Source organism: Paenibacillus apiarius (assembly GCF_017052585.1).
In the GTDB taxonomy this organism is placed as follows: Bacteria; Bacillota; Bacilli; order Paenibacillales; family Paenibacillaceae; genus Paenibacillus_B; species Paenibacillus_B apiarius.
Window position 1 is genome coordinate 4,491,371 of record NZ_JAFFHZ010000001.1, and the last position, 230,686, is coordinate 4,722,056.

197 protein-coding genes and 1 pseudogene (2 of these 198 cut by a window edge) are annotated in these 230,686 nt (G+C 52.5%); 185 read left to right on the forward strand and 13 right to left on the reverse strand.

What is annotated here, in order from left to right:
* The 9 genes from fmt to spoVM form a co-directional block, all read left to right on the forward strand.
* Positions 1-604: the 3' portion of a methionyl-tRNA formyltransferase gene (gene fmt / locus JSQ80_RS20120; RefSeq protein ID WP_206096458.1), read on the forward strand. Its footprint begins 341 nt before the window's first position; only the last 604 of its 945 coding nucleotides appear in the window; its start codon lies beyond the left edge, outside the window; its stop codon occupies positions 602-604.
* Entirely contained in the window at positions 601-1,995 is a 1,395-nt protein-coding gene (gene rsmB / locus JSQ80_RS20125) for a 16S rRNA (cytosine(967)-C(5))-methyltransferase RsmB (protein ID WP_206096459.1), read from the forward strand. Before fmt ends, rsmB begins: the two co-directional genes overlap by 4 nt.
* A 195-nt stretch (positions 1,996-2,190) precedes the next feature.
* A complete protein-coding gene (gene rlmN / locus JSQ80_RS20130; protein WP_206096460.1) occupies positions 2,191-3,243 on the forward strand; it encodes a dual-specificity RNA methyltransferase RlmN in 1,053 nt (350 codons plus the stop codon).
* A gap of 6 nt (positions 3,244-3,249) precedes the next feature.
* Positions 3,250-4,023, forward strand: a complete 774-nt coding sequence (locus JSQ80_RS20135; protein WP_087432729.1) for a Stp1/IreP family PP2C-type Ser/Thr phosphatase — start codon at positions 3,250-3,252, stop codon at positions 4,021-4,023.
* Complete coding sequence (gene pknB, locus JSQ80_RS20140; protein WP_206096461.1) at positions 4,020-6,152, forward strand: Stk1 family PASTA domain-containing Ser/Thr kinase; 2,133 nt, start codon at positions 4,020-4,022, stop codon at positions 6,150-6,152. The genes JSQ80_RS20135 and pknB overlap by 4 nt, the downstream gene beginning before the upstream one ends.
* 55 nt (positions 6,153-6,207) lie before the next feature.
* Entirely contained in the window at positions 6,208-7,125 is a 918-nt protein-coding gene (gene rsgA, locus JSQ80_RS20145; protein ID WP_206096462.1) for a ribosome small subunit-dependent GTPase A, read from the forward strand.
* A 1-nt stretch (position 7,126) separates the two neighbouring features.
* Positions 7,127-7,804, forward strand: coding sequence for a ribulose-phosphate 3-epimerase (gene rpe, locus JSQ80_RS20150; RefSeq protein ID WP_087432732.1), 678 nt, complete (start codon positions 7,127-7,129; stop codon positions 7,802-7,804).
* Positions 7,805-7,853: 49 nt separating this feature from the next.
* Entirely contained in the window at positions 7,854-8,114 is a 261-nt protein-coding gene (locus tag JSQ80_RS20155) for a hypothetical protein (RefSeq protein ID WP_087432733.1), read from the forward strand.
* A 172-nt stretch (positions 8,115-8,286) separates the two neighbouring features.
* Entirely contained in the window at positions 8,287-8,367 is an 81-nt protein-coding gene (spoVM, locus tag JSQ80_RS20160; RefSeq protein ID WP_019424875.1) for a stage V sporulation protein SpoVM, read from the forward strand.
* A 322-nt stretch (positions 8,368-8,689) separates the two neighbouring features.
* Here the strand turns inward: spoVM and rpmB are convergent, their stop codons facing one another.
* Entirely contained in the window at positions 8,690-8,878 is a 189-nt protein-coding gene (rpmB, locus tag JSQ80_RS20165) for a 50S ribosomal protein L28 (RefSeq protein ID WP_019424877.1), read from the reverse strand.
* A 172-nt stretch (positions 8,879-9,050) separates the two neighbouring features.
* On the opposite strand from rpmB, the gene JSQ80_RS20170 reads away from it, so the two are divergent.
* The 5 genes from JSQ80_RS20170 to JSQ80_RS20190 all read left to right on the forward strand — a co-directional run bounded on the left by JSQ80_RS20170 (position 9,051) and on the right by JSQ80_RS20190 (position 14,561).
* Entirely contained in the window at positions 9,051-9,410 is a 360-nt protein-coding gene (locus tag JSQ80_RS20170; RefSeq protein WP_087432734.1) for an Asp23/Gls24 family envelope stress response protein, read from the forward strand.
* A gap of 15 nt (positions 9,411-9,425) precedes the next feature.
* On the forward strand, positions 9,426-11,183 hold the full coding sequence (locus JSQ80_RS20175) for a DAK2 domain-containing protein (RefSeq protein ID WP_206096463.1): 1,758 nt from the start codon (positions 9,426-9,428) through the stop codon (positions 11,181-11,183).
* A 26-nt stretch (positions 11,184-11,209) separates the two neighbouring features.
* Positions 11,210-12,079, forward strand: a complete 870-nt coding sequence (locus tag JSQ80_RS20180; RefSeq protein WP_087432736.1) for a DegV family protein — start codon at positions 11,210-11,212, stop codon at positions 12,077-12,079.
* Positions 12,080-12,101: 22 nt separating this feature from the next.
* Positions 12,102-14,150 carry an ATP-dependent DNA helicase RecG gene (gene recG, locus JSQ80_RS20185; RefSeq protein WP_206096464.1) on the forward strand — a complete coding sequence of 683 codons (2,049 nt, stop codon included), beginning with the start codon at positions 12,102-12,104 and terminating at the stop codon, positions 14,148-14,150.
* Between the two features lie 123 nt (positions 14,151-14,273).
* Positions 14,274-14,561 (forward strand): stage VI sporulation protein F, encoded by a 288-nt coding sequence (locus JSQ80_RS20190; protein ID WP_087432738.1) that lies wholly within the window; start codon positions 14,274-14,276, stop codon positions 14,559-14,561.
* A 616-nt stretch (positions 14,562-15,177) separates the two neighbouring features.
* On the opposite strand, the gene JSQ80_RS20195 is transcribed toward JSQ80_RS20190, so the two are convergent.
* Positions 15,178-15,852, reverse strand: coding sequence for an SOS response-associated peptidase (locus tag JSQ80_RS20195; protein ID WP_206096465.1), 675 nt, complete (start codon positions 15,850-15,852; stop codon positions 15,178-15,180).
* Between the two features lie 294 nt (positions 15,853-16,146).
* On the opposite strand from JSQ80_RS20195, the gene JSQ80_RS20200 reads away from it, so the two are divergent.
* Together JSQ80_RS20200 and JSQ80_RS20205 are read left to right on the forward strand one after the other, a co-directional pair.
* Positions 16,147-17,388 carry a DNA polymerase IV gene (locus JSQ80_RS20200; protein ID WP_206096466.1) on the forward strand — a complete coding sequence of 414 codons (1,242 nt, stop codon included), beginning with the start codon at positions 16,147-16,149 and terminating at the stop codon, positions 17,386-17,388.
* Entirely contained in the window at positions 17,385-17,723 is a 339-nt protein-coding gene (locus JSQ80_RS20205; protein ID WP_206096467.1) for a YolD-like family protein, read from the forward strand. Before JSQ80_RS20200 ends, JSQ80_RS20205 begins: the two co-directional genes overlap by 4 nt.
* 154 nt (positions 17,724-17,877) lie before the next feature.
* On the opposite strand, the gene JSQ80_RS20210 is transcribed toward JSQ80_RS20205, so the two are convergent.
* Complete coding sequence (locus tag JSQ80_RS20210) at positions 17,878-18,264, reverse strand: YhjD family protein (RefSeq protein ID WP_206096468.1); 387 nt, start codon at positions 18,262-18,264, stop codon at positions 17,878-17,880.
* A gap of 218 nt (positions 18,265-18,482) precedes the next feature.
* On the opposite strand from JSQ80_RS20210, the gene JSQ80_RS20215 reads away from it, so the two are divergent.
* The 24 genes from JSQ80_RS20215 to JSQ80_RS20330 all read left to right on the forward strand — a co-directional run bounded on the left by JSQ80_RS20215 (position 18,483) and on the right by JSQ80_RS20330 (position 71,328).
* Positions 18,483-18,992: a Crp/Fnr family transcriptional regulator gene (locus JSQ80_RS20215; protein WP_087432743.1), complete on the forward strand. Its 510-nt coding sequence runs from the start codon at positions 18,483-18,485 to the stop codon at positions 18,990-18,992.
* A 240-nt stretch (positions 18,993-19,232) separates the two neighbouring features.
* Positions 19,233-19,535, forward strand: coding sequence for a spore coat associated protein CotJA (locus JSQ80_RS20220; RefSeq protein WP_087432744.1), 303 nt, complete (start codon positions 19,233-19,235; stop codon positions 19,533-19,535).
* Positions 19,532-19,801, forward strand: a complete 270-nt coding sequence (locus tag JSQ80_RS20225; RefSeq protein WP_206096469.1) for a spore coat protein CotJB — start codon at positions 19,532-19,534, stop codon at positions 19,799-19,801. Before JSQ80_RS20220 ends, JSQ80_RS20225 begins: the two co-directional genes overlap by 4 nt.
* A gap of 109 nt (positions 19,802-19,910) precedes the next feature.
* Entirely contained in the window at positions 19,911-20,480 is a 570-nt protein-coding gene (locus JSQ80_RS20230; protein ID WP_087432746.1) for a manganese catalase family protein, read from the forward strand.
* Positions 20,481-20,742: 262 nt separating this feature from the next.
* On the forward strand, positions 20,743-21,762 hold the full coding sequence (locus JSQ80_RS20235) for a cysteine peptidase family C39 domain-containing protein (RefSeq protein ID WP_206096470.1): 1,020 nt from the start codon (positions 20,743-20,745) through the stop codon (positions 21,760-21,762).
* Positions 21,763-21,772: 10 nt separating this feature from the next.
* Positions 21,773-26,272, forward strand: a complete 4,500-nt coding sequence (locus JSQ80_RS20240; RefSeq protein ID WP_206096471.1) for a non-ribosomal peptide synthetase — start codon at positions 21,773-21,775, stop codon at positions 26,270-26,272.
* Between the two features lie 18 nt (positions 26,273-26,290).
* Positions 26,291-27,832, forward strand: coding sequence for a serine hydrolase (locus JSQ80_RS20245; RefSeq protein WP_206096472.1), 1,542 nt, complete (start codon positions 26,291-26,293; stop codon positions 27,830-27,832).
* On the forward strand, positions 27,833-28,564 hold the full coding sequence (locus tag JSQ80_RS20250) for a thioesterase II family protein (protein WP_206096473.1): 732 nt from the start codon (positions 27,833-27,835) through the stop codon (positions 28,562-28,564).
* A 3-nt stretch (positions 28,565-28,567) separates the two neighbouring features.
* Positions 28,568-29,422 (forward strand): 3-hydroxyacyl-CoA dehydrogenase family protein, encoded by an 855-nt coding sequence (locus JSQ80_RS20255; RefSeq protein ID WP_206096474.1) that lies wholly within the window; start codon positions 28,568-28,570, stop codon positions 29,420-29,422.
* Between the two features lie 13 nt (positions 29,423-29,435).
* On the forward strand, positions 29,436-30,500 hold the full coding sequence (locus tag JSQ80_RS20260) for an HAD-IIIC family phosphatase (RefSeq protein ID WP_206096475.1): 1,065 nt from the start codon (positions 29,436-29,438) through the stop codon (positions 30,498-30,500).
* A gap of 5 nt (positions 30,501-30,505) precedes the next feature.
* Positions 30,506-30,757 carry an acyl carrier protein gene (locus JSQ80_RS20265; protein WP_087432753.1) on the forward strand — a complete coding sequence of 84 codons (252 nt, stop codon included), beginning with the start codon at positions 30,506-30,508 and terminating at the stop codon, positions 30,755-30,757.
* Between the two features lie 3 nt (positions 30,758-30,760).
* A complete protein-coding gene (locus tag JSQ80_RS20270; RefSeq protein WP_206096476.1) occupies positions 30,761-31,942 on the forward strand; it encodes an acyl-CoA dehydrogenase family protein in 1,182 nt (393 codons plus the stop codon).
* A gap of 2 nt (positions 31,943-31,944) precedes the next feature.
* The gene (locus tag JSQ80_RS20275; RefSeq protein WP_206096477.1) at positions 31,945-41,175 is read left to right on the forward strand and encodes a non-ribosomal peptide synthetase/type I polyketide synthase; all 9,231 of its coding nucleotides are present in this window, start codon (positions 31,945-31,947) and stop codon (positions 41,173-41,175) included.
* A 32-nt stretch (positions 41,176-41,207) separates the two neighbouring features.
* Positions 41,208-43,835, forward strand: coding sequence for a non-ribosomal peptide synthetase (locus JSQ80_RS20280; protein ID WP_240463731.1), 2,628 nt, complete (start codon positions 41,208-41,210; stop codon positions 43,833-43,835).
* A complete protein-coding gene (locus JSQ80_RS20285) occupies positions 43,828-48,555 on the forward strand; it encodes a type I polyketide synthase (protein ID WP_206096479.1) in 4,728 nt (1,575 codons plus the stop codon). Before JSQ80_RS20280 ends, JSQ80_RS20285 begins: the two co-directional genes overlap by 8 nt.
* Positions 48,556-48,568: 13 nt before the next feature.
* On the forward strand, positions 48,569-56,398 hold the full coding sequence (locus JSQ80_RS20290; protein ID WP_206096480.1) for a type I polyketide synthase: 7,830 nt from the start codon (positions 48,569-48,571) through the stop codon (positions 56,396-56,398).
* A complete protein-coding gene (locus tag JSQ80_RS20295) occupies positions 56,395-62,868 on the forward strand; it encodes a type I polyketide synthase (protein ID WP_206096481.1) in 6,474 nt (2,157 codons plus the stop codon). The genes JSQ80_RS20290 and JSQ80_RS20295 overlap by 4 nt, the downstream gene beginning before the upstream one ends.
* Before the next feature lie 176 nt (positions 62,869-63,044).
* Positions 63,045-64,214, forward strand: a complete 1,170-nt coding sequence (locus tag JSQ80_RS20300) for a bis-aminopropyl spermidine synthase family protein (RefSeq protein WP_206096482.1) — start codon at positions 63,045-63,047, stop codon at positions 64,212-64,214.
* 25 nt (positions 64,215-64,239) lie between these two features.
* Positions 64,240-64,698: a GNAT family N-acetyltransferase gene (locus JSQ80_RS20305; RefSeq protein WP_206096483.1), complete on the forward strand. Its 459-nt coding sequence runs from the start codon at positions 64,240-64,242 to the stop codon at positions 64,696-64,698.
* Positions 64,691-65,716: an HAD-IIIC family phosphatase gene (locus tag JSQ80_RS20310; RefSeq protein WP_240463732.1), complete on the forward strand. Its 1,026-nt coding sequence runs from the start codon at positions 64,691-64,693 to the stop codon at positions 65,714-65,716. The genes JSQ80_RS20305 and JSQ80_RS20310 overlap by 8 nt, the downstream gene beginning before the upstream one ends.
* 3 nt (positions 65,717-65,719) lie before the next feature.
* A complete protein-coding gene (locus JSQ80_RS20315; RefSeq protein ID WP_087432763.1) occupies positions 65,720-65,974 on the forward strand; it encodes an acyl carrier protein in 255 nt (84 codons plus the stop codon).
* A 347-nt stretch (positions 65,975-66,321) separates the two neighbouring features.
* Positions 66,322-68,625 carry a N,N-dimethylformamidase beta subunit family domain-containing protein gene (locus JSQ80_RS20320; RefSeq protein ID WP_206096485.1) on the forward strand — a complete coding sequence of 768 codons (2,304 nt, stop codon included), beginning with the start codon at positions 66,322-66,324 and terminating at the stop codon, positions 68,623-68,625.
* A 73-nt stretch (positions 68,626-68,698) separates the two neighbouring features.
* Positions 68,699-70,030 (forward strand): alkaline phosphatase, encoded by a 1,332-nt coding sequence (locus JSQ80_RS20325; protein WP_206096486.1) that lies wholly within the window; start codon positions 68,699-68,701, stop codon positions 70,028-70,030.
* Positions 70,031-70,150: 120 nt separating this feature from the next.
* Positions 70,151-71,328, forward strand: a protein-coding gene (locus JSQ80_RS20330; RefSeq protein ID WP_206096487.1) for an IS3 family transposase whose coding sequence is annotated in 2 segments (ribosomal slippage) — positions 70,151-70,439 and positions 70,439-71,328 — 1,179 coding nt in all. Because the reading frame shifts where the segments join, the coding sequence is not laid out codon by codon here.
* 101 nt (positions 71,329-71,429) lie between these two features.
* On the opposite strand, the gene hmpA is transcribed toward JSQ80_RS20330, so the two are convergent.
* Positions 71,430-72,650, reverse strand: a complete 1,221-nt coding sequence (hmpA, locus tag JSQ80_RS20335) for an NO-inducible flavohemoprotein (protein ID WP_206096488.1) — start codon at positions 72,648-72,650, stop codon at positions 71,430-71,432.
* 716 nt (positions 72,651-73,366) lie between these two features.
* Here hmpA and JSQ80_RS20340 point away from each other — a divergent pair.
* Together JSQ80_RS20340 and JSQ80_RS20345 are read left to right on the forward strand one after the other, a co-directional pair.
* Positions 73,367-74,017, forward strand: coding sequence for a YitT family protein (locus JSQ80_RS20340; protein WP_206096489.1), 651 nt, complete (start codon positions 73,367-73,369; stop codon positions 74,015-74,017).
* Between the two features lie 181 nt (positions 74,018-74,198).
* Positions 74,199-74,999, forward strand: a complete 801-nt coding sequence (locus JSQ80_RS20345; protein ID WP_206096490.1) for a GAF domain-containing protein — start codon at positions 74,199-74,201, stop codon at positions 74,997-74,999.
* Between the two features lie 96 nt (positions 75,000-75,095).
* On the opposite strand, the gene JSQ80_RS20350 is transcribed toward JSQ80_RS20345, so the two are convergent.
* The gene (locus JSQ80_RS20350) at positions 75,096-75,308 is read right to left on the reverse strand and encodes a DUF2905 domain-containing protein (protein ID WP_087432769.1); all 213 of its coding nucleotides are present in this window, start codon (positions 75,306-75,308) and stop codon (positions 75,096-75,098) included.
* 124 nt (positions 75,309-75,432) lie between these two features.
* Here JSQ80_RS20350 and JSQ80_RS20355 point away from each other — a divergent pair, with 124 nt between their 5' ends.
* From JSQ80_RS20355 to JSQ80_RS20380, 6 genes are all read left to right on the forward strand, one after another.
* Entirely contained in the window at positions 75,433-75,606 is a 174-nt protein-coding gene (locus JSQ80_RS20355) for a hypothetical protein (RefSeq protein WP_206096491.1), read from the forward strand.
* Entirely contained in the window at positions 75,549-76,274 is a 726-nt protein-coding gene (locus tag JSQ80_RS20360; protein ID WP_206096492.1) for a GNAT family N-acetyltransferase, read from the forward strand. Before JSQ80_RS20355 ends, JSQ80_RS20360 begins: the two co-directional genes overlap by 58 nt.
* Positions 76,275-76,390: 116 nt before the next feature.
* A complete protein-coding gene (locus JSQ80_RS20365) occupies positions 76,391-76,639 on the forward strand; it encodes a hydrogenase maturation factor (RefSeq protein ID WP_087432771.1) in 249 nt (82 codons plus the stop codon).
* A 199-nt stretch (positions 76,640-76,838) separates the two neighbouring features.
* Positions 76,839-77,207: a hypothetical protein gene (locus JSQ80_RS20370; protein ID WP_206096493.1), complete on the forward strand. Its 369-nt coding sequence runs from the start codon at positions 76,839-76,841 to the stop codon at positions 77,205-77,207.
* 137 nt (positions 77,208-77,344) lie between these two features.
* Positions 77,345-77,839, forward strand: coding sequence for a cation:proton antiporter regulatory subunit (locus tag JSQ80_RS20375; RefSeq protein WP_176392753.1), 495 nt, complete (start codon positions 77,345-77,347; stop codon positions 77,837-77,839).
* Positions 77,840-77,971: 132 nt separating this feature from the next.
* Positions 77,972-79,225, forward strand: coding sequence for a cation:proton antiporter (locus JSQ80_RS20380; protein WP_206096494.1), 1,254 nt, complete (start codon positions 77,972-77,974; stop codon positions 79,223-79,225).
* A gap of 370 nt (positions 79,226-79,595) precedes the next feature.
* Here JSQ80_RS20380 and JSQ80_RS20385 read toward each other — a convergent pair whose 3' ends face one another.
* A complete protein-coding gene (locus tag JSQ80_RS20385; RefSeq protein WP_206096495.1) occupies positions 79,596-79,991 on the reverse strand; it encodes an FAS1-like dehydratase domain-containing protein in 396 nt (131 codons plus the stop codon).
* Positions 79,992-80,397: 406 nt separating this feature from the next.
* On the opposite strand from JSQ80_RS20385, the gene JSQ80_RS20390 reads away from it, so the two are divergent.
* The 3 genes from JSQ80_RS20390 (at position 80,398) to coaD (ending at position 82,353) form a co-directional block, all read left to right on the forward strand.
* The gene (locus JSQ80_RS20390) at positions 80,398-80,985 is read left to right on the forward strand and encodes an NAD(P)H-dependent oxidoreductase (protein ID WP_206096496.1); all 588 of its coding nucleotides are present in this window, start codon (positions 80,398-80,400) and stop codon (positions 80,983-80,985) included.
* 183 nt (positions 80,986-81,168) lie between these two features.
* Positions 81,169-81,768, forward strand: coding sequence for a 16S rRNA (guanine(966)-N(2))-methyltransferase RsmD (gene rsmD, locus JSQ80_RS20395; protein WP_206096497.1), 600 nt, complete (start codon positions 81,169-81,171; stop codon positions 81,766-81,768).
* An 84-nt stretch (positions 81,769-81,852) separates the two neighbouring features.
* Positions 81,853-82,353: a pantetheine-phosphate adenylyltransferase gene (gene coaD, locus JSQ80_RS20400; protein WP_087433071.1), complete on the forward strand. Its 501-nt coding sequence runs from the start codon at positions 81,853-81,855 to the stop codon at positions 82,351-82,353.
* Positions 82,354-82,375: 22 nt separating this feature from the next.
* Here the strand turns inward: coaD and JSQ80_RS20405 are convergent, their stop codons facing one another.
* On the reverse strand, positions 82,376-83,644 hold the full coding sequence (locus JSQ80_RS20405; protein ID WP_206096498.1) for a nucleoside recognition domain-containing protein: 1,269 nt from the start codon (positions 83,642-83,644) through the stop codon (positions 82,376-82,378).
* A 186-nt stretch (positions 83,645-83,830) separates the two neighbouring features.
* Here JSQ80_RS20405 and JSQ80_RS20410 point away from each other — a divergent pair, with 186 nt between their 5' ends.
* Positions 83,831-84,892, forward strand: a complete 1,062-nt coding sequence (locus JSQ80_RS20410) for a YlbL family protein (RefSeq protein ID WP_206096499.1) — start codon at positions 83,831-83,833, stop codon at positions 84,890-84,892.
* Between the two features lie 124 nt (positions 84,893-85,016).
* Here JSQ80_RS20410 and JSQ80_RS20415 read toward each other — a convergent pair whose 3' ends face one another.
* Complete coding sequence (locus JSQ80_RS20415; protein ID WP_206096500.1) at positions 85,017-86,312, reverse strand: nucleotidyltransferase; 1,296 nt, start codon at positions 86,310-86,312, stop codon at positions 85,017-85,019.
* A 221-nt stretch (positions 86,313-86,533) separates the two neighbouring features.
* Between JSQ80_RS20415 and JSQ80_RS20420 the strand changes: the two genes are divergently transcribed.
* The 13 genes from JSQ80_RS20420 (at position 86,534) to JSQ80_RS20480 (ending at position 101,260) form a co-directional block, all read left to right on the forward strand.
* The gene (locus JSQ80_RS20420) at positions 86,534-87,049 is read left to right on the forward strand and encodes a YceD family protein (protein WP_087432782.1); all 516 of its coding nucleotides are present in this window, start codon (positions 86,534-86,536) and stop codon (positions 87,047-87,049) included.
* A 48-nt stretch (positions 87,050-87,097) separates the two neighbouring features.
* Positions 87,098-87,271 carry a 50S ribosomal protein L32 gene (gene rpmF / locus JSQ80_RS20425; protein ID WP_019424932.1) on the forward strand — a complete coding sequence of 58 codons (174 nt, stop codon included), beginning with the start codon at positions 87,098-87,100 and terminating at the stop codon, positions 87,269-87,271.
* 278 nt (positions 87,272-87,549) lie between these two features.
* Complete coding sequence (gene fapR, locus JSQ80_RS20430; protein WP_087432783.1) at positions 87,550-88,170, forward strand: transcription factor FapR; 621 nt, start codon at positions 87,550-87,552, stop codon at positions 88,168-88,170.
* Positions 88,154-89,143, forward strand: coding sequence for a phosphate acyltransferase PlsX (gene plsX, locus JSQ80_RS20435; RefSeq protein ID WP_206096501.1), 990 nt, complete (start codon positions 88,154-88,156; stop codon positions 89,141-89,143). Before fapR ends, plsX begins: the two co-directional genes overlap by 17 nt.
* A 20-nt stretch (positions 89,144-89,163) precedes the next feature.
* Positions 89,164-90,150 carry a beta-ketoacyl-ACP synthase III gene (locus tag JSQ80_RS20440; RefSeq protein WP_087432785.1) on the forward strand — a complete coding sequence of 329 codons (987 nt, stop codon included), beginning with the start codon at positions 89,164-89,166 and terminating at the stop codon, positions 90,148-90,150.
* Between the two features lie 15 nt (positions 90,151-90,165).
* Positions 90,166-91,092, forward strand: a complete 927-nt coding sequence (fabD, locus tag JSQ80_RS20445) for an ACP S-malonyltransferase (RefSeq protein WP_206096502.1) — start codon at positions 90,166-90,168, stop codon at positions 91,090-91,092.
* 89 nt (positions 91,093-91,181) lie between these two features.
* Positions 91,182-91,928, forward strand: coding sequence for a 3-oxoacyl-[acyl-carrier-protein] reductase (gene fabG, locus JSQ80_RS20450; RefSeq protein WP_206096503.1), 747 nt, complete (start codon positions 91,182-91,184; stop codon positions 91,926-91,928).
* A gap of 108 nt (positions 91,929-92,036) precedes the next feature.
* Complete coding sequence (acpP, locus tag JSQ80_RS20455) at positions 92,037-92,273, forward strand: acyl carrier protein (protein ID WP_019424938.1); 237 nt, start codon at positions 92,037-92,039, stop codon at positions 92,271-92,273.
* A gap of 131 nt (positions 92,274-92,404) precedes the next feature.
* Positions 92,405-93,643 carry a beta-ketoacyl-ACP synthase II gene (fabF, locus tag JSQ80_RS20460; RefSeq protein ID WP_087432788.1) on the forward strand — a complete coding sequence of 413 codons (1,239 nt, stop codon included), beginning with the start codon at positions 92,405-92,407 and terminating at the stop codon, positions 93,641-93,643.
* A gap of 12 nt (positions 93,644-93,655) precedes the next feature.
* Positions 93,656-94,354, forward strand: coding sequence for a ribonuclease III (gene rnc / locus JSQ80_RS20465; protein ID WP_087432789.1), 699 nt, complete (start codon positions 93,656-93,658; stop codon positions 94,352-94,354).
* Positions 94,355-94,603: 249 nt separating this feature from the next.
* Positions 94,604-98,176, forward strand: a complete 3,573-nt coding sequence (smc, locus tag JSQ80_RS20470; protein WP_206096504.1) for a chromosome segregation protein SMC — start codon at positions 94,604-94,606, stop codon at positions 98,174-98,176.
* Positions 98,177-98,191: 15 nt separating this feature from the next.
* Complete coding sequence (gene ftsY / locus JSQ80_RS20475; RefSeq protein WP_206096505.1) at positions 98,192-99,187, forward strand: signal recognition particle-docking protein FtsY; 996 nt, start codon at positions 98,192-98,194, stop codon at positions 99,185-99,187.
* Positions 99,188-100,042: 855 nt separating this feature from the next.
* Complete coding sequence (locus tag JSQ80_RS20480) at positions 100,043-101,260, forward strand: bis-aminopropyl spermidine synthase family protein (protein WP_087432793.1); 1,218 nt, start codon at positions 100,043-100,045, stop codon at positions 101,258-101,260.
* Between the two features lie 75 nt (positions 101,261-101,335).
* Here the strand turns inward: JSQ80_RS20480 and JSQ80_RS20485 are convergent, their stop codons facing one another.
* The 4 genes from JSQ80_RS20485 to JSQ80_RS20500 form a co-directional block, all read right to left on the reverse strand.
* On the reverse strand, positions 101,336-103,102 hold the full coding sequence (locus JSQ80_RS20485) for a SulP family inorganic anion transporter (protein WP_206096506.1): 1,767 nt from the start codon (positions 103,100-103,102) through the stop codon (positions 101,336-101,338).
* A 156-nt stretch (positions 103,103-103,258) separates the two neighbouring features.
* Complete coding sequence (locus JSQ80_RS20490) at positions 103,259-103,594, reverse strand: ArsR/SmtB family transcription factor (protein ID WP_087432795.1); 336 nt, start codon at positions 103,592-103,594, stop codon at positions 103,259-103,261.
* A gap of 110 nt (positions 103,595-103,704) precedes the next feature.
* A complete protein-coding gene (locus tag JSQ80_RS20495; protein WP_206096507.1) occupies positions 103,705-104,937 on the reverse strand; it encodes an MFS transporter in 1,233 nt (410 codons plus the stop codon).
* A gap of 113 nt (positions 104,938-105,050) precedes the next feature.
* Positions 105,051-105,746 (reverse strand): FadR/GntR family transcriptional regulator, encoded by a 696-nt coding sequence (locus JSQ80_RS20500; protein ID WP_206096508.1) that lies wholly within the window; start codon positions 105,744-105,746, stop codon positions 105,051-105,053.
* A 172-nt stretch (positions 105,747-105,918) separates the two neighbouring features.
* Here JSQ80_RS20500 and JSQ80_RS20505 point away from each other — a divergent pair, with 172 nt between their 5' ends.
* The 29 genes and pseudogenes from JSQ80_RS20505 to JSQ80_RS20645 all read left to right on the forward strand — a co-directional run bounded on the left by JSQ80_RS20505 (position 105,919) and on the right by JSQ80_RS20645 (position 135,352).
* Positions 105,919-107,334: an FAD-binding oxidoreductase gene (locus tag JSQ80_RS20505; protein ID WP_206096509.1), complete on the forward strand. Its 1,416-nt coding sequence runs from the start codon at positions 105,919-105,921 to the stop codon at positions 107,332-107,334.
* A complete protein-coding gene (locus tag JSQ80_RS20510) occupies positions 107,331-108,716 on the forward strand; it encodes a (Fe-S)-binding protein (protein WP_206096510.1) in 1,386 nt (461 codons plus the stop codon). Before JSQ80_RS20505 ends, JSQ80_RS20510 begins: the two co-directional genes overlap by 4 nt.
* 108 nt (positions 108,717-108,824) lie before the next feature.
* Positions 108,825-109,796 (forward strand): GNAT family N-acetyltransferase, encoded by a 972-nt coding sequence (locus JSQ80_RS20515; protein WP_206096511.1) that lies wholly within the window; start codon positions 108,825-108,827, stop codon positions 109,794-109,796.
* A gap of 171 nt (positions 109,797-109,967) precedes the next feature.
* Positions 109,968-111,296: an ABC transporter substrate-binding protein gene (locus tag JSQ80_RS20520; RefSeq protein ID WP_206096512.1), complete on the forward strand. Its 1,329-nt coding sequence runs from the start codon at positions 109,968-109,970 to the stop codon at positions 111,294-111,296.
* Between the two features lie 93 nt (positions 111,297-111,389).
* Positions 111,390-112,352 (forward strand): carbohydrate ABC transporter permease, encoded by a 963-nt coding sequence (locus JSQ80_RS20525; protein ID WP_240463733.1) that lies wholly within the window; start codon positions 111,390-111,392, stop codon positions 112,350-112,352.
* A 12-nt stretch (positions 112,353-112,364) separates the two neighbouring features.
* A complete protein-coding gene (locus JSQ80_RS20530; RefSeq protein ID WP_087432802.1) occupies positions 112,365-113,219 on the forward strand; it encodes a carbohydrate ABC transporter permease in 855 nt (284 codons plus the stop codon).
* Between the two features lie 26 nt (positions 113,220-113,245).
* Positions 113,246-114,379 carry an exo-beta-N-acetylmuramidase NamZ family protein gene (locus JSQ80_RS20535; protein WP_206096513.1) on the forward strand — a complete coding sequence of 378 codons (1,134 nt, stop codon included), beginning with the start codon at positions 113,246-113,248 and terminating at the stop codon, positions 114,377-114,379.
* 31 nt (positions 114,380-114,410) lie between these two features.
* Entirely contained in the window at positions 114,411-115,400 is a 990-nt protein-coding gene (locus JSQ80_RS20540; protein ID WP_206096514.1) for an N-acetylglucosamine kinase, read from the forward strand.
* 26 nt (positions 115,401-115,426) lie between these two features.
* A pseudogene (gene murQ / locus JSQ80_RS20545) lies at positions 115,427-116,340 on the forward strand (N-acetylmuramic acid 6-phosphate etherase).
* A gap of 61 nt (positions 116,341-116,401) precedes the next feature.
* A complete protein-coding gene (locus JSQ80_RS29790) occupies positions 116,402-118,537 on the forward strand; it encodes a metallophosphoesterase (RefSeq protein WP_206096515.1) in 2,136 nt (711 codons plus the stop codon).
* Positions 118,538-118,604: 67 nt separating this feature from the next.
* Positions 118,605-119,474 (forward strand): MurR/RpiR family transcriptional regulator, encoded by an 870-nt coding sequence (locus JSQ80_RS20555; protein ID WP_206096516.1) that lies wholly within the window; start codon positions 118,605-118,607, stop codon positions 119,472-119,474.
* 318 nt (positions 119,475-119,792) lie between these two features.
* Entirely contained in the window at positions 119,793-120,152 is a 360-nt protein-coding gene (locus tag JSQ80_RS20560; RefSeq protein ID WP_087432808.1) for a putative DNA-binding protein, read from the forward strand.
* Between the two features lie 19 nt (positions 120,153-120,171).
* Positions 120,172-121,545: a signal recognition particle protein gene (gene ffh / locus JSQ80_RS20565; protein WP_206096517.1), complete on the forward strand. Its 1,374-nt coding sequence runs from the start codon at positions 120,172-120,174 to the stop codon at positions 121,543-121,545.
* Between the two features lie 42 nt (positions 121,546-121,587).
* Entirely contained in the window at positions 121,588-121,860 is a 273-nt protein-coding gene (rpsP, locus tag JSQ80_RS20570; protein WP_019424954.1) for a 30S ribosomal protein S16, read from the forward strand.
* A 23-nt stretch (positions 121,861-121,883) separates the two neighbouring features.
* Complete coding sequence (locus JSQ80_RS20575; RefSeq protein WP_087432810.1) at positions 121,884-122,114, forward strand: KH domain-containing protein; 231 nt, start codon at positions 121,884-121,886, stop codon at positions 122,112-122,114.
* Between the two features lie 108 nt (positions 122,115-122,222).
* Entirely contained in the window at positions 122,223-122,741 is a 519-nt protein-coding gene (gene rimM, locus JSQ80_RS20580; protein WP_206096518.1) for a ribosome maturation factor RimM, read from the forward strand.
* The gene (gene trmD / locus JSQ80_RS20585; RefSeq protein WP_206096519.1) at positions 122,742-123,542 is read left to right on the forward strand and encodes a tRNA (guanosine(37)-N1)-methyltransferase TrmD; all 801 of its coding nucleotides are present in this window, start codon (positions 122,742-122,744) and stop codon (positions 123,540-123,542) included.
* 464 nt (positions 123,543-124,006) lie between these two features.
* Positions 124,007-124,384, forward strand: coding sequence for a GntR family transcriptional regulator (locus JSQ80_RS20590; protein WP_087432813.1), 378 nt, complete (start codon positions 124,007-124,009; stop codon positions 124,382-124,384).
* Positions 124,384-125,241: an ABC transporter ATP-binding protein gene (locus tag JSQ80_RS20595; RefSeq protein ID WP_206097669.1), complete on the forward strand. Its 858-nt coding sequence runs from the start codon at positions 124,384-124,386 to the stop codon at positions 125,239-125,241. Before JSQ80_RS20590 ends, JSQ80_RS20595 begins: the two co-directional genes overlap by 1 nt.
* Before the next feature lie 4 nt (positions 125,242-125,245).
* Positions 125,246-125,860 (forward strand): ABC-2 transporter permease, encoded by a 615-nt coding sequence (locus tag JSQ80_RS20600; protein ID WP_206096520.1) that lies wholly within the window; start codon positions 125,246-125,248, stop codon positions 125,858-125,860.
* Positions 125,861-126,126: 266 nt separating this feature from the next.
* On the forward strand, positions 126,127-126,735 hold the full coding sequence (thpR, locus tag JSQ80_RS20605; protein ID WP_206096521.1) for an RNA 2',3'-cyclic phosphodiesterase: 609 nt from the start codon (positions 126,127-126,129) through the stop codon (positions 126,733-126,735).
* 1,061 nt (positions 126,736-127,796) lie between these two features.
* Positions 127,797-129,566 (forward strand): hypothetical protein, encoded by a 1,770-nt coding sequence (locus JSQ80_RS20610; RefSeq protein ID WP_206096522.1) that lies wholly within the window; start codon positions 127,797-127,799, stop codon positions 129,564-129,566.
* A 159-nt stretch (positions 129,567-129,725) separates the two neighbouring features.
* Positions 129,726-130,067 (forward strand): 50S ribosomal protein L19, encoded by a 342-nt coding sequence (gene rplS / locus JSQ80_RS20615; protein WP_087432818.1) that lies wholly within the window; start codon positions 129,726-129,728, stop codon positions 130,065-130,067.
* A 125-nt stretch (positions 130,068-130,192) separates the two neighbouring features.
* Positions 130,193-130,810, forward strand: a complete 618-nt coding sequence (gene lepB, locus JSQ80_RS20620; protein WP_206096523.1) for a signal peptidase I — start codon at positions 130,193-130,195, stop codon at positions 130,808-130,810.
* A 31-nt stretch (positions 130,811-130,841) separates the two neighbouring features.
* A complete protein-coding gene (gene ylqF / locus JSQ80_RS20625; protein WP_206096524.1) occupies positions 130,842-131,720 on the forward strand; it encodes a ribosome biogenesis GTPase YlqF in 879 nt (292 codons plus the stop codon).
* A gap of 137 nt (positions 131,721-131,857) precedes the next feature.
* Entirely contained in the window at positions 131,858-132,520 is a 663-nt protein-coding gene (locus tag JSQ80_RS20630; protein WP_206096525.1) for a ribonuclease HII, read from the forward strand.
* A 90-nt stretch (positions 132,521-132,610) separates the two neighbouring features.
* Complete coding sequence (locus tag JSQ80_RS20635) at positions 132,611-134,581, forward strand: DNA ligase (RefSeq protein WP_206096526.1); 1,971 nt, start codon at positions 132,611-132,613, stop codon at positions 134,579-134,581.
* Positions 134,578-134,898, forward strand: coding sequence for an EscU/YscU/HrcU family type III secretion system export apparatus switch protein (locus JSQ80_RS20640; protein WP_087432823.1), 321 nt, complete (start codon positions 134,578-134,580; stop codon positions 134,896-134,898). Before JSQ80_RS20635 ends, JSQ80_RS20640 begins: the two co-directional genes overlap by 4 nt.
* A complete protein-coding gene (locus JSQ80_RS20645; RefSeq protein WP_087432824.1) occupies positions 134,891-135,352 on the forward strand; it encodes a YraN family protein in 462 nt (153 codons plus the stop codon). Before JSQ80_RS20640 ends, JSQ80_RS20645 begins: the two co-directional genes overlap by 8 nt.
* Positions 135,353-135,461: 109 nt before the next feature.
* Here the strand turns inward: JSQ80_RS20645 and JSQ80_RS20650 are convergent, their stop codons facing one another.
* Positions 135,462-137,021, reverse strand: coding sequence for a YifB family Mg chelatase-like AAA ATPase (locus tag JSQ80_RS20650; protein ID WP_206096527.1), 1,560 nt, complete (start codon positions 137,019-137,021; stop codon positions 135,462-135,464).
* Positions 137,022-137,467: 446 nt separating this feature from the next.
* Here JSQ80_RS20650 and sucC point away from each other — a divergent pair, with 446 nt between their 5' ends.
* The 91 genes from sucC to JSQ80_RS21105 form a co-directional block, all read left to right on the forward strand.
* Positions 137,468-138,628 (forward strand): ADP-forming succinate--CoA ligase subunit beta, encoded by a 1,161-nt coding sequence (sucC, locus tag JSQ80_RS20655; RefSeq protein ID WP_206096528.1) that lies wholly within the window; start codon positions 137,468-137,470, stop codon positions 138,626-138,628.
* Positions 138,629-138,655: 27 nt separating this feature from the next.
* Positions 138,656-139,594 (forward strand): succinate--CoA ligase subunit alpha, encoded by a 939-nt coding sequence (gene sucD, locus JSQ80_RS20660; RefSeq protein WP_087432827.1) that lies wholly within the window; start codon positions 138,656-138,658, stop codon positions 139,592-139,594.
* Positions 139,595-139,774: 180 nt separating this feature from the next.
* Positions 139,775-140,893 (forward strand): DNA-processing protein DprA, encoded by a 1,119-nt coding sequence (gene dprA, locus JSQ80_RS20665; protein WP_206096529.1) that lies wholly within the window; start codon positions 139,775-139,777, stop codon positions 140,891-140,893.
* Positions 140,894-140,920: 27 nt separating this feature from the next.
* Positions 140,921-143,011, forward strand: coding sequence for a type I DNA topoisomerase (topA, locus tag JSQ80_RS20670; RefSeq protein WP_206096530.1), 2,091 nt, complete (start codon positions 140,921-140,923; stop codon positions 143,009-143,011).
* A 71-nt stretch (positions 143,012-143,082) separates the two neighbouring features.
* Entirely contained in the window at positions 143,083-144,408 is a 1,326-nt protein-coding gene (trmFO, locus tag JSQ80_RS20675; RefSeq protein WP_206096531.1) for an FADH(2)-oxidizing methylenetetrahydrofolate--tRNA-(uracil(54)-C(5))-methyltransferase TrmFO, read from the forward strand.
* A gap of 84 nt (positions 144,409-144,492) precedes the next feature.
* Positions 144,493-145,035, forward strand: a complete 543-nt coding sequence (hslV, locus tag JSQ80_RS20680; protein ID WP_206096532.1) for an ATP-dependent protease subunit HslV — start codon at positions 144,493-144,495, stop codon at positions 145,033-145,035.
* Positions 145,036-145,068: 33 nt separating this feature from the next.
* Positions 145,069-146,469: an ATP-dependent protease ATPase subunit HslU gene (gene hslU, locus JSQ80_RS20685; protein WP_206096533.1), complete on the forward strand. Its 1,401-nt coding sequence runs from the start codon at positions 145,069-145,071 to the stop codon at positions 146,467-146,469.
* 341 nt (positions 146,470-146,810) lie between these two features.
* Positions 146,811-147,215: a flagellar basal body rod protein FlgB gene (gene flgB, locus JSQ80_RS20690; protein ID WP_087432833.1), complete on the forward strand. Its 405-nt coding sequence runs from the start codon at positions 146,811-146,813 to the stop codon at positions 147,213-147,215.
* Positions 147,216-147,224: 9 nt separating this feature from the next.
* The gene (gene flgC, locus JSQ80_RS20695) at positions 147,225-147,677 is read left to right on the forward strand and encodes a flagellar basal body rod protein FlgC (RefSeq protein WP_206096534.1); all 453 of its coding nucleotides are present in this window, start codon (positions 147,225-147,227) and stop codon (positions 147,675-147,677) included.
* A gap of 72 nt (positions 147,678-147,749) precedes the next feature.
* Positions 147,750-148,067, forward strand: coding sequence for a flagellar hook-basal body complex protein FliE (gene fliE / locus JSQ80_RS20700; RefSeq protein ID WP_087432835.1), 318 nt, complete (start codon positions 147,750-147,752; stop codon positions 148,065-148,067).
* 40 nt (positions 148,068-148,107) lie between these two features.
* Positions 148,108-149,691, forward strand: coding sequence for a flagellar basal-body MS-ring/collar protein FliF (gene fliF / locus JSQ80_RS20705; protein WP_206096535.1), 1,584 nt, complete (start codon positions 148,108-148,110; stop codon positions 149,689-149,691).
* A gap of 5 nt (positions 149,692-149,696) precedes the next feature.
* Positions 149,697-150,710, forward strand: coding sequence for a flagellar motor switch protein FliG (gene fliG / locus JSQ80_RS20710; protein ID WP_087432837.1), 1,014 nt, complete (start codon positions 149,697-149,699; stop codon positions 150,708-150,710).
* Positions 150,703-151,548, forward strand: coding sequence for a FliH/SctL family protein (locus tag JSQ80_RS20715; protein ID WP_087432838.1), 846 nt, complete (start codon positions 150,703-150,705; stop codon positions 151,546-151,548). The genes fliG and JSQ80_RS20715 overlap by 8 nt, the downstream gene beginning before the upstream one ends.
* Positions 151,538-152,866, forward strand: a complete 1,329-nt coding sequence (gene fliI / locus JSQ80_RS20720) for a flagellar protein export ATPase FliI (protein WP_087432839.1) — start codon at positions 151,538-151,540, stop codon at positions 152,864-152,866. Before JSQ80_RS20715 ends, fliI begins: the two co-directional genes overlap by 11 nt.
* Positions 152,867-152,873: 7 nt before the next feature.
* Positions 152,874-153,320: a flagellar export protein FliJ gene (fliJ, locus tag JSQ80_RS20725; protein ID WP_087432840.1), complete on the forward strand. Its 447-nt coding sequence runs from the start codon at positions 152,874-152,876 to the stop codon at positions 153,318-153,320.
* A gap of 45 nt (positions 153,321-153,365) precedes the next feature.
* Positions 153,366-154,295: a MotE family protein gene (locus JSQ80_RS20730; RefSeq protein ID WP_240463735.1), complete on the forward strand. Its 930-nt coding sequence runs from the start codon at positions 153,366-153,368 to the stop codon at positions 154,293-154,295.
* A gap of 39 nt (positions 154,296-154,334) precedes the next feature.
* Positions 154,335-155,765 carry a flagellar hook-length control protein FliK gene (locus JSQ80_RS20735; RefSeq protein WP_206096536.1) on the forward strand — a complete coding sequence of 477 codons (1,431 nt, stop codon included), beginning with the start codon at positions 154,335-154,337 and terminating at the stop codon, positions 155,763-155,765.
* A gap of 46 nt (positions 155,766-155,811) precedes the next feature.
* Entirely contained in the window at positions 155,812-156,381 is a 570-nt protein-coding gene (locus JSQ80_RS20740) for a flagellar hook capping FlgD N-terminal domain-containing protein (protein WP_206096537.1), read from the forward strand.
* On the forward strand, positions 156,378-156,779 hold the full coding sequence (locus JSQ80_RS20745; protein WP_087432844.1) for a TIGR02530 family flagellar biosynthesis protein: 402 nt from the start codon (positions 156,378-156,380) through the stop codon (positions 156,777-156,779). The genes JSQ80_RS20740 and JSQ80_RS20745 overlap by 4 nt, the downstream gene beginning before the upstream one ends.
* A gap of 93 nt (positions 156,780-156,872) precedes the next feature.
* Positions 156,873-157,691 carry a flagellar basal body rod protein FlgG gene (flgG, locus tag JSQ80_RS20750; RefSeq protein ID WP_206096538.1) on the forward strand — a complete coding sequence of 273 codons (819 nt, stop codon included), beginning with the start codon at positions 156,873-156,875 and terminating at the stop codon, positions 157,689-157,691.
* 93 nt (positions 157,692-157,784) lie between these two features.
* Positions 157,785-158,009 (forward strand): flagellar FlbD family protein, encoded by a 225-nt coding sequence (locus JSQ80_RS20755; RefSeq protein ID WP_087432846.1) that lies wholly within the window; start codon positions 157,785-157,787, stop codon positions 158,007-158,009.
* Positions 158,006-158,467: a flagellar basal body-associated FliL family protein gene (locus tag JSQ80_RS20760; protein WP_087432847.1), complete on the forward strand. Its 462-nt coding sequence runs from the start codon at positions 158,006-158,008 to the stop codon at positions 158,465-158,467. Before JSQ80_RS20755 ends, JSQ80_RS20760 begins: the two co-directional genes overlap by 4 nt.
* A gap of 50 nt (positions 158,468-158,517) precedes the next feature.
* A complete protein-coding gene (fliM, locus tag JSQ80_RS20765) occupies positions 158,518-159,516 on the forward strand; it encodes a flagellar motor switch protein FliM (protein WP_206096539.1) in 999 nt (332 codons plus the stop codon).
* Positions 159,506-160,777, forward strand: coding sequence for a flagellar motor switch phosphatase FliY (fliY, locus tag JSQ80_RS20770; protein WP_206096540.1), 1,272 nt, complete (start codon positions 159,506-159,508; stop codon positions 160,775-160,777). Before fliM ends, fliY begins: the two co-directional genes overlap by 11 nt.
* A gap of 22 nt (positions 160,778-160,799) precedes the next feature.
* Complete coding sequence (locus JSQ80_RS20775) at positions 160,800-161,162, forward strand: response regulator (RefSeq protein WP_087432849.1); 363 nt, start codon at positions 160,800-160,802, stop codon at positions 161,160-161,162.
* Positions 161,163-161,166: 4 nt separating this feature from the next.
* Entirely contained in the window at positions 161,167-161,709 is a 543-nt protein-coding gene (locus tag JSQ80_RS20780) for a flagellar biosynthetic protein FliO (RefSeq protein WP_087432850.1), read from the forward strand.
* Positions 161,710-161,717: 8 nt separating this feature from the next.
* On the forward strand, positions 161,718-162,473 hold the full coding sequence (gene fliP, locus JSQ80_RS20785; RefSeq protein ID WP_087432851.1) for a flagellar type III secretion system pore protein FliP: 756 nt from the start codon (positions 161,718-161,720) through the stop codon (positions 162,471-162,473).
* A 30-nt stretch (positions 162,474-162,503) separates the two neighbouring features.
* Complete coding sequence (fliQ, locus tag JSQ80_RS20790; RefSeq protein ID WP_087432852.1) at positions 162,504-162,773, forward strand: flagellar biosynthesis protein FliQ; 270 nt, start codon at positions 162,504-162,506, stop codon at positions 162,771-162,773.
* Between the two features lie 11 nt (positions 162,774-162,784).
* A complete protein-coding gene (gene fliR / locus JSQ80_RS20795; RefSeq protein ID WP_206096541.1) occupies positions 162,785-163,573 on the forward strand; it encodes a flagellar biosynthetic protein FliR in 789 nt (262 codons plus the stop codon).
* Positions 163,573-164,712 (forward strand): flagellar biosynthesis protein FlhB, encoded by a 1,140-nt coding sequence (gene flhB / locus JSQ80_RS20800; RefSeq protein ID WP_206097670.1) that lies wholly within the window; start codon positions 163,573-163,575, stop codon positions 164,710-164,712. Before fliR ends, flhB begins: the two co-directional genes overlap by 1 nt.
* A 25-nt stretch (positions 164,713-164,737) precedes the next feature.
* The gene (flhA, locus tag JSQ80_RS20805) at positions 164,738-166,771 is read left to right on the forward strand and encodes a flagellar biosynthesis protein FlhA (RefSeq protein WP_206096542.1); all 2,034 of its coding nucleotides are present in this window, start codon (positions 164,738-164,740) and stop codon (positions 166,769-166,771) included.
* Positions 166,768-168,129 carry a flagellar biosynthesis protein FlhF gene (flhF, locus tag JSQ80_RS20810; RefSeq protein WP_206096543.1) on the forward strand — a complete coding sequence of 454 codons (1,362 nt, stop codon included), beginning with the start codon at positions 166,768-166,770 and terminating at the stop codon, positions 168,127-168,129. Before flhA ends, flhF begins: the two co-directional genes overlap by 4 nt.
* 3 nt (positions 168,130-168,132) lie before the next feature.
* A complete protein-coding gene (locus tag JSQ80_RS20815; RefSeq protein WP_087432857.1) occupies positions 168,133-169,035 on the forward strand; it encodes a MinD/ParA family protein in 903 nt (300 codons plus the stop codon).
* Positions 169,036-169,112: 77 nt separating this feature from the next.
* A complete protein-coding gene (locus JSQ80_RS20820) occupies positions 169,113-170,447 on the forward strand; it encodes a protein-glutamate methylesterase/protein-glutamine glutaminase (RefSeq protein ID WP_206096544.1) in 1,335 nt (444 codons plus the stop codon).
* 41 nt (positions 170,448-170,488) lie between these two features.
* Positions 170,489-172,573 carry a chemotaxis protein CheA gene (locus JSQ80_RS20825; RefSeq protein WP_206096545.1) on the forward strand — a complete coding sequence of 695 codons (2,085 nt, stop codon included), beginning with the start codon at positions 170,489-170,491 and terminating at the stop codon, positions 172,571-172,573.
* A 42-nt stretch (positions 172,574-172,615) separates the two neighbouring features.
* Complete coding sequence (locus JSQ80_RS20830) at positions 172,616-173,077, forward strand: chemotaxis protein CheW (RefSeq protein ID WP_206096546.1); 462 nt, start codon at positions 172,616-172,618, stop codon at positions 173,075-173,077.
* A 37-nt stretch (positions 173,078-173,114) separates the two neighbouring features.
* Positions 173,115-173,702 (forward strand): chemotaxis protein CheC, encoded by a 588-nt coding sequence (locus JSQ80_RS20835; RefSeq protein WP_087433073.1) that lies wholly within the window; start codon positions 173,115-173,117, stop codon positions 173,700-173,702.
* Complete coding sequence (locus JSQ80_RS20840; RefSeq protein ID WP_087432861.1) at positions 173,699-174,193, forward strand: chemotaxis protein CheD; 495 nt, start codon at positions 173,699-173,701, stop codon at positions 174,191-174,193. Before JSQ80_RS20835 ends, JSQ80_RS20840 begins: the two co-directional genes overlap by 4 nt.
* Positions 174,194-174,196: 3 nt before the next feature.
* Positions 174,197-174,622 (forward strand): hypothetical protein, encoded by a 426-nt coding sequence (locus tag JSQ80_RS20845; RefSeq protein WP_206096547.1) that lies wholly within the window; start codon positions 174,197-174,199, stop codon positions 174,620-174,622.
* Between the two features lie 15 nt (positions 174,623-174,637).
* The gene (locus tag JSQ80_RS20850) at positions 174,638-175,423 is read left to right on the forward strand and encodes a FliA/WhiG family RNA polymerase sigma factor (RefSeq protein ID WP_087432863.1); all 786 of its coding nucleotides are present in this window, start codon (positions 174,638-174,640) and stop codon (positions 175,421-175,423) included.
* A gap of 54 nt (positions 175,424-175,477) precedes the next feature.
* Positions 175,478-176,884: a DUF342 domain-containing protein gene (locus JSQ80_RS20855; RefSeq protein ID WP_206096548.1), complete on the forward strand. Its 1,407-nt coding sequence runs from the start codon at positions 175,478-175,480 to the stop codon at positions 176,882-176,884.
* 37 nt (positions 176,885-176,921) lie between these two features.
* On the forward strand, positions 176,922-177,254 hold the full coding sequence (locus JSQ80_RS20860) for a hypothetical protein (protein ID WP_087432865.1): 333 nt from the start codon (positions 176,922-176,924) through the stop codon (positions 177,252-177,254).
* Between the two features lie 84 nt (positions 177,255-177,338).
* Positions 177,339-177,929 carry a hypothetical protein gene (locus JSQ80_RS20865; protein WP_206096549.1) on the forward strand — a complete coding sequence of 197 codons (591 nt, stop codon included), beginning with the start codon at positions 177,339-177,341 and terminating at the stop codon, positions 177,927-177,929.
* The gene (locus JSQ80_RS20870; RefSeq protein ID WP_206096550.1) at positions 177,922-178,149 is read left to right on the forward strand and encodes a hypothetical protein; all 228 of its coding nucleotides are present in this window, start codon (positions 177,922-177,924) and stop codon (positions 178,147-178,149) included. Before JSQ80_RS20865 ends, JSQ80_RS20870 begins: the two co-directional genes overlap by 8 nt.
* Before the next feature lie 277 nt (positions 178,150-178,426).
* Positions 178,427-179,125 carry a 30S ribosomal protein S2 gene (rpsB, locus tag JSQ80_RS20875; protein ID WP_087432868.1) on the forward strand — a complete coding sequence of 233 codons (699 nt, stop codon included), beginning with the start codon at positions 178,427-178,429 and terminating at the stop codon, positions 179,123-179,125.
* 148 nt (positions 179,126-179,273) lie between these two features.
* Positions 179,274-179,927, forward strand: a complete 654-nt coding sequence (gene tsf, locus JSQ80_RS20880; protein WP_087432869.1) for a translation elongation factor Ts — start codon at positions 179,274-179,276, stop codon at positions 179,925-179,927.
* Positions 179,928-180,050: 123 nt separating this feature from the next.
* Positions 180,051-180,779 (forward strand): UMP kinase, encoded by a 729-nt coding sequence (gene pyrH, locus JSQ80_RS20885; protein ID WP_019425018.1) that lies wholly within the window; start codon positions 180,051-180,053, stop codon positions 180,777-180,779.
* Positions 180,779-181,333 (forward strand): ribosome recycling factor, encoded by a 555-nt coding sequence (gene frr, locus JSQ80_RS20890; RefSeq protein WP_206096551.1) that lies wholly within the window; start codon positions 180,779-180,781, stop codon positions 181,331-181,333. Before pyrH ends, frr begins: the two co-directional genes overlap by 1 nt.
* A gap of 94 nt (positions 181,334-181,427) precedes the next feature.
* Entirely contained in the window at positions 181,428-182,195 is a 768-nt protein-coding gene (locus JSQ80_RS20895) for an isoprenyl transferase (RefSeq protein WP_087432870.1), read from the forward strand.
* An 18-nt stretch (positions 182,196-182,213) separates the two neighbouring features.
* Positions 182,214-183,014, forward strand: coding sequence for a phosphatidate cytidylyltransferase (locus tag JSQ80_RS20900; protein WP_087432871.1), 801 nt, complete (start codon positions 182,214-182,216; stop codon positions 183,012-183,014).
* A gap of 57 nt (positions 183,015-183,071) precedes the next feature.
* Positions 183,072-184,214, forward strand: a complete 1,143-nt coding sequence (locus JSQ80_RS20905; RefSeq protein WP_206096552.1) for a 1-deoxy-D-xylulose-5-phosphate reductoisomerase — start codon at positions 183,072-183,074, stop codon at positions 184,212-184,214.
* A gap of 101 nt (positions 184,215-184,315) precedes the next feature.
* Positions 184,316-185,590, forward strand: coding sequence for an RIP metalloprotease RseP (rseP, locus tag JSQ80_RS20910; RefSeq protein ID WP_206096553.1), 1,275 nt, complete (start codon positions 184,316-184,318; stop codon positions 185,588-185,590).
* Positions 185,591-185,700: 110 nt separating this feature from the next.
* Positions 185,701-187,149: a proline--tRNA ligase gene (proS, locus tag JSQ80_RS20915; protein WP_206096554.1), complete on the forward strand. Its 1,449-nt coding sequence runs from the start codon at positions 185,701-185,703 to the stop codon at positions 187,147-187,149.
* Positions 187,150-187,306: 157 nt separating this feature from the next.
* Positions 187,307-191,647: a PolC-type DNA polymerase III gene (locus JSQ80_RS20920; RefSeq protein ID WP_206096555.1), complete on the forward strand. Its 4,341-nt coding sequence runs from the start codon at positions 187,307-187,309 to the stop codon at positions 191,645-191,647.
* A 207-nt stretch (positions 191,648-191,854) separates the two neighbouring features.
* The gene (gene rimP, locus JSQ80_RS20925) at positions 191,855-192,316 is read left to right on the forward strand and encodes a ribosome maturation factor RimP (RefSeq protein WP_087432876.1); all 462 of its coding nucleotides are present in this window, start codon (positions 191,855-191,857) and stop codon (positions 192,314-192,316) included.
* 247 nt (positions 192,317-192,563) lie between these two features.
* Complete coding sequence (nusA, locus tag JSQ80_RS20930) at positions 192,564-193,664, forward strand: transcription termination factor NusA (protein WP_087432877.1); 1,101 nt, start codon at positions 192,564-192,566, stop codon at positions 193,662-193,664.
* Positions 193,665-193,747: 83 nt separating this feature from the next.
* Positions 193,748-194,059 (forward strand): RNase P modulator RnpM, encoded by a 312-nt coding sequence (gene rnpM / locus JSQ80_RS20935; RefSeq protein WP_206096556.1) that lies wholly within the window; start codon positions 193,748-193,750, stop codon positions 194,057-194,059.
* Positions 194,052-194,375 carry a L7Ae/L30e/S12e/Gadd45 family ribosomal protein gene (locus tag JSQ80_RS20940; RefSeq protein ID WP_087432879.1) on the forward strand — a complete coding sequence of 108 codons (324 nt, stop codon included), beginning with the start codon at positions 194,052-194,054 and terminating at the stop codon, positions 194,373-194,375. The genes rnpM and JSQ80_RS20940 overlap by 8 nt, the downstream gene beginning before the upstream one ends.
* Positions 194,368-196,992 carry a translation initiation factor IF-2 gene (infB, locus tag JSQ80_RS20945; RefSeq protein ID WP_206096557.1) on the forward strand — a complete coding sequence of 875 codons (2,625 nt, stop codon included), beginning with the start codon at positions 194,368-194,370 and terminating at the stop codon, positions 196,990-196,992. Before JSQ80_RS20940 ends, infB begins: the two co-directional genes overlap by 8 nt.
* A 54-nt stretch (positions 196,993-197,046) precedes the next feature.
* The gene (rbfA, locus tag JSQ80_RS20950) at positions 197,047-197,403 is read left to right on the forward strand and encodes a 30S ribosome-binding factor RbfA (RefSeq protein WP_087432881.1); all 357 of its coding nucleotides are present in this window, start codon (positions 197,047-197,049) and stop codon (positions 197,401-197,403) included.
* A complete protein-coding gene (locus tag JSQ80_RS20955; RefSeq protein ID WP_240463736.1) occupies positions 197,400-198,476 on the forward strand; it encodes a DHH family phosphoesterase in 1,077 nt (358 codons plus the stop codon). Before rbfA ends, JSQ80_RS20955 begins: the two co-directional genes overlap by 4 nt.
* The gene (truB, locus tag JSQ80_RS20960; RefSeq protein ID WP_206096558.1) at positions 198,473-199,387 is read left to right on the forward strand and encodes a tRNA pseudouridine(55) synthase TruB; all 915 of its coding nucleotides are present in this window, start codon (positions 198,473-198,475) and stop codon (positions 199,385-199,387) included. Before JSQ80_RS20955 ends, truB begins: the two co-directional genes overlap by 4 nt.
* Before the next feature lie 197 nt (positions 199,388-199,584).
* Positions 199,585-200,565, forward strand: a complete 981-nt coding sequence (locus tag JSQ80_RS20965; protein ID WP_087432884.1) for a bifunctional riboflavin kinase/FAD synthetase — start codon at positions 199,585-199,587, stop codon at positions 200,563-200,565.
* A gap of 161 nt (positions 200,566-200,726) precedes the next feature.
* Positions 200,727-200,996 (forward strand): 30S ribosomal protein S15, encoded by a 270-nt coding sequence (gene rpsO, locus JSQ80_RS20970; protein WP_087432885.1) that lies wholly within the window; start codon positions 200,727-200,729, stop codon positions 200,994-200,996.
* A 236-nt stretch (positions 200,997-201,232) separates the two neighbouring features.
* Positions 201,233-203,443, forward strand: coding sequence for a polyribonucleotide nucleotidyltransferase (gene pnp / locus JSQ80_RS20975; RefSeq protein WP_206096559.1), 2,211 nt, complete (start codon positions 201,233-201,235; stop codon positions 203,441-203,443).
* Between the two features lie 164 nt (positions 203,444-203,607).
* Positions 203,608-204,621 carry a polysaccharide deacetylase family protein gene (locus tag JSQ80_RS20980; RefSeq protein ID WP_206096560.1) on the forward strand — a complete coding sequence of 338 codons (1,014 nt, stop codon included), beginning with the start codon at positions 203,608-203,610 and terminating at the stop codon, positions 204,619-204,621.
* A 60-nt stretch (positions 204,622-204,681) separates the two neighbouring features.
* Positions 204,682-205,956 carry a M16 family metallopeptidase gene (locus tag JSQ80_RS20985; RefSeq protein ID WP_336245795.1) on the forward strand — a complete coding sequence of 425 codons (1,275 nt, stop codon included), beginning with the start codon at positions 204,682-204,684 and terminating at the stop codon, positions 205,954-205,956.
* Positions 205,925-206,383, forward strand: coding sequence for a dUTP diphosphatase (gene dut, locus JSQ80_RS20990; RefSeq protein ID WP_240463737.1), 459 nt, complete (start codon positions 205,925-205,927; stop codon positions 206,381-206,383). The genes JSQ80_RS20985 and dut overlap by 32 nt, the downstream gene beginning before the upstream one ends.
* A gap of 172 nt (positions 206,384-206,555) precedes the next feature.
* Positions 206,556-207,455, forward strand: a complete 900-nt coding sequence (gene dpsA / locus JSQ80_RS20995; protein ID WP_206096562.1) for a dipicolinate synthase subunit DpsA — start codon at positions 206,556-206,558, stop codon at positions 207,453-207,455.
* Positions 207,452-208,042 (forward strand): dipicolinate synthase subunit B, encoded by a 591-nt coding sequence (locus JSQ80_RS21000; RefSeq protein WP_087432891.1) that lies wholly within the window; start codon positions 207,452-207,454, stop codon positions 208,040-208,042. Before dpsA ends, JSQ80_RS21000 begins: the two co-directional genes overlap by 4 nt.
* A 121-nt stretch (positions 208,043-208,163) precedes the next feature.
* Positions 208,164-209,204, forward strand: a complete 1,041-nt coding sequence (locus JSQ80_RS21005) for an aspartate-semialdehyde dehydrogenase (RefSeq protein ID WP_206096563.1) — start codon at positions 208,164-208,166, stop codon at positions 209,202-209,204.
* Positions 209,205-209,426: 222 nt separating this feature from the next.
* Positions 209,427-210,644, forward strand: a complete 1,218-nt coding sequence (gene dapG / locus JSQ80_RS21010) for an aspartate kinase (RefSeq protein WP_087432893.1) — start codon at positions 209,427-209,429, stop codon at positions 210,642-210,644.
* Positions 210,645-210,698: 54 nt separating this feature from the next.
* Positions 210,699-211,571: a 4-hydroxy-tetrahydrodipicolinate synthase gene (gene dapA, locus JSQ80_RS21015; protein ID WP_206096564.1), complete on the forward strand. Its 873-nt coding sequence runs from the start codon at positions 210,699-210,701 to the stop codon at positions 211,569-211,571.
* Positions 211,572-211,843: 272 nt separating this feature from the next.
* Positions 211,844-213,520 carry a ribonuclease J gene (locus tag JSQ80_RS21020; protein ID WP_206096565.1) on the forward strand — a complete coding sequence of 559 codons (1,677 nt, stop codon included), beginning with the start codon at positions 211,844-211,846 and terminating at the stop codon, positions 213,518-213,520.
* A gap of 202 nt (positions 213,521-213,722) precedes the next feature.
* Positions 213,723-214,583, forward strand: a complete 861-nt coding sequence (locus tag JSQ80_RS21025) for a ClpP family protease (protein ID WP_206096566.1) — start codon at positions 213,723-213,725, stop codon at positions 214,581-214,583.
* Positions 214,580-214,792: a YlzJ-like family protein gene (locus JSQ80_RS21030; protein WP_240463738.1), complete on the forward strand. Its 213-nt coding sequence runs from the start codon at positions 214,580-214,582 to the stop codon at positions 214,790-214,792. Before JSQ80_RS21025 ends, JSQ80_RS21030 begins: the two co-directional genes overlap by 4 nt.
* Before the next feature lie 120 nt (positions 214,793-214,912).
* Positions 214,913-217,627, forward strand: coding sequence for an FtsK/SpoIIIE family DNA translocase (locus JSQ80_RS21035; protein WP_206096567.1), 2,715 nt, complete (start codon positions 214,913-214,915; stop codon positions 217,625-217,627).
* Positions 217,628-217,857: 230 nt separating this feature from the next.
* The gene (gene sleB, locus JSQ80_RS21040) at positions 217,858-218,604 is read left to right on the forward strand and encodes a spore cortex-lytic enzyme (protein ID WP_206096568.1); all 747 of its coding nucleotides are present in this window, start codon (positions 217,858-217,860) and stop codon (positions 218,602-218,604) included.
* Positions 218,605-218,782: 178 nt separating this feature from the next.
* Positions 218,783-220,063: an EF-P 5-aminopentanol modification-associated protein YfmF gene (gene yfmF, locus JSQ80_RS21045; protein ID WP_206096569.1), complete on the forward strand. Its 1,281-nt coding sequence runs from the start codon at positions 218,783-218,785 to the stop codon at positions 220,061-220,063.
* 2 nt (positions 220,064-220,065) lie between these two features.
* Positions 220,066-221,346 carry an EF-P 5-aminopentanol modification-associated protein YfmH gene (gene yfmH / locus JSQ80_RS21050; protein ID WP_206096570.1) on the forward strand — a complete coding sequence of 427 codons (1,281 nt, stop codon included), beginning with the start codon at positions 220,066-220,068 and terminating at the stop codon, positions 221,344-221,346.
* A gap of 66 nt (positions 221,347-221,412) precedes the next feature.
* Complete coding sequence (ymfI, locus tag JSQ80_RS21055; protein WP_087432901.1) at positions 221,413-222,159, forward strand: elongation factor P 5-aminopentanone reductase; 747 nt, start codon at positions 221,413-221,415, stop codon at positions 222,157-222,159.
* A gap of 140 nt (positions 222,160-222,299) precedes the next feature.
* A complete protein-coding gene (locus tag JSQ80_RS21060) occupies positions 222,300-222,554 on the forward strand; it encodes a DUF3243 domain-containing protein (RefSeq protein ID WP_087432902.1) in 255 nt (84 codons plus the stop codon).
* 242 nt (positions 222,555-222,796) lie between these two features.
* Positions 222,797-223,561 (forward strand): DUF3388 domain-containing protein, encoded by a 765-nt coding sequence (locus JSQ80_RS21065; protein WP_087432903.1) that lies wholly within the window; start codon positions 222,797-222,799, stop codon positions 223,559-223,561.
* Between the two features lie 96 nt (positions 223,562-223,657).
* Complete coding sequence (locus JSQ80_RS21070) at positions 223,658-224,614, forward strand: helix-turn-helix domain-containing protein (RefSeq protein ID WP_206096571.1); 957 nt, start codon at positions 223,658-223,660, stop codon at positions 224,612-224,614.
* 115 nt (positions 224,615-224,729) lie between these two features.
* Positions 224,730-224,894: a hypothetical protein gene (locus JSQ80_RS21075; RefSeq protein ID WP_176392757.1), complete on the forward strand. Its 165-nt coding sequence runs from the start codon at positions 224,730-224,732 to the stop codon at positions 224,892-224,894.
* A gap of 168 nt (positions 224,895-225,062) precedes the next feature.
* Positions 225,063-225,551: a YajQ family cyclic di-GMP-binding protein gene (locus JSQ80_RS21080; RefSeq protein WP_087432905.1), complete on the forward strand. Its 489-nt coding sequence runs from the start codon at positions 225,063-225,065 to the stop codon at positions 225,549-225,551.
* A gap of 232 nt (positions 225,552-225,783) precedes the next feature.
* Positions 225,784-227,112, forward strand: a complete 1,329-nt coding sequence (rimO, locus tag JSQ80_RS21085; protein WP_087432906.1) for a 30S ribosomal protein S12 methylthiotransferase RimO — start codon at positions 225,784-225,786, stop codon at positions 227,110-227,112.
* Entirely contained in the window at positions 227,109-227,687 is a 579-nt protein-coding gene (gene pgsA, locus JSQ80_RS21090; protein WP_087432907.1) for a CDP-diacylglycerol--glycerol-3-phosphate 3-phosphatidyltransferase, read from the forward strand. The genes rimO and pgsA overlap by 4 nt, the downstream gene beginning before the upstream one ends.
* A gap of 259 nt (positions 227,688-227,946) precedes the next feature.
* Positions 227,947-229,203 carry a competence/damage-inducible protein A gene (locus JSQ80_RS21095; protein ID WP_206096572.1) on the forward strand — a complete coding sequence of 419 codons (1,257 nt, stop codon included), beginning with the start codon at positions 227,947-227,949 and terminating at the stop codon, positions 229,201-229,203.
* Positions 229,204-229,456: 253 nt separating this feature from the next.
* Complete coding sequence (gene recA / locus JSQ80_RS21100; RefSeq protein WP_087433076.1) at positions 229,457-230,512, forward strand: recombinase RecA; 1,056 nt, start codon at positions 229,457-229,459, stop codon at positions 230,510-230,512.
* 107 nt (positions 230,513-230,619) lie between these two features.
* On the forward strand, positions 230,620-230,686 hold the beginning of the coding sequence (locus JSQ80_RS21105) for a RecX family transcriptional regulator (RefSeq protein ID WP_206096573.1). Its footprint extends 617 nt past the window's final position; the window shows 67 of its 684 coding nt (coding positions 1-67); its start codon is at positions 230,620-230,622; its stop codon lies off the right edge, out of view.

A 230,686-nucleotide genomic window follows, 5' to 3' on the forward strand; every position in this document is an offset into this window, starting at 1 on the left:
ATACCGCGGCGGAGCGCCGATTCAGCGTTCGATTATGAACGGAGAGCCGGTAACCGGCGTGACGATTATGTATATGGCGGAAGGCATGGATACGGGCGACATGATAAGCCGGGTCGAGGTGCCGATTACGGACGCCGATAACGCGGGAACGATGTTCGAGAAGCTGAGCGCGGCGGGCTCTGACCTGCTCTGCCGCACGCTCCCGGAATTGATTGCGGGACGAGTGGAGGCCGTGCCGCAAAATCATGATGAAGCGACGTATGCCCCGAACTTGAAGCGCGAGGATGAGCAGCTTGATTGGACTCGTCCGGCGCGTGACCTCTTCAATCAAGTGCGCGGACTCGTTCCGTTCTCCGGCGCGTATACGACTTGGAACGGGGAAGTGTTCAAGGTGTGGGCGTGCGAAGCTCCAGGCGACTCATCTGCAGATGCCGGCGGGCGTGAACCGGGAACCGTTTTGAACGTGGACGGGAGCGGGATTGAGGTGCAGACGGGCGCAGGCACGCTGTGTCTGACCCAGGTGCAGCCTGCGGGTAAAAAGGCGATGCCGGCTGCTGAATTCGTGCGCGGCGGTAAGCTGAGCAAAGGGACGGTGCTGAAGTGAGCGAGCGGGGGTCCCAATCAAGCGGCAAGCGGCGCACGTCGCGCGACGTCGCGCTTGAGGTGCTCGTTCAGGTGGAGAAGGAGCATTCATACAGCAATCTGAAGCTGAACGAAGCGCTGCAGGCGGCCAAGCTGGAGCGGGTCGACGCGGCGCTCGCGACAGAGCTTGTGTATGGCACCATCCAGCGGCTGAACACGATTGACGGCGTTCTGGAGCAGAAGGTGCAGCGCGGGCTGGCTAAGCTGAAGCCGTGGATGCGCAATCTGCTTCGCATGAGCCTGTACCAGCTTCGGTATTTGGACCGCGTGCCGCCCCATGCGGCGGTGAACGAAGCGGTTGCAATCGCGAAGCGGCGCGGCCAGCAGGCGATGGGCGGCTTCGTGAACGGCGTGCTGCGCGCCGTCATGCGCGAGCCGGAGCTGTGGAATGCTCCGGCTGCGGCTGATGCGGTCAGCCGCATCGCTTGGGAGCATTCGCACCCGGCGTGGCTCGTGAGCCGCTGGGTGGAGGCCTATGGCGAAGCGGATACGGCGGCCATGTGCGCAGCCAACAACCGGCCGCCGCACGGCAGCGCGCGCGTGAATCGGCTGCGGGCCGAACGGGATGGGCTCCTTGCCGACATGCAGGCGAGCGGATTGAATGTCAAGGCGTCTGCAGTTACGCCGGATGGCATCGTCGCCGCAGGGGCGGGCAACCTGGCGCACAGCGTCTGGTACCAGGACGGCCGCTTGTCCGTTCAGGACGAGAGCTCGATGCTCGTCGTCCAAGCGCTGCGGCCGGAAGCGGGGATGCGGGTGCTCGATTGCTGCGCCGCTCCGGGCGGCAAGTCCACCCATATCGCCGAAGCGATGGGCGATATGGGCGAGGTCGTCGCGAACGACGTTCACGCCCATAAGGTGGCGCTTATCGCCGAGCAGGCCGCCCGCCTTGGGCTGAAGTCGCTGCGCACGATGAACGCCGATGCGGCTGCGCTCAGCGAGGCGCTGCCGCAAGGCAGCTTCGACGCCGTGCTGCTCGATGCGCCGTGTACTGGCTTCGGCGTTATCCGCCGCAAGCCTGACATCAAATGGACGAAGCATCCAGAGGATGTATCGTCCATTGCGGCGCTGCAGGCGCGGCTGCTCGCCGAGGCTGCGCGGCTCGTCCGGCCGGGCGGCCGCCTCGTCTACTCCACGTGCACCGTGGAGCACGTGGAGAACGAAGCCGTCGTGCGTGCGTTCCTCGCGGAGCAGGCGCACGACGGCTGGGGGCTAGACGAGACGTGGAAGGCCGCGCTGCCTGCCGCAGCGCTTGCCGCGGCGCTGGAGCGCAGCCCGTCTGGCATGCTGCAGGTGCTGCCGCAGGACGCCGGCTCCGATGGCTTCTTCATTGCCTGCTTGACGAAACGTTAACGCTGACGCTGGAGCAACAGATTCAATTGCAAAGCCGCAATATTCAAGGGAATTCACTTGAATGATTGCGGCTTTTTTCATGCGGGAATCCGCTCAGGGACGGGCTTCCAAGCTGTGGCTTTTAGCATGACGGCCATTTGTGGTAAAATAGATCGACTGCATGACGAGTTAACAATTGAGAGGTTGGACAGACACATGAAACCATTTATATACGATTTAACTTTTGAACAGCTGCAGCAGTGGCTGAAGGAGCAAGGCGAGCCTGCGTTTCGCGCCGGTCAAATATTCGATTGGCTCTACGTCAAGCGAATCAATGATTTTCACGAAATGACCAATCTGTCCAAGTCACTGCGGGATAAGCTGGAGGAGCATTATCAATTTGTGACCCTGAAAGAAATTACACACATGAAATCGCAGGATGGAACGTATAAATTTCTATTCGGCCTGCATGACGACCATGCTATCGAAACCGTAATTATGAAGCACAACTACGGCAACAGCATCTGCGTGACGACACAAGTCGGCTGCCGCGTCGGGTGCACGTTCTGCGCCTCCACGCTTGGCGGGCTGAAGCGGAATCTGTCTGCCGGAGAGATTGTGGCCCAAGTGGTCGTGGCGCAGAAGATATTGGATGAAACGGATGAGCGCGTCAGCAGTATCGTTATCATGGGGACGGGGGAGCCTTTCGAGAATTACGATGCGACGATGGCCTTCCTCCGCACCATGATTCATGAGAAGGGACTCAATATCGGCCAACGGCACATTACGGTGTCGACGAGCGGCATCGTGCCGAGCATTTACAAGTTCGCTGATGAAAATACCCAGATTAATTTGGCGATCTCGATCCACGCGCCGAATGATGCGCTTCGTTCGAAGCTGATGCCGGTCAATCGCCGCTTCCCGTTCGAGGAAGTAATGAAATCGCTCAAGTATTATCAGGAAAAGACCGGCCGGCGCATTACGTTCGAGTATGCGCTCATCGGCGGCGTCAATGACAAAGTGGAACAAGCGGAAGAGTTGGCAGATGTGCTGAAGCGGATGGACATGCTGGCACATGTCAATCTCATTCCGGTAAACTATGTGCCGGAGCGGAATTATGTCCGCACCCCGCGCAATGATATTTTCAAGTTCTACCGCGCGCTGCTGGACCGGGGAATCAATGCTACGATTCGCCGCGAGCAAGGACATGATATTGCGGCAGCATGCGGCCAGCTGCGTGCGAAGCACATGGAGTCTAAGACGAGGTGAGTTACAATGAAAGCTGTGCATCGTTCCGATGTCGGACGTGTACGCGCAGTGAACGAGGACCGCGCATACGTTGCCGCGCTTAATAACGGCTATTACTTGGCGATTGTGGCCGATGGGATGGGCGGTCATCAAGCAGGCGACATAGCAAGCCGCTTGGCGGTGGAGACCGTAGTGTCCGAGCTCTCGGCGCTGCCGCAAGATTTGCAGGACAACCAGCTGGCGCATGCGCTGGAAGCTGCTATTCTGCGAGCCAATCAGACGATATTTCATATCGCGTCCCAGGATGAAAAATATTATCACATGGGAACAACCATCGTTGCGGCTTTATTCGATCAGTCGCAGTCCGCAGGCTATATTGGACATATCGGCGATAGCCGGGCCTATACTGTCGATCGCCAAGGCATCATTCAATTGACAGAGGATCATACGCTTGTGAACGAGTTGGTGAAGAACGGTCAGATTGAACCGGAGGATGCGGTGCGGCATCCACGCCGGAATGTGCTCATCCGCGCGCTTGGAACCGACGCGCAGGTTGAGGTGGATATGATGCCGATTACGCTTGGCAACGGACAATATCTTCTGCTGTGCAGCGACGGCTTGACCAGCATGATGAATTCCGAACAAATATGGAGCACTGTCATCGATCCTTCCCTTCCGCTCGAAGCGAAAGCAGACCGTTTGCTGGGGCAGTCGCTCGATGCTGGCGGAGACGACAATATCACGATCATTCTGTTGAAGCAGCTTGAGTCCGGCACCATGGGAGAGGGGTGGAACTCGTGATTGGAACAACATTGGCTGGGCGCTATGAAATTATCGCACGCGTCGGCGGCGGCGGGATGGCGCTCGTCTATAAAGCGCTCGACAATTTGCTTAACCGTTATGTAGCGGTCAAAGTGTTGCGTCAGCAATTCGTGCACGACGAGGAATTCATTCGCCGCTTCCGGCGTGAAGCCCAATCCGCCGCGTCCTTGTCCCACCCGAATGTGGTCAGTATTTATGATGTGGGACAGGAAGAAGATACGCATTTTATCGTTATGGAATATATCGAAGGACATAACTTGAATGAAATTATTCAGGACCGGGCACCGCTGCAGACGGAAGAGGCAGTGCGCATTTCTATTCAAATCTGCGATGCGCTGGATCATGCCCACCAGAACCGAATCATTCATCGTGACATTAAACCCCATAACATTCTTATCGGGAGAAATGGCCGCGTGAAGGTGACGGATTTCGGAATCGCGCGTGCGGTTACCTCTTCGACGATTACGCAGACAGGTTCGGTCGTAGGCTCGGTGCATTATTTTTCACCCGAGCACGCCAAAGGGGTATCGACCGGGGAGAAGTCCGACTTATATTCTCTCGGCATCGTGCTGTATCAAATGCTTACGGGCAAGCTTCCGTTTCTGGGGGAAAGCCCGATTAGCGTTGCGCTAAAGCACTTGCAGGAACCGTTTGATGAGCCGCGGCTTGTCAATCCGCATATTCCGCAAAGCGTAGAGAATATTATTTTGAAGTCGATGCGCAAAAATCCGGCTGAGCGCTATCAGTCGGCCGCGGAAATGATGCGGGACTTGGAAACATGCTTGTCCGCCGAACGGGTGCATGAGCAGAAGGTTACCTTTGTTTCGCGCACGCCTTTTGACGATGAACAGGAGACGAGAGTGATGCCTGCGATTCGCCCGATGGAGAAAAGTGCGCCCAAGGAGTATAGAGCCCATGCCGCTTCTTCGAACTCCGGCGCTGCCGGTTCATCCTCGCCTTCGCCCGCCGTTGCAGAAGCGAAGGCGCGCAAGTCCTGGGTGAAGCCAGCCATGTGGGCCGGCGTGACGCTGCTCTTTCTTGCCATTATGGTCGGTGTCGTATTATACGTGAAGAGTTTGCTTGTCGTTAATGATGTAAGCATGCCGAAGCTCATTAATTTGACGGAGCAAGCCGCGAAAGACAAGCTGAAGGAATTTAAGCTTGAGGTGGAGGACCCTATCGTTTACGAGCATAAAGAAGGATTCGAGAAAGGGATCGTCTTCGACCAAAGCAAGCCGGAAGGCACTAGAGTGAAAGAAGGCTCGGCCATACGCCTGTATGTCAGTGAAGGAACTCCTCTCGTGTCGCTGCAGGATTACTCGGGCAAGCCGTTCGAGACGGCCGTGCAGCAGCTGGTCGAGCTCGGATTCGAGAGCACGCGCATAACGAAGGAGGAAGTATATCACGATGAGGCTGAACCGGGTGTCGTCGTCGGAATGACGCCGCAGCCGAATTCCCAGGTCGATCCGAAGACAGCTTCGATTAAGTTTACGGTCAGCAAAGGAAAAGAATCGTTCGGCATGCCGAATTTGGTTGGTTTGACGAAGGATGAGGCGGTAGCGAAGATTGAAGCGAGCGAATTGAAGCTGGCCAAAGACGGCATTGTCGAAGAGCCAAGCTACGAGCCGCAAGGGCAAGTCTTCATGCAAAAACCGTTTGAACCGAACGATCCGGTGTCTAAAGGGGCCGAAGTGAGGATTTATGTAAGCTCCGGGTTCCCTCCTGAAGCGCTGAAATATACGTTCCCTCTCCCGGTAGCTCCGAAGGAAGAAGGAAAGAGCAGCACGATACGGATTGTGTATACGGATGCGCGCGGAGAGAACATGGAATGGGGGACGGAGAAGATTACATCCACCCAACTATTCAACGTAGATCTTGTTTTGGCACCGAACAAAGATGGGGTCGTCCTCGTGTACCGTGACGGCACATTCCTTGATACGTATCCGATATCCTATATCGATGCGAAGCAGGGCACTGTACCGATACCCGAGATCAACGACCCCGCGGCCAGGCGAGTCGAAGGGGAAGGGCAAGAACAAGAACAAGGACAAGAACAAGGGCAGGAATCCGTGGACGGACAGACACAATCGTCAGAACCCGGACAATGAAGATGACGACAATGAATAATCGGATTGGGGTAGATAAAACCGTGGAGGATATTGCATGCCAAAAGGCTTAATCGTAAAGGCGCTGAGCGGTTACTATTACATTCAACCGGAAGAAGGATCGATCGAACAGACGATCCAATGCCGTGCCCGAGGAATATTTAAAAAGAAAGGCGTGTCCCCGCTCGTTGGGGACCGCGTTATTTTTTCCTTGACAGAGAACGGGGAAGGGACGGTAGACGAAATCGAGCCGCGTGTATCGGAGTTGATTCGTCCGCCAATCTCCAATGTGGGGCTTGCCGCACTCGTGTTCTCCGTAGTGGAACCGGCCTTGAACCGCCAACTGCTGGATAAGTTTCTCGTACATATTGAACATGCCGGTTTAGATGCCGTTATCGTGCTGACGAAGTGGGATATTATCGAGCAGCTTCCGCCAGCGAAGGGCGCTGCGGTCCGCAGCGAAATGGATCATATAATGGAACTGTATGGCCGTATTGGCTACGACGTCATACCGACAAGCGCCGCAGGCGGTTACGGCTATGATCGGGTAGCGGACAAGCTAACGGAAGATATTAGCGTCTTTGCCGGCCAATCCGGCGTAGGGAAATCTTCCTTGTTGAATGCGATGATACCGGGCATACAGCTAGAAACGAATCATATCAGCCAGCGCCTGGGGCGCGGCAAGCATACGACTCGTCATGTCGAGCTGCTGCAGCTGCCTCACGGCGGTTATATCGCCGATACGCCGGGATTCAGCCAACTCGATTTTTTAGAGCTTGGCGTGGAACAGCTGGGAATGTGCTTCCGTGAGTTCCGATCTTACGCGGAAATCTGCAAATTCCGCGGCTGCACGCATATTCATGAACCTGGCTGCCAGGTGAAGGAAGCGGTAGCGAACGGTGAGATTGACAAGACGCGCTACGGGCATTACGTATTATTTTTTGAAGAAATGAAAGAAAAAAAACGGAGGTACTAGCATGAAACAGATTGAGAACATTCAGATCGCCCCCTCCATTTTATCAGCCGACTTTGCCAAGCTTGGTGAAGAAGTCCGCGATGTGGAGCAAGGCGGCGCCGATTGGATTCATGTCGATGCGATGGACGGCCGCTTCGTGCCGAATTTGACGCTTGGGCCCATCGTTGTGGAAGCGATCCGCCCGCATACGAAGCTGCCGCTAGACGTTCATCTCATGATTGTGGAGCCGGACAAATACGTGCCTGCCTTTGCCAAGGCGGGTGCGGACTTCATTACGGTGCATGCGGAGGCATGTCCTCATTTGCACCGGGTCGTGCACCAGATTAAAGAAAGCGGTGCCAAGGCGGGAGTCGCTTTAAATCCGGCCACATCTTTGTCTTGCATCGAAGAAATTCTCGATGATGTTGATCTTGTCCTGATTATGACGGTCAATCCTGGCTTTGGAGGACAGCGCTTCATCACATCGATGACGGACAAGATTAGCCGCTTGCGGGCTCAACTGCACGAGCGGGGACGCCACGATGTATACATTGAAGTGGACGGGGGAATTACGGCGGATACCGCGCCGCTTGCCGTGCAGGCAGGGGCCAATGTGCTCGTGGCCGGGAGCGCCGTATATGGCGCTTCTGATCGCGCTGCCGCAATTCAAGCGATACGGTCAGCAGCAGTAGCTAGATAGATATCCTCATAGAACATGGCAGGACCCGACGGAAAAGGGGAGATGGACGATGTGGAGATCGAAACTGATACTCGTGCTGTACAGCTTTGTGTGCGGGTCATTGGTCGGAATGTATGCGTTTTTGAAGCTGCCGCTTAACTTGGTTTGCTCGTTGGGCGCTCTATTTTTAGGTATTCGTTTCTTCAAACGCTATGAAACGAAAGGGATGCGTATCGGTTTTATTTTGCTGGCGATTTTATTTTACTTCGTTTTTGTCTTTGTGATGTCCATGGCTATTTACATGCAGCAAATGCCTGCGCCTGCTGCATAAAGTAAAGACGGAAACGGGCTTGTCAGCCTTGCATAGATGATATGGCTGCGGCATATGATGGTTACATGAGCACAGATCTCTCATGTAACCTTTTTTATTTCCATGGTTCGCGAGAAAGGGCCGGCTATTGATTCCGGGCGGCGTAGGATGAGATCGACGAGGAGGGTGGAAGATGAAGTTTTATACATTTAAGCTGCCGAAATTTTTAGGAGGATTCGTCAAGGCGATATTAAATACGTTTCAAAAAAACTGACACTCCCGGCGGCCATTCTGCTGAATCCGTAATCATCCATCCTAACGATATAGCACCCGAGCGGGAGCGGGACATAGCTTAGCAGACGAAATGCTTATGACGGGTTCCGGTCGCAAGTAGAAACGGCCCAGCCGTCCTTGTTGAAAGGACGGACCGTTTCTGCAAGATGAATCAGCGCAAGCATCTTCTCATTCTCAGCGTCTGCACGAAGTGAGCTGAGGTGAAAAGGACAACTCCTCATCAGAGCAGTACCTGTACTTTCTCCCACGATCAAAAAAGCACCTGATACCGTTCAGGTGCTCTTTCTATATAATCCATGGGATTAGACGCGAGTCACTTTACCTGCTTTCAATGCGCGCGTGCTCACGTAGACGCGTTTTGGTTTACCGTCTACCAGAATACGGACTTTTTGCACGTTTACACCCCAAGAGCGGCGGTTTTTGTTGTTCGCGTGCGATACGTGGTTACCTGAGCCACGTTTCTTCCCCGTTACAAAACATTTGCGAGCCATGCCTAACACCTCCTTATCCCAAAACAACACTGCATGCAATTAAATACTTAAATATGATATCATATTCTAAAATCTCCCGTCAACTGAATCAAAAACTTTGTTTATTTATGTTTTCTATTATAGTACAATGTTGATTAGTCCATAATACTCAAAAAAAGGAGTGGAACGAACCATGACCATCCAATTGGATACCGATTATGGAAAAGTGAGTATTTCCGAAGAAGTCGTAGCAGTCATCGCCGGATCTGCGGCAATGGAATGTTATGGACTTGTGGGCATGGCTTCGCGCAAGCAATTAAAGGACGGCATTGCCGAACTGCTTGGACGTGAAAATTTGTCGCGTGGTGTCGAAGTGCGCCAGGAACAGGATGCGCTACATATAGATTTATATATTATCCTTAGTTACGGGACGAAGATTTCCGAAGTGGCGCACAACATTCAAGTGAAGGTGAAATACGTGCTGAATGAAATAGTCGGTCTCACCGTTAACGAAGTGAACATCTTTGTGCAGGACGTGCGTGTATCAAGCTAGGAAGGGGAATATTCGTTGAACAAGCGTTCTTTAAATGGAACACAATTTGCCAATATCGTGCTGGGCGGTGCAGATTCGCTCCATCGCCATGCCGAATACGTCAATACATTGAATGTTTTTCCGGTACCGGATGGGGACACGGGAACGAACATGAATTTGACGATGACTGCTGGCATTACGGAAATGAAAGCAAAAATGTCAACATCTATCGCCAAAACGGCGGAGGTGTTGTCTAAAGGGCTGCTTATGGGTGCTCGGGGGAACTCGGGTGTTATCTTATCTCAATTATTCCGCGGGTTCAGCCGGGGAGTAGCAGGCCATGATGAAGTGAATTCAGTCCAATTCGCGCATGCGATGCAGAGCGGCGTGGAGACGGCATATAAGGCGGTCGTCAAGCCTGTTGAAGGCACGATTCTGACCGTCGCAAAAGAAACGGCCAAGCATGCGGTTCATATTGCCCGCCGGACTCCGGACTTGGTCGATTTCATGCGTGAAGTGGTAGCCAAAGCGAATGAAGCATTGAAGAAGACACAGGATATGCTGCCCGTTTTGAAGCAAGTCGGGGTGGTTGACTCGGGTGGACAAGGCTTAGTATATATTTATGAAGGTTTTTTAAGCGTGCTTGAATCCGAAGACGGCGTATTTCACGAGACGGCAGTTCCTGCTGCGGCACCCGCTCAGGCGAAGCAGCCTGCGGCGCCCGCCCTTGAAGCGCCAATTTCTGCGCAGGCCAAGCTGAACACGGAAGACATCGAGTTTTTATATGATATGGAATTTTTTATTGACCGTTCCCGCAACGGTTCTAATGCCAAGCCGTTTAATGAGGATTTTTTCAGGAAAGCGCTTGCTAAAAACGGGGATTCCATTATCGTCATTCCGGATGACGACATTATTAAAGTTCATGTCCATTCCCGCAAGCCGGGTGAAGTCCTGGATCTGGCGATGGGATACGGGGAACTTATCCGAATTTGCATCTTAAATATGCGCGAGCAGCATCGGGAACTCATTCAAGGCGAGCATGGGGAAGTGTCTGCTATGCCTGAGGTATTTGCCGATATTCCTGCGCCTGCAATGTCCGCGGAGACATTGCCTGTCGAACCGCCGGCCGATGAGATTGCCCCTTACGGTTTTATTGCTGTGGCGATGGGTCAAGGCATTGGTGATATATTCAACAGTCTGGGCGTGGACGTCGTGTTGTCGGGCGGACAGACGATGAACCCGAGCACGCAAGATTTCATCGATGCGATCGAGACGATTTCGGCGCAGCATATTTACATTTTGCCGAACAATTCCAATATTGTGATGGCAGCGAAGCAAGCGGCTGAGATTGTGGAGCGCGGTGTGACGGTCATTCCAAGCAAGACGATTCCGCAAGGCATTGCCGCGGCTTTTGCGTTCCAGGAAGATGAGAGCTTGGAAGTAAACACGACGGCAATGGAAGCTGCCATCAGCCATATCATATCGGGTCAAGTGACGTATGCTGTCCGGGATACGACGCTTGATGGCCTCGACATTAAAGCAGGCCACTATATGGGCATTGCAAACGGCAAAATTATCGCGACGACCGAATCGGTAAACGATACGCTGCAGCAGTTGTTGACGAAGATGCTGGCTGACGGCGGAGAAGTCGTTACATTGCTTACCGGGGAAGAAGCGCGCGAAGAAGATACGGAAACTTTGATCGCGTGGCTGAATGAGGAATATCCGGAAGCCGAAGTGGAAGTGCATCAAGGCGGACAGCCGATTTATTCCTATATTGTTTCCGTCGAATAAGGACAATGTGAAGGGGGGATTTCTGTATGGCCCATATCCGTATCGTAACGGACAGCACCGCGGATATTCCGCATGAAGTGCGAGCGCGTTACGGAATTGACATGGTTCCTCTCAAAGTGCATTTCGGCAATGAAATGTATAAGGATGCGGTAACTATCAATGCGGAAGAGTTCTATGAGAAGTTGGCGAAAGCAAAGCAATTGCCGACAACGTCCCAACCTTCGCCAGTTGAGTTCATGGATGTATTCAAGCGTTTGAATGACGAGCAGCCGGATACTCAGATTATTTCGATTCATCTCTCAGCAGCCTTAAGCGGAACGTACCAATCCGCCGTACTTGCCAAAAATATGATGGAGGAAGCAGCGGACATTACGATTGTCGATTCCAAATCCGCCTCCTACGGCTTCGGGCTCATTGTTGTCGAAGCGGCGCGCATGGCTCAAGCCGGCCATTCCAAAGAAGAAATATTGGCGATGATTGAACGTTATCAGCAGGAGCGCAAGCTTTATTTTCTGGTGGACACGCTGGAATATTTGCAAAAGGGCGGACGCATCGGGAAAGCCGCCGCTCTGTTCGGTACCCTGCTTAACATTAAACCGATACTTTCTGTCGATAGTGAAGGCGAAGTATGCGCGTTGGATAAGGTGCGTGGCCATAGAAAGGCCTTGGGGCGCGTGCTGGAATTTTTGCGGCGCGACTTCGCAGGGAAACCGGTGCATGCAGTCATCGGGTATACGAGCGATAAATCAGCAACAGACGAATTGAAGGAAGCAGTTAGGGCTGCGTTTGACTTGCGTTCCTTGGACTATGCGATCATTGGATCCGTCATCGGAACGCATGTAGGAACGGGCGTCGGCGCTGTGTTCATGTGGCCCGCAGACGAAGGGCACGCTTAAGGAAAGTGAACGGAATGTCATTATGATTCATCTTCAACAATGTCCGGTAACGATGATTAAAGGCGTGAGCGCTTCGAAAGAACAAGAGCTTCACGCCTTTGGCATCTTTACTGTTGCTGATTTGCTCGATTATTTCCCGTTTCGATATGAAGATTTTAGCCTTCGCCATCTGAGCGAAGTGAAGGATGGAGACAAAGTTACCGTTGAAGGACGCATTATGAGCGTCCCTGTTCTGCAGCGATATGGCCGTAAATCACGTTTGTCGTGCAAGGTGTTGATCGATGAATGGCTCGTCACGGCTACTTGGTTCAATCGTCATTATTTGCGCGAGGAGTTAACGCAAGGGCGCGACATCGTCTTAACAGGCAAGTGGGACGGGCGCCGCATGCAGCTTACCGTATCGGCTTCGGAGTTCCCGGACCGTGGCGGCGGACGCAAGGATACGCTGCAGCCAGTGTATTCCGTGGGCGGCAAGATTACGCAGACGTGGATGCGCAAGACGGTTGCACAGGCGCTGCAGCAATTCGGCGAGGCGGTTCCAGAGCTGCTGCCGGCCGATCTCATGCGTCGCTACCGGCTGATGCCGCGCAAGCAGGCCGTACGGGCGATGCATGTGCCGCAAAATGTGGAAGAGGGCAAGCAGGCCCGCAGACGAATGGTATATGAGGAACTGCTCTTGTTCCAATTGAAGCTGCACGCTTTTCGGGCGGTAACGCGCGAGCGTGCAGACGGCGTGGCGCACGAAGTCGACAATGCGACCGTCCGGCAGTTTGTGCGCAGTCTGCCGTTTGAGCTGACCGAAGGCCAGAAGCAGGCGGTTACCGATATATTGCATGATATGCGCTCGCCATCCTGCATGAATCGGTTGCTGCAGGGCGATGTAGGTTCCGGCAAGACGGTCGTGGCGGCTGTCGCTCTGTACGCTGCGGTTCGGGCGGGATACCAAGGCGCGCTGATGGTGCCGACCGAAATCTTGGCGGAGCAGCACCTTCGCTCGTTGAAGAAGCTGTTCGAGCCGCATGACATCGAAGTGGGGCTGCTCACGGGCAGCCTGACCGAACGCAAGCGGCGGGATCTGCTGGGCGCGCTGCAGATGGGGATGATTGACATCCTCGTCGGCACCCAAGCGCTGATTCAGGACGATGTCCATTATCGCAAGCTCGGACTTGTCGTCACCGACGAGCAGCATCGCTTCGGAGTGAACCAGCGCAGCATTTTGCGTCGTAAAGGATTGAATCCCGATGTGCTGACGATGACGGCCACGCCAATTCCGCGGACACTGGCGATTACGGCATTTGGCGATATGGATGTGTCCTCCATTCGCGAGCGGCCGGCCGGGCGGAAAGCGATTAAGACGTATTGGGTAAAGCATGATATGCTCGATCGGGTGCTTGGCTTTATACGTCGTGAAGTGTCCACAGGCCGCCAGGCTTATGTCATCTGTCCGCTTATCGAAGAGTCGGACAAGCTGGACGTGCAAAATGCAATCGATGTGCATGTGCAGATGCAGCAAGCTCTTCCCGACCTCCATGTAGGCCTGCTTCACGGACGGATGCCCACGGCGGAGAAGGATGAGGTGATGCGCTCGTTCAGTTCCGCTGAGACGAATGTGCTCGTATCGACGACCGTCATCGAGGTTGGCGTCGATGTGCCGAACTCTACGCTCATGATCGTCATGGATGCAGAGCGCTTCGGTCTGTCGCAGCTGCATCAGCTGCGCGGGCGCGTCGGACGCGGCGGCCATCAATCGTACTGTATTTTGATTGCCGATCCGAAATCTGAAGTGGGGCAAGAGCGGATGCGCATCATGACGGAGACCGACGACGGCTTTGAACTGTCGCAGCGCGATCTGGAACTGCGCGGACCGGGCGATTTCTTCGGTACGAAGCAGAGCGGTCTGCCTGAATTTAAGTTGGCGGACATGACGAACGATTTCGCCGTGCTGGAGCAAGCGCGAGATGATGCGGCAGCGTTTATCCGTTCGGAAGCGTTCTGGACTTCCCCTGAGTATGGGCTGCTGCGCGATGTGCTGCAGCAGGAGCAGCTGTTCCAGGGAGAGCTTCTCGATTAAGCCCGTTTTCGGCAAATGTCAAAAACGGGCGGATAGTAGACAAGCGGGCAGGCATATATTGGAACTAATGCAGCTAGTGTCCCAAGGACAACGGCGGCTTATGTTCCGGAGGTGTTACACCGCATGAGTTATGTGAAATACGGTATTAGTCCGCAGCTGGTTGAACGAATAAAGCAAAAGCTAAAAAATCCTGCGGCCAAAGAGCGCGTTAAGCTCCTTTTGGATGGGGTCACGAAGGCGGACTTGCAAAATCGCCCCGCAGTGCGCCGCCTGCTGCGTCAAATCACGCAGGCGTTGAACGAATCATTGAATGCGCAGCAGGAAGAACAAATCATTCAGTTCGTCATTGCGCAGAAGATAGACCCGAACAATACGTTTCATCTACTTAAGCTGTGGGGGATGTTTCGGTAAATGCACGATAGTGAAGGGAAGCCCGGTTCATGTAGAACCGGGCTTTTGAGCATTCTGAAGGGAAGTTCAAGTGCTGGCCTTACCCCTTCTTGAATGGAGATGTTGTCCGTTTGCTCCTTTGCTTCACTCTCCCATACAGTCAGAAAGGATAATATGAAGGGGGAACTGCAAGACGTTTCGTATAGCAGTCATGTCATAAAGCAACCGTTCATGATGCCAGATAACCTGGCTGACCTAGCAGCGTCAATAGGCGCATTGGTTCGCTGCCTTCCCGATGGAAGGGGAGAAGAAAGCAAAGCTTCGTATATCGCTAGCCTGAACGCGCCACTGCCTAAGCGAAAAGTTTCGTTGATTCTGCTTTTCCGTAGATGTTACGCCTTCGAATGATTTTTAAATGCAAGAATTATATATTTAATGTTACATAATCGATTTACATATGAACTGAAGCAGATTAATCTAAAATGAGGTAAAGGGGCGGCGTTCATATAGCGGGGCAGACTTTGAAAAGCACTCGATTTTCATTGCTCTGTCATGTGCGGTGTCAGTCATGAGGACTGTCCCTCGTGCCTCGGGTCATTCAAACCATTTGGGACAATCCCGTTATTTTTTGAGGTTGTTACAGCCGTTGGATGCAGGCAGGGTCATCTATCTGCGTATTGCCCACCTTCGCATCCACTGGATAGGCTTCCATCTCTGCCGCAGGATAAGGACGAAGGAAGGACTGGAGCTGGCCCGTGTCGGTCATGCGTCGATCAAGCCAGAACGATAGCTGCTCTTCCGGAACGATGACGGGCATCCGATCATGGATGGAGGCCATTAGTTCATTCGGCTCCGTCGTAATGACGGTGCAGGTGCTTATCTTTTCCCCTTCGGCATTCAGCCACGTGTCATATAGTCCTGCCATGCTGAGCAATTGTCCGTCCTTGCGGACGATACGCATCGGCTGCTTCGTGCCATCGGCGCCGCGCTTCCACTCATAGAAGCCGTCTGCCGGAATGATGCAGCGTTTGCGCTCGAACGGCAGACGGAACGCCGGCTTCTCTCGCAGCGTCTCCGCCCGCGCGTTGATGGTGCGCCACGCTGTTTTATCGTCCTTGGCCCATGCAGGAACCAGGCCCCACTTCAGCGGGCCGAGCCGAAGCTTCGTTCCGTCATGAATAAGGGCCGGCACCGATTGGCTTGGCGCAATATTGTAGCGGGGGGCATGAAAAGGGATGGCAGGTCCCGGATCGATCGAATAATAAGCCATAAGCTGTTCCAATGTAACTGTTAACGTAAATCTTCCACACATGACAGCTGCGCATCCTTTCTTCTCGTGCCGGGATCGTATCGAATACGATTACCGGACAGGCTCCTCTCCATTTTATCACAAACTGCCGTTTGTCGTGGAATCCAAAGGCTCTATCACTTGGCTAAATAAAATATATGTACATATATAGCAGCATTCATATGTAATATATCCCGGTTGAAACAGGAATATATGTTCTGTATTCTGTGTATATATAAGAACAGATGTTCTTTTTAGGGGTGATGTTGTGGCGCGGGATGTAATACAGGATGTAATGCGGGGCGTAAGAGCAGCTATATGAGCAAACCAGCCGAACGGATTATTATGTTGGCGGACTGTCAATCTTTTTATGCAAGTGTTGAGAAGGCGTCTCACCCTGAATACAAGAACAAACCGCTCGTCGTAGCTGGGGATCCTGCGCGGCGGTCAGGCATCGTCCTTGCCGCATGCCCGCTTGCGAAGCGGCACGGAATTACGACGGCAGAACGCCTTGGCGAAGCTGTGGGCAAATGTCCGGAGCTCGTTGTCGTTCGGCCCCATATGGAGGAATATATTCGGGTATCGCTGCACATTACCGCAATATTGCAGTCGTATACTGATTTGGTGGAACCGTACAGCATTGACGAGCAGCACCTGGACGTGACAGGCAGCCTGTCGTTATTTGGTGATCCGGAAATGATTGCGAAGCGCATTCAACAACAGGTTCAAATGGAAACCGGCGTATACACAAGAATTGGCATCAGCTTCAACAAGGTTGTCAGCAAGATGGCGTGCGATAACTTTGCGAAGAAGAACGCAAGCGGCATCTTTACCCTTTCGCGGGATAAGCTGCCTGATGTGCTGTGGCCGCTTCCCGTGCATCAAATGTTCATGATCGGCTCACGGATGACCGGGCATTTGCACCGGATGGGCATCCGTACGATCGGAGAGTTGGCGCAGACGCCGTTATCCAAGCTGAGGCAGCGGTGGGGGATTAACGGCGAGGTCATCTGGCGGATTGCCAACGGCATCGATTCGTCGCCCGTTACGCCGGGCACGCACGATCGGCAGAAGGGAATCGGCCATCAGATGACGCTCCCCCGTGATTATGTCACGCAGGAAGAGATCGAGATCGTCATTCTGGAACTGTGCGAGCTGGTGTGCCATCGCTGCCGGACGAAGGGGTATATGGGGCAGGTCGTTCATGTTGGCTGCCAAGGAGCGGACTTCGATCGCCCGACGGGGTTTTCCCGGGAAATGAAAATCGAAGATCCCACGAACATAACGGACGAGGTGTATCGAGCGGCGTGCGTGCTGTTCCGCCGGCACTGGAACGGACTCCCGGTGCGCAAGATCGGTGTGTCGCTGACAGGCTTGACCGGCAGCGAAGAATACCAGCTGACCCTGTTCGACGATCGCGAGCGGAAGATGGCATTGGAACGCACGACAGATTGGATTAAACAAAAATATGGAGATACGGCGATAATGCGAGCGACTTCTCTGAAGGAGGCCGGCCAAGCGAAAGACCGTTCCCAAAAAATTGGAGGGCACTACAAATGAGTAAAAAGCTGCAAGCTAATGGTTTATTCGAATCTTCACGGATGATGCTACCCGAGCATAAGGAGGCATACGTCCGTCACCAGCAGAGCTTGGAGCGCAAGCGGCGGCCGGTGTTAGATGCGCAAGAAGTAGAGCAAATCGCCCGTGCCATTGCCGAATCCATATGGAACGGCACGCCGATCAGGTTAACGGTGTACGGTGACTGGGAAGATCGGGAGTTAATCGGCACAGTCGTCCGGTTCGATAAGGAACAGGAACAAATTAAATTGCAGGGGACAGAGGAGGGGGAATGGATCAAGTTCTGCAATATTATAGGAGCCAGCTCTGCTCTATAATCCATAACTAAGCCGGTTCCCGTTAGAAGGATCCGGCTTAATTCGCTGGGCGGCCCGCGAAGAACGGAATGAATCAGCGGCAGAACGTCCGGTCATGACGCTTATATGCAGGCATGGCACCGATGCGCCGGCGATCTGGGCAAGGAAAGCACGGCTATGTGGCAGACATGTGCAAATACTTCTGCATCAAGCTTTTCACCTCGGCACGAATCAGCCCTCGAAGCATATAGAACGAGTGATGGTAGCCACGGCAGACGTACTGGACGCGCACGCCATGCTGCTCGCGTTCCTCCTCGTATACTTTGATGCCGCGCTGACGGAACTGCCGCCTGAGACGGAACAGGTCGGTTGAGGCGTCGTCTTGTGCCTGACGCAGCCGCTGAACGTAAATGTCAGCCAACTTCAGACCGGAAGCGGCAAGACGTTTAATATCCCGCTCCAGCACATCGAGAATAAGCGTTTGGATGACGTATTGCTTAACAATGAAGGCATCTTCCCCGTCGTGTGGAGGAGAGCCATTCGCAGCGGAAAGAGAACCCATTCCTATCTCTTCCTCCTTCATTTTTTTTGGGCTAAAAGCAAACAAAAAAAATCAAAATACGAACCTTTGTTCTTATTGTATTCATAATACCGAACAAATATTCGTATTTCAATAGGCATTCGTGGTCAAAAGACATGAAAAAGATTACAATAGAGTGAAAAGTCTCGTCAATACTCCGTCATTCGCAAAGATGTCGGCACAGGAAAGGAGAGGCAGGAATGCGCATAACACTGCACCGCGGGGAGATACTGTTTCGCCAAGGGGATCCAGGCACTTACTTATATCGCATCGTCAGCGGCCTGTTCAAGGTTACGCGTCTGCATGAGAACGGCAATATCGTGCTGTTTAACATTTTATATCCGGGGGAGATCGTGCCTCACCATTCGCTTATTTCGCCCAAGGATTGTCACGGCACGTCTATCGCGATGGTGACGAGCGAGGTGGAGCGTATTCCGGCGGACGCATGGTATGAGGAGCTTCGTCTCAATCCGGACAAAGCGCTGAGTATCGCCAAGCTGCTTCAGGAGAAGCTCAGATTCATGCAGCAGCGCATCGATCATTTGACAATCGGCGCGCCGGGGGAACGTCTGCAGCTCTTGAAGAAGTGGCTTGACAGTTATACGAATGAGGCGCCATTAACGGAACTGCTGACGCAAGAAGAGATTGGGCAGCTCATCGGTGTGCGCCGCGAGACCGTCAACCGGTTAATTCGGCAAGGCGGTTCATGACAGAAGAAGACAAGGAAGAAGCTCGAAGCCAAGGCAACGGATATGCGCACGCATGCCGCGCCTTGGCTTTTTTCTGCGAAAAGGAAAGATAGAACATAGCGTTAAACAGGGGGCTTCGTCTAGAAAATCCGCTGAGAAGTATTTCTTATTCTCTTGTTTATCATGGGACATTCTTCCCTCTTCATATGTGTAATAAGACGGGTGTGCAGTGCAGTTATACGAAGGAGGTTATAAAGCGTCATGGGGAACGAATATGAAGCGCAAGGTCTGCCAGAAGAGGGGATGCCGCCCGAGTTCAGGGCAGGTTCCCATCCGTTAGGCAGATCACAGGAACGGATATATGTGCCGTACCGAAGTCCGTGCGATCCTTGTCCGCCGCTGCCATTTAAAACGTATATCGTGCCGCCAAACCAGTTCATCGTCTTTCAGCCGCCGAATTGGCCGCAGTTTCCGCCTGAACAAGCGTTGCGCCGCGGCACGCTCTGGCCGGCGCTATACAGCCCATATCGGCCTAAAAGGGGACGGGAGGGAGAGGCAACATGAGCGCGCATCCTTTTCATAGCGAGGAGTATAGGCAAGCGCTGGAGCAACTCCAGATCGTTGATTTTGTGCTGCTGGAGTTGAATTTGTACTTGGATACACATCCGTGGGATGGGCAGGCCATTCGGCAATTTAATCATTATACGCATGAGAGGATGAAGATGGCCAATCAGTTTCAGGAAAAATACGGCCCGCTGCAAAACTACGGGCGTGCGTATTCAGGCTGTCCTTGGTCATGGATAGAGACGCCGTGGCCGTGGCAGGTGTGATTGTGACGTCTTGACGGGAACGTTAGACTGCGAAAACGTTATTGAATAATCAATGAACGATGAACCGCAATGGCTAACATGGAGAACATCCGAAGGAGGGGACGCTTGATTGTGGGTGTATGAGAAGAAATTACAATATCCCGTCAGGGTGAGCAAATGCGATCCGTACATGGCAAAGCTTTTGCTGGAGCAGTACGGCGGCGCGGACGGAGAACTGGCGGCGGCGCTCCGTTACTTGAACCAGCGCTATTCGATACCGGATAAGGTCATCGGCCTGCTGACCGATATCGGGACGGAAGAATTCGCTCACTTGGAAATGATTGCCACAATGGTCTATAAGCTGACGAAAGACGCTACCCCGCAGCAGCTGAGGGCGGCTGGTCTGGGAGATCATTACGTGGCCCATGACAATGCGCTGTTCTACAGCAATGCAGCAGGCGTGCCTTGGACCGCCGCCTACATTCAAGCGAAGGGAGACCCGATTGCTGACTTATACGAGGATATTGCGGCAGAGGAGAAAGCGCGCGCCACGTATCAATGGCTCATCGATATGACGGATGACGTCGACTTGCAGGACGGGTTGAAATTTTTGCGGGAGCGGGAAATCGTGCATTCGCTGCGCTTCCGGGAAGCCGTCGAAATATTGAAGGAGGAGAGGGAAGCGAGAAAGGTATTTTAACAATGCTGGAGTGAGGGCCGGCGTCGATGAGGGCGCCGGCTTTTGGACTGCCCAGAGAAAATTGTTGTTTGTCACAAGAATGGCAAGGGGCGTGTGAAAAAAACGTTAAAACATTCAATATATATTGACAAGAATATACACCTATGGGAATATTGTTAGAGTAGATTACATTAATTACGAATAATGACTAAACGAAGAAAATTACATTATGTTTCATACTTTTACATAATATCGCTGTCGAAAGGAAGAGGTGGATATAGTTTTGGGTGTAAAGGAACTAGAGTTGGTCATTCCTCCGATTGCCGGCTATCAGTATGTGGCCTATCCCCTTTGTACGGTGCTCACCCGCAAAGAGGCGCTGCCGTGGTTTTACAGCAATTTCATCCACCTTTATTGCCACCACGACCTTGACGGAGAAAGTGCTTCGCGCTCTGTGCCGCTCACTTTTTATGGAGAAGATTTTATGCGTTGTCCGTGGCTGATTACGCAAAAACTGGAGCGGGAAATCGTGCTCGATTCACCGCCGGGAATTGTCGAATTTCTGGTAAATGGTATCAATTCAGGTTATACGATTTCTCTCAACGTGGACGAGTTCTACATCCCTCGCAGACGCGTCTATCGTCAGACTCATTACGCTCACGATATTTTGGTGTACGGATACGATGATGCAAAGCGGACGTTCCTCGTTCTCGGCTATGATGAGGAGATGCAGTTCCGGAAGACGCACGTGCCGTTCCATGAATTGGAGCAAGGGTTTCGGCATCTCGAATGGACGGACAACTATGCAGAGCAAATCTATTTATACAAATTCAATAAAGCGGGGAGTTACCGGTTGGATGTGGCGTTCATCAAAGAATCGCTGGAAGAGTACGTTGCTGCCAGCAATGTTTCCTTGCGCAACCGGGGGACGGCTGATCCGTTAGAGGCGGCATTCGGCACAGATGTGTATTCCGCGCTCATTCGCAACATACCCGCGCTTGTGCGGCGACGTGATATTAGGCCTATCCATATTTTATGGGAGCACAAGAAAACGATGGGGCTTCGAATCGATTATTTATGCGAGCAGGGACTTCTTCCGCTGGATTTCACAGGAAGCTTCCGACCGATCGAGGAGCAAGCGTTTGCTTTGCGGCATTTGCTGATGAAGTACGCTTTGACCGGAGACGATGCCGTTCTGGAGCAAGGTATCAATGAAGTGACTCGCATAATGGAAAGCGAAAAACGGATATTGGGGACGGTAGCGGAAGCGCTGGAACTTCAGCTTATTCCTCAACATTCGTAACTTAACCCGATTGGAGGTCATTTCTCTGGACGCGTGCAAGCTGTACCCGTTAACACATCCGCAAAAACGCATTTGGTATGTGGAAAACATCTACCCGGGCACGAGCATTCACAACATCGGAGGATTAATCAAAATTTACGGCCCTGTCGATTTTCAGTTGCTGGAGGAAGCGATCAACCAGTTCATCCGGCATAACGATGCCATCCGCATACGGCTCGTTGAAAGTGACGGGACGGTGCAGCAGGCCGTGACAGAGTATCGAAGGAGGACGTTCCCGCTCATCGATTTTACGGGTATTTCATCGGATATCGATGTTGATGCTTGGGTGAGTGCGGAGTTTGCCAACCCGCTGCCGCTGGACGGGGAATTTCTGTACGATTTTGCATTGGTCAAAATTAACGAGACGGAAAGCGCATATTTAACGAAAGCCCACCATATTATTTCTGACGGTTGGTCTTTTCAATTGATGACGACGGAGATCAACCAAATTTATACGCAGCTGATGCAAGGGGAGGCAGTTCAGCAGGGAGGCCGGCCCACCTATTTAGATTACATCGAACAAGAGCATAAGTACTTATCGTCTTCCCGCTTCATGAAAAACAAACACTATTGGCAAAAAAAATTCGAGCACGTCCATGACGTTGCCCTGCATACGACGGCAAGCGGCACAGCAGGCAACCGCAAGAAGTTCCTGATAAGCTCGCACACTTCAGAAGCCATTCGCGATTTCGCACAAGCGCATCATATTTCGTTGAACACCTTTTTCGTAGCAACGATGCTCCTTTACCTCCACAAAGCAAACCAACAAGACCGCATCATGATAGGCACACCCGTATTGAACCGTACCGGAGTCAAAGAAAAAAACACATTCGGGATGTTTACCAGCACGATGCCATTTCTCGCTGACATCGAACACGAGATGTCCTTCTCTACGTTTGTGCATAACATCAACCATGAACTCATCCAATGTTATTTTCATCAGAAATATCCTTACAACTTGCTCGTGCAGGATCTCCAGCTTCAGAAGCGGGGGTTGGATCAATTATTTCAAGTATGCGTGAACTATTACAATACTGCATTCGATCGGAGCTTCGGCCCCGGATGGAAAATGCGGCAAATCGAAGTGCATAACGGCAACCAACTGTATTCATTGCAGCTTATCGTCACCGAATGGTCGTCGAATGGGGGGCTGGAGCTGTACTTCGATTATAAAACAGGCGACTATACGGAGCTGCAAATCGACGAAATGTACTGCCGCCTGCACCATTTGACGGATCAAATCATAAGTCGGCCCGATACCGCAATTGGCGATTTGCAGCTGCTTCTGCCGGGTGAGCGTGCAGAGCTTCTGTACGCGTGCAACATGACGGAACGTGAATATCCCGCGCAAAAAACGATATTGCAGCTCTTCGAAGAACAAGTCGAACGGACACCGGACCGCGTGGCCGTTACATGCAATGGGCAGTCGCTTACGTATGACGAGCTGAACGGCCGCGCCAATCAGCTGGCCCGCACGCTGCTGAAGAACGGGATCGGCCCGCATACCCCGGCAGCCATCATGGGGCGGCACTCTCTGGCAATCGTGGTCGGGATATGGGCGGTAATCAAGGCTGGGGCCGCGTATCTTCCGATCGATCCCGATTACCCGAAGGAACGGATCGAATATATTTTGCGGGACAGCGAAGCTGCGCTTCTATTGACACACGGCAAGGAATGGGAGCAGCTGTCTTATGGGGGCGCGGTTATCAAGCTCGATGACGAACGTCTGTACGAAAATAACAAGAGCAACTTGCCGCCAATGAGCACGGCAGAAGATCTGGTGTATATCATTTATACTTCGGGTTCCACAGGCAATCCGAAAGGGACGATGATCGAACATCAAGGCCTGGTGAACTACATTTGGTGGGCGAGCAAAACGTATATTCGCGCGAACGACGATGTGTTTGCGCTCTATTCCTCGATTGCATTTGACTTGACGGTGACCTCTATCTTTACACCGTTAATTAGCGGCAACCGCGTCGAAATCTATGAGGATAATGGGAACGACTTCATTGTCCACCGCATTTTACGCGACAAGAAGGCTACGGTCATCAAGCTGACACCGGCGCACCTTGCACTTATCAAAGACATTGATCCGAGCGCTTCTGCCGTCCGGACATTCATCGTGGGCGGGGAGGATTTGAAGTGCGCGCTCGCTCATCACATTCACGAACGGAGCCGCGGCGGCATAGACATCTACAACGAATACGGACCGACCGAAACGGTGGTCGGCTGCATGATTTACCGGTACGACCCGATGCGGGACAAGGGGACGTCAGTGCCGATAGGACAGCCGATCGACAACGTGCAAATTTATTTGCTGGACCAGAGATTGGATCCGGTTCCGAATGGGACGATTGGCGAAATATTCATCTCCGGGGACGGTGTGGCCCGGGGCTACTTGCACAGACCGGAGCTGACGCAGGAACGTTTTCTGGACAACCCGTTCCTGCCGGGCAAGAGCATGTATCGGACCGGCGACTTGGCCATACGCCACGACAACGGCGACATCGTATATCTTGGCCGAATCGATCACCAAGTCAAAATCAAAGGCTACCGCATCGAAATGGGGGAAATCGAGCATCAATTGCTTGCGCTGGACCCGATAGAAGAAGCGGTCGTCATTGATCGGGCCGGGGATGACGGGCAGCAGCATCTTGTCGCCTATTTCGTTGCCGCGGGCCAGCTTGCTTCTCTTGAACTGAGGATGAAGCTGGCCGAGGCGCTGCCTTCGTACATGATTCCGGCCTACTTTGTCCGTCTCGATCAACTGCCGCTGACGCCGAACGGAAAAGTGGATCGACGGCTTCTGCCTGCGCCGGAACGAGCGCTAGAAGAGACCGTAGCAGGGGAATCCCCTCTCGTTGCAACATTTTTGACGGACATTTTCAGGGAAGTGCTGCAGGTGGAGGAGATAGGTGTCCATGACAATTTTTATCGAATGGGCGGCGACTCGATCAAGGCGATTCAAATTGCCTCCAAGGTAAACGCAGCAGGCTACAGGCTGAAGGTTCAACATATTTTGAGTTACCCGGTTATCCACGAGCTGGCGGCGCTGCTTGAAATGAACGTGTCTGCTCCGCTTGAGCAAGGTTTGTCCACAGGGACGGTCAAGCCGCTGCCGATTACGTCCTGGTTTTTCGGAAAAGAATGGAGCAACCCGCATTACTATGCCCAGTCTGTTCTGCTCCGCCTAACGCAGAGGGCGACGACCGAACAACTGCAGGAGGCGCTATATGCATTAATACAACACCATGATGCATTGAGGCTGCAGTATGACGAAAGGGCCGGCTGTCTCGCATACCGGCAAGCCGAGCGGAAAGACGTGGAGCTTGCCAGCTGCGACCTTGCCTGCCATTCGGCGGAGGAACGGGCCGGGGTGTTGAAGAGCCGCGCCGAGTCGTTCAAAGCGAGTGTCCGTCTTGGACACGGTTTGCTAATTAAAGCGCTTGTAATTGATAAAGGCGTAGAGGGACAAAGTCTTTTGCTGACGGCGCATCATTTGGTCGTGGACGGCGTGTCTTGGCGCATTTTGCTGGAAGACCTTGATCGGCTGCTGCAATCGATAATGTCTGGATCAAGCGTGCCTCTGCTGGGCAAAACGAATTCCGTCCAAGCCTGGGCGGACGCCATCGAAGCATACAGCCGCGAGCGGGCGCTCGAACACCTCGAATATTGGGAGTCTGTCGTGGCAAACGCGGAGGACAGCTTGAACGCCGATTTCCCTTCAGTTGACGACCGGCATGCCATATGCGACACGCTTGTCGGGCAACTGCCCGAGCAAGAGACGCGGAAGCTGCTGGGGGATGCCAACGCCGCGTTTCACACACAGACGAGCGATTTGCTGGTCGCTTCGCTGGCAATGGCAATGAGCGGCTTTACAGGCAAGAAGAATGTCACTTTCGAGCTGGAGGGACATGGGCGCGAGGAGCTGTTCGAGAACATGGACGTGTCCAGAACGGTCGGGTGGTTCACTTCGATGTATCCGGTCAATCTCCGTCTGTCTGACACAGAGCCTGCCGGCATCATCAAGAGCGTAAAGGAGCAGCTCCGCTCGATTCCGAACAAAGGGATTGACTACGGCATCTTGGCATACTGCTCCGGCCGGGTCGCGGAGACCGGCAGGAACTTGCTCCGCTTCAACTACATGGGAGAGATCGACAATCATCTGCAGAGCCCGGTGCTGGAAATTGCAGCGGAAGATACGGGAAGCGACACGTGTCCGAGCAACAAGTTGACTTGCTTGGCCGATGTCGTGGCCATAATCATCGACAAGACGCTCCAAGTCCGCATGACATACAGCACGGCCAAGTTCAGCCGGGACACGATGGAAGCGCTGATGCACGCCTTTATGCAGCGGCTGAACGAGGTAATTCAGTTCTGCGCAGACAGGAAAGAGTCCGACTTTACGCCATCCGATTTCGAGACGGTGAAGCTGGAGCAAGAAGAGTTGGACGTTCTCTTCAACTAAATAAAGGGGCGAAGAAACGTGGTAAAGAAGCTTGCTATCTATGTGCTTATGGCGGTGCTGCTTGTCAGCCCGATAGCGGCTGCCGCCCAAGGGGGAGCCCAGCCCGCGCAAGGGCTGCCGAATGTCGACGCAACCGCCATCGACCGGTTTGTGCAGGCGCAGCTCGGGAAGGCGCAAAGTCCCGGCGCCGCGGTCGTCGTCGTGAGCGGGAACCGGGTGGTGTATGCCAAGGGATTCGGGCTGGCCGATCGGGAAGCCGGGATTCCGGCGACAAGCTCTACCTTGTTTGAATTAGGCTCGACCTCCAAAGCATTTACCGGCTTAGCCTTGCTGCAGCTGGAGCAACAGGGCGCGCTGCGCCTTGACGATCCGGTCACCCGCTACGTTCCGTGGCTCCGGCTGACTTATCAAGGACAGGCAGCCAACGTGACGCTTGCCCATCTGCTGCATCATACGAGCGGGGTGCCGTTCGCTTCACTCGCTTCCATTCCGATCGATTCGGGAGAACAAGCGTTGGAACAGACGGTGAGAGCCTTGTCAGGAACCGAGCTGGATGATCTTCCGGGAGACAGATATCAATATGCCACCATCAATTACGACGTCCTGGGGTTGGTCATCCAGGAGGTGTCCGGCATGTCGTACGAAGCGTATATGTCCCGGATGCTGCAGCGCCTTGGAATGAATGACACCGTACCAATGGCGCAGCTGAGCGATCGGCAGGGGCTGGCCAGAGGATACAAGATCGGATTCGGTTCGCCGCGATTGTTCGAGGCTCCCGCTTACAGAGGGAACACGCCTGCCGGCTACTTGCTCTCCAATGCGGACGATATCGGACGGTGGCTCCTGCTTCAGCTAGGAACGGACGGCATGTCCGCAGGCGATCGGGAGATCATCGAACGTTCTCATAGGCCCGATACGACAGTGGGTCCGGATGCGAACGGGACCTATTATGCCGCGGGATGGTTTGTTTCGGCGGACGGGGAAGAATGGTCGCACCAAGGCTCCAATCCGAATTTTTCGTCCTATTTTATCGCGCGTCCGCAGGAACGGCTTGGCATAGGAGTGCTCGCCAACATTAATTCGGCTTATACGTTTCACATCGGGAAGGGCTTGATGAGCCTCTTGCGGGAGCAAGAGCCGACGCCCCCTAAAGCGGATTTCTACCCGCAGCTCGATCGGATTGCGATGGGTGCGCTTATTATCATTGGCGTCATCACGATCGTGCTGGCAAGCGCAGCGATTCGCATCCCGAGCCAGCTGCGCCGTCAGCGGCGCGCTATTGCCCCGCCACAGGGAAGGCGGCTCATCGGCCTCGGGGCCGCCCTCCTGCTGACCGGAGCTTACTTCTGGGGAGTCGGGAGGCTGCTTGGTACGGCATTCGCGGGATTGCCGCTTGATGTAGTCGCGGTATGGGCGCCCGTCACCGTCATTTGGCTCGCATATGCGCTCTACACGGTCGGCGGAATCGCCTTCCTGTACTTTGTTGCAAGTTGGCTGTTTCCTGCAGGGAAGCGCCGGTCCAAACCGATCCCGCCCATTGCCGCCGAGGAGGTGAAGTAAATGAAATGCAAGCTGTTCTGCCTGCCCTACGCTGGCGGTTCCGCCACAATCTACACGCGGTGGAAACGCCATCTGCACGACAATATTGAACTGCACCCCATCGAACCGGCCGGACGGGGAAGAAGGCTGTCGGAGCCCCATTACGGCAGCATGGATGAAATGATTGAGGATTTATGGACATGCCTGGATATGCATTTAGACGAGTCCGATTTTGCCTTTTTCGGCCATAGCATGGGAGCGCTCGTCGCTTATGAGATGGCGCATGCCGTCAAGCGGAGAAGGGCGCGGGAACCCGTCCATCTGTTCGTGTCGGGAACGTATCCTCCTCATGCCCGCAAGACCAATATGCTTCATACGCTGTCCGATGCCAGGCTGCAGCAGGAAATTATGCGGCTAGGAGGAACCGAGGAAAAGGTCTTTGAACGGGAAGACCTGCTGCGGTTGTTTTTACCGGGGCTGCGCAGAGATTTGCAGCTGGTGGAGACGCACCGCTTTGAGGACAAGCAGGACCTTATTCACTGCGATATTTCCGTGCTGAACGGAAAAGAAGATATTGCCACCGAAAGCTTCGATCTTTCGGAGTGGTCCAGATATGGCAGTCAAGCTTGTCATGTTTATGACTTTGAGGGCGGCCACTTTTTCATTAATGAACATACCGTTCAGGTGGTTTCGCTCATCAATGATGCATTATGCAGTCCCATGCTGCAGATGTCCACAAAAAAGGAGCCGTGAACAATGATACAAACCGTTGGAGTAGTCGGAGCAGGTGTAATGGGAAGCGACGTCGCCTTGGATCTCGCTTGCTACGGATACGAGGTGGTGCTGAAGGATATTAGCGAAGACGCCGTACGGCGGGCGAAGGAGAAGATTCGAACCGATTTCCGGCTGCTCAAAATGGTCAAGCCGCGGGCCAAGCAGCTTACCATGGAGGACGTTATCGACCGGATTACGTTCACTACGAGCTATGAAGACTTCGAGCGCGTCCAGTTCGTCATCGAGAACGTTACGGAGGATTGGGAGCAGAAGAAGACGGTGTACACGGAGCTGGCAGAGGTATGCGGCATGCAGACGTACTACGCTGTCAATACGAGCTGCATTTCCATTACGAAGGTAGCCGCATTGATGCCCAGACCGGACAACGTCATCGGCATGCATTTCATGAACCCGGTCCCGATGAAGGAGCTCGTCGAAGTCATCCGGGGAGAGCATACGTCCGACGAAACCGTTGCTTGCGGGGAGCAGTTTTTGAAATCGTTCGATAAAGTTCCCGTGGTCGTCAATGATTTTCCCGGCTTCGTTACGAACCGTGTCCTCATGCTGACGATTAACGAATGCGTTTGGGCCGTTCAGGATCGGGTAGCCGAGCCTCAGGATGTCGATAAAATTTTCCGGCTCGGCTTCGGACACAAGATGGGACCGCTTGCTACATGCGATCTGATTGGCTTGGACACAATCCTCAATTCGCTGCTAGTGCTGTATGACAGCTATAAGGATCCGAAGTTCCGGCCTTGCCCGCTGCTCGTGAAAATGGTGGATGCCGGATATTTGGGCAAAAAATCGGGAAAAGGATTTTTCGAGTACAGCTTCTAAAGGAGGAAGAGCGATGGACAAGGCCACGGAAAAGGCCAAGGAAATTAAGTGTGTTGTCTGGGATCTGGACCATACAATGTGGAACGGTATTTTGCTGGAGTCCGGCGAGGTTGAGCTGAAGCCGCATATGCGGGACATTCTTGCGGAACTGGACTCGCGCGGCATCCTGCATTCGATTGCGAGCAGAAATGATGCGGAGCACGCGATGGACAAACTGCGGGAACTCGGCATCGATTCGTATTTTCTGTATCCCGAAATCAACTGGAACGCCAAATCTGTGTCGATCGAAAAAATATGCGGCAACTTGAACATCGGCAAGGACACGCTTCTGTTCATCGACGACCAGCCCTTTGAACGCGATGAGGTCCAGAGCGTCCATCCGGAGGTGGCCTGCATAGATGCGGCGGCATACGACACACTGCTTGAGCATCCGCGACTCAATCCCCGGTTCATTACGGAAGACTCGAAGCGCCGCCGCGCCATGTATATAGAGGACATGAAGCGCAAAAGGGAAGAAGAATCGTTTGCAGGGCCTCAGGAAGCGTTTCTAAGCTCGCTCGGCATGCGCTTCGTCATAAGCGAGGCAAGGGAGGAGGACTTGAAACGGGCGGAGGAACTTACCGTCCGCACCAATCAATTGAATGCGACGGGCTATACATATAGCTATGAGGAGCTGGACAGGATTAGACAGTCTCCGGACTATATGCTGCTGGTGTGCGAGTTGACGGATAAATACGGATCATACGGCAAGATTGGGCTCGCTCTGATCGAATTGAAGGAGAACTGTTGGCATTTGAAATTGCTGCTCATGTCCTGCAGGGTGATGTCCCGCGGTGTGGGCACCGTCATGCTCACCTATATTATGCAGCAAGCGAAAAGGGAAGGAAAATCGCTGCGGGCCGACTTCAAACAGACGGATCGCAACAAGATGATGTACGTCACGTATCGTTTCGCCAATTTCGTGGAAGTCGCCAACGACGGCCACGGGCACATTCTGTTTGAAAATGATTTGAATCAAATTCAACCGTTCCCGCCTTATATTGAGGTGAAGGTGACGGTTGCAGGGAGAAAGGGGTAAACGCGATGGAAATCAAACAAAAAATTCGCGGTTTTATTGAAAGCAATCTGGTTGTATTCGAGGATGAAGCAGTGTTTTCCGACGACGATCATATATTTCAAATGGGCTTCGTCAATTCCTTGTTCGCGATGAAGCTGCTTGGCTATATCGAGCAAGAGTTCGGGATTACGGTCGGGAACGAAGATTTGGATATCGCTAATTTCAGCACGCTCAACAACATCGTTAGGCTAATCGAAAAGCATAAGCAGGAGGTATAAGCGATGAATGCTCATACATGCGCTTCTGCCGCTCAAATATTGGAGGAGGCGAAGCAGTTTGCCGCCCAAGAGATTCGGCCGTTAGCCGGAGAAATCGATGCCAAGGGCGAGCTTCCCCGCAGCTTGATCGACAAAATGGGCAAGCGGGGGTATTTAGCGGCCAGCTGGCCGGCGGAGTTCGGCGGCTTGGGGCTGGACCCGGTGGCATATGGACTGTTTACGGAGCAGATCGGAAAAGCATGCAGCAACACGAGGGCGCTGCTGACGGTGCAAACCTCGTTGCTGGGGGAGACCATGCTGCGGTTCGGAACTGAGGCACAGAAGCGGCTCTGGCTGCCACAGGTGGCACGCGCCGAAAAGCTGGGGGCATTTGCCCTGTCTGAGCCGAATGTGGGCTCGGATGCCAAAAGTGTGCAGACCACGTATCGAAAAGAAGGCGGCCGGTACATATTGAACGGCAGCAAGAAGTGGATATCGTTTGCGGCAATCGCCGATTTTTTCGTCGTCACCGCTTCCGATTCGGGCGGGCAAATAACGTCGTTCATCGTCGAGCGTGAACGCGAGGGCGTGCATACGCTTCCGATGGCTGGCATGCTCGGCAACCGCGCGGTCCACATTGCCGAGATTCGCCTCGATGAAGTGGAGGTTCCGGCTGAGAACGTGCTCGGCAACGTTGGGGGAGGCTTTACCTATATCGTGTCTACCGCACTGGATCACGGTCGTTACAGCATTGCATGGGCAGGGGCGGCAATCGCGGCCGAAGCGCTGGAGGCGATGGTAACGTATGCGCGGTCGCGGTCGCAATTCGGCGAGAAGCTGCACCATTTCCAGTTGATCAAAGGGATGATAGGGGATGCGGTCACCAAGGTTCATGCCGCCCGCTCGCTCTGTCTCGCCGCAGGGGAAATGCGCAGAAGCGTAGCGGCGGATGCAATTCACGAAACGGCGATCGCCAAGTATTTCACATCGAAAGTTGCGGTGGAAGTAACCAACGATACCGTGCAAATCCATGGAGGCAACGGTTGCCGCAACGACTACCCTGCGGAGCGGCTGTTCCGTGAAGCCAAGGTGCTTGAAATTATCGAAGGCACCAGCCAAATTCAGCAGCAAGTCATTGCCCAATACGGACTGCGGAAGTATGCGGTGAAGAAGCAGGAGGCAGTTCAAACGAAAAAGGAGGCGTGACGGTGAAGGAACCGCAAAAACTGGACAAAAGCAACGTTGAGGATATATTGGCATTAACCCCGATGCAGGCGGGAATGCTGCTCCAATATTTGAAAGATCCCGATACTACGCAATATGTAGAGTTGATCGAACTAGGCATAGATGGGGAGATCGACAAAACGTTGTTTGAACAATCGTGGGCATGCGTCGTGCAGGCTAACGAGGCGCTGCGAGTATTGTTCCGGTGGGAAGAGGTGAACCGGCCCGTTCAAATCGTGCTGAAGCAGCACCGGCCCATCATTCGTTACGAGAACTACTCCAATTTGGACGGGGAGACCCGGGCGCGCCAGATTGCGGCGCGAATCGCAGCCGACAAAAAGGAGAAGTTCAAGCTGGATCAGGTGCCGTTCCGACTGACGCTATGCAAGCAGACAGAGCGGAAGCATACGCTGCTGATGAGCTTTCACCATATTTTGTTTGACGGCTGGAGCACCGGCATTCTGTTGAAGGAGTGGCTGACCTCCTATCGTATGCTGGCGGAAGGGCTGCAGCCGAAGCTGCCGCAAAAGCCGCGATTCAAGCAGTTCGTCTCGTTGCTGCAGCAGCAGGACAAGAAAAAGCAAGAGAGTTATTGGAGCCGCTATTTGCATGAGGTGCAAAACAAGCCCGTTCCGGTATCGAGAGGCGGATCAAGCCCGGAAAAAGCGGTTATGGCCGTGCATACGGAAAAACGGAGCGGGACATTTACTGCGGATCTGCACCGGTTTGTCCGTTCAGAACAAGTGACGCAAGCGGCGCTTTTCTATACCGCTTGGGGCATTTTGCTGCAGCATTATACGAATAGTGACGACGTATTGTTTGGTACTACTGTATCTGGGCGCAACACGAGCATTTCTGGAATGGAGCACATGGTCGGCTTGTTTATCAATACGCTGCCGTTTCGCATGAAGGCCGGGCCCGAACAAGGCTTGTCCGATCTCTTGGCCGAGGCGAATCGCTCCATTCAAGCAAGCGAGGAACATGCAGGCACTTCCTTGACGGACATTAAAGCATACGGACGGCTGCGGGCGGAAGGCAATCCGTTCGATTCTCTGGTGGTGGTGGAGAATTATCCGCTGGATAAGGCCGTCACAAGCGCCGATGGGCCGCTTGCGATTGAGTCCCATCATATCGTGGAAGAAACCGAGTTCGATTTGACTGTCCGCATTACAGCGGCCGATGAATTGGAGTTGGCCTTCGCTTATAACGAACAGGCGCATCGTGCTGACACGGTGGAAAAACTGGCTTTTCATTACTTATATATCATCGAACAAATCATTCAGGCCTCTACTCAAGTTACTGCTTACCACGAAACGAGGCTGAAGGATATCGGCATCCTTACCGCGGAAGAGCGGCAGCAAATTCGGCATTTCAACCTGACAACTGCGAGTTATCCGCGCGAGAAGACCATTCACGAGCTGTTCGAGGAGCAGGTCCTGTTATCGCCTGAGAGTACGGCCGTCACGGATGAACGGCGATCTCATACATACCGCGAGCTTAATGAACAGGCGAATAGGATTGCCCGCGCGCTGCGGGCGGATGGGATGGAACGCGGCCAAGTTGTCGGATTGATGGCGAATCGGTCCACAGAAATGATTGCTGGCATTTTCGGCATTCTTAAAGCGGGAGGCGTCTATTTGCCGCTTGACTCTGCTCATCCTGCCGAACGGATCGCCTACATGCTGAAGGATGGGCAGGTACGCACAGTGCTGGCTTCTTCCGGTCTTGAGGCGCTCGTGCCGAAGCAGGCGAAGGTGCGGGTGCTCGACGAAGCTCTGCTCGATGGCGGTGAGGCAGCTGACATGACACCAGTGAACGGGCCGGAGCATCCGGCGTACGTCATGTACACCTCCGGCTCTACTGGCACGCCTAAGGGCGTGATGGTTGGTCACCGCAATGTCGTGCGGCTGGTCCGGAATACGAACTACGTGCAGGTGGAAGCGGCAGATTGCATGCTTCAGGCAGGGGCCATCGGCTTTGATGCCCTCACGTTCGAGGTGTTCGGGGCGCTGTTGAACGGGGCAAGCTTGCATATTGCGGACAAGCATACATTGCTTGACAGCGCCAGACTGGACGCCTTTTTGCGCGCGCGCGCAATATCGGTGGCGCTGCTGACTCCGGCATTGTTCAATCAGCTGGCGCAGCAGCGGCCGGTGATGTTTGCCCGTATGCGGCACCTTATCGTCGGCGGTGATGTATTATCGCCGAAGCATATTCAAGCCGTCCGGCAAGCATGTCCCGGCCTGACGATGTGGAACGCGTACGGTCCTACCGAAAACACGGTCATTTCGACCTGCTTCCGTATCGACCGCGAGTATGCCGACCATATTCCAATTGGTCCTCCGATCAGCAATTCCACGGCTTATATCATCGACCGCTACGATAACCTCCTGCCGATAGGCGTTCCCGGCGAGCTGATCGTGGGCGGGGACGGGGTGGCGCTCGGCTACTTGAATCAGCCGGAGTTGACGGCGGAGAAATTCGTGCCTGATCTATTCCGTTCAAGAGGCGTCATGTACCGGACAGGTGATATGGCGCGTTGGCAGGAGGACGGAAGCATTGAATATATGGGGCGGATTGATCAACAGGTGAAAATTCGCGGGCACCGCATTGAAATCGGTGAAATCGAGACGATGCTCCTGCAGCACAAATCAATTCGGGAAGCGGCGGTAACAGCACGAATCCGAGGTGCTCAGACCGAATTGTGCGCGTATGTGGCCGCTTCCGAGCAGGTGCCGGCGTCCGAGCTGCGGGCTCATCTCGCCGCGAATTTGCCGGATTACATGATTCCGTCTCATTTTGTCCAGCTGGAGCGAATTCCGCTTACACCGAATGGAAAGCTGGACCGCAAGGCGCTGCCCGCGCCTGCAGAGCCTGCCCGCTTTGTCCAGGATGCGGCGATGCCGAGGACAGAGCTGGAGCGGCTGATCGCGGAAGCGTGGAAAGCTGTGCTCGAGCTGGATCGCATCGGCATACACGATAAATATTTCGAAGTGGGCGGCAATTCGATCAACCTCATTCAACTGCAGAGCAAGCTGCAAAGACAACTGGGGCGTGAAGTGTCTATCGTCACGTTGTTCCAGTATCCAACCGTGCATGATCTGGCGGCGCATTTGGCGGGCGAAGCGGACGGGACAGGAGCCCGGTCCGACGATGGGGCATTGGCAAGCAATGAGGCCGATCCCTTTTCCAAGGTTATAGACAGCCCCGCCAAGCTAGGGAATGAAGGCGTCCGGGACATAGCGGTTATAGGGATGGCCGGCAAATTTCCCGGCGCGCGGAACATCGGTGAATTTTGGAGCAACCTGCAGCAGGGCAAGGAGTCGATCTCGTTCTTTACGGATGACGAGCTGGCTGAGTATGGCTTTGACCGCAGTCTCATGAAGCGGCCGGAGTTCGTCAAAGCGAAGGGCGTCCTGGACGAGATGGATAACTTCGATCCGGCCTTCTTCGGCTATACCCCCGATCAGGCGGCGATTATGGATCCGCAAGTCCGGCTGCTGCATGAATGCGCTTGGCATGCCTTGGAGGATGCGGGCTGCGATCCGGAACGTCACGGCGGCTCCATTGGGCTGTTTGCCGGCGTTACGAACAACTTTCATTGGTTGTCGCAGCTGTCTGATCGATTGCATGGGAACTTATCGGACATGTTTGAGGTAGATTCGCTAAATGATGCATATACAGTCAGCACCCGTATTTCACACAAGCTGAATTTGAAAGGTCCTGCGATCAGTCTGCAAACGGCTTGCTCCACCTCGCTGGTGGCTGTCCATCTGGCGTGCCAGTCTATCCTCAGCGGCGATTGCGATCTGGCCCTGGCCGGCGGCGCGTCCATCGTGCTGCCTCACAAATCGGGGTATCTCTATCAGGAAGGCATGGTCAAGTCGCCTGACGGACATTGCCGGACCTTCGATGCCAAGGCGAAAGGAACGATAGGCGGGGACGGCGTCGGCTTCGTCGCGCTCAAATCGCTGGATGCCGCCGTGGCCGACGGGGATCGGATCTATGCGGTCATCAAAGGATCGGCCATTAACAATGACGGCAGCCGCAAGGTCGGCTATACGGCGCCAAGCGTTCAGGGGCAGGCGAACGTCATTGCACGAGCGCTGGAGGCCGCGCAAATTCCGGCGGAGAGCATCACGTACGTGGAGGCGCACGGATCGGGAACGACGCTTGGCGATCCGATTGAGATCGAGGCATTGACGAAGGCATTCCAGTCGGTCACGTCCGGTTTTTGCCGCATCGGCTCCGTAAAAACGAACATCGGTCATCTGGATGCCGCAGCCGGAGTGGCCGGATTGATTAAGACGGCACTGGCGCTTCATCATAAACGGATTCCGCCCAGCCTTCACTTTGAGACGCCGAATCCGAATATTGATTTTGCTAACAGCCCGTTCGTCGTCAATACCGGACTGACCGAGTGGCGGAACGATGCGTTTCCGCTGCGGGCCGGGGTCAGCTCCTTCGGTATCGGCGGGACGAACGCGCACGTCATTATGGAGGAGGCTCCCGCGCTCCAGGAGGGAAGAGAGGGACGGTCCAGCCAGCTGCTGGTGCTGTCTGCCCAGACGCCGGCTGCGCTCGATGCGATGACGGCCAATTTGGGCGCTTATCTTCAGGAGCATCCCGGCGTCAGCCTCGCGGACATTGCGTATACATTGCAGACCGGCCGCCGGCATTTCAAGTATCGGCGCATGCTGGCGTGCGAAACGGCCGAGGAAGCGATTGAGGCTTTGATGCCGTCAACTGATAGGGAGAGCTTCGATGAACGGAAAGTATTGACCTTCGCCCCGGAGGATGAGCGCACATCGGTCGTGTTCATGTTCTCTGGACAAGGCTCGCAATACGTCAACATGGGAGCGGGCTTGTACCGGGACGAACCGATATTCCGCGCAGAGATGGACCGCTGCTTCCATCTGTACCGCGATATAGCCGGCCGTGACATGAAGGAATTGCTCTACCCGTCCGCAGATGCGGAGGCGGCTGCCCTTCATCTGAATCAGACGAGGCATATCCAACCGGCCATGTTCATGTTTGAATATGCGCTCGCGCGTCTTCTCATGGCGTGGGGAGTGAAGCCGGATGCGATGATAGGCTATAGCTTCGGCGAGTATGCGGCCGCCTGCCTGGCGGGCGTCATGTCCTTGGAAGATGCGATGCGGCTCATCGTACTGCGCGGGGAACTGATGCAGCAGGCACCGGCAGGGGCCATGCTCAGCGTGCCAATGGCCGAGGAGGACATCAAGCCGCATCTTAGCGGCACCTTGTCGCTGGCCGTCGTGAACGGACCGTCGTGCATTGTGTCCGGATCGCTCGAAGACATCGCTGCGTTCGAGCAAAAAATGAAGGCGGACAAATATTTGTGCATCCGATTGCCGGTAGCGACAGCAGGGCATTCTTCGATGCTGCACGCGGTGACGGAACCGTTTGCCGACGCCGTGCGCCAAGTCCGGCTGCATCCCCCGGACATACCTTATGTCTCCACGACGACGGGGTCATGGATAACGGCGGAAGAAGCCGCTGACCCGGATTATTGGATTCGGCATATGACGGACACCGTCCGCTTTGCCGACGGTATTGCACGGCTTGCTCAGGAACCGCACAGGCTGTTCGTTGAAGTCGGTCCCGGCCAAGATCTAACGTTGCTCGTACGCCGTCACCTTGACAGCAGCCGCGGACAGCAGGCTCTCAACCTTGTCCGTTCCGCGCAGCGCCGCGTATCGGACAGCGCCTTGTTGGTTAATCGGATCGGCAGGATATGGCTGCACGGCCAATCCGCCAATTGGAAAGCGTTCCATGGAGAACCTCGCGCCATTGTCTCCCTGCCTGCCTATCCGTTTGCGCGGCAGCGCTATTGGCTTGAACCATCTGAAGCCGCGCTGCTGCCGGCGGGAGCGGGCATGAGCAAGGGACGGCAGGCAAGCGGAAGGCTGGGCAAGCAGCCCGACATGTCCGACTGGTTCTATGTGCCCACATGGAAAAAGGAGGAATATCCGGCTGCTGCCGCAAGCTTGAACGCGGGCGCTCCGGGAAATTGGCTCGTATTTGCCGACGATGGCGGATTTGCCGCGGACATTGCCAAGCTTCTCGCTGAGCGAGGCGGGCAAGTCATTACAGTACGGGCGGGCGAGCAATTTGAGCAAGACGGATCCCGGCAGTATACGGTGAATCCGCGGAACGAACAGCATTATACGAAGCTGTTTGCCGACCTGCAATCGTACGGGATGCTGCCGGACCGGATGGTGCATGCCTGGGGCGTATCCGCTCCACCTAGCCCGGACGGCGGCGCGTCATGGATACGAGCGACACAGGAGCTTGGATTCTACAGCTTGCTGTATATGGCTAAGGCGTTAAAGCGGCTGAGCGCCGGTGAAGAAGTGCGCATATGGGTATTGACGGACAACATGCAAGCCATCGCCGGCGAGCCTGTCCTCTATCCAGAGAAGGCGACCGCACTCGGTCCATGCCGGGTTATTCCGCAGGAGCTGCCTCACATTCAGTGCCGCAGCATCGATATTGTATTGCCGGAAGCGGGGAGTTGGCAACGGGAAAGACTGATCCGCCGCCTGCTGGACGAATTCGATGCTTCCGGGTTCGAATCGGCTGTAGCCTATCGCGATAACGCGCGGTGGGTGCTCGGATATGAGGCGGTCAAGGTGGAAGAGCCCGAGGCCTTGGCGCCGGGGCTGCGTCAAGGCGGCGTCTATTTGATTACGGGCGGGTTAGGGTACATTGGCCAGGTGCTAAGCGGTTATCTGGCCCGAAGTGTGCAGGCGAAGCTGGTGCTCACCAGCCGCTCCGCGTTCCCGTCCCGCGATCAATGGGAGTCATGGCTTGTTGCCAATGGCGCGGAAGACGCCGTCAGCGTCCAAATCGGCAAGCTGCGCCAGCTCGAAGCCCATGGCGCGGAAGTGCTCGTGCTGTCCGCCGACGCTGCCAATCAAGGGCAAGTGGAGGCGGCAATTCAGCAGGCCGAGGCGGAGTTCGGTCCCTTGAACGGGGTCATTCACGCCGCCGGAATGACGGGAGATGCGGCATTCCGGATGTTGGAGGAGACGGACGAAACACTGTGCGAGCAGCATTTTCAAGCGAAGCTGTACGGACTGCTCGTCTTGGAGGAGGTGCTCTCAGGCAAGGAGCTTGATTTCTGCCTGCTCGCCTCGTCGCTGTCCCCGATGCTCGGCGGCTTGGGATTTTCCGCGTATGCGGCAGCGAACCATTTCATGGATGCCTATGTGCATGATCGCAATCGCCGCCAGCGCGTGCCATGGAGAAGCGTCAATTGGGACGGCTGGCAGCTGGAGGCGGAACAGACGATTCCCGGGCAAGCCGGAGCTTCGATATCCGACCTGCTCATTGCGCCTGCCGAGGGAGTCGAGCTGCTGCGGCGCTTGTTGTCTATAAGGGAAGTGAATCAGATCGTCGTATCGACCGGCAATTTGCACGAACGGATTGACAAGTGGGTGAAACGGGAAGAGGCGCAAGAAGAGCGGACAACCCATCGTCAAGGAGATGGAGGCTTCTACTCCCGTCCCGCGTTGTCCAGCGAATATATTGCCCCTGCAACAGAGACGGAGCGCAAGCTGTGCGGGATGTGGGAACAGTTTTTCCGCATCGAGCGGATTGGCGTGCAGGACGACTTTTTCGAGCTGGGCGGCGACTCGCTCAAAGCGATTACGGTCGTGTCCGCGATTCATAAAGAACTCCAAGTCGAGATTGGCTTGCCTGCCTTTTTCAATATGCCGAATATACAGCAGCTATCCGCTTATATCGATGCGGCGGAACAGAGCAGCTATCTCGAAATCGAACCGGCCGAGCGGCGTGACTATTACGAGCTGTCTTCCGCGCAGAAGCGTCTATACTTAATTCAACAGATGGAGCAGGGACATACGGGGTATAACGAGATCGTCGCAGGCGTATTGGAAGGACCGCTGGACCGGGAGCGCCTGGAAGCGGTGCTGCGGCAGCTGGTGGAGCGTCATGAAAGCTTGCGCACGTCGTTTGAGCTGATCAATGGCAAACCGATGCAGAGAATCAACGACACCGTAACGTTCGAGATAGAATATGAGGACTTCAGCGCCGACATCATCAGGCTTGGATCCGACGCTGCGCCGCCGCCTGAAGGCGAAGCGGAGACGGATGCAAGGATTCGTGCGGCGGTGGCGAGGTTCGTGCGTCCCTTTGATTTGGCCCAAGCTCCGTTGATGCGCGCCGGACTCATCAAGCTTGGGGAAGAGCGGCACGTTTTGATGGTGGATCTGCATCATATCGTATCCGACGGTTTATCGCAGGACATTTTCGTCAACGACTTCATGGCGCTGTACGCCGGACGGGAAGTGCCCGAACTTGCGCTGCAATACAAAGATTTTTCCGAATGGCAAAATCGGATGATGAACACGGACGCGATGAAGCGGCAGGGGGAGTTCTGGCTGAATCAGCTGCAGGATGCTGCGCAACTGTCCTTGCGCACGGACTATCCCCGTTCGGAGACGAGAAGCTTCGCTGGCAGCCTCGTTCCATTTGGGCTGGATGCGCAGCGGACGCAAGCCTTGAAGTCGCTCTGCCTGAGGGAAGACGTGACATTGTTCATGGCGCTGCTCGCCGTCTTCAATCTGATGCTGGCCAAAGTATGCGTACAGGACGACATCGTGGTCGGCACGCCGATTGTTGGCCGCAAACAGCAAGCGCTGCAGCTTATTATCGGCAAGTTCGTCAACATGCTTCCGCTGCGCAACCGGCTGCAGGAAGAGATGAGCTTCAGCGATCTGCTTCAGGCGGTGCGGTCGACGACGTTGGATGCATTTGCCCATCAGGATTATCAGTTCGAAGAAATGGTGCAGCAGGCGGGAAGGGAGCGCGACTTGGGGCGCAATCCGATTTTCGATGTCGTGTTCGCGCTGCAAAACATGCAAAACCCGGAAATGAGCATTCCCGGCTTGACGATGAAACCGTTCCCGTTCGTTCATGACGCCTCCCATTTCGATTTGTCGCTAATCGCGGAAGAAGACGGAGAAAGATTATCGTTCAAGTTCGAATACAGCACCCGCCTATTTCAACGTGACACGATCGAGCGCTTTGCCGCTTACATGCAGGATATCGTGTCTGACGTGCTGGCGAATCCGGAGAAGAAGTTGAAGGATATTGCGATAGCGCACCATTTGGCCGAGCCGGAGCCCGTATTTCTTGCCGGAGCCCAGGGGGAATTCGGACTATGAGCGGATTCGACGGAAAAAAGGGAGGTATGGCAATGGGGTCGGAAAATCGGTTGGATCGGCTGGCGGTAGCGGCTTCGCAAAAAAGCAAGGAGCGGGAATATTGGATGGCCGCATTGTCGGGCGAATATGATAAGAGCGGCTTCCCTTGCGATTATGGGCGCGGAACCGGGATGACGGCTGAAGAAGTTTCGTTTTGCCTGCCGCAAGAGCTGAAGGCCCGCCTGCTGCAAGTATGCGCCGGATCGGATTCGAAGCTTCATGTGGTGTTATCCGCGGCGCTCTCTGCCTTGCTGGCAAAAATGACGAATCGCAGCGACATCGCAGTAGGGACCCCAATCTATAAGCAGCGGGAGGAAGCGGAATTCATCAATGCCGTGCTTCCGCTGCGGGCCAACGTGGATGTCTCGCTCTCGTTCAGGCAATGTCTGCTTCAGATGCAGGATACGATTGTGGCGGCAGTGGAGCATCAGAGCTATCCGATGGAACTGGTGGCGGAGCAATTGGCTCTTCCGGCGGATGATCCGATTGCCCATCCATTGTTCGAGACGGCATTGCTGCTGAGCAACATTCACGATGAGCGCTATTTCCGGAACGTGAAGTGGACGACATTGTTCTCTTTCCGCAGGACGGAGGATGGAATTGACGGTGTGGTCAAATATAATGCGCAGCTCTTCCGCAGCGAGACGATTGCAAGCCTCGTCTCCCGTTATACGCTTCTGCTGCGGGAGGTGCTGGCGAATCCGGATCAGCCGCTGCAGAGCATCCATGTCTTGCTTCCGGGGGAGAAGGAGCGGCTTCTCGGCCCGCTGGCCGGATGCTCGTCCGATTATCCGCAGGAGCAATCCGTGCAGCGATTGTTCGAGGAACAGGCGGCGCGCACGCCGGATGCGGCGGCCGTCGTCAGCAGGGATGGGCAACTGACGTATGGCGAGTTGAACGAAAAGGCCAACCAACTGGCGCGGACGCTGCGGGGGGCAGGGATTGAGGCGGGCGACATCGTCGGCGTACTGCTTGCCCCATCCGCCGACATGATGATCGGCATGATCGCCACACTCAAAGCCGGCGGGGCTTTTTTACCTATAGACCCGGATTACCCAGACGAACGCATTGCATTCATGCTGAAGGACAGCCGCGCGCGCGTGGTGCTGACACAGCGGCCTTTTGCCGAAAGGACGGCCGGCCGAGAAGCGTTGTGCCTTGATGATGCCGGGCTGTTCGCCGGGGGGACAGAGAACGCGGCGAGGGACAACCGCCCGGATGATCTGGCTTACGTCATCTATACGTCGGGCTCTACCGGGCAGCCGAAAGGCGTCATGATTGAGCACCGAGCACTCGTCAATCTTGCGTTCTGGCACAATCGCGCCTTCGGCGTAGCTGCATCCGATCGCAGCATCAAGTACGCCGGCTTCGGTTTCGACGCATCGGTATGGGAAGTGTTTCCGTACCTGCTTGCGGGAGCGGCCATCCATATCGTTCCTTCGGATATCCGGCTGGATGCGCACAAGCTGGACGACTTTTTTGCAGAGCACGGCATTACAATCGCCTTCCTGCCGACGATGATGTGCGAGCAGTTCATGGATTTGCCTGATCGGAAGCAGACGCCGCTGCGGATATTGTTAACGGGCGGAGACCGCTTAAAACGATACGCGCATGGGAGCTACCGGTTATTCAACAATTACGGGCCGACCGAGAATACAGTGGTGACCACGTTCGCCGAAATCAAGACGGAAGCGGGCGGCATCCCGATCGGACGGCCGATCGACAACACCAAAGTGTATGTGCTCGATCGGCATCTTCAGCTGCTGCCGCCGGGAGTGCCCGGCGAAATATGCGTAGCGGGCGCCGGGTTGGCCCGCGGCTATCTGGGCAGACCGGAGCTGACGGCCGAGAAGTTCGTTCCTCATCCGTTCGTTCCCGGTGAGCGTCTGTACCGGACGGGCGATCTGGGCCGCTGGCTCCCGGACGGCACGCTGGAGTACTGGGGCCGTCAGGATGACCAGGTGAAGGTGCGGGGGTACCGCATCGAGCCCGGGGAAATCGAAATGCTGCTGCGCCGGCACGAGGAAGTCCGCGAAGCGGTTATCCAGGTACGGGAGGATGAGAACGGCCAGAACATGCTGTGCGCGTACTATACCGGTCCGGCCGGCTTGTCTGCGGCCGAGCTGCGGGACCATCTGGCCGTGCGGCTGCCGGCCTATATGATTCCGGCTTATTTTGTCCGCTTGGAGCAGCTGCCTGTGACGGCAAACGGGAAGTTGGACACGAAAGCTTTGCCCAATCCGAAAGAGCGCGTTCATACCGGGAAGCAATACGTTGCGCCGCGCGGCGTCATCGAGAACACGCTGGTCCGAATCTGGGCGGACGTATTGGCTATTAGCGAAGACAAAGTCGGGGTGCTCGATACGTTTTTCGATCTGGGAGGGAACTCTTTCCAGATCGTGCAGGTGGTCAACAAGCTGAAGGAAGCGTTCGATCGCGATATCCCTGTGCCCGTCCTGTTCCAGTACACGACGGTTGCGGCGCTTGGCGATTATTTGCAACGGTTGGAGAGCGGGGAAGCCCATGTGTCCCAAGACATGGCGGACAACGAGGAAATAGATGCAGGATTCGAAACGATGGAGCAGACGCTGCTCATACTGGAGGGGGCGCACGATGACTAAAAGCCAACAGACGCAAGCGGCGACCGGGCTGGAAATCGCCGTTATCGGAATGGCGGGCCGATTTCCCGGAGCACGGAATATAGAGGAATATTGGGACAACTTGAAAAACGGGATAGAGTCGGTGCACTTCTTTTCCGATGAAGAGCTTGAGGCGGCGGGGGTAGATCCCGAACTGATCCGGAACCCGCGATATGTGAAAGCGAAGGCGATCGTGCCTGATGCGGAATGGTTTGATTCTGACTTTTTCGATTATTCGCCGCGCGAGGCGGAGGTCATCGATCCGCAGCTGCGCATGTTCCACGAGTGCGCCTGGGAGGCGCTGGAGCAAGCCGGCTATGATACCGAGCAGACGAATGGCGCCATCGGGTTGTTTGCAGGGGCTTCAGCGAGCATTTACTGGCAGCTGGTGGCCATGCTTTCGCGCAGCGAGAGCACGGCCGAGCAATTCGCCGCGCTGGCTTTGTCGGACAAAGATTTTTTGAGCACGCGAATTTCTCACAAGCTGAATTTGAAAGGTCCGAGCGTCAACGTCGACTCCGCTTGCTCCACTTCGCTGCTGGCGATCCATCTGGCCTGCAGGGCGCTGTTGACGGGCGAATGCAGAATGGCTTTGGCCGGCGGAGTTACCGTAACGGTTCCCCGTACGGAAGGCTATCTGTATGAAGAGGGTATGGTCAGTTCGCCTGACGGGCATTGCCGGGCTTTTGACGCCAGAGCGAAGGGGACCGTCGGCGGGGAAGGCGCAGGAATCGTCGTGCTGAAGCCGTTGAAGCAGGCAATGGCCGACGGCGACCGCATTTACGCGGTCATCAAGGGCTCGGCGGCTAACAATGACGGCACGCGCAAAATGGGCTATTCCGCTCCGAGCATCGAGGGCCAGGCGGAGGTCATCCGGGCGGCGCAACGGATGAGCCGGATTACGCCGGAGAGCATCAGCTATGTCGAAGCGCACGGCACGGGCACCGCGCTGGGCGACCCAGTCGAGATCGAGGCGTTGAAGCTGGCTTTTCAGACCGAGAAAACAGGATTCTGCCGCATCGGCTCTGTCAAGACGAACATCGGCCATTTGAATAGCGCGGCCGGTGTCGCAGCGTTCATCAAGACGGTGCTGTCGCTGCAGCACAAGCAGCTTCCGCCCAGCCTGCATTATGAGACGCCCAATCCCAAAATCGATTTCGCCAACAGCCCGTTCGTCGTCAACACGGAGCTGACGCCATGGACGAATGAGCATCATCCGCTGCGGGCCGGCGTCAGCTCGTTCGGCATTGGCGGAACCAATGTGCATGTCGTGCTGGAGGAAGCGCCGCCGCAGGAGGACGGAGACGAAGGGAGAGCATCGCAGCTGCTTCTGTTGTCCGCCAAGACGGAATCCGGGCTGGAGCAAGCTACGGCCCGGATGCGCGAGTATTTGCGGACGCATTCCGGCATTGCGCTGTCCGATGCGGCCTATACGCTGCAAATCGGACGCAGGGCGTTCCGGCATCGGCGCATGCTTGTCTGTTCCTCCGCGGAGGAAGCGCGGGAGCTGATGGAGGCGATGCCTCCAGAGCGGGTGCATAGCCGCATCTGCGACAACGACCAAGCCCGGCTCGTGTTCATGTTTCCCGGTCAAGGCGCTCAGTATGTCAACATGGGCCTGGATCTATACAACCGGGAGCCGGACTTCCGCGAGGCGGCGGACCGGTGCTTTGACATCGTCCGTCCGCTGCTGGACGTTAATTTGAAAGAAATACTGTATCCCGCCGGGGATGACGCGGCCGGCGATAGCGGTAAGCGCATGAAGCAGACGGACGTGACACAGCCCGTCATGTTCATTTTCTCTTATGCGCTGGCGCAGCTGCTGATGAAATGGGGATTGAAGCCGAGCGCCATGATCGGCCACAGCGCAGGCGAATACGTGGCTGCGTGTCTGGCGGGAGTAATGACGCTGGAAGAAGCGCTGGAACTGGTCGTGCTGCGGGGGAGACTCATGCACAGTGTGCCGCCGGGAGCGATGCTCAGCGTGCCGCTGTCGGAGCAAGAGCTGGGGCCGCTCTTGGATGAAGGCTTATCGCTTGCGGCGGTTAACGGGTCGGCGCTGTGCGTCGTATCGGGGCCGCATGACGCGATTGACAGACTGGAACGGCAGCTGGTGGAGACGGGGCGGGCCTGCACGAAGCTGCATACGTCCCATGCCTTCCATTCGGCGATGATGGAACCGATTATGGAGCCGTTTCGCCGGAAGGTTAGCGGGATGACGCTGCGCGCGCCGGTTATTCCTTATATTTCGAATGTAAGCGGAAGCTGGATTACAGAGGAGGAAGCCGTATCGGCCGATTATTGGGTCCGGCATTTGCGCGGCACCGTCCGCTTTGCAGATGGACTCCGCGAGCTGCTGCAGGACGACAAGGCCGTGTTTGTGGAAGTGGGTCCGGGCAACGCGTTAAGCGCGTTCGTGCGCCGGCATCCTGGCAAGACCGCGCGGCACGCGGCCGTCAATCTCGTCCGGCATACGAAGGAGCAAGCGCGCGACGACGATTATTTGCTGCAGCAGGTGGGACGCCTGTGGCTGGAAGGAGCGCGGCCGGATTGGAAAGCATTCCATGCGAATGAGCGGCGCAAGCGGACGGCTCTGCCGACGTATCCGTTTGAACGCCGCCGTTATTGGGTCGATCCGCCATTCGAGACGGATGTTCTGAAGCAGGGACTTGCACGCAAGCAGACGCAGGATCCGAAGCGGCACGACAGTGCCGGATTGGTCAAACAGGAAACCGTGCGGGAGTGGTTGTACACCCCGGTCTGGGAACGATCCCTCTTAAGCGAAGAGCCGGAAGCCGGCCAGAGCGCAAGAAGCCGCTGGCTCGTCTTCGCGTCAGAGAATGGCATTGGATCGGAGTTGGTTGACCGGCTAAAGCATGCCGGCCACAACGTCGCCGCCGTCTATCCATCTGATTCGTTCATGCAGCTGGACGATGCGTCGTACCGGATCGCCCCCGGGGAACCGGAGCATTATGCTCGGCTGCTGCGGAATTTGACCGACGACGGCACGCGGCCTGACCGAATCGTACACGCATGGCTGGCAGCGGAGGGCAGCGAAACGGATGGATGGAGTTCTTCCGATGGAGAGAGGGCGCTAGAAAGAGGATATTACAGCCTCATTGCCCTGGCGCAGGCCATCGGAGAGTGTGGTCTGCAAGAAGAGCTGCACATTACGGTCGTTACCTCCAATATGCAGGAAGTGACCGGGGACGAGCGCCTGCAGCCGGAACAAGCGGCGGCGCTTGGCGCGTGCCTCGTCATTCCGCAGGAGTATGGCAATGTGCGCTGCCGCAGCGTCGATCTCGCCGATTCGCTTCGGCAGGATGAACAGAAACAGCGGCAGCAAGCGCTCACGAATAGATTGTATGCGGAAATAACGGCCTCTTCCGCTGACATCATCGTCGCGTATCGCGGCGCGTACCGCTGGGTGCAAAAATACGTCCCGGTCCCGGCGCCCGCTGTCGGCGCAGCCGATATCGGCTTGCGGGAGCAAGGCGTTTACCTAATAACGGGGGGACTCGGCGGCATCGGTTTGACGCTGGCGGAACATTTGGCCAAGACGGTGCAGGCGAAGCTGATTCTGGTCGGCCGTTCGGGGGTGCCCGGCGGAACGGACTGGCGGCGCCATGCTGCTGAACTTGCGGAGGATGAAGCTTTGGCGGCCAAGCTGAAAAAGCTGGAGGATCTTGAACAGTACGGAGCAGAGGTGCTTGTCTGCAACGCAGACGTATGCGATGCGCCGCGGATGGAGCGGATCGTAGCCCAGGCTCTCTCCCGCTTCGGGGCGATCCATGGCGTCATTCACGCGGCAGGAACGGCAGACGGAGCGTTGATTCAACGGCGCACGCGGGAGATTGAAGAACGCGCCTTGGCGGCCAAAGTAAATGGTACGCGGGTGTTGGAACGGGTGTTGGAGGGGGTGCAGCTTGATTTCCTTCTGCTGTGCTCCTCTCTGGTAAGCGTGCTGGGGGCTGTGGGACAAGCCGGGTACTGCGCGGCCAATGCGTATCTCGATGCTTACGCCTACTACAAACGATCGCAAGACGACACGCATGTCATCGCAATCGATTGGGACGGCTGGCAAACCGTCGGGATGGCCGCTGCGGCGGAACAAGAGATCGCGACGGCTTCCGCGCACGCGGCAGTGCGCGCTCAAGGTCCGGAGAATCAGACGCGGCTGCTGCCGGAAGAGGGAATCGCGGTATTCCGGCATGCGCTGGGATGCCGTCTGCCGCAGGTAACGGTATCGACGACGGATTTGCGGCTGAGGCTGCAAGCCGCCCGCGCAACGTCTCTGCAATCGCTGGTGGACGGGGAGCTGGAAGGAACCGGCTCGACAGCGGTCCGCCCCGACGTCAGCACGGCATATGCGCCGCCGGAAGACGATCTGGAACAGACGCTGGCGGAGCTGTGGCGGGACTATCTCGGCATCGATCAAGTAGGCCTCCACGATAACTTCTTTGAGCTCGGCGCCACTTCGCTCGATATCATTCAAATGAATACGAAGGTGCAGCGCGCGCTGCAGCAGGAAGTGTCGGTCGTTGACATGTTCAGCCATCCGACAATCCATGCGCTGGCTGAATTGATTAGACGGGCGCAAGCGGGGACTGGGCTGCCTGAAGAGACGGCAGACCGCTCTGGACGGATTCACGACGGAAAGCATAGGCTGAAGCAGCGGCTGCAGAAGCGCGATAGAACGTGAAGGGGGTGGCAAGATGAGTGCTGTGAACGGAATGTACGAAGGAACCGGCTTGGAAATTGCCGTCATCGGGATGGCGGGACGATTTCCCGGAGCGAAGAACATCGCGGAATTTTGGGACAACCTGCAAAATGGCGTGGAATCGGTCACGTTTTTTACGGATGAAGAACTGAAAGAGGCGGGGATCGACCCCGAAGTCCTGCGTCATCCGCAGTATGTAAAAGCGAAGGCGATGCTGGAGGATGTGGAATCATTCGATGCGCCGTTTTTTGACTATACGCCGCGGGAGGCGGAGCTTGTCGATCCGCAGTTTCGCCTGTTCCACGAATGTTCGTGGGAGGCGTTGGAGAATGCGGGGTACACTCCCGAATCCGAAGGTAAATTAATCGGGGTGTATGCGGGGGCTTCCCCCAATACGTATTGGGTCGCAAGCCAGATTATGGGTGCTTCCCATGCCAGCGATCATTTTCAAATATTGCAATTGAACAATCCGTCGTTTACGACGCGGATTTCGTACAAATTGAATTTGAAAGGCCCGAGCGTAAGCGTGCAAACGGCCTGCTCCACCTCGCTCGTATCCATTCATCTCGCTTGTCAGGGGCTGCTTGGCGGCGAATGCGATCTCGCTCTGGCCGGCGGCGTCTCGATTAATTTGCCGCGCAAAACCGGCTATCTGTATCAGGAAGGCATGATCCAATCGCCCGACGGCCATTGCCGGCCTTTTGACGAAGGGGCGAATGGAACCTTGTTCGGCGACGGCATCGGGATTGTCGTGCTCAAGCGGCTGGCGGACGCCATAGCGGATGGCGACACGATACATGCCGTCATCAAAGGCTCGGCGATCAATAATGACGGCAGCCGGAAAGTCGGATACACGGCACCAAGCACGAATGGCCAAGTCGAGGTCATTCGGGCGGCCCACCAAATGGCTGAGGTGCAACCGGAGAGCATCGGCTATATCGAGGCGCACGGCACGGGGACGGCGCTCGGCGATCCGATCGAAGTGGAGGCGCTGCAGCTTGCCTTCGCCACGGAGAAAGCGGGCTTTTGCAAGATCGGATCGCTCAAATCCAACATCGGCCATCTGGATGCCGCTGCCGGGGTTGCGGGGTTCATCAAAGCCGTGCTGGCCCTCGAGCATAAGCAGATCCCGCCAAGCCTTCACTTTCACAACCCGAACCCGAAAATCGATTTTGCAAGTTCGCCTTTTGCCGTTAACACGGAGCTGACCCGCTGGGAAAGAACGAGCGGTCCGCTGCGAGCCGGAGTCAGCTCTTTCGGCATCGGGGGCACGAACGCCCACGTCGTATTGGAGGAGGCGCCGCCTATGGCGGCGGGATCGGCCGGGCGAGACATGAAGCTGCTTGTGTTGTCTGCCGAGACGGAGGAAGGATTGGAGCGCGCGACCCGCAATCTCGGCGATTTTCTGCGGACCCGCCCCGAGGTCGATCTGGCCGACGCGGCATATACGCTGCAGACGGGTCGCAAGCGATTCCGGTTCCGCAGAGCGCTCGTCTGCTCCGATGTCCAAGCAGCGATTGCGCGATTGGAAGCGCCTGCTGACGGCAAGGCGCATACGGGAGTGTCGGAGCACGATCAGGCCCGGGTCATCTTCCTGTTCCCTGGCCAAGGATCGCAATATGTGAACATGGGACTGGATTTGTACCGGAAGGAACCGTTGTTCCGCGCTGAAATGGACCGCTGCTGCGATATCATTGCCGCGGCGGGAGGCGCAGACCCAAGAGCGATGCTGTATCTGGCGAAAGGCAGCGCGGCAAGCCTGTCAGCGGCGGAGCGGCTCAACCAGACGGAAGCGGCGCAGCCGGCTTTGTTCGCTTTCGAATATGCGCTTGCCAAGCTGCTGATGTCGTGGGGAATCCAGCCGCGCGCGATGATTGGCCACAGCATCGGGGAATATACGGCCGCATGCCTGTCCGGCGTGCTCTCGCTTAAGGCTGCGCTGGAGTTGGTCACGCTGCGCGGCAAGCTGATGCAGGGCCTGCCGGCCGGAGAGATGCTGAGCGTCTCGATGTCCGAGGCAAGCCTTAGTGCGCTGCTTCCGGCGGAATTGGCGCTGGCGGCGGTCAACGGGCCGGAGCTGTGCGTCGTATCGGGTCCGCATGCCGCGATCTCCTCCTTCGAAGCGAAGCTGGCAGAGCGGCAAGTGGCGCACCGGAAGCTTCATACGTCGCATGCGTTTCATTCGGCGATGATGGAGCCGATATTGGCGCAATATGCAGACAAGGTCAAGCAGATTCCGCTGTCCGCTCCAGCCATCCCGTACGTGTCCAATGTAACGGGAACATGGATGACGGCGGAGGACGCCGCCGATCCGGCTTACTGGACCCGGCATTTGCGGGGAACGGTGCGGTTTGCCGCCGGAGCGGCCGAGCTGCTCAAGGAGAAGCAGGCGGTATTTATCGAGGTAGGACCCGGCAATGTGCTCAGCAGCTTCATGCGCAAGCAGGAGGAACAGGCCGCAGCGCGCGGGCATGAGGTGCTTCACCTCGTCCGTCATCCGCAGGAGCAGGCCGCGGATGATGCCTTTCTGCTGGAGAAGCTCTGCAAAATGTGGATTGCGGGCGTGCAGATCGATTGGGCGGGGTACTACGCGTCAGAATCCCGCCGCCGGATTGCTTTGCCGACATATCCATTCGAGCGCCGGCGATATTCCGTGGACGGAACGCGGCTGGCATTGGACGGCATGCGCCGGGAAGCAGCTCTGCGGGAAGTCTCCCGCGCGGAAGCGGGGCCTGGGAACGGGGCCGGCCAACGGGAGACGGGATCCGTCCGCATGGTGCCGGCATCCGCCATCGAGCAGACGATTGCGGACATTGTGCAGAGCCATTTTGGGTTTGCGCAACTTGGCATGAACGACAACTTTTTTGAAATCGGGGCGAGCTCGCTCGATATTTCCCAGCTTGCTGATAAGCTGGCAGGAGCGCTGCGCAAGGACATTCCGGTGGTCGCTCTGTATTCGTATCCTACCGTCCGTACGCTGGCGGTGTTCCTGCGGGAAGAAGGGCTGGGAACGGCGGCAGAGGAGGCGGAGGAACAGGACGGAGCGCGTCAGCGTGCCATTGAAGAAGGGCTGGCGCGCGCCGACCGGATGAGGGCGCAATCATCCCGGGAACGAGAGCAGGGAGAGCATCAGGAGCATGGTGAACAACGGGAGCATGAATCCTCCGGGGAGAACGGACTGGAGATCGCCGTTATTGGCATGGCCGCCAGATTGCCAGGCGCGGACACCCTTGACCAGTTCTGGCGCAATTTGCGGGACGGCGTCGAGTCGATTTCGTTCTTCACGGACGAGGAGCTGCTGCAGGAAGGTGTCGATCCGCAGCTCCTCTCCCATCCGTCTTATGTCAAAGCCAAAGGCGTTCTGAACGGGTTCGACCAATTCGATGCCGCATTTTTCGGCTATTCGCCGCGGGAAGCGCAGCTTATGGACCCGCAGCTGCGGCTGTTTCACGAATGCGCGTGGGAGGCGCTCGAATCCGCCGGGTATAATCCGGACGCCTATCCGGGTCTAATCGGCGTATATGCGGGCGCAACCCCGAATCTCGAATGGGTCTCCCGCTTTGCCGCCGCTTTGGGCGGGACGGAACGATTCAGCGCCATGCTGCTGAACGACCGTGAATTTTTCAGCACGCAGCTGTCCTATAAGCTCAATCTTCGCGGGCCGAGCATTTCCATGCAGACCGCCTGCTCCACCTCCTTGGTCAACATCGTGCTCGCTTCGCAGGGGTTATTGGCGGGCGCGTGCGATATCGCTTTGGCAGGCGGGGCCACCGTCAGCGTGCCTCATAGGAGCGGCTATCTGTATGAAGACGGCATGATTCAGTCACCGGACGGGCACTGCCGCGCCTTCGACGAGCAGGCGGCGGGAACCGTCTTCGGCGACGGCGTCGGCGTCGTTATCCTGAAGCGGCTGCGCGACGCCATCGCGGACGGAGACGTGATCCACGCCGTCATCAAAGGCTTCGGCCTGAACAATGACGGAACACGCAAGGTGGGCTTCACCGCTCCGAGCACGAAGGGACAGGCCGAAGTCATCCGTGCGGCCCATCTGATGGCGGGAGTGGAGCCGGAGAGCATCACTTATGTCGAAGCGCACGGAACCGGCACCAACATGGGGGACCCGATCGAGATCGAGGCGTTGAAAGAGGCATTTCGCACCGAGAAAACGGGCTTCTGCCGCATCGGGTCCGTCAAGACGAACGTCGGGCATCTCAACAGTGCGGCCGGTGCCGCCGGTTTCATCAAGACGGTGCTCGCGCTGAAAGCAAAGCAAATTCCGCCGAGCCTGCATTTTGAACGGGAAAATCCGAAGATCGGTTTCGCGAACAGCCCGTTCGTCGTCAACACCGAACTGACGCCTTGGGAGAGCGGCCGTTATCCGCTTCGCTCAGGGGTCAGCTCATTCGGGATCGGGGGCACGAATGCGCACGTCATTCTGGAGGAGGCCCCTGTCGCGCGAGCTTCAGGCGCAGGCCGGGACGACAAATTGCTGCTGCTGTCCGCCAGAACGGCTACGGCCCTGACAGAGGCGAAAGCGCGCCTGGCCGCTTTTTTGACGGAGCGCCCGGATGTGAATCTGGCAGATGTCGCGTATACGCTGCAAGCCGGCAGGAAGGCCTTCGAATGGAGAGCCGCGTTCGTGTGCAGGAATACGCGGGAAGCCGCCGCCATTCTGGCATCGTCCGAGCCGGATAAGATAGCCGTGGCCGAGACGGGGACGCAATCCCGTTCCGTCGTATTCATGTTCCCGGGGCAAGGCTCCCAGTACGTCAACATGGGCCGCGATCTATACCGCGATGAGCCTGTGTTCCGGGATGAGCTCGATCGCTGTCTCGAACTCGTGCAACCGCATATGACGGTTGACTTGAAGGCGGTGCTGTTTCCACACGAGATTGACCAAACCGCTCAGGAGGAGATCCTGTTGCGGACGGATATCGCACAGCCTGTGCTGTTTATGGTCGAATATGCGCTTGCCAAGCTGCTCATGCGCTGGGGCGTCCGCCCGGAAGCGATGATGGGGCACAGCATCGGCGAGTATGTTGCCGCCTGCCTGGCGGGCGTATTCACGCTGGAAGCGGCGCTGGAGCTCGTCGCGCTTCGCGGCAGGCTCATGCAAGGGCTGCCTGCCGGCTCGATGCTCAGCGTCGCGCTGCCCGAATCGGAGCTTCGCTCTCTGCTCCCGCAGCGGCTTGCGCTGGCGGCCGTCAACAGCTCGGCATTGTGCGTAGTCGCGGGCGAGTCCGCGGAGATTGACGCATTTGCCCGGCTGTTGGACGGCAAGGGCTTTGCGTGCCGGCGTCTGCATACGTCCCATGCGTTCCATTCACACATGATGGATCCGATATTGGCGGCTTACGCGGACAAAGTGCGGGCGATCCGGCTGGCCGAGCCAACGATGCCCTTCATTTCCAATGTGTCGGGCACATGGATTACGGCGGAAGAGGCAACGGATGCAGAATATTGGGTCAGACATTTGCGGTCGGCCGTGCGCTTTGCGGACGGGCTTGACGAGCTGTTGAGCAATCCGCGCGCCGTGTTCATCGAGGCGGGTCCTGGCAATGCGCTCTGCACGTTCGTGCGCAAGCATCTCGCCGCTTCGCGGGAACGGGTGGCCGTCAATATGCTGCGGCATCCGCAGGAAGCCGCTTCGGATTCAGCCCATCTCCTCCACAAAATCGGACGCCTCTGGCTGGCAGGCGTCGACATGGATTGGACGGGATTCAACGCGCACGAGCGGCGCAGACGCATTGAGCTGCCCACCTATCCGATGGAGCGGCAGCGATATTGGCTGGATGAGCAATCTCAGCCGCTGGCGGCGGGACGGCCATCCGCGCCGCGTTCCGGCGGCAAAAACCCGAACATGGCAGACTGGTTCTATTATCCTTCGTGGGAACGCGCATTGCTGCAGGAGCGCCCGGAAGAGCGGCAGCAGAACGGGCATCGCTGGCTAGTATTCGCGGATGGCTGCGGCGTGGCGGACGAACTGGCCGCGCGTGTGCGGCATGAGGGGGATCGGGTCGCAATCGTGAAGGCGGGCGCCGCATTCGCCACGCACGATGACGGAACGTTCACGCTGTCCCCTGGCTCGGCGGAGCACTATGCGCTGCTGCTGGATGAGCTGCGGAAGCGGGATCTCGCACCGGACCGCGTCGCCCATTTCTGGAATGTCTCCTCCGCGGAGAAGGAAGCCAATCCAGATGTGAATTTATTCGGAGCGGCAGCAGAAGCGGAAGCGGTTGAACAGCGCCAGCAAGAGCTCGGGTATTACAGCTTGATTTATCTGGCTCAAGCGCTGCGCAAGCAGAAGGACGCCGCCGACGTCCGCATCGCCGTCGTGTCGACGGACATGCAGGAGGTAACGGGGCTGGAGCGGCTGTCTCCGGGCAAAATGACGCTGCTCGGCCCGTGTATGGTCATCCAACAGGAGTACAGCGGAATTACGTGCGTGAGCATCGACATCGATGCGCCGGAAGGGGCAAGCCATCAGCGGCGGATCGCCGATTGCGTCATGGCGGAATTGTCGGTTCCGGCTTCGGATCGTCTCATCGCCTATCGCGGCCATTACCGCTGGGTGCAGAACTACAAACCGATCGCTCTGCGCCAGGCGGACACTCCGGCAGAGCCATTCCGGGAGCGGGGCGTTTATCTAATCACCGGCGGCCTCGGCGGAATCGGGATGCTGACGGCCGAGTATTTGGCGCGGCATTTCCAGGCGCGGCTCATTCTTACCGGGCGTTCCGGTTTTCCCGCCCGGGACGAATATGAGCGCTGGCTAGCCGAACATGGCGAGGAGCATCCGATCGCACGCAAAATCAGGCGCGTGCAGCAGTTGGAGGAGCTGGGCGCCGAGGTGACCTATATGCAGGCCGATCTGTCCGACGAAGAACAGATGGGCCGCGTCTTCGGATTCATTGATGCCGCGTACGGTAGTTTGCACGGGGTCGTGCAGGCGGCGGGACTTCCCGGCGGCGAATCCTTCCGCGCGGTAGAAAATATTGGCGGAGGCCAGGCCGACGAACAGTTCCGGGCCAAAGTCCAAGGCCTGCAGACGTTGGCAAGGCTGCTTGCCGACAGAGAGGCGGATGTGTGCATCCTGTTCTCGTCTATCGCCAGCGTGCTGGGAGGGCTTGGCTTCAGCGCCTATTCTGCCGCGAATCTGTATATGGACGCCTTTGCCCGCAGACAGAATCGGGCAGGCGGGGCGAAGTGGCTGTGCGTCAATTGGGATGCATGGGAGTTCTGGGAGCAGCACCAGTCGACGATCGGCGAGTCGCTCGTCGAACTGGCGATATTGCCTGCCGAAGCGCCGGATCTGTTCCGGTACGTCTACAACCCGTGCGGCAGCAACCAGATTATCGTGTCCACCGGAGATCTTCATACGCGGATTGATCAATGGATTCGGCATGCGGGCAAGAAAAAGGAAGAGCCGGCGGGAGACGGCGCCTCATTCGGCAGGCCGAACCTGACCAATCCTTATGTCGCGCCGCGCAACCAAGCCGAGAAGACGATCGCTGACGTGTGGAAACGATTTTTCCGGATCGATCAAGTAGGCATCCACGATAATTTCTTTGATTTGGGAGCGAGCTCGCTCGACATGATTCAAGTGACCGGCAAATTGAACGAAGCGTTGGACGAAAGTATCGCCGTCGTCGATATGTTCACCTATCCTACCATTCATGCGCTCGCTCAGCGCCTTACCCGGAACGGACAGGACGAGGCGGAGGAAGCGGAAATGGAGAACCTGCTGATCGACTCCGTGGCGAAAGGGAAAAAACGGCAGCAGCAGCAAAAAGAAAAAAGACGCAAAGGAGAGGTCTTGCAATGAGCGGATCGAACGGAAGGGAGTACACCGGGTCGGAAATCGCCGTCATCGGCATGTCGGGAAGGTTCCCAGGGGCTAAAAACTTGCGGGAATATTGGGACAACCTGCGCAATGGCAAGGAAAGCATTTCCTTTTTCAGCGACGAGGAACTGTTGGAGGCGGGCATAGATCCAGAAGTGGTGCGTCATCCGAACTATGTGAAAGCAAAAGGAATGCTCGATGACATCGAGTACTTTGATCCCGAGTTTTTCGACTATACTCCGCGCGAAGCGGAGGTCATGGATCCGCAATTCCGCCTTCTCCACGAATGCTCCTGGGAAGCGCTCGAACAAGCGGGGTACGATCCGAAGACGTATAGAGGAGCCATTGGGCTATATACCGGCGCAGCCTTCAATTCCCACTGGTTCATGCGGGCGTTCAAGGGGCTGGGGACGGCGGAGGAATCCGCCACGCTGGAGACGGCTATGCTGAACCTGCGCGATTATATGGCAACGCTCGTGTCGTATAAATTGAACTTGAAGGGACCGAGCTTTACGGTGCAGACGGCTTGCTCCACTTCGCTTGTGGCCGTTCATCTGGCCTGCCAAGGACTGCTTAGCGGAGAGTGCGGCATGGCGCTTGCCGGAGGCGTGTCGATACAACTTCCGCAGAAAAACGGCTATTTCTATCAAGAGGGCATGATTAATTCGCCTGACGGGCACTGCCGCGCCTTCGACGAACGGGCGGCCGGCACCGTCTTCGGAGACGGTGCGGGCATCGTCGTCCTGAAACCGCTGGAGGATGCGCTTGCGGATGGTGACCATATATTCGCCGTAATCAAAGGCTCGGCGATCAACAATGACGGCAACCGGAAAGTAGGCTATACCGCACCGAGCACGTCGGGGCAAGTGTCCGTCATCCGTGCCGCGCATCACGTGTCAGAGGTGGAGCCGGAAAGCATCAGCTACATCGAAGCGCACGGCACGGGCACGACGCTGGGCGATCCGATCGAGATTGAAGCGTTGAAAACCGCATTTCAAACGGAGAAGAAACGGTATTGCGGCATTGGATCGGCCAAATCCAACATCGGACATTTGAACAACGCCGCCGGAGTGGCTGGATTCATAAAGACCGTGCTCGCGCTTGCCCACAAACAATTGCCGCCGACGCTTCATTACGAGCGTCCGAATCCGAAGATCGATTTCGCGAACAGCCCGTTCTATGTCAACGACCGATTGAGAGACTGGACTAACGACAGTCACCCGCTGCGGGCCGGCGTCAGCTCATTCGGCATCGGCGGCACTAATGCGCACGTCGTTCTGGAGGAGGCGCCGCCAGCGCCCGCTTCCTCCCCGGGCAGAACCGCGCAGCTGATCGCTTTGTCCGCCAAGACGGAAGCTTCGCTCGACCGGCTGACCGAGCGGATGGCCCGGCATTTACAGGAGCGCCCGGACATATCCTTGGCCGATATGGCGTATACGCTGCAGGTGGGTCGCGCGTCGTTCCCGCATCGCCGCACGTTCGTCTGCGGCAGCGCGGAGGAAGCGGCCGCACGGCTGGCTCAGCTCGGCTCCGCCGATGTCCAGAGCGGAATTGCCGCTGCGGATGACAAGCCGGTCGTATTCATGTTCTCCGGCCAAGGATCGCAATACGTCGGGATGGGAAGGGAGCTGTATGAACGGGAACCATTGTTTCGCGACGAGGCGAACCGCTGCTTCGAACAGATGCCGGACGAAGTCGGCCGGGAGGTGAAGCGGGTTCTGTATCCGTCTGCCGAAGATCCGGAAGCGGCCGGGGCTCTCATTAATCGGACAGACATTGCGCAGCCGGTCATATTTACGGTCGAGTACGCGCTTGCCAAGCTGATGATGAAGTGGGGGCTGGACCCGCAGGCAATGATCGGGCACAGCATCGGCGAATATGTCGCCGCATGCATAGCCGGCGTCTTTTCGCTTGAAGATGCCATTCGGCTCGTCACGCTTCGCGGCCAGTTGATGCAGAGCCTTCCGGGCGGTGTCATGCTAAGCGTCCCTCTGACCGAGGAGGAGCTGCTGCCGCTGCTGCCCAGCGGCCTGTCGCTGGCTGCGGTGAACGCGCCTTCCATGTGCGTCGTATCGGGTCCGCACGAAGAGGTTGAGGCGCTGGCTGCCTCGCTGGAGGAGAGAGGGCACGGCTGCCGGCGTCTTCATACGTCCCACGCGTTCCATTCTGCAATGATGGAACCGATACTGGAGGAATATGAGCGGGAGGTGGGCAAGCTTGTGCTGAATCCGCCGTGCAAACCGTTCATTTCGAACGTGACGGGGACGTGGATTCGGGATGAGGAAGCGGTAAGTCCGGCTTACTGGGCGCGGCATCTGCGCAGTACGGTGCGGTTTGCCGACGGACTCACGACATTGTTCACCGAGCTCGACGCTGCGTTTGCCGAGATTGGCGGCGGCAATGCGCTGACCGCATTTGCAAGGTGGCATGCGGACGCAACGGAGGAGCGCGTCTTTGCGAACCTGATGCGGCATCCGCAGCAGAACTCGTCGGATGTGGCGCATCTGCTCCTTCAAATCGGACGGTTGTGGAATGCCGGCGTGAAAATCGATTGGACCCGCTTCTACGGGGAGGAGAAAAGGAATCGCATTCCTTTGCCCACGTATCCGTTTGACCGCAGACGTTTCTGGATCGACGAGGAGGGAATCCGCATCGTCCACTCTGGCTCGGCGACGGAGAGCGCAGGGCAATCCGGCGGCATGGAGCTGCATGCGCGGCCGGAGCTGCCGAGCGGGTTGGCCGCGTCCCGGAATCCGCTGGAAGAGACGTTGTTACATATTTGGCGGAATCTGTTCGGCATTGAGGAAATCGGGGTTCACGATGATTTCTTTGAATTGGGCGGCCATTCCTTGAAGGCGACCAGCCTTATCACCAAGATACATAAGGAGCTCGATGCGGAGCTGGCATTGTCGGATATTTTCAACATGCCGACGATTAGCGAGCTTGCCCGGCATATCCGACAAATGGAGAAAAATGAATATTTGGCTATCGCGCCGGCGGAACCCAAACCGTATTATCAGCTTTCATCGGCCCAGAAACGAACGTTCCTCATCCATCAGCAAATCGGCGAAGTGACTACCTACAACATGCCGATGGCCTTGTTGGTGCACGGGAAAGCCGACGCGGAACGGTTTGAGGAAGCATTTGTCAAATTGATTCAACGTCATGAAAATATGCGCACCTCGTTCCATATGGTGGACGGTGAGCCGATGCAGCGCATCCACGAAAGCTTTGCGTTTGCCATCGAACGCCTCGAAGCAGACGAGCAGGACATGAAGAAAATCGTAAGACGGTTCATCAAACCGTTCGATTTGGGCCAGGCTCCGCTTATTCGCGCCGCCTTCGTCAAGCTTGCGCCGGAGAAGCATGTGCTGCTCATGGATATGCATAATATCGTATCGGACGGGGCGTCGATGAATGTGTTCATCAAAGAGTTCAGCGATCTGTATGCCGGGAAGGATATCCCGCCATTGCGGATTCAGTACAAGGATTATGCGGAATGGCAGCACCGTCTGCTGGGCGGGGATGTCATTCGGAAGCAAGAGCAATATTGGATGAACCAGTTCCGGCAAGACATCCCGGTGCTGAATATGCCGACCGACTTCGAGCGGCCCGAATTCCAATCTTTCGTCGGAAGAGCGCATAAGCTCAACCTGTCCAAGGAAACTGCGGATCGGCTGAACGCTTTGGCCAAATCACAAAATGTCACGATCAACGTGCTGCTGTTTCACCTGTACACCATTGTGCTGCATAACTATACCGGCCAACACGATATGACGGTCGGATCGCTTGTCGCAGGCAGGCGCCATGCCGATGTGGAGCCATTGATCGGCATGTTCACCAACTTCCTGCCGATTCGGGTCTGCTTGGAGGAGCGCCGCACCATTCTCGATCAGCTGCGAACTTTGAACGATACGATGATGAACGCCTATGAAAATCAGGATTTCCCGTTTGACCGGATGGTCGAGAAGCTATCGGCGAAATTGCCGCGCGGCCGCAATCCGCTGTTTGATACGATGATGATTTTCCACAACGAGTTTGACGGAGATACAGTACTGACCGCCGAGGGGCTCACCTTTGAGAACTATGACATTACAAAGGGGATTTCCAAGCTCGACTTTAAGCTTGATATCGGCTACGCGGATAACGGCGGGCTGCTCTGCGTCATGCAGTATAACACCGCTTTGTTCGCCGAAGAGACGATGGCGGGACTGATGAGGCACTTTACCGAGCTCATTGACTTTGTGCTGGCCGACCCGGATCGCGAGCTGGGGTCAATCGAGTTGTTCACCGAAGCGCAGCGGCGCGAACTGGCCGCGAAGAGACGCAATCCCGCAACGGAACGTGTCTTTGCCGTGACAGCCGCCTCCACCTTTACGGCGGATCCGATTCGCCCATACGTCAGCTGGTGGGGCCAGCAATTCGGAACGCGCATCGATGTCCGTTTTGCGCCGTATCACCAAGTGTTTCAAGAGCTTCTGAACCCGGATAGCTCTCTCTCGTCCGATGGCGATGCCGGACTGCTGCTCGTCCGCTTTGAAGACTGGCTGCGGGATGACCGCTCGCCGGAGGCTGAGAGAATCAAGAAGCTGGAACGCGCGCTCGGCGATCTGGTGCAGGCGCTGTCTGCGGGGCGGAGCGCGCGGCCGCTGTTTGCCGGGGTGTTTCCCGTGTCGGCTTCACTGGCTGCCTCTCCGGTCATGGCAAGTTATTTGGAGGAGCTGACGAATCGGTGGAAGCGAGAGCTGGAACGGCTGGAGCATGTCCATGTCATCGATTTCAGAGAGGTTGGCGCGATGTTTGGCGTCGAGCAAATATACGATGCAGCCGCCGATCAAGCTGCGCACATGCCGTTCACGCCAGAATACTACGCGGCAATCGGGACATTTACGGCGCGTCGCCTGTTGGCTTGGCAAGGACATCCGTTCAAGGTCATTGCAGTGGATTGCGACAATACGCTGTGGCATGGAGTGTGCGGCGAAGATGGAGCGGAAGGGGTGACCGTCGGGGAGCCTTACCGCGAGCTGCAACGGTATTTGCTGACCAAGCAGCAGGAAGGCATGCTGTTGGTGCTCGTCAGCAAGAACAATGACACGGATGTATGGAATGTATTCGACAACCATCCTGACATGCTGTTGAAAAAAGAACATCTCGCCGGCTGGCGCATCAATTGGAGCTCTAAGTCCGAAAATTTGCAGTCATTGGCGGAGGAACTCCGGTTGGGATTGGATAGCTTTGTCTTCATTGATGACAGCTCGTTGGAATGCTCCGAGGTTCAGTCGAATTGTCCGGACGTGCTCACGCTGCAGCAGCCCGGCGAACGGCAACTGCCGGCATTCCTGCAGCATGTGTGGGCGTTGGACCGCATCCGGGTGACGGAAGACGACAAGCGAAGAACCGAAATGTATGCAACGGAGCGCAAACGCGGCGAAATTCGCGCGTCGGCTTCATCGCTGCAGGCGTTCCTCGACGAATTGGAGCTGATGATGAGCCTCAACGAGGCGAGGGCCGGGCAACTTCCGCGCATCGCCCAGCTTATGCAGCGGACCAATCAATTTACGCTCCATGCGGACCGCAGCACGGAGAGCGGCTTGGCAGCCATTCTTGCGGAGCCTGATACGGCGTGCTGGGCGATCGAAGCCGCAGATCGATTCGGACGCTACGGTCTGGTTGGAGCGGTCATTACTAGATGCGAGCGCGGCATCTTGCATCTGGACGCCTTCCTCCTGAGCTGCCGGATTCTCGGAAGAGGAATCGAAGCAGCCGTGCTCAGCTCCTTGAAGCCGTACTGCCGTGAACGGCAGGCCGACTATATCGAAGCTGTCTGCACGCTAACCGGGAAGAACGAACCGATGCTGGCCTTTTTGAAAGCAGGAAAGTGGATCGTCATGGAGGAGACGGAGCGAACCGTGCGCTTCCGGCATGCGGTAGAGGATATTCCAGACACTATCGGCCATATCCAATGTGTCTGCAATGCGCCTCTTCCCGGAAACGAAGAGCCGCAGCGCGCCGAGAACGAAAGGCATCATACAGCAAATATCGTTACTGCCGCAGAGCGAAGCTTCGAGCAGCCGGCCTGGGAGGCGGTTGTCAGGGGCCGGGAAAATCAGACGCACCGGCATCAGCTTCTCCCGCTGCAATATTATAACGCGTCCCGACTGCTCCAACTGCCCGTGCAGGAAATCGAGGAGGGGGCGGCGCTGAGATCCGCATACCGTGCGCCCACCAATGAGGTGGAAGCGGCACTGGTGCAAATTTGGGAACAGGTGCTCGGAATCGGCAGCATCGGAATCGACGATGACTTTTTCCGTTTGGGCGGCAGCTCCCTTCATGCGGTCCGGGTTGAGATTGAAATGGAGAAGCAAGGTCTCTTCACGGATGGGCAGCAATTATTCAAATATCGGACGATACATCAATTGAGTCCGTTCATACGCGTCTCCGTCATGGATTGATTCGGAGCGGCTCTTATCGTATTCAAGGCATCTGCCGATAAAGGGAATCCTTTACGGCAGATGTCTTGCTTTTGCTTGGGAAATATAGGATAATGATTGCGTTTGTTATCATCCAGAATCATACATATGAACATATTGATGGCTCTCACAAATGATAAAGGAGACGTAAGAAAAATATGAATAACGAAGTAATGAATTCGATATATTCCCAAGTATCCATTAAGGATGGAAAAAAAGTAATCGAGAACATTCTTTTGGATATTTACTTCAAACCCGGCATTTCTACCAAGGATATCGCAAGGAAGACGCTGTTGCCGCTGCCGATCGTGGCTGCCATTAAGAAGGAGTTCGTCAAGGCGGGGATTATCGAACAAAATCGGGGAGTCAATTGTACTACGAAAGGTTTGCGGCTGGTCGAGCATACGATGGGCTATGGACATTTGGATCGCTCCTTGTACCAGCGTTTGAAGTATGATCAATGGCAGCGGGACGAGCTGCATGAGATGCTGACGAAGCTGGAAGGCGTCTTTGAGGGACGGCCTCAGGTCGATGTCACCATCGACCAGTCCCGGTGCACCCTGGAAACCAGCTTGAAGCGGGCCGTTCTCGCGCTTCGGCACGAGGCTCTTATCGGGAGGGATATCGTCTGTCTGGGGGATGATGACCTCGTCAGCGTGTCGTTGGCGTTTCTGCTGAAGCAGCTGTTTCGGCAAGATGCCCATAAGTCGAACACCCGCATTCATGTGTTTGAGATTGATAAACGCATCATCAGCTACGTGAATTATCTTGCTGAAGTCGAAGATTTGCCGATCGTGTGCTACGAAATGGATTTTCGCGAACAGCTCCCGTCTGACTTTTTGCGCCGTTTTGATTGCGTGTTCACGGATCCCCCTTATACGCAGCAAGGCATGTCGTTATTCGTATCGCGGGGAATCCAATTGCTGAAGCGGGAGATCGGGCTGCCCATCTTCCTCTCGTTCGCCCACAAATCACCGGATTTTGCCTTGGAGATGCAGCGTGAATTTTCGAGGATGGGCTTGCTTGTGACGAGTGTCTTGCCGCGCTTCAATGAATATATCGGAGCGGAAATTATAGGTAACACGAGCCAGATGATTGTGTTACAATCTACGGAAGAGACGAAGGAGAGCATTGCGCGTGATTATCGGGACGCACTCTATACAGGAGAAGTAAGACGCACGATCCGCGCCTACGAATGCAAACGGTGCAACCTCGTGACCGAGGTCGGATTTCAAATGACATGGCAAACGATCGAGCAGCTGAAGAAAGAGGGCTGCCCGAGCTGCCGCCATGACACCTTCGAGCTTATTCAAAAAAAGAACGCATAAGAACGCAGAATGGAGTCACAGCAAGATGCCGATCAGAGAAATGGAGCCGAATGACGTTGCGACTATCGCAAAATTTGAAACAGATATTTCTGTCATTTCATTCGGAGAGGATGCGATTACCGATCCTCAATTTCATGCCAAAAAGCTTGAAAAAGCGCTTCGTTACGAGAAAAAAGGGATGCTTGTCATGGAAGTCGACGGGAATATCGCAGGGTGGATGTGGATTACGCCACGGGAAAACTCAGTGACGAAAGAAACGTATGCGAATTTCAAAAGCTTCTATATCGAAGCATCCTACCGCGGCACCGACCATGTCGATGAACTGTTTGAAGCTGGAATGGCGTACTGCAAGGGGGAAGGAGCTGTGCATATTATCGGCAAGGTGCATGTAAGCAATTTGCCGATGCGGCTGCTCTATAAGAAGTACGGCTTTAAGCCGACACACTTGACGATGGAATTATTCTCCGGTGAAGCCGATGATTAAATGCGTAGTATGGGACTTGGACGATACGTTGTGGGAAGGGACGCTGAGAGAGGACGAAGCGGGCATCAAGCTGCTGCCGGAGATCGCCGCTGTCATCGATACATTGGATCGGCGCGGAATTCTGCATAGCATTGCCAGCCGCAACAGCTGGGAGCAAGTGAAAAGCAAGCTGGATCAGCTGGGAATCGCCCATTTTTTCCTGTACCCGCAGTGTCACTTCGATTCAAAAGCAGCGAGCATGGAGCGAATTGCCCAGGAACTGAACATCGGATTGGATACGCTGGCGTTTGTCGACAATGATCCATTCGAGCGATTTGAAGTGAACTATTATGTGCCTCAGGTGCGCACCTATGCCGCGCACCAATACCGGGAGCTTCCCGAGTATCCTGAATTTAAGGTTGGCCATGCAACCGATGAGACGGCGAGCCGGCGGCAATATATGCAGGCGCGCCAACTGCGGGAGGAAGCCAGAAAAGAGCACAAGGGCAGCCGTGAGCAATTTTTGAAGGAATGCCGGATGAAGCTGCAGATCCGAATGGCACGGCAAGAAGATTACCCGCGGGTGGTCGAATTGTCCCACCGCACCAATCAGATGAATAGTCTGTTGGAACGGATTGATTTCCCTTTCGTTGAATCGTTTTGCAGCCGGGACAGCCACTATTTATATGTGGCCAAGCTAGAGGACCGGTTTGGCGAGCACGGGCTGATCGGAACCTGCTTTGTGACCGCTGCTCACGACAGAATCGATATCAAGCTGTTTTGCATTTCCTGCCGGATTGAAGGCCGGGGCATCGCTGCTGCATTTTTGTATACGGTCCTGGAACGATTGGGGCGGCAGATGCCGAAGGCAACGACAGTGCGTTGCCAGTTAGTGCGCAAGCAACGGAATTTGCCGGCAAGGCTGTTGCTGGAGATGCTGGGCTTCAAGAAAACCACTACGGAAGACGAGCAATCCGCTTATATGCTTGACCTGCCGCTCCCGCGCAAGGCATTCGATTGGCTCGAGATAGGAGAATAAGCGATGAACCGTGATGCGATTGAACAAGAGATTGCGGACTTAATCAAAGGAATGCTTAATTTGCCGTTCGTCGATGGGGATACCGTCTTAGTCGGCCATACAGGCGTTCTGGATTCGATGACGGTAGTGAGACTGCTTGCGGAGATAGAGAAGCGGTTTGACTTTACATTGGACGAGGATGATTTGACGTTGGATTCCATAAGCAGCGTCAAGCGTCTGACGGAATGGGTGATTCAGAGCAAACAGGCGAATCATTAGAGGGTCGCAATGCTTTATTGGGAATATAATGATTCTCAGACACCGCGCCCCGGCAGGAATTTGTTCCTGCCGGGGCGCGGTGTTTTTTTGATCTTTACGGTCTTTTTGAACAGATGCTTAACAATTAGTGAACGCGAAAAAACAGCTATTATTGTAAAAGTCTGCATGTTATAATCGTGTTGAAATATATGACATCATGTGAAAATTTATGCATAAATGTGTTGGTTTTTGAGAGAAAGAGAGGTGAGCTTAAGGGTTAGAGGTTGTTCCAATCGTAAAACGATGCAGCCGCGACTGAAACAGATTCATGACGCACAAGAAAATTCTAAATCAATGGAGGAATTTCAATGAAGCCGAATGAACATGGGACAGCGAGTGTGACAGATAAGATGGCGCAAGACGCCGTAACCGTAGTTGGGTACTCGCATCAATTCAGCATACAGCCTGGTCAAGAACTGAACTTTATGATCGACACGGCGAGTTCCGTTTATACAGCTAGTGTCGTTCGCTTATGCGGCGGGATGCCCGATCCGGACAACTCGCCCGATTTGCCGACAGAACCGGTGCCGGCAGATTGTGCCGGCGAATACCCGGGACGACGCCAGATAACTGCTGCCGGCTCCTATGCCGAACTGCCTCTGCCGGCGGATTGGCTGCAGGACGGCGAGTTCTCGGCGCAGCTGTGGATGTACCCGACAATCCCGGTATACTGCCAGGCGCAAACGGTCTGGTCGGCACGCTCTGCCGACGGCGCATCTGGGGCCGATCTGACGCTGGAAAAGGACGGACATGTAACGTTTTCCTTGACCGGCGGCTGCGGGAAATCTGTTACAGTGCGCGCCGGAGCGCCGCTGAATGGACATGAGTGGTACTTCGTCGCCGTTCAATATTCCGCGCGCAACGAGGCAGCGACGCTCTTTGTCAGCCAACGTGACGGGTGGAAGCCTGATGACGGCACGCAGGTATGCACTGTGGCTGCTAAGCTGGACTATACGAACGTTGTCATCTCCCGCGTCCTGCTGGCTGCGGATTCGGACTCCAATGCGCCAGGGCGCGCAACTCGCCATTACAACGGAAAAATCGGCAACCCGCGGTTTTTCCGGGAGTATTTTACCGAGGGGCAGCTGCATGGCTTGTCGCTTGGCACGGACAAGGGAACGGATGGCGTGCTCCTCGTCGCCGATTATGATTTCGGCGTCGATATTTCATCGACGCGCCTTGCGGATCGGTCGGCAGGCGCGCACCACGGCACTTTGCGTCAAGGCGGCACCCGTGCCGTTACCAGCCATAATTGGACCGGAGAACAGGTGGACTATCGGCTCGCTCCGGAACAATACGCGGCCGTTCATTTTCATGACAACGACATAGAGGATGCCGGTTGGGAGACCGATATTACGTGGCGGATCCCAGAGGATTTACCCAGCGGCATATACGCGCTCAAATTAGAGGCTGAAGGGAGTATCGACTACATCCCGTTCTTTGTAAGGCCGGCTCAGGGAACCGCAACAGCACCGGTCCTGTTTCTGGCGCCGACCAATACCTACCTGGCTTACGGCAACGAGCGGCTGTTCAAACTGGCCAAGGAATATTTGGGCGACGACTATGTCCTCCCGCCACAGGACGTTTATTTAGACGAGCACCCCGAGCTGGGCAATTCCATTTACGACCTGCACAACGACGGCAGCGGCGTTCAATATTCTTCCCGGCTGCGTCCGATCATGAATATCCGGCCTCACTACCGCAACTGGCGGGCGGTGCGGCACTTCTCCGCCGATCTGTACATTACCGGCTGGATGGAGCGGCGGGGGCAAAGCCATGATATCGCAACGGACGAAGATTTGCACAATGAGGGCGTTGAATTGCTGCGGCCTTACAAGGTGCTGATTACCGGCAGCCATCCCGAATATTGGACGCGCCCGATGATGAAGGCGCTGGAGCAGTATTTGGCGGATGGCGGCCGCTTGATGTATCTGGGAGGTAACGGCTTTTACTGGGTGACAAGCCTGGATCCGGATCGGCCGCATCTGTTGGAGGTGCGGCGCGGCAACTCCGGTTCCCGCTCCTCGGACACCCCGCCAGGCGAGCTGTTTCACAGCACCACGGGCGAGCCGGGAGGCATTTGGCGCCACTTTGGTTATGTGCCTCAGCGCCTTGTCGGCGTGGGCGTCACCGCCTTGGGCGGCGGGTCGGCATGCGGCTACCGCCGTCTGAAAGACAGCTTCCATCCGTCGGCCCAGTTTATTTTTGACGGGATCGGCGATGACGAGATCATTGGCGATTTTGGATATGCCGCCGGCGGTGCGGCTGGCGATGAGATCGATCGCTACGATCTCAATTTCGGGACGCCTCCACATACGCTGTGGCTTGCAACGTCGACTGGGCATGATAATAATTACCAGTTCGTGCATGAAGATCAACTGCATACCGCGCCTGGTCAGGGCGGCTGTGACAATCCGCTCGTGCGGGCGGACATGACCTATTTCGATATCCATGGCGGGGGAGCGGTGTTCTCCGTCGGATCGATCAACTGGGCCGGGAGCCTTGCTTGGAACGACTATGACAATAATGTCGCCCGCATTAGCGACAACGTCCTGAAGCGGCTGCTTACGGAGCACGACATGCCCGTTACCCCATCGGCCGAGGGCGTATGAATGGAAGCCGGCATTTGCCCGGGCCTTTGCTGTCCCGATCATCGGAATATACGCGCTTAGGAGGAAATGAATCATGAAAAGTAAGCTTGCCGCTGTCGTATTGGGAATCGTGCTTGCATGCTCTACTTCGATCTTTCAAACCAACCAGTCGGCCGAGGCCGCTCCCGCCGCTTCTTCTATAAAGGCGAAAAACGTTATCTTTATGGTTCCGGATGGTTTTTCACCCGCATATGCTGCCAACTACCGCTTGTACAAAGGCGAACCATCCGTGATGGACCCCATGCTTGTAGGCATGGTAAGGACATACTCGGCCGATTCCGCGTTAACCGATTCCGCCGCTGCGGCGACTGCGATGGCGACGGGGCACAAGACGAACAACGGAATGATTGGGACGACTCCGGACGGGATACAACGCAAGACGATTCTCGAAGCGGCGCGTGAACAAGGCAAGACAACGGGTCTGGTAGCTACGTCGAGCATTACCGATGCGACTCCGGCCGCTTTTTCTGCGCATATTTTTTCCCGCGACGAAGAAAGCGGAATTGCGCCGCAGCAACTGGAAAATGCAGATGTCCTTCTAGGGGGAGGCAAGAACTTCTTTCTTCCTGAATCGATGGGGGGCAAGCAAAAGAACCGCAATCTTCTGGAAGAAGCAAAGCGAAGCGGTTACACCATCGTGGAGGACCGCAATCAACTGCAATCCGCAAGCGGAAGCAAGATTCTCGGCTTGTTCGCGGACGGAGACATGGCGCCCGAGCTCGACCGGGAGCATACGAATGAACCAAGCTTGAAGGAAATGACCGGCAAAGCGATCGATATTCTCCGCCAAAACAAGGACGGCTTTTTCCTGCTGGTGGAGGGGAGCCAGATCGATTCGGCCGGGCACTACAATGATGCCGCTTGGGCTATGAAGGACACGCAAGCGTTTGAAGACGCGGTCGCATTGGCATTCGACTTCGCCACAAAAGACGGCAACACGCTAATCGTCGTCGTCGGCGACCACGATACGGGCGGAATATCGGTTGGCGGGTACGATCAAACCTACGCCAAGCTTGAGGTGCTGCATCGTGTAAAGGCATCCGGACTCTATATGGCAGACAAGCTGAAGGCTGATAGAAGCAATGTCAAAGAAGTGCTCAAGACGTATGCGAGCATCGATGTGACTGCTGCGGAAGAAGCCAAAATTAAGAGCGCCAAAGATGCGATGCAGGCCATTAATGGCGTCATTAGCGAGCGTGCCCTGGTCGGTTGGATTACCTATTTGCACACCGGCGTGGATGTTCAAATGTATGCTATCGGTCCGGGTTCGGAATTATTCCGGGGATTGCATAACAATACAGATTTACCGCATTTGGTTGCGCAAGTGATGAACATCGATTTCGGAAATGACAGTCAGAAAAAGTAAAGATGTAATGGAAAAACCGAGAGAGCTTTGCTGCTTTGGTATTATCCCCTTTAAGTAGACACTCAAAAAAAACCTTGTGCTATCATGAGGAACAAGAGTGAACTTGGAGGGGATTTTTCTATGGCTAGAAAGGGACAAGTGTTTCAACAGTATACCGAAGAATTCAAACTAGCAGCAGTCAAAGCGTATTTAGAAGGGAAGGCCAGCTATAAAACGGTAGCGGAAAAGTTAGAAATCAGAAACTGTACCCAATTAAAAGTATGGGTAAGGAAGTGGCAGCATGGAGAAGCGTTCGATATCCGTAAAGGGGTATCGAATCCTCTTAAGGGACGTCCGCGTACAGCCTTTGACACTGTAGAACAAGAACGGGATTATTTGAAAGCACAGGTCGATTACTTAAAAAAGCGGTATCCAAATCTGGTAAAGGAGGCACGCTCCGTTCGCAGGATAACTACCAAGTGATTGAAGAGCTGCGTGATCTCTATGATGTTACGCGTTTGTTAGCCATTGCGGGGGTACCTAGGGCTAGTTATTACAAGTGGCGAGCGACACGGTCATTAAGGGCCGAAAGACAAACAAGGGATCACGAGATCAAGGAGCACATGATGGCTATTCACTTTGCGCACCCCTATTTTGGATATCCTCGTATGATGACAGCTTTATGGGAGGCTGGTTATCGTGTTAACCATAAAAAAGTATGGCGGCTTATGAAGGAATTATCTATCCAGTCCGTCATTAGCAAGAAACGAAAGCGTTCTAGTTCTACGCCTTCCGTCGTGTATCCTAACCGATTGAAGCGTCAATTCCATGCTGTAGGTCCGCAGCAGAAGCTAGTCACCGATATTACGCATATCTCCGACGGCACACGCTTTTATTACCTGTCGGCGATACAAGATCTGTTCAACAATGAAATTGTGGCTTGGCAATTATCCGAGCGAAACGACGTAAAGCTGGTGCTGGATACGATTGAGCAGTGGACACGAAAAAGAGACGTTTCGGAAGCCGTGCTCCATTCGGATCAGGGCTTCCAGTACACGTCTCAGGCCTACAACTCACGATTGGAAGCATTCAGCGTCAAAGGCAGCCACTCTCGCAAAGCAACCTGCCTGGATAACGCCTGCATCGAATCCTTCTTTTCGCATCTCAAAACAGAGAAGTTGTATCTTCACCAGTGTACGTCAGAAGTTGAGATTCATCAAGCTGTAGAAGAGTATATCTACTTTTATAATTATCAGCGCTTTCAAGCCAAACTCAAACAGCGCGCGCCAATTGAGTATCGGCACGCGCTGGCTGCATAGCTTTTTTCATCTGTCTACTTGACAGGGGTATGACCACTTTCTCGGTTTTTATTTGAGTCAAGGCTCTATATGAATGGAAAGGTGCAGTTGTCAAGGCACTTCTAAGCTTCTTCCAAGGCCCCTGCCGGTCCGAAAAACTCGTAGTGAATGCGGTCGGCTGATACGCCAAGTTCTTTTAAGGCCCGGTAGATGGCCTTCATGAACGGGACCGGCCCGCAGAAGTATACGTCCGCTTGCTGCCAGACATCTGCCGGCATAGTCGCGGCGAGCCACGCTTCATCGATAAATCCTTGATGGTCGCAGGCGTCGCCTGCCTCGGGGCGCTCATAGCAGACGAAGCTGCGGATGCGTTCGTTCGCTTCCGTTACGGTACGGACCTCTTCGCGCAGCGCGTGCATGCGGCGATTTTGCGCTGCATGCACGAAATAGACGTCGCGCGCTGGCTCGTGCTTCGCCAGCGTATGCAGCATGCTCAACATCGGCGTGAGCCCAACGCCGCCGCTGAGCAGGATGACCGGCGACGAAGCTCCTGTGCGCAGCGTGAAATCGCCGGCTGGCGCGGTAGCCTCCAGCGCATCGCCTTCCCGAACGGCATCGTGTAAATAGGAGGATACGACGCCGGCAGTGCCGCTGTCCAATCCGTCTTCGCGTTTGACGCTAATACGGTACGTGTCTTGGCCGGATGCATGGGACAAGCTGTAATGGCGCAGGTGAAAATTGTCCTGCCCTGCCGGCTTCACTCGCACGGTCAAGTATTGTCCCGGCAAGTAAGCAGGCAGAGCACCGCCGTCAGCTGGCTTCAGGTAGAAGGAAGTAATGACATCAGACTCCTTCACCTTGCGGTCTACGATGAAGTTGCGGAACCCTTCCCAGCCGCCTTCTTGGTTGGCTGCCGCCTGATACATCTCCTGCTCGACCGAAATGAATGCGTCCGCAATGACGCCGTATGCTTCCGCCCATGCTTGAATGATGTCGTCGGTAGCGGCATCGCCCAGCACGTCTTTAATAGCCAGCAACAAATGCTCGCCGACGATGGGATAATGCTCCGGCCGTATGTTCAGGGCGCGATGCTTGTGCCCGATTTGCTTCACGACGGGAATAATGGTCTCCAGCCGGTCAATGTTCGCTGCCGCGGCATAGACGGCATTCGCGAGCGCTTGCGATTGGCGGCCTTGACGCTGGTTGGCATGGTTGAATATGTTCAGGAGCTCGGGATGCCGCTCGAACATTAATTCATAGAAGCGCTTCGTAATATCGGGCCCTCGTTCTGCCAAGACGGGCACCGTCGCTTTGACCAATTCAATCGTACGTGGACGTAACATAATACTCATCCTCTCTTTGTGTCAGAACCGACATCTCTTTATCTTCGATATTTTTGCTCGTTCATATTCACATGTGTAAAGTACACCTTCATTGTACGAATGTGATATATATCACAATGTGATCTCGGTCACAGTGAATATGAGATATATGTGAACGAAGGGGAAGAACGTCAGCGTGCGGCGGAGGAGAGGCTTCTATTTCTGCTTGCATAATGATTCAATTACAGGCAGATTGGGCACACGCGCCATGCAGTCATTTACGAATCTCCAATCGGCGCAAATGACATCGATGAGGGAGCATTTCAACGAAAAGCACAGAGGGTTGCGCAGAAACGTGGCGCAGAATCGACAGGATTCACATTTACGGCGGCAGAACGTGAACGGGGGCGGAATATGAAGCATATGTCCGGTTCAGCTGGAATATACATTATGGTATAATGCAAACAAGAAGTGCAAACTGCACACAAGAATTCAAAAAATTACAAAAGAAAGGATCAGGATACCAATGTGTCCCCGAAGGATGCTTCCCCAAAGGACAGTCTGGAAACGTTATGATCTTTCTTACATCTAGCTTCTTCTCGCCGATAGTTAACTAGTCGCCTGACGGTAAGACTGACCGCGAAGGAAGCGTGAAAAAATGATGCTGCGAAGGATGAATACCTCATCCCGTTTTCTCGCCGTCGGTCGAAGGACTATTTTACGGATGACGAGAGGGAATGAAGATGAGGAGAAACGAACAATTACGTCAAATTAGTTGGATGTTGTTTGGCTCGATACTGTTGGCTTTCAGCTATTATCACATTAATTTTCAAAATCATTTGGCTGAAGGCGGATTCGTCGGTTTGGCGCTGCTTGGAAAGTACGCATTTGATTGGTCTCCGGCGCTGACCGTATTGCTGCTTGATATTCCGGTTTGTATCGCCGCCTGGTTTTTCAAAGGGCGGATCTTCATTATGAACACGGCGATTGCTACTGGCGTATTCTCGTTAACGTACGAGCTTTGCGAACGCTATTCGCCTTTGGTTATGAATTTTGGCGATAACATGGTGCTGGCGGCAGTTGTGTCCGGTATATTAACCGGTCTGGGCGCAGGGATCGTTTTGCGCCACGGAGGCGCAACGGGCGGCGACGATGTTTTGGCGCTGTTCTTGAGCCGCGTGACGAGCTTAAGCGTTGGCACGGTGTTTATTCTATTTGATATAGCGGTATTGCTGGTATCCTTGTTCTACCTGCCGCTTGCAGACACGTTGTATACGATTTTGGCGGTCAGCATTGCAGGGCAGATCATTACATGGACAGTACAGGTTGGAACGGCTCGCCGCCGCTCTGTGCCTGTGCGGCCAGCGGTCGGGCACCAACATGGATAATTGGAAGGCAAGACCATTAGTAGAACCGTTCGATTGCTTCCCCGGGAGGAATCGGACGGTTCTTTGTCATATATCAGCAGTGTCCAAAGATATAGAAGATAAAATAAATAAAAGCAGAATGAATGTTCGCCCGCCATCTGTCATAAGCTTCTTCCAAGGACAAGTGAAGGAGGGGCGCAGTATGGAATCTCTGATGAAAGCGATGCTTGACAAGCTGCCGCCGTGGTCGTATCAGCTGTTCGCAGTCGTTATTGCGGCAGGCTTGGTGTTTTATTTCATAAAAACGTTATATATCAATAAAAAGTTCACCGAGGTTATTCACGAAGTGCTTCACCGGGAGGATCGGCTCCAAAGCTTGCAGGCGAGGGTGGACGAACTGCAAACGGTTGGCCTTAAGACCGAGCAAGCTTCTCAGCAGACCTTGTCGGCGCTCAGGAGCATCAAGCCGTTCGTAGAGTCGTTAAATGGGCTGCGCGCATTGGACGATCCGTATACCGTGCTTCATGAATCGGCCTTCTTATTGCAGCGCATGCTCGATATGCTGGCAGTGGACATGAAATGCTTCCCCGGCGGTCATCACCGCTGCGGCATTTGGGTATATGAGGAGCCTTTTGTGATGCTTCATATGGCCTCCGCCGGATTTCCGAAACACTATGTGGAGACGCGGCGGCTGCATATCGATCGCTCGGTTGTCGGACGCTCCTTCCGCAAGCAGATGACCGTGCAAAGCGCGGATGTGCTGAGGGATGAGGATTGGGAGCGCAATCCCGACTCCAAAAGTCCTTACCGCGCCTTAATCTGCATTCCGCTTGGATCTTTCGGGGCGCTCACGATAGACGGATTGGAGGCGTTCAACGAGTCGAGCGCCGTTATCGGCGAGCTGTATGCCGCTGTCATTACAGGGATTATGACGGAGCGGCAAGCCGCTTTGGGAAGATGCGGGGAAGACAGAGGGCTGCCGTCATCGGCAGACTTGGCCTAGCGGACGCTGTACAGCCGACTGCTAGAGAGTGCGGAACTGGCTATTCCATAACATAAGATCATTCCGCGGTTATGCCAGAAATGACCTTATGTGCTGTTATTTCCGGAACAAAGACAACAACAGAGATGCGACGACGCTAATAATGATGCACGTGACGATCGGAAAGTAGAAGGTTGAGTTTTGCTTTTTGACAATAATGTCTCCAGGCAGCCTGCCTAGAGGAATCAACCGGCTTACAGCCGCCCAGAGCACGCCGATAACGATGAGCGCGATGCCTAATCCGATCAATATTTTAGGAATGGATGGCATATGCAACGAACCTCTTTCTGCAACGTATTGGGTTATGCGTAGTTGTAAATCTATTATACCCTTTGAAAACGTTTTGCGGCGCAGACGAGCGTCGAAATATTAGCGTGGAAAAGGAAGTGAACATATGCAGCACCTGCAAGTAAGGGATAGGGCTTTGGCAGAGCGGATGGTGCATCCGGATAGCGATGTTATGTTTGCCGGCATCCTGGCAGGCGAGCATCCGGGCGAAGTATGGGTGACATGTCAGAACCGAAGCTGGCGTTCGTATGGTCTTACGGGCTTGGCAGCTTTTATATGACGGGAAGGGATGAAGACCGCTTTATTGCCCGCTCATTTAACTCCTTTCTTGAAAGTGAAATTATGCCTTTTCTTAAAAAACAGGATGTGCATTGGATTGAACTATCCGCGGACAGAGAAGAGTTATATGCGTCGCTGCAACAAGCTCTTAGGAACAGAGAGCTCCATCAGGACTGGCAGTTCGTATACAAGGAACAGCCCTTCATAGCTGGAGAGACGATGGGCACAGGGAAGCTTGCGATTCCGTCACAATATCGTGTCGCGGAGATGAATCGGGAATTCATCCATACCGTAACGGAAGGAAAGATAGGGAATGCAGACTTTCTGCTCGGGTATATGCTGCCGTTTTGGGGGACGATGGAACAATATTTAGCCAAGGGCTGGGGATATGCAGCATTGACGGAACGTCAAGAAATTGCCAGCATAGCAGTCAGCACGGTTCAGTATGGCGGTTATCACAATATCGGAGTAGAGACGTTGGAGCCGTATCGGCGTCAAGGCTTATCCGGCGGCTTGGTCCAACTGCTGCTGCAAAAATACCGCAGGCACGGCATTCAGCCTTGGTGGGATTGCATGGAGGAAAATACAGCCTCGCAGCGGACTGCGGAACGGGCCGGACTGTCCCTTGCATTTCGCTATAAATTGTTGTGGTTCCGGTTCTGTCCGTGACAAACGCTCTAAATTGTACCTTTTCTTGACAACCGTCACAAATGCGGTTACGAAATTCAGGGTTTTGGGTTATACTATGGGAAGAAAGGCATACCAATCTAAGGGAGGGGTAGAAAATGAGTCATTTCACTATCAATCTCACGCAAATTGGTGGCGCTTATCAACAAGGCGATTGGAAGCTTGTCGACTCCATTTATTCAAGTGCCAGACAACGTATCTCCCAAGGTGGTTCCGTTCTTTTACAAAGAGACGTGCCGAATGGCCCTTCCATCATGGTAAGGAAGTTCGAGCAGTCAGAAGAACTGGAAGAGTGGATCCGGCATATGGAAGAAGAATACTGCCTTGCGGAACCTTATTTGTTGTAACCATGTGATGAAAATATTCGGCCGCTGATTATTCAGCGGCTTTTTTGTTGCTTCGGCCGTGTTCAATTTCGGAGCGGTAGGGGACCAGCCTATCCTGTACGCTTCTCTGCCTTGATCTGCGCGGTTGTACATGTTAACCTATATCTTATAGGAAAAATTACGATTTGTCGGATTTTACATGACTTCAGGAGGTGCGCATATGGCAACAACCCGTTTGATCCAGAGTAGGCGAAGCCATATCGGCTTTTTATTTATTATACTCCTGCTGTTGTTCTCTATCTTCACCCCGTTTATCGCGGAAGAAGACCGCGCATTCATGAACGGCTCCTCGAAATGGGTCAAAAATTTCAGCGATCACCAACTCACGGGTGCTGCCCGGCATATTACCGCTTTAAAACATCTTAGGATACATAAAATGGCGTTGATATTCGTTATTTTCTCCATGTTTATTATAAAGAAAGTCTCCTTTCCTATCCTGCATTTTCACACCCGTTTTTCAGTCATCATGAAACGTTTATTTCTCATGCCTATCAAATTCACCTCGACGTACGTGGCTTATTCCCGATAATTCGACAGCTTGGTCTAATCCCGTTTTTTACCATGCGAGTATTTTCGTGCGTTTTTGCATTTATGCTTTATTTTATTAAAGTTATTTATTTCACAATAGCTCATTGTGTAAATCACGACATGTTGGAGGTAATTGCATTGAATATACGTGAGTCTGATCTGCCTGGAATCGGCCGCAAATACCAAATTGAATCCCGCAACGGAGATATGTTTGTCATTATTATCCATGATGACGGACGCAGGGAAATATACCATTTTGATCGACTTGATGCGGAAGAAAGCGTGTCAATGGTCTCGCTGGAGGATGACGAGGCCAGACAGATTGCGGGCATCATCGGCGGAATGACGTATAAGCCGAAGGCGCTGGAAACCGTTGAAGTTGCATTGGATGATCTGATTATTGAATGGTACAAGATCGAATCCCATGCCAAATGCGTCGGCAGAACGATTGGGGAGTTGAAGGTCCGCGAAACAACCGGGGCTACCATTATCGCCGTTATTGAAAAAGAGCAAGCAAAACAAATAAATCCTGGGCCGGATTATACGTTGTCAGCTTATTCCACGCTTGTCGTAGCTGGAGAGAGGCAAAATCTGAGGTTGCTCAAGCAATTGCTGCTGAGCGGACACGATTAAAAACGGACAGCATTCGGGAGCTAGTAAGGCAGCTGCCATGCTGCATGGTTTAGTTTTCCCTGCATGTGTATCAAGGTTCGGGGCGAACGTCTCGAGAGTACTCGCGTCTAAATCTTCGAATTAGGGGGAAACATGGATACAATTATATTTGAAGTAGGACTTGCGATCGCGTTAATCGGACTTGTCGGTGTCATCGCTGCCAAGCTCCGCTTTTCGGTTATCCCATTTTATATCCTTGTTGGAATGGCTGTGGGGCCGCATGCCCCTCACTTTTGGATTTTTGACTTCCGATTTATTGAAAGTTCCGTATTTATTGATTTTATGGGCCGGATGGGCGTGCTCTTTCTGCTCTTTTATTTGGGGCTGGAATTTTCGGTCGGGCGACTGATCAAGTCAGGCAAGTCCATTGTTGTAGGCGGAATTACTTATGTCGCGATCAACTTCGTATCAGGGCTTCTGGTCGGCTGGATCATGGGCTTGCCCCTTCCCGAAACGCTTGTCATCTGCGGCATTATGACTAGTTCTTCCACGGCCATTGTCGCCAAAGTGCTGGTTGATCTAAAGCGGACTGCCAATCCGGAAACCGAAATCATAATGGGCATGATTATGTTTGATGATTTGTTTATCGCCATTCATATGTCCATCTTGTCAGGGCTCGTATTGAGCGGGGCAGCCTCGTTCACGGCCGTGATGTTGACATCCTTGTCCGCGCTTGCTTTCATTTTATTGTTTATCATTTTGGGCAGAAAAATCGTGCCTGCCATCGACAAAGTATTGAATGGCAAGTCTTCTGAATTGTTCCTGCTGCTTGTGTTGGCGTCCCTTTTTCTCATTGCAGGCTTTTCGGAAACGCTGCACGTGGCGGAAGCGATCGGGGCGCTATTGGTCGGGCTCGTGCTGGCAGAGTCTGCGCATGTGAAACGGATTGAACATCATGTGATGAACTTCCGCGATTTCTTTGGCGCCATGTTTTTCTTCAGCTTCGGCTTGACCATCGATCCTTTGTCCTTAGGCGGGGCGATCGGAATGGCTGTCGTGGCCGTCATTCTAACGATTATAGGCAATGTCATCTCCGGCATGTTGGCAGGACGCGCAGCGGGGATGTCTCCCCGGGCATCTGCCAATATCGGATTCACGCTTGCATCGCGCGGCGAATTCTCCATTATTATGGCGAATATCGGCAAGGCAGGAGGACTGCTGCCGGTCGTGCAATCTTTTGCGGTAATGTATGTTCTAATTCTCGCTATTTTAGGGCCGCTCATGACTAAAGAGTCAAAAACGATTTATAACTTCTGCCACAAATGCATACATTTAGGGAAATCGGCCGTACCGCGGAAGAAGAAGCAAGGCAAGCAGCAGGAGAAAAAAACGGAAATAGAGAATTGAATGACTTATGAAGGCAAAGAAAGCTCCGGAGTGATCCGGGGCTTTTTTTGTATTTCATTTCTATGACGGGCCGCCATGTGAAATAATGGAGTGAGATCATATCGATATGAACCTTCAAGGAAAGAAAAATGAAGTACTATGTCTGTTACAAAAATAGACGAATTTTGGGCCCGCTGACGAAGGAAGAAGCGGTCCAGCAATTGTTCGAGCTCAGAGGAGCATTTAAGCATTTATATGTCCTTATTGTTGATGAGAACGGGAAAACAGTTGGGCGGATTGGTCGAAAACGTTAAGGTCGCGGGTCACGTGGCCATGTGTGGAAAGTGATTTGCAGCCAAGTTGAGGGTTACCGGGAGCCGATACCTGCTGATCATGAATTAACTTTTAATTCGTCTCGTATTATTCCGTGACTCGTCCCTATCAGCACTTCTTTGCCATGTTGATTCCGATAAATTGACTTTAGAGCTACCTTTTTAATTCCTTCCATTTGTTCAACGCTTGTGAGAGTTACCTCACAGGTAATCGTATCTCCGGTAAAGACAGGTCTTACAAATTCACTAACCATTTCTCTTGCGATGTAATTTAAATCCCCGCCAATTTTAGTTCCAATGCTTGCAGTAAATAAACCGTGAATCATTAAACGCCCCTTATCATCGCGTTCAACATGATGCTTTCCTTGGTCGCCTGAAAGATGCGCGAATTGCAAAGTTTCTTCCTCAGTAAAGGTTCTTTCCCAAGTAAAGACATCACCAGCTTTAATGTCCATTTTATCTCCTCCTTTTCAAACTAATATTCATTTTTTACCTTACCATAAAAATTTAGGGAAATGAATGCTGGTTTGTATTTTCGCAAGAAGGTGATGGACCTGAAACATTGATATAAAAGGAGGTTTTGCAAAAATAAATTGGGCGCCCCTTTCGGGACGCCCTCATGGGAGAGGAGAAACCGGACGAAGAGCTTATGGGGAAACGTAAGTCTTCTCCGCGGTTGTCTACGACATTCAATGATGTCGATACCTTAATGATTGCCCGTCTGGCGAAAAATATACATGCTTTTCACATTACTCCTTTTATTTTTCGGCCGGCTTCAATAAATCCGCGTCTGAATTGACATCCTAACTTTGATTATGGCATGCTTGCCGTATTTCAATTAACTGCAAAAGGAGACTGACCATGAACCATCTCATAGTATACGCCCATCCAAACCCGAACAGCTTCAACCATGCTATTCTGGAGACCGTTCAATCCGAGCTTGCCAACCAAGGCCACGAAGTGCGGGTTCGGGATTTATATCAATTGAAATTCAACCCGGTGCTGTCCGGGGATGACTTTGCCGCATTTCAACAACACAAACTGCCGCCCGATATTGAAGAAGAGCAGCGGCATATTGCTTGGGCGGAACATATCGTCGTTATCTATCCGGTATGGTGGGCCGGGATGCCTGCAATATTAAAGGGATACATCGATAGGGTATTCAGTTATGGGTTTGCGTATAAATACGGGGAACAGGGCAATATCGAGCAGCTGCTGAAGGGGAAAGCGGCGCTGCTGGTTTCCACGCACGGAAATTCAGAGGAAAACTATCGTCAGAGCGGGATGTACGAGGCGATGAAAAAGACATCGGATTACGGTATTTTTGAATTTGTCGGCATGAAGGTGTTGGCGCATTCATTCCCCGCATCCGTGACGACGGTGGACGATGCCGCGCGTAAAAGCATGCTGGGCGAGGCGCGGCAGTTGCTCAAGGAATTACACGCATAAGGAAAAAACCTCTCCTGCACTCTTTCTGGATCAAATTCAGAAAGAGTTTTTTATTCGGGAAGCAACAATTTCAATTGCTTTTCCTTTTTCAAAAGGCTAGAAAATATGTTACGATAAACGTCGAAAACATGTCATATATGATGTGAACAAGCAAAATGCACAGCAAAGAACGGGTGAAGTCAGTTGAGAGTGATATCAGGAACGGCAAGAGGCCGCTCGTTGAAGCCGGTGCCGGGCATGGGGACGCGTCCGACAACCGATAAAGTGAAAGAGGCGTTGTTCAGTATGATCGGCCCATATTTTGATGGCGGACGTGCGCTGGACTTATTCGCCGGTACAGGCGGATTAGGTATTGAAGCGGTCAGCCGCGGAGCGGAAATGGCGATCTTCGTCGACAAAGATCCGAAAGCGGTTGAAGTCGTGCAGCACAATGTGGAGTCTGCCGGCATGAAGGAACAGTGTGAAGTGTACCGCAACGATGCGCGGCGCGCGATCAAAGCGTTAACGAAGCGCGGCATGCAGTTTCAATTGATTTTTCTGGACCCTCCTTATCGATTAAAGGATGCGGACGAATTGCTTATGAGCATGTGGAACGGCGGTCTTATCGGGCGCGATGCAACGATTGTGGTGGAACATGACGCCAGACACCAGTATCCTTCGTCAATCGGCCCGCTATATGTATGGAAACTGGCAGATTACGGAGAAATCGCATTGACGATGTACAAAGTATCAGACGAAATTCCGAATGCACCCCAAGCTCCCCCCCGAATTAAGGAACAATGAACGACACGGGCAATGCGGGTACATGTTCAAACGGCGTTCTTTTTGAACGACCTTTAGAAAGGAGCAGGTGAGCATATGACAGACATGATAGCGCATCAACCGCGAATTGCGGTATATCCGGGAAGCTTCGATCCGGTAACGCTTGGGCATATAGATATTATTCAGCGCGCGTCGAAGCAGTTCGACAAGCTTATTGTCGCGGTATTGAACAATTTGAGCAAAAATCCGTTATTCAGCGTTGAGGAAAGAACAGAAATGCTGCGTCAAGTGACGCGCGGCATGCCGAATGTGGAGATTGACAGCTTTCGCGATCTGCTCGTCAACTATATGGAAGCCAAGCAGGGACATGTCATCGTGCGCGGCATCCGTTCTGTGACGGATTTTGAATACGAGCTGCAGATGGCGTCCACGAATCAGAAGCTGAATCCACAGGTTGAAACGATATTTATGATGACAAACCCGAAATTTTCTTATTTAAGCTCCAGCATGGTCAAGGAGATCGCGCGCTTTAGCGGAGATGTAAGTGAAATGGTAACTTCGGAAGTTGAAGCAGCGATGCGATTGAAATATAAAGATTTCAAATAAGCAAGTGTCAAGGCGCTGGGCCTTATCGACGTCTACTGATCTGCCTCAGCACGCGTGAAACCGTGATGAAGCAAATCAGCAGCAAGCCAAGCCACGGTATGAGCACAAGCGACTGTGACCAGCCTGTATAAGCGGCTAGAGACAGTAACGTGTCGCGCAGCGGAGATGATTCGAGCGAAGCGCCCGCATGCATCGCGGGAGCGGACAAGCCCGGCACTGTCTCAAACACCGATACTGCTGCATCCGAATCGTGGAACAAGGCTTGCAAAGGCCACCATAATACATATGTCAGCAGAAAAGCCGCAACTGCATGGACAATGCGGGAAGCCAAAAAGCGAACGTAACGCAGATCGGTCCCCTTCATCAGGCTGTGCACCTGCATATGAGCGCTTGCGCCGCTCCATGCGATAACGGCGCCAAGCAGCGCGGTCTGGAATAACGTCGATTGAAATGCTGCCGAGCCAAACGTGTAGGCGCCCAAATTTACCTCGAGCAGCCCGTTCAGCATGAAGCTGCCGAGCTCCTGCGGAATTGCGATCCGCAGCACTTGGATAATGACCGAAAAAATCATGATATATCCGCCAATCATCATGAGCGTCTGCACGGCGGAGGTGACGGCGTCACCGAGCAGCTTGCCGAAGGGCCGTCCATCCTGGCGGTGAGCAAGCTCCATCGCATCGAACATGCGGCGGTAGAAGGGCAAATGCTTGGACCGCTGGAGTTCGCTGATGCTAACCGATTCCGGTTCGGAATGAAAAACGTCGGCAGACCGCAATATAAACATGGCAACAATTGCGGATGCCCAATGGACGATCGCAATAATGAGGCCTACTTCAGCCTTCTGCACGAAACCGACGCCGACGACGGCAATCATAAAAATCGGGCTGCTCGCATGAGATAACCCTAACAGTCTCTCCGCTTCGCGGCGGGTGATGGCTTGTTGCTTGCGCAGCCGGATGACGGCCTCCGCACCGGCGGGATAACCTGCGGTCCAGCCGACAGACCACGCCCAGCCGCCGACACCCGGAAGCCGGAACAATACACGCATTAATGGATCGAGGAGAACGCCCAGCCCATGGACGAAGCCATAGGCAAGCAGCATTTCGGATAACACCAAAAAAGGAAGCAGAGCAGGAAAGATAATATCCCACCATACCTTTAGGCCTTGGAGAGAGGCTTGAAATGCTTGATCGGGATAAGACACGATGCAGAGCACGAGCAGAACTGCCATGCCTCCCATGACAAGCGTAAACAGCGGGTGCTGGGTAACGGACGAGCGCGATGAGAACATGATGTTCACCTCTCTTCAGGAAATCGGTTGCGTCAAAAGTGAATAGAACGGATCCTCAAACAGATCGGAAATACGGTTTACTTCAACATACTTACGCGACAGGGACGGGCATTAGACCAGGTTTGTACAAAGCCGCGTCTTGCTTGTATGGAATAAAGATGAAAGCAGCAAGGGAGGTAGGGAGCGATGCGAGAAGAGACGATGCAGCATGGCCGCAAGCCGACGCGGCCACGGATGCATGGCTGGAAATGGTTCTTCGCCGGACTCCTCTTCATGTATGTCATGGTATATATGCCAACGCCTTATGTCATATTTACGCCGGGCAGCGCCGAGGAAGTGAAGCCGATGGTCAACGTGAAGGCGGGAGACGACACCGAGGCAGGAACGTTCATGTTGACAACGGTGCGCCGGACATATGCCAATATTGCCCTGTTAGTGTGGAAAGCGTTCGATCCGAATGCTGAATTCGGCAAAAAAGAGGAATCTCTCCGCGGAAGAACCGAACAGGAGTATGCGACAGAACAAATGTTCAATATGAGTAATTCCCAGCTAGGCGCCGTGTTGGCCGCTTATAACCAACTAAACATACCCTACAAGTTGGAGTCGCAAGGCATATATGTCGTCTCCAATGACCCAAAGCTTGCCCATAATGAATTACAGACGAACGACCGCATTATGGAAGTGGACGGAGTGAAGGTCAATGAATTCGCTGATTTGCAGCAGGCGCTGCAGGGGCGCAAAGCAGGGGAAACGTTGCAGCTCAAGGTGCAGCGCGGCCAAGAAGAGAAGTCCGTCAATGCTACGCTGGTTGAAATCCAGGATGGCAATGACCCGAGCAAGAAGCGGGTCGGATTTGGCCTTTATTACGGGGAGAAAAAGGATGCCATTCCCGCAGACCGCAATAAAACTGTAACTTTTAAAGAAAGCGATATCGGAGGTCCTTCTGCGGGGCTGATGTTCACGCTGGAGCTGATTAATCGGTTGTCCCCCGGCGATCTGACCCAAGGCCACCGCATTGCCGGAACCGGAACAATCGATCCGGAAGGCAATGTCGGCCCGATCGGCGGGGTTCGGCATAAAGTTGTAGCGGCCGATCGGGAACGGTCCGAGCTATTCCTGGTGCCGGAAGGCAACTACGAGGAAGCGCAGGCGAAGCTGAAGAACATGAATACGAAGATGAAGCTCGTTCCAGTCCGGACGCTGCAGGATGCGCTTCAGGCCATCGAGCAGCTCGGACCGGCGAAGTAGCGGTGGGGAATACCGCAAGCAAAGCCAGCGTCACAGCGCAGGTGACCGGGAAAGCCCGATAAGCAGGCGGGAGACAGGCGGTTGGCATAGAAGCCGACCGCCTGTCTTTCGTCATGAAGCGCAGCTATATCCGGCGCGGCGCCTCATAGTAGTCCCGAAAGGCGGCGCGCGCATTCCATGGAGTGAAGGCGTTCGCGTACAAGGCGGTTGCGCGCGTGTCGGCCGGTATGCCCGAGAACCCGCCGAGGCCGGCATTCTCCCGGCTGACGCTCAAGACGACGGGAAGCTCGGCGGTCTTCTTCATTCGCTTCAGCAGCATTCGGCCGTGATCGCTAAAGCCAAGCACCCGGATGTATGAAGGGCCTTGCGCAATGGCATCCGGTCCGAAGTGAAACTTGTCGTGATGAAGCAAAATGTGTGCGAGCGTGCGCTGCAATTTCGTGCGTGTATACCGCTTCGTCTTCAATTCATTCAAAAGCGCTTCGACGCTAGGATCCTTCAAGCGCTGCAGCGCTTGCTTGATGCGGTGCTCCAACCCTTCCGTCACCTCGAGATGCTGAGCCAGCGCTTCGGGTGATAGCAAATGGAGCTGATACAACAGTTCGCGCACAAAACGCTCCCACCCCATCGGGGCTCTGCCGCCTGCCATTTCCTGCTCCAATATTTTCAGCGTGGGCTGTGGAATATAAGGGGAGCATGCTTGCACGTTGCCCGTCTCTGCCCACAGGCGGCGAATCGCCGTAGCGCTCGCAATCGGGTGGTTGGATACGTTCTCATCATGATATCCGGCCTGCCGTCTCCCGATCGTGAAGGGCTCGATGTCGCTCCGCAGCCTGCGCAATGCAAGCATGTAGTGCAGGCCGAGCGAATTGTTGGGCTCGGCGAGCCAATTCATGCCGCCTCCGGTTGCGGTGTGGGCGGAACGCAGGGATATGCCCGTATCCGCGGCTTCTGCGCCGCCATCCTCCAGGGCGTGTCCTGCGGCGCAGGCGTAAGCGGCCGGGTAGCTGCGTCCCGCCTTCAGTTCCTCCCGCAAGCGGCGGGCAAAGCCTATCGGCTCCTTCACAAGCGCGGCGGCCGCTTGCTCGAGCGGACGCAAGTCGCCTTGCTCGCTGCCGAAGCAGAGCGCATCGACGACCCCGGTCGCCTGCAGCGTCGCCACAGAGCCATAGGCGAACCACTCGGCGGGTTGAACGGCGTATGCGATCGGCAGCTCCAGCACGAGATCGACGCCGCCCGCGAGCGCCATGTCCGTGCGCGCCCATTTGTCCGCCAGCGCCGGTTCGCCGCGCTGCAGAAAATGACCGCTCATGACGGCGACCGCCGCATCGGCGCCTGCACATTTTTTGGATTGTTGGAGATGATATAAATGACCATTGTGCATCGGGTTGTATTCCACGATAATTCCGACGGTTCTCATTCACGTCTCTTCCTTTCAGGCGCGGAATGCGGTAATATGGTATGTCAATGGATGATTTTCACGGCAATTCGTTCGCGGTATCAATCAAATCATACCATGGATTAATGAATTTCAATAGAAACGGATCTTGTCCTGTCCCTGAGAAACTGTCAAACGAATTTGGTTGACAAAGCATGACGTTAATCGCTATAATTAATTTTGTTTGTTTGGAGTGATGATATATGGAATTTCATTATCGTGACGTTGCCGTAAAAGGAGAGGAAGCGCAGATTCATTCAGCGTTTGCAGCTGACGACATTGTGCGGAATCGCAATGACGTTTCCATCTCGAAGCCGGTTGATGTCGATTTGACGGTGAAAGCGGAAGGCGACGGAAGTGTTGGCGTGCATGGTCAACTGACCGCTACGCTGGAACTTGTATGCTCTCGTTGCTTAAAGTCGTTTACCGACACATATGTCATTCCGTTTGATGAGCAATTTAAGCTGACGGACTCTACTGATCTTCCTGCGGAAGGCGAGGAGGACGATGTCATTTCGGTGACGGAGAACCTTGTCGACTTACAGCCTTATGTGGAAGAGGCGCTCTTTGTCAATTTGCCGTTCGCGCCGTTATGCGCCGACACGTGCAAGGGGCTGTGCCCGACATGCGGCACGAACCGCAACGAGCAATCTTGCGATTGCCGGAATGAGCGCATCGACCCGAGACTCGCGGGGTTACAAGATTTCTTTAAGAAATAAACAGCTGACAGTAGAAGCAACACGTAACTTGGGTAAGGAGGTGTAAACATGGCAGTACCTCAAAGAAGAACGTCCAAAACACGTCGTGACAAGCGCCGTACGCACTTCAAATTGTCCGTACCTGGCATGGTAAAGTGCGAGCAGTGCGGTGAATTGAAATTGGCGCACCATGTATGCAAAGTGTGCGGAACATACAAAGCAAGAGAGATTATCAAACAGTAATCGTATATCCATACGGGAAAAGGTAGTGCTTCATCACAAGTGAGGTGCTACTTTTTTTGTTATATCAAAAACTGGTCCTTTCTTTTGACGGCGTTTTTATATATACTACTTTTAGTACCAGGTTCTAAACTGTGCATCAACGCGATTGTTCAAATCATGCAAAATGATTTACGATATACATAAACGTGCGTGTTCAAAAAGGTGCTTTTTGAACAACTCATAATGAGTTCCATGCGGCGACAGCCGGACGGACCAAGCTTAGGTTCAAAGGAACAAAGGTGGTGCGGGACATCGAGCGTTTACCTAAACGACAACGCCAACAGCAGTTGGTCAAAATCATTGAAGAGAACCCGTTCGTAACAGATCAAGAATTAACCCGCATGCTGAAGGTAAGCATCCAAACCATTCGTCTGGATCGAATGGAATTGGGGATTCCTGAACTGAGAGAACGATTGAAGTTGATGGCTGAACGATCTTACGATCAAGTGCGTTCCTTGCCGCTTCACGAGGTCATCGGCGACATTGTGGATCTGCAGTTGGATAGGAGCGGGATTTCCATTTTCGAAATTAGGGAAGAGCATGTCTTCTCAAGGACGCACATCGCCCGCGGACATCATCTGTTTGCGCAGGCCAATTCGCTTGCGGTCGCTGTCATCAATGAGGAGATTGCGCTCACGGCATCGGCAGACATTCGATTCGTCCGGTCGGTCAAGCTGGGCGAGAAGTGCATTGCCAAAGCTTACGTGCGTTCCATCTCAGGGGTACGAAGCAAAGCGAAGGTCGAAGTGTTCAGCTATGTCGGCGAAGAAATGGTATTCCAAGGTCATTTTATCATTTACCGCTCAGCCGGTGCGATGAACGGCAGCGAAGGAGGGGACGAGCATGAGAATCGCCATTGATGCCATGGGTGGAGATCATGCGCCGAAGTGCAATGTGGAAGGAGCGCTTGCGGCCGCGAAAGAGTGGTCTGACATTGAATTGCTGCTGGTTGGGGACGAAGGGAAGCTGTTGCCGTTGATGGCGGCCCGGCCGTCGAATGTCCGTATTGTGCACGCTCCGGATACGATTGACGCAGATGACGAGCCCGTGAAGGCGGTAAGGCGCAAGAAGGAAGCCTCTATGGTCGTTGCCGGCCGAATGGTGCGTGAAGGCGAGGCGGACTGCATGATTTCTGCCGGCAATACAGGCGCTTTGATGACGACCGGTCTCTTGGTCGTCGGACGAATGAACGGCGTCGAACGGCCGGCCTTGGCGCCGATGATTCCGACGATGGACGGCCGGGGAGTGCTTGCGCTCGATTTAGGAGCCAATATGGATGCGAAGCCGGAGCATCTCGTGCAATATGCGCTTATGGGGAGCATTTACCGGGAGAAGGTGCACGGCATAGCGAAGCCGCGAGTTGGGCTGCTTAACGTCGGAACGGAAGCGATGAAGGGCAATGAACTTACGAAGCTTGTGTACCCGCAGCTTGCTGAATTGCCGATTCACTTTGTCGGCAACGTCGAGGCGAGGGACGTGCTGGAGAGCAACTGTGACGTGCTCGTCTGCGACGGATTTGTCGGCAACGTCATGCTGAAGTCGCTGGAAGGAACAGCAGGTTCGCTATTCGGCGTGCTTAAGAAGGAATTTACCCGTTCTTGGTATACGAAGCTTGCTGCGGCTATTTTGATGCCCGGCTTGAAGCGTCTGCGCAAGATTATGGATTACAAGGAGCATGGCGGGGCTCCGCTGCTCGGATTGAACGGCCTGGTCATTAAGGCGCACGGCTCTTCGGATTCGCGTGCGATCGAGAATGCCATTCGCCAGGCGCGGATGGCGCTGCAGAACGAATTAATTCACACGATTTCAATGGGAGTCGGAGGAACTAAATAGCTGGAAGTGAGTGATGCGTAATGAGTTTGCGTTCGGTTGGCATTATCGGTACTGGGAAATATGTACCCGAACGCGTGTTGACCAACAGCGATATGGAAAAATTGGTCGAGACGAGCGATGAATGGATTGTGTCCCGTACGGGAATCAAAGAGCGGCGCATTGCTGCGGAGCATGAAGCGACGTCGGATCTGGCGTTTCATGCGGCTGAACAGGCGCTCACAGCAGCCGGCATTACGGCTGAACAGTTAGATTTGATTGTGGTGACTACCGTTACGCCGGATACGACGTTCCCGTCGACGGCCTGCCTTGTCCAGGAACGCCTCGGCGCGAAGCGCGCCGCTGCCTTTGATTTGTCCGCGGCTTGCTCGGGCTTCGTATATGGACTGGCCAATGCGAGCAACTTTATCGCGATGGGGATATACAAATATGCTTTAGTTATCGGAGCGGAATGCTTATCCCGGATTACGGATTACACGGATCGCAATACGTGCATCCTATTCGGCGACGGCGCGGGCGCAGCCGTATTGGGGCCTGTTCCGGAAGGACGCGGGTTCAAATCGTTCGTGCTTGGCGCGGATGGGGGCGGGGGCGAGCTGCTGAAGCTGGAAGCAGGCGGATCGCGTATGCCGGCTTCGAGCGAAACGGTTCAGAACAAACGCCATTATATTTATATGAACGGTCGTGAAGTATTCAAGTTTGCCGTGCGCATTATGGGAAGCGCGGCGGAAGAGGCGCTTGCCAAAGCCGGCAAGACCAAAGAAGATATCGATCTTCTCGTTCCGCATCAGGCGAATACGCGCATCATTCATGCTGCGCTTGATCGCTTGAACTTGCCGGAAGAGAAGTGCATGATCAATTTGCCGCGTTATGCCAACACATCGGCGGCATCGATTCCGCTTGCGCTGGCAGAAGCGGTAGAGGAAGGACGAGTCCGCGAGGGAGACACGATTCTTCTTGTCGGCTTCGGCGGCGGCTTGACTTGGAGCGCTTCGGTCATTGAGTGGTAAAAAGGAGAGGACAACATGGGCAAAATAGCATTTATCTTTCCAGGACAAGGGTCGCAAGCAGTTGGAATGGGCAAGGATGTATATGACGCTGTACCGGCTTCACGCGAGGCGTTCGAAACGGCTGAACGCATGCTTGGCTTCCCGCTCGGCGAGATGGTGTTCAATGGTCCGGACAGCGAGCTGAAGCAGACGGCGAATACGCAGCCGGCTCTTTTGACGACTAGCTATGCGCTATACAAGGCGTTCGAAGCCAGAGGAATTCAACCGGATTATGTCGCTGGACACAGTCTGGGCGAATACAGCGCACTTGTCATTGCCGGGGTGCTCAGCTTCGAGGATGCCGTTGCTATCGTGCGTCAACGCGGTCAATTCATGGAAGAGGCCGTTCCGGGCGGTGAGGGAGCGATGGCGGCCGTGTTAGGCGCCGATCGCGAACGATTGGGCGCGCTCTGCGAAGACATCACCGCCGCGACGGCGCTTGTCGAAATGGCCAACGTCAACTGTCCGGGACAGATCGTTGTATCCGGCTCGAATGCCGGAGTTCAAGCGGTGGCGGAACGCGGGAAAGAGGCTGGCGCCAAGCGCGTCCGCCAGCTCGAAGTGAGCGGCCCGTTCCATTCGACGCTGATGAAGCCGGCTGCGGAGCGATTGGGAGAGGCGCTGCGTGATGTATCGATGCGCAATGCCCGGATCCCGGTTGTTGCCAATGTGTCAGCCCATTCCGAGGAGCAAGGAGAGCGCATCCGGCAATTGCTTGTCGAACAGGTATTCTCGCCTGTTCTATGGGAGGACAGCGTTCGTTATATGATCGGACAAGGCGTGGATACGTTTGTCGAAATCGGAGCGGGTTCGGTGTTGGCAGGGCTCATGAAAAAAATTGACAATTCCGTGCGCGTTATTTCGATTAATAGCTTGGAAGCAATCGAGACTTGCGAATTATAGATACAAAGCTTCGGAGCCAGCAATAACAACTAATCGGGCGCAGCCCGCTGCGGCGTGCGCCCGGAACCTGTCAAGGGAGGGGAATACCGATGTCCAGCTTGGAAGGCAAAGTTGCTGTCGTAACAGGAGCTTCGCGCGGTATCGGACGAGCTATCGCGCTCAGTCTGGCGGACGCCGGGGCAGACGTCGTCGTGAATTACGCCGGAAGCGAAGCTGCGGCTAACGATACGGCAGCGGCCATTGAGGCATTAGGGCGCAAAGCAATAACGGTCAAAGCGAACGTAGGCAAAGCGGACGAAGCCGATCAGCTTGTCAAGACAGCCTTGGAACAGATGGGGCGAATTGACATTCTGGTGAATAATGCCGGCATTACAAGAGATAATTTAATTATGCGCATGAAAGAAGAAGAGTTCGACCAAGTCATTGAAACGAACCTGAAAGGCGTGTTCAATTGCATTAAATCGGTCACTCGCCCGATGATGAAACAACGCTCGGGGCGCATCATTAATATCTCTTCCGTCGTAGGCGTGCTCGGCAATCCAGGGCAAGCGAACTACGTTGCGGCCAAAGCAGGCGTCATCGGCCTGACGAAGGCATCCGCGCGCGAACTTGCTTCCCGCGGCATTACGGTCAATTGCGTCGCACCCGGTTTCATTGAAACCGATATGACAGACGCGCTGCCCGGGGAATACAGGGAGCAGCTGCTTGCGCAAATTCCGCTCGCCCGTCTGGGGCAGCCGGAGCATATTGCCAAGACGGTGCGCTTCCTCGCTTCGGAGGATGCCGAATATATGACCGGACAGACGGTTCATGTCGATGGCGGCATGTATATGTAGGGCTTTCCAGTCTATGAAAACATAGACTTTAAGCATTTTTTTGTTAGCCGTTTTAATATGGCAATTTAAAACGATTTCTCGTATAATACCAAAGAGGAGGTGAACCGGATGTCAGCAGAAGTGTTGGAGCGTGTAAAACGCATCATCATTGAGCGTCTTGGTGTAGATGAAGCGGAAGTAACGCTTGAAGCATCTTTTAAAGATGATCTCGGCGCTGATTCCCTCGATGTTGTGGAATTGGTGATGGAATTAGAAGATGAGTTTGATATGGAAATCTCTGATGAAGACGCAGAGAAAATTACTTCAGTAGGAGAAGTAGTGAATTACATACAATCTCATAAGTAAGTTTGTACAAGTCCCGTTCTTCACTAGCGGGACTTCTCCTCATTATTAGATTATGTATGTTAATGCGCTTACGGAGCGTATGATAAATAGAATCATGGTACTGTACTGTATATAATAGAGGTGAGTTCATTTTGAAACACAGGGTTGTGGTGACCGGCATGGGCGTCGTAACCGCTCTCGGTTCGGACCTTGATACGTTTTGGAGCAGCTTGCTGGAAGGCAAGTCAGGAGTATCGCGAGTCGAAGCATTTGATGTGACGGATTATCCGACGCAAATTGCAGCTTCCGTGAAAGACTTTAATCCCGAAGCGTACATGGACAAGAAGGAAGCGCGCAGAATGGACCGTTTTGTCCAATTTGCCGTGGCGGCCAGCAAGAACGCTCTGGAGGATGCAAAGCTGAATGTGAAAGAACAGACCGATCCGGATCGTGTCGGCGTTATTGTCGGCTCGGGTATCGGGGGTCTCGGAACTTGGGAAGAGCAGCATACGATTTTGATGGAAAAAGGCGTAAAGCGCGTCAGTCCTTTCTTCATTCCGATGATGATCGCGAACATGGCTTCCGGCCAAGTGTCCATGACAGTGGGCGCGCGCGGACCGAACACGGCGGCAGTGTCCGCGTGTGCGACAGGGACGCATTCCATCGGAGACGCTTTCAAGATTATTCAGCGCGGCGACGCAGATGTCATGATTTGCGGCGGCGCTGAAGCAACGATTCGTCCAATCGGAATGGCTGGATTCTGTTCCATGCGGGCGATGTCTACGCGCAATGACGAGCCTGAGCGCGCGAGCCGTCCTTTCGATGTCGATCGGGACGGGTTCGTAATGGGCGAAGGCGCCGGCGTCCTCGTGCTCGAATCGCTGGAGCATGCATTGCAGCGCGGTGCCCGTATCTATGCGGAAGTGGCAGGCTATGGGATGAGCGCCGATGCGCATCATATGACCGAGCCGGATCCGACAGGGGCGGCGCAATGCATGACGCGCGCCATTCGCGATGCGGAATTGAAGCCGGAGCAGATTGATTACATTAATGCGCATGGCACGTCCACGCCAGTCGGGGACAAATCGGAAACAAAGGCGATTAAAAACGCTTTAGGGGAACATGCATATAAGGTAGCGGTAAGTTCGACGAAATCGATGACGGGACATTTGCTTGGCGCGGCCGGCGGCGTTGAAGCGGTCATATGTGGCTTGGCCTTGATGCGCGGCATCATTCCGCCAACGATTAACTTGGAGAATCAAGATCCTGAATGCGACCTGGACTACGTGCCGAATGTGCCGCGCCAAGCGGACGTGAAGGTAGCCATGTCGAACTCATTCGGATTCGGAGGACACAACGCTACGCTTGTCTTGAAGAAATTCGAAGCATAAGGAGTCAGACTGTTGAGTGTAGAATTGAAGCAGTTACAGCAGAAACTGAACATTCATTTTCGTAACAGGCAGCTGTTAAAACAGGCGTTTACCCATGCTTCCTATGTAAACGAACATCGCTTCGGTCAGCACCAAGACAATGAACGCCTTGAGTTTTTGGGCGATGCTGTGTTGGAGCTGACGGTGTCTGAATTTTTGTTTCATCAATGTCCGACACGGCCCGAAGGAGAATTGACCAAGATGCGGGCATCCATCGTGTGCGAGCCTTCTCTCGTCAAGTTTGCCAATCAGCTGAACTTTGGCAAATATGTGCTGCTAGGCAAGGGAGAAGAGCTGACAGGCGGGCGAACACGGCCTGCGTTGTTGGCCGATGTCTTTGAATCGTTTATCGGCGCGCTTTATTTGGATCAAGGGTTGGAGGCGGCTCGTGAATTTCTGCGCCGTCACATCTTCCCTCAGATTACGCTCGACGGCAAGCTGCAGACGAATGATTACAAAACGCAGCTGCAGGAACTGACGCAGCATCACAATTTAGGCGCGCTTGAGTATCGTATTGTGGAGGAACGCGGGCCGGCACATGAGCGGGAGTTCGTGTCCGAAGTTTTCATGGGAGAAGAATGTCTGGGCCGCGGTATCGGCCGTTCGAAGAAAGAAGCCGAACAGCAAGCGGCGGCGCAGGCACTCGAGCAGTTAGTCATTCCGAAATCATAACGTACTGTAAAGGCCGGCGCTTCGTCGTCGGCCGGTTTCGCAGAAAGAGCAAAGAACAGCGCGCGGGACGAAGCGGAGGACATTCCGTGTACAGGCTGGTTTTTGCTCTTTCTTTGTCCGAAGCTACGTTAAGAAGTCGTTCAAAAAGTTCCTTTTTTGAACACTCCAAGCAACAAGGGCGGCAGCAAAAGAGAGCGTCGAACCGGAATAGCGATATGGTACAATAAACGTTGAGGTGATTGAAGGACGATGTTCTTAAAACGGTTAGAACTGGCGGGCTTTAAATCGTTCGCGGATCGGACGGAATTGGAGTTCGTTCAGGGAATTACCGGTGTCGTTGGTCCGAACGGCAGCGGAAAGAGCAACATCTCTGACGCCATCCGTTGGGTGCTGGGCGAACAGAGCGCCAAATCCCTCCGGGGCGGGAAGATGGAGGACATCATCTTTGCGGGCAGCGATGCTCGTAAAGCGGTAAACGTAGGGGAAGTGTCATTGACGCTGGACAACAGCGACCAGGCACTGTCGTTGGATTTTAATGAAGTAACGGTTACCCGGCGTGTTCACCGCAGTGGAGACAGTGAATATTTTATCAACAAACAGGCGTGCCGGTTGAAAGATATAACGGAACTGTTCATGGATACGGGGATAGGAAAAGAAGCGTACTCCATCATCGGACAGGGACGGATAGAAGAAATTTTGAGCACGCGCTCAGAGGATCGCCGCGGCATTTTCGAAGAGGCTTCCGGTATCGTGAAATACAAATCCCGCAAACGGGATGCGAAGAAGAAGCTGGATGAAACGGAGCAAAATTTACTTCGCATTCACGATCTGGTCGTCGAGCTTGAGGATCAGATTGGACCGTTGAAAGAGCAGTCCGAGAAAGCGCGTCATTATAAGCAGCTGCGGGAATGGTTGAAGACAAAAGAAATTGCCGTCTACGTCCACCAAATTGAGCAGCTGCACCTGTCATGGCAGCAGGCGAACGATAAGCTGGCCTCGCTGAAGGAACGGGAGCTGGCACTGTCGACGGTAGTGAGCGAGCATGATGCGAAGCTGGAAGTGCACCGTGTCGAGCTGCGCAAGCTGGAAGAAGAGCTCGAACGGCTGCAGACGACTTTGCTGCACTATAGTGAGGAGTACGAGAAATGCGAAGGTCAAGGGGAAGTGCTGCGTGAACGCAAGCGCAACCTGACGGCCAATGAGCAGCAGATGAAGTCGACGCTAGCGACGACGTCCGAACGGATGCGGGCCAAGCAGTTGGAAGTGCATGCCGTGCAGGAGAAGCTGACTGCGGTAGAGACGGAGCTCGCCGAGATCCGGCGCCATATTCATGCGGAGGAAGCGAAGCTGGTCGGCGTAGTTGGCGGGACAAGCTCAGACGCGGAAGAAAGCCTTAAGGGCGAGCTGCTTGAAATCATGAATCAAATGGCGCAGCAGCGCAACGATATCCGCTACTACGATCAACAGAAGGAAGCGCTGCAGAAGCGTCTCGATAAAATGAAGCAGGGGCGGAACAAGCGCGAGCAGGAACAGAAGGACCTGAGCAAGCGTATCGACGATACGAAGCTTCGAAGCGAGACGCTGGCGGATGATTTGGCATATATCCGCAACCGCTATATGCAGGAAAGCGAGCAGTTGAAGAAAGATGAAGCGCTGCTTGACGAGACGCAGCTGGCCGCGCGGAAATGGCAGCAGAAAGCCGACGCTTTAGTTTCCCGCCGCGATACGATGAAGGAGCTGCAAAACGACTTTGACGGCTTTATGCTCGGCGTGCGCGAGGTGCTGAAGGCGGCACGCCGTCCGAATGGATTGCAGGGCGTACACGGGGCCGTGGCAGAGCTCATCCGCGTGCCGGAAGAGCTGGAGACGGCGATTGAGACCGCGCTCGGTGCGGCATTGCAGCACATCGTCATGGAGAACGAAGTGGTGTCCCGCGCCGCGATTACGTTCTTGAAGCAGCGTCAATTGGGGCGGGCAACGTTCCTGCCGCTCGATGTCATTCGCAGCCGTACGATACACGATTCGGATCGTCGCATCGTAGAGGGATTGGACGGCATGATTGGCGTGGCAGCGGACTTGGTCAAGACGGACAAGGCCTACGCCAACATTGTAGGCAGCCTGCTGGGCAACGTCGTCATTGCAGAGACGCTCGAAGATGCGAACCGCATTGCCGCGAAGCTGCAGTACCGTTACCGCGTTGTCACCCGCGAAGGGGACGTGGTGAATGCGGGCGGCTCGATGACAGGCGGCAGCTTGAATAAGAAGAGCGCCAATCTGCTCGGCAGAAAACGCCAGATTGAACAGCTGGATGCCGAGATTAAAGAGACGGACAAGCAGCTCGCCAAGCTAACCGAGTCCATAACGGAATTGAAGCAGCTCACGACAAGCGGAGTAAAGCGCCTCGATGACCTGCGCGAGCAAGGCGAGAGCAAACGTCTAAGCGAGCAGCAGCTGGCAAGCGATCTGGCGCAGCTGGAGAAGGAAGAACGCCAGCTGGCGGAAACGCTTGAGATGGAAGGCCAGGAGCTGACACATGCAGCAGAGGAGATGGCTGTGCTCGATGCGGGACGCCAGACGGCGGAAATGCGCCTTGCCGAGCTAAAGATCGAAGAGGACCGTTTGCATGTCTCCATTGAATCTGCGGAATCCGCCCGCAAGGCGAACGAGTCCGTCAAGGAAGAGCTGCAGACGCAGCTGACGGACATGAAGGTTCGGCAAGGGAAGCTGGACCAAGAAATGTTCTCCTTGCAAGAGCAATTAAAGCGCGCACAGCAGGAAGCGGCCGGGTATGAGCAAGAATATACGCACCTGACGCAAGGGCTCATTCAAGTTCAAATCGATCTTGAAACGGTCGAGCGCGAAACGATGAAGCAGACCGAGGACTTGAACCACTTCGGGGTGAAGAAGCAGGAAACCGGAAAGCAGATCGAGTTCAAGCGTGCTGACCGGACTCAATCCGTACAGCGGCTCGAGCTAGCGGAAAGCGATACGAAAGAGCAGCGCACGGAATTAAAGCAGGTGGAAGAGGCTATGCGCCAGACGGAGATTCAAGCGAACCGTCTGGACGTCGAGCTTGACAATTTGTTGCGCAAGCTGAGCGACGAGTACGAAATCAGCTTCGAGCTGGCGAAGCATCGCTATGCGGTGCCGGACAACATTGAAGAGGCGCAGCAAGAGGTCCGCGAGTTGAAGCGGCAAATTTCCGCTCTTGGCGAAGTCAACCTAGGCGCGATTGAAGAGTTCGAACGCGTGAACGAGCGTTATCAATATTTGAGCAAGCAGAAGGACGATCTGATCGAAGCGAAGACGACGCTGTACGAGGTCATTCGCGAGATGGACGAGGAGATGTCGAAGCGGTTCAAATCGACATTTGACGAGATACGCAAGCAATTCGTCGTCGTATTTGCGAAACTGTTCGGCGGCGGCCGGGCAGATCTCGTCTTGATTGAACCCGACAACATATTGGAGACGGGCATCGACATCGTCGCGCAGCCGCCAGGCAAGAAGCTGCAGAACCTGCAGTTGCTGTCGGGAGGGGAACGCGCCCTTACAGCCATGGCGCTCTTGTTCGCCATTTTGCACGTCAAGCCTGTGCCGTTCTGTGTGTTGGACGAGGTAGAAGCGGCTCTGGACGAAGCCAACGTAACTCGTTTCGCACAATATTTGCGGGAATTTTCCGAGCAGACACAGTTTATCGTCGTAACGCACCGCAAAGGCACAATGGAGGAAGCGGACGTGTTGTACGGTGTTACGATGGAGGAAGGCGGCGTATCGAAACTCGTATCTGTCAGACTGGAAGATGATGAGGCAATTATTGCATAAGGAGCGGAGGAGCGCATGAGTTTTTTTAAGAAACTGAAAGAAAGCATTGCGGCAAAGACCGAATCCGTAACGAATATTTTCAAGGAAGGCTTGGAAAAGTCGCGCAAAGGCTTTGTGGAAAAGGTAGCTGAGCTTATTACCCGCCGCAAAAAGATTGATGAAGAGTTCTATGAAGAACTGGAAGAAATACTTATCGGCGCAGACGTCGGCGTCACGACCGTGATGAACTTGATTGACGAGCTTCGCGACGAAGTAAAGAAACGGAAAATCGAAGATGCGGCCGAGCTGCAGCCGGTCCTGTCTGAGAAGCTGGTAGGGCTGCTGCGTGGCGACGAATCTAATAAGCTGAACATGAACTCGGATGGCATGACGGTCATTTTGTTCGTCGGGGTCAACGGCGTCGGCAAGACAACGACGATCGGCAAGCTTGCCCATCGGTTCAAGCAGCAGGGGAAATCGGTTCTGCTTGCGGCCGGTGACACGTTCCGAGCAGGCGCCATCGAGCAGCTGGAGGTATGGGGACAACGCGTCGGCGTGGATGTCATTAAGCAGCAGGCCGGTTCCGATCCGGCAGCTGTCATGTTCGACGCTGTGCAGGCGGCGAAGCAGCGCGGTGTCGATGTGCTGTTATGCGATACGGCCGGACGTCTGCAAAACAAGTCGAATCTAATGGAAGAGCTGAACAAGATCTTCCGCGTCATTCAGCGTGAAATTCCGGATGCGCCGCATGAAGTGCTGATGGTGCTCGATGCGACGACAGGCCAGAACGCGCTCAGCCAGGCGAAGCTGTTCGGCGAGAAGAGCGGCGTCACTGGGTTGGTGCTGACGAAGCTGGACGGCACGGCAAAAGGCGGAATCGTTATCGCGATTCGCCAAGAGCTGAATTTGCCGGTGAAGCTCGTCGGTCTTGGGGAGAAGATGGAAGATTTGCAGGAATTCGATTCCGAGCAATTCGTCCATGCTTTGTTTGCCGGACTCATTCAAGAACAAGAGCAAAAGGATGCCGAATAAGCTGCTATAGAAAGCAGTTGGCATTTGCGAGGCGTCCCTTCGAGGGGCGCCTTTTTTTGATCTTGGAGATGGGGGGGCTGTTCGAGCTTTTGCTTCACTCTCCCCTTCAATCAGGGGGGCGGATAGAGAGAGTGGCAGCAACCGATTGCCTTGCATATGCGGAATAATTCCCGGATTAGATTATGAACGGTAGTGATATTTTTTCTTAGATGAAAAAACGTAGTGCCTCGATATCGATTTTCTGATGGAAAGGGAGAATGAAGCAAAGGTGTGGGGGAGGCATGAGACATTTCATTAACGATGAAGAATCGATACCCTGCATGTCGAGCTTGATATTGGGACATGTTCTTTGTATAATGGCATTAACTTGATTAATAGGGGAGTTCTTGATGTCGGTAGTTGTTCTTAACTAATCAAATTGGATAGAGTGCATTCCTTCGTTTTGGCAAAATCATCGCATATATGGTGGTTTATTTGTCATGCGCGAATGGAAATGCTCCAATTCGTTAAGAACAATGGCCATCCTTTTGAATTCAACCGACTGCGAACAGCCGTGCTCTTAAGCACGGCTTTTTTATGGATAAGCAAGTATATGGCAGTATGTATACGGGCTTTATTCATCTTGCAGAGATGATACGCTGCGTTCCCGGACCAGGGATCGCGGCGCCGTTTCTGCTTGCGATTATCGTTGCCGGGCATGTGCGGGCTTATTTAGCTTATCTCCCGCCGTACTGGTTGCAAGACGGTAAACAGTCGATCCCTGAACAGGGCAGAAGATGGACGTTAACGTTCATTTTCTGCCCTTTTTGTGTTGATAAGTCGGTAAGTCTACTTTATGAAAGAAGAGTGATACGAATGAGAAATATAATCGAAACGGCAAGCGCAAATGTGCGTCTGGAAGAGGGGCCGCACGTCATCGAACAATTGTTGATCGAGTGCTATTTACGTCCCGGCATTTCGACGAAGGAAATGGCACGGAAGACGATGCTGCCGGTGCCTGTGGCGACAGCGATTAAGAAGGAGCTCATCAAGGCAGGCGCTCTGAAGCAGGATCGGGGCGTGCACTGCACTTTTGCCGGAAATGATTATGTGGAGCGGGAGTGGGGTTACATCGGTCTGGATAAAGAGCTGTACCATAAGCTGATGGCGGACGGCATGGCATGGAAATCTGAACTGGCCGAGCTTCTTCTGGAATGGAACGATGTGTTCCATGCGCGGCCTCAAGTAAACGTACAGATTGATCAATCCAAGTGCACGATGGAGACAAGTGTGAAACGGGCCGTTCTCTGCTTGCGGGAGCATTCGCTTATCGGCAAGCAGGTGCTGTGCGTCGGTGATGATGACCTGGTCAGCGTGTCGCTTGGCTTGCTGTTGAAGCGGCTGTTCCCGGGGAGAAGCAGCCCGAAGACGGGAATCCATGTTGTCGATGTCGACGAGCGGTTTTTGCAGCATATACGTGATATTGCGGAGCGGGAAGATCTGCCCATTACATGTCATACTGCTGATTTGCGGCAGCCTTTGCCGGCACAGCTGCATGGACGCTTCGATTGCTTTTTCACGGATCCGCCCTATACGCTGCAAGGGATGAGCTTGTTCTTATCCAGAGGCATTGGCGCGCTCAAGCGGAGAAAAGGCTTGCCGGTGTTTTTGTCGTTCGCTCACAAATCACCCGGATTTACGTTGAACATGCAGCAGGAGCTTGTCCGCATGGGCTTGATGGTGAAAGAGATCACGCCTCATTTCAATGAGTATGAAGGGGCGCAAATGATTGGCAACCGTGGGCAAATGCTCGTGCTGAAGACGACGGAGCATACGACTCCAGGGCTGACGGATGGTTATGAAGGGGAGCTTTATACCGGCGAAGTGAACCGCACGCAGCGCGTATACCGCTGCAAGCAGTGCGGAGAAGCGGTGCTGGTCGGCCAGGACGGAGATTTCGGCACAATTGAACAACTGAAGCGGCGGGGCTGCTCCGGCTGCGGCAGCTCCGCATTCGAGCTGATCGAGAGAAAACCGGCGTCAAGGCCGGACGAGAGAAAGGGAATTAGCTTTAAAAAACCGAGAACAAAGTAATGGAATTATTGAGCCGCAATTCAAAAAAAGGTCTGCCTAGCCGTTGCGGCGAAGCAGACCTTCAATTCATTCGATTCAAGCCTGGACCGTGTCCGGCTTAGGAGCGGCCAGCTTATGCTCGGGCAGGGCATGCACACCGGATAGCGCATCGCATTCCCGGAACGCGAAGTGTTTGCACCCTTGGCATCGGGCTGCGCTTATACGGGTCAAGGCGAAGTCGATGGCGGCACCCGTCCGTTCGAAGAAATGCTCAGAACCGATACGGGCCGCCAGTCCCGTCTTCTGCATCACCATGCGCGGCTGATCATGGATGCCCGTAACGAGCACCATCCCTCCTTGGCGATGGACCCGGCTTACGAGGGCCGACAAATTCGACTCGGCCGTCGTATCCATATACGGCACGCGCCCCAAGCGCAAAATCAACACAAGCGGCATGTCCCCGAATTGGTCTGTCAGCGACTGCTCGAATGAATGAGCGGCTCCGAAAAACAGCGGTCCCTCTACAGAAAACATGCTGATTTGCGGGCAATATCGCCCGTCTTTGACGATGCGGGAGGACACCTTTGCCTTCCGGTCTGCCGGATCGGGCAGCACCTTGGCTACCTTGACGCCTTCGCTCATCCGCTTAACGAACAGGACGACTGCCAGCACGAGGCCGGCTTGAACGGCCACGGTCAGATTGGCGAACACCGTCAGCAGAAAAGTAACGGACAGAATGAGCGAATCGGCGGTCCGCGTCTTCAAAATGTGCAGAAAGGCTTTGCGCTCGCTCATGTTCCAAGCGACAACCATCAAGATGGGCGCCATGGCGGAGAGCGGAATATTCGAAGCATACGGAGCGAAAAAGAGCAGCACAAGCAGCACCACGATAGCGTGCACGACACCGGATACGGGAGATACCGCCCCGTTCCGGATGTTGGTTGCGGTTCTGGCGATGGCTCCGGTAGCGGGAATTCCTCCGAACAGCGGAGTGATCATGTTGGCTAAGCCTTGCCCGACGAGCTCTCGATTGCTCCGGTGCCGATCCCCTGTCATGCCGTCGGCGACGACAGCGGACAGCAGCGATTCAATGCCGCCGAGCATCGCGATGACGAAGGCGGGTTGAATCAGCTGTACGATGCGGTCCCAGCTTATTTCCGGAATCCGGAATGCGGGCAGTCCGCTCGGAATGGCGCCGAACGTCGATCCGATCGTGGCTACTTGGCCAGGGAAGAACCACGCTGCGGCCAGGCTGGAGACGAGCAGGCCAAGGAGTGAGCCGGGAATCTTGGGCAGCCATTTCGGCGTGAGCAGCAGAACGGCTAGGCAGAGCGCCGCGGTCAGCACGCTATACAGGTTCAACGACGGCAAGTGCACTGCGAGCTCGCGCATGTCGGAGATGAAGCCATCCTGCTTTTCCACGTGCAAGCCGAGAAAATCGGCGATCTGTCCTGTAAAGATAATGACGGCAATGCCGGCTGTAAAGCCGATTGTCACCGGACGGGGGATGAAACGGATGACGGCCCCCAAGCGGAACAGGCCCATAAGAACCAGCATGACCCCGGCCATAAAGCCGGCGATCAGCAAATTGTCGTATCCGTACTGTAAGACGATCGCGAATAAGATAGGGATGAATGCTCCGGTCGGCCCTCCGATCTGGAAGCGGGATCCGCCTAACAGCGAAATGAGCAAGCCGGCGACAATTGTCGTATAGAGCCCGTATTCCGGCTTGACGCCCGATGCAATGGCAAACGCCATCCCTAATGGAATGGCGACGATACCGACGATACTTCCGGAAATGATATCTTTCTTCAAAGCCTGCGCGTTATACCCGGCATAACGGCCGCGCAACAACGGTTTCATGCACTTCTCCCACCATTTCTAAATATCTGATTATTTGAATATATAGAGAATCATATATTCATTTGGCTATTCTGTCAAAGCGGTTGTAGTGTCGTGTAAGGCGCTCATAAAGGGAAAAGAGAGGAAACTCGAGTCCGTTACCCAAATCCCTCTCTTTTATGAAGATTCCTGTTTTTTGATGTTCTCCAGCATGGAGATTGAGTTGACAAGGTGATTGTCGAATATACGCTTTGCCACCTGGAGCAAATCCTTAATCATCGGATCGCGCAGAGAATAAATGACCGAGGTTCCGTCCTTGACGCCGAACACGACGTTCTTGCCGCGCAGGACGGCCAACTGCTGCGAGACGGCAGAACCCTCGATCCCGAGTAGCGACTGGATTTCGTTCACCGTTTTATCGCCGTCGCACAGAACCTCCAATATTTTTATTCTCAAAGGGTGTGCCAACGCTTTGAAAAATTCGGCTTTAAACTGTTGGATGTCCGGATACATGGCATTCTCCCTTATTCATTGAAAGAATCGAATATAGATAAGTGTACCACAAAACCGACGTCCGGGGAAAAGAGGGGCAAAATGAGTTCTGACGGCCCGTGCCTCCCCCCTCAGGATGAAACCGGAGCATTGTCTTGAGTCAGCGCCGCCGCGTGCTTCTTCTTTAGAATGAATCCGGTAAAAGCGGAAAGCAAATACATCGTTCCTCCCACAATATACACGGATTGCGGTCCCCACATATCTGCCACGGTTCCGGCAAACAGCACCGACACGCCAAACAGAACGTATGAGATCGTGCTTTGCGCCGCAAATACGTTCGGCTGCTCGGCCAGTGGAGTGTACTGCTGGACATACGTCCGCTGCGCGATGTCGCGCAGCTGATAAAACGGCCCCATGAGCAGCACGATGGCCAAGGCGACAAATGCTTGCGTATTGAACGCATAACCGTAGGCGAACAGGCTCACTCCGAATGAGCCGACAATGATCGTGCCAACCAGATGGCGATGAATGAGAGCAGACAGCTTGAGCGTAATCAATCCGCCGATAATGGTGCCCGCATAGTATGCGGCATTGATATAGCCCCACCATGCTTCATCCTTCTGCAGCACTTCCTGGGCGAACACTAACGTGACGCCTCCAATCCAGATCCCGCCAGCAATTCCTTCGATAATGTCCATCCAAGTGATGATGCGCAGCTTGGGATGGGTAAATAGAAAGGCCCAGCCTGCCATCATGGATCGGGAACCTTTCTCCTTATGCGCGCCCTGCTCATCATGGGACAGGCGGACGATGAAGAGACAACCTAATAGCAGGAGCCCCGCGGACAACTGCAGCACGAGGGAATGACCGAGCTTCGCGACGAGAATGCCTCCCATCGTCCAGCCGAGCAGCGACAGCATCTGCATGCTGGTAGAAACGAGGCTGTTCGCTTGCACACGCTGGTTCTCTTCCACCAAGCGGGGATAAAGCGCATTAGCCGCCGCGGAAGCGCAGCCCTCCACATAGCCGATCAGCATGATGCCGCAGAACGCATAACCCAGAAATGCGGATGCTGGCAACGCAGAAGAGAGCGGCGTCAATGAGAAGGCGATAAGCGCAGACGCCGCGCACTGAAGAAACAGGAACAAACGGGTAACATGGGCAACCGTCATCTTCCGGTACCAGAAAGGCAGCGAAAAGCTGCTGGACAGCACGGCCAAAGAGCGCACAAAGGAGACCGCTCCGGCAAAGGCGGCCGATCCCGTCAGTTGGTATACGGCGGCAATCAAGGTCATCATGTACAAGGAGCCGGCAAGGTTGGCGAATGACCGGCTTGACAATAACGAGTAAAAGGAACGATTCAAGCAATACACACCCCATTGCATCGTAGAGGTTGTTCAAATAGCAGAAAAGTGACTATTTTTGAACGCGCACTCATAGTAATATTTTCACATTATACCATGCAATAGGGGGAGAGCTAATCATTTTTTTCTAATAATAATTCTACTTTGGTTAAGTGCTCCAGCATGCGCCGGGAAGCGAGCGCTTCATTCTGGTGCAGTATGGCATCGTAGATGAGTCTGTGCTCTTGAAGCAGCTGCATCGTGGAAGAACGTTCGCCGAAGAGCCACATCCGCCTGGTGTTGCCCATATGCTGAGCGCACTGTTGGTGAAACAGCTGCAGCATCGGAATTAAAATGTCATTGTGGCTTGCTTGCGCCAAATGCACGTGGAACATCAGATCGTCCTGCTCGCTTGCCGTTTCGTCCTCCAGATGGGCCTCCATCTGTTGAAGGCAATCTGCAAGCGCAGCCAAGTCCGTGTCCGTCCGCCGTTTGGCGGCCAATCCCGCAGAGCCGACCTCGACTATTTTACGCACCTCGATCAGCGATTTCAACGAGTCGATATCGGTTAGCCAGCTTTGAAGCAAGTCGGACGGAGCTTGCGGCTGCTCGCGCACGAACGTGCCGCCGCCATGGCGAATGTCGAGCCAGCCCATCGCTTTCAGCGCGCTAAGCGCTTCGCGTATCGTTGAACGTCCGACTTGGTACTGCTTGGAGAGCGCTTCGACGGAAGGCAGACGATCTCCAGGCGAGTAGCTGCCGTTTTTCAACTGCCCGAGCAGATGATCCGTTACGAGCTCCGCTCCCTTTTTATATTGAATTCCATTCATCCATGATGCCCTCCTGATATAATATATCGAAATCTTTGTTTTGTTTTTGAAAAAAAATTTTAAATAACAGTATACATCCTCTTCCATCATAAGTTATAATATGCCAAAAGTCATCAGATCACCTGAACAGTTTGACAAATTCATGAACAGAAACAACAGGAGGGGAAAATCGATGATAGTGACCGAAGTGCGGCAAGAGCTGCTGCAGCTTCTTGGGCCGGAGCGTTACCGCGACGATAAGGAGGCGCTTGTCACGCATTCGTATGATGCGACGCCTATGCTGCAATCGCTGCCGGACGCGGTGGTTTATCCTGACTCGACGAGAGAAGTCCAGCATATTTTGCGATTAGCGAATCAGCATCGCATTCCGATCGTCCCGCGGGGGGCAGCCAGCAACTTATGCGGCGGCACAGTGCCCGTATCCGGTGGAATCGTCGTGGCTATGACCCGGATGAACAAGCTGCTCGAACTGGATGCCGATAATTTGACAGCTACCGTCCAGCCTGGATTAAATACGAAGCAATTCCATCGCGAAGTGGAAAAAAGGGGGCTGTTCTATCCGCCGGATCCGAGCAGCATGGTCATTTCAACGCTGGGCGGCAACATTATGGAAGGAGCGGGCGGGCTCCGCGGCTTGAAATACGGCACGACGAAAGATTATGTTATCGGATTGGAGGCCGTCCTGCCTTCCGGTGAAGTTATCACAACGGGCGGCAAGCTGTATAAGGATGTTGCCGGCTATGATCTGACGAAGCTGCTTGTCGGTTCGGAGGGCACGCTCGCAATCGTTACGGAAGCGACGGTGAAGCTTATTCCCGCGCCGCGGGTGAGACAGACGATGCTGGTTGCCTTTCAAGATATATACGCGGCCGCGCGTTCCGTTTCGCGCATAGTCGGAGCGGGCATCATTCCGGCGACGCTCGAATTTATGGATCAGTCCACGATCCGCGTCGTGGAAGAATACAATCATATTGGCCTCCCTACAGATATGGAAGCGGTGCTGCTCATCGAGCAGGACGGACAAGAGAAGGCCAGCATTCAGAAGGACATGGACGCCATCGTGTCGATCTGCAGGGAGGAAGGGGCGGCACGCATTGACACGGCGCGGGATGAGCGCGAGGCGGAGCAGCTGATGAAGGCAAGGCGCAGCGCGCTCTCGACATTGGCGCGCATTCGGCCGACGACGATTCTGGAGGATGCGACGGTGCCTCGTTCCCGCATCGCGGACATGGTGCTGGCCATCAACCGGATTGCGGCGCAGTATGAGCTGAACATTTGCACGTTCGGCCACGCGGGGGACGGGAATTTGCACCCGACCTGCACGACGGATGCGAGAAATGCAGAGGAGCTTCATCGGGTCGAGCAAGCGTTCGCCGACATTTTCGAGGAAGCCATCCGGCTGGGCGGCACGATAACGGGAGAGCATGGCGTCGGCACGGTCAAAGCCCCTTATTTGGAATGGAAGGTCGGTGAAGCCGGCATCGCATTGATGAAAGGCATCAAGCATGCATTCGACCCGAATGGCATTATGAATCCCGGCAAAATATTTGCCAAATCCGCACGGAAAAGGCTGGTGATTACCCGATGAACAGCAAAGAGCATGGCGATCAACGAACAGGCGCCTTGCAGCAGCAGCTGGTTCATACGCTCGATTACGAACAGCTGATGAACTGCATGCGCTGTGGATTTTGCCAGCCTGCTTGCCCGACGTTCCAACAGACGGGTCTCGAAGCGGCATCCCCGCGCGGCCGGATCGCTCTCATGAAGGCGGTGGCGGATGGGCTGATGGAGCCGGACGAGGCGTTCAAGCAGCAAATGGAACTATGCTTGGGGTGCCGCGCATGCGAACCGGTATGTCCATCCGATGTCAAATACGGCCAATTGCTGGAGCAGACGAAGGGTGCTCTATTCGAGCATGCCGAGCCATCTGCCGGGGCGCTTCCGGTGCGGCGCCTTCATAAGCTCGCGAAGCCGATATTCAAGCGCCATCGCCGTTTGCGGCTGATGAGTACGATACTGCAAGCTTATCAGCGCTCCGGCCTGCAGCGTCTTGCCGATAAAGGGAAGCTGCTGCGCTGGCTGCCGGCGCATATGCAGACGATGGAGCGGATTATGCCGCGTGCGGACAGCCGCGGTGTCGTGAAGCGGGTCGGCGGTCATCGTTTTGCGGCCAAAGGCGAGCGGATCGGCACCGTCGGAATGTTTCGCGGGTGCATTATGGACGTTCTTTTTACGGAAACGAATGTAAATACCGTCCGTCTGTTGACTGAATCCGGTTATGATGTCGTCATCCCGGAGGAGCAGTCCTGCTGCGGCGCGCTGTTCTCTCATAGCGGGGATCGGGACACGGCCCGAGAGTTCGCCAAGCAAAACGTGAAGGTGTTCCGGGACGCGAAGGTGGACTACATAGCTTCCAACGCCGGAGGCTGCGGGGCCATGCTGGTCGAGTATGATCATCTGCTGGCCGATGAAGCGGATTGGGTTGAACCCGCCCGCGCATTTGCCTCTCAAGTGAAAGATATCAGCGATCTGCTGCTGCGTTCAAAGCGCTGGAATCATCTTCCTGAGACGGCTGCGCAAGCGGAAACAGCGCCACTATCGGATGCGTCACGCGACAACGCCGTTACGGTGACTTACCAAGACTCGTGCCATCTGCGCAACGTGATGAGAGCCGGCGAGGGGCCGCGCCAATTGCTGCGTCTCATCCCTGACACGAACTTCGTAGAGCTGGAGGGGGCTGAAGTGTGCTGCGGCTCAGCGGGAATCTATAACTTGGTGCAGCCGCAAATGGCGAACGATATTGTGGATTCGAGAATGAAAGCGGTGCGGGACACGAGAGCTTCGATTGTTTTAACGAGCAATCCGGGCTGCCTGCTGCAGATGAAGATAGGCGCAGAGCGGGAAAAAGCGAGCAGAAGTATTCAAGTCATGCATGTCGTCGATTATTTTGCGGAAAAGATATTGAAATAATATTTTATATAAACTATAATCAATCTGTAATTAAATTTCATAAATACTTGATGATACATCTTTGCTGCGCAAGGATGAAACTTTCAGTCTATTGAGGGGGAGTTGATCGTGAACGTTATTCCATTGGAAGCCAAGTGGCTCGTTCCGATGTGCGAGTTATGGAACAGGGAACTCGGCGGCCTCTTTCCAATGCGAGAGGCGCTGCTGCGGCAGAATAGCTTTCAAGATGCAAACGTTTACTACCCGGGCTCTTGGCTGGCACAGGACGATGACGGTACGCTGCTTGGCTTTGTCATTGCGAAGAAATGGCAGGAGCTAGAGCGAGAGATGCAGCTGGGGGAAGGAGCAGGTTGGATTCAAGCGCTTGTCGTGCGTTCGGACAGGAGGGGCGAAGGCATAGGCAGCCTCTTGCTTGCCCTGGCTGAAGGCGCGCTGCGGGAAGCAGGCGTAGAGCTCGTATATATGGGACGCGATCCGTGGCATTATTTTCCGGGTGTTCCGAAAGCGCTCTCATCGTCTCGTCATTGGTTCGAGCGGAGAGGATACGAGTTTCTGTATGAGGTATATGATTTGCTGGCATCCGCAGAGGAAGGTCCGCCGCCGGTTGCTCCGTCATTTTCCGAAGGCGCTTACATCAAAGGGCTTGAACCGGGGGATCAAGAGGAAATGCTGCGTTTCTTCCGTAGATGCTTTCCTGGACGGTGGTGCTATGAAGCGCTCTGTTATTGGGAACGCGGCGGATCAGGCAGAGAGTTTATCGGATTGTTTGCAGGCCGGGAGATGATAGGCTTTTGCCGCGTGAACGATGAGAAGTCGGCTTTGATTGCGCAAAATACGTACTGGGCTCCACTCTTCCAAGAGCCGCTTGGAGGAATCGGACCTCTTGGCGTAGACAGCCGCTATCGCGGAAAGGGATATGGCCTTGCTCTCGTTGAAGCCGGGGTATCTGAGCTCAAAGCGCGCGGAATGAGGCATTTGGTCATTGATTGGACGGAGCTTGTTGATTTTTATGCGAAATTAGGATTTCAACCGTGGAAGGGCTACGATTTGATGAAAAAGTCATTGCGTCAGGCAACATAGATAAAAGCTGACGCAGCGTTTGCCTAATCAAGCTGAACGGCACAACTGCACAGAGAAGCATGGACGTACTTCGCTGCTGCAGAGGTCAAGCATCCCCATTTTTCAAAATTATGTTTCTAATATTTGCGTAATTTGTGAAATATTATTTTAATTTCCATAGGGGGTATTATAATGCGAACATTGCGAAAAACCTTGCTTTTAACGATGACATTGGTCTTATCCTTATCCGTTATCCTTGCAGGCTGCGGCTCAAGCTCCGGCAGCGGCGGCAAAGACGGGAAAGTAGAAATTTCTTGGATGGTCACCTCCAACCCGGCCAAGCAGCCTTGGTATGAGCAGACCGTAAAGGACTTCGAAGCGAAATATCCGAACATTAAAGTGAAGCTGATGACGTTCCCTTACGCTCAAATCGACCAAAAAATCCAAACGATGATTTCCGGCAAAAATATGGCGGACGTCTGGTCCTCCAACTGGAGTGAAGCCGGCTTCGCCACGTTCAATCAATTGGGCATTCTGCTGGATATGACGCCATACCTTGAGAAGGAGCCGGATGTGGTAAAGGGCATCGATCCTCGCCTGCTCGATATTTATAAAGTGGACGGAAAGACGTATGGCTTGCCGATGCTGAACTACGGCACATTCTTGTTCTATAACAAAGATCTGTTGGACGCGGCAGGGCTGCCATATCCGACGACAGACTGGGAAGACCAATCCTGGAATTGGGACAAGATGGTCGAGTACGGCACAAAGCTGACAGATAAGAGCAAACAGCAGTATGGCCTGCTGTATGATGACACGGCGAACAAGCGCGCATGGCTGTTCGGCGGCGACTTCTTTAGCGAAGATGCCTATAAGACCGGCAACATGGGCGAGCCGCAAATTTTGAACAATCCGAAAATTGTGGAAGCAATTCAAAAAAACGCGGATTTGGTGCTGAAGCATAAAATTTCTCCGAACCCGGCTCAGACGGAAGCGATGAACCAGCTTGGCAACCCGTTCATGACGGGGAAAGTCGCGATGATGATCGGCGGAGGCTGGGGCTTCCAGAACTTCAAGCAAGCTGAATTCCGTTGGGGCGCCGCGGCGCTTCCGAACGTGGAAGGGCGCCAAATCTCGCTGTATGTAGACCCATGGAACATTTACAAAAATACGAAGCACCCGGATGAAGCATGGACGTTCGTCAAATTTCTGATGGATCCGAAGGGCGCAGCGAAGACATATGCCGAAAATACAGGGGCTACTCCGGTCTATGAAGAGCTGCTCGATAACTGGTATGTCGATATCGCCAAGGCGATGGAGATGAAGCCGGAAGAAGTGAAGCAATTAAATGAAGGCGTTATCAAGTATGGCCGCGAGTCGGACAATCACTTGATCGCAAAGTTCGATAGCATTTTAAAGACAACGAATCAAACGATGAGTGCAATTTACAACGGAACGAAGAGTGTGGAGGACGGATTGAAAGATATCGACAGCAATTTGCGATCTTTGAATCTGAAATAATTCAACACTCTCTGATCCTCGAAGAAATGGTGGATTCCCCGGCTCGGACTCCGCGCCGGCCGGGGCGTCTTATCGAAAATGAGGTGAAATCATTTGAATACACAACAACGAGCGGTTTCGGAAGACATTGGCGTCAATGCAGACCGCAAGACAAAGATGAAGCTCCATCCGGAAAGAAAGAAGGAAGAGCGGGCCTTCTGGATATTTGCTTCGCCATGGATTATTGGATTCATCCTGTTTACGGGAGGGCCGATGATTGCTTCCTTATGGCTTAGCTTCACATCTTATGATGTAGTCAGCGCGCCGCAATTCGTGGGTTTTGACAATTTCATTTCGCTGTTTCAAGATGCCCTTTTCTTCAAGTCTCTGAGTGTGACCACGTATTATGTCGTGCTGGCCGTGCCCTTTACTATCATGTTATCGCTTCTGCTCGCCGTACTTCTCAATCAGAAGATTAAAGGGCTTCTTGTGTTCCGGACGCTGTTCTATGCGCCGTCCATCGTATCGGGTGTATCGATCGCATTCCTATGGTCGTGGCTTTTGAACCCGGATTTTGGCTTTGTAAACAACATTTTGCATGAATGTTTCGGGGTAGAAGGCTTGGGCTGGTTTACCGATGCGAAGCTCGTCATTCCGTCGATGGTGCTCATGCAGATCACCGGTATCGGCGGCACGATGGTCATCTTCCTGGCGAGCTTGCAGTCGCTGCCGAAGGATCTGTATGAAGCTGCGGATATCGACGGTGCGGGCAGCTTCCGTAAATTTTTCAAAATTACGGTGCCGCTTATTTCGCCTGTTATTCTGTTCAATACGATTATGGCGATCATTTCGTCGTTTCAAATCTTTACGCAAGCGTACGTCATTACCAAGGGCGGACCGGAATGGAACTCGTACTTCTATGTCTATTATTTGTTCGATACCGCCTTTTCACAATTCCGCATGGGGTACGCATCTGCGCAGGCATGGATTTTATTCATTATTATATTTGCGTTGACGATGCTGTCGCTCATGGTGTCAAGAAGATATGTCTACTATGAATATACGAGTCGAAAATAAGGAGGGCAGCCAATGAAGCCGAAACGTTATGTTCACGGAGAGCTGTCCGTGATTCAAAAAACCGCAATTTATGCCGTCTTGTTCTTATTTCTGGGTTTGTTTCTGTTCCCGATCTTCTGGATGGTATCGACATCGCTGAAGACATTGGGGCAAGTATTCCAGCTTCCGATGATATGGATTCCGAATCCGCCGCAATGGGACAATTTTGCCGAAGTATTTCGGGTGTCGCCGTTTGGCACCTATTTGTGGAACACGATCTGGTATACCGGGGTTACGGTGTTTGCGACTGTCTTGACTTCTTCGCTTGTCGCCTTTGCTTTTGCCCGTCTGCGGGCCAGAGGCAGCAAAGTGATGTTCGGTCTCGTGCTCAGCACGATGATGCTGCCGCCGCAAGTGGTCATGATTCCGCAATATTTGCTGTTCAACCAGCTGGGCTGGGTCGATTCTTATTTGCCGCTTGTCATTCCGTCGTTTGCGGCCAGCGCCTTCTTGATCTTCTTGCTGCGCCAATTTTATATGGGTATCTCGCATGAGCTGGACGAGGCTGTGAAAATTGACGGCGGCGGGTATTTTACGATGTACTTCCGCGTCATATTGCCGCTGTCGCTGCCTGCTATGGCGACGGGTGCCATCCTGGAATTTATGTACCGCTGGAATGATTTGATGGGGCCGCTCATTTACTTGAATAGCTCCGAGCATTATCCGTTGTCGTTGGGACTGGCCAACTTTACGGCATCATACGGCTCGACGCCATGGCAGCTGTTGATGGCAGCGTCCGTCATTGCGGTTACGCCGCCGCTTCTGCTTTTCTTCTTTGCGCAGAAGCATTTCATTCGCGGTATTGTAATATCGGGCTCGAAAGGATAAATGAACGCGGTTAAGGAGGAATAGCGATGAAGCTGGGCGTGGAAGTCCTTTTGGAGAAGCATGCGAACGATTATCGCGGCCAACGAATCGGATTGGTTACGAACTTGACGGGAGTCAACCATATGTTGATTCCGACGATTGATTTGTTCCACGAGCATGAACATCTGGGTTTGACCGCATTATTCGGGCCGGAGCATGGCATTCGAGGCGATGCGAAGGAAGGGCAGCATGTCGGCTCTTCCGTGGACAAGGAAACGGGCCTTCCCGTCTATAGCTTGTATGGCGAGACACGCAAGCCCACTCCGGATATGCTGCAGGACGTCGACGTGATGGTGTTCGATTTGCAGGATATTGGGACTCGCTATTATACGTACATTTATACGATGGCTTACGTTATGGAGGCTTGCGGCGAACAGGGAATTCCGTTCGTGGTGCTCGACCGGCCGAACCCGATTAACGGAATGACGCTGGAAGGCAATCTGGTGGACGAGGATTGCCGATCCTTTGTCGGCCTGTATCCGATTCCGGTCCGTCATGGCTTGACGATTGGCGAGCTGGCCCAGCTGTTCAAGGAGCAGTTCGGAGTTCGCTGCGATCTGACCGTCATACCGATGGAGGGATGGTCGCGCAAGATGCATTTCGATGAAACGGGGCTTCTATGGGTGCCGCCTTCACCAAATGCAAGCGGGCTCGATATGGGCTTGCTGTATCCGGGAACCTGTCTTGTGGAAGGGACGAACCTGTCGGAAGGGCGAGGAACGGCGAAGCCGTTCGAGATGGTGGGAGCGCCCTTTATCGATGGATACCGGTTAGCCAAGGCGCTCAATGAGCGGCGCATGCCAGGCATCCTTGCCAGGCCCGTATCGTTCGTGCCGACGTATCAGAAGCATGTCGGTGAACGCTGCGAGGGCGTGCAGCTGCATGTGACGGATCGTACGGCTCTGCAGTCATTCTCCGCCGGTTTGCAGCTGCTGGAGACGATAACAGATATGTATCCGGAATCGTTCAGCTACAAGGAAGCGGATTTTTTCGACCAGTTGGCCGGCACGAAGCAATTGAAGCCGCATATCGAGAATGGCACGACTAGCAGTTATGTGGAGCAGTGCCAACCCGTCTTATCCGCGTTCCGCAAGATGGCATGCAGTTACTTGCTGTATTAACACTGTATGTGTTGATGAGGGGGAAGAACCAATGGGAATCATTGCGATTGACGGTGGCGGAACGAAGACGGTAGGCATTCTGTCCAGAACGGATGGAACCGTGCTGTCTACTGCCAACGGCGGCCCATCGAATATGAATGGCAATCGCGACGAGGCGTTGCGCCAGTTGACTGGCGTCGTTCGCCGTCTTTATGAGGAAGCGGAGCAATCCGGCGAAGCGATCGAAGCGCTGTTTGCCGGCTTGGCCGGGATTGAGCAGGGCGATAACCGCAAGCAGGCGGCTGCCCATTTGCGGCGCCTTTATCCCGATATCTCATCCGTTCAAGTCGATAACGATGCCATTACGGCTCTTTATTCCGGCACGAAGGGGGAGCCAGGAATCGTGCAAATTGCCGGCACTGGTTCGATTACCTACGGGCTCCATCCGAGCGGCCGCAGAGAACGCGTCGGGGGATGGGGTTATATCGCAGGGGACCCCGGCAGCGGGTATTCGATTGGCAGGGAAGCTTTAATCGCCGTTCTCCGTGCATGGGACGGATTGGGCAAGCCAACCGCGCTTACCGAGCTGATTATCGACGCATATAATTTAAGCGCTTTAACTGAACTCATTCCCATCATCTATGCGCAAGAGACGCGTCAACGAGTCGCTGCTTTGGCTCCGCTCGTCATGAAAGCTGCCGATCTAGGGGACGTCGCGGCACAAGGCATTATGGATGCGGCTGCGTATTCGATGGGGGAAGCGATAGCAGGCTTGCACCGCAAGCTCTATGACGGCAAGTTGTGCGCTCCCAATGGAGCGGTGCCGGTCGTACTGACGGGCGGCATCTTTAAACGGGCGGATTTGCTGCTGCCTGCACTGGAATCGACTTGTCACGAACATCAGCTGCAAGCGCAATTCATCCTGCCGGACAGTCCGCCGATAGCGGGAGCCCTCTTCGCCGCCTTGCGGCAATTAGGAGCTTCGCTCGACGGCGAGCTGTCCGGGCGCGTAGACCAGCAGCTTGCAGTAACGTTAGGATAAGAAAATAACGGATAGGTTGTGAGGAAATGGATACGAACATTTCGGCTTTATTAACAGAACAGCGCAATCCGCGTACGATGAACATCGACCAGATGAGCACCTGCGATATCGTCAACGTCATTCATCAAGAGGATCGTTCGGTTATGGAGGCGGTATATCGTGTGCTGCCTCAAGTGGAAGAAGCGGTCGAAAGCGTGTACGCTTCGCTCAAGATCAAGGGAAGGTTGTTCTATGTCGGCGCAGGGACGAGCGGGCGTCTGGGATTTGTCGATGCCGCGGAATGTCCTCCAACATACAGCACGCCGCCTGAGTGGATTCAAGCGGTCATAGCGGGCGGCAACGGAGCGGTATATGCCGCGGTGGAAGGCGCAGAGGATGACGAAGAGCAGGGGGCGGAGGATCTGCGGCAGCGGAGCTTATCGCATTCGGATGTCGTTATCGGTATTGCCGCAAGCGGACGCACGCCTTATGTCATCGGAGCGTTGAATTACGCCCGCAGCATAGGAGCTGCGACGATTGCGTTATCAAGCAATGAGCGGGCGGCCATTAGCCGGGCAGCCGATATTGCGATTGAAGCTCTTGTCGGGCCAGAAGTCGTAACAGGCTCCACGCGGATGAAAGCGGCGACGGACACAAGATGATTTTGAACATGATCTCTACATCCGTCATGATTAAGCTCGGAAAAGTGTATGAGAATTTAATGGTCGACCTCAACGCAAGCAATTATAAATTGCAGGAGCGTGCACGCGGCATTGTCATGACTGTGACCGGAGCGGACTACAAAACAGCCGAACAGACGCTTGCGCTGGCGGATCAAGAGGTGAAGACGGCCATCGTCATGCTGGAAGCGGGACTAGACGCCCGAGAAGCGAGAGAACGGCTTGTCCGAACCGGGGGCTCCGTTCGTCAGGCGATTCACTTAACTTCAAGCGAGTCGTGATTAGAAGGTGATTTTTGGGAGGTAATCTTGAATAGGCAGGTGAGCAGCCATCATTAAAATAGTGGACACCCTTCACTCTGTAACTGGCGTTCACTGCAGCGGCGTCCGGGTGCGCGATGTCCGTCTTCTGGAAATCGATGCCCGGCTTCCGGAAAGATGGAAGCATACCGCTCATTATCGGGCGATACGCCTCCATTACGATTTTCGAGGTATGCCGGGAACGTCGGCCGTTTATATTAAGCCGAACCTTCCAGAGCAGTGGAACATCGAAGGAAGACCAGCCAGAATTGGCTGCTGGATTCATGCCGGGCCGTGTGGACATTGGATGCGCGCCGTAATCATTGACGGGGACGGGGCAGAGAAGCCGCTCGACTTGACAGCGCCCAAAGGAATGAATTGGTCGGGGTGGACATTTGTCGCAGCCGATCTTCCCGGCTCACTTAAGCTTCCGCTTCGGCTCCAGCAAATATATATGGTGGAAACGGATGCTGCTTGCAAAGGACGCGGATGCATCGATGTACGGGACCTCTGTGCGGAATATGGTCCGAAATACGAAGACTGGACCGGGCCGGCATGGTCTGACTATTCACCGCCGCCTGATGCGGTAGTATACCAAGCGGATGCCACCGTATCATTGCGAATTATGGATGAGGAGTCAGGAATAGATCCTGCATCTATCGTGATGTCGATCGATGAACAAGCTGTTCTGCATCAATATAATGAAGCTGCAGGATGCATTTCTGCACATGCCTGGCAGCTCGAACAGGGAGTGCATCACATATGCGTTGCTGCAACCGATCGGGCCGGCAATCCGGCTAACCCGTCCGCCCGCTGGAGCTTCACGACCGACTTGAGTCCGGATGCTTCTGCGCCGGATATGGCCGTGCTGATGCCGATGAATGGAATTGTGACGCGCACATTACGGCCGCGCATCGCGGCACGCATCAAGGATATGCATTCCGGCGTCGACGAATCGTCCATTCGCATGGAGCTGAACGGCAGTTCCGTCCCGGTGCGATATGTTCATGACACGGCATATTACACGCCTGAGGCCCCGCTTCCAACGGAGAGCCTGCACACGGTGAAGGTAAGCGCATCCGATATGGCGAATAATAGCAAGGAACTGAAATGGAGCTTCCGCACGGGCTCCGCCATGGCAGAGCCTGCACCGGGTGAGCCTTATGAAGTGACGATTATCGGCGACGGGGGATATCTCAATGCGGACGCCGCGGTCAATGATTGCGACCTGCAGCTGCAAGAGAATATCCGGCGCATACGACAGGAGCCGTCCAAGCTGATGCTCTATACGGGCGATATCGTGGAGCATGATACGGAGGACAATTATCGACTGGCTGTAGAGCGGATGAATGATTTTCCCATGCCGTATGTTATGGCCATCGGCAATCACGAGATATCGGGCACCAATCGGCGCGATCATTATCAGATGGCGTTCGGTGAAACGAATTATGCGCTGGATTTTGGCAATCTGACGGTTATCGGCCTCGATACAGCCTCGGGGCATATTACGTCGTCCGATGCTTCGCAGTGGCAGTGGCTTGCGGAGATGTTGGAGACGGCAAAAGGTCAGCATCTCATTCTGCTGATGCACGTTCCCCCGGATGAGGTCGATGCGGACGGACATGATCATTTGTCAGGACATGGCTTTATGGATAAGACAGAGGCGGATCGACTGTATGAATTGCTGACAGCAGCCAAATCACAACGCAGGCCAGGAGAAATCATCGTGTTGTGCGGAGATTTTCACGCGTACATGAGCAAGACGGTAGGCGGGGTGCGCTATATCGTCAGCGGAGGCGGCGGGAAGCTGACGCACATTCCTCCCGGGCAGGGAGGCTTCTATCACTATATTCAAATGCGCGTGCATGGAGATCGGATTGATTGGAATGTCATTCCGCTCTTGGAGAGGATTACGTGGGAGCATGCGGATGATACCGTGAATCTTCGCATAGGAGAGCGCCTGAGACTTCGGGCAATAGGCACCTTCGTAACGCATGGTTTGCCGGATATGCAGCTAGGCATCGCCGAACCTTTGCATTTCGTATGGAATTCTTCGAATCCGGAAGCCGTGCAGGTAGCGCCTGATGGAGTGGTTGCCGGATGTGCCGCCGGCGAAGCTTCGGTGACGGTGGAATGCGGATGGCGTTCGGCATCGATGCGTGTTCGGGTGCATGCCTGAACCGATCGGCGCTGACAGGATATGCTGCGAAATGAAATTTGACTAAAGATAGAAAGGGGGAGTCCATATGATTGTGTCACCGACGAAAGGCGGACTGGTCATGCTCTCCGATATGGTAGCCAAGCTGCCTCCATCCGAGAAGAAAATCGCCAAATATATTTTGGAGCATCCTCAAGAGGCAGTCTCGCTTACCGCTTCTGAATTAGGGGTGAAATGCCATGCGAGCAGCGCCGCCGTCATTCGCTTGTGCAAATCTTTAAAATTAAAAGGATTTCAAGAGCTGAAGCTGCGCATCGTAGGCGATCTGAACAAGTCGGAGAATAAAGGCTACCGGGATATCAAACCGAATGAAACCGTGGATGCGGTGCTTGCGAAAATGACCAATAACAGCATTCAAGCGCTTAGAGAGACGTCGGAGATCGTAAACTTGGAGTACATGGCAAAAGTGGTGGATGCGTTAATTCGCGCGCGGAACATTCATTTCTTCGGTGTGGGGGCCTCTTCCATTATTGCGATGGACGCTCAGCAGAAATTTCTGCGCATCAATAAGCCGGCTACTGCATTTACGGATGTTCATGTCGTTGCGATGAACATCGCCAACATGGCTGCGGACGATGTCATGTTCGGCATCTCCTACTCGGGAGAGACGTTGGAGGTGTACGATATTTTGAGGCTGGCCAATGCGAAGGGCTGCCGTACGGTCAGTTTGACTCATTACGGCAATTCCATTATCGCTTCGGAAGCCCAGCTTAATCTGTACATCTCGGCGACGAAGGAAGCGACTTTCCGCAGCGCGGCAACATCTTCACGCCTCGCCCAACTGCATATTATCGATGTCTTGTTCATGTGCGTTGCTTCGCATCAATATGACGGTACGGTGCAATATTTGGATCAGACAAGAGAAGCGATTCGGTTTATTAAAGAACAGCGTTCATAGAATTCAAGTTATATTGATGATTCTAATCCTCTTCGACGGTTAGCGCCGGCAGAAGAGGTTTTTATTTGGTTTCGCAGTCGGAAGCCGCAAAGCGCGCCTTCGCCGCGGTTGCCCTGCCGTATCATCACGCAGGATGGCACTTGTTTGTGCAGGCCGCTGCAGCGCTGCATGATGGTTGTGTGCATAAGATCTTTTGCTGGCATAAAAATATTTTAATGATGTTAAGGTTTTTCCCTTGACATGGGGAACGGATTTAGATATGATTAGGAACGTCGATGGGCTGTAAAGTGTTTTTCCTTGACGAAAGGAGTGGCCCGTATGAACGAGGAACAGGTATTAGCGAAGACGAATCGGGTCAACATGCTGTTCGACTTCTATGAGCCGTTGCTGACAGAGAAGCAGCAGACGTTCCTGAAATGTTACTTTCAAGATGATTTTTCCTTGGGCGAGATTGCAGCCGAATTCGGAATAAGCCGTCAAGCGGTGTATGAACATATTAAGCGGGCGGAGCAGACGCTCGATACGTACGAGAGCAAGCTCGGGCTGCTCGCGAAGTTCGAACAGCGCACGAAGCTGATGGAATCGCTGCAAGACGCATTGAACGATATGAATGGCATACCCGACCCGCAGCGCGCGGAACTGCAGAAGATTGTCCGTGAACTGCAGGCGTTGGATTAAGGGAACGGGGTGAATAACAATGGCATTTGAAGGATTGACAAGCCGATTGCAGAATGTGTTCAGCAAGCTGCGCGGCAAAGGCAAAGTAGCGGAGGAAGACGTCAACGAAGCGATGCGCGAGGTGCGCCTTGCGTTGTTGGAGGCGGACGTCAACTTCAAAGTCGTCAAAGAATTCATTAGCAAAGTAAAAGAGAAGTCAGTCGGCCAAGAAGTCATGAAGAGCTTTACGCCAGGCATGGTCATTATCGACATCGTTAACAAAGAGCTGACGGAGTTGATGGGCGGCACTGCCGCTAAGCTGGCGAAAGCGAACAAACCGCCGACCGTCATCATGATGGCGGGTTTGCAGGGCGCTGGTAAGACGACGACTTCGGGCAAGCTGGCGAAGCTTCTGCAGAAGCAGAACCACAAGCCGCTGCTCGTTGCTGCCGACATTTATCGTCCTGCTGCGATTCAGCAGCTGCAAGTGCTCGGCAAGCAGATTAATGTGCCCGTATTTTCCTTGGGCGATCAGGTCAGCCCGGTTGAGATTGCACGCCAGGCGATGGAGCATGCGAAGGAAAATAATCTTGATTATGTGATCATCGATACGGCCGGCCGTCTACATATCGATGAAGCGCTGATGGATGAGCTGAAGCAGATTCACGAGACGGTTAAGCCGGATGAAGTATTGCTCGTTGTCGATGCAATGACAGGGCAAGATGCGGTTAACGTAGCGGAAAGCTTCAACCAGCAGCTCGCGTTGACGGGTGTCGTGCTGACGAAGCTCGATGGCGATACGCGCGGTGGCGCGGCGCTATCGGTCAAAGCAGTTACCGGCTGCCCAATCAAGTTCGCGACCTTGGGCGAGAAGTTGGATGCGCTTGAACCGTTCCATCCGGAACGGATGGCGTCCCGTATTCTCGGGATGGGGGACATGCTGTCGCTTATCGAGAAGGCCCAAGCGAATATCGATGCGGATAAAGCCAAGGAAATGGAACTGAAGATGCGGAATGCCGCCTTCACGTTCGACGATTTTCTGGAGCAGATGCAGCAGGTGAAGAAGCTTGGTCCGATTGATCAGATTCTGGACATGATTCCAGGAATGAACAAGATGAAGCAGACCGCCAATCTGAAGGTCGATGAGCGTCAGATGGGACGCATCGAAGCGATTGTCCGTTCGATGACGAACGCAGAGCGCCAGGATCCGGACCTCATCAATCATAGCCGCCGCAAGCGGATTGCAGCCGGCAGCGGAACATCGCTGGCCGACGTGAACCGCCTCATCAAGCAGTTTGACGAGATGCGCCGGGTGATGAAGCAGTTCTCTGACATGATGGGACCGAAAGGTCCGAAAATGATGAAAAATTTGAAGAGCAAAGCCGGCAAGGGAATGAGATTTCCTTTCCGCTGATGCATAATGCTTTACTCGAATTCCGTTAAGGAGGTGAATGTCGTGGCAGTACGTATCCGTTTGAAACGTATGGGTGCTCATAAAGCACCGTTCTATCGTGTCGTTGTATCCGATTCCCGCTCTCCGCGTGATGGTCGTTTCATCGAAGAAATCGGTTACTACAATCCGGTAGCTCAACCTGCAGTAGTTAATATCGACGAAGAAAAAGCGTTGAAATGGCTGCAAACAGGTGCTCAAGCTTCTGACACGGTTCGCAACTTGCTTAGTCAAGCAGGCGTCATGAAGAAGTTCCATGAGCTGAAATATCAGAAGTAATCTAACCGTTCGGAGGGTCGCGAATGGAAGAGTTGGTGTTAGTTATTGCACGCGCTTTGGTCGATCATCCGGAGGAGGTCCGTGTGGACGTCGTGGAGAAAGACCACATCATTGTGTATGAGCTTTACGTCCATCCCGAAGATGTCGGGAAGGTTATCGGAAAGCAAGGTCGCATAGCCAAGGCGCTTCGCACGGTCGTCACGTCGGCAGCCGTTAAGGTTCCAAAACGAGTTGCCGTGGACATTATTTCTTAACATGAGGAAACGGGTTAGGATGAAATCCTAGCCCTTTTTCGTATGTGAATAGCCGTTTGTGTTACAATAGGAAGCATACCCGTAATTAGCAGGAGGATACGATACGACATGGCTGAGAAGTTATTTAATGTCGGCAAAGTCGTGAATACGCACGGCATTCGCGGAGAAGTGAAAGTATTCCCGCAGACCGACTTTCCGGATGTGCGCTTTGCCCAGGGAAGTGAATTGTTATTGCAGCATCCGGAGACACAAAGCACTCTATCGGTTACGGTAGAACGGTCGCGTTTACATAAGAACATGTACATCGTAAAGCTGAAACAATTCGACAACATTAACGATGTAGAGAAATATAAGGGCTGGATGCTGAAGGTGTCGGAAGCGCAGCTCGTAGAACTGCCGGAAGACGAATATTATTATCACGAGATTATCGGCTGCCGCGTTGTGACGGACGAGGGCGGGGAACTGGGCGTTATCGACGAGATTCTGGCTCCGGGCGCGAATGATGTCTGGGTCGTGAAGCCTTCGAAAGGCAAGCCAATTCTTATTCCGGTTATTGATGATGTGCTGCTTAACGTTGACGTCGAAGGCAAAGTTGTCACCGTCCATCTCATGGAGGGACTTATTTAAATGCGCATCGATGTATTAACGCTATTCCCGGAAATGTGCGAAGGCGTATTCAACGCGAGCATATTGGGGAAAGCACGGGAAAAAGGACTCGTAACGCTGAACACGGTCAATTTTCGTGACTATTCTACCAACAAGCATTCGACCGTAGATGACTATCCATACGGCGGCGGAGGCGGTATGGTTCTGAAGCCGGATCCTATTTTTGCGGCGGTTGAAGACGTTAGCGCGAAGGCTGGGACGGAAGGTTTAGTCAGAAGCGGGCAAAATGTCGGCAGCACAGAGAGCGAGTCGTCTGAAGGGAAGCCGCCGCGCGTCATCTTGATGTGTCCGCAAGGGGAGCGCTTTTCGCAGACGAAGGCTGAGGAACTGGCTGAGGAATCGCATCTTATTTTTATTTGCGGCCACTACGAAGGCTATGACGAGCGGATTCGCGAGCATCTCGTAACGGATGAGCTGTCGATTGGGGACTATGTGTTAACAGGCGGAGAACTGCCAGCCATGGTCGTCGTCGATTCCGTCGTGCGGCTGCTGCCGGGCGTGCTTGGCAATGAATCGTCGGCAGTGACGGATTCATTCAGTACAGGGCTGCTTGAATATCCGCATTATACGCGCCCTGCCGAATTTCGCGGTTGGAAGGTGCCGGATGTGCTCATAAGCGGTCATCATGCCAACATCGAAGTGTGGCGCCGAGAGCAGGCGTTAAAGCGAACGCTGGAACGGCGGCCTGATCTGCTCGATAGCATCGAGTTGAGCGAAGAAGAGCAGAAGATGCTGCAGCGGTTGAAAAGTGAACCGTTGTAATATAAATAATGGGGCTCCTGCAAAATGTGCTTTGGGTACAGTGCAGGAGCCATTTTGTGTATCTATTGGTCTGTAGTCAGCTCAAATTCCGCTACGGTATCATTCTCATCCGGCAGCTGGGAAGTCGGAAAGTTGATGAACGGCCCCACCCTGGCTTCGGTAAATCACTCGCTTCAGAACCGCAGACGATAATTCACGAAGTATCTGCTCTTTCTATTTAATGTATAATAAAAATAAAGAATGTTTCGATATTCGGTAATTGAATTACAGGACAGGCTTATTAAAGAGCGTGAAAAGCATGGTTGACAACTAAATTATTCAGATACAGGAAGCATGAGATTTGTGATTTAACAATCTCATGTTTTCTTTTTTTTGAGTTCAATAATAATTTAGCTTGCAAAATAAGTGTAATATATATATTGTATATAAAGTATATATACAAAATTTCATGAAGAGGTATTTGCATGCAAATTATTATTTCAAACAGTTCAAAAGAGCCGATTTATGAGCAAATCTATGCTCAAATCAAAAAGCTTATCTTAACAGGGGAATTACAAGAAGGTCAGTTGCTTCCTTCTATGCGCCAACTCGCAAAAGATCTAGAAATTAGTGTCATTACAACAAAACGCGCCTATGAAGAACTTGAGAAAAACGGATTTATTTATTCCATTGTTGGAAAAGGTTCGTTCATATCAGAACAAAATACGGAGATGATGAAGGAAAGAAAAATGAAAGTAATCGAAGAAAAGCTATTAGTTGCCATTCAAAACGGCAAAGAAATAGGCATTAGCTTAGCAGAACTGAAGGAAATGCTTACATTATTGTATACGGAGGATGAATGATGGAAAATGTCATTGAATTACAGCATATTAATAAAACATTTAATGGATTTCAGTTGAAAGACCTTTCTATTACCGTTAAAAAAGGGTATGTGACTGGATTTATTGGGGGAAATGGTGCAGGTAAATCGACAACAATTAAATTGATTATGAATTTATTACAGCAAGATAGTGGATCTGTTTCAGTTTTCGGCATGAACTATAAGAAACATGAAAAAGATATAAAGGAACGTATTGGTTTTGTCTATGATGAAAATATTTTTTATGAAAATTTAACTTTAAAGGAAATGAAAAGGATAATTAAACCAGCCTATAAAAACTGGGATCATAACGCTTTTCAACGTTATGTTGACCAGTTTGAACTGCCACTGAACCAAAAAATGAAGACATTCTCAAAGGGAATGAAGATGAAAGCCTCGCTAGCTATTGCACTAGCTCATCATGCAGAATTAATTATTATGGATGAGCCAACGTCTGGTCTTGATCCGATATTTCGTAGAGAGTTGCTAAATATTCTCCATGAATTAATGCAAGAGGAGGATAAGACGATTTTCTTTTCGACACATATTACAACAGATTTAGATCGTATAGCGGATTACATTACTTTTATTCATAATGGTGAACATATTTTTACGAAGGAATTTTATAAAATAGAAGAAGAATATGCCGTTGTGAAAGGAACACTGGAATTATTGGATCGTGAAACGGAACAAGAGTTTGTTTCAATCCGAAAAACGAACAGTGGTTTTGAAGCATTAACAGCTGATAAAAATCGTGTGTCAAATATTTTTGGAGATACTGTTATTTTGGAAAAACCAACGCTCGAAGATATTATGTATTATACGAAAAAAGGATGGTAATTGTATGTTTAACCTTATACTTAAGGATATTTTAATACAAAAGAAAATAATTATATTCTACATTGCTACTATAATACTCTATTTATTGGTAGATACGTCCCTAGTGCTTATAGGATTTATATATAGTGTAGTATTTATAATGAATGCTTATTCTTATGATGAAAAAGATAACGTTAATATTTTGCTTAATTCGCTTCCATATACGAGAAAGGAAATTGTTAGTTCAAAATATATAGGTTCATTGATATCTACATCACTAATTATAATCATTACTTATGTAGGCGATTTCCTCTTAAATGGAAAAGAGGTATTGTTTTCATGGAGAGAAATACTGCTTATTATCGGTCTTGTTATGGTCGCTATTTCATTCATGCTTCCGATCTCTTATAAATTTAAAACGCAACATTTACTGATTGCTTCAGCTGCTTTATTTGGCATCTATATGGTAACAATTAATTTTTTATTCCCTACTCTTAATGATACATTAAGAGAACTGACACAAGAGTTCATGACTTTGCAAGAAACCCAATTTTATTTCTTAACTATACTGATGGTCAGTATTTTATATATTGGATCGTGGTTATTATCTATTCGTATTTATGAGAAAAAAGTTTTTTGAAGAATATTTAATAATTAAGTTAATGGGTCGGGTCGTAATTTTCGGGATTAAAGGCGTTGAAATATTTTTCATAATCCTCCACCGTCAACCGTTTTGAACCGGATGAAGATGGAGCGGGCGAAGAAGCTGCTGTTGACAAGCTGTTAGCCGAGGCAGTCGGTCTGGATGTATATTATTTCTCACGTTTGTTCAAAAATAGTACCGGGTTCAACCCGACGGCGTTCAAAGCCACACATTAAAATGAAATGAAGTGAGGGGACATAGAAATGCAATCCCATCCATCTCATCACCGCGAAAACCAGCCGGACGACAAGCAGCGCTTGTTCGTGGCGATACCATTGCCGACGTCTGCTGCGGAAACCGTCATCCAATGGTCTGAAGGGGCAAAGCGGCAATGGGCGTTTCACAAATGGGTTCATCCGCTCGATTTGCATATTACGGTACAGTTTCTGGGAGCGGTATCTCCTGTTGTGAAGGAACGTCTTGTAGAGGGACTGCAGAAAGCGGCGCAAGCATCGGAGCCGTTTCGGCTTGAATTGAAACAGGCAGGGACGTTTGGTGCAAGCGAAGCGCCTCGAGTCTTATGGGCAGGGGTGGGCGGAGAGATTGAGCAGCTCAATCGTCTATATAATCTTGTCGTGGCCGCGACTGCGCCGCTCGGGTTCATGCCTGAGGAGCGGCCTTATCGGCCCCACATAACTCTGGCCCGCAAATACCGGGGGACGGCTCCCATGTCGATGAACGCCGCTCATGCGCCGCTGCCTGAGCATGATTGGAAGGTGGACCGCCTTGTGCTGTACCGCACGCGAATGGGCAAGACTCCCATGTATGAGCGAGTTGAGGAGTTCGCCCTTGATCACGCTATGCAGCAATGACAGCTTCCTTTTGTCGGGAAGCTTTTTTATGGCAGGGTGAGTAAAGCTGCACGATTGGCTTGTTTAAAAGCAGCTTCAATTAAGTATGATCGATATCCAGAGGGAGAGAGAGGTGTTATATTTGTAAGACCTTAGGGACACTCTCCCCTTGGCTCAGTTATAGACTTAGACATAGAGATAGAGATAGAGATAGAGATAGAGAAAGATATAGCTGAAGAATTCGGTACAAGGAACTACATTAGACCAAGGTGTTATGTGAAATAAAGTACAAAATTAAATGCAAAACATAAGGCATAAGAAACCACAACAAAAGAACTAAAAAAACATTTACGGCAGGTTGTATCATTGTAAGACTTTCGGTCACCATGCAGAGGAGAGTAAGCGCAAGCGATAAAAGTTATATAAGACGCATCCAGATTCCAAAGCAAGGAAAAAAGGCATGCATATGCGGACAAGCCACTCCTATGAATACGTGCTGGGCAGCGGCATTATAACGAAAGAATATTCATTCATACGGTAAGCGAGGTTTGAAGGCGACAGGTCGCTGCAGCTTCTCCGATGTATCGATATCGATCGATTGCCAATTCGTCATTATTAGTCCTCCTTTTCAATTCGCTTTCATATTAAAGAAGACCTTTCAGCGCAGCGCGTATCTTGCATGTTCGCTCTGAGCTGCGGGGAGAGTGATGCAAAGGGCTTTTAGAGATAGGCTTGTTGCTGGGGGGCAGGAATGATGACTTTGCGAAATAGCGATCCTTATATAGAGGAAATGATTCACGGCCGCAACAGTCTTGGAGTGTTCCATTTGCAATAGGAGCATCGGGGATCGTCATGGGAAGGGACAATTATGTCCGCTTGTTTTGGGACTAGTTAAAACAGGTCCATTTTCACATATATTTACGTAACTACCGCAATTATAATGAAGTCACCTGTTCATTCCTGTCGAAATTATGTCGAAGGGGAGCAGGTGATTTTCTTGTTGCTGCCAAGAAAATCAGTCGTTTTATTATTCGGTCCATGGTTCAAACTACATGATTGTCAGAAGAGAACGGAGGGATAGGATGGACAGACTTGCTACGCGTGCCGGCCTTCTGTTGCTGACGCTCGCCGCCGTATTCATGGTTGGTTTTTCCAAGCCGGAAGAGCATCGGAAAGCGATCTGGATTTGGCAAGCTGATCGAATTGAGAGCGAGTCGGATCAATTATTGACTTTTGTGAAGCAGAACGAGGTTAATTTGCTATATTTGCACGTTGATATGGATATTCCGCAATCCTCTTACCGTGAATTTATACGAGAGGCTGCCGAATCCGGCATCGAGGTTCATGCGTTGGCCGGGCATCCGGCATGGGCGCTTGACACGCACCGGGACAGAATGATGAAGCTGATCCAGTGGGTAAAGATGTATAACGACAATGCATCTCCGGAGGAACGGATTCGCGGAATTCATTTAGATATCGAGCCTTATGTGCTGCCCGAGTGGGAGACGGAGCGGGAGGCTCTCGTCACTTCGTGGATGGGAAATATGGAGTACTTTCTCCAGTCTGCAAAAGATGAAGTAAACGTTGAAATAAGCGCCGATATGCCGGTGTGGTTCGATTCGATTGCCGTCGCGGGCATGGCCGAGAATTCGTTGGCAGAATGGATGATCAAAAGGTTCGATCACATTACGTTAATGGCATACCGCCATGAGCTGGAAGGCGATAATGGTATTCTGGAACTGGTCAAACACGAGATGGAAATGGGAGACAAGCACGATGCCAAGTTGCTCGTTGGGGTGAATGCCAAGCCGATGGAGGAGAAACATACAACTTTTTATAATAAAGGAACAACGGCAATGAAAGAGGCATTGCAAAAATTGACGGAAAGGCTCGGAGCTCATCCTTCCTTTGCAGGGACATCGATTCACGATTACCGGTATTGGCGGAGCATGGAGGAGCGCGAGACGGATTTGCCGCCGGGACCGGATCCTCAGCCGCAACCTGAACCTGATCCGGATTGGGTTCCTGTCCCCCCGCCAATTGAGCGTGCCGGGCCGGTTGTCGCCACTTATGTATGGCGAGCGGAGCTTGCTATCGAGCAGCCGGACGAGATTATTTCCTTTGCAAGAGAGCAGGGAATCAATTTGCTGTATGTTCGCTTAGACTTGGAGCAGTCGTACGATGCTTACCGTTCGTTTGTGAAGAAAGCCCATGAAGCGGGTATTGAAATGCACGCGATGGGAGGACATCCCATATGGGCGCTTAGCGAGAACGAACCGCGCATGCTGCGGCTAGTGAACTATGTCAAGCAGTACAATCGCTCGGTGGAGCCGGATGAGCGCTTCAATGGCATACATTTGGATGTGGAGCCTTATGTGCTTCCAGATTGGCAGAGTCGCAAGGATGATGTGCTGAAGCAGTGGACCGCCAATATGGACAAGTTCGTAAAAGAGACGAAACGGAACTCAGACTTGTTGACAAGTATCGATTTGGCTGTATGGCTCGATCGGACTTCTGTGCCTGAGCGGCCGGATCTGTCGATTAGCGAGTATATGATTGGTCTGATGGATCATGTGTCTCTGATGGCATTCCGCAACACAGCAGAAGGCTCGAACGGAATTGCCGCAGTCGTGAAGGAAGAGATGAAGATGTCTGACCTTCTCGGCAAGCAACTTGTCATCACTGTTGAAATGAAGGAAAATTTGGAAGGGAAGCATATCTCATTCCATGAGCTAGGCGTGGAGGAAATGCTAAGTCAGTTAGCCAAACTTCCTGAGCTGCTGCAGGACCATCCATCCTATATAGGGAACGCCGTGCATGCATATGATTATTGGCACGATGCGTTACAATAAAAGCGGCATATAAAGTTGAAATTCGCTTGTAATCTGTCAGGGCATATGCTAAAATTACTTTTGTTGTTTGGAATACGGTGGTCCTCTACATACGATGAGGCTGACGCGCATCCGCGTCCTGAGATGTATGAACACCTGTGTGGAAGGAGGGAGTCCTAGATGAATATCGTACAAGCGATTACGCAAGAACAGCTTCGCAAGGATATTCCAAGCTTTCGTCCCGGCGATACTTTGAAAGTATATGTAAAAGTTATCGAGGGATCTCGCGAGCGTATCCAGTTGTTCGAAGGTGTTGTTATTAAGCGTCGTGGTGGCGGAATCAGTGAAACGTTTACGGTTCGCAAAATATCCTACGGTGTAGGTGTTGAGCGTACGTTCCCGCTTCATACTCCGAAAATCGATAAAATCGAAGTGGCTCGCCGTGGTAAAGTGCGTCGTGCGAAGCTTTATTATCTTCGCAGTCTTCGCGGTAAAGCAGCGAGAATTAAAGAAATCCGTTAAGGAACAACCGGGGGCTTGCTTAACCTGCAAGCCCCCTTTTGCTATTTGTACCCTGTTCGATTATGCGGAATTTCGCATGACGCGAACTTCGGATACGCATCCTAGGAGAAAGCGGGGCACAGTCGATGGATCAAAACGATCAAATGATGCAACCGAATGCGCCGGAAGAGCCCAAAGAGAAGATGGTGCGCTCGAAGAGCGAACTGTTGGAATGGATCAAAGCGATTGCAATAGCCGTTATCCTCGTTGTTATCGTGCGATGGCTGCTGTTTGCTCCGTTTATCGTTGACGGTCCTTCCATGGAGCCGAACTTCTGGACAGGCGAGCGTCTTATAGTTAACAAAATATTGTATGAATTTAGAGAACCTGAACGCGGAGAAGTCGTTGTGTTTCATGTGCCGCAAGAGAACCGGGATTTAATTAAACGGGTTATCGGCGTGGCCGGAGATACGATTGAGTATCGCGGAGACGATCTGTTCGTTAATGGGGAAAAGGTGGAGGAGCCTTACATACAAGGCGCGCTGGATCAAGCTCATAAGAACGGGGAATTATACAATGACCGTGATTTTCCGAATGAACAGAAGAATAAAGTGCCGGAAGGTCACATCTTTGTTATGGGCGACCACCGCAACAATAGTACGGATAGCCGAATGCTCGGATTTATTCCGTTATCCGACGTCATTGGCCGGGCTGATATTATATTCTGGCCGATCTCACACGCAAAGCTGATTAAACATCATTAAGAGCCCAGGCTGAAATAGGAGGTGGATAGCGATGTCAATCCAATGGTTTCCCGGTCATATGACGAAAGCTCGTCGACAAATCCAGGAAAAGTTAAAGCTAATAGATGTAGCTATCGAACTATTGGATGCGCGTCTGCCAATGTCAAGCCGCAATCCAATGATTAACGATATTTTGCTTAATAAGCCACGGCTTATCGTTATGAACAAGTCTGATCTCGCCGATCCTGATATGAACGCGCGGTGGTTGAAGTCATTCCGCGGCGAAGGGCATGCTGCGATTGCCGTCGATGCGTCGACAGGCAGCAACGTCTCCCAGATTCCGGCGGAAGCTCGCAAGCTTCTGCAAGAGAAGATTCAACGCCAAATTGCGAAGGGCATGAAGCCGAGACCGGTGCGGGCGCTTATTGTGGGGATCCCGAATGTAGGCAAATCAACGTTGATCAACAAGCTTGCGGGACGCACTGTCGCTGCGACGGGAGACCGTCCTGGTGTCACGAAAGGGCAGCAATGGATTCGAGTGGGCACGGAGATGGAGCTTTTGGATACTCCGGGAATTTTGTGGCCGAAGTTCGAGGATCAAGAGGTTGGTTACCGTCTTGCCGCTACGGGGGCGATTCGGGAAGAAATATTGAATGTGGAAGATATCGCGTTCTACGCGCTTAAATATTTGTCATCTCATTACTGGGAGCGGTTGGCGGAGCGCTATGGCTTGGGGCAGCGGCCTGCCGATACTGACAATCCGGATGAGATCCTGAGCATCATGGAGGATATCGGGCGTAAACGCGGTTGCTTGATGGGTGGCGGAAGGATTGACCTGGAGAAGGCTTCGGGCGTTATTTTGCGCGAACTGAGAGCAGGGAAGATGGGCCGCATTACGCTGGAAGAACCGTATTCTTTCATGGTGGAATAATGTTTTGGGGAATCGGGTAGCGCCGTACGCCATTATGGCGTGCGGCGCTATTTTTGTTGTTCCATGAGGGCAGAGGTGTGGTATGAATAAGAGTAAGGACGGAATGGCGCAAGCCATGCCGGAGAGGGGATTTTGTCGTGGGGAAGAAAAAGGTTGACAACAAGTCGGCGGAGTCTGTCGATTTGACCGCATGGGAGCGCCGGTATTGGGGAGAGGGGATTTGCCATATTGCCGGGATAGACGAGGTTGGACGCGGATGTCTATTTGGTGATGTCGTCGCCTCAGCCGTCATTTTGCCGGAGGGGCTAATCATTGAAGGCATAAATGATTCGAAAAAGCTGTCGGAGAAGAAACGTGACGAGCTGTATGATGTGATTATCGAGCAGGCTGTCGCGTGGTCGGCCGCCCGCGTCGATGCGAATACGATCGACCGAATCAATATTAAGCAGGCGGCGCGGCTGGCGATGAAGCTGGCAGTGGAACAGCTCCGCGTTCAGCCGGAAGTGCTGCTTATCGACGCGGAGAAGGTGGATTGTCCCATCCGGCAAGAAGCAATTATCAAGGGGGATGCGAACAGTCAGTCGATAGCCGCAGCGTCTATTGTCGCGAAGGTGACGCGGGATCGGCTGTGTGTCAACGATTGGGATGCATTATATCCAGGTTACGGTGTGGCCGTACATAAAGGTTACGGGACTAAGCTGCACCGTGAACAGCTGCTTGCCCTCGGGCCGACGCCGATGCACCGACGTTCGTTCCTGAGCTCGCTGTTTCCCGAGGAGGAACAGTTGACGCTGTTCTAACGAGGCGCATCCATAATCGTTGGTTCATAATCTATTGTACGTGTGCCGATATAGTAGTATAGCAGCTGGAAAGAACGGGGGGGTGGGCCATTGAATATTTCGCAAATGGTGCGCGGCTTGGTCGGGGAGGCGAGACCCGGCGATAAGCGCACGTTGGAACTGAAGTCCGGACAAGTTGTAAGGGGGACGATCGCAAGCGTATCCGAGAATGGGCGCGATGCGGTCGTGAATATTAACGGAGTGCCGGTGCGCGCCGTCTTGGAAACCCCGATGCAGCCGGGACAGACGACGTGGCTGCAGGTGCAAGGACAGCAAACCGACGGCATGGTTATTATGAAGCCGGCGGATGGACCGGCGATATCCACGCTTCCCTCGATCGAGGAAGCACTCAAGCAAGCGGGGCTGCCGAATGAAGCATGGGCACGACGAATGCTGACTGATCTACAGAAGGCGGGCATTCCGATGACGAAGGAGCTTACCGCCAAGCTGGCGCAGGCTTTATCGCTAAAGCCGCCGAGCGTTACGGCGGAAGAGTGGATGCAGGCGGCCGGGGTGGCGATTCGGCGCCAATTGCCATTGACTGCCGAATCGGTGCGGGGCTTGCAGCAGGCCCTGTTCGGGAAGCAGCTAACCGACCTGCTCGCTTTATTCGAGCGCGCGGGGGATGACGCGCTTGGCACTGGCAGCGCCTCATCTTTTGGCCGCTATGCGGCCGAAGCTGCACGCGGCGCCGGATGGGCGGCACCGCTGCGTGAAGCGCAAGCGCTCGTGCGGGCGCTTCTGGCGGAGCTGCCGCGCGCGGAGGGGCTCCCAGGCTCGGCGGGAGCCCCAGTGGGGAACGCCCCGGGCGGCGGGAATGCGAGCGCTGCCGCCGGTACGGGCGCCAGCCTGAACGGCAGCCCGGCGGCGGCAGGCAATGCCGCGGGCGTTATAGCTGGCGCGGCAGAGCAAGGCGCAAGCGGCTCGGCCCAAGCAGCGCCTGCACCGCTTGCAGGCGGTGCCTGGATTGGCCGCATGCTTAGCTTGCTTGGCGTGTCGCATGAGCAGCAGTTGCATCGCGCCGCCATCATGGATTTGACGCAGAGCGGCAAGGAACCGCAAGCGGCTGCTGCGAATCAGGCCAATAGCGGTTCCAATCCGGCTGGCTCAGCGACGGGCAGCCAAGGGCAAGCTGGGGCGAACGCCGCGCCTGTCCAGGCGCCAACGGCAGGCAATGGAGCATCCGCAGCCGCAGGCCAAACGACTGCGTCTGCAACGGCTGCGGGCAGTGTGAATCAGGCCGGTGCGGCGCCTATGGCTAACGCGGCAGCTTCGCCGCCAGCTGCTGCGGACGATGCTGCGGCAGGAATAAGTGCACGCGGCGCGCAGGCGCCAGAGGCGCTGAGCGCGAATCAGGGGCAGCGTTTGCCTCAAGAGGGCCATGTGGCAAGCCGGGCAGCCGGCGCTCATGGCGGACAAGAGCCCGCCGCGGTCGTGCCTTCGCATCAGGACGCGGCCCAGCCGGCGGCCCCATCGGAGTCGCTGAAGAGCGCGCTGCTTCAGCTGCTCCAGAACGACAGCTTGCCGCCAGCCGTTCGCGAGGCGGCGCAGCAGCTCGTGCAGCATGTCACGGGCCAGCAGCTGCTCCTCGCTTCAGATCGGCAGGCGCCGTTCTCGCACATCACTTTGTTCGTGCCGTTGTTCACACCGGACGGCAAGCAGACGGCTGCCGTCCATATCCAATCGCGGCAGAGCCGCCGCGGCGAGCTGGATGCGGAGAACTGCCGCCTTTGGTTCGACTTGAACATGCGAGTCATCGGACGGACCCTCGTCGATGTCCAAGTCGTGGATAATGCGGTCGCGCTCAATATTCATCATGCCGATGAACGGCTGGGCGAATGGATTGGCGGCTTCCGCGCCGAGCTCGAGGCGGCAATGGAAGGAATCGGCTACCAACTGTCTGCCTTCCGCACGCTATCACTGCCTGAGCGCGAGACGCTGGACACGAATTCGGCGCACGAACAGGTAGATATAGACGATTACGCAGCAAAGCCTTATAAAGGAGTAGATATGCGGATATGAGAGACCCTGCGGCATCGACGCAACAGACAGGGCCGCATCAGCGGAAAAAGGCGGTCGCGCTGTCCTATGATCCGCAGCAAAGCGATGCGCCGGTCATCGTTGCGAAGGGTCAGGGACAATTAGCGGAACGAATCCTCGAAAAAGCGCGTGAAAGCGGAGTCCCGGTCCAAGAGGACGCTTCTTTGGTTGAAGTATTGTCCAAGCTGGACATTGACCAGCAGATCCCCGCGGAGCTGTATCATTTGGTGGCCGAGGTGCTGACATTCATATACCGAACGGATCAACGTGCCGAGAAGGGATGGTTGAAGCATGAATGAAGCTGAACCCAACAAACCAAGCGCAAGCAAAGCTTCGCGGCCGCCTTTAAAATCTGAGGCCCCATCCGCCGGCGCCCCTAGTTCGCCCGCTCGAGCCAATCGGCGGGCAAGGGGGGCGACGGCGGAACGATTTGCACGGGAACGGCTTAAAGAAATGGGATACACCATCATTCACACGAATTGGCGCTGCAGGACGGGAGAAATCGACATTGTGGCCCGCCATGGAGCGTATTGGGTGTTTGTCGAGGTGCGAAGCCGGCAGAGCCGCCGCTTCGGAACAGCGGCGGAAGCGTTCGACAGACGGAAGCAGCAGCAAGTTCGCGCTACGGCGCAGGTCTATCTGCATCGTTACGCAAAGTTAGACGCCTTAGTTCGATTTGACGCGGTTGCGGTTACCTTTGGCAAGGATGATGGCTCCGAGCCGGAGATTGTTGTCTATCCGGCGGCGTTTTGATTGATACATGCATGGAAGCGGATACATATAAGCGCGTGGAAAGCAGCCCTTTGCTTGGTCGCTCATAGGAGCGAGCTGAAGCAAGGGGCTGCTGTTCGTGCATCTATTATTATAACGCGTCCGCATCCCGCCTTCGATCCAGCGTGCGGTAACGTATCGCCTCGGCAATATGGGCCAGCTCGATGGCGCCGCTGTTCTCCACATCCGCGATCGTGCGCGCCAGCCTAAGCAGACGGTCATGCGCACGAATGCTTAAGCCAAGCCCGTCATAGGCCTTCTGCAGTGTGGATGCGGCCTCGGGAGTAATCGGGCAATAACGCTTCAAGTACGAACCGCACAGCTCGCTATTGAAGCGAAGTGGCAGTCCGGCATAGCGCTCGGCCTGTATCTCGTGCGCATGCATCACGAGCGCGCGCATGTCAGCCGAACTGAGAGAACTGCCCGTCCACTCTGCTAGCGGCGCGCGGGGCACGTCCACCTGCAGATCGATGCGATCGAGCAGCGGTCCTGAAATTTTGCCTTGATATCGGGCGAACCGTGCAGGGGAGCAGCTGCATGTGCCAGTTGCGGAACCGGCAAAACCGCAAGGACAAGGATTCATCGAGGCAGCCAGCATGACATGAGCCGGGAAGCGGAAGACGGCGCGCGCGCGGCCGATCGTTACGCTGCGTTCCTCGAGCGGCTGTCGGAGCGCCTCCAGAGCCTGGCGCGGAAACTCGGGAAGCTCGTCAAGAAAGAGCACGCCGCGATGGGCCAAGCTTATGTCCCCCGGCTTAGGAATGGAGCCTCCGCCGATGAGGCCAGCCGCTGAAATGGAGTGATGCGGAGCGCGAAACGGCCTTTGCCGCATCAGTCCTTCGCTTGCTTGCGTCCATTTTCCCGAAATGCTGTATATTTTCGATACTTCCAATGCCTCCTCGTCGTTCATAGGGGGAAGGATGGTCGGAAGTCGGCGGATTAACATCGTCTTCCCTGTGCCAGGGGGCCCGTTCAGCAAAATATTGTGCATGCCTGCAGCTGCTATCATGATGGCTCGCTTGACGTGAAGCTGGCCGTGGACATCGGCGTAATCCTCAACGAACGAAGGTGCCTCATTCGAAAGGCTCTGCAGGCGCAGGTCGTCCGCTTCCGAATCAACTGTATGAAGACGCGGCAAATCCGCCGCTGTGCCGATATCTCGAAGCTCTTCCAGATGCCGCATCGGAAAAATGTCGACTCCTTCCACGAGCCTCGCTTCGCTTGCATTGCCCGCAGGCACCATCACTTGCTTGAAATGTCCCCGTTTGGCCTCATCCACCAAAGACAGAACTCCCGGAATCGCCCTTGTTGATCCGTCCAGTGCCAGCTCGCCGATGAACACGATATTCTGGAACGGTTCGCTGGGAATTTGCCCGCTTGTGCATAACAAACCGATCGCCATAGCCATGTCAAATGACGTGCCTTCCTTGCGCAAATCGGCCGGAGCCAGATTGATGGTGATTCGCTCCAGCGGAAACGTCCAGCCGCAGTTGCGGATAGCCGCGCGGACCCGTTCTATGGATTCGCGCACCGACGCGTCTGGCAAGCCGACTATCGTCACTTGCGGCAAACCGGGCGAAATATCGATTTCTACATGAATGAGCCGTCCTTCCACGCCGTACACAGAAGCGCTCCACAAGCTGCCGTACATAACAAATAAACACCTCTCCTTCCGTCATTCCAGACTTTATGGCCAGAATGCGAGGGAAAGGTGCTTCCTTATCAACCGTCGCAAAGCGAATTACCTCGTATTATAGATAAATAGAGAGAATCAGTCAATTTTTCAGTGTTGAAAAGCTTGAAAATCGAGCACCGCTTCCTATTAATCTCAAAAAGAGATGATAATTATATCAAAAAAATGTACATTTTTGACGAAAATGTGAGGAAAGCGTTTTAAATTCATGATAGAATGGATTCGGATTGTATATATTTTCCGTTGTTCAGGGTGGTGCCGAAGCGGAGTAAGCGCTTCCCCATCTTTACGGACGCGCCGCAAAGACAAGAAGAGGATTTGAAGCGACTTTCGAATCGTCCTTCACGCTATGCTTCACGTCGGAAACGGCATATGAGGCAAAGAATCGGATAGGGGGATGCACAATGAATATTCATGAGTATCAAGGCAAAGAAGTATTGAAGCAATATGGCGTTGTTGTTCCGAACGGTAAGGTTGCTTTTACGGTAGAGGAAGCCGTTCAAGCGGCTGAGGAATTGGGGACGTCGGTTGTCGTTGTCAAGGCGCAGATTCATGCAGGCGGCCGCGGCAAGGCGGGCGGTGTCAAGATCGCCAAAAGCTTGGATGAAGTGCGCTCCTATGCGCAGGAATTGCTGGGCAAAGTGCTCGTGACGCATCAAACAGGTCCGGAAGGCAAAGAAATTAAACGCCTCTTAATCGAACAAGGCTGCGACATCAAGAAAGAGTACTACATCGGTGTAGTTGTTGATCGCGCAACAGGACGCGTCGTTATGATGGCTTCGGAAGAAGGCGGGACAGAGATCGAAGAAGTTGCCGCCGCAACGCCGGAGAAAATTTTCAAAGAAGTGGTCGATCCGGCTGTCGGTCTTCAGGTGTTCCAAGCGCGCAAGCTGGCATATGCCATCAATATCCCGGCCGAACTGGTCAACAAGGCGGTCAAGTTCATGCTTGCGTTGTATCAAGCCTTCGTCGACAAGGATTGCTCGATTGCAGAAATCAACCCGCTCGTCGTTACCGGTGACGGTCAAGTGATGGCGCTTGACGCGAAGCTCAACTTTGATTCGAATGCGCTGTTCCGCCACAAGGACATTCAGGCGCTGCGCGATTTGGATGAAGAGGACGAGAAGGAAATTCAAGCTTCCAAATTCGATCTGAGCTACATCGCGCTGGATGGCAACATCGGCTGTATGGTCAATGGCGCCGGATTGGCAATGTCTACGATGGATATTATCAAATATTACGGCGGCGAACCGGCGAACTTCCTTGACGTAGGGGGCGGAGCGACGACGGAGAAAGTAACGGAAGCTTTTAAAATCATATTGTCTGATGAGAACGTCAAAGGTATCTTCGTCAACATCTTCGGCGGCATTATGCGTTGCGACGTCATTGCGAACGGCGTAGTCGAAGCCGCTAAGCAAATTGGGCTGGACCGTCCGCTTGTCGTGCGTTTGGAAGGAACGAACGTAGTTCTCGGCAAACAGATTCTGAATGAGTCCGGCCTCAATATCGTGGCTGCGGATTCAATGGCTGACGGAGCGCAGAAAATTGTCGCATTGGTTCAATAATTTCGCTGACGAGAGGATGAGTGTGCGATGAGCATCTTAATTAATAAAGATACGAAAATCATTACGCAAAATATGACTGGCGCTACAGGCATGTTCCACACCAAAGGCGGTCTGGAATATGGATCGCAAATGGTAGCGGGAGCCGTTCCGGGCAAAGGCGGAACGACCGTTGATATCACGCTGGATAACGGCGAAGTGGTTACTTTGCCGGTCTATAATACCGTGCTTGAGGCAAAGAATGCGACAGACGCGACGGCAAGCGTTATCTATGTGCCGCCTGCATTTGCGGCAGATGCCATCATGGAAGCGGTGGATGCGGATTTAGAGCTTGTCATCTGCATTACGGAAGGAATTCCGGTGCTCGATATGGTCAAAGTGAAACGTTATATGGAAGGGAAACGCACAATTCTTATCGGTCCGAACTGTCCTGGCGTAATTACGCCTAACGAATGCAAAATCGGCATTATGCCCGGCTATATACATGCACCTGGCCATGTCGGAGTCGTATCCCGAAGCGGAACGCTTACTTATGAAGCCGTGCATCAATTGACGACGCGCGGCATCGGCCAATCGACGGCAGTCGGCATTGGCGGCGATCCGGTCAAAGGTTCGGAATTTATCGATATATTGCATCTATTCAATGAAGATCCGGATACGCATGCCGTTATTATGATTGGCGAAATTGGCGGTACGGCAGAGGAAGAAGCTGCCGAGTGGGTGCAGGCCAATATGAAGAAGCCGGTTGTCGGCTTTATCGGAGGCGCAACAGCGCCTCCTGGGAAACGTATGGGTCATGCGGGGGCGATAATTTCCGGCGGCAAAGGAACTGCGGCAGAGAAGACGGCCAAGCTGGAATCCTGCGGCATCAAAGTTGCGCCTACTCCTGCAGAAATGGGCAGCACGCTCGTATCCGTATTGGAAGAGCGCGGCTTGCTCGAGAAATGCACCACTCACGTTCATAAATAATAACGCAAGGTAAGCAACCTTTCGTACACCTGCAGGTGTTGAAAGGTTGCTTTTTATTTTAATTGTAATTAATGGGAATATATTCAATGGTTTTTATACTTGACGCTTGCAATCTGCTAGCATCTCAAGCAAAATAAGGGAAGCGGACTCGCGCTTCCCGAGAAGGAAGGGAAGAATAAGATGAGCGATTGGACGGAACAACAACTATTGTTTGCTTTGCACGAGGCGCAAGGTATTGGATGGCATACGATTCGTTCGCTTCGCGAGAGAATAGGCATGATAGCCTTGCATCATTGGCTTGACCGATCCGTACAGCATTGGTTCGATTTGGGTTTGAAGCCCAGCATTGCCGAACGCTTGGCTGCCCAGTTTCGCTCGGAACGCTTGGAGCACAGATTGATAGTAACAGAACGGCAGGGAATCGAATGGATCACCGTTTTAGATGATAAGTATCCCGATCTATTGAAGGAAACGGCTCAGCCTCCTTGGGTTATTTATGGAAAAGGAGATTGGGACATACTATCCGAAGCTTCAATCGCGATGGTCGGAACCCGCAATCCGACCGTCTACGGCAAAAAAGTAGCAGGGATGCTGGCTGAACAGTTAACGCAAGCTGGATTCACCGTAGTGAGCGGGATGGCGAAGGGAATCGACGCAGCGAGTCATGAAGGCGCTCTCAGGCGAGGGCGGACAGTTGCGGTGATGGGCACGCCATTTACCCGTATTTATCCTCCGGAGCATCGAGCGCTTGCAGAGAAGATAGCCGCGAACGGCATAGTCATATCGGAATATCCGCTCGATACCCCATCTCATCCAGGCTTATTCCCGCGGCGCAACCGAATCATTGCAGGCCTGACGCTTGGCACTGTCGTCGTAGAGGCAGACAACAAAAGCGGAGCGCTAATTACTGCAGACAGCGCGCTTGAAGCATCACGGGACGTATTTGCCGTTCCCGGCCCTATAACATCACCCAAGTCTAAGGGCACGTTTCGGCTATTGAAACAAGGCGCCAAGCCGGTTGCAACGGCAAGTGATATTGTGGAAGAATATTCGGGCTGGTTGACAATGGTCCCTTCAACGTACAATAATGAAACGGTCGAGTCTATATTGGCAGAACCACTTACGGAAGAAGAGCAGCGAATGTATGAACTCATTAGCGAGCAAGAAGCTTCTTTTGATGAACTGTTGCTTCGTAGTGGAGTGCCATTTGCAGAGCTGCATCATATTTTGTTATCCTTACAGTTAAAAAAGCGAATCCGAGAGGCCCATGGGGCCGTATATTGTTCGGTATGGATGTAATGGTGTGTTGGAGAGGAGGATGCGCCTATGGCGGATTCACTAGTCATTGTCGAATCGCCTGCGAAGGCCAAGACAATTGGTAAATATTTAGGAAGCAAATATATCGTAAAAGCGTCGATGGGGCATGTTCGCGATTTGCCGAAAAGTCAAATCGGCGTTGAAATAGAACAAGATTTTGCCCCGAAGTACATTACGATAAGAGGGAAGGGCAGTGTCCTGAAAGAACTGAAGGACGCAAGCAAGAAAGTGAAAAAAGTCTATCTTGCAGCTGACCCTGACCGCGAAGGTGAAGCGATCGCGTGGCATCTGGCTCATGCTCTTGATTTGGATGAGTCGGAATCATGCCGTGTCGTATTCAATGAAATTACGAAGCAAGCGGTGAAGGATGCGTTCAAAACTCCGCGTCAAATTAACATGGACCTCGTTCATGCGCAGCAAGCGAGACGTATCCTGGATCGGCTGGTAGGCTACAAGATTAGTCCGCTGCTGTGGAAAAAAGTAAAAAAGGGCTTGTCTGCAGGACGCGTGCAGTCGGTGTCTGTCAAGCTCATTATTGATCGCGAGAATGAAATCGATGCGTTCATTCCGGAAGAGTACTGGACGATTACTTCAAAGTTATCTGCCGGCAAATCGGCGTTCGAAGCAAAATTCTACGGTTTGAACGGAGAAAAGAAAGAACTTAAAAACGAGTCTGAAGTAAACGAAGTGCTGGCTGCGATAAAGGACCAGGACTTTGTCGTCAGCGAAGTCAGGGAGAAAGAACGGCTGCGGCATCCTTCCGCGCCGTTCACGACGAGCTCCCTGCAGCAGGAGGCGGCTCGCAAGCTGAACTTCCGCGCGGCTAAGACAATGTCCGTCGCCCAGCAGCTATACGAAGGGGTAGACCTCGGCAAAGAGGGCACGGTAGGTCTGATTACGTATATGCGTACAGACTCGACCCGGATTGCTCCAAGCGCTCAGGAAGAAGCGGGCGAATACATTAAGGAGCAGTATGGCGATGCGTTTGTCCCTGAAACACCGAGACAGTATGTAAAGAAGGCTGCGAATGCGCAGGATGCGCATGAAGCGATTCGTCCAACTTCAATACAGCGCAGTCCGGAGCAAATGAAACCTTTTCTGAGCCGCGACCAACTTCGGCTGTACAAGTTGGTTTGGGAGCGATTCGTTGCCAGCCAGATGACTTCGGCCGTAATGGATACGATGACAGTGGATATCCAAGCCGGAACGACGATATTCCGCGCCAATGGCTCCAAAGTTCGTTTTCCCGGCTTTATGAAGGTGTATGTCGAAGGCAGTGATGACGGGACTGTGGAAGATGACAAGTTTCTTCCGCCGCTTGTTGCAGGCGACAAGATGAAGCAGGAGCAGATTGAACCGAAGCAGCATTTCACTCAACCGCCTCCGCGGTATACGGAAGCGCGCCTCGTCAAGACGTTGGAGGAACTCGGCATCGGCCGTCCGAGTACCTATGCTCCGACGCTAGAAACGATTCAGAAGCGCGGTTATGTCGCCATTGAAGAGAAGAAATTCGTTCCGACCGAGTTGGGTGAACTCGTCATTCAGCAAATGGAACAATTTTTCCCCGAGATATTGGACGTGGAATTTACCGCTCATATGGAGGAAGATCTCGACCATGTAGGAGAAGGGCAGCAGGATTGGGTAAAGGTGCTTGCGGAGTTCTATGAGTCGTTCGAGAAGCGGCTGACCGTCGCGGAAGAAGAAATGAAAGAAGTTGAAATTGAAGACGAGGTTTCGGACGAAATTTGTGAGAAATGCGGACGACATTTTGTATATAAAATGGGGCGGTTCGGAAAGTTTCTTGCTTGCTCCGGTTTCCCGGATTGCCGCAATACTCGTCCGATTGTGAAGGATACGGGCGTAGCGTGCCCGAAATGCAATGAAGGAAAGCTCGTGGAGCGCAGAAGCAAAAAGGGCCGTATCTTCTACGGCTGCGACCGCTATCCGGAATGCGACAACGTCATGTGGGATAGACCTTCGCCCAAGCCATGTCCTGCTTGCGCCAGCTTGATGATTGAGAAGCGAAGCAAGCAAGGCACGAAGCTGCAATGTACGCAGTGCGAGCATTCGGAGATGGTGCAAGATGCCGATGATGAATAACGCAATACGGGCATACAAATATAATGGTTAAGAGCATCCAGGTTGAAGCAACTGAGGGGGAAATATAAAAGATGGATAAGCCGAGGGTAACCGTTATTGGTGCCGGCTTAGCTGGTAGTGAAGCGGCATGGCAAATTGCAGAACAGGGCGTTGCGGTAACGCTGTACGAGATGCGGCCGGTGAAGCAGACACCTGCTCACCACACCGATCGCTTCGCAGAGCTGGTGTGCAGCAACTCCTTACGTGCGAACGGCTTGACCAACGCGGTCGGTGTATTAAAGGAAGAAATGCGCATGATGAACTCGCTTATTATGAGAGCGGCCGATAAGCATGCCGTTCCAGCGGGCGGAGCATTGGCCGTAGATCGGGAAGGGTTTTCCGGCGAAATCACGCGCACGCTGAAGGAGCACCCGCTCGTGGATGTGCGGCATGAGGAAGTAGGGGAAATTCCGGGCGAAGGCATTACGGTCATCGCTACCGGGCCATTAACTTCGCCTTCACTGTCGGAAAGCATCAAAGAACTGATGGGGGAAGAGTATTTTTACTTTTACGATGCCGCTGCCCCGATCATCGAGAAAGACACGATTGACATGAACAAGGTGTACTTGGCTTCGCGTTACGATAAAGGTGAAGCAGCTTATTTGAACTGTCCCATGAATGAGGAGGAGTTCAATGCATTCTACGAAGCGCTCATCACGGCCGAGACGGCCGAACTGAAGGAATTCGAGAAAGAGGTCTATTTCGAAGGCTGCATGCCTATCGAAGTGATGATGAGCCGCGGCAGACAGACCGCCCTGTTCGGACCGATGAAGCCCGTAGGTTTAGTCGATCCCCACACGGGAAAAACGCCGTTTGCCGTAGTCCAGCTTCGTCAAGATAATGCTGCAGGCACGCTGTACAACATGGTTGGCTTCCAGACGCATTTGAAGTGGGGCGAGCAGAAGCGCGTGTTCCGGATGATTCCCGGCTTGGAGAACGCCGAATTCGTGCGCTACGGAGTCATGCACCGCAATACATTTATCAACTCGCCTAAGCTATTGGAACCGACGTACCAATTCAAGGGCAAACCATCCCTCTTCTTCGCCGGACAAATGACCGGGGTGGAAGGGTATGTGGAATCGGCGGCATCGGGGTTAATTGCCGGCGTTAATTCAGCCCGTTATGCGCTGCAGCGTGAAGGACTTCTCTTCCCGCAAGGTACTGCCCTCGGAAGCATGGCGCATTATATAACGACGGCTGATTTCAAGCATTTTCAGCCGATGAATGCGAACTTCGGGTTGTTCCCCCCGCTCGAGAAGCGCATACGCAATAAGAAAGAGAAGAATGAGGCTATCGCTCATCGCGCGCTTGATACGCTGCGCGCTTTCCAAGAAGAGCAAGGCATCATGTCGAAATAACAGCTAGACGAGGTGAGGAAGCAGCGGCCAATGATGTGCACGTCTGTTTCCTTTCCATTTTCATAAGACAGGAGGTTGAAGCATATGGAATATCAATTTCATGCGACAACGATTTGTGCTGTAAGACATAACGGCCATGCTGCGATCGCAGGCGACGGACAAGTGACGTTTGGGAATAACATGGTGATGAAGCAGCATGCGCGCAAGGTTCGCCGATTGTTCCGCGGTCAAGTGTTAGCTGGATTTGCGGGCTCGGTCGCCGATGCCATTACCTTATTCGAGAAATTTGAAGGCAAGCTGGAGGAGCACCATGGCAATCTGCAACGGGCTGCTGTAGAGCTAGCCAAGGACTGGCGTCAGGATCGCGTGCTGCGCAAGCTGGAGGCGCTCATGATTGTTATGGACGGCAGCCACATGCTGCTTGTATCCGGCGGAGGCGAAATTATCGAACCGGATGATGACGTCATCGCCATCGGCTCCGGAGGCTCCTTCGCATTGGCGGCAGCCCGGGCGTTGAAGCGCCATTCGCCGCAGATGACGGCGCGCGAAATGGCGGAGGCCTCATTGCACATTGCGAGCGAGATCTGCGTGTACACGAACGACAATCTGGTGATTGAGGAACTATAATACCGTGAGGATGAGACGAGCGGAGGGATAACAATGAATCAACGAGCATGGACACCACGAGAAATTGTCACGGAATTGGATAAGTATATCGTCGGCCAGAAAAAAGCGAAGCGTGCGGTTGCCATCGCGCTCCGCAACCGATACCGCCGGAGCTTGCTGGATGAATCGATTCAAGACGAGATTGTGCCGAAAAACATTTTGATGATTGGGCCAACCGGGGTCGGGAAGACGGAGCTTGCCCGCCGTCTTGCAAAGCTGGTCAATGCTCCTTTCGTGAAGGTCGAAGCGACCAAATTCACCGAAGTCGGCTATGTAGGCCGAGATGTGGAATCGATGGTGCGCGATCTCGTGGAGACCGCTATCCGTATGGTGAAGCTGGAGCGCACGGAGAAGGTGAAGGACAAGGCCGAAGAAATGGCCAACGAGCGAATCGTCGATTTGCTTGTCCCATCCTCCAGCACGAACAAGAACGGGCGCAACCCGTTCGAGATGCTGTTCGGCCAGAATAATCAGAATCAAGCGCCAGAACAGGAAAAACAGCCGGATCCGAACATGCAAGAGAAGCGCCGTAAAGTGCGTTTTGATTTGTTGGCGGGTTATTTGGAGAACGACACGATCGAAATCGATGTCGAAGAAGCGGCTCCGAATATGTTTGATTTCCTCTCTGGACAAGGTAATGAGCAGATGGGGATGAATATGCAGGAAATGTTCGGCAACCTTCTGCCGAAACGGATGAAGAAGCGCAAGCTGACCATCAAAGAGGCTCGCAAAGTATTGACCCAGGAAGAGGCGGCCAAACTCATCGATATGGATGACGTCATTCAAGAGTCGATTCACCGCGCGGAGCAGTCCGGGATTATTTTCATTGATGAAATCGACAAAATCGCCTCCAACGGTCGCGGCTCAGGCCCAGATGTATCCCGCGAAGGCGTTCAGCGCGACATTTTGCCGATAGTTGAAGGTTCCACGATTATGACCAAGTACGGGCCGATTAAGACCGACTACGTGCTGTTCATGTCCGCGGGAGCTTTCCACATTGCGAAGCCGTCCGATCTCATTCCCGAATTGCAGGGCCGCTTCCCGATTCGTGTCGAATTGAGCAGCTTGACCTTGGATGATTTCGTGTCCATCTTGACGGAACCGCAGAACGCTTTGACGAAGCAGTATGTGGAGCTTCTCAGGACCGAGAACCTCAATATTGAATTTACCGATGAAGCAATCCGGGAAATCGCCCGGACGGCAGCGGCGGTAAATCAAAATATGGAGAACATAGGTGCGCGCCGTCTCCACACGATTATGGAGAAGCTGCTGGAGGACCTGTCTTTTGAAGCGCCCGAGCTCACATTGGAACAATTCCAAATTACACCAGAATATGTTCGCGAAAAACTGGCAGATATTGCTCAAAATCGCGATTTAAGTCAGTATATCCTTTAATTTTTCGTGAAAAACGTGACGAATATCATAGAAAATTGTCGTCGACATGTCGTTCGACAAACTATTCAAAAAAAGCCCTAACTTTCAGACCGAAAGATAGGGCTTTTTTCTTATTGTGTTATAACTCAAAGTTTAAGATGATAGGTATGGCGTTAATTATCTTCTTCTGTCGCATTGTGAAGAATGTTAAATATTTTTATCAGAATATGATTTTACGCACATACAAGGTCCTTAGTCTCATGTAAAAGAAATAAATATTTTGTCGAAAAAGAAGGAGAAACGTCAAAAAAGTGGAATAGTTTTAATTGCTTTAAATTTTAATTAGATCAGGAGGGGTCATCGTGAACTTGTTGAATGGCGTTCATACGCAACGGTTAGAAGGAGCCATTCAAGCTTCCGTAGCAAGGCAAAATGCGACAGCTAACAACATTGCGAATGCCGATACACCTTATTTCAAGCGTTCGGACGTTCAATTTGAATCTCTTTTGCGTGATCAGATGAGCGGCGGCAGTCTTCGGGGACGCCGCACCGACGAAAGACATTTTTATATCGGTCCCGTTGATTCGACACCGTCTCCACGGATCGTTCAAGATCAGATGACGATAATGGGCAATAACAAGAATAATATCGACATGGATCGGGAAATGGCGGCGCAAGCGGAGAATCAGTTGAGATATTACACGTTTGTCAAGCAATTGAACCACCAGATTAATATGGTGAGAACTGCAATGGACGTAAGGAGGTAGACATAAGCCGTGCAGATCAGTAATAGCTTTCAAATTAGCGCGTCCGGTTTAACCGCACAAAGATTGCGTATGGACGTAATCTCCTCAAACATTGCCAATGCAGAAACGACGCGAGCGCAATTCGTAGACGGAAAGTTCGTGCCATATCGCCGCAAGGTCGTCGTGATGTCGCCAACGGAATCGTCATTCAAACAATCTCTGCAATCTGCGATGGAAGGGCAAGCCGCAACGAGAGGTGTCAAAGTGACACAAATTAAAGCAGATGCATCAGATTTTAAACTGGTATACAATCCGACCCATCCTGATTCAGATGAGAACGGCTACGTTTCAATGCCAAATGTCGACATGGCGAAAGAAATGGTCGATATGATTGCGGCAACACGCTCTTATGAAGCGAATGTGACGGCGCTCAATGCGTCCAAGTCCATGATCATGAAGGCTTTGGAAATAGGCAAAGGATAATTGACTGTATGTAAGTTAACTATCTCTAATAACGAAGCAAAGAGCCGTTCATCACCATAGGAGGAGAAGAGAATGATACAGAATACGATGCTACCATTGCAAATGATAACACCTACTACATCCTCTGCAGCAGCGCCATCGACCAATAAAGCTGCCACACCTGCAGAAGTGACAAAGTCCTTTGGAAGTTTTCTTTCAGATGCTCTTCAGCAAGTCGATACTCAAGAACAGCAAGTACATGCAATGAATGACCAATTTATTCTAGGTGAAGTTGATGTCGATCAACTCATGATCGCCTCAGAGCGTGCGCTTCTAAGTTTGCAGTTGACAACGCAGGTACGCAACAAGGTTATCGAAGCGTATCAAGATATTATGCGCATGCAGATGTAACGGCGTTTTGTCTTACATAGTTTTGGTGGGGTGACGTGGAGTGAGTGAAAAAGTGAACCAATATCGAGAGCGAATCTCGCAATATTGGACTCAATTTAGCAAGAAACAAAAGATATTACTGTTTTCGGCCGTTGGAATTCTGCTTTTGGCAATTATCGTTTTAACTTATCAATTTTCCAAGACAGAGTATGAGCTCGCCTTTAAAGATTTGAATTCTAACGATGCGGCTGGCATTATTGAATATTTGAACGGAAACAGCATTCCGTATCAGTTGAGTGCCGACGGCTCGCAAATTTCCGTTCCAAGCGCCTCAGCAGCGAAGGTCAAAGTAGATGTCGGAGCGCAAGGGATTGTGAAGAATGGATCGATTGGCTTCGAATCGTTCGGTGCCGATGGATTAATGGGCGGCATGACGGACAACGTATTCGATGTTCGTTACAATAATGCCCTTAACGGTGAAATTGAGCGCTTGCTTCGTCAAATGCAAGGGATTCAGGACGCAAAGGCAATTGTAAATCTGCCTAAAGAAACCGTGTTTGCGACACCTGATCAAGAGCAAGCTTCCGCTTCGATTGTGATGAAGTTCAAACCGGGATACCAGCCGAACCAAGCTGCCGTAGACGGCTATTTTAATCTCATAAAGACTGCGGTTCCGCATCTCGCCATTGATAATATTACGATCTCTAGCGATGAAGGCCCTATCTTTGCCTCGGATACAATCGGAGGCGGTTCGAAGAGCATCTTCGGAGAAGTAGACGAGCAGCTAAAGATACAACGTAAATTTGAGAATGATATCCGCATGAAAGTGCAAGATTTCTTAAACGGATTTATTCCTTCCGACAAGATCAGCGTGCTTGTGTCGGCGAAGTTGAACTTCGACAAAGTCGTCAAGCAAGAAGACCTTGTCAGTCCTGTAAATACAGAAGAGATGAAGGGCATCGAGATAAGCGTTCAAGAGCTTCAAGAATCTTACAGCGGCAAAGGCGCGCAAGAAAGCGGCGTTGCCGGTGTCGGTGACGGAGAAGTGACGAATTATCCGTCGGCTGCCGGAAGCGGCGACTCAACATCCGAAAAGTCTCAGCGGACTATTAATTACGATGTGAATCGAATCAAGAACACGATTCAAGCTAGTCCATACGCGGTTAAAGATTTAACCATTCACGCCGCGGTTGATTCAGTCGATGTGAGCGATGAGCAAATCCAAGCAATTGAAAAAGTGCTGCGCAACATCGTTGGCGCTCAATTGAAAGATTCAGGCACTACTTATACAGACGTTGATCTGACGCAAAAAGTTTCTGTTATGACTCAAAATGGTGCTAAAGATGGAGCGGCATCGGACAATAAGAGTATCTCTAACTGGGTATGGTATGGCGCGGGTGCGCTTGCATTACTAGCGGTCGTGGGTGGAATTACCTATGCGGTCGTACGCCGTCGCAGACGGGAGGAAGAAGTCTACGACGAGTCAGAGCTGCCGCTGCCGACGCATGTAGAGCTTCCATCCATAGATTTGGAAAATCTGACAGGCGAGCATCAAGTGCGCAAACAATTGGAAGGCTTGGCGAAGAAAAAGCCGGACGAATTTGTCAAATTGCTGCGTACATGGCTAGTTGATGAATCGAGGTGAGCACAATGGTCAAAAGTAGTTACGGCTTAACGGGCAGACAGAAAGCGGCGATTTTGCTCATCACGCTCGGGCCGGAAGTATCAGCCCAAATATTTAAACATTTAAGAGATGAAGAAATAGAGCAGCTGACTCTGGAAATCGCAAATGTGCGTAAAGTCGACGCGTCCGAAAAAGAATCGGTCATGAGCGAATTCCATCAAATTTGCTTGGCGCAGGAATACATTTCGCAAGGCGGCATCAACTATGCGAAGGAAATATTGGAGAAGGCGTTGGGTCAGCAAAAAGCGGTTGACATTATCAATCGCCTGACCGCAACGCTGCAGGTAAGGCCGTTTGACTTTGCCCGTAAGGCGGATGCATCGCAAATCTTCAACTTTATTCAGAACGAAAATGTTCAAACGATTGCATTGGTGCTGTCTTACTTGCAAACGGAGCAGGCTTCGACCATTCTATCTTCGCTATCGCCGGAGAAGCAAGCGGATGTCGCCAGACGGGTGGCGCTGATGGACAGCACATCGCCAGAAGTTATCAATCAGGTCGAGCGCGTGCTGGAGCAGAAGCTCTCTTCGACAGTGACGCAAGATTATACGAGCGCCGGCGGCATCGAGTCTGTCGTCAAGATTTTGAACGGTGTCGATCGCGGTACGGAACGGACGATTTTGGATTCTCTCGAAATCCAAGATCCGGAGCTGGCAGAAGAAATCAAGAAAAGAATGTTCGTATTCGAAGATATTGTCAATATCGACAATCGTTCGATACAGCGCATTATTCGTGATATTGACAATGCAGACCTTCAATTGGCGCTCAAAGTGGCAAGCGAAGAGGTGCGCGAAGTTATTTTCCGCAATATGTCGAAACGGATGGCGGATACCTTCAAAGAAGAAATGGAATTTATGGGCCCTGTGCGGCTGCGTGATGTGGAGGAAGCCCAGACCCGGATCGTGTCTACCATTCGCCGCTTAGAGGAAGCGGGCGAGATTATCATTGCGCGTGGCGGAGGAGATGATATCGTTGTCTAACGTCATCAAATCATCTCAGTATGTCCCCGTAGAACAGATGAGAATGCTGGAAGCGGTCCGCCGCCATCAGCAGCAGCAGGTGGAGGATGCCGATCCCGCTCCAGAACCTCTGACGAAAGAAATCGTCCTCAATCAAGATGAAGAGCTGGCCAACCTGCGCCAATCGATTTTGGATGATGCGCGGTCGTTCGCCGAAGAGCATCTGAAGAGCTCTACGGAAGAAGCCGAACGCATGTTGGACGAGGCGCGCGCCGAGATTGACGCTTGGTGGGAAGAACGGCGCGGGAGCGACGAGGCGTTAGCGGAATCGAAGCGGCAAGAAGGCTATGCGCAAGGGTATCAGGAAGGAATGCAGCAAGCGGAGCAGGAGATTCAGCAGGCTTATGAGCGCAAGCTGACCGAAGCGCAGGCTGTACTGGAGCAAGCCTATAAGGCAAAAGAACAAATCATTCAAGAGGCGGAGCCGTTTGTAGTGTCGCTTAGCTGTTCGGTAGCGGAAAAGGTGATTGGGCGGCAATTGACATTGGAACCCGATTTTGTTGTCGAGATGGCCCGCAAGACGCTTGCCCGCAAACGGGAGAGCGGAACGATTACAGTCTGCGTCTCGCCTCAACAATTCGCTTATGTCCATGCGGCGCGTGAAGAGTTGAGTCTGGCTGTGGATTCGCAAGCGGAACTGCAAATTATTCCGGATTCCAGCGTCCATGATAGCGGATGTGTCGTCCGTTCTGCGCTGGGCAGTATCGATGCGCGAATCGATACGCAGCTTTCCGAAATCAAAAAGGCGTTAATGCAGGTTGCAATGCAGCACGAGGAGCGCGACGGCGATGAGTCTTGATTACAAATGGAATTCAAACAAGTACATAGATTATTTGCAGCGCGTTGACCCTGTTCGCGTTAATGGCAAGGTCACGCAAGTAATCGGCTTGATGGTGGAATCCGAGGGACCAGACGCCAGCGTAGGTGAAGTTTGTCACATCTATCCGAGCAAGGGGAGCGAGCCTTTGCTGGCCGAGGTGGTCGGATTCCGGGATAACAAAGTGCTGCTGATGCCGCTTGGGGATCTGCAGTCGATCGGGCCTGGCTGCGACGTAGTCGGAACCGGCAAGCCGCTTACTGTCTCGGTTGGCTCCGAACTGCTTGGCAAGGTGTTGGACGGATTGGGCCAACCGCTGGACGGTTCGTTCTTGCCGACACGGATGCCGCACTATTCGACGACGAACATTCCGTCGAATCCGCTGCAACGCCCGCGTGTTCGCGAACCTATCGGTGTAGGCGTCAGAGCGATCGACGGACTGTTGACGATTGGCAATGGTCAACGCGTAGGCATTTTTGCCGGATCCGGCGTCGGAAAAAGCACGCTGCTCGGCATGATTGCCCGCAATACGGCAGCCGATGTCAACGTCATCGCCCTCATTGGGGAACGCGGCCGCGAGGTGCTTGAGTTCATCGAGCGGGATCTGGGCCCGGAAGGGCTGGCCCGTTCGGTCGTCATCGTCGCTACTTCGGACCAGCCGGCTCTCGTGCGCATTAAAGGGGCGCTCATCGCAACGTCCATTGCCGAGTATTTCCGGGATCGGGGCATGAATGTAATGCTTATGATGGATTCGGTTACGCGGTACGCAATGGCGATGCGCGAAGTCGGACTTGCCGTCGGCGAGCCGCCTGCAACGCGGGGATATACCCCTTCCGTATTTGCAAGCTTGCCTAAGCTGCTGGAACGATCCGGAACGGGTCCGAGCGGTTCGATTACGGCGTTCTATACCGTATTGGTGGACGGAGACGATATGAACGAGCCGATTGCCGACGCAGTGCGCGGGATTTTGGATGGTCATATCGTGCTGAACCGCAATATTGCGAACAAGGGACATTTCCCGGCGATCGATGTGCTGTCAAGCATTAGCCGGGTCATGAAGGATATCGTGCCGCAGGAACATCAGCTTGCTGCTGAACGGCTCAAGCGGCTATTGGCAGTCTACCGCGAATCGGAAGATTTAATCAATATCGGCGCTTATCAGCCGGGCAGCAACCCGGCCATTGACGAGGCCATGCAATATATCGAAGATATACAGGCCTTTACGAAGCAGCGCATTGAAGAGCGCGCTCCGTACGATGAAACAATCGAACGACTACTACTGCAATTTCCGGGGAGTTGACTAGACGGTGCGGGCTTTTCAGTATTCGTTTCAAAAAGTTCTTGATTTAAAAACAAATGAAAAAAAGCAAGCGGAATGGATCTTGTCAGAAGCGATGGGACGCTTGCAAGCGGAAGAGAAGCAGTTGCAGCACTGCCTCCTGGAAATGGAGGCAGTCAGAAAGAAAATGCAGCAAAGCATCGACGCATGTGCGCCGGCTGCGGACATGCAAGCATGGCAGCAGTACATATCTCATCTGGAAGGTCAAGTTCATCTTGCTCGCAAGCGAGTCAATTCGGCTGAAATACAAGTTCGCGACAAGCAAAGCAAGCTTGCCGAACGTATGACCGATGAAAAGGTATGGACAAAGGCCCGAGAAAAAGCGGAAACAAACTTTAAACGTCAAATGGCGTTATGGGAACAAAACGAACTGGACGAACTTGCTACTGTCCGTTATCATATGGCCGCTCGCTAGAGCAACGACGGAAGACGGTTCGACCCCGCCGCTTCAGCAGGAGGGATGACGGTGTCAGAGATGAAGACAGAAGAAAAGGAAAGCAATTATTCGGGTTTTGAACGGTTTTTGTTCTTTGCGACCCCCATTGTGTTCACGATTGTGCTCATAGCCGTGCTGCTTACACTGTTTAATGCGAATTGGCGCAGCCATGTGCTGTCATTGGCCGAGCAAATTCCGGTTGTGAATCAGTGGTTCTCCTCTGATCAAGACAAGTCCGGCAACAAGGATGGGAAGCAGGAGAAAAAAGAAAAGAAAGACGTGGAGAAGGAACAAGCCGAACAAATTACGGAATTAAAAGCGTTGCTGGCCTCGAAGGACGCGGATTTGCGCAACTTGGCAGACGAGCGCAAGTCGCTTGAGGGCAAAGTGAGCGATTTGTCCAAGCAACTGCAAGAGGTAAAGCAAAAACGCCAGGAAGAAACGGCTTCGTCCGCAGAGTACGATCGGCAGATTAAAGATTTAGCGAACATGTATGCGAAAATGATGCCAAGCAAAGCCGCTCCGGTATTAGAGAATTTGTCGAAGGAGGAGCTCGTTCTCGTCCTTGACGCGATGAAGCAGGAAGACCGCGTGAAAGTGCTGGAGAAGATGAATCCGAAGGTGGCTGCTGAAGCTTCCATTATGCTGAAGGACGTCAAGCCGGCCGACGATCTGAAAATCAAGGCGCTGCAAGCAAGGCTGAATAAGAATGAGACGACGAAGCAAGCCAGCACAGGGCTGGACCGAACTCAACTCAGCCAAACGTTTGCCAATATGACACCGAAGAGCGGCGCCAGCATTTTGTTGGAAACGGCTAAGATCAGCCCGGATAAAGCATTGGCGGTGCTGAACGCCGTAGACGATGCGGCTCGTTCCAGATTGCTTAATGCCATGACCGATGCGGACAAGGAAGCGACGGCCAAATTGGTGTCCAAGCTGTTGCCCAACAAATAAAGCGCGAGTGTAAAGCACTAACGGAAGGAGGTGAAAAATATGTCAGGAGCAATATCCAACGTGTCAGCCGGCAGCGCGGCTTCATTCCTGGGCGGGGTGCAAGCCAAAGGCGCAAGTACGGGATCGGGCGCGGGCAATTTCTGGGTCTCGCTGTCGCAATGTATGAATGGCACAGGGGAGCAGGCTGCTTTCGCCAACAACCCGAACGGTCTGTTACTCACCGCGCTAGGCGCGGGCAATCTGCTTCAAGAGGAGACGGGCCAACTGGCAGCTGCATTGGACCAGTTATTTGCCGAGCCATTGAAGCTGGCGGACGAACAGCTGGAAGCAAATCCGGAGTTATTGGCGGCGCTGCAGCAATGGGTGCTTCAAGCGCAGCAATTGCTGACTGCCCAACCATCCGCAGAAGCGGATGCAGCGGGCACTATTCAAGCGCTGACGGAGCAGCCGGAGACGATTACGCTTGCTGTCCGCGATGTGGTGCAGCAGCTGTCCGAGCTGATGGTCCAAGCTGATGGCGAAGACGGGCAATCCATACAGCAGTTGTTGAATGGACCGTTGACCGCAGCTATCGCGAACAACGACCAAGCAGCGGGGCTAATCGAGCGCAAATTCCAGTCTGCTCTGCAGCATGCGAGTAGTGAAGGCTTAGAGCAGCCCGTACACGCGGCTTCCGCTCACACTGAGCATGTAGGGCGCACGGCCGAGGCGGCCAAGCTGATTGAGCAGTTATCCAGCTTATTGAATCAAGCCGCAGGGAGCAATACTGCCGCGCCTGCACAAGGCGCGACCTTTGCAGCTCAACTCAACGGCGCGCAGAACAATTTGCTCGGCACAATGATGAATGAGCAGGCTGTTCAGAGCAAGGCAGTGGCGGCTGATTCAGGCGACAACGTGAACAGCAACGCAGACGGGGAGCTTCAGGTTCATCCTAACCAGATCACGACAGCGGGCCAATGGGCGCTTCGTCAGGAAGGGATTAACACTGCCAAGCAAATCCCGGTCGTGCACGCAGATCAGTTCGCCGACGAAATGGCTGGCTTCGTAGTGAAGCAGCTTCGCTTCAGCAAGCTGGGCAATGTATCGGAAGCGAAAATATCATTGTATCCAGAGCATTTAGGTCAGGTTGATGTCCGTCTAACGATGCAAAACGGCCAATTGACGGCACGCTTTATGGCGGAGCACGGCATCGCGAAAGATATGCTGGAGCAGCAAATGTCGCTTTTGCGCGGCGCTCTGCAAAGCCAAGGCATTCAAGTAGACAAGCTTGAAGTGTCGCAGCAGCCAGCCTCGGCTCTGTCATCCTCGATGTTCCAGGAACAGAGACAGCCGAACGCGCATCGCCAGCAAACCTCTGAGCGAAGCTCCAAGCAGCGCAAAGCTTCGGAGATCGACGAATTGAACGAAGCGCTCGATGCTAAAGCCCAGCAAGATTTGCATAATAACTCAACGTTCACTGCCAGCGTGTAAATGAACACATGCGCTGTCATTCAAAAAACGGGGAAGGAGGTGCAGGATGGCTTCTGAAGTAGCATTCAATAAAGTTACTTGGCCGAACTATAGCGTGGAGAACTCCAAAGTGGCCCAAAAGAAAGACAAGGACGGCAACAGCGCGCTGGGAAAAGACGAGTTCCTGAAAATACTCATCGCACAGCTCCAAAACCAAGATCCGATGCAGCCGATGCAGGATCGGGACTTCATTGCGCAGATGGCGCAGTTCAGCTCGGTCGAGCAGCTGATGAACATTCAAAAGCAGTTGGGCTCGATGCAGCAGGCGCTCGGAATGTCTTCTAGTCTGATAGGCAAAGAAATCACATGGATTGCATCGGAGAACGAAACGATGACCGTCAAGCTCGAAAACGACCAGAACAAGCCGAAGGAAAGCGTGAAGACGGGGATCGTCGAATCGATCATAATCCGGGAAGGCATCCCTTACGCCAAGGTAGGAAAAGACGAGGTCGATTTGACCAAAATCACTGAAGTCCGGACACCGGAAGCAGAGACCGAGCCGGACGATGGCGGCAATGAAGCGCCGCCTGCTCCGGACCAGCCAGAGCAGCCGCAGCAGCCGGAAGGAAACGCATGAACATTCACGGTGCAATGGGGCATATAGGCATTGCGGGTCCCATTCAGGGAACGAGCGCCCAGCGGACGCCGCAGCGGGAGCAGCAGGTTGGCAAGGACACTTCCTTTCAGCGATTGCTGCAGCATGAGCTGACACGCACGGGGGATGTGCAGTTCAGCCAGCATGCGAAGGTAAGAATGCAGGAACGCGGCATGGTTATGTCCGCTGATATGATGAGCAAGATGCAGCAGGCGGTGAAGCAGGCGGAAGACAAAGGCTCGCGGCAATCGCTTATTATTGTCGATAATCAAGCGTTTATCGTGAACGTCAAATCGCGCACCGTCATTACGGCTCTAGATCAAGCATCTCAGCAAAACCATGTTTTTACGCAAATCGACAGCGCGATTTTAATGAAATAAGCAAGCAGCGCACGAACAAGGCCGGACCGAGCAGGAGGCCATGGGCTCATGGAACGACAGAAGTGAGCCAACATTTTGGGGAGGTATAAATAAATGATTCGATCCATGTATTCGGGCGTTTCAGGCATGCGTGGTTTTCAAACCAAGCTGGACGTTATCGGGAACAACATCGCGAACGTGAACACGATCGGCTTCAAGCAAGGCCGCGTCATGTTCAAGGACATCATGAGCCAGACGATAAGCGGGACGACAGCACCAAGTGACGATGGCAACGGCGGCGTTAACGCGAAGCAAGTCGGCTTGGGTGTAGCGATATCCTCTATCGATAACGTTCATACGCCGGGCAGCGCCATGCAGACGAACCGTCCGCTTGACCTGCGCATCGACGGCGACGGCTTCTTCGCTATCTCGCTTGGCGAGGATCAGGAAGTGCCGTTCCTGACTCGCGCGGGCGACTTCCATCTGGATGCGGCACGCAACCTTGTGACCGCCGATGGTCTGAGAGTGCTTGATTCCGGCGGCACGCCGATTCAGCTGGATGAGGGTGTCGTCGAGTTCTCCATCGCGCAGAACGGAGAGATTATGGCGAAGCAAGGCGACGGAACGATAGAAGCGGTTGCCGCTATCGGGATCGTTAAGGTAGTGAACCCGGAGGGCCTGGAGAAGATTGGCGGCAATTTGTACCGCGTAACTCCAAACGCGACAGAAGACGGTGAGATTGAAATCGTCGCAGCAAACGATCCCGAAGCGGGAACCGGCGCCATCATTGCCGGGGCGCTCGAAATGTCCAACGTCGACTTGACGTCGGAATTTACGGAAATGATCGTATCTCAGCGCGGCTTCCAAGCGAACTCACGCATCATTACGACGTCCGATGAAGTGCTTCAAGAGGTTGTCAATCTGAAGCGATAAGTTCCTGAACACGGGCTTATAGACTAATCGTTCCCATCTCCCGATGCCGCAAGTCATCGGGAGATACGGACGGTTCAGTAAGGGAGGAATAGGATGATATCCGTTACACGGCTCAACGGGTCGCCCATCTGGGTGAACGCGCTGCTCATTGAATCTGTCGAAGAAACGCCGGATACGTACATCACGTTAACGACAGGGAAGAAGATCATTGTGCTGGAAAAAGGCCCAGAAGTCATTAGCCTTATTGAACAATACATACGTTCCGTCGGAATTATTGCCGGGACGAAGAAGACAGATTTATCGGAGGGACAATCATGAAACGAATGTTGCCGTGGATGATTACGCTGCTGCTCGCCCTAACGCTTATCGCTCTTGTCGTCATTATGGTTACGAGTTCAGGCGGCAAGCAGCAAGCGGGACAAGCACAGCAGGGGAATGTTCATATCGCAAGATTATCGGCCGATGAGATTGTAGAGATGACATCGATCATGAGTGACATCAAAACAAACCTGGCCGACCGCGATTATGTCGCATTGACGGGCTTTGCGTTCCAGCTTGACAACAAGAAGACAAAAGAGCAATTCGACAAGATTAAAGATCTGCGTATCAAGCCATTGATTTTGAGAACTTTGGCTGATATGAAACCGGAAGAGCTGCAAGGAATGAAGGGGCAAGATCAGTTGTGCTCGAAGCTGCTCGAACTAATTAACAAAGAATTGCCTGAAGGCAAAGTGATTCAAGTCGATTTAACCGATTTCATCTTGACTCGCATTTAAAGGCGTCTGACACACATGTTGCAGCTGAATCCTGTAAGGGGGTGAAACGATTGGTAGACGTGCTATCGCAGAACGAGATTGACGCCCTGCTTGCGGCGCTGTCCTCTGGTGAAATGGATGCGGAGGAACTGAAAAAAGAGGAAACCCAGCGCAAAATCCGTTCGTACGATTTCAAGCGTGCCGTTCGTTTTTCAAAGGACCACATTCGCAGTTTGACACGCATCCATGAGAATTTTGCCAGATACTTAACGACTTATTTTTCTGCGCAGCTTCGTACATTTGTGCAAATCAACGTCGTTCAAGTCGAACAACTGCCGTATGATGAATTTATCCGGTCTATTCCGAAAATGACGATTTTAAACATTTTTGAGGCAGAGCCGTTCAAAGGCCGGATGGTATTGGAAGTGAATCCAAACGTAGCATATGCGATGCTGGATCGCATGCTGGGCGGTGCTGGCACGGCACCCTCCAAAATTAATGCTTTAACTGAAATTGAGACGACGGTGATGGAACGCATTTTTAGCCGGGCGTTCGACAGCTTGCAGGAAGCTTGGAAGAATGTGCTTGATATTCAACCAAGACTCGAAGCGCTTGAGACCAATCCTCAATTTATGCAAATCGTATCACCGAACGAGACGATCGCACTTATCTCTCTCAGCACCAAAATCGGAGATACGACGGGGATGATTAACTTATGTATTCCGCACGTCGTGATTGAGCCAATTATGCCGAAGCTTTCGGTTCATCATTGGTTCGTATCAGAGAAAAAAACGCGGGAACCGATTGAAGTCGAAAAATTGCGCCAACGGGTGACGAAAGCAAAATTGCCTATTTCCGTTGAACTGGGCACATCTCAAATTACGGTGCATGAGATGATGCAGTTGTCCATCGGAGATGTCATCGCATTGAACAAACCGGTTGACAACGGCTTAATGATTCGAGTGGGTGACCGCGTGAAATATATAGGTTCTCCTGGCGTGATAAAAGATCGTGTAGCTGTACAAATCGAGCAAGTCGTGGATGAGGGAGTGGAAGAGCATGACGAGTAAGGATTACTTGTCGCAGGAAGAAATCGACGCATTGTTAAAAATATCGAGTGACGGACCGTCTGCTGAGGAAGCCGAGACTCCTTCCATAGAACAATATTTGAATCCGATCGAGACCGATGCGCTTGGCGAGATTGGAAATATTACGTTCGGCAGCGCGGCAACGGCGCTATCTACTCTATTAGGGAAAAAGGTAGAGATTACAACGCCGCGAATTACGCTTTTGAAGCGTGAAAACTTGGAAAATGAGTTTCCAAAGCCGCATGTGGCTGTGCACGTTCGATATGTAGAGGGCTTTGAGGGCGTCAATTCTTTAGTCATCAAAACGTCGGATGCCCAAGTTATCGCCGATTTGATGCTTGGCGGCGATGGAACGAATCATAGCCAAGAATTGAATGAAATTCATATTAGCGCCGTGCAGGAAGCGATGAACCAAATGATGGGATCGTCGGCCACTTCGATGTCGACTATCTTCAATCGCATGGTGAACATATCGCCGCCTGGGATTGGTATTTTGAATATGTCGAACGGACAGGGTGTTGAAACGCTGCCCGATGACAATGTTCTCGTCAAAGTATCGTTCCGCTTAACAATTAGCGATCTGATTGATTCAACAATTATGCAAATATTAACGGTTCCATTTGCTCAGAACATGGTTCGCATGTTGATGGGGGATGCAGCGGAAGCCACTGCAGGGGCAGCGGATGCAGCGGCATCTGCTGCGCAGGTCGAGCCGGATATGCCGATGGCTCCTCCGGCTCACCCTGCCAGCCATGCCGCTCCAGAAGCGGCTGCGCCGCAGCAAATGGCAGGGTATGACCATCCAATGATGGGAGGAGGGCATGTCATGCAGCAGCCTTATGGAGCGGCTCCGATGCCTTCAGGGAATATGGAGGCGCACGGCGGCAACGCATCGGCTTTTGGTGCGACACATCAGCGCAACTTGAACGTGCAGCCTGTGCAATTTGCTAATTTCCAGCCGGCACCGTATGTACAAAATGATGAATCTAATCTAAATTTATTGTTGGACATCCCGCTCAAGGTCACAGTAGAATTAGGTAGGACGCACAAACAGATTAAAGACATTTTGGAGCTCTCGCAAGGTTCCATTATCGAGCTGGACAAGCTGGCAGGTGAACCTGTCGACATTCTCGTGAACAACAAACTGATTGCAAAAGGGGAAGTTGTCGTTATAGATGAGAATTTCGGCGTTCGTGTCACAGATATCATCAATCAGTGGGATCGTATTCAGAAACTACAATAAGATTTAGGGAGGATTCTCAACGATGGCAAAGCGTATTTTGATCGTAGACGATGCAGCATTCATGCGAATGATGATTCGAGACATTTTAACAAAGAATGGTTTCGATGTCGTAGGAGAAGCATCAGATGGTGCACAAGCGATCGAAAAGTACAAAGAACATAAACCAGACCTTATTACAATGGACATTACGATGCCGGAAATGGACGGAATTGCGGCGTTGAAGGAAATTCGTAAAATGGACCCGAGCGCAAAAGTCATTATGTGCTCCGCGATGGGCCAGCAGGCAATGGTCATCGACGCGATTCAAGCGGGCGCGAAGGACTTCATCGTCAAGCCGTTCCAGGCTGATCGCGTAATTGAAGCCATTAACAAGACATTAGGATAAGTTTATGAAAGACAACGGTCAAATGATGCAAACATCCGGTGTCGGGGACTACATATCCAGCGTATTGACCGTGTTGTTGTCGCTTGCTGTAATCATTGTACTTATCGTGCTCTTGATTAAGCTGTTAAGTCGTAAGAACCGTATATGGCAAATGAATCAAAGTATCCGTACTTTGGGCGGCACCGGGCTCGGACCGAATAAGTCTTTACAAATCGTAGAAGTTGGCGATGTCGTCTATGTGCTGGGGATCGGGGAAGATATTACGCTTATCGACAAAGTAAGCGACCCGGAACAAGCAGAGCGTCTGATTGCGAGTCTTGAGGGCGCACAGTCATCCAGAACAGCGGCATGGCCAACCTCTTGGTCAGAGCTGATGAACCGTATGCGAGCAGGGCGTAAAGCCTCAAGCAACAACACCAAGCAAGAGGATGCGGAACCGTCTTCCGTATCGTTTCACGAAATGTTTCACGCCAAGCTTGATCAATTGCCGAAACGCAGCGATCAAGTAGAACGATTGCTGAAAGATGATACCAATGAAGATCGGTAGATGGATTCATGAATAAAAAATTGCTACTATCTGTAACTGTCACGCTGTTGTTATCCAGCTTTGCGGCTCACTGGGCGGTAGCATCTCCTGTCATTCCGGACATCGACATCAAAGTCGGCGGCGGTGGCGGACAACCGGGAACGGCATCATTGTCTATCCTGCTCATGATTACCGTGCTGAGCTTGGCGCCGGCCATTCTTGTCCTGATGACATCGTTCACTCGTATCGTGGTTGTGCTCGGATTCGTCCGTACCTCTCTCGGTACGCAGCAGATGCCGCCCAATCAAGTGTTGATTGGTCTAGCGCTCTTTCTTACATTGTTTGTGATGTCCCCAACGATTGGAACTGTCAATGAAGTCGCCTTGCAGCCTTATCTCAAAGGCGAATTGAATCAGACCCAGGCGTTGGAAAAAGCGGCTGTCCCTATTAAGAAGTTCATGTTCTCGCATACGCGCGAGAAAGATTTGCTTTTATTCATGAAGTACACCAAAACGGAAAAACCGAAAACCTATGAGGAAATTCCTTTAACCGTGCTCGTGCCCGCGTACGCAATCAGCGAATTGAAGACGGCGTTTCAAATGGGCTTCATGATATTCATTCCTTTTCTAGTCATTGACATGATTGTCGCCAGCACGTTGATGGCGATGGGGATGATGATGCTGCCGCCGGTCATGATATCGCTGCCGTTCAAAATATTGCTGTTTGTACTCGTGGATGGCTGGTATCTCGTTGTGAAATCACTCCTCGCGAGCTTTAACACGTGAGGCCTCATTTGACGCACGGGAGGGAATGGAATGAGTGCTGAGTTTATTATCGGCTTGGCAGGGCAGGCGGTGTTTACAGTGCTGAAAGTGAGTGCTCCGATGCTGGCCATTGCTTTGGTTGTCGGTCTTCTCATCAGTGTATTTCAAGCAACGACCCAAATTCAAGAGCAAACACTGGCTTTTGTGCCTAAGATTATTGCGGTCATGGTAGCCATATTGGTATTCGGACCATGGATATTGACTACGGTCGTCGATTTTACGCATAACATTTTAAATAATTTGCATCTTTATATCGGTTAGGCTGTGAGGTCATGGAAACGCTCGTACAAGCTTTCCCTGTTTTTTTGCTCACGTTGTGTCGAATCTCGGCATTCTTTGTCGCCGTTCCTGTCTTTTCTTCGCGAGGCGTGCCGTTTCGCTTCAAGATCGGATTAGCGTTTTTTATCAGCGTGATTGCATATTTGTTGTTCGGGCTTGGAAAAACGGTTCCGGCTGACGGTACGTATATCGTTATTATCGTGCGCGAGGTATTAATCGGCCTGCTTATCGGTTTCTTGGCGCAATTGTTCTTTACGGCAGTGCAAACGGCGGGGTCGTTCGTCGACATTCAGATGGGCTTCGGCATCGCGAATGTCATCGACCCGTTAACCGGGGCCAGCGCGCCTGTCATGGGTAACTTCAAGTACATATTTGTCGTGCTGTTGTTTCTTGGAATGAACGGCCACCATTACTTTATCGACGGAATCATGAAAAGTTTTGAGTGGCTGCCTCTGGATGACAATTCGTTCTTCCAGCAGATTGCGAACGGAAATGTGGCGGAATTTCTGGTTCAGTCGTTTACGCAAGCATTCATTATCTCTTTTCAAATCTCTGCGCCGCTTATTGTCGCGTTGTTTCTTACCGACGTGGCGCTTGGATTTTTGGCGCGGACAGCACCGCAATTCAACATTTTTGTAGTCGGAATTCCGATTAAAATCATCGTAGGTCTAGTCATGCTGTTCCTCGTCGTGCCTGGCCTCGTTTATGTATTGCAGCAACTGTTCGCTTCCATGTTCGAGGCGATGGAGCAGTTGCTGCGCATGATGCAGGGGGCGAGATGATGCCAACACCAGAATCAGAAGAATGGATTGTGCCGTGCGACAGTACCGCTCATACGCTGCGGCACAAACTTTCCCTGCAGATGTTCTCGCAGGAGAAGACGGAAAAAGCGACGCCGAAAAAAAAGCAGGAAGCTCGTAAAAAAGGTCAAGTCGCTAAAAGTACGGATCTTTCCAGCTCATTCATTTTGCTGGTCAGCTTTTTCTCTTTTTTGATGCTTGGCGGATTTTATAAAGAACGAATTTTCGATTTGTTCGCCGATTCGTTTCGGCACAGGCTTGCTATGGATGTAACCATATACAACGTTACGGACTATTTCGGAAGCCTTTTTGTCAAGGCGTTGATCATTTTGGCGCCCGTATTTGTCGTCTCGGTCGTCATTGCGCTCGTCGTGAATTATATGCAGGTTGGATTTTTGTTTACGGGCGAACCGCTCAAGATGCAGCTTTCCAAGATTGACCCGATAAAGGGATTTAAAAAAATATTTTCTCTTCGCTCGGTTGTGGAATTTTTAAAATCGATTTTAAAGATGACAATCATCGGAATTGTCGTGTATTTATCGATATGGGGAGAACGGGAGCGCATCATCATGATGTCTCATGTGCCGTTAAGTGAAATATTGGGCTATACCGCACATTTGACTGTTATGCTGGGGATTAAGATTGGCGCGGCACTCTGCGTTCTAGCCGTATTCGATTACATGTATCAGCGATTCGAATTCGCGAAGAGCTTGCGCATGTCCAAGCAAGACATTAAAGATGAGCATAAAAAGTCAGAGGGCGATCCCCTCATTAAAGGAAAGATTCGTGAGCGGCAGCGCAGAATGGCCTTAATGCGCATGATGCAGGAGATTCCGAAAGCGGATGTCGTCATTACGAACCCGACGCACTTTGCAGTCGCACTTCGCTATGACGGCAATGCGATGGAGGCTCCGCAAATCGTAGCCAAGGGTCAGGATTATGTCGCGCTTCGAATCAAACAAATCGCCAAGGAACATGGCGTACTGACCATGGAAAACAAGCCGCTCGCCCGGGCCTTATTTCAACGGACAGAGATTGGCGATGCAGTTCCAGCCGATTTGTTCCAAGCCGTGGCAGAAGTGCTGGCTTACGTATACAAATTGAAGGGCAAAGTCAATTGAGCCAACAGGATGGAGGGTGCACTCCGTGAAAACGAGAGATTTAGTCGTCTTAGTCGGTATCATCGGTATCGTGCTCATGATGGTCTTGCCTATACCGACTTGGTTGTTAGACATCTTGCTCGTAATCAACATCTCCATAGCATTAATGATTCTGCTTATTGCCATGAATACGAGAGAGACACTGCAATTCTCCATATTTCCGGCATTGCTGTTGATTACGACGTTATTCCGACTCGCCCTCAACATTTCCACAACGAAGCTTATACTCGCGCACGGCGAAGCCGGCGATGTGGTAGCTACGTTTGGGCAATGGGTGGCGCAGGGAAATATAGCCGTCGGATTGGTTGTATTCCTGATTCTAGTCGTCGTGCAATTCATCGTCATCACCAAAGGGGCGGAGCGCGTTGCCGAGGTGGCAGCCCGGTTTACGCTCGACGCGATGCCAGGTAAGCAGATGGCGATTGATGCCGATTTGAATGCAGGACTTATCAATGAGAAGCAGGCGCGTGAACGCCGCGAAAAAATTGAAAGACAAGCAGACTTTTACGGCGCGATGGACGGTGCCAGTAAGTTCGTCAAAGGGGACGCCATTGCCAGTATCGTCATCCTCCTGATCAACTTAATCGGCGGATTTATCATTGGGATGGCCATGCATGGCAAGGGCTTCGCGGATGCGGCTTCCACATATTCGATTCTGTCCATCGGGGACGGGCTCGTCAGCCAGATTCCGGCATTGCTGATTTCGACGGCTTCAGGCCTCATCGTGACCCGGGCCGCTTCCAACGGTAATTTGGCGGATGAGCTGAGCACGCAAATGCTTGCCTATCCGAAATTGTTGTACATTGTCGCCGGAACGATAAGTTTGCTTGGTTTGCTTACGCCAATCGGTCCAGGCCCGACGCTTCCGTTTGCAGTCATTATCGCGGTTGCCGGGTATCGGATGCAGAAAAATATGGACGTTCGCCAGCAGGAAGTCGAGCAGCTCGAGGAAGAACAGCAAATCGAGGAAGTGCGCAGTCCGGAAAGTGTCATTAATTTGCTGCAGGTGGATCCGATTGAGTTCGAGTTCGGCTACGGGCTCATTCCGCTGGCAGATGCCCAGCAAGGCGGGGACCTGCTGGATCGCATCATCATGATACGCCGCCAATGCGCATTGGAGCTTGGGCTGGTCGTTCCGGTCATTCGCATTCGCGATAATATTCAGTTGAAGCCGAATGAGTATGTCATCAAAATCAAAGGGAATGCCGTTGCTCGCGGAGAGCTTTTATTGAATCATTATTTAGCCATGAATCCAGGATACGAGGACGATTCGGTGTCAGGAATCGAAACGATGGAGCCGGCGTTCGGCCTGCCGGCCCTCTGGGTGGATGAGACGATGAAGGAGCGGGCGGAGCTTGCCGGCTATACGGTGGTGGACCCGCCATCCGTCGTTGCTACCCATCTGACGGAGATTATTAAAAAGCACGCTCACGAGTTGGTTGGACGTCAGGAGACGAAATCTCTTATCGAAACGGTCAAAGAGCAATATCCGGCCCTTGTCGACGAGCTTATCCCGAACGTTCTGACAGTGGGCGACGTGCAGAAAGTGTTGGCGAAGCTGCTGCGGGAGAAAATATCGATTCGCGATTTGGTAACCATCTTCGAGACGCTGGCCGATTATGGCACATATACAAAAGATCCCGATGTGCTTACGGAATACGTCCGCCAGGCGCTGGCGCGTCAGATTACGCACCAGTATGCCGTACCTGGCGAAACGCTGCGTGTCATTACGGTAGGGCCTTCGCTTGAAAAGAAAATTGCCGAGAGCGTGCAGCAGAACGAGCACGGATCGTACCTTGTCATGGATCCGAGCATGACTCAGCAAGTGTATCAGCGCGTGAGCGAGCAGGTACAGCGGCTGCTGCAATCGGGGCACTCCCCGATCGTGCTTGCATCGCCAACGATTCGCATGTATTTGCGCCAGTTAATGGAGCGGGCGATGCAGGATATACCGGTGCTGTCTTACAATGAGCTCGAACCGAATGTTGAAATTCAAAGCGTCGGAGTGGTGAATGTATGAGAGTAAAAAAATACATCGTGGACACCATGCCGGAGGCAATGAGCCAAATTCGCCATGAATTAGGGCAGGATGCGGTCATCGTCAGCACGAAGGAAATACGGGCGGGCGGATTTCTCGGGATGTTTCGCAAAAGATGCATCGAGGTCGTCGCCGCCGTCGACGAACAGGAGAAGGCGGACCGCGCGCGTTCGAGCGTGTCTTCCCTTCAGGATGCAGCAGGCGCAACATCATACGTGTCGTCTTCCATGGCGCGCTCGGCATACAGCGGTAAGAGAGAAGCTCTTACCGCTGCCCGGCCTGCCGGACCTCGGCACAATGCGGCTAAGCCGGTGAACCGGGCGTCAGAGGAACGACCGTCGCTAGGCTCCAGTTCTGTCGGCGTGTTGCCTCATTCCCGGGAAGAAGAAGAGCGGCGGCGGGATGTGAACGCATTTCAAGATGCGGTATTGCAGGCTCGTCTGCAGGAAGCCGCCACTGCGAGCTTGCCTGCGGATGACAGCTGGCACGATGAATTCAATGAAATGAAGCTCATGATGCGCAAAGTGATGCAGCGTGTCGATCACGACAGTTGGCCAGACAGCGTGCAGGAAGTGAAGCAGAACTTGCTGGATCAGGGCGTAGCGAGCGAGCTGGCTTACCGAATCGTGCAGGAAGCGTGGGAGAAATGCCAAATCAACCGGATTGAGCAGCCTGAACAGACGATGCTAAGGTCCTATGTGCGCGACATTGTAAAGGAACAGCTCCAGCCTCATGAAGTGAACGGCTTGACATCCGCGACTCGGATCGTGTACATGGTGGGACCTACCGGTGTCGGCAAGACCACGACCATTGCGAAGCTTGCCGCGGATCAGATGTTCCATCATCAGCGGCGGGTCGGCCTTATCACATCGGATACTTACCGGATTGCGGCTGTTGAACAGCTGAGAACGTATGCTTCCATCTTGAACGTGCCGATTGAAGTCGCCACCTCGCCGGGCGATACGGGACGGGCGCTGCAAGCGCTCGATGGCTGCGATCTCATCCTGATGGATACAGCGGGGCGCAATTTCCGCAACGACATGTTCGTGAACGAATTGAACACGATGCTCAAGCCGCTGCCTGACAGCGAAACATTTTTAGTGCTTAGCCTGACGTCGAAGACGGAAGACATGCTGTCCATTTTGAATCGTTTCTCAAGACAGCGTGTCGACCGAATCATTTTTACGAAAGCCGACGAGACGGACACCTACGGTTCAATGCTTAACTTGGCGGATCGGATCTCGATTCCGTTCAGTTACGTCACTACGGGTCAAAACGTGCCTGATGATATCAAATCGTTTCAAGTGGACGAGGTCGCGCGCTGGATCGTAGGAGATTAATGCATGATGAACGACCAGGCGCAGGCATTGCGAAAATTAGTGCAAAGAAAGCGGTCTGATGCGAACGATTCGCCGCCGCCCGGGCATCCGAAGTCAGGCGGAGCACGGGTCATTACCGTAACGAGCGGAAAGGGCGGTGTAGGGAAATCCAACTTTACTTTGAATTTTGCTCTATCGCTGCAGGAAGCGGGGTATCGCACGCTCGTCTTTGACGCTGATATCGGCATGGCGAACATCGATGTCCTTCTCGGAAGTCCCGCATCGGCGAATCTGGCGCATGTCGTGCAGCAGCGCAAGTCGCTGCAGGACATTATCCAGATTGGGCCTCTGGGCATGCATTACATTCCAGGCGGTTCAGGGTTTCAAGATTTGCTGGAGCTGCCTTCCGAGCAAATTGACCGGTTGCTCATCGAGATGGAGAGCTGGTCCGAACGTTATGACATCATCTTGTTTGATACTGGAGCCGGTCTGAGCAAAGAAACGATTCGCTTTATTTTGGCAGCGGATGAAACGTTTGTGGTGACGACCCCTGAGCCGACGGCAATCGCGGATGCTTATGCTTTAATCAAAATTGTGAACGGCATGGGTCACGGCACCAGCTTCAGGCTAATCATCAATCGGGCGGCCGATTGGAAAGAAGGCAGCCAGACCGCTGAACGGCTAGCGTCTGTCGCCCGGCGGTTCTTGCAGCAATCGATACCGACATTGGGCGTTCTGTATGATGATCCCCATGTCATGCAAGCCGTGAAGAAGCAAACGCCATTCTGCTTGCTGTATCCGCAGAGCAAGGCGTCCCTACAAATCCGCGAGCTTGCGAAATCCTATATCAACGGCTCGGATCCGGTGGAACCGAACGGCGGAGTGAAGCAATTTATTCGAAATTGGCTGCGGCGCTGGTCATCATAGAGAGATGCCCACACAATAAGTGCGTGTTCAAAAAGAGATCGAATTGGACAACCCCTAGCAATGGAGCGTGATGAGAATTGGCAACGAAGAAGAGAGTGCTTGTCGTGGACGACTCGGCCTTCATGCGAACCATTATTTCGGATTTAATTGTACAGGATCCTGCTTTCGAGATTGCGGGCACAGCCCGTCACGGACTGGAAGCGGTGGAGAAAGTAAAGGAATTAAAGCCTGATGCGGTAACGCTTGATGTGGAAATGCCCGTCCAAAATGGACTCGAGGCGCTGCGTCATATTATGGCTGAGTCGCCTACGCCGGTAATCATGTTATCAAGCTTGACCGAAGAAGGACGTTCGGAGACGTTATCCGCCTTGGAATATGGCGCATTTGACTTCGTATGCAAGCCTAGTCCGGCAGGAGGCACCGGAGATATTTACAAGGTAGGCGAAATGCTAATCGAGAAGCTGCATACAGCGATTGCTTCCGAGGAGCGAAGACGGCAGCTCGAGCAGCTGCGGCAGCAGAGGCTCGCGAGGGAGTCGTCCCTCACCGCCGCCAAAGCCAAGGAGGCATCCCGCTCGATTCCGCGTGAGAAGCAGCCGTTGCCTCCACCGGCTAGAAGCCGTACGGCTGCGCACAACCTCGAGGACACGATGCCGAGCAGGCAGGCAAGGAAGGCGGTTCCTCCAAGCTTGCATGAGTATCGTGCGGGAGAAGGGCTGGATACTCGGCACCGCTCTATGAAGCCTGTCGCGGATACCGCTGCGGGGGCGAAGCCGGAATCCCGAACCGGCGTGGGGAAGTCTGGAGTCGGAGCGGCGAAAGGGCGAGCAGCTTCCTTCGAGCATATCGTGGCGATTGGAACGTCGACCGGCGGACCGCGCGCGTTAAAGCAGCTGCTGACGGATCTGCCGCAGGGTTTGGGGGCTCCGATTCTCATCGTTCAGCATATGCCGCCGAATTTTACCAAGTCGCTGGCCGAGCGATTAAATACATACAGCGAACTAGAGGTCAGAGAAGCTCAAGATGGGGACGTCTTGCAAGCGGACGTTGCGTATATCGCTCCTGGCGGTTTGCACATGACGGTCACCAAAAAAACCGATGGCAACTATGCCATTTCATTAAATAAATCCGAACCGCGCTCCGGTCATCGTCCTTCCGTTGACATATTATTCGAGTCGCTGTTGCCGCTGCGCCAGCTTGAGCGCCATATCGTGCTCTTAACCGGGATGGGAAGCGACGGTGCCCGAATGATGCGCCGCTTGGCCGATGATGGCGTAACTTCCACCTTCGTGGAGAGTGAAGATAGCTGTGTCGTATTCGGCATGCCGCGTGCGGCCATCGAGCTCGGGTGTGTGTCGCATGTCCTTCCATTGAAGGACATGGCGGGCGCTATCATGAACGCGGTGAAATGAAGACGCAAAGTAGTGCAAATCGTTAAAGGGGGTGTTCGAGCATGGATTTAAACCAGTATCTATCCATGTTTATTGACGAAGCGAACGACCATTTGCAAGCGTTGAACGAGCACATGCTAGAGTTAGAGAATCAGCCGGACGATGTCAGCATTGTTCAAGTCATCTTCCGTTCCGCTCACACATTAAAAGGGATGTCGGCAACGATGGGCTTTGAAGACTTGGCATCCTTAACCCATCAGATGGAAAATGTGCTTGATATGGTGCGCAACCATCAGCTATCGATGGATGAATTCATCTTCGATACGCTCTTCCGCAGCTTGGACGCGCTGGAAGCGATGGTTGGAGACATTACGAACGGCGGTGAGGGAAAGGCGGATGTGACTACGATTGTCGCTTCGCTGCAATCCATCGTGTCGGGGGATTACAAGAAAGAAAAGGCTGCTGGCGGCTCCGCATCCGAGGAAGCGGAGCCAGGCGAAAGCGATAGCCTGGACGAGTTCCAGCGCAGCATTTTGGAACAATCGCTTGAAGCGGGGATGCACGTCTATCATATCCGGGTCGAGCTGAGAGAGGACTGCGTGCTGAAAGCCGCCCGGGCCTATATGGTATTTCAAGTGCTTAGCGAGCACGGGGAAGTGGTAAAATCCGCACCGCCGGCTCAGGATATCGAGCAGGACAAGTTCGACAGCGGCTTCTCCATCTTTTTTGTCAGTCAGACCGAGGAGAAGCAGCTTAAGCAAGAAATCGGGCAAGTGTCCGAGCTTGAGTCAGTGGTCATCAAAGATATGACACTGGAAGATGTGCGCCACTGGAATCAGCGTATGGATGAAGTCCATGCGTCAGCCAAAGAAACGGCGGCTGCAGCGCAGCCAGCCGCAGAGCAAGACAAGCCGAAGCCTGCACCGCCAGCCAGCACGACGCGGGATGCCGCAAAAAAAGGAGCCGCGTCGCCCGCACCGAATAAGGCGGTTCAGAATCGCACGATTCGGGTGGATATCGAGCGGTTGGATGTGCTGATGAACTTATTAAGCGAGATGCTTATCGATCGCGTGCGTCTGGAGCAACTGGCAGGCGAGCTGAAGGAGCACGATCTGACAGAAACGGTAGAGCATTTAGTGCGTGTCAGCTCAGACTTGCAAAACATCGTCTTGAAGATGCGGATGGTTCCGGTGGATGTCGTATTCAGCCGCTTCCCGCGCATGGTCCGCGACTTGGCGAAATCACTTGACAAAAAAGTCGATTTCATTATTACGGGCGCCGATACGGAGTTGGATCGGACCGTCATCGATGAAATTGGCGACCCGCTTGTGCATTTGCTGCGGAATGCAGTCGACCATGGCGTCGAGTCCATCGATGAGCGCATTGCGAAGGGCAAACCGGAGACCGGCACGGTGCAATTGCGTGCGTACCAAAGCGGAAACCATGTCTTCATCGAAATTGAGGAAGACGGCCACGGCATTGACCGTGACAAAATCTTGAGCAAGGCGATAAAGAACGGTATTGTCAACCCGGACAAAGCGGATTCTCTTAGCGATGAGCAAGTGTACCAGCTGCTGTTCGCTTCCGGATTCAGCACGGCGGAAAAAGTATCCGACGTCTCCGGACGCGGAGTGGGCCTGGACGTGGTGAAATCCAAAATTGCGTCGCTCGGCGGCCATGTCGTTATCGAATCGAAGCTGGGGCAAGGCACGACCTTCATCGTTCAGCTTCCGCTTACGCTTTCAATCTTATCGGCGATGCTGTTCCAGCTGGGCAGCGAAAAGTATGCGATTCCGTTAACCTCTATTGTGGAGACAGGATTGGTACAGAAAGACGATATTCGCCGGCTTCATGGCGGCATTCGCATGATTGATTACCGCGATAGCGTCATTCCGCTCTTATCGCTGAGCAGCCTGTTCGATTGCACCAGCTATTCCGACATGGATGAAGATGAGATCGAGATTATTATCATTCGCAAAGGGGAGCGCTTAGCAGCGCTTGCCGTCGACGACTTCGTCGGTCAAAGCGAAATTGTGCTAAAGCCGCTTGGCAACTACTTAAAGAACACACCGGGCATTTCGGGCGCGACGATTATGGGAGATGGGCAAGTCGCATTGATCATCGATACGAACGCGTTGCTTAAATAAGAGTGTCTACTTGTTGCATATCAAGCTTAAGGAGGATACGACATGGCAGAGGAAATTAAAGTCGTTGTCTTTACGTTGGGACAGGAAGAGTACGGTATTGAAGTGGAAAAGGTGAAGACGATCGAGCGCATGATGCCGATTACCCGCGTTCCAAAGACGTTTGATTTCATTAAAGGCGTTATCAATCTCCGCGGCGTAGTCGTGCCTGTCATTGAACTGCGCGGCCGATTCGGGATGGCTGAAGCAGAGCATACGGATCAGACGCGAGTCATTATCGTCGCGCATGATGAAATGGAAGTCGGCTTCATCGTTGACAGCGCGAGTGACGTCATCGATATTACCTCAGATGATATCGAGCCAGCTCCTGAAGTCGTCGGAGGCATTCAAGCGAAATATTTGCGCGGCGTCGCCAAATTCGGGGATAATCGCTTATTGATTATGCTCAACTTGGCCGAAGTTTTAAATAAAAGTGAAATTATTAAGCTAGAACAGCTTGAGGCATAAAGCCGTGCATTTGTACGAACGCCTCGAAGATTTCAAGATGGATGTGTTAAAGGAAGTGGGCAATATTGGTGCCGGCAACGCCGCAACGGCCCTCTCCCATCTCCTTAACCGTCCGATCGACATGGCGGTTCCTAAAGTAAGGCTGGTCCCGTTTGAGTGCATTGCCGATGAAGTAGGGGGCGCTGAACAGATTGTGATAGCCATCTACTTTCGTGTGGAGGGCGAAGCATCAAGTCATCTCTTTTTTATGTTTGAACTGGAACCGGCAAAGAAGCTGTTGTCGAATTTGGAATTCTTCCCTGCGGGAGAGGAACAAGCGTTCTCGGAAATGGAAATATCCGCGCTATCCGAGATTGGCAACATTTTAGCCGGGTCGTATTTGTCTTCCCTGGCAGATTTCACCCGTCTGTCGATGTCGCCGACCGTGCCGCAACTGGCGATAGACATGGCAGGGGCCGTGCTGAACTATGGCATTTTGCAATATGGGGAGATGGGAGACAGTGCACTATTAATCGATACGAAGTTTTTGGAAGGCTGCGATGAAGTGCAAGGAACCTTTTTCTTAATACCTGACCCGGACTCTTTTTCAAAAATATTTGCTGCATTGGGAGTGCCATTCGAATGATTGAAGAGTCCACGGTTGTTAAAGTCGGCATGGCCGATTTGAATGTGTGCCTTACAGGCTCCATACGCACGACCGGTTTAGGCTCTTGTGTCGGATTGACTTTGTATGACCCCGTTGCCCATATTGCCGGCATGGCGCATGTCATGCTGCCATCTTCGGACATTGCACGCGATGGCGTGCGCAACATTGCGAAATATGCCGACACTGCTGTTCCTGAACTGATTCGACGTATGACGCTGGAGGGAGCCAAATTAACACGATTGCAAGCAAAAATGGCGGGAGGCGCGCAAATGTTTGCGTTCGCATCGAACAATGACATGATGCGCATCGGACCGCGTAATGTGGAATCATGCAAGCAGATGCTGCTAACACACGGTATACCCTTATTGGCAGAGGATACAGGCGGAAATTACGGTCGTACAATTGAATTGCGCTGCGGAGATGGTATGTTGAATATTCGCAGTGTGCAGATGGGTGTAAAGGAAATATAAGCCATGATAGGAACTATACGCTGGAATTTTATTTTTGGAGCCGTCGGATTTGTCATTACATTTTTTTCTTCTTGGAGCAACAACGTATGGACGACCAGCATCATAAGAGGAATCATTGCGTTTTGCATCTGGTTCGCGCTTGGATTCGCGCTTCGATTTATTGCCGGTATATTGCAGCAGCCGCAGCAGGAGCAAAGCTCGGTCCAAGAGACGGCTGACAAAGGACAGACGGTGGATATGACTACGCCGGATGAAAGCGATATGCTGCATGATTTGTTGCTGACGAAGCCTAGCGAAGAGAAGCAAGCCGATCGGGAAGACGATAACGGAAGCGCCTTTCAGCCGTTAAACCCGCCCAAGCTCGTGACCAAGCCGCAGATGGACGCGGAACAATTGGCACAAGCTGTTCGTCACCTGACACAAAAGTAAGGAGGCTGACTGTCGGTGAGCGTACAGAAATTAAACCCGTGCTCCCATGTTGAGCTATGGGAACGTTGGAAAGAACATGGAGACCTTGACGCGAGAAAACAATTAATCGAAATTCATTTGCCCATCGTGGACTTTGTCTCAAATCGGCTTGCCGCCGGTTTGCCCCGCAATGTCAGTAAAGATGATCTCGCCAGTCACGGGGCGATGGGCCTGATCGATGCTATAGAGAAATTCGATCATCGCAGAGGATTGCAGTTCGAAACGTATGCTTCTTGGCGCGTCCGCGGGGCCATCTTGGACGGGCTCCGCCAAGGTGACTGGGTACCGCGCTCGGTTCGTGAGAAAGCAAAGAAAATCGAAGAAGCGTATCAACATTTGGAACAAAAATATTTGCGAACTGTAACCGATGAAGAGATGAGCACGTATTTAAATATAGGCGAGAAAGAATTTCAAAGCATGGTACAGGATGTATCTATCATGTCCGTATGCTCTTTGGAGGACCCGATTCGGGAAGATGAGTCGGAGACGCGCATTTCTTTGTTAATCGATGAAAAGGCCAAAAACCCGGAAAGCAAAGTAAACGAGCATTACTTGAAAGAATCTTTGGTGCATGGCATTGATAAGCTGACAGAGAAAGAGCGTACTGTCATCTCGCTGTTCTATTATGAAGATTTATCGTTAAGCGAAATCGCCGAAGTCATGTCCTTGTCTCCATCCCGCATATCTCAGCTGCATTCCAAGGCGATTATGCGCCTCAGAACGACCCTGGAGAAACATAAGAGTATGTTGCTGGAAGCGTAATCAGGCACTGGCTGGCGATGCTTAAAAATGAAAAGGCAGAAAGGGGGATTTTTCATGAGTATGACGTTGGCCTTGGAACAGTATTTGGAAGTGACGGTTTCTGAGGACAAGCTTCATGCCTATGTGCAGTTTGTTAAGTTCGATGCAGCATTTCAATGTACGGCAGAACAGTTGGAAACAATGCTCCACAGCAATGGCGTTCGATTCGGAATTCAGACGAAAGTGCTTCAAGAAATTGCATCTAATCCCAATGCTTTTGCACGTGGTGCAACGATGATTGCTCATGGAAAAGCACCCATAGCGGGTGAAGACGGACGAATCAATGTGTTGCTGCCGCAAAGAGATCGGGAGACGAAACCGGCTGAACTGGAAAATGGCACGGTCAACTTTAAAGAAGTCAAGCAGCTGGACAATGTAAAAAAGGGCCAAATCCTTGCAGAACGCATTCCGAGTAAAGAGGGAATACCCGGGATGGCAGTTACAGGCGAGGCGATTCCGCCGAGGAAAGTGCGCGAGGCCCGCTTCAAGGCAGGCAAAAACGTCGTCGTCGATTCGGAAGAGCGGGCGATGTACGCCGCGATTGACGGGCTGGTCTCGAAGATGGACAAGGACCGCATACATGTATTCCCCGTCTATGAAGTGAACGGGGATGTTGATTACCGGACCGGAAATATCGATTTCATCGGCACGATTGTCATTCGCGGCAACGTGCTGACAGGATTCCGCGTTCAAGCCGCCGGCGATATCCGCGTATATGGCGGCGTCGAAGGCGCGGAGATTGAGGCCGCAGGCTGCGTCGAGATTAGCGGCGGCATCATCGCGGGAAACAAAGGATACGTCAAAGCAGGACAGCATGTAAAATGCACATTCATTCAAGAGGCAAATGTAATCGCTGCAACGGACGTCATCGTATCGCAAAGTATTATGCATGCCAATATCCGCGCTAGCAGACAAGTAATTTGCAAAGGAACAAAAGGGCTTATTGTTGGGGGAATCATTCAGGCAGGAGATCGTGTCGTGGCACGCACGATTGGCAATACCATGTCGACGGCGACGACGATCGAGGTCGGAGTCTTGCCGGATTTGCGCAATGAACTAACAGAGCTGCGCGCGAAGCTGCGGGGCAGCATTGACAGCTTGGAGAAGACAGAGAAGGCCTTGCGCCTATTGGATCAGATGGCAGCAGCAGGTCAATTGACCGGAGAAAAGCTCGGAATGCGGATTAAGCTGAATTCGACAAAGAAGCAAGTGACGCAAGAGCAAAATGAAATTCGGGAACGCATGCTGGAAATTGAAAAGATGTTGGAAGAAACCGCGTTGGCTTCGGTCGATGTGATAAATGTGATATATGGCGGCTCGAAGATCGTAATCGGCCGCACCACACGCTTTATTAAGGATGCAGTGCAGCGTATCTCTCTCCGAATGTCTGAAGGCGAGATTGTGATGTCGACTTATTATTAATGCGGCATGATTCAATGGAATCAGATGAGGTGATGGGATGAATGTAAAGCCGGTGGAAATGCAGATCGCCATTCCGCGCACGCAGGATGCCTCGGCAATTCATCAACAGCTGCAGCAGCGCCCGCTCACAGAACAATCGCTGTTGAATGAACAGGCGGAGAAGATGATTAAGAAATCAAGCCAGCGCAATGAAGAAGTGCAATCAGCGCAGGAAAGCCGCATTCGTGATCAGGAGAAAGAGGACAGACCGGATTCGGAACGGGAACATTCCGAAGAACGGCACGAGGCCGCGCAAAATAGCGAAGCGCTTATAATTTCCAAGCCTGCGGAACATCCCTATAAAGGGAAGCATATCGATTTCATGTGTTAGTAATAACGCCGGGTACCCGTGGTAATGAGGTTCGCGGCGTTTCCATTTTCAATGGATTGCGGTCTGCGCGTGAGGAGGACAGAGATGGAGCCATGGATGTACATATTGCTGCTCGGAGCAGCTGTCGCGGTCGTCGGAATGCTGCGGCCGAAGGTTGTGCCGGAAGGCGGAACAACCGAACTGCGCCGCAACATGGAAGAAACGCTGGAGCATTACATGAGAGAGTTGGAAGAGGAAAATGAGAAGCTCATTACAGTAATCGAGCGCATGAAGAAAGAAAGCGATTTGCGCGATGACGCGTTGAAAAGAAGAATGGACAAGCTGGAGCGCAATTGGAGCAGCTTCGAAGAGCGGCTTGCGTCCGCTAAGGAAAATGACAGGGGCGAGAGCCGCGAGCAGGAGCAGCAGGCGGCGCCAGAGTCTCTTTCAATGCCGCGGGCGGCCAGTGAGGAAGCGATAATCGGGACGAATGAAGCGGGCAGGTTCGCGGAGACATACCCAGATGACTTGTCTGAAACGCCGGCCGCCGTGCCGCTGCGCTCCCGGTATCCGGAGCTGTTCGCCTTGCTGGACCAAGGGTGCTCGGAAGAAGAGGCAGCACAGCGGTTATCGATGCCGCGAGGTGAAGTGCAATTAATTATTCACTTGGAACAGCAGGAGGTTCGCCGTGTTTAAAGATCGTCGCTTTTTAATCGGACTTGGTGCAGGCATTATTATAGGCGGATTGCTGCTTCAATTGATCTTGCTTGGGCAAAAATATGAGGTGCCTTTGACGGAGCAAGAGCTGCGTGGGGCGGCGGAACGAGCTGGACTAGAGCTGGTGCCCCGGAATAAACCAGTGGACGAGGTTACTGAACAAGGACAGCGGGAGCCGGCGAATAAGGATAAGAAGTGAGCTGTTTTTGCCGTATCTGAACCTGCCGGAGAGTGAAGCGAAGGATGAAAAATGTGGCTCGCCATTGATGACTGAACCAATAACAATGATGATTCAGGCATAAGCGCGACAAAACGGTTGCAACTCGAATGGCGTTATGGTATATTAATTGACGGTGTTAAGAACACACGCCGATTAATTTCTGCAAGGGTGCTTTCTGTCGCGGCAAGTGCGGGAAGTCTTGGGGAAAGATGATATCGGCGGCGGATAAATAACCATATTGGGAGGTGTAGTGAAGATGGCAGTTATCTCCATGAAACAGCTGTTGGAAGCTGGGGTACACTTCGGTCACCAGACACGTCGTTGGAACCCTAAGATGGACAAATATATCTTCACAGAACGTAACGGTATTTACATCATTGACTTGCAAAAGACAGTGAAAAAAGTTGAGGAAGCTTACAATTTCGTAAAATCCCTCGCAGGAGACAACGGGACGGTATTGTTCGTTGGTACGAAAAAACAAGCTCAAGATTCCGTCAAGGAAGAAGCAGAGCGTTGTGGCATGTACTATATCAACCAACGTTGGTTGGGTGGTACGTTGACTAACTTCCAAACGATTCAGAAGCGTATCGATCGCTTGAAGCAGCTTGAAGCGATGGAAGAAGACGGAACATTCGAAGTATTGCCTAAGAAAGAAGTCATCTTGCTCCGCAAAGAGAAAGATCGTCTTGAGAAGTTCTTGGGCGGTATTAAAAATATGAAGGGCCTGCCTAGCGCATTGTTCGTCATCGATCCTCGCAAAGAGCGCATTGCAGTTGCAGAAGCTCGCAAATTGGGTATCCCAATCGTTGGTATCGTTGATACGAACTGCGACCCGGATGAAATCGATTATGTTATCCCTGGTAACGACGATGCGATCCGTGCAGTGAAATTGTTGACTTCCAAGATGGCTGATGCAATCGTTGAAGCTCATCAAGGCGAAGAAACAACAGCTTAAGTTTGAAATTATAATTGGATGAACAAAGGGTGGTTGGCAGGTGGTTCACCTCTCACCGCCCTTTTTTTAAAGACCGTACACTATCCGGCAGAATGCCTCCGGTGATACATACGCGGGGCGGCCAAATCATTGATGGAGGGAACACGACATGGCAGTAAGTGCGAGTGCAGTAAAAGAATTGCGCGAAAAAACAGGCGCAGGGATGCTTGATTGCAAAAAAGCATTGGATGAAACAAACGGTGATTTGGAAAAAGCGATTGAACTTCTCCGCGAGAAAGGTTTGGCAGCAGCAGCGAAGAAAGCAGGACGCGTAGCAACGGAAGGCGTTGTTGAATCCTACATTCACGCTGGCGGACGCATCGGCGTATTGGTTGAAATCAACTGTGAGACCGACTTCGTAGCAAAAACAGACCAATTTAAAGACTTTGCACGCGATATCGCAATGCAAATTGCAGCAGCTTCTCCGAAATATGTTCGTCGTGAAGAAGTTCCTCAAGATGAACTCGAAAAAGAGAAGGAAATCTTGAAGGCTCAAGCTCTGAACGAAGGCAAGCCTGAGAAAATCGTTGAAAAAATGGTTGAAGGCCGCATCAGCAAATACTATGAAGAGTTCTGCTTGATGGAGCAATTCTTTATCAAAGATCCGGACAAAACAATCGAAACGTTGCTGAATGAAAAAATCGCAACTATCGGTGAAAACATCTCGATTCGCCGCTTTGTTCGTTACGAACTGGGTGAAGGCTTGGAGAAAAAAGTAGATAATTTTGTTGAAGAAGTCATGGCCCAAGCAAATATGAACTAACCTTTCCTTACAGGTTTTCATATGGTGACGCGGCTGATACGTAATCAACAGACGCGCTAAAAAGTTGGAACACATTGTGTTCCTTCTTTTTTAGCGGCCGTTAGGAAAAGTGGAGGGTAAACATTGAAACAACCGGTTTATAAACGCATCGTACTTAAAGTGAGCGGGGAATCATTGTCAGGTCAAGCAGGCTACGGCATCGAGTCTGGAGTCATCAATTCTATAGCCGAACAAGTCCAAGAGGTCGTGGAGCTTGGTGTTGAAGTCGCGATTGTATGCGGCGGCGGCAACATCTGGCGCGGTATTGCAGGCAGCGAGAAAGGCATCGACCGCGGTACGGCCGATTATATGGGGATGCTTGCAACCGTAATGAACTCGCTTGCATTACAAGATGCGCTCGAACAAATCGGCGTGCCGACACGCGTGCAAACTTCGATTGCGATGCAGCAAATCGCTGAACCATATATCCGCCGCCGCGCTATCCGTCACTTGGAGAAGGGACGCGTCGTCATCTTCGCGGCAGGAACAGGGAATCCGTTCTTCTCGACGGACACGACGGCAGCATTGCGCGCTGCGGAAATCGAAGCGGATGTCATCTTGATGGCAAAAAACAAAGTCGACGGGGTTTACTCTGCCGACCCATTCAAGGATGAGACTGCCGAAAAATTCGAACAGTTGACTTACATGGAAGTATTAAATCGCAACCTGGGAGTCATGGATTCTACTGCATCCTCGCTTTGCATGGATAACAACATTCCGCTTATCGTCTTTGCCATTACGGAACAAGGCAATATTAAACGCGTCGTACTCGGCGAGAAGATTGGAACCATAGTAAAAGGGAGTGTAAACTAGTGCCACAAGCAGTGAAAAAAAACGCAGAAGAACGTATGGAAAAAGCTATTTCGGCCTTGAAACGCGAACTTGCTACCCTGCGTGCAGGACGCGCTACACCTGCATTGCTTGATCGTGTGCAAGTTGAATACTACGGTGCGATGACTCCAGTGAATCAGCTGGCTAACATCAGCACGCCTGATTCACGAACGCTCATCATTCAGCCGTGGGACAAATCGTCCATGTCCGAAATCGAGAGAGCGATTATGAAATCGGATCTTGGCTTGACGCCAGCGAATGACGGTACGATTATCCGCTTGACCATTCCGCCATTGACGGAAGAACGCCGTTCTGACCTTGTAAAGCAAACAAAAAAATACGGTGAAGAAGCAAAAGTTGCCATTCGAAACGTTCGCCGCGATGCGAACGATGATATTAAGAAGTTGGAAAAAACGACAATTTCCGAAGATGAATCGCGTCGTCATCAGGAAGACATTCAAAAATCGACGGACAAATATATTGCCGAAGTCGATAAAGTATTGGCGATAAAAGAAAAAGAAATTATGGAAGTGTAACATACGAGAACGAGATTAGCGATATGTTCTTCATGCCCCTCCGCACGGTGGGGTTTATTGTCTTTTTTTTCATCACCGGGTTGGAGGAGACCGAATGATTAAGCGATTCCAAGCGTGGTTGCAGCAAAGGGGAAGCCGCAAACCGCCGGAACTGATGCCCGAAAATATCCCGCAGCACGTGGCGATTATTATGGACGGCAACGGGCGCTGGGCGAAGAACCGTGGATTGCCGCGCGTCGCAGGCCATCATACAGGAATGAAAGCTGTGAAACGTGTCACCATCGCCGCAAATGACATCGGCATCAAGGTGCTGACGATGTATGCATTTTCCACTGAAAACTGGAAACGCCCGAAAGATGAAGTAGATTTCCTTATGAAGCTTCCGCAGGAGTTTTTGTCGATTGAGCTTGACGAGTTGATTGAAAAAAATGTTCAAGTTCGCATGATGGGATACCGCGATCGCTTGCCGCAGCATACGGTGCAGGCGCTTGAGGAAGCAATCGAAAAAACGAAACACAATACAGGGCTCATTTTGAATTTTGCGATGAACTACGGCAGCCAGCGTGAACTGATTGAAGGCTTTCGCGAGATTACGCGGAAGATTGAAGAAGGATCGCTTCATGTTGATGATATTAATGAAGACACGATTCATAATCATTTGCTGTCACACAATTTACCGGACCCGGATTTGCTCATACGGACGAGCGGAGAGATGCGGTTAAGTAACTTTATGTTATGGCAGCTTGCATACAGTGAATTGTGGTTCACCGATGTGTATTGGCCTGAGTTTACGGAGCGGCATCTGATGGAGGCGGTTCTGGAATATCAACGCCGTTCTCGCAGATACGGTGGATTACATTAAGTTGGAGGAACAGTCTTTATGAAACAGCGCATCATTACGGGACTTATAGCCGGCTCCTTATTCGGTGTATTGTGCGTCATTGGCGGTATGCCTTATGAATTGCTGCTCCTCGCGTTAGCCTTTGCGGGGTATTATGAGTTTGCCCGTATGCATCATGTGAAGCCATTCGATGCGACGTCTATTGCAGGCTATGTCATTTTGGCCATAATCGTGATTCCTTGGGCGCGTTGGTCTCTGCCGTGGTCGGTGTCGATGGAGACGGTCGTGTGGTTCAGCATGTTCGTGATGCTGTGCATGACGGTCATTACCAAAAATAAAGTATCGATTGAGAACGTATCCCAACTGTGGCTTGGCGCATTTTATATCGGAATTGGTTTTAAATATATGATGTTGACGCGCACGTCCATGGGAGACGAAGGTTTGTTTTGGACCTTGATGCTGTTTGCTGCCATTTGGGCGTCAGATATTGGCGCTTATTTCGTTGGACGAGCTGTCGGGAAGCACAAGCTGTGGCCGGCCATCAGTCCGAACAAGACAGTTGAAGGAGCGCTGGGAGGCGTCATAACCTCTGTCATCATCGCCTGTATGTTTCATTTCATTCGACCGGATCTCATGACCTTGGCATTGGCTTTTGGATTGGGACTCTCGGCAGCCGTCATTGGGCAAATCGGGGATTTGATTCAGTCCGCATATAAACGGGTTCGTGGAGTGAAGGATTCCGGAACTTTGCTTCCGGGTCACGGCGGCGTGCTGGATCGGTGCGACAGTTGGCTTATCGTGTTTCCTTTTGTCCATCTGATCGGACTTTTAACGTTGTAAATCGAACTTCAGTTCTGAAGTTATTAGCGAATAGATACAAATAAAAGAGGTGGAAGGATGAAACGGATTGCTGTATTAGGCTCGACAGGCTCCATCGGCACGCAAACGTTGGACGTTGTCAGACATCATCCGGATCATTTCAAGATCGAGGCAATGGCAGCAGGACGAAATGCTGCTTTATTTTTAGAGCAAGTACACGAGTTCCGGCCGCGCAAAGTATCCGTACAGGATAAAGAGGTCGCAGACCGCATCCGCCACCAGCTTCCAGGCGATGTAGAATTGTTCTATGGCGACGAAGGCTTGATCGAAGTTGCGGCGAATCAGGAAGCGGAGCTTGTCGTTACGGCGGTAGTAGGCAGTGTAGGGCTGCAATCGACCTTGGCGGCCATTGAAGCGGGCAAGACGATAGGGCTCGCGAATAAAGAGACGTTAGTGACAGCGGGACATTTAGTAACGGCTCGCGCAAAGGAGAAAGGCGTCATGCTGATGCCCATCGACAGCGAGCACTCCGCCATTTTTCAATGTTTGAACGGGGAAGCGCCCGAAGCGATTCGTTCGATTACGCTTACTGGATCTGGAGGCAGCTTTCGTGACAAAAGGCGGGATGAATTAGCGCATGTAACGATAGAACAAGCGTTGAATCATCCAAATTGGTCCATGGGCGCCAAAATCACGATCGATTCGGCGACAATGGCCAATAAAGGACTTGAAATTATTGAAGCCCATTGGCTGTTTGATATGCCGTATGATCGCATTAACGTGCTTATTCATCCAGAAAGCATCATCCATTCCTTCGTAGAATATCAGGATGGCAGCATTATCGCGCAAATGGGCGTGCCGGATATGCGCGTGCCCATTCAATACGCGCTTACTTATCCGAATCGGATTCAAAACCAAGCCCCTTCATTGAATTTGGCGCAGGTAGCGAACCTGAACTTCCGCGAAATGGACTATGAGCGTTATCCGATGGTGCGGTACGCCCGCGAATGCGGCAAGGCAGGCGGTACGGCGACGACCGTGTTCAATGCAGCCAATGAAGTTGCGGTTGCCCTTTTTCTGCAGGGGGCGATTGGGTTTCTGGATATTGAACGAATTGTGTATCAGTTGATTTCGAAGCATGAACTTATCGCTGTTCCATCCTTAGAGGAAATACAAGAGGCGGATCGGCTTGCGAGAACGGAAGCCGCTGCAATTTTATAGCACCCATTGGCTTTAGCGGACTCTCTTGTGCGGCATCGGAGAATAATGATAATCTATATAGATAAACGGCGACCCGAAATCGTGAAGGAGGATGCAACGAAGTGCAGATGGTGCAGATCGTATTTTTAACTATACTCGTCTTTTTCGTCATCGTGACGATCCACGAGTGGGGACACTACTTTTTTGCAAAACGCGCAGGCATTCTCGTGCGAGAGTTTGCAATCGGGTTTGGACCGAAAATATTCTCCTATACTCGAGAGGAGACGCGTTTTACGCTGCGGCTGCTTCCCGTCGGCGGGTATGTGCGCATGGCGGGGGAAGATCCCGAAATCATAGAAATACAGCCCGGGCAGACCATTGCCATTCGTCTTGCCGACAAGCAAGTGACGAAGCTGTATCTCGATCAATTGGACATGCGTAAACAAGTCATACGCGGCGAAGTGAGCAAGATCGATTTGGAGCGCGAATTGAAAGTAACGATGGACGTAGACGGTGAAACGCTCACTTACGATATACATCCGCAAGCGATGATGGTCGTGAAAGGCGATGAAACCCAAATCGCTCCATACAACCGCCAATTCGGCAGCAAGACGGTCGGACAGCGCGCAATGGCTATTTTTGCGGGACCGCTGATGAATTTCATCCTTGCCTTCCTATTGTTCGGCACATACGTTCAAATCGCAGGGATGCCGGTAGAAAATCCGACCTATGTCAAAATCGGTGATGTCACGCCCGATTTGCCCGCTGCGCAAGCGAATTTGCAAAAAGGGGACATCATTGAAAAGGTCGATGGCATGGCAGTAGGCGGAGATCGGGAGAAAATGATCGCGCTCATATCGAAGTCTGAAGGGAAGCCGGTGGATTTCGTCATTCGACGGGGCGATGAAGTCTTCAAAGTAACGCTTACTCCGCAAAAAGTGGAAGGTCAGGAGGGCGGGAAGGTCGGAATTGTGCCAACGCTCCCGACTCGGACCGCTTCGTTCGGAGAGACGATCAAGTTCGCGGGTGTCACGATGGTCGATACGACAGAACGCATCTTTGAAGGCTTCCGCATGCTGATATTTGGACAGTTCAGCCTCGATGATCTTGGGGGACCGGTAAGAACATTCGAAGTAACCGGACAATTCGCCAAGCAGGGAATCGCGCAATTGACTTTCTGGACGGCGATCCTCAGTTTGTATTTGGGAATTTTCAACCTGTTGCCTATACCGGCGCTGGACGGGAGCCGCCTTGTCTTCCTGGGAATCGAAGGAGTTCGCGGCAAGCCGGTTGATCCGAATCGGGAAAGCATGGTTCATTTCGTAGGCTTCGCCATGCTGATGCTGTTGATGCTGGCTGTGACCTACAACGATATACTTCGTTTAGTTAAAGGGTAATAGAAGCGGAGAACTTATCAAAGAACGCCTTTTAAGCAAGCATTTATATGACACAGCTGTACGGAACAAATGGTGATGCGGATTGTGTCTTCGGGAGGATTTTAACCGTTATGTCGAAAGAGAAACAATTTGTTACGGAAATTACACCTCAGCAAGAGGATTTCTCGCGCTGGTACATTGACGTCATCAAGAAGGCGGAATTGATGGACTACTCGCCGGTACGCGGCTGTATCGTCTTCCGTCCTGACGGCTACGAAATTTGGGAGCATATTCGCGAGGAGCTGGACCGCCGTTTCAAAGAGACGGGGCACCGCAATGCATATTTCCCGTTGTTCATTCCAGAGAGCTTCTTCCAAAAAGAGAAGGAGCACGTGGAGGGCTTCAATCCAGAGCTGCCATGGGTAACCGAAGCCGGCGGTGAAGTGCTTGAAGAGAAGCTGGCGATCCGCCCGACTTCCGAGACGATGATTGGACACATGTATTCGAAATGGATCCAATCGTACCGTGACTTGCCGGTGCTTATCAATCAGTGGGCGAACGTCGTTCGCTGGGAGAAACGCACGCTTCCGTTCCTGCGCACGAGCGAATTTTTGTGGCAGGAAGGTCACACTGCGCATGAAACGGAAGAGGAAGCGCGTCAAGAGACGATGCTGATGCTGAAGACTTACCGCGAGTTCGTCGAAGATTATTTGGCCATTCCGGTCATCGAAGGCCAGAAGACGCCTTCGGAGAAATTTGCGGGTGCTGTCGAGACCTTCTCCATCGAAGCGATGATGAAGGATGGACGGGCTGTTCAAGCCGGGACATCCCATTACTTGGGCACTAACTTTGCGGTAGCGTTCGATATTAAGTTTTTGGGCCACGAGAACGAGCAGGAATTCGTGCATACGACGTCTTGGGGGGTGAGCACCCGCCTGATCGGGTCCCTAATTATGGTGCATGGGGATGACCGCGGTCTTGCCTTGCCGCCGAAGGTGGCTCCGACCCAAGTTATTATGATCCCGATCGGTCCGGCAAAGCTTCGCGATCAAGTTGTAGGCCGTGCGAACGAACTGTTCGGTGAATTGAAGCGTGCCGGCGTGCGTGTCCGCATGGACGACCGTTCAGACATTAGTCCGGGCTGGAAGTTCAATGAATACGAAATGCGCGGCGTGCCGGTGCGTCTTGAGATTGGCCCGCGTGATATGGAGAACGGCGTATGTGTCCTCGTATCCCGCATTAGCGGCGAGAAGCGCGTGGTAGAACAAGCGAACTTGGTGGAAGAAGTAAGCAAAATGCTTGCGGATGTCCATCAGGAAATGTATGACCGCGCCAAGAAATTCCGCGATGAGCATTTCTACACGGTCGATACGATTGACGAGATGAAAGCGGAAATGGATGAGAAACGCGGCTTTACCCTTGCCGGATGGTGCGGCTCAGAAGCGTGCGAGAAGCACGTGAAGGACGAAACCGGCGCAACGAGCCGTAATATTCCGTTCGATCCGCAGGAGAAGAAGACAACTTGCTTGGTGTGCGGAGAGGCGGCTAAGCATACGGTTGTGTTTGCTCGCGCGTACTAGAACGCCATGGATATACGTTTTATTGCTGAATAAGCCTGCTTGAGACAGGATGAAGGGAAGCTTCCATCACGTGAACATCCAACGGAACACCGGAAGATGACTCGCCTGAGAGAGGCTTCCCTTTTTTATTTTTGTTTCTCGCCGGCTGCACGCAGTCATGGGACTGCAGGAAATAGAGGAGGTGCAGGAAGCGGTGTCGGACAAAAGACAACGATTTGAGCTGCTAATGAAACAGGCGGATATTCCGGGGGAATTGGCGCACGATTTTTTTCAGGACGGCCGGATTGAACAGGTGGAGTGCAGCCGTTCCAATCGGGAATGGACGATACACATCGGCAAATCATCCGTTGTCCCAGCGGAGGCCTATCGTTCCTTCTGTCTGAAGGTTCAAGATAAGATGTCTCATATTGCGAAGATCCGCATTATTTTTCACTATGACGAGCAAGTTGCCAGCAAAGATATCGTTGAGGCGTATTGGGGCTTGTTCGTTGAATGGGTGAAGCGCGAGGTTGCCTCGGTAAACGGGTGGCTCCATCGGGCGAAGGTTGAAACCGAACAAGATCATGTGAAATTGACGTTGTCGGAAGCGACTACGCTTGAGCTTGCGAAGAAAAAGCAAATTGACAATTACGCAGTCAAATTTTTCGAGACTTATTTCAAGCGCGCGCTTCGCGTAACAATACAGGCGGGCAGCTTCGATTCCGGTGCTTATGAAGAGTTTCAAGCGAAGCTGGTGCAGGAAGAGCGGAATGCGATTCAGCAAATTATGGAGAGCGCGGAGCGCGAGGTTGCAGAAGCTGAGGGCGAAGCTCCCGAACGGCTGCAGGTCGGTTATGACATTAAAGATAACCCGACCCCGATAATGGATATTCAGGATGAGGAGAAGCGGGTGACCGTCCAAGGCGCTGTCTTCGGCCTCGAGGTAAAGGAACTGCGCAACGGCAGCACGCTCTTTACGTTCAACCTGACTGATTTCTCTGACTCCATCATGCTCAAAATGTTCGCGAAAACGAAGGAAGACGTGAAGATGCTGAGCCTCATCTCCGACGGAAAATGGATTAAGGCGCGCGGGCGCGTGGAATACGACCGCTTCATGCAGGTGCCCGAGCTTGTCATGATGCCGTCAGACGTGAACGAAGTGACGCCGCCCGCCGAACGGAAGGATACGTCGGAGGAGAAGCGGGTCGAATTCCATCTGCACTCGGCGATGAGCGCAATGGATGCGGTCGCTTCGATTAGCGACTATATCAAGCAAGCGGCGAAGTGGGGCCACCCGGCGATTGCAGTGACGGACCATGGAAATGTGCAATGCTATCCAGAGGCTGCGAAGGCGGCAAAGAAGCACGGCATCAAGATGATATATGGCTTGGAAGCGAACGTTGTCAATGATGATTTGGAAGTAGTTATGAACTCGGATTCGCGTAATTTGAAGGAAGCGACATATGTCGTATTCGATATCGAGACGACGGGATTGTCCGTCAGCAACAACAAAATCATCGAGATTGCAGGCGTGAAAATGCAGGACGGGAAAGAAATCGACCGTTATGCCTCGTTCGTTAATCCGCATGAACGGATTCCATACAATATTCAGCAACTGACGAATATTACGGATGAAATGGTTCAGGATGCGCCTGAAATCGATAAGGTGTTGCCCGAATTCGTCGACTTCGCAGGTGACGCGATATTGGTGGCGCACAACGCGCGCTTCGATATGGGCTTCGTACAGAACAATCTGAAGAAGCTCGGCTTGCCGGAGCTGACGAATCCCGTGCTGGATACGCTGGAGCTAGCGCGGCTATTGCATCCTGGCATGAAAAATCACCGCCTCAACACACTCGCGGATAAATATAAAGTTTCACTGGAGAATCACCACCGCGCGATTGACGATACGATTGCGCTCGGAGGTGTTCTGATCGGGCTCTTGAACGACGCATATCAGATTCGAGGTATCGAAATGCTGGAGCGGCTCAACGATTATGTAGGGCAAAACCTGCAAAATGCCCGCCCGTTCCATTGCAATATTTATGCGATGAATCCGGCAGGGAAGAAAAATCTGTTCAAGCTTATATCAATCTCTCATACCCAGTATTTCAAGCGTGTCGCTTGCATTCCCAAGAGCAAGCTCGTGGAAATGAGAGAGGGTTTGCTCATTATGTCCGGCTGCGAGAAGGGCGAATTTTTCGAGACGGTTTTAAACAAATCGCTGGAAGAAGCGGAACAGGTTGCCGAGTTCTATGATGTGCTGGAGATTCAACCGCTGACGATGTACATGCATCTGGTGGAGAAAGGCTTGGTCGGCTCCACCGCCCAAATCCATGATGCGCTGCGCAAGGTGGTCCAGATTGGAGACAAGCTGAACAAGCTGGTCGTGGCGACCGGCAACGTTCATTATTTGAACCCGCGCGACAAGCTGTTCCGCGACATTACCATTCATGGAATTACAGGTTTCAGTCCGCTCAAGGATATTCGAAAGCCTGATGCGCACTTCCGTACGACGAACGAAATGCTGCAGGAGTTTGAATTCCTCGGTAAAGACCTTGCTTACAAGGTCGTCGTGAAGAACACGAACGAGCTGGCGGAACGGTTTGAGGACTTCAGGCTGTTCCCCGATAAGCTGTTCACTCCGATTATTGACGGCGCCGACGAGGAGATGCGCACCAAATGCTACGATACGGCGAAGCAGATATACGGCGAACCAGTGCCGGAAATCGTCGTGCAGCGTCTCGAAAAAGAGTTGGAGCCGATTATCAAGTATGGATTCTCGGCCAACTATCTGATTTCGGAACGGCTAGTTAAAAAATCGAATGAGGACGGCTATTTGGTTGGCTCGCGGGGATCGGTCGGCTCTTCTGTCGTCGCAACGTTCCTTGGCATCTCGGAAGTCAATCCGCTTCCTCCCCATTACGTGTGCCGCAATCCGGAATGCAAGCACAGTGAATGGTTCACGGATGGCAGCGTGCCGAGCGGCTTTGATTTGCCAGATAAAAATTGTCCGAATTGCGGACAACCGATGAAAGGCGAAGGCCAGGATATCCCGTTCGAAACGTTCCTCGGCTTTAAGGGAGACAAAGTTCCCGATATCGATCTCAACTTCTCAGGTGAATATCAGCCGATTGCCCATAACTATACGAAGGTGCTGTTCGGCGAGAAGAGCGTCTTCCGGGCCGGCACGATTGGCACGGTTGCGGAGAAGACGGCGTATGGGTTCGCCAAGAAGTACGAGGAGGATTATGGGAAAAAATGGCGCGGAGCAGAACTGAACCGGCTGGCGGCCGGATGCACCGGCGTCAAGCGCAGCACGGGCCAGCACCCGGGCGGTATCGTCGTCGTGCCTGATTATATCGATGTGGAAGACGTTACGCCGGTCCAATTTCCGGCTGACGACACGAGTGCGGAATGGAAGACGACGCACTTTGATTACCATGCTTTTGAGGATAATTTGCTGAAGCTTGATATTCTGGGACACGATGATCCGACCATGATGCGCATGCTGCAGGACTTGACCGGGGTCGATCCTACGACGATTCCGATGAACGATAAGAAAGTAATGAGCATGTTCAACTCAACTGATGCGCTCGGCGTGACGCCGCAGCAAATAAGGACACCGGTTGCGACATTCGGCATTCCTGAAATGGGAACGCGCTTCGTGCGGCAAATGCTCGTGGAATCGCAGCCGAGCTCGTTTGCCGATTTGCTCCAAATCTCGGGATTGTCTCACGGAACGGGTGTGTGGCTTGGCAACGCGCAGGATCTAATCAAGAACGGAATCTGCACGATCAAGACAGTTATCGGTTGTCGGGACGAGATTATGCTCTACTTGATTTATAAAGCGGGCATGGATGCCGGGCTTGCCTTCAAAATTACGGAAAGCGTCCGGAAAGGGAGAGGCTTGACGCCGGAATGGATCGAGGAGATGAAGCGGTGCAATGTGCCGCAGTGGTATATCGATTCGTGTCTTAAGATCCAATACATGTTCCCTAAAGCCCACGCCGCTGCTTATGTTATTTCCGCAGTGCGAACTGCTTACTTCAAGCTGTATCACCCGATAGAATTTTACGCCACATACTTCACGGTGCGCGCGGAAGATTTCGATATCGAGCTCTGCTGCCAAGGATATGAGGCCATTAACCGGAAGATCGACGAGATCGAAGCGAAAGGTTTCCAAGCAACAACGAAGGAGAAAAGCATGATTGCGATATTGGAAATGGCGGTTGAAATGACAGCGCGCGGCTTCTCGTTCAAACCGATTGACCTGTACCGGTCGGATGCGACGAAGTTCCTGGTGGACGGAGATGCGCTCATTCCGCCGTTCTCCGCCGTTCAGGGCATCGGCGAGAACGCCGCCCGCAACATTGCTGCCTCGCGCGAGGGCGGAGAATATTTGTCTGTGGAAGATTTCCAGATGCGCTCGAAAGCGACGAAGACCATTGTGGAACTGCTCAATCAAATGGGCTGCTTCCGCGGATTGCCGGAAAGCAACCAACTGTCGCTATTCTAAGCGCACCATGAAGATGCGCCTGTTGGGGCCGCAGGTGACGATGGAATACCCTTGCCATTCCATAGATGGCTATGATATAATTTTTTTGGTAATCATGTGGATAAATCCGTTTTAACGTAAAGAGTGGGGAAACCCACTCTTTCATATTTGCTAACGGATTCTGACATATACAGTCTATATTCTTTACATTGTAGGAGGTCCTTTGCATTGAGTTCACCGAATATCAAATCGGTAGTGGAGAACATGGTTACGCCGTTTTTGGATGAGAACGGCTTCGAACTTGTCGACGTGGAGTATGTGAAGGAAGGCAGCAGCTGGTTCTTGCGCGTATTTGTGGACAAGGATGGCGGCATCGATATTGAGGATTGCGGCCGCGTCAGCGAGTATCTGAGTCAGAAGTTGGATGAGGAAGATCCGATTTCGGATGCATATTTCTTGGAGGTATCCTCACCGGGTGCCGAGCGTCCGCTGAAGAAAGCGCAAGACTTCGTCAAAGCGGTGGGCAAACACGTGTATGTGACTACATACGAACCGATTGGCGGGCTGAAGGAGTTTGAGGGTCAGCTCGTTTCGTTTGATGAACAGACCGTGGTGGTTCAAGTCGGCAACAAAGAGCATGAGCTTCCTTACGATAAAGTAGCGTCCGCACGACTTGCGATTGTCTTTTAAAAAGGAATTCAAAAAGTGAACTTTTGATCACGATGCATTCCAAGAGGGAATACGACATCGAATCTTGCAATCACCCTTGAAGTCCGGTGCTCATGTAGGTTCTGCCTACACTCCGCTCCTCCTTCTTCGGGTTCCTGCAACCTTCCCGGTGCTGAAAAGCCCACTTTTTGAACATGATTTTACTAAGGTAATCCATGATTTTTCAATTGAATCAAGCCGGTATCGGCTGAAAGGGGGAACTAACCAAATGAGTATGGATTTTATAGAAGCTTTGTCGGAAATCGAACGAGAAAAAGGGATTAGCAAGGATGTGCTGATCGATGCGATCGAAGCGGCACTCATTTCGAGTTACAAACGTAATTTTAATACAGCGCAAAATGTGCGTGTCGATATTAACCGGGCAACCGGTGTCATCAAAGTATTTGCACGCAAGACGGTTGTGGACGAGGTGCTTGATCCGCGCATGGAGATCTCACTCCATGCTTCACGCGAGCTGAATCCAAATTATCAATTGGATGATGTGTGCGAGATCGAGGTAACGCCTCGAGATTTCGGGCGCATTGCGGCACAGACTGCGAAGCAGGTTGTCACACAGCGCATCCGTGAAGCGGAGCGCGGGCTCATCTACAACGCTTTTATTGATAAAGCCGATGATATCGTAACGGGTATCGTGCAGCGTCAAGACATGCGCAATGTGTACGTGGATCTGGGCAAGGTTGAAGCGGTTCTTCCCTTGAACGAAATCATGCCGAGCGAGAAATTCAAGCACGGCGATCGCGTGAAAGCATACATTACGAAAGTGGAAAATACGACAAAGGGCCCGCAAATTATTTTGTCCCGCACGCACCCAGGCCTTCTGAAGCGTCTGTTCGAACTTGAAGTTCCGGAAATTTTTGATGGTGTCGTCGAGATTAAATCCGTCGCTCGCGAAGCAGGGCAGCGTTCGAAGATTGCCGTATATTCCCGCAACGAAGAAGTGGACCCGGTCGGCTCCTGTGTCGGACCGAAAGGAATGCGCGTCCAGACGATTGTCAATGAATTGCGCGGGGAGAAGATTGATATCGTCCGTTGGTCGGAGGATGTGGAAGAGTATGTAGCGAACGCGCTTAGCCCGTCCAAGGTTGTTGAGGTCGATGTGCGTGAAGCGGAGAAGATGGCTCGCGTGATCGTCCCTGACTATCAATTGTCGCTCGCTATCGGCATTAAAGGTCAAAATGCGCGTCTTGCAGCAAAACTGACCGGGTGGAAAATAGACATTAAGAGCGAATCGCAAGCGGAACAAGAACTGGCGGACGAAGAAACCGAATCGTTTGCGGATCCAGAAGAAAACGTAGAAATAAGCGAATAACACCGAAGGCGCGACCAACGCCATATGAAACGGTCGTAGCCTTCTCCGGATGGTACGATCGGATCGTAAGGGGGGTATGAGTCATGAGACAAAGAAAAGTGCCGCTGCGCAAATGTGTCGCATGTCAAGAAATGATGCCGAAGAAAGAACTTATTCGTGTTGTAAAGACGCCCCAGGATGAAGTGCTAATCGATTTAACAGGGAAAAAGTCAGGTCGCGGCGCCTATTTGTGCGGAAAGCTATCCTGCTTTAAGCTGGCTCATAAATCGCGCGCTTTGGATCGGGCGCTGAAGCATCAGGTGCAATCCGAAATATACGAGCAGCTTGCTAACGATTTCGTAAAGGTGGAAGATGAATTCCGCGCCTTGCAGGAGCGGGAGGACGATGATGAGTAAGCTGATGCCGCAGCTTGGTCTCGCGCGCCGGGCAGGCAAGCTCGTTACAGGGGACGAGAATGTGATGAAGGCGGTTCGAAGCAAGCAAGCGCGGCTCGTATTCGTTGCGGGGGATGCATCGGAGAACACGAAGAAGAAGTTTCGGGATAAATGCAACAGCTACAGCGTGCCGCTTGTCATCGGATTTGACCGAACGATGCTCGGGGGGAGCCTCGGCAAAGCGGAACAGGTAGTGTTGGCGGTGACGGATCATGGGTTCGCGAACATGATGCAGAACGGACTGAAAACTATGTCGGAGGTGGAGTATATTGACTAAACAAGAGAAGGACAATAAGGACAAATTGAGAGTGTATGAATATGCAAAATCGCTCAATATGAGCAGCAAAGAAATTATTACGATTCTCAAGCGTATTAACATTCCAGTAAATAACCATATGAGTGTAATGGAGAATGATGCAGTGGCAAAAGTAGAACAGTTTTTCAAGGACGTAAAAGCAAATGCGCAAGCGAAACGTGAAGGCGGACCGCAATCCAAGCCGCAAGCGCAAGCCCAAGTCAGTCAAGTAAGCAGCAAAACTGCCGAAACGCCAAAAAGAACGGAAAACAGCAGTAAAGAAAACAATGACAATAAGCAGCGTCAAGGACAACGTGAAGGACAGCGTCATCCGCAGCGCGATGGTCGCGACCAGCAGCGTGATGGCAATCGCAGCGGTTCGCGTGACGGACGTCCGTCAAGCCCAGCGGCTTCTTCGGATCGCAACGCTAACCGTGGCGGAAGCCGAGATGGTCAAAGAGAACAACAGAGACAGGGCGATAGACAAACATCTATGAATACTAGACAAGGCAACAATCAAGGGAAACCGAACGGACAAGGCGATCAACGCAGACCGCAGCAAGGCGGCCAATCCAATAATATGAATCGTGGCGGGCAACAGAGACCTGCGCCGCAGCAGTCGCAGCGCCAGCAGCAGCCGGCACGCAGCTTCGATTCGAATAACGATAACGCATCTCAGAAGCCAGGCAACAAAAATCAAAGCAGAAAGCCGAATTCCGGTTCCAAGCGCTTTGATGACAACAGAACTGGCGGGAACATGCGTGGCGGACGCGGCGGACGCGGCGGCAAAAACCGCGGCAGAGGGAACAACCAGCAGCAAGTGCAGCGTGAAAAAATCGACAATACACCGAAAAAGATTATTGTGCGCGGAGAGATGACAGTCGGAGAACTGGCGAAGTTGCTCCACAAGGATGCTTCCGAAGTCATCAAGAAGCTCCTATTCCTTGGCGTGATGGCGACCATCAACCAAGAGGTCGATTTGGAAACGATTCAACTGATTGCCGACGAGTTCAAGGTTGAAGTGGACTTGAAGCTGCCGGTATCCGAGGATCCGTTCGAAGACACAGAAGAAAAAGACGATGAGGCCGACCTGCAAGAGCGTCCGGCTGTCGTTACGATTATGGGTCACGTCGACCACGGGAAGACAACTTTGCTTGATGCTATCCGCAAGACGAATGTAACAAGCGCTGAAGCGGGCGGCATTACGCAGCATATCGGAGCCTACCAAGTTGAATTCAACAATAAGAAGGTAACGTTCCTCGATACACCGGGTCACGAAGCATTTACATTGATGCGTTCACGCGGTGCGCAGGTTACCGACATTACGATTATCGTCGTAGCGGCGGATGACGGCGTCATGCCGCAAACCGTAGAAGCGATTAGCCATGCGAAAGCAGCCAATTGCCCAATTATCGTTGCGGTGAACAAGATTGATAAGCCAGAAGCGAATCCGGATCGCGTGAAGCAAGAATTGACGGAATATGAGCTCGTTCCGGAAGAATGGGGCGGAGACACCATCTTCGTCAACGTGTCTGCCAAGCAGCGCATGGGACTTGATGAGTTGCTCGAAATGATTCTGCTCGTCGCGGAAGTAAATGAGTACAAGGCGAACCCGGACAAACGCGCCCGCGGCACGGTAATCGAAGCCGAGCTTGACAAAGGCCGCGGACCGGTTGCGCGCATTCTCGTGCAGCACGGGACGCTCAAAGTCGGAGACGCCTTCGTAGCCGGCACATGCTTCGGGCGTGTGCGTGCGATGGTGAATGATCGCGGCCGCCGGTTGAAAGAAGCAGGTCCGTCTACTCCGGTAGAAATTACGGGTCTGACTGATGTTCCGCAAGCAGGCGATCCGTTCATGGCGTTCGAAGACGAGCGTAAAGCGCGCTCTATTGCAGAGAAACGCGCAACGACATACAGACAAAGCCAACTGGGCGCCAATACGCGCGTAACGCTTGACGATCTGTTCAAGCATATCAAAGAAGGCGAAATGAAAGAGCTGAACGTCATTATCAAAGGGGACGTGCAAGGCTCCGTCGAAGCGCTGCGCGGCTCGCTGCAAAAAATCGACGTCGAAGGCGTGCGCGTCAAGATTTTGCATTCCGGTGTCGGCGCCATTACCGAATCCGATATCATTCTGGCGACTGCTTCCAACGCGATTGTCCTCGGATTCAACGTCCGTCCGGATGCGCAGGCGAAGGCAACTGCGGATGAAGAGAAAGTGGACATTCGTCTGCATCGCGTCATCTACACAATCGTGGAAGAGATCGAGCAGGCAATGAAAGGAATGCTGGATCCGGAATACAAAGAAGTTGTTATCGGTCATGCCGAAGTCCGGAATACGTTCAAAATCAGCAAGATCGGCACGATTGCGGGCTGTATGGTTACGCAAGGCAAGATTTCCCGTGCGGCAGAAGCTCGCTTGATTCGCGATGGCATCGTCATTTTCGAAGGGAAAATCGACTCGCTCAAGCGCTTCAAGGATGATGCAAAAGAAGTCGCACAAGGATATGAGTGTGGAATTATGCTGGATAAGTACAACGATCTCCGAGAAGGCGACGTCATCGAGGCGTTTGTCATGGAGACGGTTGAACGCAAGTAAGCACACCTGTATCGCGGCATCTTCCACAGCAACTAATGAAATGAGGTGTTTCCCATGGCGAACATTCGTGCTGGACGGGTTGGCGAACAAATGAAAAAGGAATTGAGTCAACTTATACAACTGGAGTTAAAAGATCCTCGCATCGGCTTTATTACGGTGACGGGAGTAGACGTGACCAATGATTTGTCGCTTGCGAGAGTCTATCTCAGTGTCATGGGCGATGAAGAACAGAAAGAACAAACGATTAAAGCGTTGGATAAAGCAAGCGGATTTCTCCGTTCCGAGGTTGGAAAACGAATCCGTCTTCGCCATACTCCAGAGCTGACGTTCAAGATAGATGCTTCCATTGAATATGGAAGCCGAATTGAAAAGCTGCTTGGCGATATTCGCGAGGGGAACGATACACCATGACGCAGCGCAGCAGGCAGGGACAAGTAGAATCGAGCTTAAGGCTCGATTCACTTGTCTCATCAGAGAACTGCATGGCGGAGCAGCCGTCACCGTCCTACGTTGCTGAATTGCAAAAAGCTTGCGACTTTATTCGCGCTTGCAACAATGTGCTTGTCGTATCCCATGTTCAGCCTGACGGAGATGCGATAAGCTCGACCCTCGCGATCGGTTGGCTGCTCCGTACATGGAACAAAACGTTCATGATGGTGAACGAGAACGGAGTGCCGCATCGGCTGCGCTATTTGTCAATGTCCGAAGGCATCCGCTCTTATGCCGATGAAGAGGAGCAACAAGCGCAGCTTGCGTATGACACAGTCATCTGCGTGGATTGCGCGGATTACTCCCGCATCGGCAAAATTGCGCAGTGGATAGTCAAAGATGCCCGCATCTTGAACATAGACCATCATCCGACTAACGATCGTTATGGCGAAGTCGCGCTGATTCGGGAAGATGCTGCAGCAACAGCCGAGATTCTGTTCGATATGCTGCAAGTGTCTGGCGAAGAACTCGATTCGGAAGTGGCCACGATGCTGTATACCGGCATTTTGACCGACACTGGGGGCTTTCGTTACAGCAATACGACCCCGCATGTAATGGCAATTGCGTCACAGCTGCTCAAGCATGGGGTGGATGGCAACGATATAGCTGATCGACTGCTGGAGAAGATGTCGATGGCGCAAGTTCAGCTCATTAAGCGCGGGCTTTCGCGGCTGTCCTTCACTCCCGATCAGAAGATTGGCTGGCTCTACATTTCACCGGAAGATATGGTTGAGACAGGAGCTTTGAACGAGGATTTGGAGGGGCTTGTCAATTATCCCCGCAATATTGAAGGGGTGGAAGTCGGCCTGTTGTTCAAGCAGGTGGATGAGAACGCAGTCAAGGTCAGCATGCGTTCTGCCGGAACGGTGAATGTCGCTGAGATTGCTCAGCATTTCGGTGGCGGAGGACATGTGGTAGCTGCCGGATGCAGGATTAACGGACGATTGCATGATGTCATTACTATGGTTGTAGAACGGGTGAATCAGTCTTTATGACAAAGTATCATGGCGTGCTGCCGGTATGGAAGCCGACGGATTGGACATCGCATGATGTCGTAGCGAAGGTTCGCCGACTGATTTGGGAGAAACGAATCGGCCATACAGGCACATTGGATCCACAAGTGGTAGGCGTGTTGCCGCTGTGCGTAGGAAAGGCGACTCGCTTGGTGGAATATTTACAGGAGCTGCCCAAAGAATATGAAGCGACGCTGCGCTGCGGTGTATCTACGAATACGGAAGATATGAGCGGAGAAGTGATAGAACGAAGCGATGCTTCTCATCTTACTGAGGACATGGTAAGAGCGGCCATTCTAGCATTTGTGGGCAACATCGAGCAAGTGCCGCCAATGTTCTCGGCCGTCAAGGTGAACGGCAAGCGATTATATGAGCTGGCGAGAGAAGGAAAATCTGTTGAACGTGCTCCTCGTCAGGTGACGATATACAAGATTGAACTACAGGAAATGCAGCTTGGACAAGCCGAGCCAGAAATACGGTTTCGCGTCTTGTGCTCCAAAGGGACTTATATTCGCACATTATGTGTGGATATCGGCCGCAAGCTGGGCGTCCCGGCAGCGATGTCCAATCTGAAGCGGACGCAATCCGCCAACTTCACTGAAGAGCAATGTGTGACGTTCGAGCAGATTGAACAGGCCATCGCCGAAGACACCTTCGCATCGATGCTTGTTCCAGTGGATGAAGCTATATCCTATATGCCGAAGTTGCGCGTAACGGAGCGATATGCGCCGTATGCCACTCAAGGACGAGGCATTCCGCTTCATGCTTTGACTCCGCAACCTTTGACGAATAGCACTGTTCGGTTGTATGATGAACAGGGAACCTTTTTTGGAATCTTCCATATACCCGAGGGGCAGGCGGAGCTGCGCCCTGTCAAAGTATTTCTGCCTTAACGAAAGCTGTTGCTTGCAAGCGCGTAGCGAAGAGAGAGACAGCGCAAATGGAGTAATCTGGTACTCTTTTTGCGCAACCCTTTTGTCTTATATTGTGAAAGGGAGAACATACTAGAAATACGATGAACAACCTCTAATAGTAACATAAACGGTTTGTTACAACCGCAAAACGATAGAATGCAGGGGCTCTGATTACGATGGAAACGATACCTTTACACGCACCGCTCGATGATGCGAGCTGGACTTCATGCCGACAACCGCAAGTGTTGGTACTAGGTCATTTTGATGGAATTCATACAGGACATGCTCAAGTGATCCAGCGTGCGCTGGACTACGGAGCAGAACACGGCTTGCCGGTTGGATTGATGACCTTTCATCCGCATCCGAAAGGTGTATTCGGCAGAGCCGAATACCACCGCTTCGTGACGCCGTTAATGGAAAAGGAACGGATTTTGTCCCGAATGGGTCTGGATCGCTTGTACGTTGTTCAGTTTGACATGTCGTTCTCCCAAGTATCGGCACAGAAATTCGCCGAGGCCGTATGTGCGCTTGGGGTGAAGCATGTAGTCATCGGCTTTGACTATCGATTTGGTCATCGCGGGGAGGGAACGGCTGAAATGTTGAAAGACTGGGGAAATGATTGCTTCACGGTAGATATTGTGCCTGCATACAGCGAAGACGGTACGAAAGTAAGCAGTACGCGTATTCGTCAATGCTTGGCTCAAGGCGACATTGCGAAGGCCAACCAGCTGTTGGGCCGGCCCTATTTGATTCAGGGCGAGGTCGTTCATGGAGACGCACGCGGCCGGACTATCGGGTTTCCGACAGCCAACGTCAATCCTGAGGAGCCGTATATTATTCCTGCGATCGGAGTATACGCCGCCAAGGTGAAGGTGGGCGAGACATGGCATGACAGCGTGCTGAGCATCGGTTTGAAGCCTACGTTCAAGTCAGGCGAGACTGTTCCGACCATTGAAGCGCATCTGTTTGATTTCGATGCCGATATTTATGGGGAAACGATTGCCATCGCCGTTATGGACTACATCCGCTCCGAACAGAAGTTTAATTCGATACAAGATTTGATTGCACAAATTACAGCGGATGCGGTGGAAGCACGGAGACGATTGGCTGCGATGGATGCAAAACAAATGTTCTCCTGCGCGGCTCAAGAGCGATAAGCGCTGAAGCGAAAACATCGTTTTACTTTTGCTAATGATGATGCTATACTAGTAACGTTGTCGCATTGGCGGCACTTGTCCTTAGCTTGGTTACTCGATCTCACCGACGGTAACGAGGCTAACGGCGTACATGAACATACACATATTAGGAGGTGAATAGGATGGCATTAACTCAAGAGCGCAAACAGCAGCTTATTGAAGAACACAAGACGCACGCATCGGACACGGGTTCTCCGGAAGTGCAAATCGCTATCCTTACGCAGAACATTATTAATTTGACGGAGCATTTGCGCACGCACAAGAAAGACCATCATTCCCGTCGTGGTTTGTTGAAAATGGTTGGTCAACGCCGCAAGCTGTTGGCTTACTTGAAGCAGAAAGACGTTAAGCGTTACAGCGCATTGATCGAAAAACTCGGTCTTCGCCGTTAATAGCACGACCCCAAGCAGCCTGGTTGTTCACCGCCGCCTGATAGTGCGGCATGCAACCGGGTTGCTTTTTAGTGATTAAGAAAGCTCATACATAATGATATGGGACATGCTCCTTTGCAGTGCAGGTTCAAAAGGTATTTTTGAACATCGAATTGAGACGGTATTTCAAACAGAATGCAGGAAATACTGGGAGTAGTGCCGAAATGATTAATGTTTACAACTTAAGGAGGGATCCGATGAACCGCATCGAGATGGAACTTGGCGGAAGAACGCTCGTAATGGAGACAGGCCTTCTGGCCAAGCAAGCAAATGCGGCGGTTAAGGTTCAGTATGGCGACACGGTCGTGCTATGTACCGTTACGGCGTCGAAGGAACCGAAGGATTTAGATTTCTTTCCGTTAACCGTCAACTATGAAGAACGTTTGTATGCTGTTGGCAAAATACCTGGAGGATTCATCAAACGTGAAGGCCGGCCAAGCGAGAAAGCGATTCTTGCCAGCCGACTGATTGACCGTCCGATTCGTCCGCTGTTCCCGGAAGGGTTCCGCAACGACGTGCAAATCGTTGACCTGGTCATGAGCGTAGACCAAGACTGTCCTCCGGAAATCGCGGCGATGATCGGTACATCCGCTGCATTGACCATATCGGACGTGCCGTTTAACGGACCGATTGGCGGCGTCATTGTCGGGCGCATCGACGGACAGTTCATTATTAATCCGACTGTAGAACAAGAAGAGAAGAGCGACATTCATCTTACCGTGGCCGGCACGAAAGAAGCTATCATGATGGTTGAAGCCGAAGCGGACGAAGTACCGGAACAGGTAATGCTTGAAGCGATTATGTTCGGTCATGAAGAGATTAAAAAGATCGTCGCTGTCATTGAGAAATTTACGGAAATGGCAGGCGTGCCGAAGATGGAAGTCAAGCTGCACGCCGTGGAAGCCGACGTAAATGAATCTGTGCGCGCATTTGCCAAGGAACGTCTCGTTGAAGCGATCCGCATTCCGGAAAAACACGCCCGTCAAGAAGCTATTGACGTTATCAACCAAGAAACGGTTGCCCATTTCGAAGAGATCTACATGGAGGCGCCGGAGAAGCTGGATGATGTCAAAGAAACGTTGTACGACATTGTAAAAGAAGAAGTTCGTCGTCTGATTACGCATGACAAAGTGCGCCCGGATGGACGTAATCTGGATGAAATCCGCCCTATCGAATGCGGCACAGGACTGCTTCCGCGCACACACGGTTCAGGTCTGTTCACGCGCGGCCAGACACAAGCGCTCAGTATTTGTACGTTAGGCGCGCTGGGCGACGTGCAAATCTTGGATGGCCTCGGTCTGGAAGAATCGAAACGCTTCATGCATCATTACAATTTCCCTCCGTTCTCCGTAGGCGAAGCAAGACCGCTTCGCGCGCCAGGACGTCGTGAAATCGGTCATGGTGCGCTCGGGGAGCGTGCGTTATCCAAAGTCATTCCGCCGGAAACGGAATTCCCGTATACGATTCGTCTCGTATCCGAAGTGTTGGAATCGAACGGCTCTACGTCGCAAGCCAGCATTTGCGCAAGCACATTGGCGATGATGGACGCAGGCGTTCCGATTAAAGCGCCGGTTGCCGGAATTGCAATGGGTCTGATTAAAGACGGCGAGCATTTTTCCATTTTGTCGGATATCCAAGGGATGGAGGACCATCTCGGAGATATGGACTTCAAAGTGGCAGGTACGGCAGAAGGCGTAACAGCCATTCAAATGGACATCAAAATTGACGGCATTGACCGTGATATTTTGACGCAGGCGCTTGCGCAAGCTCGCGAAGGCCGTATGTTCATTCTGGGCAAAATGCTGGAAGTGATTCAGCAGCCGCGCGCTTCGCTGTCTCCATATGCGCCGAAAATCCTTATCATGCAGATTAATCCGGATAAAATCCGCGATGTTATCGGAGCCGGCGGCAAGGTCGTCAATAAAATTATTGATGAGACCGGCGTTAAGGTGGATATCGAGCAGGATGGACGCATCTTCATCGCATCTCCAAGCGAAGAAGCGAACGAACGCGCCCGTGAAATGATCGAAGGCATCGTGAAAGAAGTGGTCGTCGGTGAAACCTATACCGCTACAGTGAAGCGCATTGAGAAGTTCGGCGCGTTTGCAGAGATTCTTCCGGGTAAAGAAGGTCTGGTGCATATTTCGCAATTGTCGACCGAGCGTGTGGGCAAAGTAGAAGATGTCGTATCCATCGGGGACAAGATTGAAGTGAAGGTCGTCGAAATCGACCAGCAAGGCCGCATCAATCTGTCGCGCAAAGTGTTGCTGGAGCCAGCTCAATCAACAGATGGAACTGCATCCGAAGCGCCAGCTGGAGGAGAGCGCCCGCGGAATAATGGCAGCCGCCACAATCAGGGTGGACAACGTCCGCCACGAGGCCCGCGCCCGCCGAAGCCGCAAGCATAAGTGGCTTCAAACGCCTGTTGGCGATTATAGGATTCAAGGAAAGAGGCAGAATGTTTCTGGCTCTTTTTTTTGTCTTTTTTTCCGTATTCTCCGTTCCAATCATCCTTGTCCGCATAAGCTTAGCCGAAATGGCATAGAATCAAAAGGACAAACTTTGGAAGGGAATGGACGTCATGCGGCCTGTCATATGGAAATGGATTGCAATTGCGGCGAGCGCATTCGGAGTTCTGTTTATCGCTTCCGCGACCGATGTGGGGACCTATATTCAGGAACGCAGATCAGAGCTTGTCATGACTGAAGCGTTCCAGACGGACTCGATTGATGCATTGGAGCATGATCCGCTCATGCAGCGGATTGTGGCGGAAGCGAAGCAGCATGAGATTGCGCCGGTAAATGCCCGAATCGATCGAGTGTGGAAAGCAATTCCCGGGTACAACGGAGTCGGGGTCGATATTGAACAGACCTACGAAGCAAACAAGGGGAAACCGGAGCAGGGCGAACTGAAATGGGTGCTGCGCGAGGTGAAGCCGGAAATATCGCTGCGTGATTTGGAGCCGCAGCCGATATACAGGGGAAATCCAAATAAGCAAATGGTAGCGCTCATGATTAACGTCGCATGGGGGAACGAGTTTATTGCCCCGATGTTAACGGTGCTGCAGGAGGAGAAGGTAAAGGCAACCTTTTTTCTGGATGGAAGCTGGTTGAGTAAAAATCCCGATGCAGCGAAGCAAATTCAAGCCGATGGACACGAATTGGAAAATCATGCGTATACGCATCCAAATATGAGCGAGCTTAGCGCAGGCCTGCAGTCGCAGCAAATCGAGAAGACGAAACGGCTGCTGAAGGAGACGTTAGGCGTCGAAAACAAATGGTTTGCTCCTCCGTCAGGCGACTTTAATGCGTTGACAGTAAGGACGGCGCATGCGCATGGTCTGGCAACCGTCTTATGGACGCTTGATACGGTGGACTGGAAGAAACCAGCTCCATCCGCCATTTTGCAGAAAGTAAGGTCGAAGGTCGAAGCGGGCACGCTCATTTTGATGCATCCAACCTCTTCATCCAGCCGCGCATTGCAGGATATGATACGCATCATCAAAAGCAAAGGACTGCATCCTGGAACGGTGAGCGATACACTGTCCGAACAACGCTTGCCTGTTGTTCCAGTTGAGAGAAGATAAGTTTTTTGGTAGGATTAGATAGGCATGCATGGATAGAATTACGGATGAGGAGGATTTCCGGTGGAGAAAGTGCAGTTACGTAACGGTCTGCGTGTCGTTATGGAAAAAATACCGACCTGCCGTTCCGTTTCTTTCGGTATATGGGTAAAGACGGGTTCACGACATGAGGATGAAACGACCAACGGTATTTCTCATTTTATTGAACATATGATGTTCAAAGGCACAGAGCGATTCGATGCGAAATCGATAGCGGATTCGTTCGATGCGATTGGCGGGAACGTTAATGCGTTTACCTCCAAGGAATATACATGCTATTACGTGAAGGTGCTTGATGAACATTTGCCGCTCGCGGTCGACGTGCTTTCGGATATGTTTTTCCGCTCGACGATGAACGAAGAAGAACTGATGAAAGAGAAAAACGTCATCTTGGAAGAGATCGCGATGTATGAGGATACGCCAGACGATACGGTTCACGATCTCGTCACGCGCGCGGCTTACGGAGCACATCCGCTTGCTTACCCGATACTTGGAACAAAAGAGCGGCTGTCCCCGATGGGACCGGATCACCTGCGTCAATATATGCGGGAGCATTATACGATCGAAAATACGGTCATCGCCGTGGCCGGCAACTTCGATGATTCGATTGTCGAACTGCTGGAGAAGCATTTCGGCCATTTCGAAAATACGCATCGGTCCTCATCGATTACGCCTCCGGGCTTTCACAGCGAATTGCTCTATCATAAGAAGAAGACCGAGCAGAATCACATCTGCTTGAGCTTGCCGGGCTGCTCCATGACCGACCCGCGGCTATACGCGATGATATTGCTGAACAATGTTATCGGCGGCGGGATGAGCTCGCATCTGTTCCAGGAAATTCGCGAGAAGCGCGGTTTGGCATACGCTGTTTATTCTTATCATTCCTCTCATGCGGATACCGGCCTGTTCACGATCTACGCGGGAACTGCTCCGAAGCAGACGCAGGATGTGCTTGATCTGACGCTGCAGGTATTAGGAGATTTAGCCGTGCAAGGCTTGTCCGAAGAGGAGCTGCGCAAGGGTAAGGAACAGTTGAAGGGGAATTTGATTCTGGGCCTGGAAAGCACCGGAAGCCGCATGAACCGGTTAGGGAAGAATGAATTGATGCTCGGCAAACATTATACATTAGATGAAATCATAGCACGAATCGAAGCGATCACAATGGAGGATGTTTCATTTGTGCTGCAGCGCATGCTGTCGCAACCGTTCGCGGTGTCAATGGTCGGTTCCAGCGACCGTGCAATATCGGCTTTCAGGAGGGATTGTCTTGTTACAGCAGGATCATCAAGTACAAATTAAAAGGTTACCCGGAAATGAAGATATTCCTTTGCCACAGAAAATGTCTGATTTAGCAGCTGGCTTTGATTTATATGCAGCTGTGGAAGAGCCAATAACATTGGCGCCGGGACATCGCGCATTGATTCCGACAGGCTTCTCGATGGCAATGCCCGCCCATTTGGAGGCGCAAATCCGGCCGCGCAGCGGTCTTGCCTATAAGCAGGGCATCACGTGCTTGAATTCTCCCGGCACGATCGATGCGGATTACCGCGGCGAGGTTAAGGTGCTGCTCGTGAATGTGGGCCAGCAGCATTTCACCATTGAACGCAAAGAACGGATTGCGCAGATGGTATTCCAGTTCGTACCGCAGATCCGAATAGTCGAAGTTGATGAATTGTCTGATACCGTACGCGGTGAAGGCGGATTCGGACATACGGGCACAAAATAATCGGCATCATAGCGCAGTCTGCTTCTTAACCGGGAGCGGCTGCGTTTTTTGTTGATCTAGCACCTGTTTGAAGATTTCGTTGCAGGCAGATTAACTTGTGTCTGCACCCCTTTATGGGCTCACGCATAAGATGTTATATACGTTTGGGCTCAGAAAGGAGTGAACAGCGACTATGTTAACCGGAGTTCAAGTCGTGTTCATCGGTGGGGACGCACGTCAGCTTGAAATTATCCATAAATTAATCGAACTCGACGCCAGCATTACGCTAGTCGGATTTGACCAGCTCCAGAACCCGTTCCATGGCGTCCAACGTCAGCCTTTGACACCGGAGCTGTTGAAGGTTGCCGACGCCATCATGCTGCCGGCCGTAGGCACTGACGATAACGGCAAGGTGCATGCGATATTTACTTCGGACGAATTGACGCTAACCGAAGAACATATGGCGGCGTTACCGGAGCATTGCGTCATTTTTACGGGGATGGCAAAGCCGTACTTAAGCAAGCTATGCACGAAATACCGGATTGCGCTCGTCGAATTGTTCGAGCGGGACGACGTAGCGATATACAATTCCATCCCTACCGCAGAAGGAGCGGTAATGATGGCAATCCAGCAAACCGATATTACGCTGCACGGCTCGGAGTCGGTCGTTCTTGGCATGGGGCGGACCGGATTTACGCTGGCACGCACTTTGCTTGGATTAGGAGCGAATGTTCGTATCGGGGTGCGCAGGGATGAGCATTTTGCCCGGGCGACGGAGATGGGTTTCAAGCCGTTTTTTCTAAGCGAATTAGCCCGGCAGGTGTCAAATATCGACTTGCTTTTTAATACGATACCGACTATGATAGTCACAACGCAGGTCATTGCCCAAATACCTAATCGTGCGGTTATTATTGACTTGGCCTCCTTCCCTGGCGGCGTTGATTTTCGCTTTGCGGAGAAGCGCGGCGTCAAGGCGATGTTAGCTCCCGGCTTGCCAGGCATCGTTGCTCCGAAGTCGGCGGGACGCATCTTGGCGCACTGCATAACGAAGCTGCTTCTCGAGTTTATGCGGAATCGGGGGAATGGGCAATGAACTTTCAGGGGAAGACGGTCGGATATGCATTAACGGGTTCTCATTGCACATTTGCGGAAGTCATGCCGCAGATACAGCGGTTTGTCGACGCCGGAGCGCGCGTCATTCCCATTGCATCGCAAACGGTGATGACAACGGATACGCGCTTTGGAACGTCTGATAATTGGCAACAGCAGTTGAAAGAGATTACGGGGAATGATATCATTTCCACAATTGTAGAAGCCGAGCCGCTTGGCCCGACCAAGCTATTGGATGTGATGGTCATTGCGCCGTGCACCGGCAATACGACAAGCAAGCTCGCCAATGCGATGACGGACAGTCCCGTCTTGATGGCGGCCAAGGCGCAGATGCGCAATCAGCGTCCGTTAGTTGTGGCGATTTCGACGAATGACGGACTTGGATTGAACGCAGCCAATATCGCCAGATTGTTAGTCGCCAAGCACATTTATTTCGTGCCGTTCGGTCAAGACAATCCGGCACAGAAGCCGAATTCCCTCGTGGCACGCATGGAATTGGTTCCGGAAGCGTGTCTTGCGGCTATGGAAGGAAGGCAGATCCAGCCGCTCCTTATTGAGCGATTTCAATAGACAACATAGCTAATTACGCATAATATAATATAAATGCTTATTTCAAAAAAGGCCCCTTTTCAACACCGATAAGCGTGATTAAAAGGGGCTTAGATTGATGGGACAGAGGGGAGAAACACATATGACGAATCAGAAGCGGTTTAATGTTGCTGTAGTGGGCGCAACAGGCGCAGTAGGGGGACAGATTGTCAAGCTGCTGGAACAACGCCAATTTCCGGTCAACACACTGAAATTGTTGTCATCGGCTCGTTCCGCCGGCACGAAGCTTTCGTTTAACGGTCAAGAGTTTGCCGTTGAGGAAGCGAAGCCGGAAAGCTTTGAAGGAGTCGATATCGCATTGTTCAGCGCCGGCGGCGACGTCAGTAAAGCGTTAGCTGCGGCGGCAGTCGAACGAGGTGCAGTCTGCATAGATAATACCAACGCCTTCCGTATGGATCCGGATACGCCGCTTGTCGTTCCTGAAGTGAACATCGAGAAGGTTAAAGAACATCAAGGTATTATCGCGAACCCGAATTGCTCTACCATTCAGATGGTGGCAGCTTTGAAGCCGCTGTATGATCGTTATGGAATCTCCAAAGTGATTGTATCCACTTATCAAGCGGTATCCGGAGCGGGAAGCCGCGCGATTGACGAACTGCTTCGTCAGACGAAAGCGGCGTTGGAAGGAACGGATGTGAATCCGGATATTTTGCCGGTCGGTTCGCTTCCGGTGAAGCATCAGATCGCATTTAATGCCATTCCGCAAATCGATAAGTTTCAGGATAACGGCTTTACGCTGGAAGAAATGAAAATGATCCGTGAAACGAAGAAGATTCTGGACGATGAAGACATTCAACTAACGGCTACTTGCGTTCGAATTCCAGTCGTTAGCGGACACTCTGAATCCCTATATGTTGAATTGAAAGAAGATTTCCAAATGGATGAAGTCCGTCAAATGCTCGCGGACGCCCCAGGCTTGACTTTGGTGGATGATCCTGAATCTCAGCAATACCCGTTGGCTACAGAATCTGCCGGTAAACCAGACGTATTTGTCGGACGCTTACGCCGTGATTTGTATGAGCCACGCGCCCTTAACATGTGGGTCGTATCAGACAACTTAATGAAAGGCGCTGCATGGAACGCGGTTCAAATCGCAGAATACATCGCTGCGGAGCGGCAGTAAGACAGCAAGCCGCTCTTGCTATTCACCATTAACGAACGTTTGACTTCGGTGAACAGCTAAAGCAAAATCAACATTCCTTAAGGCGATAAAACCTACCTCTAAACGCGGCCTCTAACTTTAGTAAAGCTGCGATAGAGGTTTTCTCATGCCAGCTGGCAAGCTAGGTTTTCTTTAGCTAACGATGTTTCTGCCGTTCAGTCTTCATAAGTTGGAGGAATTACAATGCGCATTTTAGTTCAAAAATTTGGCGGAACTTCCTTGTCTTCCGCAGAAGCCAGGGACCGCGTCATTCACCATATACGTCGTGAATTGGCTCAGGGATACCGTCTGGCGGTTGTCGTGTCGGCTATGGGGAGACGGGGAGAACCATACGCAACCGATACGCTGCTAGATTGGATCGGTCAAAACGGAGACAATTTGCCCGCTCGCGAGAAGGATTTACTGCTGTGCTGTGGTGAAATTATATCCGCGACAACGCTTTGCAGCTTGCTGCAAAATGCAGGAATTACCGCGACTGTCCTTACTGGGGCGCAAGCGGGATTTAAAACCGACAATCATTACGGCAATGCTCGAATTGTGGATGTTCGTCCGGAACGCGTCATTGACGCGTGGAAGGAGGCCGAGGTTGTTATCGTGACCGGTTTTCAAGGACAGACGGAAGACGGCGACTTCACAACGCTTGGCCGTGGCGGCAGCGATACTTCCGCAACGGCGCTGGGCGCGGCATTGCATGCGGAAATTGTCGATATTTATACCGATGTGAACGGTATTTTAACGGCAGACCCCCGGCTGGTGGAAGATGCAAAGCCGCTTACGGTCGTTAGCTATGCCGAGATATGCAATATGGCGCATCATGGGGCGAAGGTTATTCACCCGCGCGCCGTCGAGATTGCAATGCAAGCTCAAGTGCCTGTCCGTGTGCGTTCCACTTTCAGTGACGACGAGGGAACGCTTGTTACGCATCCGGAAGGCTTTCGTGATATCGAGACGGGTATCGTTGATCGCTTTGTGACTGGGATCGCATACGTAAGCAACGTAACGCAAATTACGGTGGAAGCCCGGGAAGGGGCTTATGATTTACAACTTCAAGTGTTCAAAGCAATGGCTCAAAATCAAATTAGCGTTGATTTTATTAATGTTACCCCTTCGGGAGCAGTTTATACGGTATTCGACAACGATGCGCCACGCGCCCTGCACGTGTTGGATGAGATGGGGTATGCTCCAAGGTCATTGTCAGGGTGTGCGAAGGTTTCGATTATCGGAGGAGGCATCAATGGGGTTCCGGGTATTATGGCTCATATCGTTGAAGCCTTGACGGAACAAGAGATTCAGATTCTGCAATCGGCTGACTCCAATACAACGATATGGGTGCTCGTGCGGAAAGAAGATATGGTTCGCGCATTGCGTGCGCTGCATGCTAAATTTGAGCTTCACCGATAAGTTGGCTCTGCACGATGAATTTCAGCATTTAAACCGCCAGAGGAGGAGTCAATTGTGGACTTCGGAAGAATGATTACGGCCATGGTGACACCGTTCGACGAGAACGACCGCATCCATTGGCCTGAAGTAGAACGATTAATCGATTATTTGATTGAAGAACAACAAAACGACAGCCTCGTCGTGTGCGGCACGACTGGAGAATCACCTACGTTAACCGACGAGGAGAAACTGGCGCTGTTTCGTTATTCCGTGGAAAAAGCGAACGGACGCGCCCGTATCATTGCAGGCACCGGAAGCAACAACACTGCGCATTCCATTCATATGACGAAGCTGGCCGAAGAGGCTGGCGTCGACGGAATACTTGCGGTCGTGCCATACTACAACAAACCGAGTCAAGAAGGATTATACCGCCATTTCAAAGCGATTGCTGACTCTACGCCGCTTCCGGTCATTGTGTACAATGTGCCGGGCCGCACAGTGGCAAGCTTGTCGGTGGAGACGACGCTTCGTCTTGCCGAAATACCGAATATCGTGGCGACGAAAGAGTGCGCCAGTGTCGATCAGATGTCACAGCTTGCAGCATGCGCTCCGGAATCGTTCCGGGTGTACAGCGGCGATGATCCCATGACCTTGCCTTTGCTTGCGGTGGGCGGCTATGGAATTATTAGCGTCGCTAGTCATTTGATTGGCGCGCAGATGAAGAAAATGATCGAGTTGTATTTGGCTGGGCAGCCTGGTGAAGCCGCGCGGCTTCACCAAAAGCTGTATCCCGTATTTAAAGGCTTATTCGAATTTCCCAATCCGGTTCCCGTCAAATATGCTTTGCAGCTCAAAGGATTTGACGTTGGCGGCGTACGCTTGCCGTTAGTTGAGCCTACTGAAAGCGAAGCGGCATTCGTGCGTCAACTGGTCGAGTCTATTGATTAATGCGTTGCAGAGACCAAACAGCTCCCGTTCTGCACACGGATTTTTATGCTAAACAGGCTGTCCAAGCGAACATAGTTAGAGACCGATGCGATTTCGAAGCATCGGTTTCTTTGTTTTCGGCAACAATATACGTAACAAACGCCGACTTGTGTTTTTTACTTTTGTTCATGTATAATGAGAATCAAGTGACTGGGTGCGGTATATTTTTTATTCAAAAAAGAAAGAAATTCATTGGTACGACGGCCAACTGAATATAGGAGGTTAAGATCCACTTGTCGAAGAAAAACAACGTTGATAAATTGTCCATCTTCGCATTGGGCGGCGTAGGCGAAATCGGAAAAAATATGTACGTCGTTCAGTATGGTAACGATATCGTCGTCATTGACGCAGGGTTGAAGTTTCCAGAAGAAGACATGCTCGGAATAGATATTGTCATCCCGGATATTTCATACCTGACGGAGAACCGAGATAAAGTAAGAGGGATTCTGATTACGCACGGACATGAAGACCACATTGGCGGTTTGCCATATGTATTGAAACATTTGAACGTTCCTGTTTACGGAACACGACTTACGCTCGGATTGATAGAGAGCAAACTACGTGAAGCCAATCTGCTTGGTGAGACGAAACGCATTCTTATCACGGCGGATTCGGAAGTTCAGCTCGGATCCATCCGCGCCAGCTTCTTTAAGACGAATCACTCCATTCCGGATTCGGTCGGCGTCTGCTTAGACACGCCGGAAGGCGCCGTGGTTCATACAGGAGACTTTAAATTTGATCACTCGCCAGTAAATGCGCAATATGCGGACTTGCATCGGATGGCGGAAATTGGACAGCGTGGCGTACTTGCTCTGCTCTCTGACAGCACGAACGCGGAACGCCCTGGCTTTACACCGTCGGAAAGCAGTGTAGGCATTGCATTGGAAGATATTTTCAGAAAAGCGGAACAGCGCGTGGTGGTTGCCACATTCGCTTCAAACATTCACCGCATACAACAAGTCATTGAAGCGGCTCATGCAACCAATCGCAAGCTGACGGTCATCGGCCGAAGCATGGTGAACGTCGTCACTATCGCATCGGAACTAGGATATTTACATATCCCGGATGGCATGTTGATTGAACCGGAAGAAGTGAATAAGATGGCGGCAGACCGTGTCGTTATTTTATCTACCGGATCTCAGGGGGAACCGATGTCTGCGCTGACGCGCATGGCTCGTTCCACGCACCGCAAGGTAGATATTTTACCGGGAGATACAGTTGTCATTGCAGCAACGCCAATTCCAGGCAATGAGAAATATGTGGGTCGCACAGTAGATGAATTGTCCCGTCTAGGAGCAAACGTAATCTACGGTGGCATGAGATCGGGTGTTCACGTATCGGGACACGGCAGTCAGGAAGAACTGAAGCTGATGCTGAACTTGATTCGCCCGAAATACTTTATTCCAATCCACGGTGAATATCGCATGCTTCGTCAACATGCTGCGCTTGCCGAAGCGGTCGGAATTGAACCTGAAAATATTTTTATTACCGATATCGGAGATACGGTTGAGATTCAGAACGGTGTAGCACGCCGAGGCTCCAAGGTGCCATCCGGTTATGTCCTCATTGACGGCCTTGGAGTCGGAGATGTCGGCAACATCGTCTTGCGTGACCGCAAGCTGTTGTCGCAGGACGGGATTTTGGTCGTCGTTGTTACGCTCAGCAAGCAAGACGGCACGATTCTGTCAGGACCGGATATCATTTCGCGCGGATTCGTATATGTTCGTGAATCGGAAGGGTTGCTTGATGAAGCCAATCGCATCGTGACATCGACATTGCACAAGTTGATGAGCGAGAAAGTGAATGAGTGGGCATCGCTAAAAACAAACGTGAAGGATGCGCTTGGCCGATTCTTGTACGAGCAGACGCGCCGACGTCCAATGATTCTTCCAATTATCATGGAAGTGTAGGAGCGTGGGGCGAGAATCCCAGTCACCAGTCATTCTCGTCCTTGCCCACATGAACCGTGAAAGAAATACAAAAGGCTGCCATTTCTGCCCTTGGGGACGGAATGGCAGTTTTTTTGCATTAATGATGTCCGAAAAGCATAACGATTCCCTCAAATGTGCAACCTATGACAGATTCGCAAAAGTTAGATCGGAGGGAATAGTGATGTCAGATCATAACGGGCTTCCGTTTTCGTTTACACAACAACAAAATGAGGTTCCCCCAGAAACGCAAGCGCCGAAAGGCCCGCCTACCGTGGAGACGATTCAGCAGTTGGGGACAGCTTCGACTCCAACTCCGGGGGAATCCAACATTTATTGCTTAAATATTATCGGACAAATCGAAGGGCACATCGTGCTTCCCCCGCAAAATAAGACTACGAAATATGAGCATGTCATACCCCAGCTGGTTGCGGCTGAGCAGAACTCGAAGATTGAGGGCGTGCTCATCATTTTAAATACGGTCGGCGGCGACGTGGAAGCCGGTCTGGCTATTGCGGAGATGGTCTCATCGATGTCTAAGCCTACCGTGACGCTAGTGCTTGGAGGCGGACACAGCATCGGCGTGCCGATCGCCGTATCATCCAATGTCAGTCTTATCGCAGAGACGGCTACGATGACGATACACCCGATACGTCTGACTGGGCTTGTGATCGGCGTGCCGCAAACGTTCGAATATTTAGACAAGATGCAAGAGCGCGTGGTACGCTTTGTGACGACTCATTCACGCGTATCCGAGCAGAAATTTAAAGAGCTTATGTTTACGACAGGCGAGCTCACTCGCGATATCGGAACGACCGTAATCGGAGTTGACGCGGTTCGTTACGGACTCATCGATGAGGTGGGAGGGATTGGGTTGGCATTGGAGCGGTTGAATCGAATGATTGACGAGAAAAGGTCCAGTCCGAGCAACAATCCGAGCATAAACCCGAATGCAAACAATGGGAACGGGAGTGTTGTAAATCCCGGTGCGAATCCAGTTCAAGCGCCTCCGGGTGCTCCGCCGATCGGAGGAGGCCAAGGATGATGCTCTATACCGTTATGCCAATGGAACAAGTGTTGAATGGGTATGATAAAGAGCCGAAATTCATGGAAATGGAATGGCAGGGGCGCACTTTGCTGGTGGAGCAAATCGACTTGACGACCGTCCGCATCGAAAGGTTACTGCAGGGCCGCGAACTGCATGATTTTTTGCTTCCGTGTTTTGCCCCCGGCACTGTTTTATCGCTGCGCTAACCTATTGTTTGCGAATGAGAGCACGCCCCTCTAAAGAGGGAAGCGTGCTTTTTCTCTTTGGAATGGCAATAGGAAGAACGGTTGTTCTGTGCTATAATGTACAAATGGAGGTGACTGTATTTGGCCCGCAGAAAAAAAAAGAAGCAATCCTTTAGCAAAAGCCTGAAATACGAAATATACGGTATTTTGCTTATTACGTGTTCCGTCATAGCATTGTCTGGCGGGGCTGCTTTCGGGCGATCATTATCCAAGATTTCGGGATTGCTATTAGGAAAGTGGTATTTCATTATTCCGCTTACGTTCATATATATCGGCTTGGCGGTGATGATTAAACGCAATTGGCCCAAGGGATGGAATCCGCGCAAGACAGGGATGGTCTGCATCATATTGGCACTTACGATGATCAGCACCGTTCACGCTGTCGAGCAGCGAATTTTGCCTGTCGCCGATGAGGTTGGGGTGGGATTTATATTTCAAGACATACATAAGACGTTGAAAGCAGAACTGCTGCAGGCCCAGGAGACGGGAACGGCAGGAACGATGCTGCAAAAGGACATAAGCGGCGGATACGTTGGCGCTGTGCTCTATTGCGCTTTGTTCATGCTGTTCGGAAGCCTTGGCAGCAAGCTTCTCACCATTGTATTGCTGTTTATCGGATTTATGCTGGCCACGCAGCTTTCTTATGTCGAACTGGTTCGTCTCTTGCGGTCCCAGATTAAGAAGTTAGCCGCAGTGATGAAGAAGAAGCGTAAGGCGCGCTTGAATGAGCGCAAGCTGCAGGATGGCAAACAACAACGGGCCGCGGCTAAGCATCCCGTTAAGGAATATATGCTGCCGGATTCCCTTGACGACGAGGAGGATGAAGATGGTCCTCCGCGCCGAATCCCCAAGATGCCAATCTTTATGCAATTGTTCAGCCGCAAACGTGCAGCCGAAAATGCAGATGAGGATGAGGAATACGGTGAAAGTGCAATCTTCAAAGGCAGAGCGAAAGCGGCACGGTTAAGTGATGCCGATGATGAGGATGACGGCCCGATTATAAATGCGGCAGTGACTGCTACAGCCGCGAAGGCTTCAAGTGAGCTGCAGAATGGACATGGACATGGCGATCTGGATGCGGCCGTGAGTGAAGCGCCCCGGTTCCGAGATTTCACGGCGCAAGCGGCCGAACCGGGATGGGATGATCAGGAAGACCAACTGCCAGAGCATGTTCCCGCTGCAGGCCAAGCGCCTTGGAAGCACGACGATACCGAGGATGATTGGGAGGAAGCGGTTCCTGGGGCTCTTGCTCATCAAGGTGGCGGCGACTCCGCTCATGCAGGCTTGGACCCTGAATTGGTCCAAGCTCCCGATGGAGCGGAAGGGATAGCGGCTGAACCGGCATTGATTAAGCCTCCGCCTCCACCAGTTAAGCCGTATAAAATGCCATCGTTCAATTTGCTGAGCAAACAGCCGAACAGTGCCAAAGGCGGGGATCAAGCCGATTTCATGCAGACGGCCCGCAAGCTTGAGGCGACACTGGAGAGCTTCGGAGTAAGGGCAAAAGTATTGGAAGTCGTTCGCGGGCCTGCGGTGACGCGCTATGAGATTCAGCCTGATATCGGCGTCAAGGTAAGTCGGATTGTAAGTTTGTCCGATGACATCGCACTTGCGCTTGCTGCGAAGGATATTCGGATGGAGGCGCCGATACCGGGGAAATCGGCCATCGGCATCGAGGTGCCGAACAATGAAGTCTCTACAGTCACGATGCGTGAAGTAATGGAGACGCCAACATTCCTTGAGGCTGCCTCGCGATTGTCAATTGCTCTAGGCCGCGATATATCGGGCACTCCGATCGTCGGCAACTTGGCCCGCATGCCTCACTTGCTCGTTGCTGGCGCTACAGGTTCAGGGAAATCGGTATGTATCAACGGGATCATTACGAGTATTCTGTACAAGGCCAAGCCGGACGAAGTCAAGTTTCTGATGGTGGATCCGAAAATGGTCGAGTTAAATGTGTATAACGGCATTCCCCATCTGTTGGCACCGGTCGTGACGGATCCTCGGCGGGCATCGCTGGCGCTGAAGAAGATCGTGGTGGAGATGGAAAAGCGTTACGAGTTGTTCTCGAAGTCGGGCACACGGAATATTGAAGGATACAACAAGCTTGTCGCCGAAGAACCGGAGAAAGTTCTGCCGTACATCGTCATTATCGTCGATGAGCTGGCAGACTTGATGATGGTCGCCGCCAATGATGTCGAAGACGCGATATGCCGATTGGCGCAAATGGCCCGCGCAGCAGGCATTCATTTAATAATCGCGACACAACGTCCTTCGGTTGACGTCATTACGGGAGTTATTAAGGCGAATATCCCGTCACGGATAGCATTTGGCGTATCCTCTCAAGTAGACTCGCGCACCATTCTCGATATGGCAGGGGCAGAGAAGCTGCTGGGCCGCGGCGACATGCTCTTCCTGCCGATGGGCTCCTCCAAGCCGATTCGCGTGCAAGGCGCGTTCTTGTCCGACCAAGAGGTGGAATCGGTCGTTTCCTTCGTAAGCGGACAAGGCCAAGCCGAATATAACGATGACTTGGTTCCGGAGATTGACGAAAACGGACTTGCGGCAGACCAGCCGGTCGATGAGCTGTACGAGCAGGCCATTCAAATGGTGCTTGAAGCGCAGCAGGCTTCTGCGTCTTTGCTTCAGCGCCGCATGCGTATCGGATACAATCGGGCAAGCCGGTTGATTGATCATATGCATATGCAGGGCATCATCGGACCTCACGAAGGGAGCCGCCCGCGCGAAGTGCTTTTGACGCTAGAGCAATATCAACAGAACAAAATATCATCGTAATGTTTGAAAAGGACGCTTCGGCGTCCTTTTTTTGTTTCAGGGAGAATGGGGAGAGGGACGGCTGACGCGAATCCCGTCGTCAGCCGCATCAAGCCTAATATGAACTATACGTTCAAGATGAAGCATAGCAATACTCAGATCTCGTTCCATGTGAATAGAAGTTACTTCGTTTTCTCATAATAAAGTTGCCAATCCTGTCAAAATCACAAGAGAGAGGTAGACGTTAGGCCATGAGAAAACGCATGATTTGGATTACGATCTGTATGGTGTTCGCGCTGTTCGGCGCATATCAGTACAAGCATATGACAGATTCCGCTGCCACTTTCAGCAATGCAACGATAAAGCACGGATCAACGGGGCAAGACGTAAATGAGTTGCAAGGACGGTTGAAGTTTTTAGGCTATTATGACGGTAAAGTGGATGGTGTGTTCGGAAGCGCCACGCTCGAATCGGTAAAATGGTTCCAATGGAAATTCGGCATGAAAGCAGACGGCGTTGTCGGTTCGAAGACGAAAGTGAAGCTGTACAATGCAACGAAAAATTGGAAGCCGGGAGCTGCAGAGAATAAGGCGGGCACCTCAAAGCCAAAGAACACTGTCAGCGGCTCCAACAATCGTGGATTTTCCGAAAATGATTTGAAGCTGATGGCCAATGCAGTCTTTGGAGAGGCTCGCGGCGAACCATACGAAGGCCAGGTGGCTGTGGCCGCTGTCATTCTTAACCGAGTAAAATCACCCAGCTTTCCGAATACGGTATCGGGCGTTATATTTCAACCGGGCGCATTTACGGCCGTAGCAGATGGCCAAATCTGGTTGACGCCTAATGAACGGGCGCGCCAAGCTGTACAGGATGCGATCGAAGGATGGGATCCGAGCGGCGGCTGCCTGTATTACTTCAACCCGGTAACCGCCACATCCAAGTGGATTTGGACGCGGACTCAAGTAAAAACGATTGGGAAACACATATTCTGTATGTAGCGCTCGGAACGAAGAAGCAATGGTCATGGCTCGACCGTTCGCTTCTTTGTTTTTAAATGAAAGCACAATTTCGCTATTCGGGATACAGCAGGTATACTATGGTTAAACATCGAATATAAGATGCAAGATGCATGACAATAGCCGTGCAGGGGACACGGAAGAAAAGAGGTAAACACTCGTGAGCAAACCTACTTTTGAACGAGGCAATGTCAAAGGCATACGGGTTCACGTTATGCCGACGAATCGCTTCAAAACGTTCGCAATCTCCGTATATGCAGGGATACCGCTGTCGGAAGAAACGGTTACCCCGATTGCATTGACGCCATTTGTGCTCCGGCGGGGGACGGCTTCTTACCCGGAAACGATTCGCTTTCGCGAGCGGCTGGACGAAATGTATGGCGCAGGATTTGGCTTCGATGTATACAAGCGAGGCGATTATCAAATCGTACAGTTCCGTATGGACGTGATTAACGATACCTTCGTCCGTTCTGCAGATTCCTTGCTCGGTCAGGCGTTTCAATTTATAGGCGATGTCATGACGGCGCCTGTCACCGAGGAAGGAGTCTTCCGCAGCAAGTATGTGACTGAGGAGAAAGAGACGCTGCGCCAGCGCATTGAATCAATCGTGAACGACAAGATAAGATACGCGGCAGAGCGCTGCATTGAGGAAATGTGCAAGGATGAGCCGTACCGGCTTCATGCGCTCGGCAATCGCCAAGATTTGGACGGCATCGATGCTCAATCGCTGCACGATAAATACCGGTGGTGGCTCGAGCATGCCGCGATTGATGTGTATGTCGTAGGCGATACGACCCTTGAGGAAGTAGAACGATACATCAACGATTCCTTCGATTTGAACCGGACGGGCGAAACGCCTTATGCGCGTTCCATTCCCGTTCCCCGGACCACAGAACCGAACACCGTAATCGAACGTCTGGACGTCAGTCAAGGGAAGCTTAACATGGGGCTTCGCTCCACCATTACCTATGCGGACAACGGATATCCGGCTGCTTTGTTATTCAACGGAGTGCTTGGCGGTTATCCGCATTCCAAGCTGTTCATTCATGTCCGGGAAAAGAACAGTCTCGCTTATTATGCATCATCGCGCTTCGACGGCCATAAAGCAATTTGCACGCTTCAATCGGGGATTGAGTTCCAAAACTTCGATAAAGCTCAGGTCATCATCAAAGAACAGCTGGAAGCGATGAAGGCCGGCCAGATAGAATCCTTGGAGCTAAGTCAGACGAAGGCGATGATAGCCAATCAGCTTCGTGAAATTGACGATTCGGCTTTTGAAATGATCGGTTTTGATTTTAACCGTGTATTATCCGGCCGCGAACGCTCTACAGCCCAATTAATCGATGAGATTGAACAGACGGATGAGTCGCGCATTCAAGAAGCGGCACAAACCTTTCATTTGGACACGATATACTTCTTGCGCGATCGGGAGGAGGTTTAACGATGGAACAACGTCAATATTCCCAGCTGCAAGAAACGTTATATTATGAACGGATGGATAATGGGCTGGATGTCTACGTCTTGCCGAAGCCAGGGTTTCAGAAGACATATGCTACATTTTCAACGAAGTACGGCTCGATAGACAATCACTTTCAAGTTGCCGGACAGAACGCGATTCAAGTTCCTGACGGTATCGCGCATTTCCTCGAACATAAAATGTTTGAAGAGCCCGAGGGCGATATTTTTGCAACCTTTGCCCAGCAGGGCGCTTCCGCAAACGCATTCACAACCTTTGACCGTACCGTATATTTGTTTTCATCCACTGCCAAAGTCGAGGAAAGTCTGGAAACATTGATTGATTTTGTGCAAAGACCATATTTTACGGATGAGAACGTAGAGAAGGAAAAAGGGATCATCGCGCAGGAAATCAATATGTATCGGGACAATCCGGCATGGCGGTCCTACTTCGGTCTTATCGAGGCTATGTATCAGATTCATCCGGTGCACATCGATATTGCCGGTACGGTCGAATCCATCGGCACGATTACGAAGGAGACGCTATATACGTGTTACCACACCTTTTATCATCCGACCAACATGCTGTTGTTCGTCGTTGGCGGTGTGAACGAACAGGCCATTTTTGATTTAGTGCGCCGCAATCAATCGCGGAAGGAGTTCGAGCCCCAAGGAGCAATCGACCGTATTTTCGAATCGGAGCCCGAAGCGGTACAGGAAGCCCGGCGAGTCTCGAAGCTGCCAGTGTCCATCCCCCGCTGCTTGTTCGGATGCAAAGAACCCCGTCCGGGCCTGAAAGGCAGAGCGCTGCTGGAGTATGAGATTGCAACGCGAGTCATGATGGACTTGCTGCTGGGCAGCAGCTCGCAGTTGAATCAGACCCTATATGAGGAAGGGCTTACCACCGATTCCTTCGGAAGCGAGTTCAACTGCAGTCCCGATTACGCGTTCTCGATAATGGGCGGAGAAACGAAGGATCCGGATAGGTTGGTGCAACGTGTGCAGGAACTGGTTGAGCAAGCGAAGCAGAAAGGCTTTGCAGCGGCGTCGTTCGAACGCATTCGCAATAAAGCGATCGGTTCCTATCTGCGAATGCTTAATTCGCCTGAAGCAATTGCTAATGAATTCACAAAGTTCAAGTTCCGGGATACGGATTTATTTGATATAATTTCCGTATACGAAGCGCTGACGTTAGAACAGGTTCATCAGCGGCTGCAAGACCATTTCGATTGGAACCAGTTAGCCGTTTCCATCGTGGAACAGCCGTAGAACATGAGGGCGTGCCTGCCTAACGGGTACGCCTTCTTCGTATTTATGTAAAGGGGAGAACAAGGTATGAAGGCTTTAGCGGAAACTTCCGTGTTAATAACAGGAGCAAGCAGGGGAATTGGCGCGGCCATCGCCGAGCGATTCGCTTCGGTCGGGATGAAGGTTGTCATCCATTATTTGCAGTCCCATGAATCCGCCAACGAAGTGGCAAGACGATGCTTGGCTTATGGCGGCGAGGTGATGACAATTTCAGCCGATTTACGGTCGGGGGAACAGATCGATCGGATGAAAACGAAGCTGGACGAACTCGGGTTCACGCCGGATGTAGTTGTTAACAATGCGGGTGTTGCATACTATGGTTTGGTTAGCGATGTGACGGAAGAAGAATGGGACGAATGCATGAGCATTAACTTAAAAGGGATGTTTTTATGCGCCCAACGATTTATGCCTCATATGATTTCACAGAAATACGGTCGCATCATTAACGTGTCGTCGATTTGGGGAATTACGGGGGCATCATGCGAAGTGATGTATTCCACGGCTAAGGGCGGGGTAAACGCGTTCACGAAGGCATTGGCCAAAGAACTGGCCCCCTCCGGAGTGACAGTCAATGCCGTTGCTCCAGGCGCAGTCGAGACGGACATGGTCAAGCATCTGGATAAAGAGGAGCGGGTTGCCCTGCAGGACGATATACCGTTAGGCCGTCTCGGCACTCCGGAAGAAGTGGCATCGCTCGTCTATTTCCTGGCTTTGCCGGAATCAAGTTATATTACGGGACAGGTCATCAGCCCAAATGGCGGATGGCAAACGTAAGCGCTGTAAATCGCAATCGCTTCATGTCAATCTTACTGCCAAGGCAGGTTTTTATCTATGATGAGTACGCATAATTCCGGTTCCAAACGTACATATTACGACTGTTGACGCATTAATTAAAGCGACAAGGAGGCGTTCTCATGTCATCTGTACTCAAAAATTTCGACACGTGGAAGAAATTTCTTGGCGAGCGCGTCAAGCAGGCAAAAGGAATTGGCATGACAGAAGAGACCATTTCCAAATTAGCTTTTGAAATCGGCTCGTTCTTGGATGAAAAGGTGGATCCGCAAAACCCGCAAGAGCGCACGTTGAAAGAATTGTGGGAAGTCGGCTCTGACGAAGAGCGGAAGACGATTGCCCGCTTGATGGTGAAATTGGCCGATCGCAACGGCTAATCGAAACATGGCTAAGCAACAAAAAGAAAGGGAGTTCTGTATAGAACTTTCTTTCTTTTCTGTCATCTTCATCTCATTGTTGTCACATGAATACATGCTCACAATCTGCTATAATAATACTGTCCGCCTAACGGTTAAAGCTTGCCGTTTTTTTCTTTCATTTTTTATCTTGCCCGGTGGAATTTACGTGCCAGTTATTGTAGAATGAAAAACGGCGGATTACCGCGGATGAGGTGTGTGTTATGGAATATAAACAATGGTATATGGAATATAAAATACATAAAAACCGACCTGGGCTTCTCGGAGATATCGCATCGTTGCTAGGTATGCTCGAAGTGAATATTCTAACCATTAATGGTGTCGAGGATAAGACTCGCGGCATGCTTCTCCAGACGGATGACGACGAGAAGATTGAGATTATGGGGCAAATGTTGAAGAAGGTCGGCAATATTACGGTTTCCGCTCTTCGTCAGCCCAAATTAGTCGATATTTTGGCAGTTCGCCACGGGAGATATATTGAAAGGGATTCCGATGATCGCAAGACGTTTCGCTTCACCCGGGATGAGCTTGGTTTGCTTGTCGATTTCTTGGGGGAAATATTCAAACGAGATGGGCATCAAGTGATTGGCCTTCGCGGAATGCCCCGTGTCGGCAAGACGGAGTCGATTATCGCAGGCAGTGTCTGTGCGATGAAACGTTGGTCTTTCGTTTCGTCCACGCTGCTGCGTCAGACTGTGCGCAGTCAAATGTCCGAGGAAGAGATGAGCTCGAACAACATTTTCATTATTGACGGCATCGTCAGCACGATACGTTCCAACGAGAAGCATGAATCGCTTCTTCACGAAATCATGAACATGCCTTCCACCAAAGTAATTGAGCATCCGGACATTTTTGTCCAGGAGACCCGATATAATTACGATTTCTTCGATTACATCATTGAATTGCGCAATACGCCGGAAGAAGAAATTACATATGAGACGTTTACGACCAATTATCACGATCTATAGATTCGATGTCGAATCGCTTCTTAGATGATCTTCATGATCAAAAGGGGCTTTGTGAACATACTCAGCAACATGATATTCCAGACAGGAGGTGAGGTTGTGTCAGAATTAGGACAGCTGTTGAAGAAAGCCAGGCTTGAGAAGGGCCTCTCGTTAGACGATGTCCAGGAAGCTACTAAGATTCGGAAGCGTTATTTGGAAGCGATTGAAGAAGGGGATTATAAAGTGCTGCCGGGCTCGTTCTACGTGCGCGCCTTCGTGAAGACGTACGCAGAGACGGTAGGCTTGAATCCGGAAGAAATATTGCAATATTACCGCAATGATATTCCTGCTGCGGAGCCGGAGACCAATAGCGAGCCGATCATTCGGAAGAAACGGAGTGTTCAGCATTCGGACCGATTCGGGAGATGGGCGACGACGCTGCTGATGTGGGCGTTCGTTATTCTTATTGCTGTAATCGTGTACTTTTTCATAGTAAAAACATCGGATGCGCCGAACAATCAAGTTGCGGAGGATACAAAGATTACCGATACGGAGTCGACGCCCCCAATAGCCGGCGAGGACAACAAAGGCGGTGCTGCCGGCGGTAACGGAGCCGGTACAAGCACAGAGCCGCCGGCAACGCAGGAAGAGCCGGAGCCCGAACCCAAGCCGATTGTCGTGCTTGAGAAGTCAAGCCGAAGCGAGGACTATTTTGTGGTTGCCGCTCCGGACAACGGGAAGTTGGAGGTCGAAATAACGGCTGCGGGCGGATACAGTTGGTTAGGTGTATTTGTAGGCAACCGTTCGGGCGAGCGTCTGTATTATGAGAACTTGGAAGATGGGAAAACCGTGAAATACGAGCTGCCTGAAAAAGGAATGGCGATTCGGATGGGACGGGCCGATGTCATCACTGTGAAGATCGCTGGGGAAGTAATACCCGACGGTGATGTGGCTGGCTTGAAAAACATGAATTTGAAGCTGATTCCATATGAAGAAGCCCGGAAGCTCCAGGAGGAAACCGGAGGGGCGGAAGGTGCTGGCAACTCGGGAACGAACGGAACAAGCACGCCATAATGCCAACCGTTTATGGATAAATGATCAAGCAGGGCCGACGGCATAATGTCATCTTGGCAGGGGAGAATAATCGTTGCGGCGATTATTATATCTCTTCACAAGTGAGGTGTCGAGCATGGCAGTTAGTTGGGTCGTCACAGGCGTTGGTGTCGTCGTCAGCTTGTTGGGTTATTATTTGTCGCCAAGCGCATGGGGTTACAGTATTTTAGGATTCGGCTTAGCGCATGTCGTGCTTGGCGTGCTGGATATGTTCCGTACGCCAGAGCGCAGCCGGTACTAACATTTGGAACCTGTAGAAGTCGTGTAGCGCACTGGTATTCTTTTGCTGACGCAGGTCCGCAGAGGAATGCCTTTGTGCTGTTTTACATAATGTTTTCATTAGAGGTTGATCAAAAAGGCGACTTTTTGGCCAACTTCTAATAGGCATAACGGAAGGGAGAGGCAAGAGATGGCAGACAACTCATTCGATATTGTATCCAATATGGATATGCAGGAATTAAGCAATTCCATTAAACAGGCGGAACGTGAAATTGAAACCCGATATGATTTTAAGGGAAGCAAGAGCAGCATTTCTTTAGAAAAAGAGGAACTAGTCATTATTTCCGATGATGAATATAAGCTTAAGAGTGTCATTGATATTTTACAATCCAAAATGGTAAAGCGCGGCATCTCTCTTAAAAATGTCGAATATGGAAAATTGGAACCCGCAGCGGGAGCAACTGTGCGGCAACGCATCAGACTGAAGCAGGGAATCGAACAGGATATCGCGAAAAAAATCAATATTTTAATTCGGGACTCGAAGTTGAAAGTGAAAAGTCAAATTATGGGGGACCAAATTCGGGTAACCGGCAAAAACAAAGATGATCTGCAAGCGGTAATGCAGTTGTTAAGAGGAGCGGATTTACCGCTCGACTTGCAATTTACGAATTACCGTTAAAGTTATAGCCCACACCTCTCAAGCAGAGTATCAGAGGATGCTGGGCTTTTTTTTGGTTTTTGACTAGAAAGACAGCCCTGTATTATACTTGATGAGATAGAAATGCGTTTAAAGCAGCATGATTGTTGCTAGACTAGAAATATAAACAATCGGATGGGGAAGCAATGCATTTAAAGCGACTCGTTGCCGTAACGAACAGGATGAGCTGCAATTTTCTATGGGGGATGTATAAATGACAGAAAAGATTAAAATCGTGACTTTGGGCTGCGACAAAAACTTGGTTGATTCGGAAATTATGTCCGGTTTGATTCACGAACGTGGATATGAGCTAGTGGAGAAGGCAGAGGACGCTACCGTCATTATCGTTAATACGTGCGGGTTTATCGATGCCGCTAAGGAAGAATCGGTCAATACCATTCTAGGCTTGGCTGATTTGAAAGAAACGGCTGCGTTGAAGGCTCTTATCGTTTCTGGCTGCTTGACGCAGCGGTATAAAGAGCAGCTGCTCGAAGAAATGCCGGAAATTGATGGAATCGTCGGAACGGGCGATTTCGATAAAATTAATGATATTGTGGATGAAGCTCTCCAAGGAAGCAAGCCTGTGCGAGTCGGCAATCCGGTATTCGATTACGATCGGATTTTGCCCCGCAAAGTGGCAACGCCCAGATATACCGCCTACGTGAAGATTGCGGAAGGCTGCGACAACAACTGCACATTTTGCAGCATTCCGATTATGCGCGGCAAATTCCGCAGCCGCACGATGGACTCAATCTTGGCCGAAGTGAAGCTGTTGGCCGATCAAGGCGTCAAAGAGTTCAGTCTCATTGCCCAGGATTCAACGAACTACGGCGTAGATTTGTACGATGGATTTAAATTGCCTGAACTCATGAACAGAGTGAGCGAGGTTCCAGGGGTGGAATGGGTGCGTCTGCATTATGCCTACCCGGGCTTCTTCTCGGATGAATTGATCGAAGCGATTGCTAGCAATCCGAAGATTTGCAAATACATCGATATGCCGTTGCAGCATAGCGAAGACAATATTTTGAAACGGATGCGCCGCCCAGGCCGTCAACGGGATTCACGTGAATTGGTTCGCAAAATCCGCGAGCGCATTCCAGGCGCCGCGCTGCGCACCTCGATCATTGTCGGGTTCCCGGGGGAGACCGACGAGGATTTTGAAGGATTGTGCAATTTCGTGCGAGAAATGAAATTCGACCGTCTTGGCGTGTTTACCTATTCTTCGGAGGAATCAACGCCAGCGACGCGCTTGCCGGATCACGTGCCGGATGAAGTCAAGGAGTGGCGCGCGAACACGTTGATGGAAATCCAGCGTGAAGTGTCAAAACAGGTGAGCGAGAAGCGAATTGGCGAGATCGTGGAAGTGCTCGTGGAACGTTATGACGGACGCAACGATGTATATATCGGCCGTTCGCAATTCGACGCGCCTGAAATTGACGGTGAAGTGTTTATTTCCAATTCGAAGCTGAGCATTGGTGATATTACGCAAGTAAGGATTACGCATGCTCTTGAATTCGATTTAGCCGGGGAGGGTGTCTCGTGAATCTGGCGAACAAGATTACGTTAGCACGCATTTTTCTTGTGCCGATAATGATGTTCTTTCTATTGGTGAACTTTGATTACTTGCCACCGATACGAGTCGAGGACTTCTATATCACATACAACCAGATAATTGCGGCGTTAATCTTCATTATTGCAGCCAGCACGGATGGATTAGACGGCTATATTGCCCGCAAACGCAAGATGGTTACGAATCTCGGCAAGCTGCTTGATCCGCTAGCGGACAAACTTTTGGTAGCTGCCGTCCTGATTTCGCTCGTGGAAATGGGCAAATGTGACGCATGGATCGCCGTCGTCATTATTAGCCGTGAGTTTGCGGTTACTGGCTTGCGCCAAGTCGCTTTGCTGGAAGGGACCGTGGTAGCGGCCAGCAAATGGGGCAAATGGAAGACAGCCACCCAGATTACCGCGATCGTGGCAATGCTGCTGAATAATTTCCCGTTCGCGTTTATCAATTTTCCGTTCGATGTCATTGCAACTTGGATGGCGGCATTGATTACGGTGTATTCGGGTATCGATTATTTTGTGAAAAATAAAAAAGTGCTTCACTTTTCGTAGCGGCATGAAAGCGTCTGTTTAAAAAGTGAACTTTTCCATACCGAGAGAGGGCAATAGGTGCTTTTTTCTATGACGTCGACTGTAGAGTGGATCGAGGAAAGAAGGCCTATTGTTTTTTCATGGGCAAAGTTCTTTTCTTATGCGCGACAGGCCCGGACAAGGTGTTGATGAGATTGCGGCGGCTGAACAGATAGGGCCTGGCATTTGTATACAAAGAAAGCTTGGGTGATTCAGATATGGATGAAGGATGGTGTCTCATATGAAAGCCGAAATGATTGCTGTCGGAACGGAACTTCTATTAGGGCAAATTGTAAACACGAACGCACAATATTTATCGCAGCAATTGGCTCTTCTCGGAGTTGATGTCTATTATCAGACGGTAGTTGGCGATAATGCCGAGCGGCTCCGCCACACAATCGAAGTGGCGCGAAGCCGCTCCAATGTCATTTTGTTTACGGGCGGACTCGGGCCTACCATGGACGATTTAACGAAGGATGTATTGGCTGAATTGCTGGGATGCGAGCTGCATTACGACGAGGATGCATTGAACCGGATGGAGCAAATGTTTGCGGGGCGCGGCACTCCAATGGTGGAAAGCAATAAACGCCAGGCGCTCGTCATTGAAGGATCGGACGTGCTTCCCAACAGGACGGGCTTGGCGATCGGGAACGCGATCGTTCATGAAGGTGTGGCATATATCGTTCTTCCCGGGCCTCCGCGCGAGATGAAGCCGATGTTCGCGGAGCAGGTCATTCCTTGGATGAAAGACAATGGATTGCTTGATGCATCGATGCTATATACGCGCATGCTGAAGTTTGCAGGCATCGGCGAATCCAGCTTGGAGGATGCCCTCCGCGATTTAATCGAGGCGCAGGGGGATACGACGATTGCGACATACGCGAAAGAAGGGGAAGTGCTCGTCCGTCTGGCGACGAAGAGCGATGATGCGGCCCAGGCTGCAAGCAAGCTTGGCGAAGTGGAAACGGAAATCACGACTCGTCTCGGACGGCATCTGTTCGCAACAGAAGACGTATCAATGATCGAAGTGCTCGTCAACCGTCTCATCCAGCTCCAAATGACGTTGTCTGCCGCTGAAAGCTGCACGGGAGGCTTGTTTGCGGAAATGATAACGTCGGTGCCGGGAAGCTCGGAAGTGTTTCTTGGCGGAGCGGTAACGTATTCCAACGAAATGAAGGAACGGATTCTCGGCGTGCCCCATGAGCTGTTGGAAGGGGAGAACGCGCCGGGAGCGGTCAGCTCTGAAACGGCCAAAGCGATGGTGGAGGGTATGCTGGACATTGCGGACACGGATTTCACGATTGCGATTACAGGGGTTGCCGGGCCGGGCCATTCGGAGCGCAAGCCGGTAGGGCTTGTCTATATTGCTATCGGAGAAAAGGGCAAGGACACGCATGTCGAAGAGCTTCGCCTGAGCGGGGATCGCGACACGATAAGGATTAGAACGGTGAATGCCGTAATGTACCGCTTATGGCGCAAATTGCAAGGATATGGATAAACTTTACTTCTGCTGCCGCATAACGTATAATGGAATTAACAGTTAACGGAGGAACCGTAACAAAGTGATATTACTTTGTTGCGGTTTTTTTGTGCGCACTGCATAGATTTTATTTGAATAAAAATGGAAAAACAGGAGCCGGAAGGTGGTTTTGCGCAAAATAAACGAATGTATGTTCGAAAAAATGCTTGGCAAACCGGCTGAAACACGGTATGATGTATGTATCAAACAAACGAATGAAGGAAGTGAGTTTGTGTCAGATCGCCGCGCTGCATTAGAAATGGCATTGCGTCAAATTGAGAAACAATTCGGTAAAGGTTCGATTATGAAACTCGGCGAATCCAATCATATGCAAGTTGAGATCGTTTCGAGCGGATCGTTAGCATTAGATATAGCATTAGGTATAGGTGGACTGCCGCGAGGCCGTGTCGTTGAAGTATACGGACCAGAATCTTCCGGTAAGACGACGGTTGCGCTGCATGCTATTGCTGAAGTACAGAAGACAGGCGGACAAGCTGCATTCATTGATGCGGAACATGCCTTGGACCCGTTGTATGCAAGCAAGCTGGGCGTTAACATCGATGAGTTGCTTTTGTCCCAGCCGGATACAGGAGAGCAGGCACTTGAAATTGCCGAAGCGCTCGTGCGCAGTGGTGCCGTCGATATTATCGTTATCGACTCCGTTGCCGCCCTTGTACCGAAGGCAGAGATTGAAGGAGAGATGGGGGATTCCCATGTCGGCTTGCAAGCGCGCTTGATGTCTCAAGCTTTGCGTAAGCTGTCCGGCGCCATCAGCAAGTCCAAGACGATTGCTATTTTCATTAATCAGCTGCGCGAGAAGGTCGGCGTTATGTTCGGTAACCCAGAGACGACTCCGGGCGGTCGCGCGTTGAAGTTCTATTCCAGCGTGCGTCTCGATGTGCGCCGTGTAGAGACAATTAAGCAAGGGAACGACATGATCGGTAACCGAACGCGCATCAAGGTCGTGAAGAATAAAGTTGCGCCTCCGTTCAAGCAAGCGGATATCGATATTATGTATGGTGAGGGAATTTCCCGCGAAGGCAGCATCGTCGATATCGGTACAGAATTGGATATTATTCAGAAGAGCGGCGCATGGTACTCCTTCGACAGTGAACGCTTGGGTCAAGGCCGCGAGAATGCAAAGCAATTTCTGAAGGAGCATCGCGACATCTCCGAAGTTATTGAGAAGAAGATTCGTGATGCCAGCAATTTAACGACGACAATTCCGCAGAACGCTTCTGCCGAACAAGATGATGAGGAAGCATTTGAACTGGAAGTAGACGAGTAATCATCATTGTTATGGACAAGCACCTTCAAGTTTGTTGAAGGTGCTTGTTTTTGTACATATTTTGCTCATCCGAGAGAGCGAAATGAACACGGATGGAGGAGAGCATCGTGAGCGAGAAGGAACGTATCGTATCCATCGTCCGGGTCGAGCGTGATGAGAAGCAGGCAGGACGAT

Bases quoted from the DNA above. Each gene is read 5' to 3' on its own strand.
- smc (WP_206096504.1), top strand. From the start codon at position 94,604: ATGTTCTTAAAACGGTTAGAACTGGCGGGCTTTAAATCGTTCGCGGAT.
- JSQ80_RS20310 (WP_240463732.1), top strand. From the start codon at position 64,691: ATGATTAAATGCGTAGTATGGGACTTGGACGATACGTTGTGGGAAGGG.
- rpsO (WP_087432885.1), top strand. From the start codon at position 200,727: ATGGCATTAACTCAAGAGCGCAAACAGCAGCTTATTGAAGAACACAAG.
- JSQ80_RS21030 (WP_240463738.1), top strand. From the start codon at position 214,580: ATGATGCTCTATACCGTTATGCCAATGGAACAAGTGTTGAATGGGTAT.
- topA (WP_206096530.1), top strand. From the start codon at position 140,921: ATGGCGGATTCACTAGTCATTGTCGAATCGCCTGCGAAGGCCAAGACA.
- JSQ80_RS20815 (WP_087432857.1), top strand. From the start codon at position 168,133: ATGATGAACGACCAGGCGCAGGCATTGCGAAAATTAGTGCAAAGAAAG.
- trmD (WP_206096519.1), top strand. From the start codon at position 122,742: ATGCGCATCGATGTATTAACGCTATTCCCGGAAATGTGCGAAGGCGTA.
- yfmH (WP_206096570.1), top strand. From the start codon at position 220,066: ATGGAACAACGTCAATATTCCCAGCTGCAAGAAACGTTATATTATGAA.
- flhB (WP_206097670.1), top strand. From the start codon at position 163,573: ATGCCAACACCAGAATCAGAAGAATGGATTGTGCCGTGCGACAGTACC.
- JSQ80_RS20645 (WP_087432824.1), top strand. From the start codon at position 134,891: ATGAATGAAGCTGAACCCAACAAACCAAGCGCAAGCAAAGCTTCGCGG.
- rlmN (WP_206096460.1), top strand. From the start codon at position 2,191: ATGAAACCATTTATATACGATTTAACTTTTGAACAGCTGCAGCAGTGG.
- JSQ80_RS20300 (WP_206096482.1), top strand. From the start codon at position 63,045: ATGAATAACGAAGTAATGAATTCGATATATTCCCAAGTATCCATTAAG.
- JSQ80_RS20980 (WP_206096560.1), top strand. From the start codon at position 203,608: ATGGACGTCATGCGGCCTGTCATATGGAAATGGATTGCAATTGCGGCG.
- JSQ80_RS20305 (WP_206096483.1), top strand. From the start codon at position 64,240: ATGCCGATCAGAGAAATGGAGCCGAATGACGTTGCGACTATCGCAAAA.
- JSQ80_RS20500 (WP_206096508.1), bottom strand. From the start codon at position 105,746: ATGAATGGAATTCAATATAAAAAGGGAGCGGAGCTCGTAACGGATCAT.
- JSQ80_RS20600 (WP_206096520.1), top strand. From the start codon at position 125,246: ATGTTTAACCTTATACTTAAGGATATTTTAATACAAAAGAAAATAATT.
- JSQ80_RS20270 (WP_206096476.1), top strand. From the start codon at position 30,761: ATGAATGCTCATACATGCGCTTCTGCCGCTCAAATATTGGAGGAGGCG.
- JSQ80_RS20590 (WP_087432813.1), top strand. From the start codon at position 124,007: ATGCAAATTATTATTTCAAACAGTTCAAAAGAGCCGATTTATGAGCAA.
- JSQ80_RS21095 (WP_206096572.1), top strand. From the start codon at position 227,947: ATGAAAGCCGAAATGATTGCTGTCGGAACGGAACTTCTATTAGGGCAA.
- JSQ80_RS20530 (WP_087432802.1), top strand. From the start codon at position 112,365: ATGAAGCCGAAACGTTATGTTCACGGAGAGCTGTCCGTGATTCAAAAA.
- JSQ80_RS20895 (WP_087432870.1), top strand. From the start codon at position 181,428: ATGATTAAGCGATTCCAAGCGTGGTTGCAGCAAAGGGGAAGCCGCAAA.
- JSQ80_RS21005 (WP_206096563.1), top strand. From the start codon at position 208,164: ATGACGAATCAGAAGCGGTTTAATGTTGCTGTAGTGGGCGCAACAGGC.
- rbfA (WP_087432881.1), top strand. From the start codon at position 197,047: ATGGCGAACATTCGTGCTGGACGGGTTGGCGAACAAATGAAAAAGGAA.
- ffh (WP_206096517.1), top strand. From the start codon at position 120,172: ATGGCATTTGAAGGATTGACAAGCCGATTGCAGAATGTGTTCAGCAAG.
- JSQ80_RS20575 (WP_087432810.1), top strand. From the start codon at position 121,884: ATGGAAGAGTTGGTGTTAGTTATTGCACGCGCTTTGGTCGATCATCCG.
- JSQ80_RS20940 (WP_087432879.1), top strand. From the start codon at position 194,052: ATGAGTAAGCTGATGCCGCAGCTTGGTCTCGCGCGCCGGGCAGGCAAG.
- JSQ80_RS20265 (WP_087432753.1), top strand. From the start codon at position 30,506: ATGGAAATCAAACAAAAAATTCGCGGTTTTATTGAAAGCAATCTGGTT.
- JSQ80_RS20295 (WP_206096481.1), top strand. From the start codon at position 56,395: ATGAGCGGATCGAACGGAAGGGAGTACACCGGGTCGGAAATCGCCGTC.
- JSQ80_RS20560 (WP_087432808.1), top strand. From the start codon at position 119,793: ATGAACGAGGAACAGGTATTAGCGAAGACGAATCGGGTCAACATGCTG.
- JSQ80_RS20370 (WP_206096493.1), top strand. From the start codon at position 76,839: ATGGCAACAACCCGTTTGATCCAGAGTAGGCGAAGCCATATCGGCTTT.
- sucC (WP_206096528.1), top strand. From the start codon at position 137,468: ATGAATATTCATGAGTATCAAGGCAAAGAAGTATTGAAGCAATATGGC.
- JSQ80_RS20190 (WP_087432738.1), top strand. From the start codon at position 14,274: ATGAGTTATGTGAAATACGGTATTAGTCCGCAGCTGGTTGAACGAATA.
- ftsY (WP_206096505.1), top strand. From the start codon at position 98,192: ATGAGTTTTTTTAAGAAACTGAAAGAAAGCATTGCGGCAAAGACCGAA.
- truB (WP_206096558.1), top strand. From the start codon at position 198,473: ATGACAAAGTATCATGGCGTGCTGCCGGTATGGAAGCCGACGGATTGG.
- rpmF (WP_019424932.1), top strand. From the start codon at position 87,098: ATGGCAGTACCTCAAAGAAGAACGTCCAAAACACGTCGTGACAAGCGC.
- JSQ80_RS20835 (WP_087433073.1), top strand. From the start codon at position 173,115: ATGGATGTGTTAAAGGAAGTGGGCAATATTGGTGCCGGCAACGCCGCA.
- hmpA (WP_206096488.1), bottom strand. From the start codon at position 72,650: ATGTTACGTCCACGTACGATTGAATTGGTCAAAGCGACGGTGCCCGTC.
- JSQ80_RS20905 (WP_206096552.1), top strand. From the start codon at position 183,072: ATGAAACGGATTGCTGTATTAGGCTCGACAGGCTCCATCGGCACGCAA.
- fliE (WP_087432835.1), top strand. From the start codon at position 147,750: ATGATACAGAATACGATGCTACCATTGCAAATGATAACACCTACTACA.
- JSQ80_RS20200 (WP_206096466.1), top strand. From the start codon at position 16,147: ATGAGCAAACCAGCCGAACGGATTATTATGTTGGCGGACTGTCAATCT.
- JSQ80_RS20650 (WP_206096527.1), bottom strand. From the start codon at position 137,021: ATGTACGGCAGCTTGTGGAGCGCTTCTGTGTACGGCGTGGAAGGACGG.
- JSQ80_RS20280 (WP_240463731.1), top strand. From the start codon at position 41,208: ATGGGGTCGGAAAATCGGTTGGATCGGCTGGCGGTAGCGGCTTCGCAA.
- JSQ80_RS20355 (WP_206096491.1), top strand. From the start codon at position 75,433: ATGCAGCACCTGCAAGTAAGGGATAGGGCTTTGGCAGAGCGGATGGTG.
- fabD (WP_206096502.1), top strand. From the start codon at position 90,166: ATGGGCAAAATAGCATTTATCTTTCCAGGACAAGGGTCGCAAGCAGTT.
- JSQ80_RS20920 (WP_206096555.1), top strand. From the start codon at position 187,307: ATGGGACTGCAGGAAATAGAGGAGGTGCAGGAAGCGGTGTCGGACAAA.
- JSQ80_RS20210 (WP_206096468.1), bottom strand. From the start codon at position 18,264: ATGGGTTCTCTTTCCGCTGCGAATGGCTCTCCTCCACACGACGGGGAA.
- JSQ80_RS20195 (WP_206096465.1), bottom strand. From the start codon at position 15,852: ATGTGTGGAAGATTTACGTTAACAGTTACATTGGAACAGCTTATGGCT.
- JSQ80_RS20440 (WP_087432785.1), top strand. From the start codon at position 89,164: ATGAGTTTGCGTTCGGTTGGCATTATCGGTACTGGGAAATATGTACCC.
- tsf (WP_087432869.1), top strand. From the start codon at position 179,274: ATGGCAGTAAGTGCGAGTGCAGTAAAAGAATTGCGCGAAAAAACAGGC.
- hslV (WP_206096532.1), top strand. From the start codon at position 144,493: ATGGAATATCAATTTCATGCGACAACGATTTGTGCTGTAAGACATAAC.
- JSQ80_RS20340 (WP_206096489.1), top strand. From the start codon at position 73,367: ATGAAGATGAGGAGAAACGAACAATTACGTCAAATTAGTTGGATGTTG.
- rpsB (WP_087432868.1), top strand. From the start codon at position 178,427: ATGGCAGTTATCTCCATGAAACAGCTGTTGGAAGCTGGGGTACACTTC.
- JSQ80_RS21000 (WP_087432891.1), top strand. From the start codon at position 207,452: ATGAACTTTCAGGGGAAGACGGTCGGATATGCATTAACGGGTTCTCAT.
- JSQ80_RS20520 (WP_206096512.1), top strand. From the start codon at position 109,968: ATGCGAACATTGCGAAAAACCTTGCTTTTAACGATGACATTGGTCTTA.
- JSQ80_RS20840 (WP_087432861.1), top strand. From the start codon at position 173,699: ATGATTGAAGAGTCCACGGTTGTTAAAGTCGGCATGGCCGATTTGAAT.
- recG (WP_206096464.1), top strand. From the start codon at position 12,102: ATGATTCATCTTCAACAATGTCCGGTAACGATGATTAAAGGCGTGAGC.
- ylqF (WP_206096524.1), top strand. From the start codon at position 130,842: ATGTCAATCCAATGGTTTCCCGGTCATATGACGAAAGCTCGTCGACAA.
- acpP (WP_019424938.1), top strand. From the start codon at position 92,037: ATGTCAGCAGAAGTGTTGGAGCGTGTAAAACGCATCATCATTGAGCGT.
- fabG (WP_206096503.1), top strand. From the start codon at position 91,182: ATGTCCAGCTTGGAAGGCAAAGTTGCTGTCGTAACAGGAGCTTCGCGC.
- JSQ80_RS20955 (WP_240463736.1), top strand. From the start codon at position 197,400: ATGACGCAGCGCAGCAGGCAGGGACAAGTAGAATCGAGCTTAAGGCTC.
- JSQ80_RS20285 (WP_206096479.1), top strand. From the start codon at position 43,828: ATGACTAAAAGCCAACAGACGCAAGCGGCGACCGGGCTGGAAATCGCC.
- JSQ80_RS20595 (WP_206097669.1), top strand. From the start codon at position 124,384: ATGGAAAATGTCATTGAATTACAGCATATTAATAAAACATTTAATGGA.
- rimO (WP_087432906.1), top strand. From the start codon at position 225,784: ATGACAGAAAAGATTAAAATCGTGACTTTGGGCTGCGACAAAAACTTG.
- fliG (WP_087432837.1), top strand. From the start codon at position 149,697: ATGGTCAAAAGTAGTTACGGCTTAACGGGCAGACAGAAAGCGGCGATT.
- JSQ80_RS20740 (WP_206096537.1), top strand. From the start codon at position 155,812: ATGGCTTCTGAAGTAGCATTCAATAAAGTTACTTGGCCGAACTATAGC.
- JSQ80_RS20555 (WP_206096516.1), top strand. From the start codon at position 118,605: ATGATTGTGTCACCGACGAAAGGCGGACTGGTCATGCTCTCCGATATG.
- JSQ80_RS20410 (WP_206096499.1), top strand. From the start codon at position 83,831: ATGCGAGAAGAGACGATGCAGCATGGCCGCAAGCCGACGCGGCCACGG.
- coaD (WP_087433071.1), top strand. From the start codon at position 81,853: ATGATAGCGCATCAACCGCGAATTGCGGTATATCCGGGAAGCTTCGAT.
- fliY (WP_206096540.1), top strand. From the start codon at position 159,506: ATGACGAGTAAGGATTACTTGTCGCAGGAAGAAATCGACGCATTGTTA.
- thpR (WP_206096521.1), top strand. From the start codon at position 126,127: ATGCAATCCCATCCATCTCATCACCGCGAAAACCAGCCGGACGACAAG.
- JSQ80_RS20325 (WP_206096486.1), top strand. From the start codon at position 68,699: ATGAAAAGTAAGCTTGCCGCTGTCGTATTGGGAATCGTGCTTGCATGC.
- JSQ80_RS20225 (WP_206096469.1), top strand. From the start codon at position 19,532: ATGAGCGCGCATCCTTTTCATAGCGAGGAGTATAGGCAAGCGCTGGAG.
- JSQ80_RS20360 (WP_206096492.1), top strand. From the start codon at position 75,549: ATGTCAGAACCGAAGCTGGCGTTCGTATGGTCTTACGGGCTTGGCAGC.
- JSQ80_RS20155 (WP_087432733.1), top strand. From the start codon at position 7,854: ATGTGGAGATCGAAACTGATACTCGTGCTGTACAGCTTTGTGTGCGGG.
- JSQ80_RS20345 (WP_206096490.1), top strand. From the start codon at position 74,199: ATGGAATCTCTGATGAAAGCGATGCTTGACAAGCTGCCGCCGTGGTCG.
- JSQ80_RS20745 (WP_087432844.1), top strand. From the start codon at position 156,378: ATGAACATTCACGGTGCAATGGGGCATATAGGCATTGCGGGTCCCATT.
- sleB (WP_206096568.1), top strand. From the start codon at position 217,858: ATGAGAAAACGCATGATTTGGATTACGATCTGTATGGTGTTCGCGCTG.
- rplS (WP_087432818.1), top strand. From the start codon at position 129,726: ATGAATATCGTACAAGCGATTACGCAAGAACAGCTTCGCAAGGATATT.
- JSQ80_RS20220 (WP_087432744.1), top strand. From the start codon at position 19,233: ATGGGGAACGAATATGAAGCGCAAGGTCTGCCAGAAGAGGGGATGCCG.
- spoVM (WP_019424875.1), top strand. From the start codon at position 8,287: ATGAAGTTTTATACATTTAAGCTGCCGAAATTTTTAGGAGGATTCGTC.
- fliP (WP_087432851.1), top strand. From the start codon at position 161,718: ATGAATAAAAAATTGCTACTATCTGTAACTGTCACGCTGTTGTTATCC.
- JSQ80_RS20255 (WP_206096474.1), top strand. From the start codon at position 28,568: ATGATACAAACCGTTGGAGTAGTCGGAGCAGGTGTAATGGGAAGCGAC.
- JSQ80_RS20180 (WP_087432736.1), top strand. From the start codon at position 11,210: ATGGCCCATATCCGTATCGTAACGGACAGCACCGCGGATATTCCGCAT.
- JSQ80_RS20965 (WP_087432884.1), top strand. From the start codon at position 199,585: ATGGAAACGATACCTTTACACGCACCGCTCGATGATGCGAGCTGGACT.
- JSQ80_RS20290 (WP_206096480.1), top strand. From the start codon at position 48,569: ATGAGTGCTGTGAACGGAATGTACGAAGGAACCGGCTTGGAAATTGCC.
- JSQ80_RS20830 (WP_206096546.1), top strand. From the start codon at position 172,616: ATGGCAGAGGAAATTAAAGTCGTTGTCTTTACGTTGGGACAGGAAGAG.
- JSQ80_RS20490 (WP_087432795.1), bottom strand. From the start codon at position 103,594: ATGTATCCGGACATCCAACAGTTTAAAGCCGAATTTTTCAAAGCGTTG.
- hslU (WP_206096533.1), top strand. From the start codon at position 145,069: ATGAATCAACGAGCATGGACACCACGAGAAATTGTCACGGAATTGGAT.
- JSQ80_RS20510 (WP_206096510.1), top strand. From the start codon at position 107,331: ATGAACAGCAAAGAGCATGGCGATCAACGAACAGGCGCCTTGCAGCAG.
- JSQ80_RS20755 (WP_087432846.1), top strand. From the start codon at position 157,785: ATGATATCCGTTACACGGCTCAACGGGTCGCCCATCTGGGTGAACGCG.
- JSQ80_RS20170 (WP_087432734.1), top strand. From the start codon at position 9,051: ATGACCATCCAATTGGATACCGATTATGGAAAAGTGAGTATTTCCGAA.
- fliI (WP_087432839.1), top strand. From the start codon at position 151,538: ATGAGTCTTGATTACAAATGGAATTCAAACAAGTACATAGATTATTTG.
- lepB (WP_206096523.1), top strand. From the start codon at position 130,193: ATGGATCAAAACGATCAAATGATGCAACCGAATGCGCCGGAAGAGCCC.
- JSQ80_RS20485 (WP_206096506.1), bottom strand. From the start codon at position 103,102: ATGAAACCGTTGTTGCGCGGCCGTTATGCCGGGTATAACGCGCAGGCT.
- JSQ80_RS20735 (WP_206096536.1), top strand. From the start codon at position 154,335: ATGTCAGGAGCAATATCCAACGTGTCAGCCGGCAGCGCGGCTTCATTC.
- JSQ80_RS20350 (WP_087432769.1), bottom strand. From the start codon at position 75,308: ATGCCATCCATTCCTAAAATATTGATCGGATTAGGCATCGCGCTCATC.
- JSQ80_RS20640 (WP_087432823.1), top strand. From the start codon at position 134,578: ATGAGAGACCCTGCGGCATCGACGCAACAGACAGGGCCGCATCAGCGG.
- JSQ80_RS20385 (WP_206096495.1), bottom strand. From the start codon at position 79,991: ATGGACATTAAAGCTGGTGATGTCTTTACTTGGGAAAGAACCTTTACT.
- JSQ80_RS21065 (WP_087432903.1), top strand. From the start codon at position 222,797: ATGGAATATAAACAATGGTATATGGAATATAAAATACATAAAAACCGA.
- JSQ80_RS20315 (WP_087432763.1), top strand. From the start codon at position 65,720: ATGAACCGTGATGCGATTGAACAAGAGATTGCGGACTTAATCAAAGGA.
- rpe (WP_087432732.1), top strand. From the start codon at position 7,127: ATGAAACAGATTGAGAACATTCAGATCGCCCCCTCCATTTTATCAGCC.
- flhF (WP_206096543.1), top strand. From the start codon at position 166,768: ATGAGAGTAAAAAAATACATCGTGGACACCATGCCGGAGGCAATGAGC.
- JSQ80_RS20610 (WP_206096522.1), top strand. From the start codon at position 127,797: ATGGACAGACTTGCTACGCGTGCCGGCCTTCTGTTGCTGACGCTCGCC.
- JSQ80_RS20380 (WP_206096494.1), top strand. From the start codon at position 77,972: ATGGATACAATTATATTTGAAGTAGGACTTGCGATCGCGTTAATCGGA.
- JSQ80_RS20205 (WP_206096467.1), top strand. From the start codon at position 17,385: ATGAGTAAAAAGCTGCAAGCTAATGGTTTATTCGAATCTTCACGGATG.
- JSQ80_RS20845 (WP_206096547.1), top strand. From the start codon at position 174,197: ATGATAGGAACTATACGCTGGAATTTTATTTTTGGAGCCGTCGGATTT.
- JSQ80_RS20390 (WP_206096496.1), top strand. From the start codon at position 80,398: ATGAACCATCTCATAGTATACGCCCATCCAAACCCGAACAGCTTCAAC.
- pnp (WP_206096559.1), top strand. From the start codon at position 201,233: ATGAACCGCATCGAGATGGAACTTGGCGGAAGAACGCTCGTAATGGAG.
- rimM (WP_206096518.1), top strand. From the start codon at position 122,223: ATGGCTGAGAAGTTATTTAATGTCGGCAAAGTCGTGAATACGCACGGC.
- trmFO (WP_206096531.1), top strand. From the start codon at position 143,083: ATGGATAAGCCGAGGGTAACCGTTATTGGTGCCGGCTTAGCTGGTAGT.
- JSQ80_RS21025 (WP_206096566.1), top strand. From the start codon at position 213,723: ATGTCAGATCATAACGGGCTTCCGTTTTCGTTTACACAACAACAAAAT.
- rpmB (WP_019424877.1), bottom strand. From the start codon at position 8,878: ATGGCTCGCAAATGTTTTGTAACGGGGAAGAAACGTGGCTCAGGTAAC.
- rsgA (WP_206096462.1), top strand. From the start codon at position 6,208: ATGCCAAAAGGCTTAATCGTAAAGGCGCTGAGCGGTTACTATTACATT.
- JSQ80_RS20250 (WP_206096473.1), top strand. From the start codon at position 27,833: ATGAAATGCAAGCTGTTCTGCCTGCCCTACGCTGGCGGTTCCGCCACA.
- JSQ80_RS20855 (WP_206096548.1), top strand. From the start codon at position 175,478: ATGAGTATGACGTTGGCCTTGGAACAGTATTTGGAAGTGACGGTTTCT.
- JSQ80_RS20730 (WP_240463735.1), top strand. From the start codon at position 153,366: ATGACGGTGTCAGAGATGAAGACAGAAGAAAAGGAAAGCAATTATTCG.
- JSQ80_RS20775 (WP_087432849.1), top strand. From the start codon at position 160,800: ATGGCAAAGCGTATTTTGATCGTAGACGATGCAGCATTCATGCGAATG.
- JSQ80_RS20420 (WP_087432782.1), top strand. From the start codon at position 86,534: ATGGAATTTCATTATCGTGACGTTGCCGTAAAAGGAGAGGAAGCGCAG.
- JSQ80_RS20320 (WP_206096485.1), top strand. From the start codon at position 66,322: ATGAAGCCGAATGAACATGGGACAGCGAGTGTGACAGATAAGATGGCG.
- JSQ80_RS20865 (WP_206096549.1), top strand. From the start codon at position 177,339: ATGGAGCCATGGATGTACATATTGCTGCTCGGAGCAGCTGTCGCGGTC.
- JSQ80_RS21075 (WP_176392757.1), top strand. From the start codon at position 224,730: ATGGCAGTTAGTTGGGTCGTCACAGGCGTTGGTGTCGTCGTCAGCTTG.
- JSQ80_RS21060 (WP_087432902.1), top strand. From the start codon at position 222,300: ATGTCATCTGTACTCAAAAATTTCGACACGTGGAAGAAATTTCTTGGC.
- fliQ (WP_087432852.1), top strand. From the start codon at position 162,504: ATGAGTGCTGAGTTTATTATCGGCTTGGCAGGGCAGGCGGTGTTTACA.
- JSQ80_RS20405 (WP_206096498.1), bottom strand. From the start codon at position 83,644: ATGTTCTCATCGCGCTCGTCCGTTACCCAGCACCCGCTGTTTACGCTT.
- JSQ80_RS20900 (WP_087432871.1), top strand. From the start codon at position 182,214: ATGAAACAGCGCATCATTACGGGACTTATAGCCGGCTCCTTATTCGGT.
- JSQ80_RS20215 (WP_087432743.1), top strand. From the start codon at position 18,483: ATGCGCATAACACTGCACCGCGGGGAGATACTGTTTCGCCAAGGGGAT.
- flgG (WP_206096538.1), top strand. From the start codon at position 156,873: ATGATTCGATCCATGTATTCGGGCGTTTCAGGCATGCGTGGTTTTCAA.
- JSQ80_RS20505 (WP_206096509.1), top strand. From the start codon at position 105,919: ATGATAGTGACCGAAGTGCGGCAAGAGCTGCTGCAGCTTCTTGGGCCG.
- dpsA (WP_206096562.1), top strand. From the start codon at position 206,556: ATGTTAACCGGAGTTCAAGTCGTGTTCATCGGTGGGGACGCACGTCAG.
- JSQ80_RS20760 (WP_087432847.1), top strand. From the start codon at position 158,006: ATGAAACGAATGTTGCCGTGGATGATTACGCTGCTGCTCGCCCTAACG.
- JSQ80_RS20415 (WP_206096500.1), bottom strand. From the start codon at position 86,312: ATGAGAACCGTCGGAATTATCGTGGAATACAACCCGATGCACAATGGT.
- proS (WP_206096554.1), top strand. From the start codon at position 185,701: ATGTCGAAAGAGAAACAATTTGTTACGGAAATTACACCTCAGCAAGAG.
- JSQ80_RS20860 (WP_087432865.1), top strand. From the start codon at position 176,922: ATGAATGTAAAGCCGGTGGAAATGCAGATCGCCATTCCGCGCACGCAG.
- plsX (WP_206096501.1), top strand. From the start codon at position 88,154: ATGAGAATCGCCATTGATGCCATGGGTGGAGATCATGCGCCGAAGTGC.
- rnpM (WP_206096556.1), top strand. From the start codon at position 193,748: ATGAGACAAAGAAAAGTGCCGCTGCGCAAATGTGTCGCATGTCAAGAA.
- JSQ80_RS20825 (WP_206096545.1), top strand. From the start codon at position 170,489: ATGGATTTAAACCAGTATCTATCCATGTTTATTGACGAAGCGAACGAC.
- JSQ80_RS20540 (WP_206096514.1), top strand. From the start codon at position 114,411: ATGGGAATCATTGCGATTGACGGTGGCGGAACGAAGACGGTAGGCATT.
- nusA (WP_087432877.1), top strand. From the start codon at position 192,564: ATGAGTATGGATTTTATAGAAGCTTTGTCGGAAATCGAACGAGAAAAA.
- dapG (WP_087432893.1), top strand. From the start codon at position 209,427: ATGCGCATTTTAGTTCAAAAATTTGGCGGAACTTCCTTGTCTTCCGCA.
- JSQ80_RS20535 (WP_206096513.1), top strand. From the start codon at position 113,246: ATGAAGCTGGGCGTGGAAGTCCTTTTGGAGAAGCATGCGAACGATTAT.
- JSQ80_RS20365 (WP_087432771.1), top strand. From the start codon at position 76,391: ATGAGTCATTTCACTATCAATCTCACGCAAATTGGTGGCGCTTATCAA.
- JSQ80_RS20260 (WP_206096475.1), top strand. From the start codon at position 29,436: ATGGACAAGGCCACGGAAAAGGCCAAGGAAATTAAGTGTGTTGTCTGG.
- ymfI (WP_087432901.1), top strand. From the start codon at position 221,413: ATGAAGGCTTTAGCGGAAACTTCCGTGTTAATAACAGGAGCAAGCAGG.
- fliR (WP_206096541.1), top strand. From the start codon at position 162,785: ATGGAAACGCTCGTACAAGCTTTCCCTGTTTTTTTGCTCACGTTGTGT.
- dprA (WP_206096529.1), top strand. From the start codon at position 139,775: ATGAGCGATTGGACGGAACAACAACTATTGTTTGCTTTGCACGAGGCG.
- JSQ80_RS20135 (WP_087432729.1), top strand. From the start codon at position 3,250: ATGAAAGCTGTGCATCGTTCCGATGTCGGACGTGTACGCGCAGTGAAC.
- JSQ80_RS20780 (WP_087432850.1), top strand. From the start codon at position 161,167: ATGAAAGACAACGGTCAAATGATGCAAACATCCGGTGTCGGGGACTAC.
- JSQ80_RS20480 (WP_087432793.1), top strand. From the start codon at position 100,043: ATGAGAAATATAATCGAAACGGCAAGCGCAAATGTGCGTCTGGAAGAG.
- JSQ80_RS21080 (WP_087432905.1), top strand. From the start codon at position 225,063: ATGGCAGACAACTCATTCGATATTGTATCCAATATGGATATGCAGGAA.
- sucD (WP_087432827.1), top strand. From the start codon at position 138,656: ATGAGCATCTTAATTAATAAAGATACGAAAATCATTACGCAAAATATG.